152 protein-coding genes, 7 tRNA genes, 2 pseudogenes and 1 other annotated feature (1 of these 162 running past the window's edge) are annotated in these 170,547 nt (G+C 65.6%); of the genes and pseudogenes, 106 read left to right on the top strand and 55 right to left on the bottom strand.

The window, feature by feature from the left end; genetic code table 11:
• Positions 1-305: NAD(P)/FAD-dependent oxidoreductase (locus tag Q3A80_RS12165; RefSeq protein ID WP_446329254.1), on the bottom strand; the 305-nt coding region annotated here is incomplete at its 3' end.
• 177 nt (positions 306-482) lie between these two features.
• On the opposite strand from Q3A80_RS12165, the gene Q3A80_RS12160 reads away from it, so the two are divergent.
• On the top strand, positions 483-1,259 hold the full coding sequence (locus Q3A80_RS12160) for an SDR family oxidoreductase (RefSeq protein ID WP_006753332.1): 777 nt from the start codon (positions 483-485) through the stop codon (positions 1,257-1,259).
• A gap of 32 nt (positions 1,260-1,291) precedes the next feature.
• Positions 1,292-1,723 carry an acyl-CoA thioesterase gene (locus Q3A80_RS12155; protein WP_040144024.1) on the top strand — a complete coding sequence of 144 codons (432 nt, stop codon included), beginning with the start codon at positions 1,292-1,294 and terminating at the stop codon, positions 1,721-1,723.
• Positions 1,724-1,842: 119 nt separating this feature from the next.
• Here the strand turns inward: Q3A80_RS12155 and Q3A80_RS12150 are convergent, their stop codons facing one another.
• Positions 1,843-2,388, bottom strand: coding sequence for a LuxR C-terminal-related transcriptional regulator (locus tag Q3A80_RS12150; protein ID WP_040144025.1), 546 nt, complete (start codon positions 2,386-2,388; stop codon positions 1,843-1,845).
• Between the two features lie 223 nt (positions 2,389-2,611).
• On the opposite strand from Q3A80_RS12150, the gene Q3A80_RS12145 reads away from it, so the two are divergent.
• From Q3A80_RS12145 to Q3A80_RS12080, 14 genes are all read left to right on the top strand, one after another.
• Positions 2,612-3,316, top strand: coding sequence for a CoA transferase subunit A (locus tag Q3A80_RS12145; protein ID WP_012363722.1), 705 nt, complete (start codon positions 2,612-2,614; stop codon positions 3,314-3,316).
• Position 3,317: 1 nt separating this feature from the next.
• On the top strand, positions 3,318-3,959 hold the full coding sequence (locus tag Q3A80_RS12140; RefSeq protein ID WP_059785420.1) for a CoA transferase subunit B: 642 nt from the start codon (positions 3,318-3,320) through the stop codon (positions 3,957-3,959).
• A 215-nt stretch (positions 3,960-4,174) separates the two neighbouring features.
• On the top strand, positions 4,175-5,071 hold the full coding sequence (locus Q3A80_RS12135) for an alpha/beta fold hydrolase (RefSeq protein ID WP_446329253.1): 897 nt from the start codon (positions 4,175-4,177) through the stop codon (positions 5,069-5,071).
• An 81-nt stretch (positions 5,072-5,152) separates the two neighbouring features.
• The gene (locus Q3A80_RS12130; RefSeq protein WP_006486103.1) at positions 5,153-5,506 is read left to right on the top strand and encodes a RidA family protein; all 354 of its coding nucleotides are present in this window, start codon (positions 5,153-5,155) and stop codon (positions 5,504-5,506) included.
• Between the two features lie 39 nt (positions 5,507-5,545).
• Positions 5,546-7,780: a RelA/SpoT family protein gene (locus Q3A80_RS12125; protein WP_446329252.1), complete on the top strand. Its 2,235-nt coding sequence runs from the start codon at positions 5,546-5,548 to the stop codon at positions 7,778-7,780.
• A gap of 96 nt (positions 7,781-7,876) precedes the next feature.
• Positions 7,877-7,953 (top strand) — tRNA-Val (locus tag Q3A80_RS12120).
• Positions 7,954-8,224: 271 nt separating this feature from the next.
• Positions 8,225-10,132, top strand: coding sequence for a threonine--tRNA ligase (gene thrS, locus Q3A80_RS12115; RefSeq protein WP_040144034.1), 1,908 nt, complete (start codon positions 8,225-8,227; stop codon positions 10,130-10,132).
• A 49-nt stretch (positions 10,133-10,181) separates the two neighbouring features.
• A complete protein-coding gene (gene infC / locus Q3A80_RS12110) occupies positions 10,182-10,706 on the top strand; it encodes a translation initiation factor IF-3 (RefSeq protein WP_071734130.1) in 525 nt (174 codons plus the stop codon).
• Between the two features lie 191 nt (positions 10,707-10,897).
• A complete protein-coding gene (gene rpmI / locus Q3A80_RS12105) occupies positions 10,898-11,095 on the top strand; it encodes a 50S ribosomal protein L35 (RefSeq protein WP_004191477.1) in 198 nt (65 codons plus the stop codon).
• 30 nt (positions 11,096-11,125) lie between these two features.
• The gene (gene rplT, locus Q3A80_RS12100; RefSeq protein ID WP_004192938.1) at positions 11,126-11,485 is read left to right on the top strand and encodes a 50S ribosomal protein L20; all 360 of its coding nucleotides are present in this window, start codon (positions 11,126-11,128) and stop codon (positions 11,483-11,485) included.
• Between the two features lie 148 nt (positions 11,486-11,633).
• On the top strand, positions 11,634-12,647 hold the full coding sequence (pheS, locus tag Q3A80_RS12095; RefSeq protein WP_006753318.1) for a phenylalanine--tRNA ligase subunit alpha: 1,014 nt from the start codon (positions 11,634-11,636) through the stop codon (positions 12,645-12,647).
• Between the two features lie 95 nt (positions 12,648-12,742).
• Complete coding sequence (gene pheT, locus Q3A80_RS12090; protein ID WP_446329251.1) at positions 12,743-15,172, top strand: phenylalanine--tRNA ligase subunit beta; 2,430 nt, start codon at positions 12,743-12,745, stop codon at positions 15,170-15,172.
• A gap of 72 nt (positions 15,173-15,244) precedes the next feature.
• Positions 15,245-15,631: an integration host factor subunit alpha gene (locus Q3A80_RS12085; protein ID WP_040144036.1), complete on the top strand. Its 387-nt coding sequence runs from the start codon at positions 15,245-15,247 to the stop codon at positions 15,629-15,631.
• A gap of 61 nt (positions 15,632-15,692) precedes the next feature.
• A complete protein-coding gene (locus Q3A80_RS12080; protein ID WP_446329250.1) occupies positions 15,693-16,106 on the top strand; it encodes a MerR family transcriptional regulator in 414 nt (137 codons plus the stop codon).
• Between the two features lie 98 nt (positions 16,107-16,204).
• On the opposite strand, the gene Q3A80_RS12075 is transcribed toward Q3A80_RS12080, so the two are convergent.
• Positions 16,205-18,415, bottom strand: a complete 2,211-nt coding sequence (locus tag Q3A80_RS12075; protein ID WP_446329249.1) for a hypothetical protein — start codon at positions 18,413-18,415, stop codon at positions 16,205-16,207.
• Positions 18,416-18,768: 353 nt separating this feature from the next.
• Positions 18,769-19,647 carry a tyrosine-protein phosphatase gene (locus Q3A80_RS12070; protein ID WP_446329248.1) on the bottom strand — a complete coding sequence of 293 codons (879 nt, stop codon included), beginning with the start codon at positions 19,645-19,647 and terminating at the stop codon, positions 18,769-18,771.
• Positions 19,648-19,997: 350 nt separating this feature from the next.
• Between Q3A80_RS12070 and Q3A80_RS12065 the strand changes: the two genes are divergently transcribed.
• The 3 genes from Q3A80_RS12065 (at position 19,998) to Q3A80_RS12055 (ending at position 23,179) form a co-directional block, all read left to right on the top strand.
• A tRNA-Pro gene (locus Q3A80_RS12065) sits at positions 19,998-20,074 on the top strand.
• A 130-nt stretch (positions 20,075-20,204) separates the two neighbouring features.
• Complete coding sequence (locus Q3A80_RS12060; RefSeq protein ID WP_446329247.1) at positions 20,205-21,800, top strand: DUF6538 domain-containing protein; 1,596 nt, start codon at positions 20,205-20,207, stop codon at positions 21,798-21,800.
• Positions 21,801-21,941: 141 nt separating this feature from the next.
• A protein-coding gene (locus Q3A80_RS12055; protein ID WP_446329246.1) for an IS3 family transposase occupies positions 21,942-23,179 on the top strand; the annotation gives its coding sequence in 2 pieces (ribosomal slippage) (positions 21,942-22,233 and positions 22,233-23,179; 1,239 coding nt in all).
• Positions 22,223-22,339 (top strand) — a sequence feature (AL1L pseudoknot). Its footprint overlaps the gene before it by 117 nt.
• Positions 23,180-23,873: 694 nt before the next feature.
• Here the strand turns inward: Q3A80_RS12055 and Q3A80_RS12050 are convergent.
• Positions 23,874-26,126 (bottom strand): hypothetical protein, encoded by a 2,253-nt coding sequence (locus Q3A80_RS12050; protein WP_446329245.1) that lies wholly within the window; start codon positions 26,124-26,126, stop codon positions 23,874-23,876.
• Positions 26,127-26,917: 791 nt separating this feature from the next.
• Between Q3A80_RS12050 and bamC the strand changes: the two genes are divergently transcribed.
• The gene (gene bamC, locus Q3A80_RS12045; protein WP_446329244.1) at positions 26,918-28,123 is read left to right on the top strand and encodes an outer membrane protein assembly factor BamC; all 1,206 of its coding nucleotides are present in this window, start codon (positions 26,918-26,920) and stop codon (positions 28,121-28,123) included.
• 309 nt (positions 28,124-28,432) lie between these two features.
• On the opposite strand, the gene Q3A80_RS12040 is transcribed toward bamC, so the two are convergent.
• The 4 genes from Q3A80_RS12040 to Q3A80_RS12025 all read right to left on the bottom strand — a co-directional run bounded on the left by Q3A80_RS12040 (position 28,433) and on the right by Q3A80_RS12025 (position 30,416).
• Positions 28,433-28,795 carry a hypothetical protein gene (locus Q3A80_RS12040; protein WP_446329243.1) on the bottom strand — a complete coding sequence of 121 codons (363 nt, stop codon included), beginning with the start codon at positions 28,793-28,795 and terminating at the stop codon, positions 28,433-28,435.
• Between the two features lie 6 nt (positions 28,796-28,801).
• Positions 28,802-29,059, bottom strand: a complete 258-nt coding sequence (locus Q3A80_RS12035) for a hypothetical protein (RefSeq protein ID WP_006486090.1) — start codon at positions 29,057-29,059, stop codon at positions 28,802-28,804.
• Positions 29,060-29,195: 136 nt separating this feature from the next.
• Positions 29,196-29,477 carry a hypothetical protein gene (locus tag Q3A80_RS12030; protein WP_040144039.1) on the bottom strand — a complete coding sequence of 94 codons (282 nt, stop codon included), beginning with the start codon at positions 29,475-29,477 and terminating at the stop codon, positions 29,196-29,198.
• A 222-nt stretch (positions 29,478-29,699) separates the two neighbouring features.
• Positions 29,700-30,416: a YdcF family protein gene (locus Q3A80_RS12025; RefSeq protein ID WP_446329264.1), complete on the bottom strand. Its 717-nt coding sequence runs from the start codon at positions 30,414-30,416 to the stop codon at positions 29,700-29,702.
• A 157-nt stretch (positions 30,417-30,573) separates the two neighbouring features.
• Here Q3A80_RS12025 and Q3A80_RS12020 point away from each other — a divergent pair, with 157 nt between their 5' ends.
• Positions 30,574-30,891: a hypothetical protein gene (locus Q3A80_RS12020; protein ID WP_006754206.1), complete on the top strand. Its 318-nt coding sequence runs from the start codon at positions 30,574-30,576 to the stop codon at positions 30,889-30,891.
• A gap of 189 nt (positions 30,892-31,080) precedes the next feature.
• Here Q3A80_RS12020 and Q3A80_RS12015 read toward each other — a convergent pair whose 3' ends face one another.
• Positions 31,081-31,329 carry a hypothetical protein gene (locus Q3A80_RS12015; RefSeq protein WP_446329242.1) on the bottom strand — a complete coding sequence of 83 codons (249 nt, stop codon included), beginning with the start codon at positions 31,327-31,329 and terminating at the stop codon, positions 31,081-31,083.
• 201 nt (positions 31,330-31,530) lie between these two features.
• Positions 31,531-31,926 (bottom strand): annotated as a pseudogene (locus Q3A80_RS12010) (transposase); the annotation flags it as partial.
• 430 nt (positions 31,927-32,356) lie between these two features.
• Between Q3A80_RS12010 and Q3A80_RS12005 the strand changes: the two are divergent.
• The 9 genes from Q3A80_RS12005 to truB all read left to right on the top strand — a co-directional run bounded on the left by Q3A80_RS12005 (position 32,357) and on the right by truB (position 44,437).
• Positions 32,357-33,259, top strand: a complete 903-nt coding sequence (locus Q3A80_RS12005) for a LysR substrate-binding domain-containing protein (RefSeq protein ID WP_446329241.1) — start codon at positions 32,357-32,359, stop codon at positions 33,257-33,259.
• 64 nt (positions 33,260-33,323) lie between these two features.
• A complete protein-coding gene (locus Q3A80_RS12000; RefSeq protein ID WP_446329240.1) occupies positions 33,324-34,562 on the top strand; it encodes a pyridoxal phosphate-dependent aminotransferase in 1,239 nt (412 codons plus the stop codon).
• A 272-nt stretch (positions 34,563-34,834) separates the two neighbouring features.
• On the top strand, positions 34,835-35,857 hold the full coding sequence (scpB, locus tag Q3A80_RS11995) for an SMC-Scp complex subunit ScpB (protein ID WP_446329239.1): 1,023 nt from the start codon (positions 34,835-34,837) through the stop codon (positions 35,855-35,857).
• 60 nt (positions 35,858-35,917) lie between these two features.
• Complete coding sequence (gene rluB, locus Q3A80_RS11990; protein WP_446329238.1) at positions 35,918-37,621, top strand: 23S rRNA pseudouridine(2605) synthase RluB; 1,704 nt, start codon at positions 35,918-35,920, stop codon at positions 37,619-37,621.
• A gap of 415 nt (positions 37,622-38,036) precedes the next feature.
• Complete coding sequence (gene rimP, locus Q3A80_RS11985) at positions 38,037-38,495, top strand: ribosome maturation factor RimP (RefSeq protein ID WP_040144047.1); 459 nt, start codon at positions 38,037-38,039, stop codon at positions 38,493-38,495.
• Entirely contained in the window at positions 38,495-39,970 is a 1,476-nt protein-coding gene (gene nusA, locus Q3A80_RS11980; RefSeq protein WP_040144048.1) for a transcription termination factor NusA, read from the top strand. Before rimP ends, nusA begins: the two co-directional genes overlap by 1 nt.
• 91 nt (positions 39,971-40,061) lie before the next feature.
• The gene (gene infB, locus Q3A80_RS11975) at positions 40,062-42,983 is read left to right on the top strand and encodes a translation initiation factor IF-2 (protein ID WP_446329237.1); all 2,922 of its coding nucleotides are present in this window, start codon (positions 40,062-40,064) and stop codon (positions 42,981-42,983) included.
• Between the two features lie 112 nt (positions 42,984-43,095).
• Entirely contained in the window at positions 43,096-43,494 is a 399-nt protein-coding gene (rbfA, locus tag Q3A80_RS11970) for a 30S ribosome-binding factor RbfA (RefSeq protein WP_006495346.1), read from the top strand.
• Between the two features lie 10 nt (positions 43,495-43,504).
• The gene (gene truB, locus Q3A80_RS11965; protein ID WP_446329236.1) at positions 43,505-44,437 is read left to right on the top strand and encodes a tRNA pseudouridine(55) synthase TruB; all 933 of its coding nucleotides are present in this window, start codon (positions 43,505-43,507) and stop codon (positions 44,435-44,437) included.
• Between the two features lie 87 nt (positions 44,438-44,524).
• Here truB and Q3A80_RS11960 read toward each other — a convergent pair whose 3' ends face one another.
• The 4 genes from Q3A80_RS11960 to Q3A80_RS11945 form a co-directional block, all read right to left on the bottom strand.
• Positions 44,525-46,084 (bottom strand): DHA2 family efflux MFS transporter permease subunit, encoded by a 1,560-nt coding sequence (locus Q3A80_RS11960; protein WP_446329235.1) that lies wholly within the window; start codon positions 46,082-46,084, stop codon positions 44,525-44,527.
• Positions 46,085-46,112: 28 nt separating this feature from the next.
• The gene (locus tag Q3A80_RS11955) at positions 46,113-47,330 is read right to left on the bottom strand and encodes an HlyD family secretion protein (RefSeq protein WP_446329234.1); all 1,218 of its coding nucleotides are present in this window, start codon (positions 47,328-47,330) and stop codon (positions 46,113-46,115) included.
• Between the two features lie 52 nt (positions 47,331-47,382).
• On the bottom strand, positions 47,383-48,879 hold the full coding sequence (locus tag Q3A80_RS11950; RefSeq protein ID WP_446329233.1) for an efflux transporter outer membrane subunit: 1,497 nt from the start codon (positions 48,877-48,879) through the stop codon (positions 47,383-47,385).
• 87 nt (positions 48,880-48,966) lie between these two features.
• Positions 48,967-49,458 (bottom strand): MarR family winged helix-turn-helix transcriptional regulator, encoded by a 492-nt coding sequence (locus Q3A80_RS11945; RefSeq protein ID WP_446329232.1) that lies wholly within the window; start codon positions 49,456-49,458, stop codon positions 48,967-48,969.
• Positions 49,459-49,790: 332 nt separating this feature from the next.
• Here Q3A80_RS11945 and typA point away from each other — a divergent pair, with 332 nt between their 5' ends.
• From typA to Q3A80_RS11915, 6 genes are all read left to right on the top strand, one after another.
• Positions 49,791-51,617, top strand: coding sequence for a translational GTPase TypA (typA, locus tag Q3A80_RS11940; protein WP_059467636.1), 1,827 nt, complete (start codon positions 49,791-49,793; stop codon positions 51,615-51,617).
• 316 nt (positions 51,618-51,933) lie between these two features.
• Positions 51,934-54,798 carry a 2-oxoglutarate dehydrogenase E1 component gene (locus Q3A80_RS11935; RefSeq protein ID WP_446329231.1) on the top strand — a complete coding sequence of 955 codons (2,865 nt, stop codon included), beginning with the start codon at positions 51,934-51,936 and terminating at the stop codon, positions 54,796-54,798.
• A 136-nt stretch (positions 54,799-54,934) separates the two neighbouring features.
• On the top strand, positions 54,935-56,209 hold the full coding sequence (gene odhB, locus Q3A80_RS11930; protein WP_040144057.1) for a 2-oxoglutarate dehydrogenase complex dihydrolipoyllysine-residue succinyltransferase: 1,275 nt from the start codon (positions 54,935-54,937) through the stop codon (positions 56,207-56,209).
• An 81-nt stretch (positions 56,210-56,290) separates the two neighbouring features.
• A complete protein-coding gene (gene lpdA, locus Q3A80_RS11925; RefSeq protein WP_174926064.1) occupies positions 56,291-57,721 on the top strand; it encodes a dihydrolipoyl dehydrogenase in 1,431 nt (476 codons plus the stop codon).
• Between the two features lie 100 nt (positions 57,722-57,821).
• Positions 57,822-58,919 carry a cell division protein ZapE gene (gene zapE / locus Q3A80_RS11920; protein WP_446329230.1) on the top strand — a complete coding sequence of 366 codons (1,098 nt, stop codon included), beginning with the start codon at positions 57,822-57,824 and terminating at the stop codon, positions 58,917-58,919.
• A 144-nt stretch (positions 58,920-59,063) separates the two neighbouring features.
• Positions 59,064-59,474 carry a transposase gene (locus Q3A80_RS11915; RefSeq protein WP_446329229.1) on the top strand — a complete coding sequence of 137 codons (411 nt, stop codon included), beginning with the start codon at positions 59,064-59,066 and terminating at the stop codon, positions 59,472-59,474.
• Positions 59,475-59,581: 107 nt separating this feature from the next.
• Here Q3A80_RS11915 and Q3A80_RS11910 read toward each other — a convergent pair whose 3' ends face one another.
• The 4 genes from Q3A80_RS11910 to Q3A80_RS11895 form a co-directional block, all read right to left on the bottom strand.
• Positions 59,582-60,043, bottom strand: coding sequence for a DUF2147 domain-containing protein (locus Q3A80_RS11910; protein WP_446329228.1), 462 nt, complete (start codon positions 60,041-60,043; stop codon positions 59,582-59,584).
• A gap of 166 nt (positions 60,044-60,209) precedes the next feature.
• The gene (locus Q3A80_RS11905; RefSeq protein WP_446329227.1) at positions 60,210-61,895 is read right to left on the bottom strand and encodes a ShlB/FhaC/HecB family hemolysin secretion/activation protein; all 1,686 of its coding nucleotides are present in this window, start codon (positions 61,893-61,895) and stop codon (positions 60,210-60,212) included.
• A gap of 144 nt (positions 61,896-62,039) precedes the next feature.
• Positions 62,040-63,386 carry a collagen-like triple helix repeat-containing protein gene (locus Q3A80_RS11900; RefSeq protein ID WP_446329226.1) on the bottom strand — a complete coding sequence of 449 codons (1,347 nt, stop codon included), beginning with the start codon at positions 63,384-63,386 and terminating at the stop codon, positions 62,040-62,042.
• A gap of 40 nt (positions 63,387-63,426) precedes the next feature.
• Positions 63,427-65,091, bottom strand: a complete 1,665-nt coding sequence (locus tag Q3A80_RS11895; protein ID WP_446329225.1) for a collagen-like triple helix repeat-containing protein — start codon at positions 65,089-65,091, stop codon at positions 63,427-63,429.
• Positions 65,092-65,757: 666 nt separating this feature from the next.
• Here Q3A80_RS11895 and Q3A80_RS11890 point away from each other — a divergent pair.
• The 14 genes from Q3A80_RS11890 to Q3A80_RS11825 all read left to right on the top strand — a co-directional run bounded on the left by Q3A80_RS11890 (position 65,758) and on the right by Q3A80_RS11825 (position 79,173).
• A complete protein-coding gene (locus Q3A80_RS11890) occupies positions 65,758-65,925 on the top strand; it encodes a Flp family type IVb pilin (RefSeq protein WP_446329224.1) in 168 nt (55 codons plus the stop codon).
• Between the two features lie 88 nt (positions 65,926-66,013).
• Positions 66,014-66,508 (top strand): A24 family peptidase, encoded by a 495-nt coding sequence (locus Q3A80_RS11885; protein ID WP_446329223.1) that lies wholly within the window; start codon positions 66,014-66,016, stop codon positions 66,506-66,508.
• Positions 66,508-66,984: a TadE/TadG family type IV pilus assembly protein gene (locus tag Q3A80_RS11880; protein WP_446329222.1), complete on the top strand. Its 477-nt coding sequence runs from the start codon at positions 66,508-66,510 to the stop codon at positions 66,982-66,984. Before Q3A80_RS11885 ends, Q3A80_RS11880 begins: the two co-directional genes overlap by 1 nt.
• Before the next feature lie 97 nt (positions 66,985-67,081).
• A complete protein-coding gene (gene cpaB / locus Q3A80_RS11875; protein ID WP_446329221.1) occupies positions 67,082-67,981 on the top strand; it encodes a Flp pilus assembly protein CpaB in 900 nt (299 codons plus the stop codon).
• A gap of 51 nt (positions 67,982-68,032) precedes the next feature.
• Positions 68,033-69,367 (top strand): type II and III secretion system protein family protein, encoded by a 1,335-nt coding sequence (locus Q3A80_RS11870; RefSeq protein ID WP_446329220.1) that lies wholly within the window; start codon positions 68,033-68,035, stop codon positions 69,365-69,367.
• A gap of 72 nt (positions 69,368-69,439) precedes the next feature.
• Positions 69,440-70,678 carry a fimbrial protein gene (locus Q3A80_RS11865; RefSeq protein WP_446329219.1) on the top strand — a complete coding sequence of 413 codons (1,239 nt, stop codon included), beginning with the start codon at positions 69,440-69,442 and terminating at the stop codon, positions 70,676-70,678.
• A 3-nt stretch (positions 70,679-70,681) separates the two neighbouring features.
• Positions 70,682-72,025, top strand: a complete 1,344-nt coding sequence (locus Q3A80_RS11860; protein ID WP_446329218.1) for a CpaF family protein — start codon at positions 70,682-70,684, stop codon at positions 72,023-72,025.
• Entirely contained in the window at positions 72,018-72,998 is a 981-nt protein-coding gene (locus tag Q3A80_RS11855; protein ID WP_446329217.1) for a type II secretion system F family protein, read from the top strand. Before Q3A80_RS11860 ends, Q3A80_RS11855 begins: the two co-directional genes overlap by 8 nt.
• Before the next feature lie 4 nt (positions 72,999-73,002).
• Positions 73,003-73,995, top strand: a complete 993-nt coding sequence (locus tag Q3A80_RS11850) for a type II secretion system F family protein (protein ID WP_446329216.1) — start codon at positions 73,003-73,005, stop codon at positions 73,993-73,995.
• A 29-nt stretch (positions 73,996-74,024) separates the two neighbouring features.
• Positions 74,025-74,852, top strand: a complete 828-nt coding sequence (locus Q3A80_RS11845; protein ID WP_446329215.1) for a pilus assembly protein — start codon at positions 74,025-74,027, stop codon at positions 74,850-74,852.
• A gap of 23 nt (positions 74,853-74,875) precedes the next feature.
• Positions 74,876-75,190 carry a DUF3613 domain-containing protein gene (locus Q3A80_RS11840; RefSeq protein WP_446329214.1) on the top strand — a complete coding sequence of 105 codons (315 nt, stop codon included), beginning with the start codon at positions 74,876-74,878 and terminating at the stop codon, positions 75,188-75,190.
• Between the two features lie 12 nt (positions 75,191-75,202).
• On the top strand, positions 75,203-77,014 hold the full coding sequence (locus Q3A80_RS11835) for a TadG family pilus assembly protein (RefSeq protein WP_446329213.1): 1,812 nt from the start codon (positions 75,203-75,205) through the stop codon (positions 77,012-77,014).
• A 5-nt stretch (positions 77,015-77,019) separates the two neighbouring features.
• Entirely contained in the window at positions 77,020-78,411 is a 1,392-nt protein-coding gene (locus Q3A80_RS11830; RefSeq protein ID WP_446329212.1) for a sigma 54-interacting transcriptional regulator, read from the top strand.
• 54 nt (positions 78,412-78,465) lie between these two features.
• Complete coding sequence (locus Q3A80_RS11825; RefSeq protein ID WP_446329211.1) at positions 78,466-79,173, top strand: DUF2968 domain-containing protein; 708 nt, start codon at positions 78,466-78,468, stop codon at positions 79,171-79,173.
• Between the two features lie 83 nt (positions 79,174-79,256).
• Here Q3A80_RS11825 and hfq read toward each other — a convergent pair whose 3' ends face one another.
• Positions 79,257-79,841: an RNA chaperone Hfq gene (gene hfq, locus Q3A80_RS11820; protein WP_446329263.1), complete on the bottom strand. Its 585-nt coding sequence runs from the start codon at positions 79,839-79,841 to the stop codon at positions 79,257-79,259.
• Positions 79,842-80,135: 294 nt separating this feature from the next.
• On the opposite strand from hfq, the gene Q3A80_RS11815 reads away from it, so the two are divergent.
• On the top strand, positions 80,136-80,414 hold the full coding sequence (locus Q3A80_RS11815) for a hypothetical protein (RefSeq protein ID WP_446329210.1): 279 nt from the start codon (positions 80,136-80,138) through the stop codon (positions 80,412-80,414).
• Between the two features lie 27 nt (positions 80,415-80,441).
• Here the strand turns inward: Q3A80_RS11815 and Q3A80_RS11810 are convergent, their stop codons facing one another.
• From Q3A80_RS11810 to Q3A80_RS11795, 4 genes are all read right to left on the bottom strand, one after another.
• Positions 80,442-81,359 carry a DUF1571 domain-containing protein gene (locus Q3A80_RS11810; RefSeq protein WP_446329209.1) on the bottom strand — a complete coding sequence of 306 codons (918 nt, stop codon included), beginning with the start codon at positions 81,357-81,359 and terminating at the stop codon, positions 80,442-80,444.
• 29 nt (positions 81,360-81,388) lie between these two features.
• Positions 81,389-83,143, bottom strand: a complete 1,755-nt coding sequence (locus tag Q3A80_RS11805; RefSeq protein ID WP_446329208.1) for an AMP-binding protein — start codon at positions 83,141-83,143, stop codon at positions 81,389-81,391.
• Positions 83,144-83,381: 238 nt separating this feature from the next.
• Positions 83,382-84,200 (bottom strand): TetR/AcrR family transcriptional regulator, encoded by an 819-nt coding sequence (locus Q3A80_RS11800; protein WP_446329207.1) that lies wholly within the window; start codon positions 84,198-84,200, stop codon positions 83,382-83,384.
• Positions 84,201-84,416: 216 nt separating this feature from the next.
• Positions 84,417-85,637 (bottom strand): MFS transporter, encoded by a 1,221-nt coding sequence (locus tag Q3A80_RS11795; RefSeq protein WP_446329206.1) that lies wholly within the window; start codon positions 85,635-85,637, stop codon positions 84,417-84,419.
• Between the two features lie 280 nt (positions 85,638-85,917).
• On the opposite strand from Q3A80_RS11795, the gene Q3A80_RS11790 reads away from it, so the two are divergent.
• From Q3A80_RS11790 to Q3A80_RS11780, 3 genes are all read left to right on the top strand, one after another.
• The gene (locus Q3A80_RS11790; protein WP_446329205.1) at positions 85,918-86,460 is read left to right on the top strand and encodes a GNAT family N-acetyltransferase; all 543 of its coding nucleotides are present in this window, start codon (positions 85,918-85,920) and stop codon (positions 86,458-86,460) included.
• Between the two features lie 125 nt (positions 86,461-86,585).
• Positions 86,586-87,212, top strand: coding sequence for a ParB-like protein (locus Q3A80_RS11785; RefSeq protein ID WP_446329204.1), 627 nt, complete (start codon positions 86,586-86,588; stop codon positions 87,210-87,212).
• Between the two features lie 24 nt (positions 87,213-87,236).
• On the top strand, positions 87,237-88,964 hold the full coding sequence (locus Q3A80_RS11780) for a SulP family inorganic anion transporter (protein ID WP_446329203.1): 1,728 nt from the start codon (positions 87,237-87,239) through the stop codon (positions 88,962-88,964).
• Positions 88,965-89,042: 78 nt separating this feature from the next.
• Here the strand turns inward: Q3A80_RS11780 and Q3A80_RS11775 are convergent, their stop codons facing one another.
• The 5 genes from Q3A80_RS11775 to Q3A80_RS11755 form a co-directional block, all read right to left on the bottom strand.
• Positions 89,043-89,993 (bottom strand): carbohydrate kinase family protein, encoded by a 951-nt coding sequence (locus Q3A80_RS11775; protein ID WP_446329202.1) that lies wholly within the window; start codon positions 89,991-89,993, stop codon positions 89,043-89,045.
• A 134-nt stretch (positions 89,994-90,127) separates the two neighbouring features.
• Complete coding sequence (locus tag Q3A80_RS11770; protein ID WP_446329201.1) at positions 90,128-91,072, bottom strand: ABC transporter substrate-binding protein; 945 nt, start codon at positions 91,070-91,072, stop codon at positions 90,128-90,130.
• A gap of 97 nt (positions 91,073-91,169) precedes the next feature.
• Positions 91,170-92,207, bottom strand: a complete 1,038-nt coding sequence (locus Q3A80_RS11765) for an ABC transporter permease subunit (RefSeq protein WP_446329200.1) — start codon at positions 92,205-92,207, stop codon at positions 91,170-91,172.
• A gap of 40 nt (positions 92,208-92,247) precedes the next feature.
• A complete protein-coding gene (locus Q3A80_RS11760) occupies positions 92,248-93,801 on the bottom strand; it encodes a sugar ABC transporter ATP-binding protein (protein ID WP_446329199.1) in 1,554 nt (517 codons plus the stop codon).
• Complete coding sequence (locus Q3A80_RS11755; RefSeq protein ID WP_446329198.1) at positions 93,788-95,035, bottom strand: ROK family protein; 1,248 nt, start codon at positions 95,033-95,035, stop codon at positions 93,788-93,790. Before Q3A80_RS11755 ends, Q3A80_RS11760 begins: the two co-directional genes overlap by 14 nt.
• Positions 95,036-95,402: 367 nt before the next feature.
• Between Q3A80_RS11755 and Q3A80_RS11750 the strand changes: the two genes are divergently transcribed.
• Positions 95,403-95,906 (top strand): Ohr family peroxiredoxin, encoded by a 504-nt coding sequence (locus Q3A80_RS11750; RefSeq protein ID WP_446329197.1) that lies wholly within the window; start codon positions 95,403-95,405, stop codon positions 95,904-95,906.
• Between the two features lie 83 nt (positions 95,907-95,989).
• On the opposite strand, the gene Q3A80_RS11745 is transcribed toward Q3A80_RS11750, so the two are convergent.
• The 4 genes from Q3A80_RS11745 to Q3A80_RS11730 all read right to left on the bottom strand — a co-directional run bounded on the left by Q3A80_RS11745 (position 95,990) and on the right by Q3A80_RS11730 (position 98,102).
• Positions 95,990-96,076, bottom strand: a tRNA-Leu gene (locus Q3A80_RS11745).
• A 410-nt stretch (positions 96,077-96,486) separates the two neighbouring features.
• A tRNA-Leu gene (locus tag Q3A80_RS11740) sits at positions 96,487-96,573 on the bottom strand.
• A gap of 115 nt (positions 96,574-96,688) precedes the next feature.
• Positions 96,689-97,678: an aliphatic sulfonate ABC transporter substrate-binding protein gene (locus tag Q3A80_RS11735; protein WP_446329196.1), complete on the bottom strand. Its 990-nt coding sequence runs from the start codon at positions 97,676-97,678 to the stop codon at positions 96,689-96,691.
• Between the two features lie 337 nt (positions 97,679-98,015).
• A tRNA-Leu gene (locus Q3A80_RS11730) sits at positions 98,016-98,102 on the bottom strand.
• A gap of 249 nt (positions 98,103-98,351) precedes the next feature.
• On the opposite strand from Q3A80_RS11730, the gene rnr reads away from it, so the two are divergent.
• The 6 genes from rnr (at position 98,352) to Q3A80_RS11700 (ending at position 105,597) form a co-directional block, all read left to right on the top strand.
• Entirely contained in the window at positions 98,352-100,820 is a 2,469-nt protein-coding gene (rnr, locus tag Q3A80_RS11725; protein ID WP_446329195.1) for a ribonuclease R, read from the top strand.
• 153 nt (positions 100,821-100,973) lie between these two features.
• On the top strand, positions 100,974-101,717 hold the full coding sequence (gene rlmB / locus Q3A80_RS11720; protein ID WP_446329194.1) for a 23S rRNA (guanosine(2251)-2'-O)-methyltransferase RlmB: 744 nt from the start codon (positions 100,974-100,976) through the stop codon (positions 101,715-101,717).
• A 115-nt stretch (positions 101,718-101,832) separates the two neighbouring features.
• Entirely contained in the window at positions 101,833-102,702 is an 870-nt protein-coding gene (locus Q3A80_RS11715) for an N-acetylmuramoyl-L-alanine amidase (RefSeq protein WP_446329193.1), read from the top strand.
• A 114-nt stretch (positions 102,703-102,816) separates the two neighbouring features.
• Entirely contained in the window at positions 102,817-103,509 is a 693-nt protein-coding gene (gene rpiA / locus Q3A80_RS11710; RefSeq protein WP_446329192.1) for a ribose-5-phosphate isomerase RpiA, read from the top strand.
• A gap of 283 nt (positions 103,510-103,792) precedes the next feature.
• A complete protein-coding gene (locus tag Q3A80_RS11705) occupies positions 103,793-104,509 on the top strand; it encodes a FadR/GntR family transcriptional regulator (RefSeq protein WP_446329191.1) in 717 nt (238 codons plus the stop codon).
• Between the two features lie 101 nt (positions 104,510-104,610).
• Entirely contained in the window at positions 104,611-105,597 is a 987-nt protein-coding gene (locus Q3A80_RS11700; RefSeq protein ID WP_446329190.1) for a Gfo/Idh/MocA family protein, read from the top strand.
• A 64-nt stretch (positions 105,598-105,661) separates the two neighbouring features.
• On the opposite strand, the gene Q3A80_RS11695 is transcribed toward Q3A80_RS11700, so the two are convergent.
• From Q3A80_RS11695 to Q3A80_RS11685, 3 genes are all read right to left on the bottom strand, one after another.
• Positions 105,662-106,354: an amino acid ABC transporter permease gene (locus tag Q3A80_RS11695; protein ID WP_446329189.1), complete on the bottom strand. Its 693-nt coding sequence runs from the start codon at positions 106,352-106,354 to the stop codon at positions 105,662-105,664.
• A gap of 122 nt (positions 106,355-106,476) precedes the next feature.
• A complete protein-coding gene (locus Q3A80_RS11690; RefSeq protein WP_446329188.1) occupies positions 106,477-107,271 on the bottom strand; it encodes a cystine ABC transporter substrate-binding protein in 795 nt (264 codons plus the stop codon).
• 102 nt (positions 107,272-107,373) lie between these two features.
• A complete protein-coding gene (locus Q3A80_RS11685) occupies positions 107,374-108,411 on the bottom strand; it encodes a quinone-dependent dihydroorotate dehydrogenase (protein WP_446329187.1) in 1,038 nt (345 codons plus the stop codon).
• 22 nt (positions 108,412-108,433) lie between these two features.
• Between Q3A80_RS11685 and Q3A80_RS11680 the strand changes: the two genes are divergently transcribed.
• The gene (locus Q3A80_RS11680) at positions 108,434-108,568 is read left to right on the top strand and encodes a hypothetical protein (protein ID WP_446329186.1); all 135 of its coding nucleotides are present in this window, start codon (positions 108,434-108,436) and stop codon (positions 108,566-108,568) included.
• Positions 108,569-108,589: 21 nt separating this feature from the next.
• On the opposite strand, the gene Q3A80_RS11675 is transcribed toward Q3A80_RS11680, so the two are convergent.
• From Q3A80_RS11675 to Q3A80_RS11660, 4 genes are all read right to left on the bottom strand, one after another.
• Positions 108,590-109,420: an arginyltransferase gene (locus Q3A80_RS11675; RefSeq protein WP_446329185.1), complete on the bottom strand. Its 831-nt coding sequence runs from the start codon at positions 109,418-109,420 to the stop codon at positions 108,590-108,592.
• A 33-nt stretch (positions 109,421-109,453) separates the two neighbouring features.
• Complete coding sequence (gene aat / locus Q3A80_RS11670) at positions 109,454-110,218, bottom strand: leucyl/phenylalanyl-tRNA--protein transferase (protein ID WP_446329184.1); 765 nt, start codon at positions 110,216-110,218, stop codon at positions 109,454-109,456.
• Between the two features lie 10 nt (positions 110,219-110,228).
• Positions 110,229-110,774, bottom strand: a complete 546-nt coding sequence (locus tag Q3A80_RS11665; RefSeq protein ID WP_040144100.1) for an NUDIX hydrolase — start codon at positions 110,772-110,774, stop codon at positions 110,229-110,231.
• Positions 110,775-110,946: 172 nt separating this feature from the next.
• Positions 110,947-111,023, bottom strand: a tRNA-Met gene (locus Q3A80_RS11660).
• 230 nt (positions 111,024-111,253) lie between these two features.
• Here Q3A80_RS11660 and Q3A80_RS11655 point away from each other — a divergent pair.
• From Q3A80_RS11655 to Q3A80_RS11645, 3 genes are read left to right on the top strand one after another with little or no spacing between them, the layout of a single operon-like run.
• Positions 111,254-111,751, top strand: coding sequence for a heme-degrading domain-containing protein (locus Q3A80_RS11655; protein WP_063549259.1), 498 nt, complete (start codon positions 111,254-111,256; stop codon positions 111,749-111,751).
• Between the two features lie 3 nt (positions 111,752-111,754).
• Positions 111,755-112,093 carry a DMT family transporter gene (locus tag Q3A80_RS11650; protein ID WP_446329183.1) on the top strand — a complete coding sequence of 113 codons (339 nt, stop codon included), beginning with the start codon at positions 111,755-111,757 and terminating at the stop codon, positions 112,091-112,093.
• 31 nt (positions 112,094-112,124) lie between these two features.
• Complete coding sequence (locus tag Q3A80_RS11645) at positions 112,125-113,273, top strand: enoyl-CoA hydratase/isomerase family protein (RefSeq protein WP_446329182.1); 1,149 nt, start codon at positions 112,125-112,127, stop codon at positions 113,271-113,273.
• A gap of 127 nt (positions 113,274-113,400) precedes the next feature.
• Here the strand turns inward: Q3A80_RS11645 and Q3A80_RS11640 are convergent, their stop codons facing one another.
• The gene (locus tag Q3A80_RS11640; protein ID WP_096508334.1) at positions 113,401-113,829 is read right to left on the bottom strand and encodes a hypothetical protein; all 429 of its coding nucleotides are present in this window, start codon (positions 113,827-113,829) and stop codon (positions 113,401-113,403) included.
• Positions 113,830-114,174: 345 nt separating this feature from the next.
• Here Q3A80_RS11640 and ssuD point away from each other — a divergent pair, with 345 nt between their 5' ends.
• From ssuD to Q3A80_RS11590, 10 genes are all read left to right on the top strand, one after another.
• Positions 114,175-115,332 carry an FMNH2-dependent alkanesulfonate monooxygenase gene (gene ssuD, locus Q3A80_RS11635; protein WP_446329181.1) on the top strand — a complete coding sequence of 386 codons (1,158 nt, stop codon included), beginning with the start codon at positions 114,175-114,177 and terminating at the stop codon, positions 115,330-115,332.
• A 15-nt stretch (positions 115,333-115,347) separates the two neighbouring features.
• A complete protein-coding gene (ssuC, locus tag Q3A80_RS11630) occupies positions 115,348-116,160 on the top strand; it encodes an aliphatic sulfonate ABC transporter permease SsuC (RefSeq protein WP_446329180.1) in 813 nt (270 codons plus the stop codon).
• On the top strand, positions 116,157-117,116 hold the full coding sequence (locus Q3A80_RS11625) for an ATP-binding cassette domain-containing protein (protein WP_446329179.1): 960 nt from the start codon (positions 116,157-116,159) through the stop codon (positions 117,114-117,116). The genes ssuC and Q3A80_RS11625 overlap by 4 nt, the downstream gene beginning before the upstream one ends.
• 54 nt (positions 117,117-117,170) lie before the next feature.
• Positions 117,171-117,386, top strand: coding sequence for a TOBE domain-containing protein (locus Q3A80_RS11620; RefSeq protein ID WP_006400187.1), 216 nt, complete (start codon positions 117,171-117,173; stop codon positions 117,384-117,386).
• 150 nt (positions 117,387-117,536) lie between these two features.
• A complete protein-coding gene (locus Q3A80_RS11615; RefSeq protein ID WP_151063564.1) occupies positions 117,537-117,734 on the top strand; it encodes a hypothetical protein in 198 nt (65 codons plus the stop codon).
• Positions 117,735-117,789: 55 nt separating this feature from the next.
• Positions 117,790-118,044 carry a hypothetical protein gene (locus Q3A80_RS11610; protein ID WP_446329178.1) on the top strand — a complete coding sequence of 85 codons (255 nt, stop codon included), beginning with the start codon at positions 117,790-117,792 and terminating at the stop codon, positions 118,042-118,044.
• A 126-nt stretch (positions 118,045-118,170) separates the two neighbouring features.
• Positions 118,171-119,157 (top strand): tRNA dihydrouridine(20/20a) synthase DusA, encoded by a 987-nt coding sequence (dusA, locus tag Q3A80_RS11605; RefSeq protein WP_446329177.1) that lies wholly within the window; start codon positions 118,171-118,173, stop codon positions 119,155-119,157.
• A 59-nt stretch (positions 119,158-119,216) separates the two neighbouring features.
• Positions 119,217-119,292 (top strand) — tRNA-His (locus Q3A80_RS11600).
• Between the two features lie 440 nt (positions 119,293-119,732).
• Positions 119,733-120,947 carry a glycosyltransferase family 87 protein gene (locus Q3A80_RS11595; RefSeq protein WP_446329176.1) on the top strand — a complete coding sequence of 405 codons (1,215 nt, stop codon included), beginning with the start codon at positions 119,733-119,735 and terminating at the stop codon, positions 120,945-120,947.
• A gap of 262 nt (positions 120,948-121,209) precedes the next feature.
• A complete protein-coding gene (locus Q3A80_RS11590; RefSeq protein WP_446329175.1) occupies positions 121,210-121,467 on the top strand; it encodes a hypothetical protein in 258 nt (85 codons plus the stop codon).
• Positions 121,468-121,740: 273 nt separating this feature from the next.
• Here Q3A80_RS11590 and Q3A80_RS11585 read toward each other — a convergent pair whose 3' ends face one another.
• Positions 121,741-122,205, bottom strand: a complete 465-nt coding sequence (locus Q3A80_RS11585) for a plasmid fertility inhibition factor family protein (RefSeq protein WP_446329174.1) — start codon at positions 122,203-122,205, stop codon at positions 121,741-121,743.
• A 304-nt stretch (positions 122,206-122,509) separates the two neighbouring features.
• Between Q3A80_RS11585 and Q3A80_RS11580 the strand changes: the two genes are divergently transcribed.
• On the top strand, positions 122,510-122,953 hold the full coding sequence (locus tag Q3A80_RS11580; RefSeq protein WP_446329173.1) for a hypothetical protein: 444 nt from the start codon (positions 122,510-122,512) through the stop codon (positions 122,951-122,953).
• Positions 122,954-123,695: 742 nt separating this feature from the next.
• Here Q3A80_RS11580 and Q3A80_RS11575 read toward each other — a convergent pair.
• Positions 123,696-124,439: a DUF695 domain-containing protein gene (locus Q3A80_RS11575; protein WP_446329172.1), complete on the bottom strand. Its 744-nt coding sequence runs from the start codon at positions 124,437-124,439 to the stop codon at positions 123,696-123,698.
• A 201-nt stretch (positions 124,440-124,640) separates the two neighbouring features.
• Here Q3A80_RS11575 and Q3A80_RS11570 point away from each other — a divergent pair, with 201 nt between their 5' ends.
• Positions 124,641-124,949 (top strand): phosphatidylserine/phosphatidylglycerophosphate/cardiolipin synthase, encoded by a 309-nt coding sequence (locus tag Q3A80_RS11570; protein WP_446329171.1) that lies wholly within the window; start codon positions 124,641-124,643, stop codon positions 124,947-124,949.
• A 700-nt stretch (positions 124,950-125,649) separates the two neighbouring features.
• Entirely contained in the window at positions 125,650-126,123 is a 474-nt protein-coding gene (locus tag Q3A80_RS11565) for a VOC family protein (RefSeq protein ID WP_446329170.1), read from the top strand.
• 277 nt (positions 126,124-126,400) lie between these two features.
• On the opposite strand, the pseudogene Q3A80_RS11560 reads toward Q3A80_RS11565, so the two are convergent.
• Positions 126,401-126,696, bottom strand: a pseudogene (locus tag Q3A80_RS11560) (hypothetical protein); the annotation flags it as partial.
• A gap of 205 nt (positions 126,697-126,901) precedes the next feature.
• Between Q3A80_RS11560 and Q3A80_RS11555 the strand changes: the two are divergent.
• Positions 126,902-127,120 (top strand): hypothetical protein, encoded by a 219-nt coding sequence (locus Q3A80_RS11555; protein ID WP_446329169.1) that lies wholly within the window; start codon positions 126,902-126,904, stop codon positions 127,118-127,120.
• 161 nt (positions 127,121-127,281) lie between these two features.
• On the opposite strand, the gene Q3A80_RS11550 is transcribed toward Q3A80_RS11555, so the two are convergent.
• Both Q3A80_RS11550 and Q3A80_RS11545 read right to left on the bottom strand, forming a co-directional pair.
• Complete coding sequence (locus tag Q3A80_RS11550; RefSeq protein ID WP_446329168.1) at positions 127,282-127,905, bottom strand: phospholipase D family nuclease; 624 nt, start codon at positions 127,903-127,905, stop codon at positions 127,282-127,284.
• Between the two features lie 489 nt (positions 127,906-128,394).
• On the bottom strand, positions 128,395-128,877 hold the full coding sequence (locus tag Q3A80_RS11545; protein ID WP_446329167.1) for a winged helix-turn-helix transcriptional regulator: 483 nt from the start codon (positions 128,875-128,877) through the stop codon (positions 128,395-128,397).
• A gap of 169 nt (positions 128,878-129,046) precedes the next feature.
• On the opposite strand from Q3A80_RS11545, the gene Q3A80_RS11540 reads away from it, so the two are divergent.
• Together Q3A80_RS11540 and Q3A80_RS11535 are read left to right on the top strand one after the other, a co-directional pair.
• Positions 129,047-129,484, top strand: coding sequence for a PaaI family thioesterase (locus tag Q3A80_RS11540; protein WP_040144124.1), 438 nt, complete (start codon positions 129,047-129,049; stop codon positions 129,482-129,484).
• A 199-nt stretch (positions 129,485-129,683) separates the two neighbouring features.
• Positions 129,684-130,736, top strand: a complete 1,053-nt coding sequence (locus Q3A80_RS11535; protein WP_446329166.1) for an NADP(H)-dependent aldo-keto reductase — start codon at positions 129,684-129,686, stop codon at positions 130,734-130,736.
• A 129-nt stretch (positions 130,737-130,865) separates the two neighbouring features.
• On the opposite strand, the gene Q3A80_RS11530 is transcribed toward Q3A80_RS11535, so the two are convergent.
• Complete coding sequence (locus Q3A80_RS11530) at positions 130,866-132,152, bottom strand: MFS transporter (RefSeq protein ID WP_446329165.1); 1,287 nt, start codon at positions 132,150-132,152, stop codon at positions 130,866-130,868.
• Positions 132,153-132,187: 35 nt separating this feature from the next.
• Positions 132,188-133,609, bottom strand: coding sequence for a M20 family metallopeptidase (locus Q3A80_RS11525; RefSeq protein WP_446329164.1), 1,422 nt, complete (start codon positions 133,607-133,609; stop codon positions 132,188-132,190).
• Positions 133,610-133,774: 165 nt separating this feature from the next.
• On the opposite strand from Q3A80_RS11525, the gene Q3A80_RS11520 reads away from it, so the two are divergent.
• The 4 genes from Q3A80_RS11520 (at position 133,775) to Q3A80_RS11505 (ending at position 137,621) form a co-directional block, all read left to right on the top strand.
• Complete coding sequence (locus tag Q3A80_RS11520; protein ID WP_446329163.1) at positions 133,775-134,728, top strand: LysR substrate-binding domain-containing protein; 954 nt, start codon at positions 133,775-133,777, stop codon at positions 134,726-134,728.
• Between the two features lie 64 nt (positions 134,729-134,792).
• A complete protein-coding gene (mnmH, locus tag Q3A80_RS11515) occupies positions 134,793-135,920 on the top strand; it encodes a tRNA 2-selenouridine(34) synthase MnmH (protein ID WP_446329162.1) in 1,128 nt (375 codons plus the stop codon).
• The gene (locus Q3A80_RS11510; protein ID WP_446329161.1) at positions 135,917-136,975 is read left to right on the top strand and encodes a permease; all 1,059 of its coding nucleotides are present in this window, start codon (positions 135,917-135,919) and stop codon (positions 136,973-136,975) included. The genes mnmH and Q3A80_RS11510 overlap by 4 nt, the downstream gene beginning before the upstream one ends.
• 223 nt (positions 136,976-137,198) lie before the next feature.
• Positions 137,199-137,621 (top strand): hypothetical protein, encoded by a 423-nt coding sequence (locus tag Q3A80_RS11505; protein WP_040144131.1) that lies wholly within the window; start codon positions 137,199-137,201, stop codon positions 137,619-137,621.
• Between the two features lie 48 nt (positions 137,622-137,669).
• Here the strand turns inward: Q3A80_RS11505 and Q3A80_RS11500 are convergent, their stop codons facing one another.
• The 3 genes from Q3A80_RS11500 to Q3A80_RS11490 form a co-directional block, all read right to left on the bottom strand.
• Positions 137,670-138,503: an ABC transporter permease gene (locus Q3A80_RS11500; RefSeq protein ID WP_446329160.1), complete on the bottom strand. Its 834-nt coding sequence runs from the start codon at positions 138,501-138,503 to the stop codon at positions 137,670-137,672.
• A 6-nt stretch (positions 138,504-138,509) separates the two neighbouring features.
• Positions 138,510-139,424, bottom strand: a complete 915-nt coding sequence (gene nodI / locus Q3A80_RS11495) for a nodulation factor ABC transporter ATP-binding protein NodI (protein WP_446329159.1) — start codon at positions 139,422-139,424, stop codon at positions 138,510-138,512.
• A 163-nt stretch (positions 139,425-139,587) separates the two neighbouring features.
• Complete coding sequence (locus tag Q3A80_RS11490; RefSeq protein WP_446329158.1) at positions 139,588-139,752, bottom strand: hypothetical protein; 165 nt, start codon at positions 139,750-139,752, stop codon at positions 139,588-139,590.
• Here Q3A80_RS11490 and Q3A80_RS11485 point away from each other — a divergent pair.
• Positions 139,751-140,248 (top strand): universal stress protein, encoded by a 498-nt coding sequence (locus tag Q3A80_RS11485; RefSeq protein ID WP_151063539.1) that lies wholly within the window; start codon positions 139,751-139,753, stop codon positions 140,246-140,248. The genes Q3A80_RS11490 and Q3A80_RS11485 overlap by 2 nt on opposite strands.
• A gap of 110 nt (positions 140,249-140,358) precedes the next feature.
• Here Q3A80_RS11485 and Q3A80_RS11480 read toward each other — a convergent pair whose 3' ends face one another.
• Genes Q3A80_RS11480 through lexA form a run of 3 tightly spaced genes read right to left on the bottom strand, consistent with a single transcriptional unit; the run spans position 140,359 to position 142,123 of the window.
• Positions 140,359-141,081, bottom strand: a complete 723-nt coding sequence (locus tag Q3A80_RS11480) for a DUF2939 domain-containing protein (protein ID WP_446329157.1) — start codon at positions 141,079-141,081, stop codon at positions 140,359-140,361.
• A gap of 29 nt (positions 141,082-141,110) precedes the next feature.
• On the bottom strand, positions 141,111-141,449 hold the full coding sequence (locus tag Q3A80_RS11475; RefSeq protein ID WP_040144136.1) for a hypothetical protein: 339 nt from the start codon (positions 141,447-141,449) through the stop codon (positions 141,111-141,113).
• 26 nt (positions 141,450-141,475) lie between these two features.
• Positions 141,476-142,123: a transcriptional repressor LexA gene (gene lexA, locus Q3A80_RS11470; RefSeq protein ID WP_151063537.1), complete on the bottom strand. Its 648-nt coding sequence runs from the start codon at positions 142,121-142,123 to the stop codon at positions 141,476-141,478.
• 264 nt (positions 142,124-142,387) lie between these two features.
• Here lexA and Q3A80_RS11465 point away from each other — a divergent pair, with 264 nt between their 5' ends.
• From Q3A80_RS11465 to Q3A80_RS11395, 15 genes are all read left to right on the top strand, one after another.
• Positions 142,388-143,425, top strand: a complete 1,038-nt coding sequence (locus tag Q3A80_RS11465; RefSeq protein ID WP_446329156.1) for a sulfate ABC transporter substrate-binding protein — start codon at positions 142,388-142,390, stop codon at positions 143,423-143,425.
• A gap of 137 nt (positions 143,426-143,562) precedes the next feature.
• A complete protein-coding gene (gene cysT / locus Q3A80_RS11460; protein WP_446329155.1) occupies positions 143,563-144,462 on the top strand; it encodes a sulfate ABC transporter permease subunit CysT in 900 nt (299 codons plus the stop codon).
• A complete protein-coding gene (gene cysW / locus Q3A80_RS11455) occupies positions 144,459-145,406 on the top strand; it encodes a sulfate ABC transporter permease subunit CysW (protein ID WP_446329154.1) in 948 nt (315 codons plus the stop codon). Before cysT ends, cysW begins: the two co-directional genes overlap by 4 nt.
• Before the next feature lie 13 nt (positions 145,407-145,419).
• Complete coding sequence (locus Q3A80_RS11450; RefSeq protein ID WP_446329153.1) at positions 145,420-146,478, top strand: sulfate/molybdate ABC transporter ATP-binding protein; 1,059 nt, start codon at positions 145,420-145,422, stop codon at positions 146,476-146,478.
• Positions 146,479-146,558: 80 nt separating this feature from the next.
• On the top strand, positions 146,559-147,485 hold the full coding sequence (locus Q3A80_RS11445) for a CysB family HTH-type transcriptional regulator (protein ID WP_059606665.1): 927 nt from the start codon (positions 146,559-146,561) through the stop codon (positions 147,483-147,485).
• 415 nt (positions 147,486-147,900) lie between these two features.
• Entirely contained in the window at positions 147,901-148,854 is a 954-nt protein-coding gene (locus Q3A80_RS11440; RefSeq protein ID WP_446329152.1) for a substrate-binding domain-containing protein, read from the top strand.
• A gap of 143 nt (positions 148,855-148,997) precedes the next feature.
• Positions 148,998-150,611 (top strand): sugar ABC transporter ATP-binding protein, encoded by a 1,614-nt coding sequence (locus Q3A80_RS11435; RefSeq protein WP_446329151.1) that lies wholly within the window; start codon positions 148,998-149,000, stop codon positions 150,609-150,611.
• Positions 150,608-151,627, top strand: coding sequence for an ABC transporter permease (locus tag Q3A80_RS11430; protein ID WP_446329150.1), 1,020 nt, complete (start codon positions 150,608-150,610; stop codon positions 151,625-151,627). Before Q3A80_RS11435 ends, Q3A80_RS11430 begins: the two co-directional genes overlap by 4 nt.
• A gap of 35 nt (positions 151,628-151,662) precedes the next feature.
• Entirely contained in the window at positions 151,663-152,694 is a 1,032-nt protein-coding gene (locus tag Q3A80_RS11425; protein ID WP_446329149.1) for a LacI family DNA-binding transcriptional regulator, read from the top strand.
• Positions 152,691-153,620, top strand: a complete 930-nt coding sequence (gene rbsK / locus Q3A80_RS11420) for a ribokinase (RefSeq protein ID WP_446329148.1) — start codon at positions 152,691-152,693, stop codon at positions 153,618-153,620. Before Q3A80_RS11425 ends, rbsK begins: the two co-directional genes overlap by 4 nt.
• A 279-nt stretch (positions 153,621-153,899) precedes the next feature.
• Positions 153,900-155,708, top strand: coding sequence for a methyl-accepting chemotaxis protein (locus tag Q3A80_RS11415; RefSeq protein WP_446329147.1), 1,809 nt, complete (start codon positions 153,900-153,902; stop codon positions 155,706-155,708).
• 511 nt (positions 155,709-156,219) lie between these two features.
• Positions 156,220-158,142 carry a PrkA family serine protein kinase gene (locus Q3A80_RS11410; RefSeq protein ID WP_446329146.1) on the top strand — a complete coding sequence of 641 codons (1,923 nt, stop codon included), beginning with the start codon at positions 156,220-156,222 and terminating at the stop codon, positions 158,140-158,142.
• A 125-nt stretch (positions 158,143-158,267) separates the two neighbouring features.
• Entirely contained in the window at positions 158,268-159,536 is a 1,269-nt protein-coding gene (locus Q3A80_RS11405; RefSeq protein ID WP_446329145.1) for a YeaH/YhbH family protein, read from the top strand.
• Positions 159,533-161,212, top strand: coding sequence for a SpoVR family protein (locus Q3A80_RS11400; RefSeq protein WP_446329144.1), 1,680 nt, complete (start codon positions 159,533-159,535; stop codon positions 161,210-161,212). The genes Q3A80_RS11405 and Q3A80_RS11400 overlap by 4 nt, the downstream gene beginning before the upstream one ends.
• A 230-nt stretch (positions 161,213-161,442) precedes the next feature.
• Complete coding sequence (locus tag Q3A80_RS11395) at positions 161,443-162,747, top strand: MFS family transporter (protein ID WP_446329143.1); 1,305 nt, start codon at positions 161,443-161,445, stop codon at positions 162,745-162,747.
• Positions 162,748-163,271: 524 nt separating this feature from the next.
• Here the strand turns inward: Q3A80_RS11395 and Q3A80_RS11390 are convergent.
• Positions 163,272-163,514, bottom strand: a complete 243-nt coding sequence (locus tag Q3A80_RS11390) for a hypothetical protein (protein ID WP_446329142.1) — start codon at positions 163,512-163,514, stop codon at positions 163,272-163,274.
• Positions 163,515-163,711: 197 nt separating this feature from the next.
• On the opposite strand from Q3A80_RS11390, the gene Q3A80_RS11385 reads away from it, so the two are divergent.
• From Q3A80_RS11385 to Q3A80_RS11365, 5 genes are all read left to right on the top strand, one after another.
• Positions 163,712-164,296, top strand: coding sequence for a fimbrial protein (locus Q3A80_RS11385; protein ID WP_446329141.1), 585 nt, complete (start codon positions 163,712-163,714; stop codon positions 164,294-164,296).
• Between the two features lie 60 nt (positions 164,297-164,356).
• On the top strand, positions 164,357-165,079 hold the full coding sequence (locus tag Q3A80_RS11380) for a fimbrial biogenesis chaperone (RefSeq protein ID WP_446329140.1): 723 nt from the start codon (positions 164,357-164,359) through the stop codon (positions 165,077-165,079).
• Positions 165,080-165,288: 209 nt separating this feature from the next.
• Positions 165,289-167,889 (top strand): fimbria/pilus outer membrane usher protein, encoded by a 2,601-nt coding sequence (locus Q3A80_RS11375; protein WP_446329139.1) that lies wholly within the window; start codon positions 165,289-165,291, stop codon positions 167,887-167,889.
• 43 nt (positions 167,890-167,932) lie between these two features.
• Positions 167,933-168,754 carry a fimbrial biogenesis chaperone gene (locus Q3A80_RS11370; protein WP_446329138.1) on the top strand — a complete coding sequence of 274 codons (822 nt, stop codon included), beginning with the start codon at positions 167,933-167,935 and terminating at the stop codon, positions 168,752-168,754.
• 1 nt (position 168,755) lies between these two features.
• Positions 168,756-170,547 carry the 5' portion of a two-partner secretion domain-containing protein gene (locus tag Q3A80_RS11365; RefSeq protein WP_446329137.1) on the top strand. Its footprint extends 1,205 nt past the window's final position, so only the first 1,792 of its 2,997 coding nucleotides appear in the window; its start codon is at positions 168,756-168,758; its stop codon lies beyond the right edge, outside the window.

Here is a 170,547-nt window from a genome sequence, read left to right as displayed (position 1 = left end):
TTTTCGGAAAGGAACAGGAAGCGGTCTTCCGTCACCGCGACGTTCAACGGCGCGCCCTGTTCCTTCCAGTCGGGAAACAGTTCGGTGATCGCGCGCGGGTCCATCACCGCGCCCGACAGGATGTGCGCACCGATCTCGGAACCTTTCTCGAGCACGCACACGCCGATCTCGGTGCCTTTCTCGGCAGCCAGCTGCTTGAGCCGGATCGCAGCCGACAGCCCGGCGGGGCCGCCGCCGACGATCACGACGTCGTATTCCATCGATTCGCGCGGGCCGTATTGCTCGATGAGGCTTGCGGGGGTCATTGGCGTTCCTCTAACCGTTAGAATGCTTTTATTCGGGAGCGTATTGTCTGCGAAACGAAACGCTTGCCGCAACAGCATGCGAACAGATTAGCACGATCGTTCTATTTTTTGTGCTAGGGTTATGCTGCATCGGGTACGGCGCCCGCGGCGGCGAAACGACATCGAAAGGGGTGTGCAATGGGTCGATCGATCAATCTGGAAGGCAAGGTCGCGCTGGTCACGGGCGCATCGAGCGGGCTCGGGCAGCGCTTTGCACAAGTGCTGTCGCAGGCCGGCGCGAAGGTCGTGCTCGCGAGCCGCCGCGTCGAACGCCTGAAGGAGCTGCGTGCGGAGATCGAGGCGGCGGGCGGCGCCGCGCACGTCGTGTCGCTCGATGTGACCGACGTGCAGAGCATCAAGGCAGCCATTGCGCACGCGGAGACGGAAGCCGGCACGATCGACATCCTCGTGAACAATTCGGGCGTCTCGACGATGCAGAAGCTCGTCGACGTGACGCCGGCCGATTTCGAGTTCGTGTTCGACACCAACACGCGCGGCGCATTCTTCGTCGCGCAGGAAGTCGCGAAACGGATGATGATGCGCGCGAACGGCAACGGCAAGCCGCCGTACCGGATCATCAACATCGCGTCGGTGGCCGGCCTGCGCGTGTTTCCGCAGATCGGGCTGTATGCGATGAGCAAGTCGGCGGTCGTGCAGATGACGCGTGCGATGGCGCTCGAATGGGGCCGCCACGGGATCAACGTGAATGCGATCTGTCCGGGCTACATCGATACCGAAATCAATCATTACCTGTGGGAAACCGAGCAGGGCCAGAAGCTGCAGTCGATGCTGCCGCGCCGGCGCGTCGGCAAGCCGCAGGATCTCGACGGGCTGTTGTTGCTGCTCGCGGCCGACGAGTCGCAGTTCATCAATGGCTCGATTATCTCCGCCGACGACGGCTTCGGCCTCGCGTGAGCGGATGACATTCAGCAACAAAGAAGACTGCAATGAGCGAATATTCCCCCGTATTTGAAATGTCGATGCCGATCCGCTGGGGCGACATGGATGCGTTCGGCCATGTGAACAACACGGTCTATTTCCGCTACATGGAACAGGCGCGGATCTCGTGGTTCGAGGAGCTCGGCATCGCGGGCGGCAACGGCGAGGGGCAGGGGCCGGTGATCGTCACCGCGTCGATGGAGTTCCTGAAGCAGCTGCACTATCCGGGCGACGTGATCGCGAGGATGTCGGCCGCGAAGCCGGGCCGCAGCAGCTTCGACACCGGTTTCGAGCTGACGCGCGCGGACGATCCGCATCACGTCTATGCGCGCGGCAACGCGCGCTGCGTGTGGGTCGACTATGCGCTCGGCAAGTCGGTGCCGCTGCCGCAACTGCTGCGCGATACGATCGAGCGCGCGCTCGCGGCGAAGGTCGACTGAGCGCCGCAGCGTCATAACGCCGTAACGCCGAATCGGGCGCCCTGGCGCCGGTGTGTCGCCATTTCCCGATCATTCCGAATCGGCCGCTTCGCGCGGCCGATCGTCATTCCGGGCGTTCTTTACTGGCCGAGCAGGCGCTGCAGCAGCTCCGGCGTATTGTTCGTGCCGTACTTGCGCATCAGCCGCGCGCGATAGATGTCGACGGTGCGCGAGCTGATGTCGAGCACGCGCCCGATCTGCTTGCTGGTCTTGCCGGTCGCGAGCTGCGCGGCGATCTCGCGTTCGCGCGGCGTCAGCTCGACGGCGACCCGGCGCGTCGCGCTCAGATCCTCGAAGGTCCAGACGCCCGCCGCGAGCGGCGCGGTGCGATCGAGTGCGCGGCCCGTCACGTGGCACCAGAACAGTTCGCCGTCCGCGCGCTTCATGATTCTGTCATCGGCATAGGTGCCGTTCGCGATCATCACGCGCGTGATCCGCTCGCCGATGCGCTGGAATTCGTCCGGGGACGGATAGAGCACCTCGTACGACTTGCCGATCAGGTCGGCCCGCGCGCAGCGGAAGATCGCCGCGAGCGCGTCGTTGCAGTCCTCGATCACGCGGTCGCGCGACATCACGAGGCCGAGCGGCGCGAGGTGAAAGGCAGTCTGGTAATCGAGAGCGGGCATGGCGCGGGCAAGCGTAGGCAAACGCTTATGTATTTTTGCGTATTGTGCCGCATCCGCGCCGCATCGTACCCTTTCAGGCATCTCGCGGCGCTTTGTCGCGATATAAAAACAGCGCGCTTCGACGCAGGTATCGCATTGCATGCATAGAATGGTGCGGCGGGCTTGCGGCCCAGTGGGCGCGTAAACCGGTTTTGCTGGTTTCCATAGAGGAAGGGACATACAGATGAACAAAGTCTATCCCAGCGCGGCTGCCGCGCTGGAAGGGATCGTCCGCGACGGACAGACCTTCGCGGTGGGCGGCTTCGGCCTGTGCGGGATTCCCGAGGCGCTGATCGCGGCATTGCGCGATTCCGCCGTCAAGGGCATCACCTGCATCAGCAACAACGCGGGCGTCGACGGCTTCGGTCTCGGCCTGCTGCTGGAAACGCGGCAGATCAAGAAGATGATCTCGTCGTACGTCGGCGAGAACAAGGAGTTCGAGCGCCAGTACCTGGCCGGCGAACTCGAGCTCGAATTCACGCCGCAGGGCACGCTCGCCGAGAAGCTGCGTGCGGGCGGCGCGGGCATCCCCGCATTCTTCACGAACACCGGCTACGGCACCGTGATCGCGGAAGGCAAGGAAACGCGCCAGTTCGGCGATCGCCACTACGTGCTCGAGCCGTCGCTGACGGCCGACGTCGCGCTCGTGAAGGCGTGGAAGGCCGACAAGTCCGGCAACCTGATCTATCGCCGCACCGCGCGCAACTTCAACCCGATGTGCGCGATGGCCGGCAAGATCACCGTGGCCGAGGTCGAGGAGATCGTCGAGAACGGGACGCTCGATCCGGACCAGGTCCATACGCCGGGCATCTTCGTGCAGCGCATCGTGCTGAACGCGACGCCGGAAAAACGCATCGAACAACGCGTCGTACGCGCGAAAGGAGACTGACATGGCCTGGAATCGTGACCAGATGGCCGCGCGCGCGGCGAAGGAACTGCAGGACGGCTTCTACGTGAACCTCGGCATCGGCTTGCCGACGCTCGTCGCGAACCACGTGCCGGCAGGCGTCGAAGTATGGCTGCAGTCGGAGAACGGCCTGCTCGGCATCGGCCCGTCACCGACCGAGGACGAGGTCGACGCCGATCTCATCAACGCCGGCAAGCAGACCGTCACGACGCTGCCGGGCTCGTCGATCTTCTCGTCGGCCGACTCGTTCGCGATGATTCGCGGCGGCCACATCAATCTCGCGATCCTCGGCGCGATGCAGGTCAGCAAGAAGGGCGACCTCGCGAACTGGATGATCCCGGGCAAGATGATCAAGGGGATGGGCGGCGCGATGGATCTCGTCGCGGGCGTGAAGCGCGTCGTCGTGCTGATGGAGCACGTCGCGAAGGGCGACCAGCACAAGATCCTCGACGAATGCAACCTGCCGCTGACGGGCGTCGGCGTCGTCGACCTGATCATCACCGACCTCGGCGTGATCGAAGTGACGCCGGACGGGCTGAAGGTGCTCGAACTCGCCGACGGCGTCAGCGCGGAAGAGATCCAGGCGAAGACGGGCGCGCCGCTCGACGTGAGCGCGGTCGCGTAAGCTCAACGCGCGCTCGACGTTCGACGCGCGCTCGCGACGCCCCGCATGCCGGACGACGGCATGCGGGGCGTTTGTCGTTGGGCGCGGGCGGACGATACGTTGCCGCCGGCGCGGCGACCCGTGCGAGCGAAGCGGTTTACAATCGTTTGCACCAGGCGGCGCGAGCGTTGCAGGCGCTGCCCGCCGCGCCGCCCCCGTTCGACAGGATGCCAACGATGCCAACGACCTCAGCGAACCTTCCGGTTCCCCGTCAGCGACGCGTGCAGTGTGCGAGCGCCGCCGGCCTTCACCACGTCGCCTATACCGAGTGGGGCGACCCCGCGAATCCGCGCGTGCTCGTCTGCGTGCACGGCCTGACCCGTTCGGGGCGCGACTTCGACCGGCTTGCCGCCGCGCTGTCGGATACGTATCGCGTGGTCTGTCCCGACGTCGTCGGGCGCGGCCAGTCCGACTGGCTCGCCGATCCGCGGTATTACGCGATTCCGCAATACGTTGCCGACATGGTGACGCTGATCGCGCGGCTCGACGTGGAATCGGTCGACTGGTTCGGCACGTCGATGGGCGGCCTGATCGGCATGGCGTTCGCCGGTCTGTCGGGCGCGCCGCTGCGCCGGATGATCGTCAACGACGTCGGCCCGCGCATCGAGCCCGATTCGCTGACGCGCATCGGCGAATACCTCGGCGTGCAGCCGCGCTTCGCGACCGAGCAGGAAGGTATCGACTATCTGACGTCGCTGTCGCTGCCGTTCGGCGCGTTGAGCGCCGACGAGTGGCGCGAGATCAACCGGCCGTTGCTGCGCGAGCTGCCCGACGGCGGCTGGACGATGCGCTACGACCCGCGCATCGCCGAACCGTTCAAGGCGACGACGCCCGAACTCGCCGCGCTCGGCGAGGCCGCGCTGTGGCGCGCGATCGAGACGACGGATGCGTCGCTGCTCGTCGTGCGCGGCGAAAGTTCGGACCTTTTGTCGCGCGACACGGCGGCCGAGATGGTGCGTCGCGGCCGCCACGTGACGCAGGCCGAGATCGCGGGCGCCGGCCATGCGCCGGCGTTCGTCAGCACGGACCAGATTGCGCTCGCGCGCCGGTTTTTCGTCGAAGGCAGCGCATAAACGCGTCATAATATGCGGTTCGGCGGCGTGCGGGCCGCATCGCCGCCGAATCTTCACCCACTCACACGACCGGAACATTCCATGGCAGTCATTCGTCACCACGTTGGAGCCCGTCTCTCCGAAACCGCGATCCACAACGGTACCGTGTATCTGGCCGGCCAGATCGCCGAAGACACCACGCAGGACATCCGCGGCCAGACGCGCGAAGTGCTCGGCCACATCGACCGCCTGCTCGCCGAAGCGAACAGCGACAAGGCGCATCTGCTGTCGGTGCAGATCTACATTTCGGATCTCGCGAACTTCGAAGGCATGAACGCGGAATGGGACGCGTGGGTCGCACCGGGCAATACGCCGCCGCGCGCCACCGTCGAGGCGAAGCTCGCCGATCCTGCGCTGCTCGTCGAGATCGTCGTCGTCGCCGCGCAGCGGAGCTGAACGAAGCACCAAGATGAACGCAATACGCCAGGCCGTGCGATGACCGAGTCCGTTTCCGCTTCTTCCGTCGCGGCGCCGTCGTTCGACGACGTGCTCGCGTTCGTGCGCGAGCGGGCCGGCGACGCGCGGCTGTCGTCGGGCGAGCTGCTCGCCGACCACTCGGCCGGCACCGCGTCGATCATGCGCACGCTGAACGTCGATCCGCACGCGATGCAGGCGGCCGCGCTGTTCGTACTGACGCCGCATCTGAGCGAACCCGAGCGTGAGCTGACCGAACGGTTCGGCGAAGAGGTCGCGCGCCTCGTGGCCGACGTGCGCAAGCTGCTGCGGCTCGGCACCGTCAGCCTGCGCGCCGCGCAGAACGCGATGCCCGACGCTGGGCGCGACGCCGCGCAGGAGCGGCGCACGCAGATCGAGGCGCTGCGCAAGATGCTGCTCGCGTTTGCACAGGATATCCGCGTCGTGCTGATCCGGCTGGCGTCGCGGCTGCAGTCGCTGCGCCACTACGCGGCGGCGAAGCTCGATCCGCCGCCCGACGTCGCGCGCGAGACGCTCGAGATCTATGCGCCGCTCGCGAACCGCCTCGGCATCTGGCAACTGAAGTGGGAGCTCGAGGATCTCGCGTTCCGCTTCGAGGATCCGGTCACCTACAAGCGCATCGCGAAGCTGCTCGACGAGAAGCGCGTCGAACGCGAGGCATACGTCGCGCAGGCGATCGAACGGCTGCAGCACGAGCTGGCGGAAGCGCACATCCCGGCCGACGTGAGCGGGCGGCCGAAGCACATCTACAGCATCTGGCGCAAGATGCGCGGCAAGGAGCTGGACTTCTCCGAGCTGTACGACGTGCGCGCATTCCGCGTGATCGTGCCGGACATCAAGGATTGCTACGCGGTGCTCGGCATCGTCCATCACCTGTGGCAGCCGGTGCCGAAGGAATTCGACGATTACATCTCGCGGCCCAAGCCGAACGGCTACAAGTCGCTGCATACGGTCGTAATCGGCGACGACGGCCGCGCGTTCGAAGTGCAGATCCGCACGCAGGAGATGCACCGCTTCGCCGAGTACGGCGTCGCCGCGCACTGGCGCTACAAGGAGGCAGGCGCGCGCGGCTACGGCGGCCAGTTCTCCGCGAGCGACAAGTACGACGAGAAGATCGCGTGGCTGCGCCAGTTGCTCGCGTGGAAGGACGACGTCGAGGACGGCACCGAAGTGTCGGGCGACCGGGCGTGGGCGCAATTGCGCGAGACGTCGCTCGACGACGACCACATCTACGTGCTGACGCCGCAGGCGCGCGTGATCGCGCTGCCGCAGGGCGCGACGCCGGTCGACTTCGCGTACCACCTGCACAGCGAGCTCGGCCATCGCTGCCGCGGCGCACGCGTCGACGGCGTGATGGTGCCGCTGAACACATCGCTCGCGAACGGCCAGACGGTCGAGATCGTCGCGGTGAAGGAGGGCGGCCCGTCGCGCGACTGGCTGAACCTGCAGCTCGGCTACCTGAAGAGTCCGCGTGCGCGACAGAAGGTGCGTGCGTGGTTCAACTCGATCGAGCAGGAAGAGAACATCGCGCATGGCCGCGCGCTCGTCGAGAAGACGTTGCAGCGCGAAGGCAAGACGTCGGTCAACCTCGACAATCTCGCGGCGAAGCTCGGCTTCAAGTCGCCCGAGGAACTGTTCTCGGTGGTCGGCAAGGAAGAGTTCAGCCTGCGCAACGTCGAGCACGCGCTGTCCGATGCGCCGCCGCCCGAACACGCTCCCGAGGCGCCGGCCGATTTCGAGAAGCGCAGCAGCGGCGCGAGCGTCGCGCACGGCGCGTCGACCGGCGTGCTGGTGGTCGGCGTCGATGCGCTGCTGACGCAGCTCGCGCGCTGCTGCCGCCCGGCGCCGCCCGATCCGATCAGCGGTTTCGTGACGCGCGGCAAGGGGATGTCGATCCACCGCAGCGACTGTCCGACGTTCCGGCGGATGGCCGAGCGCGCGCCGGAGCGCGTGCTGCAGACGACCTGGTCGGCCGACGTGCTGGGCGGGCGCGGCATGTCCGTGTATCCGGTCGACCTGATGATCGAGGCGACCGACCGGCAGGGCTTGCTGCGCGACATCTCCGAAGTGTTCGCCCGCGAGAAGATGAACGTGGTCGGCGTGAAGACGCAGAGCCGCCGCAATGCGGCATTCATGCAGTTCACGGTCGAGGTGTCGAATTCCGCGCAGGTCCAGCGTGCGTGCACGCTGCTCGGCGAAGTGCAGGGCGTCGTGCGGGCGGGGCGGAAGGCGTGACGCCGCCGTAACGGGGCCGGAACATCGGCGTTTTGCTGCAACCGCATAAAAACACTTGCCAAGTGAACGTCTGCTCCATATAATCTTAGCTTCACTAGGCTCGTAGCTCAGCTGGTTAGAGCACCACCTTGACATGGTGGGGGTCGTTGGTTCGAGTCCAATCGAGCCTACCAACGAATTGAGAATGCCCGGCTTCCGGGCGTTCGATGCAGTAAATAACTCAACGCGAACAAGGCGAATACGGTTATGACACCGCGAACGTTGACCGAAACCTTTTCGGAGCGACGCTAGTCGAGGAACCCTTTCGCCCTTTCAGTCTGAGTGAAGTATCGAATGCGGCCCCTCGAAAGCGGGGCCGCATTTTTTTTGTCGCGAAATTTTCGCGCGTGACTTTGAGATCGCGTGCTTGGCTTGCCGCCCACTGTCGGCATCACGGAGATTGCTATGGTTTCGATACGCTTGCCTGACGGCTCAGTTCGACAATACGAGCATCCGGTGACAGTTGCCGAGGTTGCGGCCTCGATCGGTCCCGGTCTCGCGAAGGCTGCGCTTGGCGGCAAGCTCGACGGCGAGCTCGTCGACACGTCCACGGTCATCGATCGCGACGCATCGCTCGCGATCGTCACCGACAAGGACGCCGACGGTCTCGACATCATCCGTCACTCGACCGCACACTTGCTCGCCTATGCGGTGAAGGAGCTGTATCCGGATGCGCAGGTGACGATCGGCCCCGTGATCGACAACGGCTTCTACTACGACTTCTCGTACAACCGTCCGTTTACGCCCGAAGATCTGGAAAAGATCGAAAAGCGCATGCAGGAACTCGCGAAGAAGGACGAGCCGGTCACGCGCCGCGTCGTGTCGCGCGACGAGGCGGCCGGCTACTTCCGCAGCATCGGCGAGAAGTACAAGGCCGAGATCATCGAGTCGATTCCGCAAAGCGACGAAATCAAGCTGTACTCGCACGGCGGCTTCACCGACCTGTGCCGCGGCCCGCACGTGCCGTCGACCGGCAAGCTGAAGGTCTTCAAGCTGATGAAGGTCGCGGGCGCGTACTGGCGCGGCGACTCGAAGAACGAGCAGCTGCAGCGCATCTACGGCACGGCCTGGACGAAGAAGGAAGATCAGGACCAGTACCTGCACATGCTCGAGGAAGCGGAAAAGCGCGACCACCGCAAGCTCGGCAAGCAGCTCGACCTGTTCCACATGCAGGAAGAGTCGCCGGGCATGGTGTTCTGGCATCCGAAGGGCTGGGCGCTGTGGCAGCAGGTCGAGCAGTACATGCGCCGCCGCGTGAACGAAGCCGGCTACCTCGAGATCAAGACGCCGATGATCATGGACCGCTCGCTGTGGGAAGCGTCGGGCCACTGGCAGAACTACCGCGAGAACATGTTCACGACGGAGTCGGAGAAGCGCGACTACGCGATCAAGCCGATGAACTGTCCGGGGCACGTCCAGGTGTTCAAGCACGGCCTGCGCTCGTACCGCGACCTGCCGCTGCGCTACGCGGAATTCGGTTCGTGCCATCGCAACGAGGCATCGGGCGCGCTGCACGGCCTGATGCGCGTGCGCGGCTTCGTGCAGGACGATGCGCACATCTTCTGTACGGAAGAGCAGTTCATCGCCGAGTCGATCGCGTTCAACACGCTCGCGATGAGCGTGTACAAGGATTTCGGGTTCGAGCACATCGACATCAAGCTGTCGCTGCGCCCCGAGCAGCGCGCGGGCACCGACGAAACGTGGGATCGCGCCGAGCAGGGCCTGCGCGACGCGCTGACCGCGTGCGGCCTGTCCTGGGAAGAGCTGCCCGGCGAGGGTGCGTTCTACGGGCCGAAGATCGAGTACCACATCAAGGATGCGCTTGGCCGCTCGTGGCAGTGCGGCACGCTGCAGCTCGACATGGTGCTGCCGGAGCGCCTCGGCGCTGAGTACGTCGCGGAAGACAACAGCCGCCGCCGGCCGGTGATGCTGCACCGTGCAATCGTCGGTTCGATGGAGCGATTCCTCGGCATTCTGATCGAGCACCATGCCGGTGCGATGCCGGCATGGCTCGCGCCGTACCAGGCAATTGTGCTCAATATCGCCGAAAGTCAGGCCGAATATGCACAATCTCTGGCCCAAACGTTGCAAAAACAAGGGGTTAGAGTGGCGGCCGATTTGCGCAACGAGAAGATTAGCTATAAAATACGCGAGCACACGCTGGAAAAGGTGCCTTATCTCCTCGTCGTGGGCGATAAGGAGCGTGATGCGCAAACGGTAGCCGTGCGTGCCCGTGGCGGCGTCGACCTTGGCGTTATGCCGGTCGAAGCCTTCGTTGAGCGTCTGCAGGAAGACCTGCGCTCGTTCAAGTAACCGCCCTGGCAGCGCGGCTCGTTTTTTTAATTTTTAGAGGAAACGTAACATCGCTACTGATAAGTCGTCGCATCGCATCAACGGTGAAATCACTGCGCCGGAAGTGCGTCTGGTCGGGATCGAGAACGAACCGCTCGGTATCGTAAAACTCGCTGATGCTTTCCGTAAATCGGAAGAGCTGGACGTTGACCTGGTCGAAATCGCGCCGCAGGCCGTTCCGCCGGTCTGCCGTCTGATGGACTACGGCAAGTTCAAGTATCAGGAGTCCAAGAAGCAGCATGAAGCGAAGCTGAAGCAGAAGGTCATCCAGGTGAAGGAAGTCAAGTTCCGCCCGGGTACCGATGACGGTGACTACAACGTCAAGCTTCGCAACCTCGTGCGCTTCCTCGAAGAGGGCGACAAGACGAAGATCACGTTGCGTTTCCGCGGCCGTGAAATGGCTCACCAGGAAATCGGTATGCGGATGCTCGAGCGTCTGCGCACGGATCTCGAGGAAGTCGGCCAGGTCGAGCAGATGCCGAAGATGGAAGGGCGCCAGATGATCATGGTGCTCTCGCCGAAGAAAAAGAAGTAACGGGCCCGCGCGCCGGTCGCGCAGGTTCGACAGTGGTTCGGCGCGTTGCCCGGTCAGGGTGGCGCGCCAACAATGACGGCGGCTGCGCAAGCGGTTCGCCGTACACAAGTGGAGTTGGGTTTCGAAGGGCGGGTCAAGGGCGCAAGCCAACCGCACACCCATCGCCATCTAATAAACTGGAGTTGTTCGTCATGCCTAAGATGAAGACCAAGAAGAGTGCTGCAAAGCGCTTCGTGGTGCGTCCGGGCGGTACCGTCAAGCGCGGTCAAGCCTTCAAGCGCCACATCCTGACCAAGAAAACCACGAAGAACAAGCGTCACCTGCGCGGCGCAACGGCAGTTCATGATTCCGATCTGAACTCCGTCCGCGCGATGCTGCCGTTCGCGTAACCCCTCAACCGATACTCTAAGGAGAGAAACATGCCTCGAGTCAAACGTGGGGTAACCGCACGGGCCCGTCACAAGAAGATCATCAACCTGGCCAAGGGTTATCGCGGCCGCCGCAATAACGTCTACCGCATCGCCAAGCAGGCGGTGATGCGCGCTGGTCAGTACGCGTACCGCGATCGCCGCAACAAGAAGCGTGTGTTCCGCGCACTGTGGATCACGCGTATCAACGCGGCAGTTCGCCAGCACGACATGACCTACAGCGTGTTCATCAACGGCCTGAAGAAGGCGTCGATCGAACTCGACCGTAAGGTGCTGGCCGACATGGCGGTGTTCGACAAGGCTGCTTTTGCTGCGATCGTCAAGCAGGTGAAAGCCGCCGTTGCAGCCTAATTGCGAAATTAGCACTGCGTGGTTAGTTGCAGCGACGTTCCGGTAGTCTCGGCCGCTGCAGCGAAAACGGGGCTCTTCCGAGCCCCTTTTTTGTTTGGTGGGCAGATTTGCTCGCCAAGACCGAATGACGTTGGAAATGATGGGATCTATGGATCTGGACCAGATTGTCGCCGACGCGCAGCAGTCCTTCGAACAGGCTGCCGACATCACCACGCTCGAAAACGAGAAAGCACGATTTCTCGGCAAGTCGGGTGCGCTGACCGAGTTGCTCAAGGGCCTCGGCAAGCTCGATCCCGAAGCACGCAAGACCGAAGGCGCACGCATCAACGTCGCGAAGCAGCAGGTTGAAGCCGCGCTGACCGCACGTCGCCAGGCGCTCGCCGACGCGCTGTTGAACCAGCGTCTCGCCGCCGAGGCGATCGACGTCACGCTGCCGGGCCGCGGCGCCGGCGCAGGCAGCCTGCACCCCGTGATGCGCACGTGGGAGCGCGTCGAACAGATTTTCCGCTCGATCGGCTTCGACGTGGCCGACGGTCCCGAAATCGAGACCGACTGGTACAACTTCACGTCGCTGAACAGCCCGGAGAACCATCCGGCGCGTTCGATGCAGGACACCTTCTACGTCGAAGGCAAGGACGCCGACGGCCGCCAGCTGCTGCTGCGCACGCACACGAGCCCGATGCAGGTGCGTTACGCGCGCATGAACCGTCCGCCGATCAAGGTGATCGCGCCGGGCCGCACGTATCGCGTCGACAGCGATGCGACGCACTCGCCGATGTTCAATCAGGTCGAGGGGCTGTGGATCGACGAGAACATCAGCTTCGCGGATCTCAAGGGCGTCTATACCGATTTCCTGAAGAAATTCTTCGAGCGCGACGACATCCTCGTGCGCTTCCGTCCGTCGTATTTCCCGTTCACGGAACCGTCGGCCGAGATCGACATGATGTTCGAGCACGGCAAGAACGCCGGCAAGTGGCTCGAGATCTCCGGCTCGGGGCAGGTGCATCCGACCGTGATCCGCAACATGGGCCTCGATCCCGAGCGCTACATCGGCTTCGCGTTCGGCAGCGGCCTCGAGCGCCTGACGATGCTGCGCTACGGCGTGCAGGATCTCCGGCTGTTCTTCGAGAACGACCTGCGTTTCCTGCGCCAGTTCGCATAACGCACGCGCCGCGCCGACATGTGCCCGCGCACGCCCCGCCGCACGATCGGACGGGGCCCGGGCGTCGATCTAACCTGTTTCGAACGTAGACATCCATGCAATTCCCTGAATCCTGGTTGAGAACCTTTGTCGACCCGCAGCTGACGACCGACGAGCTGTCGCACGCGCTGACGATGGCGGGGCTCGAAGTCGAATCGCTGAGCAAGGCTGCGCCGCCGACGTCGAAGATCGTCGTGGGCCGCGTGCTCGAAGTCGTCAAGCATCCGGATGCGGACAAGCTCAATGTCTGCCAGGTCGACGCCGGCACCGGCGCGACGCTGAATATCGTGTGCGGCGCACCGAACGTGGCACCCGGCATCAAGGTGCCGGTCGCGCTGGTCGGCGCGGAACTGCCGCCGGCAGAAGAGGGCGGCAAGCCGTTCGCGATCAAGCTGTCGAAGCTGCGCGGCGTGGAGAGCCAGGGGATGCTGTGCTCGGCGCGCGAGCTGAAGCTGTCGGAAGACCACAGCGGCCTGCTGATCCTGCCGGAAGACACGCCGGTCGGCCAGGACATCCGCGACACGCTCAATCTCGACGACACGATCTTCGAAATCAAGCTGACGCCGAACAAGGCCGACTGCCTGTCGGTGTTCGGCATCGCGCGCGAGACGGCCGCGATCACCGGCGCGCCGCTGACGCCGGTCGACATCCGTCCGGTGCGCGTCGAACTCGACGAAACGCTGCCGGTGCGCATCGCCGCGCCCGATCTGTGCGGCCGCTTCTCCGGCCGCGTGATCCGCGGCGTGAACGCGCGCGCGAAGACGCCGCAGTGGATGGTCGAGCGCCTCGAGCGTGCGGGCCAGCGCAGCGTGTCGGCGCTCGTCGACATCTCGAACTACGTGATGTTCGAGCTCGGCCGTCCGTCGCACGTGTTCGACCTGGACAAGATCCACGGCGGCATCGAGGTGCGCTGGGGCAAGCGCGGCGAGTCGCTGAAGCTGCTGAACGGCAACACGGTCGAACTCGACGAAACGGTTGGCGTGATTGCAGACGACCGTCAGGTCGAAAGCCTCGCGGGCATCATGGGCGGCGACAGCACGGCCGTCACGCTCGATACGACCAACATCTATCTGGAAGCCGCGTTCTGGTGGCCGGACAGCATCCGCGGCCGCGCACGCAAGTACAACTTTTCGACCGATGCGGCTCACCGCTTCGAGCGCGGCGTCGACTACGCGACGACCGTCGAGCACGTCGAGCGCATCACGCAGCTGATCCTCGAGATCTGCGGCGGCAAGGCCGGCCCGGTCGACGACCAGGCGGTGAACCTGCCGCAGCGCGCGCCGGTGAAGATGCGCGTGTCGCGCGCGAACCGCATCATCGGCGTGAAGATCGACGCCGACGAGATCGCGAACATCTTCACGCGCCTCGGCCTGCCGTTCGAGCGTGACGACGACGCGTTCCTCGTCACGCCGCCGTCGCACCGCTTCGACATCGAGATCGAGGAAGACCTGATCGAGGAAGTGGCGCGCATTTACGGCTTCGAGAAGATTCCGGCGCGTCCGCCCGTCGCGACGAGCGAGATGCGCGCGACCAACGAGACGCAGCGTTCGATCCACGACATCCGTCATGCGCTCGCGGCGCGCGACTATGCGGAAACGGTCAACTTCAGCTTCGTCGATGCGGAGTGGGAGCTCGATTTCGCCGGCAACGACAAGCCGATCCGCCTGCTGAACCCGATCGCGAGCCAGCTGTCGGTGATGCGCACGACGCTGTTCGGCAGCCTGATCTCGGTGCTGCGCCACAACCTGAACCGCCGCGCGGATCGCGTGCGCGTATTCGAGGCCGGCCGCGTGTTCCTCGCCGATCCGGCGGTAAAGGCTGGCGAGCTGACCGTCGAAGGCTATACGCAGCCGAAGCGGGTCGGCGCGCTCGCATACGGCCCGGCGGTCGACGAGCAATGGGGTGTCGCGACCCGCGCGGTCGATTTCTTCGACGTGAAGGGCGATCTCGAGGCGCTGCTCGCGCCGGCCGCCGCGCGCTTCGTGAAGGCCGCGCATCCGGCCCTGCATCCGGGCCGCAGCGCACGCATCGAAGTCGACGGCCGTGCGGTCGGCTGGATTGGCGAATTGCACCCGCGCCTGATGCAGAAGTACGAGCTGCCGCACGCGCCGGTGATGTTCGAAATCGACGCGGACGCGCTGATCGCGCGGGCGCTGCCGGCGCCGACCGACGTGTCGAAATTCCCGCCGGTCCGGCGCGATATCGCCGTCGTGGTCGATCAGGCGGTCGAGGTTCAGGCACTTTTCGACGAAATGAAGAAGGCGCTGGCCGAGGACGCCTGCCGATTCGTTCAGAAGGTTGTACTCTTCGACGAATTTCGTGCAAAATCAAATACTTCCGGTGGCCTTGCCGCGCACGAGAAGAGCCTTGCCTTCCGCGTGACGCTGCAGGACGCGGCTGGCACGCTACAGGACGAGGTCGTCGATCAGGCGATCCAGACGCTGGTCGAGCGGATGGCTCGTGCCGGTGCGCGCCTGCGCGGCTAAGGAGAGGGGCCGCCCGTTCACGGGCGGCTTTTTCCCCTCGAAAGTTTTGGTTTAACGCGCTGTATGGCAGATATGAACGACATGACCTCGAGTGAATTCGAAGCCCTCCTGACGGCGCAACGCAGCGCCATGAACCGCGACGCTTCGGCGCCGGCGTCCGCCGAGACGCCGACGCTGACGAAAGCGGAGCTGGCGGAGCTGCTGTTCGACAGCGTCGGGCTGAACAAGCGTGAAGCGAAGGACATGGTCGAGGCCTTCTTCGAAGTGATCCGCGACGCGCTCGAAAACGGCGAAAGCGTCAAGCTGTCGGGCTTCGGCAACTTCCAGCTGCGCGACAAGCCGCAGCGTCCGGGCCGCAATCCGAAGACGGGCGAGGCGATTCCGATCGCGGCCCGCCGGGTGGTAACCTTCCACGCGAGCCAGAAGCTGAAGGCGCTGGTCGAAAACGGCGCGGAGTAACGCCCGCGCGCCGACGTCTCCGCGCGGCCGCCGCGCACCCTTTACCGACGGTTAACCGACGATGACCACTACGGTTGAGAAAGTCGTCTTGCCTCCGATTCCCGCCAAGCGCTACTTCACGATCGGCGAAGTCAGCGAACTGTGCGGGGTCAAGCCGCACGTGCTGCGTTACTGGGAACAGGAATTCACGCAGTTGCGGCCGGTGAAGCGGCGCGGCAATCGCCGGTATTACCAGCACCATGAAGTGCTGCTGATCCGGCGGATTCGCGAGTTGCTGTACGAACAGGGGTTCACGATCAACGGGGCGCGCAACCGGCTCGATTCGCCGGGCGGCGAACGCGCTGCCGCGGAGCCGGCCGAGCCCGACATGCCGGCCGCCGATGCGCGCAGCGCGGGCAAGCCGGGAGCAACGGTCGACGTGGTCGCGCTGCGGCAGGCGCTCCTCGACGTGCTCGACGGCCTCAAGCGCGACTGAAACACGACTGAAACGCGAACGAGCGCGACGCTCGAATCAGCAAATGCCCGGTTGGCGCAGCGCCACCGGGCATTTTTCATACGTGCGGGCCGGGCGGATCAGCGCGCGGCGAGCGGATTCGGTTTGCCCATGTCGACGACGAGCGTGCCGTCCGGCAGCATCCGCACCGAGCCCTGCGCGACCTGGCTGCGGTAGCCGTACAGGTCGAAACGCATCGGGCCGGCCGCGGCCGAGTTCCGGATCAGCGCACGGACGTTCAGTTCGAGCACGTTGAACATTTTCATGTCGCCGCCTTCCATCCACATGTAGCTCGGCGCGTCGATCTGCGGGCGCTTCGGCGCGGGCGCGTCGGCGGGCCGCCGGAACGTGAGGCGCAACCCGTCGCGTTCGACCGTCGCGTGACCGAGCTTGCCGTTCAGCACCGGCGGCGGGAATACGGTGTACTGGTCGAGCACGAGCGTGTCGCCGCGCAATTCCGCGCCGCGGCGCTGCAGCGGCGTCAGCGATGCGAGCTCGATGCCGAGCGAGCGCAGCAGCTTCGCCTGCGGGATGCCGAGCACCGACACCTGGGTCGGCTTGAACGCGAGGTGGCGGTCGTCGAGGACCGACAGCGAGCCCTTCATGTCGGTCGGCAGCCACACGCCCGGCACGTGATTCCACAGCTTGATGCCGCCCTGCACACGCAGGTCCTGACCGTCCGCGCTCAGCTGCAGATCGTTCAGCGAGCGCGGCGAGTAGTCGAGCAGGTAGTTGTTGAAGAGCGCCGACATCGCCTTCCACGACTCGACGACCGTCCCGCCGAGAATGCGGATGTCGTACTGGTTCGGATCGTCAAGATCGACCGGTTCGCCGGGCCGCTTCGCGATCAGTTGCACGTCGAGATCCTCGACATGGAACCCGATGTCGCCGGACAGGTTGAAATCGACGTTGTGCAGGTGGATCGTCGGATTGCGGTTCGACACGTGCCGCTCGTTGAACGGCGTCGTCGACGTGCGGCGCATCGCCACTTTCTGCATGCCGGGCTGCGGCGTGCCGGCCGCGAGCGCAAACGCTTCCCAGTGCTGGCGCGAGTCGCGCAGCGCGCTCTGCTGCGCGGCGAGAAAGCTGTCGTTCAGGCGAGCGGCCGCGTTGCCGAGCGCGGCGCCGCTTGCCGGACCGGCATACGACGGCATCCGGATCGCCATCGCGCCGCTTTCGTCGAAATTGAAATAGCCGGCCGATACCTGGTCGCGATAGTGATACAGGTCGAACACGAAAGTCTGGTCGCGCTTCGCCGGATCGACGGGGCCGATCAGGATGTCGGCATTCATCGGCATCGAGCGCATGAACTTCACGTCGCCGCCGCGGATGTACATCGCCTGTTGCGGCGCGTTCGCGGGCAGCGCGAAGCCCGCGTGCGAGCCGTCGTCGAGCGTCAGGTCGAGGCCGGCCGGCGTTACCCGCAACGCGGTGATCCGGATCTTCAGCCGCGGCGGCGGCATCAGCTTGTCGACCGACATCACGAGATCGTCGCCGGCGAGCCGCGCGATCGGCGTCTCGACCTTCAGCAGATCGGCCATCTTCACGTTGGCCGCGCGCATCACCGGCTGCGCATTGATGCCCGACACGCGTACGCCGGTCGGATGGAACACGAGCTGGCTGCCGTCGCGGATCGCGAGCGTGCCGGTCAGCGAGAACGGCACCCAGCCGTCGCGCTGCATCTCGCCTTGCAGATGGATCACGCCGTCGCCGGCCGACACGGCAAGCTTGCGCAGCGGCGCGTTGCGATAACCGAAGATGTAGGTGTTGAACAGCGCGGTCAGCTTCGCGTTGTCGAGCGTGACGGTGCCTTCGTGCACGTCGATCTCGAAGCTCGTCGGATCGTCGAACACGATCGGCGCGCCGGCCTGGGTCGGCACCAGGGTCGCGGAAAGCTGGTGGATGAAGAAGCCGAGATTGTTGACGATGCGGAAATCAACGTCGCGCAGGAACGTCATCGCACCGTTCTGGCCCGAGTCACGCAGCGTGAACGGCCGCGGCTGCGCGAGGCTGATCGACGCGAGCGACGGCACGGTGCGCGCGGTCTGCTGCTCGCGGGCGAGGCGTTCCGCTTTCGCGCGTTCGATCCTCGTCGACGCGGCCGATGCGTTGCCGTCGCGTTGCGCGGCCGGTTCGGCGCAACCGGCGCAGAGCAGCGCGAGCGCGAGCGCGGCGCAGCCGAGCGCACGGGAAGTGCCGCGTGAAACGACGCCGGCCGCGCGTCGCGGGCCGGACGTCCTGTCGGGAATTGCCAAAGGCGTGCGATGGCCGCGCCGGACCGCATTCCGCATCGTCTGTCTCCATGTCTTGTCGTGATCGACGCGGCGCGCGGTGGATGCGCGGCGCGGACGTCGATGCCGTGCAGTGTGTCATAGCGCGCTAGAGCGGCGTAACCAAACAACCGGCGCCGGGCCGGGGCGGCGCGGCGCGCGGCGGGACAACGGATTCGCGGGGGTGGGGCGGCCGGATCAAACGGGCGTTTGGTTTTGCGGCCGGAGCCGGCCGCGGGTGCTGCGCGGGGTCGGCAAGCAGATGCCGACGCTCGCCGACCCCGGTTCGCGGGTTCGATGAACGCAGCATTCGAAGCGGACGGCGGGCGGGTCGACTCGACCGACGCGATGTCGCCGCGGTTCCGCCGGATCGATCACACCAACATCCGCTGTCGGATCGTATTCAGCGTTGCCTGGTCGAGTTGCAGGCCATCACGGATGTACGACGCCATCGCGCCGTACGACGTGACGACCTGATCGAATGCGGCTTGCAGATAAGCGGCTTGCGCGCCCTGCAGCGCGGCCATCATGTCGGCAGCGTCCTGCCCGCCGCTCTTTGCCGCCTGAGCCACGTAGGCCGCGATTTCGGCCGCGCTGTAGACGTTGGTCAGCAGATAGTCGGCGAGAATCGTCTGCTGCGGAACCCCGAGGATCGTGTGGAGAATCGCCGTCGCCCAGCCGGTGCGATCCTTGCCGGCCGTGCAGTGGAAAACCAGGTTGCCGCCGGATGCGGCAAAGCCCGCGAACAGCGCGTGATAGCTCGTTCGCGTGGTTTCCGACGTCACGAACGCGCGGTACATGCTCTCCATGAAAGCTGCGGCCGTCGCGCCGCTCGTCGGAAGCGGACCGAGATTGGCGACGCCGAGCACATTGAGGTTCTGCCAGGCGGCGCCGGCCAGCGGCGTATCGGGCTGCGCGTGGATTTCGGACGTCGTGCGCAGGTCGCACACCTGCGCGATGCCGAGCGTATTGACCGTTGCGACGTCGGCAGCCGACAACGCGAGTGCGGACGAGCGGTAGATCACGCCTTTTTTCATCGTTGCGCCGCCGGTGGTCGTGTAGCCCGTGCCGCCCGGTCCCGCCGTGTCGCGAAAGTTCGCTGCCGACGCGAGCCGCGGCGTCGTGACGGGCGCGACCGCGATCGAGTCGCCGCCGCACGCGGACAGCAGCGACGTGCTTCCCAGCGCGATGCCGAGCGTGCCGGCACCCAGCCGCAGAAATTGTCGCCGGGAGATTTCGTTTTTCTGATTCATTCACTGGCCTTTGTCGGGGACGTTGCAGGAAGTCGCGACCGCGGTCGCGATCCATACGGCTGCCGCGATGCCGTATCGATCGGCGTGCGGTTCGACGATGCGCCGGCCGCGTCGATGGCGCGCCGGGTAAGCGCACGGTAGCGATTCGCGACGGAACGGCCATCGTCCTTTTCGATTAGGCCGGTCGCGAAGGGCCGCTGCGATACGTGGATGCTGGCCGATAGGGATGCGCCGGCACGCCGTCGTTCGCAGCGAAGCCGTCGCCACGCCAATAATTTCGCGCCGAAGATTCACAAAATGCATGCGACCCGTTCTAAACCGGCCAACTGTCTGTTATAATTTTTTCCTTTCGGGGCGTAGCGCAGCCTGGTAGCGTACCTGCATGGGGTGCAGGTGGTCGGAGGTTCAAATCCTCTCGCCCCGACCAGGATATAAGGCCCGGAAACCCGCGCCAGTATTGGGAAGCCAATGCTGACAAAGGTTTCCGGGCCTTTCCGTTTTCCGGGTGTGTCAATTGGGTGTGTCAGTTCGCCGTGTAAAATTCGGAGATGACTGACTTGGCAACCCAACTCCCTACCGGCGTCTACCTCAGGCCCGGTTCCTCAGTTTTCCAGATTCGTATCGGCGTCCCCAAGGACCTAGAGAACTTCTACCGCGACCCAAAGACCGGCAAGCCAAAGGCTGACGCCTATCGCGCGAGTCTGCGGACCTCAAACCGAGACGAAGCAATCACCAAGGCCCTCAAGCTGATAGCGGAGCACCGCGACCGATTCGACGCGCTGCGGACCAAGGCCGCCCCCGCACCGTTCGTGGCGCTTACGCCAGCATTGGCGCAACAGTTCGTGGAAGCCGTCCGGTTTTCCTTGCTGCACGTTGACGACCACGTAACATTCCTTGAGGCCGACCCCACAGCACGGGTACAAGCGCGAGCCCGCCTTGATAGGGCTAGGAGCGGGTCTATCGTAGCGATGCGCAATGGAGACCTGGGTGCAGCACGCGCCGTCGCCGCGCGTACCGCTGAAGAATGGGGCCTGAGGATCAACTGGGATTCCCAGGAAGGGACAAGGTGCTTGATCCAGATTACACGGGCCGTGGTCTCCGCACTGGTAGATATTGAGAAGCGGCAGGGAGGCAATCCGATTGATACTCCGGTAGCACCGGAGCCGCCGCAGGTACACGCGGAGTCGTCCGAGCCCGAGCCGCCTAAGACCTTACGCGATGTCGTACCGTCCTGGATCGCACGCAACGCCCCTAAGGACAACGCCATTGGACGCACAGAGAGGGCGCTGACGTTGTTCGAGCAGGCCGTGGGCAGCGTGCCACTTACTGAACTGACGAAGGCCAAAGGGGCCGCGTTTGTTGAGTTCTTGCTGGACCCGGCGCGTGGATGGTCCCGTAAGACGGCGGCAAACCATGCGGCATGTATCACCTCCCTCGCAAACGTAGCCGTAAAGATTGATCTACTGGAGCGAAATCCGCTCGACCTCACATTTGACAAGACAATCGGGGCGAAGTCCCGTGAGCCTTGGACCGACGATGAGATGCGGCGAATGTTCGGTCATTCTCTGTTCTCCGGTCGCATGGCTGAGGTTCCCCATTGGCAGGACGTAGAGCCGTCTGATGGTCGCGCTTTGCTGTTATTGCTGCTGCACACTGGTGCGCGCATTGGCGAGATCGCGCAGCTACGGAAAGAGGACTTCCAGACCCGCAACGGGATCACGGTAATACGGATCACTGCCGAGGCTGGCACGGTCAAGACTCAGGAGTCTGAGCGAGTCGTCCCGCTGGCCGCACACCTACTGGCCGACCCCTGGTTCGCTCAGTGGCTCCGGGCAATCTTGGGCGGCATTGGGCCAGCGCTCCCGTCTGCCTGCGGTCGTGCGCGGGGGCCAGGCGACACTATGGGCCAATGGTTCCGCCAGTTCCGCAAGGCTGCTGCATTGCCAGAAGGGGCGCTAGAGGGTGCCCACAAGTTCCGCCATTGGCTCCGGTCTACCTTGGCAGAGAAACACGTCGGCGAGGCCACGATGGATTCGATTACCGGTCACTCGACACAGGGCTCTAGCGGCCGTAAGACCTACACGGCGGCAGCGAGCCTTCCGGCTATGAGAGAAGCATTGGACCGCCTTGACTGGCCCGGAGTGTCCCAGTAGCAATCACGAATGTTCGCGCCTGGCCCTAACGACGGCTCGCTTCGGCGGGCCGCGTTTCATGGTCTGCTTGAATGTCGTAATGAACGCGCACTGAACCGCACCGAATTTTGTGGAGGCTCGGATTCTTGAGAGAATCGAGCCATGAACAAGAAGGCAACCAAGTTTTCCCCGGAAGTCCGGGAGCGCGCAGTGCGTCTGGTACGTGAGCAGCGTAGCGAACATCCGTCGATGTGGGCGGCGGTCGAATCGATTGCGCCGATGATCGGCTGTACGCCGCAGACGCTGCTGGATTGGGTCAAGCGCGAGGAGATCGATCGTGGGGAACGTGATGGCGTGAGCACGGCCGAGCGTGAACGCATCAAGGCCCTGGAGCGTGAGGTCAAGGAACTGCGCCGTACCAACGAGATTCTCAAGCTGGCGAGCGCGTTTTTCGCCCAGGCGGAGCTCGACCGCCGATTCAAGTCCTGAAGGCCTTCGTTGATCAGCATCGCGACACCTTCGGGGTCGAGCCGATCTGCAAGGTCTTGCGGATTGCCCCGTCGGGCTACCGACGCCATGCTGCGCAGCGTCGTGATCCGTCCAAACGCTGCGCTCGCGCCAAACGCGATGAGGTCCTGCAACCCGAGATCAAGCGTGTCTGGCGGGCCAACATGCAGGTCTACGGTGTGCCAAAGGTCTGGAAGCAGATGAACCGGGAGGGCATTGTGGTCGCACGCTGCACGGTCGGGCGGCTGATGAAGCTGCAAGGCTTGCGAGGCGCAGTTCGCGGCAAGCGAGTTCGCACGACGAATCCCGATACGAGCACCCCGCGCCCGTTGGACCGGGTCAACCGGCAGTTCAAGGCTGAGCGCCCGAATCAGCTTTGGGTGTCTGACTTCACCTATGTCTCGACATGGCAGGGTTGGCTGTACGTGGCGTTCGTGATCGACGTGTTTGCCCGTCGCATCGTCGGTTGGCGCGTCAGTTCGTCGATGAGCACGGACTTCGTTCTGGATGCGCTCGAACAGGCGCTGTACGCGCGCCAACCGGGCGACGATGGGACTTTGATACACCACTCCGATAGGGGGGCTCAATACGTCAGCATTCGGTACAGCGAACGTTTGGCCGAGGCGGGTATCGAGCCGTCCGTCGGCAGCCGCGGCGACAGTTACGATAACGCGCTGGCTGAAACGATCAACGGTCTCTACAAGACGGAACTGATTCATCGGCGCGCCCCTTGGAAAACGAGGGAATCCGTCGAACTGGCAACGCTGGAATGGGTCGCCTGGTACAACCATCATCGGCTGATGGAACCGCTCGGCTATATCCCGCCTGCCGAAGCTGAGGCAAACTACTACAGGCAACTCGGAAATGCTGCTGAAGTGCCTGCATTAACTTAAACCAACCGGCCTCCACGATTCCCGGTGCGGTTCATCCCACGGCTCGCCGTCAGACGGAGTCTTTTCGTTTGTACCGCCGTCCAATCAACTCAGCACACGGTAGAGAGCCCAAACCGCGCTCTCATTTGTACGTGCGTGCATCTGTTTTTTTTGTTTCGCCTGGGAGCGTGCGGGCTGCGCCTTCGCTTCACATGCTGCCCGGATCAAGCAAGCTGGAGGGCGCTGTCCGCCGTATACCTCCCGCACGAATCCAGGGCTGTCACCGGTTTACCACGAGCTCGCCTAGACCAACCCAGGCGGACGGAGCAGTAGTGGCATGGCGGGGCTGTAATCGCGTCTACCGTATACAGGAGGCCGAGGTCTCACCCGTTAATTTCGGGAAGTCCTAGGGCGCGGAATAACTCCGCACAGGTTGAGTCCCTAGGCTACCTACGCCTCTATAAGACTTTAAGAGATAGGCTTAGGCCGCCTAGGCTACATGGCTTCTCTTTGTTTGTCGCTGCTGCTTCCCCAATCCAAACCAAGAGACTCCTGGCATCTCAGCCCCGAACATGAGTCTCCGTGCACTGTATGCCGCAGGTAAGCCGTGTTATGGAATCTATGCTTATTGCGCGGAGCACGGGGGATCTGTGTGAGCCCTTGCGAATCATTTCGCTATGGGGTGCCACGATCTCCCGTGCTCTTAATGAGGATCCTACAAAGACAATGAACTTACGGACTCCCAGAGCGGGTCTTCAGAAAGGGTGAGTTCAGCCTTGATTCGACTCATGCGCTCGGTATGACGGCGAACGGGCTTATAGACCCAGCCGTCATCTCCCTTATTTCGTTCGATGGTTTGCTCCCGCAAAAGCAGTTTCAGAATCGCCTCAACCAATTTAGGGCTGTATTTTTGCCCGTATCCGCCCTTGAGCAGACTCGCTTCCTCGCGACCGGCGCCCGATTGAAAGAAGATTTTATGAATTATCGACAGAAATAGTTTCTGCGAAGCGCTCAGAGAGCTTTCCTTTATTCTGGCGGAATTCGACAGCCGTTCGAATTCAATGACATCTGTGTTCTTGATCCATGCTGGCAACCCAGCTTGCGTAGTCACGCCTCTGACAACGGCAAAAAGAGAGTCATCAATATAAAATCCATCTGATTCGTCTATTGGTGTATCTTGAATCATAATAAGGCCAATCACCGATTGCTTGATTGATAAGTTGGCAATTTTTCTTGAGCTAAGGTTGAGAATCGGAATTTCGGAGCCAGAAAGCTGCAAAGACTTGAAATCGAGTCGCTCGTCGCCGAACAGTGAGAGCGCCGAAATAATTTCACCAAGTCGCTTGGTATTTGCGGTGTTCCCATACTTTCTGAGATAAGCGAAGCATAGCGTATCAAGGTCAAAATTCCTGACCGTTGATGCCACATAAATTATCCCAAGCGATCTTAGTGACTGCTTCCATTGACTTCCGGTATTTTCCGGCGTCATTGAGATTACGTCGGTAATGAGTCGTTCTGCACGCAAAATGTCAATTACATCGTAATCGACAAATTGCCGGTCTGGAGATTCCGGCTCGATGCGTCCAAGTGTACACATGCGCGCCAATAGCTGCCGTCCGGTTTGGTCCGGAGCAGTTCCTACCGCACGCTCGTATGCCTCATCAATGTTTCGTGGGGAAAGTCGCCCAAGGAATGTGTCTGAATAACGAGCCTTTGATGCCAATTCATATAGAATGAAGCGAATAGTTTGGGGGGCAATCGACTCACCCACACCTTTAGACTCGCGTACGCACACTGCGTTAAGAAATGCTCCCCAAAACTCAAATTGTCCATGTTCTTTTTTAAGGATTCGGGTGACATCATCCTTATCAAGCTCCACAAGCACTTGGAAGACCAATGGCTTTCGAGGTAGCCATGTTGGAAGCGGTGCGTCGATTCCCAGATCCTTGAAATATTTCTCACCCTCGGAGTGCGTGAATGTATCGGGAACCTTAATGACGCTGGTATCGTCCCTTGCTCCGAGTAGGCCCAGTGATCGCAGCATTTCATCATCACTATCGAAGAAATGTGATCTGCCTGTCACAAGAACGCCGGCCTTTGATCTTTGAATAAGGTCCCTGACGCCTCTCACGGCATGACGACGCAGCGCAATGCGATCATCGACTCGAATGTCGTGGCTCTGAGCGCCAATTTCGTCAAAGCCGTCAAGAAGAAGAATAAGTGCACCGGAGTTTAGGAGTCGGACGAAATTGTCTATCGAACTGGAGAGGCCAATATTGCCAAGATGGCCTGCGAGTACCTCCAGTGCGTTGGAGCTACTCCAATGATCGCGCAGATTTATGGCAATAGGGAAAGCTCCAGCATCACGAATTTTTGAGCTTAGCTGGTTGTATACTTCTCGGACACAACGGCTCTTGCCCGTACCGAAATCTCCAGTGAGGGCAATCTTTGTACCGCGCAAAAGTTTTGTGACTAAATCGGAAATGGCATGAGAGCCGTCGCCATTGGCATCTTCGTATCTGATGGGAACGAAGTTTCGGGTATCGTTTGCGCCTGTCTTTGAATCAACGGCGCTTCCAAATGGGAAGTCAACTCGGAGTGCATGATATGCCGGAAAGTCAAAGAACGACTGCTCAAATTCCTGTGACGAGCAGACTGTTATGTGGGCGGATTTACCAGCCTCAGTCATGCTCAAAGTCGGTTCCTCGTCTAAGACAACATATCCGCGACAAATTACTCCCTGGGTAGCCAAATTTATTTTTGTGGGGATTATTTTATTAAGATCATTTCTGACTTTTTCTAAAGTCCGTTCTTTTGTTATTTCAATAAGAATTATTTCGTCGGCGGATACGCGTACCACGCCATCGAAATCGACCCCATTCAGATGTTCCGGATTGCATGAGGCGTTCCAGCGAAGCTTTGCTATACCGCGGACATGATCCTCAAGATTTTTCCAGGTGGCGGCCATATTTTGTGAATTCCCCGTGTTTCACGACAGATTTGTCGGTAGCGTTACACGTAAACGTATCAATGCATCGTACCGTTTTGCGCAAACTGCTTTTCGGCTAGTATGGCATGATTGATGCTGCCCCGTAAATTGAACAGGCAGTGAAGGCCTCGCATGGCAGAGCATGTGTCCCGCACGCGGACCGCGAGCACCTGTTGCGGTTGCGGGGTGGCTCAGTGGAAGCCCTCCGTGACTGTTCGCACGAAAGCGTCTGCGTAGCAATCTGGGACTTTCAGTGGCTCTGTTACGTAAAGGGCATTAGCCGCCGCTGATGGGCCCGAAGCGAACGGGGAGCAGTCCGAGCGCCCATGCATCGCGGATTCCACTTTCGGAACCGGGAGCATGGCTACAACTGCGGCGTTGGGGGCGCTGCTCCTGGCCTGAAGCAAGGGGCGGCTGCTATGAATGGGCTACTCGTGTTTCTTCATGTTGGACACCATCAGACAGGTTCCAGGATGTAGGAGCCGGAAGAAGGCAAGGGAGGCCCGGGCGGGGCCGTGCTAGACTAAGCGCCACTGCGTCAATTTACACGGCGAAACGCGTCGACACATTGCCCGGAAAGCCTTATTTCACGGTGGGTTCGAAGAGGTTCAAATCCTCTCGCCCCGACCAGACAAGAACCCGCGTCAGTTCACGCTGACGCGGGTTTTTTCTTGGCCGTCGCTTTTTTGCACATCCCGGCGCGGCCCCGGTAAAATGCAAGGTTGATCCACGGAAAGCGCCGTGATTTAGCGGAAGAGGATTCCCCGAACATGACTGATCTTCGTCTTACCATGCGGTTCGCTGCAGTGCTTGCCACCGGTGCGCTCGTTGCCGGTTGCGGTACGTCGTCGCCCACGAAAGTGGACTACAAGAGCGATTCGAAATCGAAGGAAGCGTCGCTCGCAGTGCCGCCCAACATGCTCGACGAGACGGCCGATCAGCGTTCGCTGCCGCCGCAGGGCGGCGCGACTTCCCTGTCCGCGCTTCAGCAGGTCCAGCAGGCGGCGCCTGTCACGGACACCGTCGCGCCCGCGGTGGCCGGCATGCACATCCAGCGCGACGGCACCGAGAGCTGGCTCGTGATCGACGGCAAGAAGCCCGCCGACATCTGGCCGCAGGTTCGTCGTTTCTGGCAGGAGCAGGGCTTTCTGCTCGTCGTCGACCAGCGCGACAAGGGCGTGATGGAAACCGACTGGAACGAAACCCACCCGCAGATCAACGACGGCCTGATCCGCAGCGTGATCTCGAAGGCGATGGGCAATTCGTACGTGACGGCCGAGCGCAACAAGTACCGCACGCGTCTCGACGCCGCGCCGAACGGCGGCACCTACGTGTTCATCAGCCAGAAGGGCATGCGCGAGGCGCTCACCGGCGCCAGCAACGATTCGAGCAAGTGGGAAGCGAAGCCGAACGACCCGGCGCTCGAAACCGAGTACCTGAAGCGACTGATGGCGGTGCTCGCACAGAACGAGCAGCGCGCGAAGAACGGCGAGCCGCCGATCGCGAACATCAAGGACAACGCGGTGCCGAAGGACAAGAAGGCCGATACGGACGCATCGAAGGCCGCCGCGGCCATCGCCGCGCAGAACGTCGCCCGTACGTCGTCGCAAGGGAACGACGTCGACTCCGCTTCGGTGCCGTCCGAAGTCACGCTCGGCGAGCCGTACGACCGCTCGTGGCTGCACGTCGGCCTCGCGCTCGACCGCGCGAACTTCACGGTCGACGATCGCGATCGCACGAAGGGTCTGTATTTCGTGCGTTATGTCGATCCGAAGGATCTGAGCGCGGCCGAGCAAGGCTTCTGGAGCCAGCTGTTCCACGGCAAGAAGGAAAAGCAGGCGAAGCAGTATCGCGTCAACGTCAAGGCGCTGACGCCCGACCAGACGCGCGTGGCGGTCGTCGACGATTCCGGTGCGATCGATACGTCGTCGCCGGCCCGTCAGATCATGGGGCTGCTCGTGAATCAGCTGCGCTGATCTCGATACGATCCCGCCCCTCGAAAAAGCCCGCCATCCGGCGGGCTTTTTTATTGCGCTCGCGCGTGACCGTCTGTTCGCGACATTCGGGCGCTCCGCGTGACGTTACGTAACATCCGCGCGTTACGGCGCCCGAGCCGGTGTTACATCGTCATGACTGACGAAAATATCCTTATGGATCAATGGCGTGCTTTCGAAAGTGCGACTGGCACGCAAACTGCTTTATAAGTTGGAATCGTTAGGACAGGGAGGATGGCACGAGATTCCGGGCGGGCGTCGCGAGCGCCTCGATCAACGGTATCCCTGCCTTCAGATGCCGGCGCAGCGAGCGCCGGCGCAACCGATGACGATCCGCGCGGTGCGCGGATCTCGATGGCCCCGTCGCCTATCCTCGTAGGGCGACGGTTTTGCCCGCGCTTCTTCTGGAGCGCGGGCAATTTTTTTGGAGCCATCGTGCGACGGCGTACCGATCGAGCGGTGCCGTAGTCCGGATTCGTCCGGGATGAACAGGTCGGGAGCGGCAGGAATCGCGGTCGTCGTGCAAGCGAAGCTGCGTGCCTGGAACGCTCTCTGCCCGGCAGCGGCGGCGAGGATCGCCCGCTGCGGAATCCGCGCTGTCGAAGCGCGTCTGCGCGGATGATGCGTGCGGCCGGGCACATTGCCGGCCGCCATGACGCGTCAATGCGACGCGCTGGGAACGTCGAGAATCAGAATGATCGTCCAGTCCGCATCGCCATCGTGGTGATACTGGCGTTCGGCGACGATGAACGGTTGCTGCTTGCCTTGCGGGCCGAGGAAAAGCACGTCGCCCTCCATCGGCAGGCACTCGATCGGCGGCAGCGCGAGGAAGGCGTCGTCCGAGCCGCGCGGCATCAGTTGCTTGATCTTGCGAGTGGCCGCTTCGGTCCACTCGATGTCGAGTTGAATGTTGCTCATGCTGTCCTCCGCACCGGGGTGCGCACGGGTGGAAAATTTCGGTGCGCGACTTTAGCACAGCGCGCAGGCGCCGCAACCAAAAAAGCCGAACCCGGTTGCCCGGGTTCGGCTTTTCGCATGTGCGGTGCCGCCGAACTTACTGGCTGGCAGCTTCTGCCGGAGCGGCCTTGGCGGCCTTCTTGCCGGCCTTCTTCGCTGCCTTGTGGTGAGCAGCCTTCTTGCCGTGGTGGTGCTCTTCCTGAGCCGCCGGCTGTGCAGCCTCGGCTGCTTGCTGCTGTTGCAGTGCCTGGGCGCGCTGCTCGATCTCGGCGATCTTCGCCGGGTCGGTGATGGTCTGGATTTGCGTGCTCTCTTGCGCATACGCTGCGCCAGTCAGCGCCGACATCGCGACCAGAATAGCCAGGGACGTCTTCTTCATTGCTTTACCTCCGCTAAGTGGTGATGAACCCGAATGTTGCCGTGTTGTCTGGCGACTGCAATCGAGTGCGTGTCGAGTGTAACAAAAGTGACGGATCAATGTGCACCGGAACGTGGCGCGGCGCAAGCCTCCGTTGAAGTCGCGCAACACTTCACGCATTCCGTCATGCGCGCACCATCGCGGGCAGTGCTGCCGTTCTCGCTTTCCCGGCCGGCGCCGTGTTCAGAACCAGCCCAGCCAGCGATACACGTGGAACTGCGCGATACCGATCAGCTCGTGCAATGCCTGGTTGGCATCCGCGAGGTTGTGCCAGCGCGGCACCCAGCCCGTTTGCGCTCGCCTCCGATTCGCGTAGACGGGCTGCGGATCGATGCCGAAGCGGTGGAAATCGAGCAATGCGCGGCGCATCTGATACGACGAAGTGACGAGAATGCGCGTGTCGTCATGTTGAGAGCGTAGTATAGACGCCGTGAACTTCGCATTTTCGTAGGTCGTACGGCTGTTCGGCTCCAGAACGAGGTCGCCGGGAGCGACGCCGTCGGCGACCAGCCGGCGTCCGTATACCGCGGCCTCGGTCTCGCCGTGATGTTGCGGGTCGCCGCCCGACATCACGACGGTGCAGCGGGTAGCCTGTTGCCGGCACGTGCGATAGAGCGCGGCGGTCTTGCGGATGCGTGCGTCACCGTCGAGCGGCGGCTGCAAGCCGGCATCGGTGCGTCGCGTGCCGGTGCCGAGGATGATGAGCGTGGTCTGCCCGCGCATGTCGGGATGCTCGACCGGCGTGACGCCGGCTTCGGTCCACGCGAGGAGCGGCGCGGCTAGCCAGCCCGTCGCGAGCAGCCAGAACAGCGCGGCGCCGGCAATCGCGACGAGTCGCCGCCGCTTGCGGCAGAGCATGAAACAGATGAAGAGAAGTACAAATGAATCGAACAGAATCAATTTGATTGGGGTATGGTGTCTTTTTATGGACGGCTGACGATCCGGCCCTGACGCGACGCCGAACGTCGGCTTCCAGAATCGGTGGCGGTATCGGCGGGCGGAGCTGCCGCCCGGCGCGCCGCTTCGCATTGTCGCTGCACTTTAAGAAAGAATCGAGATGGCCACGTATTCCAACGAAGCGGTGCTCGACGCATTGAGACGAGTGCAGTACCGCCAGGTACCGTGGGCGCGCCGCCCGGGCGTGTTCGAGTATCTCCGGTCACTGGGGCTGATGGACACGGTCAGGCAGAAGACCGTTGCTCCCGCACCGGGTTTCCACGCGCCGGTCGACATCGCGGTGCTGACCGATAACGGTCGAGCCGAATGTGCGCGCCTCGAGCGCGACGAAAAACTGCTTTCCTGGACTGATCGCCGTATGGACGACTACGCATTGAGCGAAGCGAGCGCCGTGGCGATTCTCGAAAGCCGCCTGTAGCGGCGCACTTTCATCCTCGCGCGTCGCCCGCCGGCGACGCCAAAAAAAAGCCCGTATCGCGAGGATACGGGCGTACCGGATACTTTTGCTGTTGCCACGCTGTGCTCATGGCAACGATGTGACTCGTCCCATGCCGGGCAGTTCCCGCATCCGGGAATTTTCTTTGGTTAAACCCTTCGGATTGCCGCGTTACGGGTGACGCGGCATGGCCGGCGCCTGCGAGCCGATACGCGCGCGTGCATTGCTCGCGATGTCGCCGCGCAGGTCGCCGCGCGGCACGGTCTGTCGATTGGACGACGCGGCGGGCGGTTGCTGGCGAAGGGTGCGATGATCCTGCTGGCGGTGAGGGGGCTTCGCGCGATCGTCGGCGCGGGCGGGAGCAGTCAGCGCCAGCGAAATGACAATGCCGCATGCGACGAGCAGTGACATTGTTTTCATGGCGGGGCTCCCTTCAAGCCGTCGGCGCGGCTTGTTGATATGTCGCTAAGGTAAGCGCGGGAGTGCAGGCTTGCTGTAAATAATAGTAAATAGATGTATCGCGGCACGACAGTGGTAATCGACGACGGCGCGGGCGCCGCGTGAAGGACGGGATGCCGAAAGAAACCGGGCGGCCGAAGCCGCCCGAACAAGCATGCGTTACGCCATCTTCACAGGGGCGCGCCAGGATTCCGGATTGGTCCAGAACGCGCCGCGCAGCCGGTCACGGCTCGGCGGGGCCGGCGGCTTTGCGGCGCTCGCGCCGATGCGCCCGCGCAGCGAAATCTGGCGGCCGCTCGTGCCGAGTCGCTTGACGATTTCGGCGAGCGTGCCGTCTGCCTGCCACTCGTCGAAGCGGCGGCGGCACGTCGGCGGTGACGGATAGCGGCCCGGCAGCTTCGACCAGCCTTCACCCGTCGACAGTACCCACAGTACGGCGTTGACCACCGCACGGGCCTCCACGCGGGGACGGCCACGCCGTTCGCTGCGTGCGGGTTCCGAGCAAAACAGACCCTCGACCAGCGCCCACTCGTTATCTCTCAAATCGTCGAACAGCATCATGTCCTCACCTCAGCGAAGCTAACTCCGGTGCGCTGCCCTGCGCCGCGCACTCTTCAAGCACTCGAGCGTCGAGTGCCGGGTGGGGGCGTCCGGTTGGCCGGCAGCGGCCTTTCTGCCTTCCGTCCGACGAACCCTGCGCCCTGTGCGCAAGGTAATGCACGAAGCGTGCCACGTCGGAGGCGATTCCCTCGAGAGCCGCTTGGCAGCGGGCTAACGGCTAAGTCAGCTAGGGGCGTATAAGACGCCAAAATAACCCGCCAGCAAATCAGGACAATCACCAATCTTGTGCAATTCGCCCGTGCCACGTGCGTTTGCGCGGATATTGCACCGCAGCGAAACATGTGTGCCGCGTGCCGGATTCGCGCCGCGACACCGGATTCGCACATTAAAATCGCGCATCGATACCGACAATTGATGAGGTGAGGGGATGAACGTCACGCTGCGCCAGCTTCGCGTATTCATCGAGGTCGCGCGGCTGCGGAGCTTCAGCCGCGCGGGCGACGAGATCGGTCTCACGCAGTCGGCGGTCAGTCGCTGCGTACGCGAACTCGAGGCCGAGCTCGGGCTGAAGCTGATCGACCGGACGACCCGCGACGTGCAGCTGACCGACGTCGGCGGGAACCTGATCGCGAGCGTGTCGCGCCTGATCGACGATCTCGACGACACGCTGCGCGAGATTCGCGAGATCGGCGAACAGCGGCGCGGGCGCGTGATCGTCGCCGCGAGTCCGACCATTGCGTGCCGGCTGATGCCGCGCGTCGTCGCATCGTGCGAGCGCCAGTTCCCGTTCGTCACGCTCGGTTTGCGCGACGACGTGCAGAGCGACGTGTTGCGCAAGGTGAAGTCGAGCGAGGTCGATTTCGGTGTCGTCATCGGGCCGCTCGCCGTTGCCGATCTCGTGTGCGAACCGCTGATGACCGACTCGTTCTGCCTGGTCGCGCGTGCCGACCATCCGCTTGCGGCGCGCACCGAGGTGCCGTGGACGGCGCTCGACGGCGAGCGCCTCGTGCTGCTCGATCATGCATCCGGAAGCCGGCCGCTGATCGATGCCGCGCTGGCCGCCCATCGTGTCAACGCGACGGTCATGCAGGAGCTCGGCCATTCGGCGACGGTGTTCGGGCTCGTCGAGGCCGGTGTCGGCGTGAGCGTGCAGCCGTGGCTGTCTTTGCCGTTGCCGGCCGGATCGACGCTGGTCGCGCGGCCGTTGACGCCGCGCACCGAGCGGACCGTCGAACTGGTGCGTCGCCGCGACCGGTCGCTGTCGCCCGCCGCGCAGGCGATCTGGGAACTCGTGCGGCAGATGCCGGCGCGGGCGGAGGATCTCGACTGAGCGTGCTGATCCGGCACCCGCGCCGGTACACTACGCGGATCGTGTTCCTCGGCGGTGGTTCTCGATGACGCATTTCGCAGATGCCGGCCTGGCGACGGGCGGGCCGGCGGCACGCGGCGCAGTGCATGCGCTGCGGTCGTCGCTGATCAGGGAAGTGGCGAACGCCGGCTCGGGCCTGCCCGACGTGCTGCCGTTCTGGTTCGGCGAATCCGATCGTGTGACGCCGGCGTTCATTCGCGACGCGGCCGCGGCAGCGCTTCGTGACGGCGCGACGTTCTATACGCACAACCTCGGCACGATGTCGCTGCGCGACGCGCTGGCCGCGTACGTGAGCGCACGGCACGGCGCGACGGCAGTCGACACGATCGCCGTCACGAGTTCAGGCGTGAGCGCGCTGATGCTGGCCGCGCAGTTACTGGTCGGGGCGGGCGATCGCGTCGTCGCGATCACGCCGCTCTGGCCGAACCTCGTCGAAATCCCGAAGATCCTCGGCGCACAGGTCGAATGCGTGCCGCTCCGTTATGGCGACACGGGCTGGCGGCTCGACGCCGACCGGCTGCTGGCCGCGCTGACGCCCGGCACGCGGATGCTGTTCGTCAATTCGCCGAACAATCCGACCGGCTGGACGATGTCCCGCGACGACCAGCAGGCCGTGCTCGCGCATTGCCGGCGTCACGGCATCTGGCTCGTGGCCGACGAGGTGTACGAACGGCTCGCCGAAGGGCTTGCCGGAGGGTCCGCCGGAGGACTCGCGATCGGTGCGCGCGGCGCGCCGTCGTTCCTCGACATCGCATCGCGCGACGAGCGGGTGATCGTCGTCAACTCGTTCTCGAAGGCATGGGCGATGACGGGCTGGCGGCTCGGGTGGCTGGTCGCGCCGGCGTCGGTCATGGACGATCTGTCGAAGCTGGTCGAATACAACACGTCGTGCGCGCCGGGTTTCGTCCAGGCCGCGGGCGAAGTCGCGCTGCGCGAAGGCGAGCCGTTCGTGCAGTCGTTCGTCACGGCGCTGCGCGGCGCGCGCGACCATCTGGTCGCCGCGCTGCGCACGCTGCCGGGCGTCGACGTGCCGGCTCCGGACGGCGCGATGTACGTGTTCCTGCGTTTGCCGGGCGCGGACGACAGCCTCGCGTTCTGCAAGACGCTCGTGCGCGACGCGAGGCTCGGGCTCGCGCCCGGGCGCGCGTTCGGTCCGGAGGGCGAAGGGTTCGTGCGCTGGTGCTACGCGTGCGATCCGGCGCGGCTCGATACGGGTGTCGAGCGTCTGCGGGCGTTCCTCGCGCGCGGCGCCGCCGTGCGCTGAAGCGGGGGCGGAACGGGCGCGGCCGGGGCGCGGCCGGCCATTCGGCTCATCTTTACGCACCGGGCAATTTTGCGTAATATGGCGCTCAGTCACGCGGTTCCGTCGTTGTGCCGTGCTGTTCCGTCCGGTTTGGGCCTGGCTTGAAGTTGGTTCGCCGCCCCCGGTTCGTGCTCCCATCAATATGACCGATCAGAATCGGGCGAGCGCGTCTTCCGTTCCTTTCGTCTGTTTGTTGATCCGGTTCGTTTGACCACAGGGTCTGGCCTAGCTGCATGAATACCCAAGAGGCGAAGATCGTCCTCGAGACTGCTTTGATCTGTGCGCAGGAACCGCTGAAGCTCGGCGATTTGCGCAAGCTCTTTGCCGACGGCGTGTCGGCTGACACGGTCCGCACGTTGCTCGAAGATCTGAAACAGGATTGGTCCGGCCGCGGCGTCGAACTGGTGGCGCTGGCAACCGGGTGGCGCTTTCAGAGCAAGCCGGCGATGCGCCATTATCTGGATCGACTGCATCCCGAGAAACCGCCGAAGTATTCGCGCGCGGTGCTCGAAACGCTCGCGATCATCGCGTACCGGCAACCCGTCACGCGCGGCGACATCGAGGAGATTCGCGGTGTCACGGTCAATACGCAGGTGGTCAAGCAGCTCGAGGATCGCGGCTGGATCGAGGTGATCGGGCATCGCGACGTGCCAGGGCGCCCGGCGCTGTACGCGACGACCAAGCAGTTCCTCGACGATCTGGGTCTGAAGGCGCTCGACGACCTGCCCGCGCTCGAGGAGCCCGCCGCGAACATCGAGGCCGCGTTGCTCGCGCAACAGGCGATGGATTTTGATGGCGATGCACCGGCGGCGGACGACGTCCCGGAAACCGGCGAGGCAGCGGTCGACACGCCGGAGCCGCCGGCCGGCGAATTGCCGGGCGACGCCGCGACGGGCATCACGTCGACGCAAGAAATGCCGAACCGCGATACGCTGGAAGCTGATCGCGTTCAAACCGGACAGGGCGGCGCCGAAGCAGCGCCGGCCGGCGGGCAGCCCGAGCCGCTGCGCGCGGAACGGAACGAGGAAGATCGCAAGCCGGCCGCCGACGCGGTTGCCGGAGACGGAGCGGAAGCGGCCGGCGACATGCCGGACGGCGCTGGCCAGGCCGACGCGTCGCGCTCCCGTCCCGCGGACGGCGAGACGCTGGACGATACGTCCGACAGTCTTGCCGACGCCGTACGCAGTGCCAGCGCGCCGATCGGCGCCGATGCGCTGCCGGACGACGAAGCAGAACCCGAACAGCGCCGCGCCTGATCGCGGCCGACTTCTTGCCGCGCCCGCGCCGGGCGCGAGACCTGACATTTTGAGGTTGTTTTGACAGATATCCACGATATTGAATCGTCCGCGCCTGCCGTGCAGGCCGCGCGTGCCGACGATGCGCCGGAGCAGGACGCTCCGGCCGCGGGTGGTGACGAGCGTCCCCGCCGCGGCCTGCGGCGCGGGCCGCGCAGCCTGATCGCGCGGCGTCGCGCGGCGGCCAAGTCGAAGGGCGCCGATGGCGAGTCGCAGGGCGGCGAAGGCGCGGATGCGCAGCCGGCCGAGGCGGCCGAAGCGCAGCCTGCCCGCGCACCGCGCAAGGAAGGCGCCGCCAAGGGCGGCCGCAAGCCGGCCGGCAAGCGTGAAGGCGCAGCCAAGGGTGCGCAGGGCGGCCAGGGGCGGCGCGGCGGTTCGGCGAAGGCCGACGGCGGCGCGGCGAAGGCTGAAGGCGATGCGGCATCGCAGGACGACCTGTTCGCCTACGTGACGTCGCCGGCATTCGACGCCGACAATTCGGCAGGCGGCAGCGGCGTGCGTGCGCCGATGCTGCGCCGCGGCCGCAACCAGCCGACGAACAAGCGCGTGCTGTCGCCGGACGACGATGCGCCGAAGCTGCACAAGGTGCTCGCGGAAGCCGGCATGGGCTCGCGCCGCGAAATGGAAGAACTGATCGTCGCCGGCCGCGTGTCGGTGAACGGCGAGCCGGCGCACATCGGCCAGCGGATCATGCCGACCGACCAGGTCCGCATCAACGGCAAGCCGGTCAAGCGCAAGCTGCCGAACAAGCCGCCGCGCGTGCTGCTGTATCACAAGCCGACGGGTGAGATCGTCAGCCACGCGGATCCGGAAGGCCGTCCGTCGGTGTTCGACCGCCTGCCGCCGATGAAGACGGCAAAATGGCTCGCGGTCGGCCGCCTCGACTTCAATACCGAAGGTCTGCTGATGCTGACGACTTCGGGCGATCTCGCGAACCGCTTCATGCACCCGCGCTACAGCGTCGAGCGCGAGTACGCGGTGCGCGTCGTCGGCGAGCTGTCGGAAGGGATGCGGCAGAAGCTGCTGCATGGCGTCGAGCTCGATGACGGCCCGGCGAACTTCCTGCGCATCCGCGACGGCGGCGGCGAAGGCACGAACCACTGGTACCACGTCGCGCTGGCCGAAGGCCGCAACCGTGAAGTGCGCCGGATGTTCGAGGCGGCCGGCCTGATGGTAAGCCGCCTGATTCGTACGCGCCACGGCCCGATCCCGCTGCCGCGCGGGCTGAAGCGCGGCCGCTGGGAAGAGCTCGACGAGGCGCAGGTGCGCAAGCTGATGGCGACCGTCGGCCTGAAGGCGCCGTCCGAAGAGAAGGGCAAGCGCGGCGGTGGTGCGCAGTCCGAGCGCCGCCAGCCGGATCCGATGCAGACGTCGATGGGCTTCATCAGCCGCGAGCCGGTGCTGACCACGCACAGCCAGCTCGACCAGCCGCGTCGCGGCGGCGGCCGCCGCGGTGGCGGCGCAGGCCTGCCGGGCCTGAGCGGCTACGGCAGCCTGCCGGTTTCGCCGTCGGGCTACGGCAATCGTTCGGGCGGCGGTCGCGATGTCGACGGCAATCGCGCGTCGTATGGCGCCGGTCCGAAGCGTGAAGGCGCCGGCGGCAAGCGCGGCGGCGGCAAGGGCGGCAACCGCAATCCGAACGGCAATCGCGCCGACGGCGGCGGCAACGCCGGCGGCCTGCGCGGCGGCCAGCGTCCGCAGCGCAATCGCTCGCGCGGTCGCTGAGCGTCCGGGCATCCGGCGGCGTGAAGCCGCCGGCGTGCCGGCGAAATCGGCACCGATCCCGTTGCGTCGGCACCGCGCACTGCGCGGTTTGCTTTCCACTGAATATATTGCGCTGCCGGATTGCGCCGCGTGAGCGGACGGTCGGGTTTCGCATTTTTGGTCGGTAAAGGCGGGATGGACGCTGCTTTTACCGGCTGGCTTGGCGTTTGCGCCAAAAATCGCTATAATCGCGGAGTCGCTGGGCGTACGGATTCAATGTGCGGCTCAGGTGCGACCACCAGTAAGAAGATGGGCGTTCCGCCCATTTTTTTTTGCTGAAACGGTTAGGCATCTCGGGTAGCGCTTCCTGCGCCGGCTAAGGCGCGCGCCCGCGGGTGAATCGCGAGCGGCGGGCGCGAACACCTGAGAGGACACTGTGCAACTGACGGAACTGATAGAAACCACGGTCACCGGGCTCGGCTACGAGCTGGTGGATCTCGAGCGCACCGGGCGCGGCATGCTTTGCATCTATATCGATCAGCCTGCCGGCATCTCGCTCGAAGATTGCGAAAAGGTCACGCGTCAGCTCCAGCACGTCTTGACGGTCGAAAACATCGATTACGAACGGCTCGAAGTCTCGTCCCCGGGGCTCGACCGCCCGTTGAAGAAGCTGGCCGACTTCGAGCGCTTCGCCGGCAGCGAAGTTTCCGTGACCTTGAAAAAGCCGCTGGACGGGCGCAAGACGTTCCGGGGCATTCTGCACGCGCCGAATGGCGAAACGATCGGTTTGGAATTTGAGAGGAAGAAGGGCGAGGCAGCCATGCTGGATTTCACGCTGGCCGATATCGACAAAGCCCGCCTGATTCCGCAAGTTGACTTTAGGAGCCGCAAATAATGAGTCGCGAAGTGTTGATGCTGGTGGATGCGCTGGCGCGCGAGAAAAACGTCGACAAGGATGTGGTGCTGGGCGCCCTCGAGGCTGCGCTCGCGTCCGCTTCCAAGAAGCTGTTCGACGAAGGCGCCGAAATCCGCGTCCATATCGATCGCGAAAGCGGCGAGCACGAAACCTTCCGTCGCTGGCTCGTCGTGCCCGACGAGGCAGGCTTGCAGGAGCCGGATCGCGAGATCCTGCTGTTCGAAGCACGCGAGCAGAAGCCCGACGTCGAAGTCGGCGAATTCATCGAGGAGCCGGTGCCGTCGATCGAGTTCGGCCGTATCGGCGCGCAGGCCGCCAAGCAGGTGATCCTGCAGAAGGTGCGCGACGCCGAGCGCGAGCAGATCCTGAACGACTACCTCGAGCGCGGCGAAAAGATCATGACCGGCACGGTGAAGCGCCTGGACAAGGGCAACTTCATCGTCGAATCGGGCCGTGTCGAGGCGCTGCTGCGCCGCGACCAGCTGATCCCGAAGGAAAACCTGCGCGTGGGCGACCGCGTGCGCGCATACATCGCGAAGGTCGACCGCACCGCGCGCGGCCCGCAGATCGAACTCTCGCGCACGGCGCCCGAGTTCCTGATGAAGCTGTTCGAGATGGAAGTGCCGGAAATTGAGCAGGGCCTGCTCGAGATCAAGGCGGCCGCTCGCGATCCGGGCGTTCGCGCGAAGATCGGCGTGATCGCGTACGACAAGCGGATCGACCCGATCGGCACCTGCGTCGGCATCCGCGGTTCGCGCGTGCAGGCTGTGCGTAACGAGCTCGGTGGCGAAAACATCGACATCGTGCTATGGTCGGAGGATCCCGCCCAGTTCGTGATCGGCGCGCTCGCGCCGGCAGCCGTCCAGTCGATCGTCGTCGATGAAGAAAAGCATTCGATGGACGTCGTCGTCGACGAGAACGAGCTGGCTGTCGCGATCGGCCGCAGCGGTCAGAACGTTCGCCTTGCCGGCGAACTGACCGGCTGGCAGATCAACATCATGACGCCGGACGAATCCGCCCTGAAGCAGGGTGAAGAGCGCGATCGGCTGCGTGCGCTGTTCATGGCGCGTCTCGACGTCGACGAAGAAGTCGCCGACATCCTGATCGACGAAGGCTTCACGAGCCTCGAAGAGATCGCTTACGTGCCGCTCAACGAAATGCTCGAGATCGAGGCGTTCGACGAGGACACCGTGCACGAGCTGCGCAACCGCGCACGCGACGCGCTGCTGACGATGGCGATCGCGAACGAAGAAAAGGTCGAAAACGCAGCGCTGGATCTGAAGAGCCTCGACGGCATCACGCCGGAGTTGCTCACGAAGCTGGCCGAGCACGGCGTGCAGACGCGCGACGATCTCGCCGAGCTCGCAGTGGATGAACTGGTCGACATGACCGGGATGGAAGAGGATGCCGCTAAGGCGTTGATCATGAAAGCACGTGAACATTGGTTCCAGTGAGAAATGACCATGGCGCACTGATTTGATGGCGGCCGTATGGCCTGACCCGATGCTAACCGCAAGGAATCGGTCCTTGCACTAAGAGGAATGAATGGCGAGTAACAACGTAGCCCAATTTGCCGCGGAACTGAAAATGCCTGCTGGTGTGCTGCTCGAACAGCTGCAGGCAGCGGGCGTCCAGAAAGCGAGTGAAGACGATGCGCTGTCCGAGGCGGACAAGGCGCGTCTGCTCGATCATTTGCGCAAGTCGCACGGCGCAACCGACGGCGACAAGCGCAAGATCACGCTGACCCGCAAGCATACGTCGGAGATCAAGCAGTCTGACGCGACGGGCAAGGCTCGCACCATTCAGGTCGAGGTCCGCAAGAAGCGTACGTTCGTCAAGCGCGACGACGTGGCCGAAGGTGCGGAACAGGGTCAGGCGCAGGTCGCCGAAGCGGACGACGATGCGGAACTGAAGCGTCGCGAGGAAGAGGCGCGCCGCGAGGCCGAACTGCTCGAGAAGCAGGCGCAGGAGCTGCGCGAGCGCCAGGAACGCCTCGAGCGCGAGGAAGCCGAGCGCCGCGCCCGCGAGGAAGCGGCCGAGGCCGAGCGCCGCCGTGCCGAGGAAGAGGCGGCGGCGAAGCGTGCCGCGGCCGAAGCCGCGGCGGCAAAGCAGGCAGCTGCGCAGCAGGCCGCCGAGGCCCAGCAGGAAACCGCCGGTGCGCAGTCCGCGCAGGATGAAGCACGCGCGGCCGCCGAACGCGCGGCCCAGCGCGAAGCGGCGAAGAAGGCCGAGGACGCAGCCCGCGAGGCGGCGGACAAGGCACGCGCCGAGCAGGAAGAGATCAGCAAGCGGCGCGCGGCGGCAGAAGCCGAAGCACGCGCGATCCGCGAAATGATGAACACGCCGCGCAAGGCCGTGGTCAAGGCAGTCGAGCCGCCGAAGCCGGTCGAACCGCCGAAGCCGGCCGAAGCGAAGGGCACGCTGCACAAGCCGGCCAAGCCGGCTGGCGCAGGTGCGCAGGCGCGTCCGGCCGTGAAGAAGCCGGCCGGCGCAGCGCCGGCGACGACGCAGGCACCGGCAGGCGCGGGCGACCGCAACAAGAAGCCGGGCGGCGGCAAGGGCGGCTGGCAGGACGACGCAGCGAAGCGCCGCGGCATCAAGACGCGCGGCGATTCGAGCGGCGGCGTCGACCGCGGCTGGCGCGGCGGCCCGAAGGGTCGCGGCCGTCACCAGGACAGCGCGTCGACGTTCCAGGCACCGACCGAACCGATCGTGCGTGAAGTGCACGTGCCGGAAACCATCTCGGTTGCCGATCTCGCGCACAAGATGTCGATCAAGGCCTCCGAAGTCATCAAGGTGATGATGAAGATGGGCCAGATGGTCACGATCAACCAGGTGCTGGACCAGGAAACGGCGATGATCGTCGTCGAGGAACTGGGCCACCGCGCGGTTGCCGCGAAGCTGGACGATCCGGAAGCGCTGCTGGTCGAAGGCGAGACCGGTACCGATGCGGAGCAGCTGCCGCGTCCGCCGGTCGTCACGGTGATGGGCCACGTCGATCACGGCAAGACCTCGCTGCTCGACCACATCCGCCGCGCGAAGGTCGCAGCGGGCGAAGCGGGCGGCATTACGCAGCACATCGGCGCATACCACGTCGAAACGCCGCGCGGCGTCATCACGTTCCTCGATACGCCGGGTCACGAGGCGTTCACGGCAATGCGTGCACGCGGCGCGAAGGCGACCGACATCGTGGTGCTGGTGGTGGCGGCCGACGACGGCGTGATGCCGCAGACGAAGGAAGCCATTGCCCACGCGAAGGCCGGTGGCGTGCCGATCGTCGTGGCGATCAACAAGATCGACAAGCCGGAAGCGAACCCGGACCGCGTCAAGCAGGAACTGGTCGCGGAAGGCGTCGTGCCGGAAGAATACGGCGGCGATTCGCCGTTCGTGCCGGTCTCGGCGAAGACGGGCGTCGGCATCGACGACCTGCTCGAGAACGTGCTGCTGCAGGCCGAAGTGCTGGAACTGAAGGCACCGGTCGAGGCGCCGGCCAAGGGCATCGTGATCGAAGCGAAGCTGGACAAGGGCAAGGGTCCGGTCGCAACGATCCTGGTGCAGTCCGGTACGCTGAACCGCGGCGACATCGTGCTGGCAGGCACCGCTTATGGCCGCGTGCGTGCGATGCTCGACGAGAACGGCAAGCCGACGAAGGAAGCCGGCCCGTCGATCCCGGTCGAAATCCAGGGTCTGTCGGAAGTGCCGGGTGCGGGCGAGGAAGTGATCGTGCTGCCGGACGAGCGCAAGGCGCGCGAAATCGCGCTGTTCCGCCAGGGCAAGTTCCGCGACGTCAAGCTGGCGAAGCAGCAGGCCGCGAAGCTGGAAAGCATGCTCGAGCAGATGGGCGAAGGCGAAGTGCAGAACCTGCCGCTCATCATCAAGGCGGACGTGCAGGGCTCGCAGGAAGCACTCGTGCAGTCGCTGCTCAAGCTGTCGACCGACGAAGTGCGCGTGCAGATCGTGCACAGCGCGGTCGGTGGCATCAGCGAAAACGACGTCAACCTCGCAACGGCCTCGAAGGCGGTCATCATCGGCTTCAACACGCGTGCGGATGCACAGGCGCGCAAGCTGGCCGAAGCCAACGGTATCGACATCCGCTACTACAACATCATCTACGACGCAGTGGATGAGGTGAAGGCGGCAATGTCGGGCATGCTGGCGCCGGAGAAGCGCGAAGTCATCACCGGCATGGTCGAGGTGCGCCAGGTGTTCAAGGTGCCGAAGATCGGTACGGTGGCCGGCTGTATGGTGACCGACGGTATCGTCAAGCGCTCGTCGTCGGTTCGCGTGCTGCGCAACAACGTCGTGATCTTCACGGGCGAACTCGAATCGCTGAAGCGCTTCAAGGACGACGTGAAGGAAGTCAAGCAAGGCTTCGAGTGCGGTATGTCGGTGAAGAACTTCAACGACATCGTCGAAGGCGACCAGTTCGAAGTCTTCGAAGTGACCGAAGTCGCACGTACGCTGTAATCGTCGCGAATCGGCTCTTGGGCGGGGCAGGCTTGGGCCTGTCCCGCCCATTTTCATGGTGGCGTGCCCGAGGCGCGCCGCTTTATCCTGATAAACGGATCACGGATCGATCATGTCCAGGAAACGTACTTCCCCCAATCGCAACGTTCAGATTGCCGACCAGATTCAGCGCGATCTGTCCGAACTCATCATGCGCGAGGTCAAAGACCCGCGCATCGGCATCGTGACCATCCAGAGCGTCGAGCTCACGCCGGACTACGCGCACGCGAAGGTCTATTTCACCGCGCTTACCGGCGATCCGGACAAGACGCAGGAAGCGCTGAACCACGCGTCGGGTCACCTGCACAACCTGCTGTTCAAGCGGCTGCACATCCACACGGTGCCGACGCTGCATTTCCATTACGACCAGACGATCGAGAAGGCCGTGGAAATGTCGCGCCTGATCAAGGAAGCCAACTCGACGCGCGCGAAGGACGACGACGAAGCCGACGCACCCGCGAAGGACGATTGAGCGCGCGCCGATGACGACTGCAGCTTCCCAGCGTCCGCGCGTGCCGCGACGCGCGCTGGACGGCGTTCTCCTGCTCGACAAGCCGGTCGGCCTGTCGAGCAACGACGCATTGATTCGCGCGAAGCGCCTGCTGCTCGCGAAGAAGGCCGGCCATACCGGCACACTCGATCCGCTGGCCTCGGGCCTGTTGCCGCTGTGCTTCGGCGAGGCGACGAAGTTCTCGCAGGACTTGCTGGAAGCGGACAAGACCTACGAAGCGACGATGCGTCTCGGCGTGCGCACGACGACCGGCGATGCGGAAGGCGACGTGCTCGGCACGCGCGCCGTCGAATGCGACCGCGCGGCGGTGGAAGCGGCGCTCGCGCGCTTTACCGGCGAGATCGTGCAGGTGCCGCCGATGTATTCGGCACTCAAGCGCGACGGCAAGCCGCTGTACGAATATGCGCGGGCGGGCCAGACGGTCGAGCGGGAAGGCCGCAACGTGACGATCCATGCGCTCGACTTGCTCGCGTGCGAACTGCCGGACGTGACGTTTCGCGTGACCTGCAGCAAGGGCACGTACGTGCGCACGCTCGCGGAAGATCTCGGCGAAGCGCTCGGTTGCGGCGCGCATCTGACGATGCTGCGCCGCACGGGTGTCGGCGCGCTGACGCTCGAGCATGCGGTGACGCTCGACGCGCTGTCCGACGCTGACGAAGCGGCGCGCGACGCGTGGCTTCAGCCGGTCGACGCATTGCTGTCGACCTTTCCGCTCGTGCGGCTCGACGACGCCAGCGCGAAGCGATTCCTGCACGGCCAGCGTTTGCCGCTGTCGGCGCTCGATCCGATCGACGCGGCGGACGGCGAACGCGTGCGCGTGTACGACGCGCAGCGGCTGCTCGGTGTCGCGCGCAAGGCCAATGGCGTGCTCGCGCCCGAACGCCTCGTCGTGACGGCGGGATGATGCGCGGCGCGCACGCGCCGTCGAAACGAAAAAAAGCCCGGTCGAGACCGGGCTTTTTGTTGCGTGAACGCGAAGACGCGTAACGGCTCAGTGTGCCGCCGACGCGGCCGCACCCGCATCGCCGCCGCCCGCGCGTTCCGGCTTCGTGATCCAGATCAGTCCGATCAGCAGCACGAAGATCGCGGCCGAGATGTAGAACAGGTCGTTCACGCCGAGTTGCGCAGCCTGCTGCGTGGCCATGTTGTTGATGAGGCCGTGTGCCTGGTCCCGCGTCAGCCCGAGGTTGCCCATCTGCGTGACGGCCTGGTTGAACGTCGGGTTGTACGGATTGGTCTGCTCGACCAGCTGCGCGTGGTGGAAGTTGTTCCGGTGATCCCACGCGGTCTGGAAGATCGACGTGCCGACGCCGCCGCACATGATCCGCACGAAGTTCGACAGCCCCGATGCCGCGGGAATGCGGTGGCCGGGCAGGCCGGACAGCGTGATCGACACGAGCGGGATGAAGAAGCCGGCCATTGCAATACCCTGCACGAGCGTCGGCAGCATCAGCGACCACTCGTCGACGCCGGTCGTGTAGCGCGAGCGCATCCAGAAACACAGCGCGAATATCAGGAACGCGGCGGTCGCGATGTAGCGCGGATCCGTGCGAGGCAGGAACTTGCCGGTCAGCGGCGACAGCAGGATCGCGAACAGGCCGACCGGCGCCATCACGAGGCCGGCGTCGGTCGCCGTATAGCCGATCTGGGTCTGCAGCCACAGCGGCAACAGCACGAGGTTGCCGAAGTAGAGCCCGTAGCCGACCGCGAGCGCGATCGTGCCGCCCGTGAAGTTGCGCATCCGGAACAGCGACAGGTCGACGACCGGGTGTTCGGCGGTCAGTTCCCAGATCACGAAGAACGCGAACGAGATGACGGCGATCAGTGCGAGCGCGATGATCGTCGTCGACGCGAACCAGTCGAGATCCTTGCCCTTGTCGAGCATGATCTGCAGCGAGCCGACCCACAGCACGAGTAGCGCGAGGCCGACGCCGTCGATCGGCGCGCGGCGCACCGTCGATTCGCGCGTGCGATAGATCGACCACGTCGCGAGCGCGGCGGCGATGCCGACCGGGATGTTCACGTAGAAGATCCACGGCCACGAGTAGTTGTCCGAGATCCAGCCGCCGAGAATCGGGCCGGCGACCGGCGCGATCAGCGTCGTCATCGACCACAGTGCGAGCGCCATCGGCGCTTTGGCGCGCGGATAACTCGACAGCAGCAGCGATTGCGACAGCGGAATCATCGGCCCCGCGACCGCGCCCTGGAGCACGCGCGACGCGAGCAGGAACGGCAGGCTCGGCGCGAGTCCGCACATCCACGACGAGATGACGAACAGGATGATCGACGCGAGGAACAGGCGCACCTGTCCGAAGCGGTCGGTCAGCCAGCCCGTCAGCGGCACGGAGATCGCGTTCGCGACCGCGAACGACGTGATGACCCAGGTGCCCTGGTCGGACGATACGCCGAGGTCGCCCGAGATGGTCGGGATCGCGACGTTCGCGATGGACGTGTCGAGCACGTTCATGAACACCGCGAGCGATACCGCGATCGTCCCGAGCACGAGTTGCCCGCCTTGCAGCGGCGGGTGGGAGACAGGAGCCTGTGCCATGTCGGTAGTTTTTCCGGAGTCGGAACCGTTACATCATCTTGGCGGCGTTGTTCGATTTCGCCGCGGCCGGTGCCGGCGCATTGCCGCCGGCGTTCTCGGCGATGATGCGCGCGATCTCGGCGTCGGCTTCATCGCCGTACTTCGCGAACACGTTGGTCTCGTAGACCGTGTTCTGCGCGTTGGCGAGCTGGTCGCCGCGCTCGTCCTTGATGTCGACGTCGACCTGCATCGACAGGCCGATGCGCAGCGGATGCTTCTGAAGGTCGTTCGGATCGATCTCGATCCGCACCGGCAGGCGCTGCACGACCTTGATCCAGTTGCCCGTCGCGTTCTGCGCCGGCAGCAGCGAGAACGCCGAGCCCGTGCCGGCCGAGAAGCCGACGACCTTGCCGTGATAGACCGCCGACGAGCCGTAGATGTCGGCCGTCAGTTCGACCGGCTGGCCGACGCGCATGTGCTTGAGCTGGACTTCCTTGAAGTTCGCGTCGACCCATACCGCATTCAGCGGCACGACCGACATCAGCGGGTTGCCCGGCGATACGCGCTGGCCGACCTGCACCGAGCGCTTCGCGACGTAGCCGGTGACCGGCGCCGGCAGCACGTTACGCGCGTTCGCGAGGTACGCGTCGCGAACCTTCGCCGCCGCGGCCAGCACGTTCGGGTGCGACGCGATCGTCGTGTTCGCGGTCAATGCGCGGTTCGACGCGAGCTGCTGCTGAGCGGCGTCGACCGACGCTTGCGCGGCGCGCACGGCATCGCGTGCATGCGAGATTTCTTCCTGCGACACGGCGCCCGTCTGCGCGACGGCGAGGCGGCGGCGTAGGTCGTCCTGTGCCTTCGACAGGTCGGACTGGCGCAGCGCGACCTGCGCACGGTACTGGTCGTCGTTGACGAACAGGCCGCGCACCTGGCGCACCGTCTGCGCGAGGTTCGCTTCGGCCTGCTGCAGTGCGACCTGCGAATCGGCCGGGTCGAGCACGACGAGCGGATCGCCGGCCTTGACCGTTTGCGTATCGTCGGCCTTCACGGCGATCACGGTACCGGTGACCTGCGGCGTGATCTGCACGACGTTGCCGTTTACGTACGCGTCGTCGGTCTCTTCATGGAAGCGCGCGACGAGGAAGTAGTACAGGCCGTACGCGATGGCCGCGATCACGATGACCGCGATCAGCAGCGTCATCATCCGTTTGCGCTTTCCGTTGTTCTGCGGCTGCGCGCTGGCGGCGTTTTGTTGAGGGTCGCTCATGGCGATTTTCTCCGTCCGTTATTTCGAGTGTCTGCGTAGTGGTGGCGCCGGATCAGTTGGCGGCCTGTTTTGTCTGCTTGTCGGCGTCGGGCGCGGCGAGCCGCGTGCCGGTCGCGTCGAACCCGCCGCCGAGCGCCTTGATCAGCGCGAGCTGCATGTCGCGCCGGCGCATCTTCAGGTTGGTGACGGTCTGTTCCGACGCGAGGCGGTTGCTGTCCGCGGTCAGCACCTGCAGCTGCGGCGACAGGCCGGCCTTGTAGCGGATCACGGCGAGGTCGTACGCGCGCGTCGATGCGTCGAGCGCACGCTGCGCGTCGTCCATCTGGCGATCGACCGCGCGGATCGACGCGACCTGCGTCGCGACGTCGTTCAGCGCGTTGATCAGCGTCTGGTTGTAGTTCGCGACCGACAGGTCGAAGTCCGCATAGCGGCCCTTGAGCTGCGCGCGCAACGCGCCGGCGTCGAAGATCGGCAGGTGGATGGCCGGGCCGAACTGCGCCTGGCGGCTCGCGAAGTTCAGGAATTTGCCCCAGCCGAACGCATCGAAGCCGAAGCCGGCCGCGAGGTTCACGTCCGGGAAGAACTCGGCCTTCGCTTCCTTCACGTCGTGCATCGCGGCCTCGACCTGCCAGCGCGCGGCGACGATGTCCGGGCGGCGCGACACGAGGTCGGCCGGCAGGTTGCCGGGCAGCGCGACTTCGCCGGTCGGGTTCATCACCGGCGCGGCGATCTGCAGCCCGCGGTCCGGTCCCTTGCCGAGCAGCGCGGCGAGCTGGTAGCGCACGGTCGTGATCTGGCCGTCGAGGTCGGACAGCGATGCCTGCGTGGTCGCGATGTTGCCGCGCGCGGTCTGGCGCTCGACGTTGGTGTCGAGCCCGGCGGACACGCGGCCGTCGGTGATCTTGCCGACCGTCTGGCGGTTGGTGATCTCGCGTTGCGCGATGTCGCGCAGCGCATACAGCTGCGCGAGCGAGTTGTAAGTGCGGGCGACCGACGCGGCGAGCGTGATGCGCGCCTGCTGCATGTCGGCTTCGGCGGCCTTTTCCTGCGACACGGCGGTATGCAGCCGCTCGCGGTTCTTGCCCCACAGGTCGAGATCCCACGACGCGCTCGCGAGCACGTTGTTCTCGCTGTACCACTGGCCGCCGTACGGCGGCGGGAACAGCGCGTTCGACGAATACAGTTCGCGCGTCCACGAGTAGCTGGCCTCGGCCTTCGGCATCAGGTTCGAGCGCGACGATTCGATATACGACGACGCCTTCGCGATGCGCGCCTGCGCCTGCGCGATCGACGGGCTGCCCTCGAGCGCCTCGTCGATCAGCTTCGGCAGCTGCGGGTCGCCGAACTGGTTCGCCCAGTCGAGCGTCGGCCACTGGCCGCCCTGTGCCGGCAGGCTCTGGGCGGTTTCGAATTGCGACGCGGGAGCGATCTGCTTGTCGCTCTTGATGCCGATGTAGTTTGCGCAGCCCGCCAGCGCCAGCGCGGCAACCGCGGCGGCAACGGCGGCGCGGCACGACCCGGCGCGCACGGACAACGGGGAGGATTTCATCGCGCTGTTCCCTGACTCGGAATGAATGATGGACACTGCAAGGATTTCCTTACATTAATCTGTCAAAAGTAATTGTTATGGCAACTATTACGTGACGCTACCGCCTGCGTTCTCGCAATAGTTGCTGAGAATGCGGCGCAGCATGCTCTTCAGAAAACCGACTTCTTCCGGCGTGAAGCCGTCCAGCAACTCGTCGAGCACGCTGCGGAACACCGGCGGCAGCCGCTCGGCAAGCGCGCGGCCTTCGTCGGTCAGTTCGAGGCGCACGACGCGCCGGTCCTCGACGCTTCGTACGCGCGACAGCAGCCCGCGTTTCTCGACGCGATCGAGCAGGCGCGTGACCGCGCTTGCGTCGATTCCGTACTCGCGCGCGAGTTCGGCGGCCGTCGAGCATTTGCCGACCGCGATCATGAACAGCATGCTCGCCTGCGTGCCGGTGATGCCGAGCTCTTCCTGCGTGCGCTGGGTGACGAGGTTGGTCATCACCGATTTCACGCGCGACATCAGATAACCGACGCTGTCGTTCATCTGATACGTGGACAGCGGCGAAACGGGCGGTTGGGAAGGAGAATCCGACATAAAACCCTGAAGCTGCAATAGTTGACTAGGCAGCAGTATAGGCGCAATTGCTTGCCGCGGCAAATGTTAATCGAACGGCCGAGGCCGTGCTCCGTATCTCGAAATTACCTTGTGCGCGTCAGGGTTTTCGGTCGCGCGCAGGACGTTCGCGGGCGGCGTTGTCGGTCGGAGGCGAGGGCGGGCGTCCCCCGCTTGTTGCATTGCAACGAAGCGGGCCGGCTTTCGACACGCTCACGTGCTATAATTTGCGGTTTCCAAGCTGCAACGCGCGCGCACGTGTCCCGGTGACTGACGAGCGTGCGCGTTTGCGCGTTCAACGATTTCAGGTTTCTATGACCCGCGCCCTTCGCAATATCGCCATCATCGCTCACGTCGACCACGGCAAGACCACGCTCGTCGACCAACTGCTTCGCCAGTCCGGCACCTTCCGCGAGAACCAGCAGATTGCCGAACGGGTGATGGACTCGAACGACATCGAAAAAGAGCGCGGGATCACGATTCTCGCGAAGAACTGCGCGGTCGAATACGAAGGCACGCACATCAACATCGTCGACACGCCGGGGCACGCGGACTTCGGTGGCGAGGTGGAGCGCGTGCTGTCGATGGTCGACTCGGTGCTGCTGCTCGTCGACGCGGTCGAGGGCCCGATGCCGCAGACGCGCTTCGTCACGAAGAAGGCGCTCGCGCTCGGCCTGAAGCCGATCGTCGTCATCAACAAGATCGACCGTCCGGGCGCGCGGATCGACTGGGTCATCAACCAGACCTTCGACCTGTTCGACAAGCTCGGCGCGACCGAAGAGCAGCTCGATTTCCCGATCGTGTACGCATCGGGCCTGAACGGCTACGCGTCGCTCGATCCGGCGACCCGCGAAGGCGACATGCGCCCGCTGTTCGAGGCGATCCTCGCGCACGTGCCGGTTCGCCCGGCCGATCCGGAAGCGCCGCTGCAACTCCAGATCACGTCGCTCGACTATTCGACGTACGTCGGCCGGATCGGCGTCGGCCGCATCACGCGCGGCCGTATCAAGCCGGGCCAGCCGGTCGTGATGCGCTTCGGCCCGGAAGGCGACGTGCTGAACCGCAAGATCAACCAGGTGCTGTCGTTCAAGGGCCTCGAGCGCGTGCAGGTCGAGTCGGCCGAAGCGGGCGACATCGTGCTGATCAACGGTATTGAAGACGTCGGCATCGGCGCGACCATCTGCGCGGTCGACACGCCGGAAGCGCTGCCGATGATCACCGTCGACGAGCCGACGCTGACGATGAACTTCCTCGTCAACTCGTCGCCGCTCGCCGGCCGCGAAGGCAAGTTCGTGACGAGCCGCCAGATCCGCGACCGCCTGATGAAGGAACTGAACCACAACGTCGCGCTGCGCGTGAAGGACACGGGCGACGAAACGGTGTTCGAAGTGTCGGGCCGCGGCGAACTGCACCTGACGATTCTCGTCGAGAACATGCGCCGCGAAGGCTATGAGCTCGCCGTGTCGCGTCCGCGCGTCGTGATGCAGGAAATCGACGGCGTGCGCCACGAGCCGTACGAGCTGCTGACCGTCGACGTCGAAGACGAACACCAGGGCGGCGTGATGGAAGAGCTCGGCCGCCGCAAGGGCGAGATGCTCGACATGGCATCGGACGGCCGCGGCCGTACGCGTCTGGAATACAAGATCTCGGCGCGCGGCCTGATCGGCTTCCAGAGCGAATTCCTGACGCTCACGCGCGGCACGGGCCTGATGAGCCACATCTTCGATTCGTACGCGCCGGTCAAGGACGGTTCGGTCTTCGAACGCCGCAACGGCGTGCTGATCTCGCAGGACGACGGCGCGGCGGTCGCGTACGCCCTGTGGAAGCTGCAGGATCGCGGCCGCATGTTCGTGAAGCCGGGCGACGCGCTGTATGAGGGCATGATCATCGGCATCCACAGCCGCGACAACGACCTCGTCGTGAACCCGATCAAGGGCAAGCAGCTGACCAACGTGCGCGCATCGGGCACCGACGAAGCCGTGCGTCTCGTGCCGCCGGTCCAGATGTCGCTCGAATACGCGGTCGAATTCATCGACGACGACGAGCTCGTCGAGGTGACGCCGCAGTCGATCCGCCTGCGCAAGCGCTTCCTGAAGGAGCATGAGCGTCGCCGCGCGAGCCGCGAAGGCGCGGTCGACTAAGCATCGAGCGTTCCCGCGCATCACGGAAAAGGCCGCCTTCGGGCGGCCTTTTTTGCATTCGCGCGACGCGCAATCCGGTCGATTGCAAAACACTGTTCCCCGCGGTCGCTGCAATCCGGCAAAACCCCGCCGCGCGGGCTTTCACGCGCATTTCGTCGTGAACTCCGGTATCGGTTCTGTGATATGCTGCGCGCACGCAAGTTTTAGGTCCTTCCAAGCAAGACTTGATTCGCAATCCGCTAAACGGTCAGGCCGTGTCGCGGAAGGTTGAGTAACCCGCTATTTCTCGAGAAGCTCGAAGAAAGGTGAGCGTAAAATGTCAGATGTAATGAAGCAGTTTCAGCTGAACTCCTATCTGTTCGGCGGCAATGCTTCGTACGTTGAAGAACTGTACGATGCATACCTCAACAATCCGGCGTCGGTGCCGGAGAACTGGCGAGAGTATTTCGACGCGCTGCAGAACGTGCCTGCAACCGACGGTTCGAACGCCAATGACGTCGCTCACTTCCCGATCGTCGAATCGTTCGCCGAGCGTGCGAAGGCCAATGCCTTCATCCCGCGCGAAAGCACCAGCAATCTGGCGACCGCGCGCAAGCAGGTCCACGTCCAGTCCCTGATCAGCGCCTACCGCTTCCTCGGCTCGCAATGGGCCAATCTGGATCCGCTGAAGCGTCGCGAACGTCCCGCCATCCCCGAACTCGAACCTGCTTTCTACGACTTCTCCGAAGGCGATCTCGACCAGACGTACAGCGCGAGCAACCTGTATTTCGGTTTCGACCAGGCTTCGCTGCGCGACATCGTCAAGGGCTTGCGTGACACGTACTGCGGCACGATCGGCGCCGAGTTCATGTACATCAGCGACCCGGAGCAGAAGCGCTGGTGGCAGGAGCGCCTGGAATCGATCCGCGCGACGCCGGCCTTCTCGGCCGACAAGAAGAAGCACATCCTGAATCGCCTGACGGCAGCGGAAGGCCTCGAGCGTTATCTGCACACCAAGTACGTCGGCCAGAAGCGCTTCTCGCTCGAAGGCGGCGAAAGCTTCATCGCGGCGATGGACGAAGTCGTCCAGCACGCGGGCAAGCGCGGCGTGCAGGAAATCATCATCGGCATGGCGCACCGCGGCCGCCTGAACGTGCTGGTCAATACGCTGGGCAAGATGCCGGCCGACCTGTTCGCCGAATTCGAAGGCAAGCACGTCGACGACCTGCCGGCCGGTGACGTGAAGTATCACAAGGGCTTCTCGTCGGACGTGTCGACGGAAGGCGGCCCGGTCCACCTGTCGCTCGCGTTCAACCCGTCGCACCTCGAAATCGTGAACCCGGTGGTCGAAGGTTCGGCGAAGGCGCGGATGGACCGCCGCGGCGACGAAGACGGCCTGCAGGTGCTGCCGGTGCAGATCCACGGCGATGCGGCCTTCGCCGGCCAGGGCGTCGTGATGGAAACGCTGAACCTCGCGCAGACGCGCGGCTACGGCACGCACGGCACGCTGCACATCGTCATCAACAACCAGATCGGCTTCACGACGTCCGACCCGCGCGACGCGCGCTCGACGCTGTACTGTACCGACGTGGTCAAGATGATCGAAGCGCCGGTGCTGCACGTGAACGGCGACGATCCGGAAGCCGTCGTGCTCGCGATCCAGATCGCGATCGACTACCGGATGCAGTTCCACAAGGATGTCGTGATCGACATCGTCTGCTTCCGCAAGCTGGGTCACAACGAGCAGGACACGCCGGCCGTCACGCAGCCGCTGATGTACAAGAAGATCGCGCAGCACCCGGGCACCCGTGCGCTGTACGCCGAGAAGCTCGTGCAGCAGGGCGTGATCACCGCGGAAGACGCCGACAACTACGTGAAGGCGTACCGCAAGGCGATGGACGACGGTCACCACACCGTCGATCCGGTCCTGTCGAACTACAAGAGCAAGTACGCGGTCGACTGGGTGCCGTTCCTGAACCGCAAGTGGACGGACGCGGCCGATACGGCCGTGCCGCTCGCCGAACTGAAGCGCCTGGGCGAACGCATCACGACGGTCCCGGAAAACTTCAAGGTTCACCCGCTCGTCGAGCGCGTGATCAACGACCGCCGCAACATGGCGCGCGGCGACCAGCCGCTCGACTGGGGCATGGGCGAACACCTCGCATTCGCGTCGCTCGTCGCATCGGGCTACTCGGTGCGCCTGACGGGCCAGGACTCGGGCCGCGGCACGTTCACGCACCGCCACGCGGTGCTGCACGACCAGAATCGCGAGCGCTGGAACGACGGCACGTACGTGCCGCTGCAGAACATCGCCGACGGTCAGGCGAAGTTCACGGTGATCGACTCGGTGCTGTCGGAAGAAGCGGTGCTGGGTTTCGAATACGGTTACTCGACCGCCGAGCCGAACACGCTCGTGCTGTGGGAAGCGCAGTTCGGCGACTTCGTGAACGGCGCGCAGGTCGTGATCGACCAGTTCATCTCGTCGGGCGAAGTGAAGTGGGGCCGCGTGTCGGGTCTCACGATGCTGCTGCCGCACGGCTACGAAGGCCAGGGTCCGGAACACTCGTCCACGCGTATCGAGCGTTTCCTGCAGCTGTGTGCCGATCACAACATGCAGGTCGTCCAGCCGACGACGCCGGCGCAGATCTTCCACCTGCTGCGCCGCCAGATGATCCGCCTGTTCCGCAAGCCGCTGATCGTCGCCACGCCGAAGTCGCTGCTGCGCCACAAGGAAGCGGTGTCGGACCTGTCGGAACTCGCGAAGGGTTCGTTCCAGCCGGTGCTGGGCGAAACCGACGGCGGCATCGACGCGAAGAAGGTCAAGCGCGTGCTGGTGTGCTCGGGCCGCGTGTACTACGACCTCGTCGCGCACCGCCGCGAAGCGAAGGCGAACGACGTCGCGATCATCCGTATCGAGCAGCTGTATCCGTTCGCGCACAAGCAGTTCGAAGCCGAAATGAAGAAGTACGAGAACGCGACTGAAGTGGTCTGGGTGCAGGACGAGCCGCAGAACCAGGGCCCCTGGTTCTACGTCGAGCACCACCTGAAGGAAGGCATGAAGGAAGGGCAGAAGCTGGCATACAGCGGCCGTCCGGCTTCGGCCTCGCCGGCGGTCGGCTACTACGCGAAGCACTACGAGCAGCAGAAGGCCCTCATCGAAGGTGCGTTCGGCCGCCTGAAGAGCGCATCGATCGCGAAATAATCGACGTCAAGCGAAACGGGAAGGCGCACTGCGCTTTCCCGTCTCTTTTGGCCCGCCGGCCGCGTCGCGCGCCGCATCGGCCGAAAGGGTCGCACGAACCTCGTCATTACCCAGATTAAGCATCCAGGAAAATCACATGGCTATCGTAGAAGTCAAAGTCCCCCAGCTTTCGGAGTCGGTTTCGGAAGCCACCATGCTGCAGTGGAAGAAGAAGCCGGGCGAAGCAGTCGCGCAGGACGAAATCCTGATCGAACTCGAGACCGACAAGGTCGTGCTCGAAGTGCCGGCACCGGCCGCGGGCGTGCTCGCGCAAGTGCTGCAGAACGACGGTGACACGGTCGTTGCCGACCAGGTCATCGCAACGATCGACACCGAAGCGAAGGCCGGTGCTGCAGAAGCAGCGGCGGGCGCCGCGGAAGTGAAGCCGGCGGCAGCGCCTGCTGCAGCCGCACCGGCAGCCCAGCCGGCAGCCGCAACCGCATCGAGCTCGGCCGCCGCATCGCCGGCCGCAGCGAAGCTGCTGGCCGAGAAGGGCCTGTCGGCAGGCGACGTCGCGGGTTCGGGCCGCGACGGCCGCGTCACGAAGGGCGACGCGCTGGCCGCGGGCGCACCGAAAGCTGCTCCGGCCGCCGCACCGGCGAAGACCGCCGCTGCGAAGCCGTCGCTGCCGGAAGTGAAGGTGCCGGCATCGGCCACGACGTGGCTCAACGACCGTCCGGAACAGCGCGTGCCGATGTCGCGTCTGCGTGCGCGTATCGCCGAGCGTCTGCTCGAATCGCAGCAGACCAACGCGATCCTGACGACGTTCAACGAAGTCAACATGCAGCCGGTCATGGACCTGCGCGCGAAGTACAAGGACAAGTTCGAGAAGGAACATGGCGTGAAGCTCGGCTTCATGTCGTTCTTCGTGAAGGCGGCCGTGCACGCGCTGAAGAAGTTCCCGCTGGTGAACGCGTCGATCGACGGTAACGACATCGTCTATCACGGCTACTTCGACATCGGTATCGCGGTCGGTTCGCCGCGCGGCCTGGTCGTGCCGATCCTGCGCAACGCGGATCAGCTGAGCCTCGCCGAGATCGAAAAGAAGATCGCCGAATTCGGCCAGAAGGCGAAGGACGGCAAGCTGTCGATCGAGGAAATGACGGGCGGTACGTTCTCGATCTCGAACGGCGGCGTGTTCGGCTCGATGCTGTCGACCCCGATCATCAACCCGCCGCAGTCGGCCATCCTCGGCGTGCACGCGACGAAGGAGCGCCCGGTTGTCGAAAACGGCCAGATCGTGATCCGTCCGATCAACTACCTGGCACTGTCGTACGACCACCGGATCATCGATGGCCGCGAAGCGGTGCTGTCGCTCGTCGCGATGAAGGACGCGCTGGAAGATCCGGCACGCCTGCTGCTCGACCTGTAAGCCGAGTCTCACCGCATTGACCCGCTCCGCAGGTTCGCGCCCACGCGCGAGCCTGCGGGCGTACAAGTAGAAAGGATTGTCATGTCCAAGGAATTTGACGTCGTCGTGATCGGCGCCGGCCCCGGTGGCTACATCGCCGCGATTCGCGCCGCGCAGCTCGGCAAGACCGTTGCCTGTATCGAGAAGTGGAAGAACCCGGCCGGCGCGCTGAAGCTCGGCGGCACCTGCCTGAACGTCGGCTGCATTCCGTCGAAGGCGCTGCTCGCGTCGTCGGAAGAGTTCGAGAACACGTCGCATCACCTGGCCGATCACGGCATCACGGTCGATGGCGTGAAGATCGACGTCGCGAAGATGCTCGGCCGCAAGGACGCGATCGTCGAGAAGATGACGAGCGGGATCGAGTTCCTGTTCAAGAAGAACAAGATCACCTGGCTGAAGGGCCATGGCAAGTTCACCGGCAAGACCGACGCCGGCGTGCAGATCGAAGTGAGCGGCGAAGGCGAAGCCGAAGTCGTCACGGCGAAGAACGTGATCATCGCGACGGGCTCGAAGGCGCGTCACCTGCCGAACATCCCGGTCGACAACAAGATCGTGTCGGACAACGAAGGCGCGCTGACGTTCGACTCGGTGCCGAAGAAGCTCGCCGTGATCGGCGCAGGCGTGATCGGCCTCGAGCTCGGCTCGGTGTGGCGTCGCCTCGGTGCCGAAGTGACGGTGCTCGAAGCACTGCCGGCGTTCCTCGGCGCAGCCGACGAAGCGCTCGCGAAGGAAGCGGCGAAGCTGTTCAAGAAGCAGGGCCTCGACATCCATCTCGGCGTGAAGATCGGCGACGTGAAGACGACCGCGGACGGCGTGTCGATCGCCTACACGGACAAGGACGGCAACGCGCAGACGCTCGACGCCGACCGCCTGATCGTGTCGGTCGGCCGCGTGCCGAACACCGACAACCTCGGCCTCGAGGCGATCGGCCTGAAGGCGAACGAGCGCGGCTTCATCGACGTGGACGACCACTGCCGCACGGCCGTGCCGAACGTCTACGCGATCGGCGACGTGGTGCGCGGCCCGATGCTCGCGCACAAGGCGGAAGACGAGGGCGTGCTGGTCGCGGAAGTGATCGACGGCCAGAAGCCGCACATCGACTACAACTGCATTCCGTGGGTGATCTACACGTACCCGGAAATCGCATGGGTCGGCAAGACGGAACAGCAGCTGAAGGCCGAAGGCCGCGAGATCAAGTCGGGCAAGTTCCCGTTCTCGATCAACGGCCGTGCGCTCGGCATGAACGCGCCGGACGGTTTCGTGAAGATGATCGCGGACGCGAAGACCGACGAACTGCTCGGCGTGCACGTGATCGCGGCGAACGCGTCGGACCTGATCGCGGAAGCCGTGGTGGCGATGGAGTTCAAGGCGGCGTCGGAAGACATCGCCCGCATCTGCCATCCGCACCCGTCGATGTCGGAAGTGATGCGCGAAGCGGCGCTCGCGGTCGACAAGCGCTCGCTGAACAGCTGAGCGCGGTATAGCGCCGGCCGGCCGTTTGGCCGGCGCAGCCGTCTCATGACGAAGGCGGGCGGGATTTCCCGCTCGCCTTCGTTTTTTCCGGTTTGTCCCGATGAACGTCACCGAATACTACACGCGCGAATTGACCACGCGCGGCTATCAGTCCGATCCCGCACAGCGCGCAGCCGTCGATCGCCTGCAGCGCTGCTTCGACGAGTGGGTCGACTACAAGGCGCGCCGCTCGAACGCATTCAAGAAGCTCATCAATCATCCGGACCTGCCGCGCGGCGTCTACATGTGGGGCGGCGTCGGCCGCGGCAAGAGCTTCCTGATGGACAGCTTCTACGCGGTGGTGCCCGTGCAGCGCAAGACGCGCCTGCACTTCCACGAATTCATGCGCGAAGTGCACCGCGAACTCGAGGAACTGAAGGGGCAGGCCGATCCGCTCGACGAACTCGCGCGGCGCATCGCGAAGCGTTACCGGCTGATCTGCTTCGACGAATTCCACGTGTCGGACATCGCGGACGCGATGATCCTGTACCGGCTGCTCGATCGCCTGTTCAACAACGGCGTGCAGTTCGTGATGACGTCCAACTACGATCCCGACGACCTGTATCCCGACGGCCTGCATCGCGACCGCATGCTGCCGGCGATTGCATTGATCAAGCAGAAGCTCGACGTGTTGAACGTCGACGCGGGCGTCGACTATCGTCAGCGCACGCTCGCGCAGGTGCAGATGTATCACACGCCACTCGGCGCGGATGCCGACCGCGAACTGCGTCATGCATTCGCGAAGCTCGCCGCGGTGCCGGACGAAAGCCCGATCCTGCACATCGAGAAGCGCGAGCTGAAGGCGCTGCGCAAGGCCGACGGGGTCGTGTGGTTCGATTTCGCGACGCTGTGCGGCGGCCCGCGCTCGCAGAACGACTATCTCGAGCTGGCCAGCCGCTTCCACGCGATCGTGCTGTCGGAAGTGCCGCAGATGTCGCCGCGGATGGCGTCCGAGGCGCGCCGCTTCACGTGGCTCATCGACGTGCTGTACGACCACAAGGTCAAGCTGCTGATGTCGGCGGCGGTGCCGGCGGAGCAGCTGTACATCGAAGGGCCGATGGCGAACGAATTCGCGCGCACGGTATCGCGGATCGTCGAGATGCAGTCGAAGGAATACCTCGAAACGCCGCGCCGCATCGTCGATACTTCGCTCACCTGATCGCAGCGCCCGGCAAGTGACGCGCTTCAATCGTCAATTCCGGTCAAATTCCGGCGATCTCGGGGCATTTTCGGACTCGTCTTATATTCACCGCTGAGGTCAGCCGATATCGTTGTGTCATGGTTCCCAAGGCTGGAGATGTCCATGACACCGTATCGAGATCTGACCGACCACCAGTGGCGCGCCGTCGTGCCGCTTCTGCCCGAAATGCAGCCGCGCACCGAGTTGCGCGGCCGGCCACTGGCCAACACGCGCGCCGTCCTGAACGGCGTACTGTGGGTGATCTATAGCGGCGCGACGTGGTCCGCGATGCCGCGCCGTTATCCGTCGTATCAGACGTGCCATCGCCGCTTCAAGGTGTGGCACGACACCGGCACGCTGATGCAGGTGATGCGCGAGCTGTATGGCGACGTCGGCGTCAATCTGTGCAACGAACTGTCGACGCGAATGCGCAAGCACGCGCAGTCGAAGGCGGCCGAGGTGCGAAGTGCCGCAGTGCCGGTGTATCGCGCGCCGGGCAGCTATGCGCCGGATACGATGAAGCACGCAGCATGATGGCGGCTGATTTCATTCACGCGCACATCAAAACAAAATCGGCCTGACGACATCGTCGCAGGCCGATTTTTTTATTGCGTCGCGCGTATCGATGCGCGCCGCGGCACTTACTGCGCGCGAACCCAGGTCTGCGACCGGCCGAGCAGCGATACGCCGATGTAGCCGCGCACGACGAGCTTCTGGCCGCCGTCTTCCAGCGCCATCTTGCACTTGTAGACCTTGCCGTTTTCCGGGTCGAGGATGTTGCCGCCGTCCCAGTGATCGCCGTCCTTCTTCATCGCCTTGATGATCGTCATGCCCTTGATGAGCTGATCCTTGCGCTCGTCCGTGCATGCGGTGCAGCGGCGATCGGGCGTATCGTTCGCGCCGAGGCCCTTGACGACCTTGCCCGACAGCGTGCCGTCGCCGTCATCGGCGATCTGCACGAGTGCCTTCGGCTGATGCGTGTTGTCGTCGATCGTCTGCCACATGCCGACGGGGCTGTCGGACTGGGCGAAGGTGGGGGCGGCGCAGGCGAGCAGCGCGCTTGCGACGGCCAGTGCGCGCAACGGGCGGGTCAGTTGAATCATTGTCTTCCTCCTTGTTTCATGTCGTGTTCGATGTGCCCGCACGACCGTCTGCATGGGGCGGTGGCTTGTTGCGAGCTTCGCCAGAATACGTGAAACCGCGCGCCGCGTTTGATAGAGGGGACTCTAATCGAAACAGCCCGCTGGACGCGGGCTGTTTGGTGTCCGATCAGTTGAGCTGATAGGAGAACGCCGCATTCACGCGTGGACTGCGCGATGCGCTTTCAACCGGCGCATCGCCGACCGGCTTCGCGATATTCAGGTCGAGACTGTAGTAACGGCTGTCGGTAAACCGTACGCCGATACCGACCGACGATAGCCGGCTCGGCGACGGCGTGCCGGTATGCAGGTACACGCGCGCCATGTCGTACGCGATGTACGGCGTGATCGATTTCATGTACGTCCAGCCCGGCGTGAACCCGCGATTGACCTCGAGCGACATCCCCCAGCCGGAGTCGCCCGACGTTTCGCCGGGCTGGTAGCCGAGCGCATAGCGCGTCGAACCGAACGAAATCTGTTCGGACGTCGGCAGCGAATCGGGGCTGTACTGGCCGGTCAGCGAGACCGACGTGCCGATCTTGAACGGCCATTCGTTGGTCTGCGTGAACGTCGCGCCGGTGCGCACGAACGTCAGCGAAATCGGGCTGTCCACCGACGTCGTGTTCGAGCCGATCGTGATGTCCTGCGCCTTCGATGCGCCGAGGATGTTGAAACCCTTCGCGACGTTGACGCTCAGCTTCTGCACCTGCTTGTCCGACACGCTCGTGTAGTCGAGCTGCAGTTGCAGCACGCGCACTTGCGAGCGGGTGTCGATGCTGTTGCCGTTCAGCTTGCTCTGGTAACGGTCTTCGTTGTGCGACGCATAGCCCGACACGGTGCCGAGCAGGCTGCGCTGGTTGTTCAGCAGCAACGGATAGGATGCCGAAAGGCCGAGCTTCTCGTTCTTCACGGTACGCTCGACGCTCGACGGCAGGCCGGGGTTGTCGGTCGGCTTGCCACGGTACGTGCTGGCATCGAGACGTGTGACGAGGCCGCTGCTGCCGACCGGCACCGCGCCGCTGAACGCGACGTAGGTCTGCTTGTCGCGTCCGGGCGGCACCAGCGCGGAAATGCTCAGTTGCTCGCCGAACGACGTGAGGCCGTTTTCGGTCGCGGTGATGAGGCCCTGCACGCCCGGGTGATTGAAATCGATGCCCGTGCTGATGTTGAATGCCTTGCGGTCGACCGCCAGTTCGAGCGTCGTCGCGCCGTCGGTCGTCTGCGGCGGCGGCACGTTCGCCTTCACCGACACGCCGGGCAGCAGGCCGAACGTGTTCACGTAGCGTTCGAACGTCGCGCGGCGCAGCGGGCGGTCGGCCGTGATGTGCGCGGCGATCGCGCGGATCTTCGATTCCATCGCGCCGGGCTTGCCGGTGACCTTGACGTCCGCCACGTAGCCTTCGACCACCGTCACGCGCACGACGCCGTTCTCGAACGTCTGCGCGGGAATGAACGCGAACGACAGGGCATAGCCGCGCTCCTGGTACAGCTTGGTCACGCCGTTGGCGGTTTCGATCAGTTCTCCGATCGTGATGTCCTTGCCGACGAGGGGCGTGAAGCGGCGCGAGATTTCGTCGAACGGTATCGACTTCACGCCTTCGACCTGGAATGTCGTTGGCGTCAGATGGCGCGACAGCAGTTCCTGCAGCTGCGGTGCCTGCGGCGCGACCTGGACGGTGACGCTCGGTCCTTTTTTCGGTGCGTTGATCTGGGGAAGGGAATCGAGCGGGTTACCCGCCGCGCGCGTCTGTGCATGTGCCGTGCCTGCTGCCGCGATCGCGAGCAGCATCATCCATCTGTCGAGTCTGGATTTCATTGTTTTTCCTCGTAGGCCTTGCTTTTCGTCTTCTTTCTAATGCGGGCGCGCGACACCGGGGTGCCGCGCGCCGCGTACCGCATTGCCGGTTGTGTTTGTACGGCCGCGCCTCCCGCTCCGGCTGCAAAGGCGCGACCGTCCTCCTTACTTGCCAACGCTGCCCAGCGTGCCCAGCAATCCCGTGACCGGCGCCAGGAGGCCCGTCGAGCTACCCGACGATGCCGAACCCGTTACGCCGCCGACGAGCGACGTGACCGGCGCGAGCGGGCTCGACGAACCCCCGGTTCCCGCTGCGCCGCCGACTGCTCCGGTGACAGTATTCAGCAAACCGGTGACGGGCGCGAGAGGGTTTGCACCGCCCGCGCCGCCCGTTGCGCCGCCGAGCGCGCCGGTGACCGTCGAGACGAGGCCGGTGACCGGTGCGAGCGGACTGCTGCCCGAGCTGCCCGTTGTGCCGCCGACCGTGCCCGTGAGCGAGCCGAGCGGCGTCGAGCCGAGGCCGGACAGCAGGCCGCCGAGCGGGTTCGTCGAGCCGGAACCCGACGACGAGCCGTTCTGAACGGTAGCCGTCGAGCCGCCGACGAGGCTCGTGATCAGGCCGGGGATCGGTGCCGCGCCATTCGGGCCGTTCGGATTCACGAGGCCGCCCGCGTTGGTCACGGTGTTGCCGACTGCGGTGACCAGCTGACCGACGTCACCGACCAGCGGCTGATTCGACGTACCGGCGACCTGCTTGCCCGCCGAGCTGATCGCGCCGCCGACCTGGCCGAGCAGGCCCGACACGGGTTGCCCGAGGCCGGTCGTCGTGCCGACCTGTTGCGTGATCTGGCCAGCGGTGATCACCAGCGGCGTGACCGCCGAGCTGAGCGGCTGCGTTACCTGCTGTACGGCACCCGACGACAGCGTCGAGCCGATCGTCGTGCCGGCCGCCGACAGGCCGTTCGCGACCGTGTCGAGGACCGTGCCGACCGGCGTCGTGACGGGCGCGAGCGGTGCGAGCTGGCCCGTGCCCAGCGCCTTGACCGTCGAGCTCAGGCCCGACACCGTGTTGCTCGTCGCGCCGACGACATTGCCGAGGCCGGCGACCGTCGTGCCGACGGGATCGTTGATCGAGCCGGTTTGTCCGAGCCCGTTGCTCAACGCGTCCGCGGCCGCGTTGATGATCGTGCCGGTGCTCGATACGGTGCTGCCGACGCCCTTCGTCACGCCGTCGCCGAGACCCGGCACGCTGACGTTGCCGATCGTGCTGCCGAGGTCGGTCGCGGTCTGGCCGAGCGTGCTGACGGCGCCCTTGGTACCGGACGTCGTGCCGCTGGTGCCGCTCGTTCCGCTGGTACCGCTCGTGCCGCTGGAGCTGCCGCCGTTGTTGCTGCTCGGCGGCGCACTGACGCTGTTGCCGCCGCACGCGGCGAGCAGGCACGCCGTCGCGAAAACGGTAAGGGGCACGCGCCATTGGTGCAGGGCGGTGGTCGTGATGGAACGCTTGGACATGATGGACTCCTCGCTGTCTTGTCGATGAACGGATGTCGGGTTACTTGTGCGTGCCGCCAAGCAGGCCGCCGATCAGCGACGTGACCGGCGAGAGCAGGTTCGTGCCGGAGCCGGAGCTCGTGACGGCGCTGGTGCCGCCGCTCAGTGTCGGTGCGCCGGCCGTGCTGGTGACTGCGGGAACCGGAGCGGCAATCGGATTGCCGCCGGCCGTTACGCTGCCGAGTGCGCCGGTGACCGTGGAGACGAGACCCGTGACCGGTGCGAGGGGACCGCCGCTGCCGCCTGCAGCGCCGCCGAGTGCGCCCGTGACGGTGGAGACTAGGCCGGTGACCGGTGCGAGCGGACCGCCGCTCGTGCCGCCTGCGGCGCCGCCGAGTGCGCCCGTGACGGTGGAAACGAGGCCGGTGACCGGAGCCAGCGGACCGCCGCTCGTGCCGCCTGCAGCGCCGCCGAGTGCGCCGGTGACGGTGGAAACGAGGCCGGTAACCGGTGCCAGCGGACCGCCGCTCGTGCCGCCTGCGGCGCCGCCGAGCGCGCCCGTGACGGTGGAGACGAGGCCGGTGATCGGTGCGAGCGGGCCGCCGCTCGTGCCGCCTGCAGCGCCGCCCAGACCGCCGACACTCCCGAGGAGGCCCGTAAGCGGCGCGAGTGGGTTGGTCACGCCGCCGGTGCCGCCGGTAAGCAGGCCGCCGACGGCCTTCACGGTATTGCCGGCCGACGAGACGGTGCCGCCGAGGCCGGTCGTGACCGGGTTGCCGCCCGTCGATGCGATCAGCGCGCCGCCCTGGTTCAGGCCGTTGCCGATCGTGCCGAGCAGCGTATTGACCGGAGCGCCGAGGCCGGTGGTCGTGCCGATCGTCTGCGTCGTCTGACCGACCATCGTCGTGATCGGCGTGATGACCGAGCTGACCGTCTGCGTGACCTGCTGGATCGGGCCGGTCGACAGCACGTTGGACAGTGTGGTGCCGCCGTTCGCTACCGCGCCGCCGACCTGCGTGACCAGGCCGCCGACGGCGCCGGTGACGGGTGCAAGCGGCGACAGCGGACCGCTGCCGAGACTCGTGACGAGGTTGCCCGTCTGCGTGACCGCGCCGCCGAGCTGGTTCACGACGCCGCCCGTGCTGGCGACCGTGACGCCGACCGGGTCTGTCGTCGCGCCGAGCTGGCCGAGGCCGCTGCCGAGGCCATTGCCCAGTGCCGTGACCGCGCCGCCGACGCTTTGCACGATGCCGCCTGCCGCCTGCGTCGTGCCCGGGTTCACGCCCGGCAGCGACTGGCTCGACACGACGCCGCCGAGGCTCGACACGGTATCGCCGAGATTGGTGATGATATTGGTGCTGCTCGCGAGGACCTTACCCACTGCATTCGACGACACGCCCGAGGTGCCGCTCGTGCCGCTGGACGTTCCGCTCGTCGTGCCGCTCGTCGTGCCGCTCGTGCTGCCGCTGGTCGACCCGCTCGTGGACCCGCTGGTCGATCCGCTGGTGCTGCCCGACGTGCTGCCGCTCGTCGAGCCGGATGTGCCACCCGAGGTGCCGCCGCCCGACGTAGAGATGGAGTCGCCGCCGCCCGAGCTCGAGCCGCCGCTGAGGCCCTTGCTGATCGAACCGGAACCGCCGCACGCGGAGAGGGAAAGCATGGCTGCCACGGTGGCCGCGATCATAGTCGTCCGGAGCGTGCCATGAGGGATAACCTGAATGTCCATTTTCGTCCTCGCATTGAAGCTGATGTTGTGTTGGGTGATGCGAGGATTACTCTGCAACTGTCGTGCCATTTCGACGGCCGTCGGTTCGACGACTGGTTTTAAACGAGGCAATTCCTTGTCGGAAAAGGAATTTATGGAAATTGAAAGATTGTTGAAACTGTTTAAGAGCGGCCGAATGAGAACGGTTTCGGCCGTTTCGTAACGTAACGTCACATCATTGGCGTTACGCGTGCGGCGTAACGTGGGGTGGGGCGCGTGCCCCGCAGGTGGCTGGAGTGTTTTACTGGTGGATTAGGCGTGCACATCTAACCTATCGTAAATCCTATGTGTAAGTCGTACCGAAACGCCGTACAAATACGTGGCGCTCGCGGAAAGTTTTTCGATCCCGTCTTGAAAGAGGTTGGAATTTAAATGGGATCGGATATAGAATCCCGGGCAGGTGTAAGGAAATGTACGGTCCGGTACACGACGTTCGAGGAGGATGACTATCGCGAATGTTAACTTGCATCAAATCGTGGTACACACCCCTCGGGGTGACATATAAAGAAAGCGCACCTGGTTGTCGTTGCCGCAGATGCAGCGAACAGCGCGGGGCAAGGGCCGGATATGCGGGGATGTACAACGTATAAAAGGCCAAAAAACGTACATACAGGCACGAGGAATAAAATGAAAGCAATCATCAAGCGTTTCCTTAAGGAAGAAGACGGGGTTACCGCAGTCGAGTACGGACTTATCGCCGGACTTATCGCCGTTGCTCTTGTTGCCGCGCTGAGTACCCTCACGGGCGGCATCTCGGGAGCATTCAGCTACATCGCAAGCCAGTTGCCGAAGTAAAGCAGAGCGTTCGCTCGTCTCCCTGTTTTTGAGGGGCGCGGATTGCTTCGGCAATCCGCGCAGGTATTTTTTGCCGCTCGGGGCGTTAATGATCCTGCTATCTGGCATCGGGGTTTTCCTCGCATGGGCGACGCTCGTCGCGCTCGGGGACATCCGCGATAGGCGCATTCCAAATTCGTTGTCGGTTGGCGGATTCGTATTTGCGCTTCTATTTGCCGGACACAACCCGTTCGGCATCTCCATCTATCAGGCGCTAATGGGTGCCGCGATCGGATGTATCGGTCTTTTCCCTTTTTTTCTGCTGCGCGTAATGGGCGCGGCTGACGTCAAGGTATTCGCGGTGCTCGGCGCGTGGTGCGGCGCATATGGGCTGCTTTGGCTCTGGATCGTGGCGAGCCTGCTTGCTTTCGCCCATGCGGGTGCGCTGTTGGCTGCGACGAGCACGCCCATATCCGCGCTATGGCAGCGCCGGTTGCCGACGATGGCGATTTCCCGTTTCCGGGCGTCGCCATATGCCGCCTTTCTCGTCATTCCAGCAGCGCTATGGCTCGTGTACCGGATTGCGACCGGAGGGCTTGGGTGATGGCGCCTTTTCACTCGCGTGAACGCGGTGCGACTGCAGTCGAATTTGCCCTGATGCTTCCCGGCTTCTTTCTCGTTCTGTACGCAATCGTTACGTACGGCATGATCTTTGCCGCGCAGCAAAATCTGACGCTCGCGGCAACGGAGGGGGCGCGTGCCGCGCTGAACTATCAACAGGTCGGAGCGGCGGCGACGCAGCAGGCAGCTCAGCAGGCGGCGCTCGCCGCGCGTGCGACTGCCGCATGTACGGCGGCGACGAACCTCACCACGTGGTTGAAAGGCGCGACATGCACGCCCACGCAGCAAGGCAACTGCAGTTACGACGGGTCGATGTATTGCGTCCAGATCACATTGACCTATCCGTATGCGACGAGTCCGTTGATTCCATCGTTGCCGTTGCTCGGTTCGCTGCTGCCGGTGCCGCAGAAACTTACGGGAACCGCGATGGTACAGATCAGTCCGGTCAACATCATTTAGGGGATGGCGCGCGGCGATGCGTCGGGTTTCGCGGTGCCCGGTGGCCAGCGTAACGCGGAGATTTCAATCGTGAGTAGCGGGGATACATAACAAAACCATGGCCAACAATCTGACGAAGATCATTGCGGGCTTGCTGATCGCGATCGCGATCCTGCTGGGCATCTACGCGTGGGTACTCGGTCGCAAGCCGGCGGCCGTCATCCCGGCGACGTCGACGGTCGCCGTGCAGAGCGTCCCCGTCGTCGTTGCGGTGCGACCGTTGCCGGCGGGCCAGCCGATTCAGGCTGAGTCGCTGCGGGTCCAGCAAGCGGCTGCTGCTCCGCAGGGCGCTTTTTCCGATCCAATGCCGCTTGTCGGCCGTATCCCGTCCAGCGATATTCCGGCGCAGGCGCCTGTGGTGGCGAGTGTGCTGTCTTCCGGTCTCGCAGAACAGATCGAACCTGGCGAGCGCGCGGTTGCAATCAAGGTTGACGAGACCAATGCGGTCGGGAACCGTGTTCGGCCGGGCAACTACGTCGACGTGTTCGTGAACCTGAAGCGAGACGGCGTGGGTGCCGCAGTAGCCGGCGTATCGACGGCGGAAATCGCCAACACGCAAGCGCGGCTGTTGATGTCGAGGGTCCGCGTGCTGGCCTTCGGCGACGCGACGACGGAGCGCGACAGTTCGAACGGCTCGGTCGTCGGCATGCGAACCGCCGTATTGGCCGTTCCCACCGCCCAGGTCGACGCGCTGACGCTGGCCGAGCAGAGCGGCCGGCTCGTGCTCGCACTGCGGAGTCCGCGCGATGAAGATGTTGCAGTGCAGACGGTCGCGATGCGCCCGGGGGCGGACAAGAGTCCGTCGGCGCTTGCAGCGACCGGGGTGATGCTCGGAGAGTTGTCCAAGAGCGCGGCCGCGCCTGCGCCGCGCACTGCGGCGCGGATGACCGTGCGCCGCTCCAATGGCGGCAGCATCGAAGTGATTCGCGCGGGGCGAGCCGAATCGGTCGCCTACTGAGCCATGCGAAGACAACCACTGGAAAAGGGGCGGTTCGATGCCTCCAAAACAATGAAGAAAAAACTGATTGCATTGGCCATCGTATTGGGTTCGTTGACCATGCAGCCGCTGTCGTACGCGGCTGATGTGAGCGGGACGATCAGTCTCGCCGTGGGTGCACAGCGACAACTCGCGACCGGACGTTCGTTGCAGCGTGTTGCAGTCGGCGATCCGTCGGTCGCAGATGTACTCATCGTGAAGGGCGGTCGCGGAGGCGTGCTGCTCGTCGCAAAGAACGCTGGATCGACGAACGTGATGATCTGGGAGCGCGGCCACGATGAACCGACGATATACAACGTGAGCGTGACGAGCGGAGCAGCGCGAGCATTGCTCGACGGGGCATCGCCGAACGTGAGCACTTATGGCGGCACGACGGTGATCGGCGGCGGATCGGCGACGCTGGAGGGTCATCAGCGCGCGGTCCATGCCGCGAAGAGTCTCGGAGGCAAGGACGGGGCGACGCTTGACGCATCGACGATTGCCGGCAAGAACGTCGTTCAGGTCGATGTGCGCGTCGTCGAATTCAGTCGCTCGGTGTTGAAACAGGCCGGCCTCAATTTCTTCAAGCAGAACAACGGGTTTTCGTTCGGATCGTTCGCTCCGTCAGGATTGACGTCGATTTCGGGCTCGCCGGGAGCGGGCGCGCTCACCTACAACACGAACGTGCCGATTTCGTCCGCATTCAACCTCGTCGTGCATTCGCTATCACGCGGGCTGTTTGCCGATCTGTCGATTCTCGAAGCGAACAATCTCGCGCGCGTGCTCGCGCAGCCGACGCTCGTTGCGTTGTCCGGGCAGAGCGCCAACTTTCTGGCGGGCGGCGAGATTCCAGTACCGGTTCCGCAATCGCTCGGGACGATCTCCATCGAGTGGAAGCCGTACGGCGTTGGGTTGACGGTTACGCCGACCGTGCTGAACCCGCGCCGGATCGCGCTCAAAGTGGCGCCCGAATCGAGTCAGCTCGATTTCGTGCATTCGATCACCATCAACGGTATCCAGGTGCCCGCGCTGACCACGCGCCGCGCCGATACAACGGTCGAACTGGGCGACGGCGAGAGTTTCGTGATCGGCGGGTTGATCGATCGCGAGACCACTTCCAACGTGAACAAGGTGCCGTTTCTGGGCGACTTGCCGATCATCGGGGCATTCTTCAAGAACTTGAGCTATCAGCAGAACGACAAGGAACTCGTCATCATCGTCACGCCCCATCTGGTCGCGCCGATTGCGCAGGGCGCGGCGTTGCCTGCGACGCCAGGCGAAATGTCCGAACAGCGTGACGGGCCGGTGTGGCGTTCGTTTGTCGGCGGCATCGCGTCGCCGGATGCGGGGCCGGGGTTCTCGAAATGAGCGCACTGAATTACGAGGTAGCGAAGGCGATCGCATACGTTGCGCCGCCTCGCTTCATCGGGAGTATCCACCATGAATGCGAGAACCTTTTCGTTGGCTGAGCCTGCCGTGACCGACCATTTCGTCTGTGCGTCCGCGCGCGCAGAGCACGTGCAATGGCTTGCCCAGTCATTGATCTCGGCCGGAACGGTCGAGGCATCTCCGCTCGACAGTACGTTGCTGTCGCAGCGAATCGGCGTATTGAATCCCGCGCTGATATTCATCGATTTCTCCGGCGATTGCGCGGCGGCAAGCACGGCCGTCGCTGCCGTGCGCTCGGCGCATCCGGGCGTGCCCGTCGTTGCGCTGGGCTCCGTATCGCAACCGGAAAGTGCGCTTGCAGCGTTGCGCGCGGGCGTGCGCGATTTCGTTGATTTCTCCGCGCCGGCCGACGAGGCGCTGCGGATAACGCGCGTGCTGCTCGACAACGTCGGTGAGCCGGCGAGCCGCCACGGGAAGGTCACTGCATTGCTTGGGGCGCGTATCGGAATGGGCGTGAGTACGCTCGCGGCGAATCTCGCGGTGCTGACGCAGCGGCGGCCCGCGGAGCCCGCGCGTGCTACGGCCCTGGTCGACCTGGGCCTGCCTGCGGGCGACGGCGCGCTGTTCCTGAATACGCGCTGCGAGTTTCATTTCGTCGAAGCCGTGCGCAACCTGCGCCGGATCGACCGTACGTTCGTGACAACGGCGCTTGCGCGGCACCCGAGCGGCGTGGCGCTCACGACGTTGCCGCCGAATCTTGCCGACCTTCGCGACGTGGCGACTGCATCGTGCGCGGGCCTGTTGAATCGGTTGCGCGCATTTTTCGACAATCAGATCGTCGATCTCGGCGGGTTCTCGAATCGGGATTTCATTGGGCAGGTGGTCAATCTCGCGGACGAAACGTGGCTCGTCTGCGATCAGGGCGTCGCGTCCGTCGTATCGGCAGTCGAGTTGCTCGAAGGGTTGCGCGATGCCGGGATCGTGACCGACCGGATCCGGCTGATCGTCAACCAGTTCGATGCGGATCTCGGGCTGATGCCGGCGCAGATAGCTGAACGACTCAATCTGCCGCTCGTCGCGACGCTGCCGTCACGACGCGTCGCGATCGGCCATGCCGCGAATCAAGGCAAGCTGATCGCTGAAGTCGCGGAACGCGATCCATACGTGCGCGCTCTCGGACCGCTCGCGGATCGTTTGGCGGGCGAAGTGGCATCGGCCGGAGCGCCACGCGCGGCAAGCGGTCTCGCGGCGCTGAAGCGAATCATTCAATCCTCTACGAAGCGGTCGTAAGCGATGGCACACGACATTCAATTCGCCGACGGCGCAGCGCCGTTCTCGCAAACGCAGCAATTCCACGACATCAAGAATGCCGCACACGAGCATCTGCTGACGCGGATCGAGGAATTGGGCGCGGAATTTGGCCGGTGGTCGCGACAGGCGATCAATCAGTTTGTCGATCTCGAGATCGACAGCTTTGTGCGGTTGCGGCGCATCCCGTTGAACGAAAGCGAAGTACGCGCGGTCGCCGAGGCGCTGACGAAGGAGCTCGCGGGCTTCGGGCCGATCGAGGACCTGCTTGCGGACCCGCACGTCGAAGACATTCTGATCAACGGCTACAACGACATCTATGTGTCGCGGCACGGGATTCTGTCGAAGCTGCCGATTCGCTTTACCGACAATGCACACCTGCTGCGGATCGTAAGGCGGATTCTCGCACCCATCGGCCGCCGGCTCGACGAATCGAATCCGATGGTCGACGCGCGACTGCCGGACGGAGGACGTGTCAACGTCGTCATCGAACCGCTGTCGATCGATGGTCCCGTCGTGTCGATCCGCAAATTCCGCAAGGACCCGCTGAGACCTGCCGATCTGCTCGGCAACGGGACCTACAACGAGGAGATCGGACGGCTGCTCGAGGCCGCGGTCGAGGCACGCTGCAACGTCCTCGTGTCCGGCGGCACCAGTTCGGGCAAGACGTCGCTCCTGAACGCACTTGCGTTCCACATTCCGGAGCCGGAGCGTGTCGTGACGATCGAGGATACGGCCGAGCTTTCGCTCAACCATCCGCACGTCGTACGTCTCGAGAGTCGCCCGGGCGGCTTCGACGGCACTGGAGTCGTGACCATCCGCGATCTGTTGCGCAACACGCTGCGGATGCGTCCGGACCGGATCATCGTCGGCGAAGTGCGTGGCGGAGAAGTGCTCGAAATGCTGCAGGCCATGAACACGGGGCACGACGGATCGATGGGCACCGTTCACGCCAGTTCGCCGCGTGAGTGCCTGTACCGTCTTGAGATGCTCGCCGGTTTCGCCGGCTTCCAGGGTACCGAGGCAAGCCTGCGTCGACAGATTTCGAATGCGATCGATTTCATCGTGCAGATCGGCAGGTTGTCGAATGGCCGCCGGCGCATCCTGTCGATTACGGAAGTCACCGGCATGTCCGACAACATCGTATCGACCCAGGAACTGTACCGCTATGAGGCGCGCGTGACGCCCGACGGCGATGAGGTCGATCACTGGGAATCGCTGGGTATTCATCCGCATTCGCCGAAACTGGCGCGTTTCCGCAGCACGCTCGTGTCCAGCGGCGGTGGTTTCGGCGGTGCGTTCGGGCGCGGCGGGGGTTTCAATGTCTAGCACGGCGTTGTTCGCGCTGATGTTCGCATTGGTCTGTGCGGCAGCCGGGTTGCTGCTGTGGCGTGGAAGCCATATGCGCGCAGAGCGTGCGCACACGCAGCGATTCTTCGACAGCCGAATCGGCGCGCCGGGGCGTCCGGCACAGCCGGCCGACGGTGCGCGCCGTGCGCGGCCAGCGGCGGCCGGGGCAGCCGACGTGCAGGAGCCGGACGCCGCGTTTGCCCGCTGGCGGGCATACATGCTCGATGCATGGGCGGCCCTGTCGGACCGCGCAGGCCTCGACGAGGTGCGCGCTGGCCTGATGCTCGTACTCGGGGGCTTCGTGGTGCTCGCGGTATGGGCGGGGGTAGCCGGTGGTCCGATCGCGGCTGCGGCGGCATTGGTGGCCGGTGCGGCGCTTGTCGCGCTGTGGCTCGCATCGCGAATCGGTCGACGCAGGCTGAAGATCGTCCGGCAATTGCCGTCGTTTCTCGATGGGATCGTGCGTCTCGTGACACTTGGCAACAGCGTGCCGGCAGCCTTCCAGGCTGCGCTGCTGACGACCGAGATGCCGCTGCGCCGCTGTCTTGACGACGTATCGCGAATGTTGCGCACCGGCGCCGAAATCGATCGCGCCATGATGCACGTCTCGCGCACGTATCGTATTCGGGAATTCGAACTGGTTGGCGCGGTATTGCGTCTGTCGGTTCGCTATGGCGGCCGCGCGGACGTGATGCTCGACCGGATGTCGACGTTCATGCGCGATCTCGAGCAGGCGGAACGCGAATTGTCCGCCATGTCGGCGGAAACGCGGCTATCGGCATGGGTGCTCGCGCTGCTCCCGATCGTGGTCGGCAGCTTCGTCGTCGCAACGAGTCCTCGCTATTTCACGGCAATGTGGAGCGATGAGGCGGGGCGTCGCCTGATTTACCTGGCGTTCATCCTGCAGGCGGCCGGCGGGTTCTGGTTGTACCGGCTTGCGCGGTTGAGGTGACAGGATGGATGCGAATCGTTTGGGCGCGCTCGCGCTGGTGCTTGGATCGATCGGCATGCTGTTGCTGGCGGGATTGGCGATCGTTCGTGTGCTGTTGGCGCAGCGTTCCGAGCGCGCGCTGCTGAGGGCGCTCGACCGCCGCACTGCAGCCGTTGAAGCTGCCGCTACGCGCGCCAATTCGGCCGAGCCTGCGCGCGACGCCGCAGAGCCGCGGCCGCCGCTTGCCGGATTGCGCGAGCGTCTCGAGAGTGCCGGGATGCGATGGCTCGATACGGGTGTCGGACGCTATCTGTTTGCCGACGAGGATCGACAACTGCTCGAGCAGTGCGGCTTCGTCGAAGCTCGCGCGCGGGGCCTGTTCCTCAGTGCCCGAATCGTATGCTCGATCGGACTGCCGTTGCTCGTAGCAGTCTTCGTCGCGGGTCAGCAGGCTTCAGGACTGCGCTGGCTGCTGTCGATCAGCGTTGCGTTCGCGATCGGATTCATGCTGCCGAAGATGTACGTCCGTCGACGGGCGACGGAGCGCCGACAGGGGGTTGCCGCCGAATTGCCGCTCCTCGTCGACATGCTGAGGCTGCTGCAGGGCGTAGGCCTGTCCCTGGATCAAAGCATCCAGGTCGTTACCCACGATTTTCAGACGATGCTGCCCGTGTTGTCGTGGGAGCTAGGCGTCGCGCAACGGCAGTTCGCCGCCGGGCGTACGCGTGAACAGTCGCTGCAGCGACTCACGAACAGTTTCGACAACGAGGATCTGCGCGCGATCGTGCGCTTGCTTATTCAGGTCGACAAGCACGGCGGCGCAGTGCAGGAGCCGCTGAAGCAGTTCGGCGACCGCCTGCGCGAAGGACGGCGCGCATCGCTTCGCGAACGGATCGGGCGACTGACGGTGAAGATGACCGGTGTAATGATCATCACGCTGCTACCCGCATTATTGATCGTCACGGCGGGGCCGGGGATCATGACCGTTCTGTCCGCGCTTGCGGCAATTCATCGTTGATGCGGTACGAGGGGAAGGAGCAACACGAAATGAATCGATTGGGTTGGATCCGCACGGTCGCCGGCGCGGCGGCGTTCGCGATGCTCGCCAGCGGGTGCTCGCTGTTCAAGGAGTCGGGTTACGGGATCGGAGCACAGGCGGAGCGAGGCGCCCTGATGCAGGCGGCGGCCGACAAAAGCGCGCCGCCGGATACGCCGGGCATGTACCTTGGCCTGATCGAGCGCATGCAGGGGCAGGGGCTGTATTTCGCGTCGCTCGCACACATCGATCAGTATGAGAAGCAGTACGGCGTGTCTCCGGACACGATCCTGCTGCGCGCAGATGCGTTGCGAGCGACAGGCCAGTATGACGCCGGCATCGCTGCTTATACGAAGCTGCTCGCGACGGCGCTCGCCGCGCGCGGGTATCGGGGGCTTGGCCTGATTGCGGGCGCGCGCGGAGATTTCGGAACTGCCGCCCAACAACTGGAGCAGGCGACAGCACTTGCGCCGACCGACGCCGCGACGTTGTCGGACCTCGCATACGCGCGGATGCGTGAAGGTGATTTGGCGGCTGGGCGCGTGCCCCTGCTGAAGGCGGCTGAACTCGAACAGAAGAATCCGAAAATCCTGAGCAACCTCGCGCTGTACCTGCTTGCGAGCGGTCATGCCAAGGATGCGCGGCGGCTGATGGATCAGCAGAAGTTTCCGCCAGCGGTGCGCAACGAGATTCGCGAGGACGCGGGAAGGATCGCCGCCGCCGCGCGGGCGTGGCAACTTGCAGCGGCGCGCGCACCGAACGGTGCGTCGACGCAACCGGTGGCGAACCGCGACAACTTCGACCTTGCGGCACCGCTGCTTCAGCGTTTCGCTCAATGACAACGATATTCACGGAGCCAATCATGGTTAGCCTTTCATCGATTCGCGTGCACGGTGCGGGGATTGCGCTCGTGTGTGCGCTCAGCGCGAACGGCGCTCATGCGCAGAGCGAGGCGCCGGCATCGGAAATCGGCCATTCGACGAATGCGTTGCTCGATCTGCAACGCTCGAACCGCGCCGCCGCGAGCCCGCAACCGATCGACGGTGCAGCGGGCACCTACGCCTATCAGCGTTACCTCGAGTCGTTCAAGACGCCGATTCCGGCGTGGTTCGGCACGATGTCCACGACGGGCGGCGGCAGTGGCAGCGGGCTGGCTGGCGCCGAAATGGCCCGTTGACGGAGCGGGATCGTGAATATCCGGAACTGCGGCCACTCGCCTCGCCACGCATCGCGACAGCGCGGCGCATTCTCGGTGATGGCAATCATCGGCTTGCTTGTCGCGGTCACGACGCTCGGGGTCATCGGCGTGGGCAACATGTTCTACCAGCGACGCGATGTACAGCGGATTGCCGACATGGCGGCACTCGCCGCCGTGCAGCGCATGGACGACGCATGCTCGCAACCGACCGCGACTGCGACCAGCAACGCCCAGTCGAACGGGCTGTCCCAGTCGAACGGCGACACGCTCAAGGTCGTTTGCGGCCGCTGGGACATGGCGGCCAATCCGGCACCGAGCTATTTCGCGGCCGCGGCCGGAGGAACGACGCAGTTGAATGCGGTCCAGGCGACGGTTACGCGGAAGGTGCCGTTCTTTTTCGTCGGCCCTGATCGAACGGTGTCCGCGGTATCGACCGCTCGTTCGACGAATATCGATACGTTCTCCGTTGGTGCAACCATTGCAGCGCTCGGCGGCGTCGGGTGCGCAGGCGGATCGGCGCCGACGTCCGGCAATCCGGGTCTTGTGAATGGACTGGTTGCCGCGCTGCTCGGCGCTAATCTGAATCTGAACGTCGGCTCGTACCAGGCGCTCGCCTGTACGAACGTAAAGGTCAGCGATCTCGTCGTGGCGGCGGGCGTCGGTACGGTCGACCAGTTGCTCGCGCTGAAACTCACGTTGCCCCAGTTGCTTCAACTGATGGTGAACGCGGCGACACAGACCACCGTTGCGAACGCCGATCTGCAGGCAAGCCTCGGCGCATTGCAGGCCATTCTTGCTGCGAATGTTCCGGGAACGTCGATCGGCCTCGGGGGCGCGGGCGGCCTGCTGAATGTCGCGCTCGCTGATACCCAGGCAGCGCTCAATGCCCAGGTGGATCTGCTTGATTTGTTGCTCGTCGGTGCGGAGATTGCCGCGGCCGGAAAGCCGGCGGTGACGGTGAACGTACCGTCGCTGAATCTCGGTGGACTCACGGGCACGCAACTGCAGGTCCAGATAATCAGTCCGCCGTCGATCGGTATCGGAGAGGGCGGCATCGATCCTGCGACCGGAAACTGGCGGACGAAGGCCTCGACTGCTTCGGTCGGTGTGTACCTGAACGTCGACCTCGGCACAGCGCAGTTGCCGATACTCGGCGCGCTGCTGGGTGCAATCGACGTTGGCGTCGATGTCACCCTTCCGATCTACCTGCAAGTCGGTACCGGCACCGCGTGGCTGAATTCGACGCAATGCGCTTCCACGCAGGCGACGAGTACGGTCGTCATAACAGCCCAACCCGGTGTTGCCAATCTGTGTATCGGCCAGCCGCCGCTCGATGCGTCCGGCAAGATCAGCCTCTCTTCGAGTTACAGTTGTTCATCGCCCGCGCAGATCATCAACGCAAACGTGCTCAAACTTGCGCAATTGACCGCCTCCATGTCCAACGTTTCGGTGCAGGTGCAAGGCGCTTCCCAATCGCACACGTTTAGTGGCGTGTCAGGAACCGATCAGAACTTCTGGACCGTGAACTCGAATGCGCTCGGTTCCGCGCTGAGCTCGGCCCTGACTCAAGTCGCAGCCGCGAAGATCACTGCCAATATCGGCATCGCCGGGGCGAACCTGCTGTCGCTTCCGTCGACGTTTCTGTCGACGTTGCTCGGCTTTTTGACCAGCCTTCTGGGCCCGCTACTTTCGAGCCTGGACGCAGTTCTCGTTCCGCTGCTGAATCTGCTCGGCGTCCAGGTTGGCGCAGCAACGGTCCATCAGATCTCGCTTAGTTGCGGGGTCGCCCAAACGGTTTACTGAAGAAGATGAGAACCCCCCCCGCAATCGCAGAACTCGACCTGTACGTCTGGGAAGGCAAGGCGGACATCGTCGACCGCGTTGCCCGCTGCATGGCGAGCTTCGACGTCGAAGTGATCCGCGCCGACAACGCGGAGATCTCGCCCGAGCGCGCCGCGCTGCGGCCGTCGCTCGCGATCATCAGCGTGACGATGATCGAAACCGGTGCGGCGTTCCTGCGCGACTGGCAGGCGAACATCGGCATGCCGGTCGTATGGGTCGGTGCGGCACGCGACCACGACGCGTCTCAGTATCCGCCCGACTATTCGCACATCCTGCCGCTCGACTTTACCTGCGCCGAACTGCGCGGGATGGTCGGCAAGCTCGTCACGCAGCTGCGCGCGCACGCGGCCGAAACGCTGCAGCCGTCCGAACTCGTCGCGCACTCCGAATCGATGCAGGCGCTGCTGCACGAAGTCGATACGTTCGCCGACTGCGACACCAACGTGCTGCTGCACGGCGAAACCGGCGTCGGCAAGGAACGCATCGCGCAACTGCTCCACGAAAAGCATTCGCGCTACCGGCAGGGCGAATTCGTGCCGGTCAACTGCGGTGCGATTCCGGACGGCCTGTTCGAATCGCTGTTCTTCGGGCACGCGAAAGGTTCGTTCACCGGCGCGGTTGTTGCGCATAAAGGCTATTTCGAACAGGCGGCGGGCGGCACGCTGTTCCTCGACGAAGTCGGCGACCTGCCGCTGTACCAGCAGGTCAAGCTGCTGCGCGTGCTCGAGGACGGCGCGGTGCTGCGCGTCGGCGCGACGACGCCGATCAAGGTCGATTTCCGTCTCGTCGCGGCCAGCAACAAGAAGCTGCCGCAGCTCGTGAAGGACGGCCTGTTCCGCGCGGATCTTTACTATCGGCTCGCGGTGATCGAGCTGAGCATTCCGTCGCTGGAGGAGCGCGGCGCGGTCGACAAGATCGCGCTGTTCAAGTCGTTCGTCGCGGAAGTGGTGGGTGAAGAGCGGCTCGCGCAACTGCCCGATCTGCCTTACTGGCTCGCTGAGGCGGTCGCGGACAGCTATTTCCCCGGCAACGTACGCGAGTTGCGCAACCTCGCCGAGCGCGTCGGCGTGACGGTGCGGCAGACGGGCGGCTGGGATGCCGCGCGGCTGCAGCGGCTGGTCGCGCACGCGCGCAGTGCGGCGCAGCCGGTGCCGGCGGAGAGTGCGGCGGAAGTGTTCGTTGACCGCAGCAAATGGGACATGAACGAGCGCAGCCGCGTGATCGCGGCCCTCGACGCAAACGGTTGGCGGCGCCAGGACACGGCGCAGCAGCTCGGTATCAGCCGCAAGGTGTTGTGGGAAAAGATGCGTAAATATCAGATCTTCGACGAAGAGCCCGAGACCCGCGAAAGCGAGTAATTAATGAGATAAAATCGCGCTGAATTACAACAACACGGGCGGGAATCAAAATCGATGAGCCATATGACGGGGTTGGGGCGGGCGTGTGTGTTGCTCGCCATGATGGGAGGCATGCAGGGCGCGCATGCGCAGGGATTGGCGGGCACGGCGGCGCCGGCGGTACAGCAGGCATCGGCACCGGTGGCGGCGATTCCGGTGATCGACCAGCAGGTGCCGGCGTCGGTGCAGCCGCAGGCGGGCGAGACGACCGGGCCGAGCACGGCCGATGAACTGCAGCGCCAGATCCAGGCGCGTTCGCTGACGGAAATGCGCACGAGCTATAACGGCAGCTACGGCGCGAGCCTGCTGTTCAGCGTGAAGGACGGATCGTATTTCGTCGCGCTGTTTCAGCAGAAGGCATTCTGGCGCGTGATCAAGACTTACGACGAAACGCGGGCGGAAGCGATCTATCGCGATTTCTCGCGTCAGGCGGAACGGCTGGCCGTGAACGAACTGCGCGCGGCAAAGCTCGAATCGCAGAAGGCGCAGATGGATCGGCAGATCGAAGTCGCACAGGAACGGGCGCGGCGTCTGCAGGCCGACATCTCGATCGCGCGCGAACAGCAGGTGGCGGTTGCGGATCGCCAGAAGAACGTGCGCAATGAAACGGCAGCGCTGCAGGCGCAACAGGCGGAGCTGCAGTCGCAACTGCGCGCATTGCAGCAGCGGGTGCGTTCGCTGCAGCGCGAGGCCGACGCGGGCTTGCCGACGACGGCGCGCTGAGCGATCGCGGGCCGGCCGGTGCGGCGACATGCCGCGCCGACCCACCAGCAAAAAGGGCAAGCCGGTTGGCTTGCCCTTTCGTTTTACTGGCCGTCCGGCACGATGCGCCGGCGCCGGGTGACGATCACCGGCCCGTTGCCGCCACGCGCGTCGGACGACGCGTTGCCCGACGCATCGCCGGCATCGCGCGGCGCACCGTAGCTTTCGCGCGGTTCGCGCGGGGCGCCGTAGCCTTCGCGGGGCGCGCCATAACCCTCGCGCGGTTCGCGCGAGCCGTAACCTTCGCGCGGTTCACGCGAGCCGTAGCCTTCACGCGGTTCGCGCGAGCCGTAGCCGCCGTCGCCGCGCGACTCGCGGGAGCCGCCGTGCGAGCCGTACGGGCTGTGGCCGCCGCCTTCGCGGCCGCCCGGCCGGCCGCCGGTACGCGGGCCGCGGGGGCCGCCGCCGGGGCGCGAGCCGCCCGTGTCGAGCTGGATCGTGGAAATCGCACGCTTGTAGATGCCTTGCAGACCCACGGGGGTGCGCAGCATCACCAGGTACTGGTCGAACGACTCGATGCAGCCCGTCAGACGAATGCCGTTGACGAGGTAGATTTCAACGCGCTTACGTTCCTTGCGCGCCGCATTGATGAAGTCGTTTTGCGGATGGGATTCTGCGGGATTGGCCATTGAGGTGCGGCAGGAGCCTGCGTCAGAGAATATGTTGTGCGTGTGTGTGGCGTGGTCGCCCACCGGGTATTTGGCGGGATTTTACCCTGTTCGTTCCGCCAGCGCGCGGTCGCGATTGTGTCGAACCGTAACCCACTATAGACGCTCCGGCGTGTTTTCGCGATTCGGTCAAATGGCTAGGGCCGTTCGTTACGTCGCGTTACGACTCTCGCATCGGCGTAGCACATGCCGGCACCGGGCGGGATTACATTCGTCGCGCGTGCCGGGCAGGCCGGCGGAACTGGGAACGGAAACATGAGCAAGAGGGGATTGGCTGTGTGGATCGGGAGCGCGGCATTGCTCGCCTCCGGCAGTGCAATGGCACACGTCGACCTGTCGGTCGGCATCGGTGTGCCGGTCGCACCGGTCTATGCCGAACCGGCGCCGGTCTATGTGGCGCCGCAGCCGGCGGTGGTCGCCTATCCGGGTTACGGATACGGCTACTATGGCGACGATGACGACGACGGCTACCGCAAATGGCGCAAGCACTATTACAAGCATTGGCGCAGGCATCACGACGATGACGACGACTGAGCGCGACGTCCGTCGCGCCGGTGACCGTCAGAACGCGTAATCCGGGTTCTTAGGATCGAACGCGGATTCGTCGAGCGTTGCCGGCGCGATTTTCTCGATGACGATCCGCTCGAACATCCTGCCGTCGTTGTCATAGGACTCGACGGTCCGGAAGTAGGGCGCGTGCAGATCGAGCCCGAGGATTTCCTTCTTTGCATAGAACTGCGGACGGCCGGTCGGCGTCTCGTACGTGAGCGCGACGACGCGCACGCCGCCGATCGTCTTCGCTTCCACCTGCGTCGGCCGCTGCACGCCGGCTTCCTGGTATTTCTTCCCTTCGGTCAGGTACAGGTTCGCGATGAACTCGGTGCCGAGATCCTTCACTTGGTGATTCGACTGCGCACGCGCGAGCGCACCGTCGAGCGCGGTCCACAACGGAATCTTGCCGAGCAGGCCGCCGAGATGGCCGTACATCTCGTCCTTGCGCTGCGTCGTGTCGTAGATCGTCTCCTGTCCGGCATGCGCGCCGCCCGGCAGCCATTTTGCATAGACGCGCAGCGGCTCGCGGGTGGTCTTCACGAGCATGCGGTCGGGCGTGTCGGACCATTTCCCGCCGATGCGCTCCTGGCGCACCATCGTGAACTGGTACGACGGATAACCGTTGGGGCCGTTGCGGATATAGAGCGGCACGGCGAGCGGGTCGAGCGCCTTGAAGAGCGCCGTGAGCGTCGTGTCGTCGAGCTGTGCGAGCGTGCCGCGCTGCGCGGCCGTGCGCAGCCAGCGCGCCTGCTGGGCGACCGGCTCGTGCGAGACCTTCGCCAGGTCCGCCGGCAGCGTGGCCTCCGGCGCCGCGTTCGCGGCGTCGGCCGTTTCCTGCGCACGCAGGCGCGGCTGCGCGAGCAGCAGCATGCCTGCAATCGCGGCGGCAACAACGGACGCAGCGCAGCGCCTCTTTCGTTGATTCATCGACAGCGTCTCCCGGAGCGGTGGAGCGTTCAGCCTTGCTTCGCGGCGTTGATCTTCGCGAGTTCCTCGTCGCGCAGCGCGCGGCGCAGGATCTTGCCGACGTTCGTCTGCGGCAGCGCGTCGCGGAACTCGACGAATTTCGGCATCTTGTAGCCGGTGAGGTTCTTGCGGCAGTGCGCGAGCACGTCGTCGACCGTGAGCGCCGGGTCGCGGCGCACGACGAACACCTTGATCCGCTCGCCCTGCACCTCGTCGGGGATGCCGATCGCGGCCGCTTCGCTGATGCCCGGATGCATGACGAGCACTTCCTCGATCTCGTTCGGATACACGTTGAAGCCCGACACGAGGATCATGTCCTTCTTGCGGTCGATGAGGCGGATGAAGCCGCGCTCGTCCATCACGCCGATGTCGCCGGTGCCGAGCCAGCCGTCGGCGTCAATCACCTTCGCGGTCTCGTCGGGCCGTTGCCAGTAGCCGCGCATCACCTGCGGACCGTGCACGCACAGCTCGCCCGGTTCGCCGATACCGGCCCAGGTGCCGTCCTCGCGGCGAAAGCGCACGAGCGTCGACGGCGCGGGCAGGCCGATCGAGCCGCTGAACGCGGCCATGTCGTTCAGGTCCACCGGATTCATCGTGACGATCGGCGAGCATTCGGTGAGGCCGTAACCCTCGACGACCGGCCGTCCCGTGACCTGCTGGAAGCGTTCCGCGACCGCGCGCTGCATCGCCATCCCGCCGGCCATCGCGAGCTTGAGCTTCGAGAAGTCGCGCTTGCGGAATTCGTCGTTGTCGAGGAACGCGTTGTACAGCGTATTGATGCCGGTGATCCCGGTGAACGTTTCGTGGCGAATGATCTTCATCACCATCGTCATGTCGCGCGGGTTCGCGATCAGGATGTTGCGTCCGCCGAGACCCATGAAGATGAACGCGTTCACGGTCAGCGAATAGATGTGATAGAGCGGCAGCGGCGTCAGCACGGTTTCGACGTCGCCCGACACCTGGTCGGCGATCCATGCCTTCGCCTGCAGCAGGTTCGCGATCAGGTTGCCGTGCGTGAGCATTGCGCCTTTCGCGACGCCGGTCGTGCCGCCCGTGTATTGCAGGAACGCGAGATCGTCGCGCGTGGCCTGCACCGGCTGCGGTTTGCCGCGCGCACCGAGCGCGAGCGCGGAGCGCAGCCGGATCGCCTGCGGCAGGTTGTAGGCCGGCACGAGCTTCTTCACGTGTTTCAGTACGAAGTTGATCAGGCGTCCCTTCGCATTGAAGCCGTCGGCGAGCAGGTCGCCGAGCGCGGTGACGACGATGTTCTTCACCTGCGTTTCCGGCAGCGCGTCCTGCAGCGTGCGTGCGAAGTTCTCGAACACGACGATCGTCTGTGCGCCGCTGTCCTTCAGCTGGTGCGCGAGTTCGCGCGCGGTGTAGAGCGGGTTCACGTTGACGACGATCGCACCGGCCTTGAGCGTGCCGAACAGCGCGATGGGGTACTGGAACGTGTTAGGCAGCATGATCGCGACGCGGTCGCCGGGCTTGACGCCGATGCCTTGCAGATACGACGCGAACGCGTCGACCTTCTGCGCGAGCGTGCGGTACGTCATCGATGCGCCGGCGCTCACGTACGCGACTCGCTCGGCGAAGCGCGTCGTGCATTCGTCGAAGAACTGCACGAGCGATTCGTATTGCGTGACGTCGATCTCGTGCGGCACGCCGGGCGGGTACGACGCGTACCAGATGCCGTCGGTGTTCGGCGGGAGCTGGGCCGCTGTGCTTGCTGCGGATGAGGACATGATTTGTCTCCGGTGTCGGTGAGAGTGGGCGCTTTAGCGCCTTACTCTCACCCCATGCTTCGCGGTCGACGAGAGTTGGCGCTTTAGCGCTTGCTCTCGTCCCATGCTTCGCGGTCGATGAGCGTCAGCGCTCTGGCGCGTGCTCCCGCCGCATGACATTCGCTCAGCCCGAGCCGGCGCATCAACGCGAGCCCGGGCCGACTTCCTCGTGAATTGCCGCGTGCGCGGCCTGGCGCGATCAGCTCGCCGGATGCAGCGTCGCCGTATCGGCGGCTGCCGTGCCCGACGGCAAGCCGAACGCTTCGCCCGCACCCGCATCGTCGAGCACGGCCGCGAAGATCGACAGCTGCGCGCTGTCGGGCATCGGCGCTTTCAGCGCGGCGACGATCAGCGACGACAACCGCGCGATCATCTGCACGTCGTTCATCGTGCGGCCCTGCGAGAATTCGTCGATCAGGCTTTCGGTTTCGGCACCGGCCAGCGCGCCGGACAGCGCGCCGATCGCGAAGTGCAGCCGCCAGCCGAGCTCGGTGCGCGGCAGATGCGGCAGCGCGCGCTGGAACGCATCGAAGAAGCGGCCGGCGACGCTCGCATAGTGCGCGGTCAGGAAGTTGCGCACGAACGGCGACGGGTCGGTGTACGCGCGGCCGATCAGCCGCAGGAATGCGGGGCCGCCGCGATCGGGATCGCGCGACGCCTTCAGCGCGGGAATGAACATCGCGCCGAGCACGTGTTCGCACGTGATGTGCGCGCCGAGCTGCGCATCGAAGCGATCGAGAATGCCGAGGCGTTCCTGGTTCAGCTGATCGAGCCGGCGCGACAGCATCGCGTGGATCAGCGCTTCCTTGCTGCCGAAGTGGTAGTTGACCGCGGCGAGGTTCACCGCCGCGCGCGACGTGATCTGCCGCATCGACATCGCTTCGAAGCCATGCTCGATGAACAGGTCCTCGGCCGCATCGAGAATGCGCGCCTTCGTCCCGCCGGTCTGCCGATTGCCGGATGACCGCGTCCCGGACGGCCGTCCCGCAGACGGTCGCCCCTCCTGACTTACTGCCATGTCCCGCCTCCCAATGCCGGTCGCCCGGCCGCGAACAGGTGATTTGATTATCTGATTCAAACAGCCGTTTTTATTAAGATAAAAAAACGCGGGCGGCGCGGGCAAGCGGCGAATCTGGACAAATTCCTCTAGTTCGATGTGCAGGTGCGGAAATCGACGCGCGTGACCCCGGCGGGACGGTGCACGCGCGATGATGCAATGCGGAATCGGGCGGCGTTATCCGGTCGTGGTACGCGTATTGACCGATTGCGTCATGTCGATGCCGCGGCGTTCGCGGCTGAACAGGATCAGCACGGCGATCACGACGGCGACGATGCCCGCGACGAGCGCGAGCGCAAAAGCGTAGTTGTTGCCTTGCGAGACCGCGAGCGATGCCTGCATCGTCGCGTTGCCCGACGCAAGCAGGTTGCCGAGCTGATAGACGACGCCGGGGAAGGTCGCGCGGATTTCGTCCGGCGAGATCTCGTTCAGGTGCACCGGGATCACGCCCCACGCGCCCTGCACGGAGATCTGCATCAGGAATGCGCCGGCAGCGAGCGCCAGCGCGCCGCTCGAGAATGCCCACAGCGGCAGCACCGGCAATGCGATCAGCGCGGCGATGAAGATCGCGCGGCGGCGCCCGATGCGCTCGGAAATCGCACCGAACGACAGCCCGCCGACGATCGCGCCGATGTTGAGCACGATCGTGATCCACGACACGGTGTGCGGATCGAAGTGATGCTGTTCGCGCAGGAAGGTCGGGTAGAGGTCCTGCGTGCCGTGCGAGAAGAAGTTGAACGCGGTCATCAGCACGATCGCGTAGATCGTGAGCTTCCAGTTCTGCTGCAGCGTGGCGGCGAGGCCCGGCCGCGCACGCTTTTCCATCTGCTTCCACGCGGGCGATTCGGGCACGTGCGCGCGCACGTACAGCACGAGCAGCGCGGGCAGCACGCCGATCATGAACATGCCGCGCCAGCCGATGTACTGGTAGAACAGGCCGAACACGATCGAGGCCAGCAGATAGCCGCTCGGATAACCGGCCTGCAGCAATCCCGACACGAAGCCGCGCGCATGGGTCGGCACGGTCTCCATCGTCAGCGCGGAGCCGACGCCCCATTCGCCGCCCATCGCGATCCCGAACAGCGCGCGCAGCACCAGCAGCGCGGCCAGGCTCGGCGCGAAGCCGGACGCGAGTTCGAGCAGCGAATAGCACGCGATGTTGACCATCAGCGTCGGGCGGCGGCCGAAGCGGTCGGCGAGCCGGCCGAAGATGAGCGCGCCGATCGGACGCATCGCGAGCGTCAGCGTGAGCGCGAACGCGACGGCGGGGATCGTCGACGCGAATTCGGCGGCGATGTCCTTCAGCACGAAGACCATCAGGAAAAAGTCGAACGCGTCGAGCGTCCAGCCGAGGTAGGCGGCGATCGTCACGTTACGTTGTTCGCGGGTCCAGCTCATGTCCGAGGTCTCCTCGTTGGCTTGCGCGCCGACGATCTGCAGGCGGATGCCGGCCCGGCTGGCGCGCGATGCGGGGGGCATGGATCGAGTGTAGGCGGCAGCGCCCCGCGATGTGGGGCGCGATACCGAAGAATCGGGAATAATCCCTACGAAATGCATTGTTGCGAAAGCGGGAACGCGGCCGCGCGAGCCGAGCGACAGGCGTCTGTATCCTTCCGGAAGGCATGTTGTATCCGTTATGTAATGCGCGATGCGCATCGTCCCCGCATCAGGAGTCCCGATGACCGAATCTTCCGTTGCCGCGTTGCCCGTCCTCGCGACCGAGCGGCTGTGGTTGCGGCCGCGCGTGCTGGCCGATCTCGACGCGAGCATCGAGATGGATCGCGATCCGGAAGTCACGCGGCACATCGCAGGGCCGTGGCACGACCCGGTCGAACACCGCCGCTTCGTCGCGCACCGGATCACGCGCGACTATCCGCGCGGGCTCGGCTACTGGTCGATCTTCGAGAAGGCGGCGCCCGACGCATTCATCGGCTGGATCCTGCTGATTCCCGACTATGCGGGCGGCGCGCGCGACGTCGAGATCGGCTGGCGGCTGGTGCGTGCGGCGTGGGGGCGCGGCATCGCGAGCGAGGCCGCCGCGGCCGTCGTGCGTCACGCGTTCGACACCGTGCGGCTGCCGCGCGTGATCGCCGACATCGCCGAGGCGAACACGGGCTCGCTCAACGTCGCACGCAAGCTCGGCATGCGCCGGGTGGGCATCGTGCGTGACGGGATTCCGTACATCCGCCATCGACTCGAACGCGACGACCTGCGCGCGTGATCCGGCCATGCGGCGCGGCCGGTTGTCAGGGATGGTCAAACGCGCGCACAGCGGCCTCGTCGCCTATTAACGGGTCGCGCAATCAGGAGTATCGTTGCCGGAAATTCGCAACATGGGGTACGACCATGGCACTCGGCAACGACGTTCATCTGATTCCCGTCCGGCTCGACGCACTGCGCCCGACGCAAATGACGGTCGGCTATCGTGAGGTGAAGGCGAAGCGCAAGCATTGGAAGACGCTCGACAAGCGCGCACGCAAGGCCGCGATCGAATCGCACTGGTTTCCGGCCGTCCTTGGCCCGGGCGGGCTCCACTACATCACCGATCACCACCATCTCGGCCTCGCGCTGATCGAGGAAGGCGAGTCGCGCGTGAACGCGATGCTGCTGAAGGACCTGTCCTGGCTCGACGACACGATCTTCTGGCGGATGATGGAACACAACCAGTGGGTGCATCCGTTCGGCGCGGACGGCTCGCGACGCGACTACGCGCATCTGCCGAAGGCGCTGACGGGGCTCGAGGACGATCCGTACCGCAGCCTCGCCGGCGAATTGCGCACGGCGGGCGGCTATGCGAAGGACGCGACGCCGTTCAGCGAATTCCTGTGGGCCGACTACCTGCGCCAGCACGTGACGCTCGACCAGATCCGCAAGAACTTCTCGAAGGCGCTCGACGTCGCGCTGCGCCGAGCACACGACCAGGACGCGCGCTATCTGCCCGGCTGGTCGGGTGTGATCGCGGTCAAGCCCTGACACGCGCACGGCGCCTCCCGCCTCATGACGACCGCCCAGACCCGACCGGATGCCGGCCCGCAGCATCCCGAGCATTTCGCTGCACTCGATGCGGCAACGCCGCCGCCCGCGCGGCGCATCGGCCTCGATGCGCTGGCCGGCGTGTCGATCGCCGGGCTGCTGATTCCCGAGGCGGTCGCGTATGCCGGGCTGGCGAACCTGCCGCCGCAGGCAGGCCTCATCGCGCTGCTGTCGGGGCTCGTCGTCTATGCGCTGACCGGCAGCAGCCGCTTCGCGATCGTGTCGTCGACGTCGTCGTCGGCGGCCGTGCTCGCGGCGACCGTGCTCGCCGAATCCGGCATGGCGCTGGCCGCGCAACTGGCGCTCGCGGCCGCGCTCGTCGCGATGACGGGCGTGCTGTTCATCCTCGCGGGCGCCGCGCGGCTCGGCGGCATGTCGGATTTCGTCGCGCGTCCGGTCTTGCGCGGCTTCACGTTCGGACTGGCGCTGACGATCGTCATCAAGCAGCTGCCGAAGATTCTGTCGATCTCCGTGCACCACAGCGACGCGCCGCGAGTCGCACTCGATCTCGTCACCGGCGCGCCGCAGGCGAATCTTGCGAGCGTCGCGCTCGGCGCGACCGCGCTCGCGCTGCTGTTCGTGCTCGGGCGGCGCTCGCGCGTGCCGGCGACGCTCGTCGTGATCGTGCTGTCGATCGCGGCCGGCTACCTGCTCGACTGGCAGCACTACGGGATCGCGATCGTCGGGCACATCGATTTCCGGCACCTCGACTTCGGGCTGCCGCGCCTCGATCGCAACGTGTGGATGCAGACCGTCGAGCTCGCGTTCGCGCTGATGCTGATCCTGTATGCGGAATCGTACGGATCGATTCGCAACTTCGCGCTGAAGCACGGCGACAGCGTGTCGGCGAACCGCGACCTGGTCGCGATCGGCTGCGCGAACCTGGTATCCGGGCTGCTGCACGGGATGCCGGTCGGCGCCGGCTACTCGGCGACGTCCGCGAACGAGGCGGCCGGCGCGCAATCGCGTTTGGCGGGCTTGTGGGCGGCCGGCGTGGTCGCGCTGATCGTGTGGCTGCTGCTGCCGCAGCTCGCGCGCACGCCGGAGCCGGTGCTCGCGGCGATCGTGATCTTCGCGGTCAGTCATTCGCTGCATCCGTCGGTGTTCCGGCCGTACTGGGTCTGGCATCGCGACCGGCTCGTCGTGATCGCCGCGCTGCTCGCGGTGCTCGTGCTCGGCGTGCTGCACGGATTGCTCGCGGCGATCGGCGTGAGCCTCCTGCTGACGCTGCGCAAGCTGTCGGAGCCGAACGTCAGCGTGCTCGGCCGGCTGCGCGACGGGCACGATTTCGTCGACGTCGCGAATCATGCCGACGCGAAGCCGGTCCCCGGCGTGCTGATCGTGCGGCCCGAGGCGCAGCTGTTCTTCGCGAACGCGGACCGGATGCTCAATCGCGCGCGCGTGCTGCTGAAGGACGCGCCCGATACGCATACGGTGATGCTGAGCCTCGAGGAAACACCGGACGTCGACGGCACGACGATCGAGTCGCTGCGCACGTTCGCGGCCGAATGTGCGGCACGCGGGCTGCAGTTCGCGATCGTGCGGCTCAAGGAGCATGCGCTGCATGCGCTGCGCCGCGCGGCGGACGATACGCTGCGCGACGACGCGATGTCGGAATTGAGCGTCGACGAGAGCCTGCAATTGCTGCAGGCGCGCGGCAAGGCAGGAGCCGGCGACACGCGCGGCGTGTGACGAGACCGCGCGCACGCGCCGCCTGATACGTCGAGTGCGGGAGGGGGCGTTTGGTGTCGCGTGGTGCCGGTTGGCCGCCTAGTGCGACAACGCGGTGTCGGCCGGCTCGCCGAGCGCCGGACGCGCGACCATGTCGGCTACTTCGTCGGCCGTCGGCGCATACGCGCCCGCATGCGCACACACGACCGCCGCACACGCGGCCGCATAGCGCAGATGATCGGCGGCCGTGGCGTCGGGATACGCGAGCTGGCTCGCGAGCCAGCCGCCGATGCTGGCGTCGCCGCAGCCGACCGTGTCGGCCACCTCGGTCGCGAACGCCGGCTGGAACAGCGCGGTGTCGCGATGCAGCAGCTGCATGCCGGCCGCGCCGCGCGTGACGAGCACGGTCGCATCGGGCGCCCACGCGCGCAATTGCGCGAGCGCGGCAGCTTCGTCGAGTTCGGGAAACAGCCCGCGCAGATCTTCATCCGATACCTTGATCCAGTCGGCGAGACCGGCCAGCCGGCGCAGCGTGTCGCGATACGACGGCGCGGCCATCGGCGCGCGAAAGTTCGGGTCGAACGAGATCCGCTTGCCGGCGGCACGCGCGGCCTGCACGACGTCGATCAGCCGCGACGCGAGCGGCTCGCGCACGACGCCGAGCGAGCCGACATGCACGATTTCCGCCGCGTCGAGCGCGCCGTCGGGCAGGTCGGCCGGATCGAATGCGAGGTCGGCGCTGTTCTCGCCGATGAAGAAATACTCGGGCGGCTGTTTCGACACGACCATCGCGAGCAGCGGCGCGCGATCGACCTGCCGGATGAAGCGCAGGTCGAGCCCGGCATCGGCGCTCCTGCGCATCAGTTCGTCGCCGAAGATGTCGCGGCTGACCGTGCCGGCGAAGGCCGTCGGCACGCCGAGCCGCGCGCCGACGCGTGCGACGTTCCAGCACGAGCCGCCGGCGATGCTGCGCCAGTGCTGCGCATCGTCGCGGATGAAATCGGTCAGCGCTTCGCCGAATACGATCAGGCGGGGGAACGTCGTCGTCATGTCGAAACCTTGTGCCGCGCGCGTCGCGCGGGCGGTGCAGAGGTTGAGGTGAACGGCCGGGCAGGGCCGGCGTCGCATGACGCGACGGGGCCCGGTCCCGCGTCGGCCGGAATCGCAGAATCGCGCGGCAATGCTCAGCGCGGGCTGCTCCAGCCCTTGTAGCCCTTCACGTTGTCGCGCGTGACGAGCGTCGGCTCGATCAGGATCATCGAATTGGCCGGCTTCTGGCCGTTCATGATCCCGTAGCCGACGTTGACGGCCTGCTGCGCCATCGCCCACGGATCCTGGCTCGACGACGCCTGCACGAGCGTGTTCGACTTCAGCGCCACCTCGATGTCGGGTGCGCCGTCGACCGACGTGATCACGATGTTCGGACGGTTCAGCTGTTTCGCCGCGAGATCGCTGCCGATCGCCTGCGGGTCGTTGATCGTGAACACGCCGTCGAGCTTCGGAAAGCGCGTCAGGTAACCCTGCATCGCGTTCATCCCGCCTTCGCGCGAGCCTTTGCCGTCCTGGTCGCTCGACAGCAGCTTGATGCCCGGGTTCTTCGCGAGCACGGTCTTGCAGCCGTTCACGCGGTCGATCACGGCCGACACCTGCGGGCCGTTCTCGATGATCACGTTGCCCTTGCCGTTGAGTTTCTTCGCGAGGTAGTCGCACGCGAGCTCGCCGGCCTTCACGTTGTTGGTCTGCACGGTTGCGTTCGCGCCGGCGGCCGCGACGTCGACCGCGACGACCGTGATGCCGGCGGCCTGTGCCTTCTTCACCGCCGGCTCGATCGCCTTCGGATCGGTCGCGTTCAGCAGGATCATGTCGACGTGCGCCGAGATGAAGTTGTCGATCTGCGTGAACTGCTTGTTCAGGTCGTAGTCGGCCGACACGGCGGTGACCTTCGCGTTCGGATTGAGCTGCTTCGCGCGCGCTTCCGCGCCCTTGACGATCGTGACGAAGTACGGGTTGCCGAGCGAGCCGACCGTGACGCCGATCGATTTGAGCGGCTTGTCGGCGGCATGGGCGGCGGCGGTGCCGAATGCGAGTGCGCAGGCGACGGCGGTCAGGGCGGCTTGGTGCTTGAACATGTCGTTGTGTCTCCGGAAGGTCCGTTGGCGGACGGGCGCAGGAGGACCTGCCTGCGCCTCGATGGTTGAACGTTGAGCGCTACGGGGCAAGTACGGCTCAGGTGCGGGCCGAGTCGCGCTGGCGGTAGCGGTCGAGCGCGACCGCACCGATGATCACGAGCCCCTTGATGATGTATTGCCAGATGTCGGACACGCCGAGCAGCACGAGGCCGTTGGTCAGCACCGCGATGATCAGCGCGCCGATCAGCGTGCCGACGATCGACCCGACACCGCCGACGAAACTCGTGCCGCCGAGGATCACCGCGGCGATCGCGTCGAGTTCGTACGACTGGCCGAGCTGCAGTCCGTTGGCCGCATAGAGGCGCGCGGCCGACATCACCGCACCGAGGCCGGCCAGCAGGCCCGATGCCGCATAGACGAACAGCTGGATCGCGCGCACGTTGATGCCCGACAGCCGCGCGGCTTCCGGGTTGCCGCCGACCGAATAGATCCGCATCCCGAGCACCGTGCGGCGCAGGATGAACCACGACAGCGCGATCACCGCGATCGCGATGATCACGAGCCACGGCACGCCGAGGATCGAACCGTTGCCGATGAACGCGAACGGCAGTTGCGGATTGAAGACGGTCGTGTCGTTGCCGATCAGCCGGGCGACGCCGCGCACGGCGGTCATCGCGCCGAGCGTGACGATGAACGGCGGCAGGCGCAGGAACGAGATCAGGCCGCCGTTGATCGCGCCGAACACGAGACCGACGGCGAGTGCGATCGGCACGCCGAGCCAGCCCCAGCCGGGGATGGTCGACGCGAGCAGTGCGGCGACCGCCGACGCGGCGAGCACCGAGCCGACCGACAGGTCGATGCCGCCCGTCAGGATCACGAAGGTCATGCCGGCGGCGAGCACGATGTTGATCGACGCCTGCTGCGTGACGATCGACAGGTTCTGCAGCGTGAAGAAGCCGTCGGTCAGGAAGCCGAAGCCGATGCAGAGGACCAGCAGCACCGGCAGCATGCCGGCGGTGCGCATCAGCGATTGCATGCGCGCACGATGATCGGCGCCGCGCATCAGCGGCGTGCGGGTGGCGACCGGATGGGCCGTCGCGGAAGCGAGGTTCCGCTGCTTGGTCGGGTTGATCATTTCGGTACCTTGAAAGAAGAGGGAAATGAAGGGGCCGTGGTCAGTGCGCGTCGGCGAGTTCGGCCTGCGAGCCGGTCGCGAGCGCGATGATCGCTTCCTGCGTGATCGGGGTGTGCGTGTGACCGCCGAGTTCGCCGGCGATCTCGCCTTCGCGCATCACCAGCACGCGATCGGCGACACCGATGATTTCCGGCAGTTCGCTCGAGATCACGATCACGCCGACGCCCGCGCGGGCCAGTTCGTTGATGATCCGGTAGATCTCGGACTTCGCGCCGATATCGACGCCGCGCGTCGGTTCGTCGAGGATCAGCACGCGCGGCTTCGTCTCGAGCAGCCGCGACAGCAGCACCTTCTGCTGGTTGCCGCCCGACAGCGCGCCGACGTTCACGTTCGCGTGCGGCACGCGGATCGACAGCGATGCGATCGCGTCGCGCGCACGTTCGGCGCCGCGCGCGAGATCGAGCGCGCCGAGCCGCGCGTCGCGATTGCACACGGAGATGTTGATGTTGTCGCGCACGCTCATGTCGAGGAACAGGCCCTGGCGCTTGCGATCTTCGGTCAGGTAGACGAGGCCTGCGTCGATCGCGTCGCGCGGCGAATGCGCACCGAACGTGCGATCGCCGAGCTTCACGTCGCCGCGCGTGCGCGGCTCCGCGCCGAAGATCAGCCGCGCAAGCTCGGTGCGGCCCGCGCCGACGAGCCCCGCGATGCCGAGCACTTCGCCGGCATGCAGGTCGAGGCTGCAGCCGCGCACGCGGTCGGCGTCGGCGATGTCGCGCACCGACAGCAGCAGGTGGCCAGGGTCGTACGGCGCGTGTTCCTTCTTGTAGAAGCCGGAGATGTCGCGGCCGACCATCATCGCGACGAGCCGCTCGGCCGACAGCGATGCGCGTTCGAGCGTACCGACGTACGACCCGTCGCGCAGCACCGACACGCGGTCGGACAGTTCGTAGATCTCCGCCATCCGGTGGCTGATGTAGATGATCGCGAGGCCTTCCTCGCGCAGCTGGCGGATCAGGCCGAACAGATGCTCGGTCTCGCGCGACGACAGCGGCGTCGTCGGTTCGTCCATCACCAGGATGCGGGCGCGGGTGTGCACGGCGCGCGCGATCTCGACGAGCTGCTGTTCGGCGATCGACAGCGTGCCGACGAGCGTGTCCGGCCCGAACGGCGCGCCGAGGCGCGCGAGCACGTCCTGGCAGCCGCGCGCCATCGCCGTGCGGTCGATGGTGCCCCAGCGCCGGTTGCCGCGCCGCAGTTCGCGGCCGACGTAGATGTTTTCCGCGACGGTCAGGTTCGGCGCGAGGCACAGCTCCTGGTAGATCACGGCGACGCCGGCATCGCGCGCGGCGAGCGGGCCGTCGACGTCGATGCGCTCGCCGTCGATCAGGATTTCGCCGCCGGCGTCGGCGCGGTAGGCGCCCGACAGGATCTTCATCAGCGTCGACTTGCCGGCGCCGTTCTCGCCCATCAGCGAATGGATCTCGCCCGGATAGACGGTCAGGCTGACGTTGTCGAGCGCGCGCACGGCCGGAAACGTCTTGCTGATCCGGCGCATTTCGAGCAACGGCCGGGGCGACTCAGATCGCGACATGGTTGACCTCCTGCGATTCGGTGCGGGCGCCCTTGAGGATGCCGGCCCGCGGGGAGAAATTGAAGTACATCGGCAGCGTCGCGGCGCCGATTGCGCCGGCGTCGGCGCCGAACGTGCCGCGCACGAGCGTCGGCGTGCCGCGCGCTTCCGGCGCGGTCGCGACGAGCGCGGCGCGCAGCCGCGTCGTCACCGCGTCGAGAAGGCCCGCATCGGTATCGGCGTCGAGCACGACCACCGGCGCGTCGACGACGCACAGCACCGCGCGCAATGCCGGCGCGAGCGCGTCGACGCAGTCGTCGATCCATTCGTCGACCGCCGGCAGGCCGCGCGCGATGCACGCTTCGAGGTCGGCGCGGTTCTCGACCGTCTCGCCGTGATGGCGCAGGTGACGCACGAGCGCATGCAGCGACGCGCGGGCGAGCAGGATGTCCCACGGGCCGCGCGGCGGCGGGGCGGACGCCAGCCGGCTCGGCGGCACGGGAATCACCGCGATGTCGCCGGCATTGCCGGTCACGCCGCGCAGGCAGTCGCCGTCGATCGCGATGCCGCCGCCGATCGCCGGGCCGATGAACAGGTACACGAAGTCGTCGCACTGCCGGCCGTAACCGTAGAACAGTTCGGCGATGGCGGCCGCGTTGCCGTCGTTTTCGCCGAATACCGGCAGCGATACCGCGCGACTGAGATCGCTCGCGAAGTCGACGTCTTCCCAGGCACGGAACGTGTCGGGCGCGAGGCCGAGCTCGCGCATCCATGCGCCGAGGTTGTACGGCTGCGCGACGCCGACGCCTGCCAGGCGCGCACGCTCGTGGGCGGGGAGCAGGTCCTGCATCGCGTCGATGTCGTGCCGCACGATCTCGAGCACGTCGGCGGGCGGGGGGAGCAGCGTGTCGTGCGAGCGGCGGCCGAGCACGTCGCCCGCGAAATTGACGAGCGCCGTCTCGATGCGCATCCGGTCGAGATGGACGCCGATGCCGAACGCGCCGCGCGGATCGAGGCGGATCAGCGACGCCGGCTGGCCGCGCTGGCCTTCGGTACGACCCGCGAATTCGATCAGCTTCGCGTCGGCGAGCGACGCGATGATGCTGCCGACTGCCGTCCCCGTCATGTTCGCGAGACGGGCGAGATCGGCCTTCGACGCGCTGCCCGCGCGGCGCAGCGTCTTCAGCAGCAGGCGCTCGTTGTAACGGCGCACGTTGGCCGAGTTGCTTCCCTGGCCGATGTGCGGGCTTCTCATGGCGTCTCCTTCCATGGCGCGTCAGCGGTCGACGCATTAAATAAATCACGTTGATTTATTTAACCGCGTGAGCGGCCGCATGTCAGCCTAGGGAAATCCCGGTTTCGGCCGGTGACGAAGGCGGGGCTTGGGTTGCAGCCTGCGTGGAGATCCGCGGCGTGTTCGCCATGGACTGAATTTTCGAATTCGTCTGATGGATTTGCCGTTTTCGGTGCGCCACCATTGCCGGCCCGGCTGTTGCGGCATGACGGCCGGAATAGATCGAAAAGGCGGCTCGCTCAGCCGAACGCGGTGATGCGGGGCGCCGCTTGTTCATCCGGCGTGGTGCGGCTGCCGCCGTCCCGCGTTCGCTTTTGGGAGAAAGTCCATGCATCGTCCGACGCGGCCTTCGATATCGCTGCTCGATTCCTACACCGGCAGCGAACCGCTGCCGCTTTACACGACGACGGTCACAGTCACCGGCGGCGAAGCGGCTCACGGACGATCGTCCGGGCGCGCGCGTTCGGCAACGGGCGAACTCGATCTGGCGTTACGCCTGCCGGTCGAACTGGGCGGCGCGGGTGGCGGCACGAATCCGGAGCAGCTGTTCGCGGCCGGCTTCGCCGCGTGTTTTCATGGCGCGCTGACGCTGGTTGCGCTGAAGCGGCGGATCCGGTTGCCCGATGACCTTGCAGTCTCGGCCAGCGCGACGTTCCAGCGCGATCCGGCGGATGGTTTGTTTGCGATCGCACTCGATCTGGAGGTCCACATGCCGGGCATCGACGCAGACGATGCACGTGAGCTCGTTGCGCAGACCGAGGCGATTTGTCCTTACGCGAAGATGGCGAGGGAGGGAATTCGGCACACCGTGCGTATCAGCGGGGCGGCGTAGGTCGGGATCGGATGGTGGGTTTCCGTGAGGGGGCGGCGGGAATGAAAAAAGGCCGGCTAGAAGCCGACCTTTTCAAAAACAGATGGTGCCCAGGAGAGGACTCGAACCTCCACGGTGTTGCCACCGCTAGGACCTGAACCTAGTGCGTCTACCAATTCCGCCACCTGGGCACGTTTCGCTTGCTGCGATGCGAAGACCGCTATTTTAGCGTGCCCGAAGGATCTGTCAATACAATTTGAGGTCTTGAACGCAAATAATTTGCGGCTTGTTTGCGCGGCGAGAGAAGGGGATGCGCAGCGCACCCGTACGCATGAGCATTGATTCGTCTCGGGAGTGAGCGGCGAGAACCGATGTCATCTGCGTGCACAGCGATTCGGCGCAGGAAATGAAAAAAGGCCGGCTAAAAGCCGACCTTTTCAAAACAGATGGTGCCCAGGAGAGGACTCGGTCACGCCTGCGCGACCCCGGCTGCGCTTGCAAGCGCAGCCTTTCGAGTCCTCGCGCAAAGCGCGCAGGTGCTTTGCTTCCTGGGCTTGAAATGAAAAAAGGCCGGCTAGAAGCCGACCTTTTTAAAAACAGATGGTGCCCAGGAGAGGACTCGAACCTCCACGGTGTTGCCACCGCTAGGACCTGAACCTAGTGCGTCTACCAATTCCGCCACCTGGGCACGTTTTGCAGCGAGCTGCTTGCTGCAAAGAAGTGAAATTATAGCGTGCCTGGAAACGCTGTCAACACAATTCGATCGATGACGATAAAAATATCGTGTGCGGCGTGCCGCGACATCACGCGCCGATCGACTCCGCCCGTCTGGCCGTGAAATTCCAGCGCAGCGCTTCGCTCGTGTCGACGCGGGCGGGCAGCAAGCCGGCTGCGAGAAACGTATCCGCGATCTTCTGCTGTTCGCCGAAGTTCTGCGTGGCAACGGCACGCACCTGATAGCTGCGTCGCGCGTTCGCGCGCTCGATCGTCCGTGCATCGAGTCCCCAGATCGGCGCCAGCGTGGTGGCGGCTTCCTGTTGATGCTCGCGCAGCCACGCACCGGCTCGCGACAACCGGTCGAACACGATCTGCATGACGTCGGGGCGTGCGGCGGCAAAGCTGCTCGACGCGAGGTAATAGCGCTGATATGACGCGAGACCGCTGCCGTCGGCCAGAATCCGCACGTCGGGATTCGTGTCGACCGACGCGACATATGGATCCCATGTAATCCACGCATCGACGCTGCCGCGCTCGAATGCCGCGCGGCCGTCCGCGGGTGTCAGGTAGTGGATGGTCGTGTCGCCCGCGGTGAGCTTCGCGCGTGCGAGCGCGGCAAGCAGCAGGTAGTGGCTGCCGGCGGCCTTCGTGACGGCGATCCGCTTGCCCTTGAGATCGGCGAGCGTGCGCAGCGTGCTGTCCTGCTTGACGATGATGGCCTGCGCTTTCGGCGACGGCGCTTCCTGAGCGACGTACACGAAACCGGCATGCGCGGCCTGCGCGAAGACCGGCACCGTGTCGGCCACGTCGGCGCTGAAATCGACCGCGCCGACGTTGAGCGCTTCGGTCAGCGGCAGGCCGCTCGCGAATTCATGCCACGATACGCGCAGGCCGAGCGGCGCGAGCGACTGCTCCAGCGTGCCGCGCGTCTTGAGCAGCGTGATGAGGGTCGACGATTTCTGGTATCCGATGCGCAGCGTGGCAGGCGCGTTATCGGCGTGCGCCCGGATGCCGGCAGCGCTCAGGCTGGCGGCCAGCATCGCGCGCGCGAACGCGCGGCGGTTCATCGGCGTCATGGATCGTGCTCCTCGTTGGATGCGTTGAAAGCAAGGCGGCTAACGTACCAACGGAGGCGGCAATCGATAAGCGATTAATTCTGCTATCGATCGGAGTGGCGGGCATATGGCGCGGTGCGTGCCGGTAATACGGCGCCGAAAACGAAAAAGGCCGGCTGGAAGCCGACCTTTTCAAAAACGGATGGTGCCCGGGAGAGGACTCGGTTACCCCCCGCGCGATCCCCGCTGCGCTTGCAAGCGCAGCCTTTCGAGTCCTCGCGCAAAGCGCGCAGGTGCTTTGCTTCCTGGACTTGAAATGAAAAAAGGCCGGCTGAAAGCCGACCTTTTTAAAAACAGATGGTGCCCAGGAGAGGACTCGAACCTCCACGATGTTGCCACCGCTAGGACCTGAACCTAGTGCGTCTACCAATTCCGCCACCTGGGCACGTTTTGCAGTAGCTGCTTGCTGCAAAGAAGCGAAATTATAGCGCCCCAATTATTCGTGTCAACACTTTTTTGCGATGCGCCGCAAACGGGCCGCTGCCGCGGGTGCAGCGGGCATTCGCGTCATTTGGCGGCACAGGCGGGTGATAGAATGGTCCGCCGCCGTCACTATAGAACTGTCTGACGGACACTTCTATGTTGATGCCGTGCACCATCAGTCAACGCAACGAGAACAATCATCGACAAACCCTTGAGCAAATATCCGTACCCCATTCCGAGCCGTGAAGAAATTCTCGGCGTGCTGCGTACGAGCGACGCGCCGCTGGCCGCCAATGACATCGCGGAAGCGCTGTCGATCAAGCGTCAGGAGCGCGAGGGGTTCTTCCGGCGTGTCGCCGCGATGGAACGCGACGGACAGATCCGCCTCGACAAGCGCGGCCACTACCAGCTCACCCATCCATCGAATTTCGTTGCCGGCCGCGTGCAGGGCCATCGCGACGGCTACGGGTTCGTGATCCGCGACGACGGCCAGGACGACCTGTTCCTGCCGAACGGCGAAATGCAGAAGGTGATGCACAACGATCGCGTGCTCGCGCGAATCGTCGGCTACGATCGCCGCGGCCGGCCTGAAGGTCATGTCGTCGAAGTCACCGAACGCGCGAACAAGCGCGTGATCGGCCGCCTGCTCAACGAGAACGGCGCGCTGATCGTTGCGCCCGAAGACAAGCGCATCGGCCACGACATCCTGATCACGCAGAACGTGAAGAAGGCGAAGGTCGGGCAGGTGGTCGTCGTCGAACTGACGGACTTCCCGAGCCGCCACTCGCAACCGCTCGGCCGCGTCGTCGAAGTGCTCGGCGACATCGACGATCCGGGCATGGAAATCGAGATCGCGGTGCGCAAGTACGGCGTGCCGCACGAATTCAGCCAGCCGGCGCTCGACGAAGCCGCCGCGCTGCCGGACAAGGTGCGTCCGGCGGACCTGCGCTTCCGCGTCGATCTGCGCGACGTGCCGCTCGTGACGATCGACGGCGAGGACGCGCGCGACTTCGACGATGCCGTCTATTGCGAACCGACCAAGGTCGGCCGCGGCGACGGCTTCCGCCTGATCGTCGCGATCGCCGACGTGTCGCACTACGTGCAGCCGGGCAGCGGCCTCGATGCCGACGCGCTCGAGCGCAGCACGTCCGTGTATTTCCCGCGCCGCGTGATTCCGATGCTGCCGGAGAAACTGTCGAACGGGCTGTGTTCGCTGAATCCGCAGGTCGATCGTTGCGTGCTCGCGTGCGACATGGTGATCACCGCGCGCGGCGAGATCAAGGCGTACCAGTTCTATCCGGCGGTGATCCATTCGGCCGCGCGGCTGACGTACACCGAAGTCGCCGCCGTGCTGTCGAACACGAAGGGGCCCGAGGCCGCGCGCCGCGCGGACCTGCTGCCGCACCTGCAGGACCTGTACGGCGTCTACAAGGCGCTGTTCACCGCACGCCAGAAGCGCGGCGCGATCGATTTCGACACGACGGAGACTTACATCGTCTGCAACTCGCAGGGCAAGATCGAGCAGATCGTCCCGCGTCAGCGCAACGATGCACACAAGCTGATCGAGGAATGCATGCTGGCCGCGAACGTCTGCGCGGCCGACTTCCTGAAGCGCCACAAGCATCCGGGCCTGTATCGCGTGCACGCGGGACCGACGCCGGAGAAGCTCGAGAACCTGCGCGCGTTCCTGCGCGGCATGGGGCTGTCGCTCGGCGGCGGCGACAAGCCGCACGCGAGCGACTACGCGGCGCTGATGGCGCAGATCCGCGACCGGCCCGACGCGCAGATGCTGCAGCCGATGCTGCTGCGCTCGATGCAGCAGGCCGTCTACAGCCCGGACAACATCGGCCACTTCGGTCTTGCGTACGAGGCTTACGCGCACTTCACGAGTCCGATTCGCCGCTATCCCGACCTGCTCACGCACCGCGCGATCTACGCGATCCTGTCGGGCAAGAAGTACACGCCGAAGGCGCCGGACGGCTTCGAGCTGAACACCGCGCTGTCGCCGCGCGCGCGCGCGATGCAGCAGGCCGACGACGAGGCGCGCGGTCGCTCGCGCGCGAACACCGCGATCTGGGAAGAACTCGGCCTGCATTGCTCGGCGAACGAGCGGCGAGCCGACGAAGCGTCGCGCGACGTCGAGGCCTGGCTCAAGTGCTACTTCATGCGCGACAAGCTCGGCGAGGAGTATGGCGGGATGGTGAACGGCGTTACGTCGTTTGGCATCTTCGTGCAGCTCGATACGCTGTTCATCGAAGGGCTCGTGCACGTCACGGAACTCGGCTCGGACTACTTCCAGTACGACGAGATCAAGAACGAACTGCGCGGCGAGCGCACGGGCATCCGCTATCGCTTGTCGGATCGCGTGCGCGTGCAGGTCAGCCGCGTCGACCTCGATGCACGCAAGATCGACTTCCGCCTGGTGCGCGACACGCCGGTGAAGGCGCCGCGTCCGGCACCCGCGCCGGCTGCCGCCGGTAACGGCAGCGGCAGCGATCGCGGCGGCCCGCGCGTGCGCTCGTTGCCGCCGGTGGACGAAGCCGCGCCGCGCCGCAAGAAGGCGGCCAGTGCACCGACTGCCGCGGTGAAGGAAGCGCAAGCCGCGCGCGCGGCAAAGAAGAAGGGCGGCGCGGCGGCCAAGACGGCCGCGAAGAAGACGCACGGACGCAAGAAGTATTGAGCGTACGGGGCGGCGCATGCGCACGCCCGTTGCAGTATCGAGAGACGCCGCGTTCTACCGGTCACCGGCCGGCAACGCGGCGCTTTCCTTTTCCATGGATCGCGGTTGCGTGTGTTCGCGCGGCCGCACGTTTGATCGAAGGTTGTTCCAGTCATGTCACGTCTGAAGGTTCTTTACGGTTTTCATGCGGTGACCGCACGTTTGCGGCACGATGCGTCGACGGTCGCGGAGGTGCTGTACGACCAGACGCGCCGCGACCGCCGCATGCAGGACTTCCTGCACGCCGCGAAGGAAGCGGGCGTGCGGCTGATCGCGGCCGACGAAACGCGCCTGTGGGGCCTCGCGCATACCGAGCGCCACCAGGGCGTCGTCGCGCGCGTCGAGGACGTCCCGCTCGCGCAGAACCTGTCCGAGCTACTCGACGGCATCCAGGGCCCGGCGTTGCTGCTGGTGCTCGACGGCGTCACCGATCCGCACAATCTCGGCGCGTGCCTGCGCGTCGCCGATGCGGCCGGTGCGCATGCGGTGATCGCACCGCGCGACCGCGCGGTCGGCCTGAACGCGACCGCGGCCAAGGTCGCGAGCGGCGCTGCCGACACGGTGCCGTACATCACGGTCACGAACCTCGCCCGCGCGCTGCGCGAGCTGAAGGAGGCCGGCGTGTGGATCATCGGCACGTCGGACGAAGCGTCCGCGACGCTGCATGACACGAAGCTCGACGGCCCCGTCGCGATCGTGATGGGCGCGGAAGGCGAAGGCATGCGCCGGCTCACGCGCGACACCTGCGACGAAGTGATGAGCATCCCGATGGCCGGCAGCGTCGAAAGCCTGAACGTGTCGGTCGCGAGCGGCGTGTGCCTGTACGAAGCGGTGCGGCAGCGGCGCGTGAAGGCCTGACAGGCCGGCCGATACGCAGCCGCCGCAAGCGGCCTCGTGCGATGCGCGGGCCGCACCGACCGAACGACGCGTGCCGCGATCGCGCGCGGCACGCGGCTCCCGGAACGCGCGAACCATGACCCTGTTTCGCTTCGGCGCAGCGTGCGCCGTCCTCGGCCTGCTGGCCGCCTGTACGTCGCCGTCGCTCGTCGGGCGCGGTACCTACTACGCCGATACGAGCCTGCATGCGCGCGGTGCCGATTCGCGGATCCGCTTCCTCGTGATGCACTACACCGAAAGCGACGAAGCGAAATCGCTGCGCACGCTGACGGGCGACTCGGTCAGCGTGCATTACGTCGTGCCGCCGCGACCGCGCGTCGAACACGGGATGCCGGTCGTCTACCAGCTCGTGCCCGAATCGAAGCGCGCGTGGCATGCGGGCATCAGCGAATGGCAGGGCACGACGGAACTCAACGCGGCGTCGATCGGCATCGAGAACGTGAATCGCGGCCCGCTCGATTCGCAAAACCGCACGTGGCAGCCGTATCCGCCCGAACAGGTCGATGCGCTGATCCGCCTGTCGAAGGACATCGTCGAGCGCTATCGCATCCCGCCGACGCGCGTGGTCGGACACAGCGATATCGCGCCGCAGCGCAAGATCGATCCCGGTCCGCTGTTCCCGTGGCATGCGCTCGCGCAAGCGGGCGTCGGCGCGTGGCCGGACGACGAGACGGTGACCGCGCGGCTTGCCGGCCGCGATCCGCACGCGCTCGTCGACGTGCGCGGATTGCAGCTGAAACTCGCGCGTTACGGCTACGACGTGCCGACCGACGGCGTGCTCGACGCGCGCACGCGGCGTGTCTTCGCCGCGTTCCAGATGCATTTCCGGCCGTCCGACTATGCAGGCAATCCGGACGCCGGGACCGACGCGATCGCGCAGGCGCTGCTCGACAAGTACTTTCCCGCCCCGGCAGCCGACGCCGCGTCCGCCACCGGCGCGCAGTGATGCCGCGGTGATCGCCGCCGGCTTCGGTGCCGGCATCGGCGCCGAAAAAGCCCGACCCGTCTTCCGAGTCCGGTAAACTGGCGGTTTTCCGCAATCCCGCTGTATTCCCACCTCATGACTCAAGACGAACTCAAACGCCTGGTCGGCCAGGCGGCCGCCGATTATGTGATCCAGAACGTGCCGGAAGGCGCGGTGATCGGCGTCGGCACCGGCTCGACCGCCAACTGCTTCATCGACGCGCTCGCGGCCGTCAAGTCGCGCTATCGCGGCGCCGTGTCGAGCTCGATCGCGACGACCGAACGTCTCAAATCGCACGGCATCAAGGTGTTCGACCTGAACGAGGTCGACTCGCTGCAGGTGTACGTCGACGGCGCGGACGAGATCGACGCAAGCGGTGCAATGATCAAGGGCGGCGGCGGCGCATTGACGCGCGAAAAGATCGTGGCTTCGGTGGCCGACACGTTCGTCTGCATCGCCGACGGCAGCAAGCGCGTGCCGGTGCTCGGCGCGTTCCCGCTGCCGATCGAGGTCGTGCCGATGGCGCGCACGGCGATCGGCCGGCGCGTGACGGCGCTCGGCGGCGTGCCGGTGCTGCGCGTGACGAAGGACGGCGCGCCGTACATCACCGACAACGGCAACGAGATCATCGACGTGAAAGGGCTGCAGATCGCCGATCCGCGCGGTTTCGAAGCGCAGGTGAATGGATGGCCGGGCGTCGTGACGGTCGGGCTGTTCGCCGAGCGCGGCGCGAATCTGTGTCTGCTCGGCACGGCAAACGGCGTTGAAACGATCGTTTATCCCGGTTAATTAATACTGAATGAGAAGCAGTCCGTAATGGCGTCACGATGCGGTAATGGATTGCATGTTTAAATTTTGTGGAAATCACGGCCCGGCAAGCGCAGCGCGCTTTCCGGGTTTTTTTTGAAGCCGTATAAATCACCCCGTCCAAAAGAGGGATAACCCTGTCAGGTGTTTACCAGATAGCGAAATATCCCCGAACTCGCCAACTTATAGATCATAAGAACAGTCGTAACCAGGGCCGGCGGAACTGCGGAGCAGGTGTTCGCAAATCGACGCACGGGGAGGTGTCATGGAGCAGGGCAAAGACCGGTCACTGGTCGCCAAAGTGATGGATGGACTTGTCGCGGGTATCGTCGAGGACAAGTACGGCGGCATTCTGCCGCCGCAGGACGTGCTGTCGAAAGACTTCGACGTGAGCCGCACGGTGATGCGCGAAGCATTGTCGATGTTGCTTGCGCGCGACATGCTCGACGTGCGCCCGAAAGTCGGTACGCGCGTTCGGCCGATGCGCGACTGGCGCATGATCGATGAAGACGTCGTGAGCTGGCGGTTTCGCGCGAAGCCGGATCCGCAGTTCATGCGCGACGTGATCGAATTCCGGATGCTGATCGAACCGCGTGCGACCGCGCAGGCGGCGGTGCGCGCGACGGCCGTCGACATTGCCGGCATTCGCGAGGCGTTCGACGCGTTCAAGGTGTTGCAACCGGGCGACCCCGGCTACGACACGGCCGACGAGTTGCTGCACACGCGGATCGTCCAGGCGAGCGGCAACCAGTTTTTCCAGCAGATGGCGGCGATCGTGCGCGGTGCAGTGCGGCTCGTGAATCCGCGCGTCGCGCAAAAGGACGGCGCGCACGACATCGCGGTGAAGGCACATGCACGCGTCGTCGATGCGATCGAGCGGCGCGATCCGCGCGAAGCCGAAGCGGCGTCGCTCGCGCTGATCGATTTCAGCGCGGACGAGATCTCGCGCGATTTCTCCGTCGACGTGCCGGTGCGCGCCTGAGTCGGCACGCGTCGTTGATCCGCGAGCCGGCGAGCCGATTATCATGACGGCCGGCCGGCAGCGTGCCGGCACCCGTCATACGACCGACACGGAAGATCCGGATGAACGACTTCGACAACCGCCCGGTGCGCTTCGGCATCGTCGGCGCAGGCAGCATCGCACGCCGTTTCGCGCAGAGCCTCGCACACGTGCCGGGCGCCGTGCTGGCCGGCGTGTGGGCGCGCCGCACGGACGCGGCAACCGCGTTCTGCGACGCCTGCGGCGGCACGCCGGCCGCGAGCCTCGACGCACTGCTCGCGACCGATATCGACGCAGTCTATATCGCGACGCTGCACGACAGCCATGCGCAGTACGCGCACGCCGCGCTCGCCGCGGGCAAGGCCGTGCTGTGCGAAAAACCGGCGACGCTGAACGCGGCGCAACTCGACGGCGTGCTGAATGCGGCACGCGCGTGCGGCCGGCTCTTCATGGAAGCGATGAAGCCGCCGTTCTTTCCGCTGTACCGTCGATTGCGCGCGCATCTCGATGACGATCCGATCGGCGAGATCCGGCTCGTGCGGGCGGGGTGCGCGTCGTCGTCGGTGCCGGACGATCATTCCGTGTATCGGCTCGACCGTGCCGGCGGTGCGCTGCTGGACATCGGCATCTACGAAGCGTTTCTCGCGGTCGACTGGCTCGGCACCGCGCTCGACGTGCAGACGCTTGGCCGTGTCGGCGCGACGGGCGTCGACGTGTTCGCGAGCCTGAACAGCCGCCACGCGAACGGCGGCATCGCGCAGCTCTTTTGCGGGCTCGACGTGATGGGCCGCGGCGACGCGCTGATCGCCGCGGCGGGCGGCCACGTGACGATCCACGAGAAGTGGTGGAACCCGGCGCGCGCGACGATCCGCTATGCGGACGGGCGCACCGTCGAGCTCGATGCGCCGGTCGAAGGCGGCGGCCTCAACTACGAGACCGCGCATTTCTGCGACCTGCTGCGCGCGGGCGAACGCGAGAGTCCGATCATGACGCACGACCATTCGCGACGGATGATCGCGATGACCGATGCGGCGCGCGCTGCACTCGGCGTGCGTTATTCGGGCGAGTAAGCGCGAAAAGGAGCGCAGCGGCCGCGCGTACAGCCGCGGCCCGGCCGGAGGGGCAACGGCGTGCTCAGTGACGTGCCGGCAGCGACAGGCGCTTTTCGTACCAGCGCTGGACCCATTCGAGGATCTGGCACAGCACCCAGTAGACGGCCGCGGCGGCCAGGTACAGCGGCAACGGCTGATAGGTCGCCGCGATCACTTCCTGCGCGCTGCGCAGCAGCTCGGTCACGGTGATCACCGATACGAGCGACGTGTCCTTGATCAGGCTGATCAGGCTGTTCGACAGGCTCGGCACCGCGATGCGCAGCGCCTGCGGGCCGATCACGTAGCGCAGCGTCTGCCCCCACGACAGCCCGAGGCTGTATGCGGCGAGCCACTGGCCGCGCGCGATCCCGTTGATCGCGCCGCGCATGCTTTCCGACATGTACGCGGCGACGTTCGCGGACAGCGCGATGACGCCGGCCGGCGTCGGATCGAGCGAGATGCCGAGACTCGGCAGCCCGTAATAGATGACGAAGATCTGCACGAGCAGCGGCGTGCCGCGCATCAGGCTCACGTAAGCGCGCGCGAGCCACGCGAGTGCATTGACCCAGATGCGCTCGAAGCCTTCGAGCGATTCGCCCGCCCGGATGCCCATCATCGCGAGCACGACGGCGCCGAGCAGGCCGAATACCATCGACAGCACGGCGAACTTGACGGTCAGTACGGCACCCTGGGCGAGCACCGGCAGCGATTGGACGAGCAGGGACGTTGTCGACATGGAATACGAATCGAATGCGTGCGCGAAAGCGCAATCATAAACCGGACCGATAAAACAAAGGGCGGCATCGTTGCAGATGCCGCCCTTTCCGGCCCGCCGTCAGACGGGAAACAGAGGGATGCTTACTTGATCGGCTTGGTCACGTCGATGCCGAACCACTTGTCCGAGATCTTCGTGAACGTGCCGTCGGCTTCGAGCTGCGCCATCGCGTCGTCGATCGCCTTCTGGAACTTCGGGTTGCCCTTCCTGAACGGGATGCCCGACGGATTCGCCGAGCCGACGTTCGCGCCCGGGCGCAGCGGCAGCTGCGAGTTCTTCGTCAGGTACGCGAGCATCAGGCGGTCGTTCAGCGCCGCGTCGAGACGGCCGGCCGCGAGGTCGCGCAGGTACTCGGGCGCGCCCGGGTACGTCTTCACGTCGATGCCCGGCACCGACTTCGCCATGTCCATGTAGTTCGTGCCGAGCGCGACGCCGAGCTTCTTGCCTTTCAGGTCTTCGAGCGACTTGAACTGGCGCGTGTCGTCCTTGCGCTGGATCAGCTGTGCCGACGAGTACGTGTACGCGGGCGAGAAGTCGAGCGTCTCCTTGCGCTTGTCGGTGATGCCGACCTGGTTGACGATCACGTCGAACTTGCCGGCCTGCAGGCCCGCGATGATGCCGCTCCATTCGGTCGTGACGAATTCGGCCTTCACGCCGAGCTTCGCGGCGACGGCCTTCGCGATGTCCACGTCGAAGCCGACGAGTTCGCCTTGCGGGTTCTTCGAGTTGAACGGCGGGAACGTGCCTTCGAGGCCGACGCGCAGCGTGCCGCGTTGCTTCACCTGGTCGAGCAGGTCGGCCGCATGCGCGGTAGCGGCGGCGAACGACGTGCCGATCAGGCCGGCGACCAGCAACTTCTTCAGCAGCGAAATTTTCATCGTGTGAGCTTCCTTGCCCGCGTGGGGCGCTTGATTCGGAGTGTGACGTCGATCATAGCAAAAACGCAATCGGCCACTAAATATCGTTTGTTTATAGCTATATTACGCGGTGCGATCGCGCGCGATGGCCTTCACGCATTCGGCGACGAGTGCCGGCCCGCGATAGATGAAACCGGTGTACAGCTGGACGAGCGAGGCGCCGGCCGCGAGCTTCGCGCGCGCGTCCTCGCCGGAGAGAATGCCGCCGACGCCGATGATCGGCACCGCGCTGCCGACTTCGGCGTGCAGCTTGCGGATCACTTCGTTCGACGCGTCGAACACCGGGCGGCCCGACAGGCCGCCGGCTTCATCGGCGTGCGGCAGGCCCTGCACGGCCGCGCGCGACAGTGTCGTGTTGGTGGCGATGACCGCTTCGATCTTGTGGCGCAGCAGCGTGTCGCCGATTTCCTTCACCTGTTCGTCGTCGAGATCAGGGGCGATCTTCAGCGCGAGCGGCACGAGCTTGCCATGCAGGTCGGCGAGACGCTGCTGCTTGTCCTTCAGCGCGGCGAGGAGCGCGTCGAGTTCGCCGGCGCCTTGCAGCTGGCGCAGGTTCTTCGTGTTCGGCGACGAAATGTTGATCGTCACGTAGCTCGCGAACGGGTACACGCGTTCGAGGCAGTAGAGATAGTCTTCCGCGGCGCGCTCGATCGGCGTGTCGGCGTTCTTGCCGATGTTCAGGCCGAGGATGCCGCGATAGCGGGCCGCCTGCACGTTCTTCACGAACTGGTCGACGCCGTGGTTGTTGAAGCCCATCCGGTTGATCAGCGCGTCGGCCTGCGGCAGGCGGAACATCCGCGGGCGCGGGTTGCCCGGCTGTGCGCGCGGCGTGACCGTGCCGACCTCGATGAAGCCGAAGCCGAGCGCCGCGAGGCCGTCGATGGCCGCGCCGTCCTTGTCGAGACCGGCGGCGAGGCCGACCGGGTTGCGGAACGTGAGCCCCATCACGGTGCGCGGCGCGTCGGGCACGCGAGCCGACAGCGCGCAGGCGAGGCCCGTGCGGCCGGCCGCGCCGAGCGCGCGCAGCGTGAGGTGGTGAGCGTCTTCCGCATCCATCTTGAACAGGGATGCGCGGGCCAGCGGATAGAGGGAACTGAACACGGGAATTGGGCGGACTGCCGGAATGAATGACAACCCGCTATTTTACCGGGAGTTGCGCGGCAAGGGCGCGGTTCGGTTCGTAGCGTGTCCGGCGACGCTTGCCGTGCCGTGCGTCAGCCGCTTCGTCACCGGGGCGGTGCTCGTCTCGCCCGCGTGACGCCGCGCCGAGGCGTGCGCGTCAACCGGAGCCGGAATGTCCGCCCGGCAGCGGCGCGCGCGCGAGTGCCGCATCGACCGGCGGCAGGTCGACGCGATCCGGATCGAGAATTTTCCAGCGGCCGTCGAGCAGCCCTTCGAGCGGATGGAAGTTCGCCTTGTACGCCATCTTCGGGCTCTCGCGGATCCAGTAGCCGAGATACACGTACGGCAGGCCGAGGCTCTTCGCCTGCTCGATCTGCCACAGGATGTTGTACGTGCCGTAGCTCGTGTGCGGGTCGTCGGGCTCGAAGAACGTGTAGACCGACGACAGCCCGTCGCCGAGGATGTCGATCATGCTGACCATGCGCAGCTTGCCGGGCTCGCCGCCCGGCGCGTCGAGGTCGCGGAATTCGACGAGCCGCGAATTGATCCGGCTCTGCAGCAGGAACTGCTCGTACTGGTCGCGGCTGTCGCGATCCATGCCGCCGCCCGCGTGGCGCGCGGACTGGTAGCGCATGTAGAGCGCGTAGTGCTCCTCGTCGTAATGCAGCGGCGAGACGGTCGCGACGAGCGCGCGGTGACGCCTCCACATCCGGCGCTGCGTGCGCGACGGCGTGAACGCGCCGACCGGCACGCGCACGGGCACGCACGCGCGGCAGCCGTCGCAGTACGGGCGATAGGTGAACACGCCCGAGCGGCGGAAGCCGGCCTTCACGAGCTCGGTGTAGATGTCGGAATTGATCAGGTGGCTCGGCGTCGCGACTTGCGAGCGCGCGATACGGCCGTCCAGATAGCTGCACGGATAGGGCGCCGTTGCATAGAATTGCAGCGCCGAAAGCGGTGAAAGCGGCAGCTCAGTCGGGTGAGTCATGGGCAGCTCTCGATGCAGGGAGGGAGTGCCGCGCTAGCGCTCGGGCCCGGAGGGAGCCGCCGGTTCGGCAGGGCCCGTCAGCGCGGCGAGCACGCGCTTGTCGAACTGCCACGGAATCGGCGGTTCGGTTACCGCGCGGCGCACGTGAGCGGCAAAGGCCTTGCGTGCGATCTCGCGGCCACCGAGCGACGCTAGATGCGACGTATTCTGCTGGCAGTCTATCATTTCCAGCCGGTGCTCGCGAAGGTGGGCGACGAGCGCCGCGAGCGCGATCTTCGACGCGTCGGTGACGTCCGCGTACATCGACTCGCCGAAGAACATCCGTCCGAACGCGACGCCGTACAAGCCGCCGACGCGCCGCCCGTCATGCCACGTTTCGATGCTGTGCGCGTTGCCGGAGCGATAGAGCGACGTGTACGCGTCGATGATCTCCGCCGTGATCCAGGTGCCGCGCTGCCCGCGGCGCGGCGCCTGCGCGCACGCGCGCATCACACCCGGAAAATCGTGGTCGACGCGCACTTCCCACGCGGGATCGCGCTGCACGCGCTTGAGCGTCTTGCGCAGCGACGGCGACACCTTGAATTCGGCCGGCACGAGAATCATCCGCGGGTCGGGGCTCCACCACAGCACGGGCTGGCCGTCGGAATACCACGGGAAGATGCCGCGCAGATACGCGTCGATCAGCCGCGACGGCAGCAGGTCGGCGCTCGCGGCGAGCAGCCCCGGCGCGCCGGTCGCGGCGCCGAGCGCGCGCTCGATGGGCGGAAACGGATCGTCCGGGCCGAGCCAGGGGACCATGGGGCGCGGCTCAGCCGTTGCGCAGCGAGCGGAAGATATCGCCGGTATGGACGCCGTAGTCGCCGGCGGCGCGATCGGCGAAGAAGAAGCGCAGGGTCTGGCTGACGGTCGGGAACGCGATTTCGTCCCACGGGATGTCGGCTTCGTCGAACAGCTTGACTTCGAGGCTTTCCTCGCCGGCCTCGTACGCCGGATCGACGAGCCGCGCCAGATAGAACAGATGGACCTGGTGCACGTGCGGCACGTTGAGCAGCGTGAACAGGTTCTGCACCTCGACGCGCGCGCCGGCTTCCTCGAGCGTTTCGCGCGCGGCGGCCTCGGCCGTCGTCTCGCCCATTTCCATGAAGCCCGCCGGCAGCGTCCAGAACCCGTAGCGCGGTTCGATCGCGCGGCGGCACAGCAGCACCTGATCGCCCCAGACCGGCACCGTGCCGACCACGTTGCGCGGATTCTGGTAGTGGATCGTGCCGCAGTGATCGCAAATGAAGCGCTCGCGATTGTCGCCCGGCGGAATGCGCGCGATGACTTCGTGACCGCAGACGGAGCAGAATTTCATGTCGAGTGGAAGGGACGAGGTGATGCGAGTGTATCACCGGGGCGGGGCATTCTCGAACGCGAGCGCGCGTGCGTCGCGTGTGGTTCGAAGCGCACCCTGCGATGCGCGCAATCGGGTACGGAAAACAAAAAGCCCGGCATGGAGCCGGGCTTTTTGCATCGAATCGGGACGTTGGTTGCGGGGGTAGGATTTGAACCTACGACCTTCGGGTTATGAGCCCGACGAGCTGCCAGACTGCTCCACCCCGCGTCCGTCGAAGAATTGAATTATAGGGACTAACGCAAATGCGTGCAAGCACTTTCTGACGATTGCGCGGCAACCGGCCGTGGCGGCCACGTGAGGACCATGCGGGGCCGGTACGGCAGGCGCGTGCGCTAGAATCGAGCGGTTTGCTCGTGTCGTTCATTCCCGCAGCGGGGCCGCGCGCGATTGCGTCGCGTCGGCCTCGTTGCAACCCTCACTACTGCATCGACGGATTCATGGACATCGCTCACGATCTGCAATCGATCGGCGCGCAGGAACAGGCGCTCGTGTTTCCCCATTTCGACCCGGCGCGCGCCTGGGCGCTCGGCAACCGGATGCATGCGCTCGCCACGTCGCGCGGCCATGCCATCGCGATCGACATCGTCACGTTCGGCCAGCCGCTGTTCTATGCGGCGCTCGCCGGCGCAACGCCCGACAACGCGGACTGGGTGCGCCGCAAGCGCAACGTCGTCGCGCATTTCCGCCGCAGCTCGTATGCGATCGGGCTGCGCATGCAGCAGGCCGGCGCGACGCTCGCGGACAAGCACGGGCTGCCGATCTCCGAGTATTCGCCGCACGGCGGTTCGTTTCCGCTGACCGTCGCGGGGGCCGGCGTGATCGGCTCGATCACCGCATCGGGGCTGCCGCAGCGCGCGGATCACGAGTTCGTCGTCGAAGCGCTGTGCGCGGAGCTCGGGCAGGACTACGCCGTGCTGGCGCTCGCGAGGAGCTGAACGATGCAGCTTCCCGGTTATGCATGGCTCGCGATCGCGATCGTCGCGGAAGTGATCGGCACATCCGCGCTGCGCGCGGCAGACGGCTTCACGCGCTTGTGGCCGTCGATGCTCGTCGTCGCCGGTTACGGCACTGCTTTCTACTGCCTGTCGCTCACGCTGCGCACGATGCCCGTCGGCATCATTTACGCGGTGTGGTCGGGCGCCGGCATCGTGCTGATCACGCTCGTCGCGATGCTGCTCTATCGTCAGGTGCCGGATCTGCCGGCGGTGATCGGTCTCGGGCTGATCGTCGCGGGCGTCGTGGTGCTGAACCTGTTCTCGAAGATGCAGGCGCACTGAGCGTGCGCTTCCACTACGCCGGATGGCTTACATGACCGATTCCACTCCCGCTTCCGCAGAGGCCGCCCAGCCCGACGTGCGCGCGTATGTCGCGAACCGTATCGGCTATCTCGAACTGAACCGGCCGAAGGCGCTCAATGCGCTGTCGGTCGGGATGATCCGCATGATGCAGCAGGCGCTCGACGCGTGGCGCGATGACGCCGGCGTCGTTGCCGTCGTCGTGCACAGCCCGCATCCGCGGGCGTTCTGCGCGGGCGGCGACGTGCGCTTCTTCCACGCTGCGTGGCAGCGCGGCGACCGCGCTGCGGTCGATACGTTCTTCATCGACGAATACACGCTCAACCATACGATCTTCACCTATCCGAAACCGTACATCGCGCTGATGCACGGTGTCGTGATGGGCGGCGGCATGGGCATTTCGCAGGCGGCGCGGCATACGGGTGGGCTGCGCGTCGTCACCGACTCGACGAAGATGGCGATGCCCGAAACGCGCATCGGCCTGTTTCCGGACGTCGGGATGAGCTGGTTCCTCGCGCGCACGCCCGGTGCGCTCGGCCGCTATCTTGCCGTGACCGGCGCGACGCTCGATGCGGCCGGTGCGTTGTATGCGCAGCTCGCCGACGTCTACGTGCCCGATACCGCGTTGCCGGCGCTGCTCGACACGCTGCGTACCGCGCGCATCGACAGCGGCGAGCAGGCCGTCGCGTGCGTAGCCGACGCGGCTGCCGCGCACAAGGTCGTGCCGACGCCCGATACGTCGGCGCTCGCCGATGCGCGTGCCGGGATCGATCGGCATTTCGCGCAGCCCGATATCGGCGCGATTCTCGCGTCGCTCGACGCCGAGCAGGATTGCGCGGCCGTCGACGGCTGGGTCGAGAAGGCGACGCATGCGATGCGCACGCAGTTGTCGCCGGTGTCGATGGCCGTGTCGCTCGAAGTCGTCGAGCGGGCCCGCGGCGCGACGATGGCCGAGTGCCTGCGGCGCGATCTGGATCTCACGCGCTCGACGTTCGCGCACGGCGACGTGATCGAAGGCGTGCGCGCGCTGATCGTCGACAAGGACCACCAGCCGGCCTGGCGCTTCAAGTCGACGGCCGACGTCGGCCGGGCCGACGTGCTCGCGATGTTCGACAGTCCGTGGACGCCGGACACGCATCCGCTGCGCAACCTGAAGGACTGACGCGGGCGCGTCGGCGAATCGAAAAGAAGCGATGTGCAAAAAAGGCCGCCTGCATGCATGTGCAGGCGGCCTTTTCATTGGCGGATGCCGGTCGACCCGGGCGGTGCGCCTGGCGCCGTCGTGCGCGTCATTCGTCGCCGGCGTCGTCCGACATGAACGCGCGCATGAACACGAGCGCGCCGAATCCCCACACCGCATTCGCCGCGAAACCGGCCGCGAGCACCGGCATCATGTTGCCGGACGGCCAGATCCCGCGCAGCGGATCGATCGCGAACACGCGCGCGGCGGTCAGCACGATGCCGCCGAACACCAGCGCGCCGATCCACGGTGCCTCGCGTTCCGGCGACACGCGCAGCAGCCATGCCATCGGGACCGCGCAGCACGCGCTGATCAGCGCGTTCGCGACAAATTCAGGAATGCCGAGCGGCGCGAACGGTTGCGTGGAGAATCCGGCTGCGGCGATCAGGTCGGCCGTGTGCAGCAAGGCGAGCGTCGCTTCGCGGAAGAAGAGGGCGGCCAGGAAGCCGGACAGGAACGGCAGGATGACTTTCTGCATCGATGAGTGCATTGCAGGCGCGGTCGGCCGGGGCTGTCCGCGCGAAGTTGTTCGGATAGGTGCGCCATTATAGGGCGGGCCCGGCCGACGCGATATTCGCTTGAGCGTCGTGCTAATCACGAAAGCGGAAAACCTAAGCTCAAAAAAATCGTTCCAAAGCCCTGCACCCATCCATAGACTGATTTCCCAGAAACAGCCGTGCAAAACGCGTACTCGCCGCGGCACGGCGTGACCGGCGAGCCATCCCGATTCGAACGCACACCATGCATGCGCCGCGCATTCGCGACGTGAGCAGGGCCTCGTTTTATCCCGATTCCGGCAAGGACAGTCAAGCAGGAGCAGCAGATGAACGTTTTCTGGTTTATCCCCACGCACGGCGACAGCCGTTACCTCGGCACCGCCGAAGGCGCGCGCGCCGCGGATTACGATTACTTCAAGCAGATCGCCGTCGCGGCCGATACGCTCGGCTATGAAGGCGTGCTGCTGCCGACCGGGCGTTCGTGCGAGGACGCGTGGGTCGTCGCGTCGAGCCTGATTCCGGCGACGCAGCGTCTGAAGTTCCTGGTCGCGATCCGTCCCGGCATCGCGTCGCCGGGGCTGTCGGCGCGGATGGCCGCGACGTTCGACCGCCTGTCCGGTGGCCGCCTGCTGATCAACGTCGTGACGGGCGGCGATGCGGCCGAGCTCGAAGGCGACGGACTGTTCGCCGATCACGACACGCGCTACGAAATCACCGACGACTTCCTGAACATCTGGCGCGGGCTGCTGTCCGCATCGCACGAGAACGGCGGGTTCGACTACATCGGCAAGCACCTTCAGTCGAAGGGCGGCAAGGCACTGTATCCGCCCGTGCAGCGTCCGCATCCGCCGCTGTGGTTCGGCGGTTCGTCGCCGGCCGCGCACACGATCGCGGCCGATCACATCGATACCTATCTGACCTGGGGCGAGCCGCCCGAGGCCGTCGCGAAGAAGATCGCCGACATCCGCGCCCGCGCCGACGCGCGCGGCCGCAAGATCAGGTTCGGCATCCGGCTGCACGTGATCGTGCGCGAGACCGAGGAAGAAGCATGGCGCGACGCCGAGCGGCTGATCAGCCGTCTCGACGACGACACGATCGCGCGCGCGCAGAAGGCATTCGCGAACATGGACTCCGAAGGCCAGCGCCGGATGGCCGCGCTGCACGGCGGCAAGCGCGGCGGCAGGGAGGCGCTCGAGGTGTATCCGAACCTGTGGGCCGGCGTCGGCCTCGTGCGCGGCGGCGCGGGCACCGCGCTCGTCGGGAACCCCGAGCAGGTCGCGGCGCGCATGCGCGAATACGCGGATCTCGGCATCGAGACGTTCATCCTGTCCGGCTATCCGCACCTCGAGGAGTCGTACCGTTTCGCCGAACTCGTGTTCCCGCTGATCAAGGGCAACGACGCAAAGCGGGCGTCCGGTCCGCTGTCGGGGCCGTTCGGCGAGATCGTCGGCAACAACTACCTGCCGAAGGCGGCCCAGAGCTGAACGAAGGAGCTTGCGATGACAACCAGAACGTCGACGACGGGCACCGCCGTGGCCGCCCGCGCATGGCGCGGCGTCGCGCCGTGGCTCGTGCCGCTGGCACTGCTGGTCGCATGGGAGGTCGGCGCGCGCGCCGGCTGGCTGTCGACCCGCGTGCTGCCCGAACCGGTCGCGGTCGTGCGCGCCGCATGGTCGCTCGTGAGTTCGGGCGAGATGTGGGCGAACGTGAAGGTCAGCACCTGGCGCGCGCTGTTCGGTTTCGCGATCGGCGGCGGCGTGGGGCTTGCGCTCGGGCTCGCGACCGGCCTGTCGAAAGCGGCGGAAGTCGCGCTCGACTCGACGATCCAGATGATCCGCAACATCCCCGCGCTCGCGATGATTCCGCTCGTGATCCTGTGGTTCGGCATCGACGAGAAGGCGAAGCTGTTCCTCGTCGCGCTCGGCGTGTTCTTCCCGGTCTACATCAACACGTATCACGGGATCCGCTCGGTCGACGCGAACCTGATCGAGATGGCGAAGAGCTACGGCGTGCGCGGCGTCGCGCTGTACCGCGACGTGATCCTTCCCGGCGCATTGCCGTCGATTCTGGTCGGCGTGCGCTTCGCGCTCGGGCTGATGTGGGTGATGCTGATCGTCGCGGAAACGATTTCCGCGCAGTCGGGCATCGGCTACATGACGATGAACGCGCGGGAATTCCTGCAAACCGATGTGGTGGTGGTCGGCATCCTGCTGTATGCGGTGCTTGGCAAGCTGGCCGACGTGCTGGCGAAATGGATCGAGCGCGTGACGCTGCGCTGGCACCCCGCTTATCAATCAGGAGCAAAGGCATGAATGCGACGACTTCGGCGGCCGCCTTCGGCCCGCTCGCCGGCGCGGACCTCGAGGCCGAACTGGCGCAGGCCCGCGTGACGGATGACGACGCACGCAGTGCGGCAATCGTCGATCGGGACGGTGGCGCATCCGTCGTGCCGCTCGCCCGCCGGCGCACCGGCAGCCCGGCACAGGACGACGCGGTGACGCTGTCGGGCGTCACCAAGCGTTTCGGCTCGCGCACCGTGCTCGACAACGTCGAGCTCGGGATCGCGCGTGGCAGCTTCGTCGCGATCGTCGGGCGCAGCGGCTGCGGCAAATCCACGCTGCTGCGGCTCGTCGCGGGACTCGAGGAACCGAGCAGCGGCGCGCTCGTGACGCGCGGCGAAGGCGGCGGCGCGCTCGACACACGGATCATGTACCAGGATGCGCGGCTGCTGCCGTGGAAGACCGTGCTGCAGAACGTGATGCTCGGCCTCGGCCGCGGTGCACGCGATCGGGCGCGTGCGGTGCTCGACGAAGTCGGTCTGCTCGAGCGCGCGAACGACTGGCCCGCGCAGCTGTCCGGCGGCCAGCGGCAGCGCGTCGCGCTCGCCCGCGCGCTCGTGCACCGGCCGCAACTGCTGTTGCTCGACGAGCCGCTCGGCGCGCTGGACGCGCTGACCCGCATCGAGATGCATGCGCTCATCGAACGGTTGTGGCGCGAGCATCGGTTCACTGCGCTGCTCGTCACGCACGACGTGCAGGAGGCCGTGGCGCTCGGCGACCGGATCCTGCTGATCGAGCAGGGACGGGTCGCCCTCGACCAGCCGGTGCCGCTCGACCGCCCGCGGGCGCGCGCCTCGGCCGCATTCGCGGCGCTCGAAGATCGTGTGCTGCAGCGTGTGCTCGCCGGCGGGCCCGGCGGGACCGGGCAACACGCCGCGGCCGAAGCCGATCACGTACGACCGGCCGGGCAGATTCGCTGGGCCGTTTAATTCCGGGCGGCTCAGGCCGCCCCTTCTCAGACTTTCTTCGGAGCGATCATCCCGATGAGCATCACTGCAATCAACGTGCGTAACCAGTTCAAAGGCAAGGTAAAGGAGATCATCCGCGGGCCCGTGGTGTCCGAGGTCGACGTCGAGACGCCGTTCGGCATCGTCACGTCGGTGATCACGACGCGTTCCGTCGACGAGCTCGAGCTGAAGGTCGGCGCGGAAGTCGTCGCGCTCGTGAAGTCGACGGAAGTGTCGATCGCGCGCCTCTGATCGCATGCGTGTCGCGCCGGCGCCGCGGGGACGGGATACCGGATCGCGGCGGCCGGCGTTTTTGCCGCGCGTTTGCCACGCGTTTGCCGCGGTATTCGGCATCCGGACGAAGTGCTAGGATGGAACGACACCGACGCCGGAGGCCAACGCATGACCCCCATCCTTTCTCCCGAAGCCATCGAGGCGCTGAAGTGGATCGACCAGTTCGGCGACAGCCGTCCGGTTCCCGCCGCGTTCGACGACGTGGTCTATGCGTTGCTGAACGAAGGGCTGATCTACCAGGCGGCCGCCGACCGCGTCGACCTGACTGCAGACGGCAAATCCGTTTTGTCCAACGAATACGATTGAGCGCACGGCGCCGGCCGCCGAAGCGGCCCGGTGCCGCGTCGCCACGGAGCGAGCGATGGAACCGAGAGGCAGCGATCTCGGCGATTTCAGCGAGCCGTACCGCGGCTACGAGATCGAAGTGAAGACCGAGCAGGTGTGGGATGGCGAGCACGCGCACTACCGCGTGCTGCAAGGCGAGGCCGTCCGGATCGACTGGCGGCTCGTGAAGGTCGACGGGATGCTGCTGACCGAGCGGCGTGTGATCGAGCGCGTGCTCGACGAAGCGCGGCGGGCCGTCGATGCCGAACTCGGCGACAGCGGAGCGGTCTAGTCAGGGCGCCGGGCTGGTGTGGCTGCGTTGCGGTAAAATGTCGGGTTGTTTCCCGCGCCGCTTGCTGCCCCGAATTCCATGTCCGCATCGTCCTCGCTTCCTCCCCGCCGCGTGTCCGTGGCGCCCATGCTCGACTGGACCGACCGTCATTGCCGGTCGTTCCATCGCACGCTGACGCGCGACACGTGGCTGTATACGGAAATGATCACGACGGGCGCGCTGCTGTTCGGCGACGCGCAGCGGCATCTCGCGTTCACGCCGAATGAATCGCCGGTCGCGCTGCAGCTCGGCGGCAGCGAGCCGGACGATCTCGCGCGTGCCGCAAAACTTGGCGAGCAGTGGGGCTACGACGAGATCAACCTGAATTGCGGTTGCCCGTCCGAGCGCGTGCAGCGCGGTGCGTTCGGCGCATGCCTGATGAACGAGCCGCAACTCGTCGCCGACTGCGTGAAGGCGATGCGCGATGCGGTGTCGGTGCCGGTCACGGTCAAGCACCGGATCGGCGTCGACGCGGTCGAGGACTACGCATTCGTGCGCGACTTCGTCGGCAAGGTCGCGGAAGCCGGCTGCGAGACCTTTGTCGTGCACGCGCGCAATGCGATCCTGAAGGGCTTGTCGCCGAAGGAGAACCGCGAGATCCCGCCGCTCAAGTACGACTATGCGTACCAGCTGAAGCGCGATTTCCCGTCGCTGGAGATCGTGATCAACGGCGGGATCAAGACGCTCGACGAAGTCTCGCAGCATCTCGAGCACGTCGACGGCGTGATGCTCGGCCGCGAGGCTTATCACAACCCGTATGTGCTGGCGGGCGTCGATGCGCGCTTCTACGGATCGACCGCGGCGGCGCCGACGCGCGAGGAGGCCGAGGCGAAGCTGATCGAATACTGCGCGGCGGAACTGAAGCGCGGCACGTATCTCGGTGCGATCGTGCGGCATGCGCTCGGGTTGTATCGCGGCGTCGCCGGTGCGCGCGGCTGGCGTCGCGTGCTGTCCGACAACAAGAAGCTCGCGCGCGGCGATCTGGCCGTGTTCGACGAGGCGCGCACGCATCTGAACGGCGCCGAAGAAATTTTTGAAAAAAATGCTTTGCAAGATTCAAAAGTGTTCGTATAATCTTGTTCTTCGCTGCTGAACACGAAGCGAAACAGCGAAGAAACAAAGCAGTATCAGTGGTGGCTGTAGCTCAGTTGGTAGAGTCCAGGATTGTGATTCCTGTTGTCGTGGGTTCGAGTCCCATCAGCCACCCCACAGAATTCCAAGCGGTATCAAGTAGTTAGAAACGGCACTGTCTAAAAAGACAGTGCCGTTTTTGTTTTGTATTTCCCGAATCGGGAATTACATGCGTTTCCGTTTCACGATCTTCGGTCGATCGTGGATCCGGCGCCGTCCTCACCAGCTTGTCGAGCGTGAGGGGCTTGGCGCAGCTGCGTGCGGATGCGGTCGAGCGTGCGCATCAGTTCGTCGATGCTGGCCGTTTGGCCGATCGCCGCGTTCGTCGCGACATCTCGTTGGCCTGCAGGTCGGTCTTGACCGAGGCGACCGCCATATGTCGGCTACTATCCGTCGTCGCCCAACGCTACCGCGACGGTGCCTGGAACGGGTGCCGCAGCGGCAGCACGAGCTACGATCCCGTGTCTGCGAAACGACCGCCGCCTATACTCCATGAGCATAAAACGGCGGGGTACGAAATGGAGACAGTGCAAAAAGCAGCCGACCGGCAACCTGATGCACGGCGCGTCGGCACGTATTCGGCCGCGGCGCTCTTTCTGCAGATTGCATTCCTCTCGGTTTTCGTGGTGCGGTACTACGTTTGGCACGACAAGCATTCCCCGATGGTCGGGTCCGACTTTGCGATCTTCTGGGCGGCGGCGCGCGTCGCGCTCGAGCATGGCGCCGCTGCCGTATTCTCGCCGCAATGGATGCAGCCGATCGAAGCCGCATTGAGGCCCGTCGATGGGTTCGCGCCGTGGCCATATCCGCCGACGTTTCTGCTCGTCGTGCTCCCGTTTGGCCTGATTTCGTTCGTCCCGTCGCTCGTGCTTTTTGGGATGCTCCAGATCAGCTGCTATGCCGCAGTGATCGCACGTCTCACCCGTCCGCTCGACATGCAACTGCGCATGGCAATAGCTGCATTTCCCGGACTGATCGGTGCGGCGCTCACGATGCAGAATTCGTTCATCACAGCGGCCGCAGCGGCCGGAGCGCTCATCCTGCTCGACGCCAGTCCTGTCGGCGCTGGAGCATGTGTTGCGATACTGATCATAAAGCCTCAATTCGGCATTCTGTTCCCGATTGCGTTCATCTGCGGGCGGCACTGGAAAGCATTGATATCGGCTGGCGTATTCAGTGCGGGGATAATTGGTCTGTCGGTAGCGGCATTCGGCGTCGGGATGTGGGCGGCGTTCTTCGAATTCCTTCCGCGATTCAACCGGGCGGTAATTGAATATGGCAGTTCGTTCTGGAGCAACATGCCGTCGACGTTTGCTCTGGCGCGACTCGCCGGCCTGCCGATTAACGTCGCCTACATTGTGCAGGCGTGCATCGCGGTGTTCGGCATCGCAGCACTTGTATATGTGTGGACGCAGCGCCCACGCATCGAACTTCGTGGCGCCGCGCTTTGTGCGGCTTCTCTGCTCGTGCAGTCGTATTTCATGTATTACGACTTGCTATGGCTCGTGCTGCCAATTGCTTTTCTTCTGCTTGATTCGAGGCACGCGAAATTGCAGCGCCATGAGATCGTTGCTATCGGATTTGCGTGGCTCGTTCCAGCGCAGGCATTCGTCACGATGCTTGCCGGTGTTGGGCGGTCATTCGCCCCGATAGTCCTGTTGGCATTGCTCGCGATTGTCGTTCGCAGAACCCGCGTGATGCATAGGCATACATCGATTGCAGGGCGGTCATGAATTCGCCCTATGCATTTCCACATGCAGCATGAAATACAACTTGCGGAACGGCTCAAGCGGCCCCGCAGGTCGCTGAGTCAGCAGTCGACCCATCTGCGCAATGCGACCATTCCACGGCCGTCGGAAGTGACTTTCTTGGGGTCACGCTGTCGAGGATGAGCCGCCGTATCCGAGGATCCGGGTGAGCGCGCCAAAGCGCCCGCAATTCGGTCTCTCTGCGTGCCACGAAGTCGGGCATCGCCGGCACTCGGTTGCGGTGCGGATGCGCAAGCCGTACCGCGTTACGATCGACTCTCGTTTCCTCAAGAGGCCGCTCGCGATCAATCCAATCGTATTGCCCGGGTCGCTCGTCGCAGTGGCGATGCAGCGACCGCACGACGACGGTCGCCATTCGCACATGCCGGCCGACAACGCCCATGCGCTCGCGCGACAACGCAACAAAGCGATGGCCTGCCGCGTCACGCGTTCCGAAAATTTGGCGGAACAGGCCAGTGACTTGGCGCCAGCAGCCAATGCTTGACATGCTTACATTCGTGTAATGTAGCGACTTCCTCGTGCCCGCAGCTTTGCAGGGCCGTTCGGTCCCGGCGACCCGGAAGGCGTCGGGACGTTTTTTTGCGTGCGGCACCGCCAGCGAATCGGAAGGCGGCAACGCCACGAAGCGAGCCGCGCAATGCGCACGGAGCGCCGCGCACCGTCGCTTGTGAATCAACGGCTCCCTGTGCATCCGCAGCGGTTGGAACGTCGCGCGCGACAACATCCGTTCAGCAAGAACAGCGAAGCGTCGCGTATGTCACTCGTCGCAATACCGAACGAGCGCATCCGCTTCCGTTTCATGCACTTCCACAGGCAGTCTCGTCGCCCCCGCATACGCGAGATAGCGCGCGCGATGCTGACCGTTCCGGAACGACGCGACGCCGACTTTCGACAGACCGGGGATGCCGAGCAGTGTCCGCGTTCTCGTCTCGCGAAACGTGATGAACGGCATGTCGGGAATCCTGCGCTCGGCCGGGTCGAGAAAGTCGCGGATGCCGGCGGCTTTACCGGGTGCCCAGTACTGAACCGACGGCAACACATAGTCGGTCGTGTCGCGGTCGGCGCAGGCCAGCAGTTTCGCCAGGTCTACCGTCACGACGCGATGGCGCGATTCGTCGGAGACGAATACCCGCTTCAGATGCGTGTAGGCATAAGCGGCGTGTCCAGGAAGCTGCACGATCCAGACATCGACGCCGTCATGTTGTGCCTGGGCGAGTGTCATTGTTTCCTCGAGTGGGGAAGCGATTTTTGCGGCGCGAGGGTAACAGCGCGGCCGACGCCGTGAAGCATGCCGATACCCGGCAGGTGAAGCGAAATCATTCGCACTGGAACGCGGCAACGATACGGTCACGGAACGAATGCGGCAGCGCGTTTTAAAGCGACGTCGACAGGCTGCGAGAATATCGCGATACTGCCTGTCGGAATGACGGACGGCACGCATTTCACACAAGATTCACGCAGTATGTGAAGCCGGGCGGATGCGACGCATTCCGGGAACCGAGAACACGGATTGACCGGAGAAGATCATGTCACCGGAACTGGAGATCGACTATCTCGATTACCGTTTCACTGCGACGCTCGAAACGCGGGAAACGGGGCGGGTCGCTATGGTCGACTGGCAACTGGACTCCATTGCGCGAGGCAGGACATTCGCGTGGACGGTGTTCGACCGATTCCTGAAACGCAACGACTTCGCCGACGAGGACGACGCACGCGCCAATATCGTCGACTGGCTCGAGCAGCTGGCCAGTCCGCGCGCTGCACCGCTCGTCGACATGACAGCGGCGAGTGCGACTGCGATTGCGGCGGTGGCCCGTGCTCCTGGTACTCCTCGGGAAAACGGTGCGGTTGGTGCAGTCGACAGCGATTCTTCCGCCGCGGAAATCATCAGCGACGTCGCCGTTGAAATCGCCAGCGATCTCGACTGGATCGACATGATTGCCGGATGGTTCATGGACGGGCCGGCATAGCATCGGAGCCCGAATCATCTCGACGCGAGCGATTTCAATCGCGAAACGTCGTTTCACCGAAATTCGAAATAAAAATCGCCGCTTCAAGGAAACGCGGAATTACGCTGCTTTGCCAATGCGGGCGGCATGCCGGCGATTGGCGTGCGCTTGAAAAATCGCCGACATCAATCAAAAAAATCTGGCTCCGGACGCGCAATCGTCATTGCCGCCGGTTTGCCAGGCGATAGCACGGTGCTGTTCGAAAATGCCCGATAGGAAAGCCCGTCGGTCGATTTCTTGTCAGCGAGATCGTCGTGAAAGTCTCACCCGCTCGCCGGTCTCGCGCGCCGACCATGCGGTGATGCGTGCGCCGCGACGCACGCCGCTTTCCCGTTGAAAGGGTGAGTTGCCGCACAGACCGCTGTACGGTCGCGCGTTCACAATCTGACTGGTTGACCGTTCTACCCCGGCCCGGTCAACCATTTCCCCGCTCGCTCGCGCAGGAGCGGGGGCTTTTTGCCCGTCCGACGCGTGGAGACCGCGCCGGCGAAACGGGACAGGCGTTCGGCAGGCGGCGTCTCGTGCCGCGGTATCCGTTCGCCTGGTCCGCATGAATCGCTTTCCTCGTGCCTGAGCGATCGCTTGGGCCCATCGCCGGTTATGGCCGGCGATGCCTTGGTCCCGGCGGCGTGCCGTCGCGCTGCCGGGATGCTTTTTGTACCGAACCCGCCAAGCTACGCGCGCTGCACGTGCGTCGGCCGGATCAGCCCGCCTGCTCGACGCTGGTTTCCCAGCCGTCGTATTCGCCGCCGAGCGCGCGCGCCTCGGTGTTGATCTCGAGCGTATGGCGCGTGATGTCGGCGAGCGCGGTCGTGCCTTGATGCGCGAATCGCACGGCCGACTTGCCATCTTCGGTCGGCGCGACCGATTCGACGAGATAGCCTTTCGACTCTGCCCAGTCGGCGAACTGGTGCGCATCGCTCGGTTCCGGGAAATAGGCCCAGTGCATCACGCGCCGGCTCACGTCGCTCACGTCGCCTTGCCGGCGCAGCGCTTCCAGCACGCGCATGTCGCGCATCAGCTGCCAGTCGTCGTCGGTCGGGTAGAGCGTGCGCCAGTAGGTTTCCTTGTCCGGATCGTCCTGGTACGCATACTGAAGGGCATAGGTTGTCCGTTCGGCCAGCGAGTCGACGATTTCGGCCGCCGCTTCTTCGTCGAACGGTACGTAGAACAGGAAATCCTGGTTGCCGTCGACCGTGATGCGCCCGACCTGCACGCCGTTTTTCGCGGCTACGGCGGCGTCCAGCAAATCCTCGACCTGCGCGAGACCGGCGAACTCGTCGCTGCCCGGCAGCCCCTCGGGTGTCGGATCGGCAAGCGCGACGCGTACGCTGAGCAGCGACGTGCGCGGATCGCTTTTGGCGATTTCCGCGAAGCCGTGATTGAAGCTGATGAAAGCCTGATGGTCGCCCATTCTGGCCGGGAAGGTTCCCCAGGCGTCGGTCATGTGTTTCTCCCGTGCACGATTGTCTGTTGACGGTTGCAAAGCGTCCCAATGTATCATCGAAAATCAGGTTGGCCGAAGCGCGACAGACGCTCGCGTGCCCGGCCCGGCCGGTGGCGATCGGGTTCGCGCACCTGTCGCGCCGACGTCGGCTTCCATCGTCTGGCGTGTGCCTGGCCGCTACCGTTTCGAAGGAGATTTCCGATGTCGATGTTTGCGGTGAATGGTGTCCGAATCGACGTGGCGAGCGCGCGCGTCACGCACGTACGCTGGGCGGCCGTCAATCCGGCTGACAGGTCGTGGGCGGCAACGCCGAGCGAGGCGGCGGTCGCCGACGTGGCGCGCGCGCTGGCGTCCGGCGACGAGGTGCGTGCCGTGTTCGACGACTCGGACGGAACGGCGGTCGGCCCGAGGCTCAAGCGCGTGCTGTATCGCGACGCGTCGGAAGGAATCGAACTCGACATCGACGCAACCAACGAGTCGCGCACGTTGCGCGATCTTCCGCAGATCTGAGCGGCGAACGGCCCGGGCGCTTGCGGGCCGGTCAAGAACCCATCTTTCTAGCGAGCACGAAGCCATGTCCCGATCCATCATCGTATCGTTGGCAGCCGCCCTCAGTCTTCCGATGCTCGCGGCCTGCCAGACCGAACCCGTCCAGCCGTCGCCCGAGACCGCGTCGACAGCGGTTCCGGCATCGTCGCCCGCGACGCCCATTCGCGGAATCGCTTCCGCACCGCAGCTCGCGGGGCACACTCATTGGGCTGTGCATCATTGCACGTCCGACGGCGCAGCCCAGGCCTGCGATTGATCGGGCGGCCGATGTGCCGAGCGAAGCAAATCCACTGAACGAATCCGGTCGGCATGCCGATCCGATCACGGAAGCGGTGGCCGGCGCGGCGCATCGCCAGGTAGTCCGGGCGGCGCGATAGGCGCACTGCGTCGGACGTAAGGGCTCAATTGGCCGGTCGCGGTCCCGGTCGCGGTCGCGCTGCGCGAAGCATGCTGCCGGCGCTTCGGCATGCCGGACGAACCCGTCGGCCGAACGGGCCGCTTCCTTGCGCCGGCCGTGGTGCGAGCAGCCCGCCAACGAACGAAAAAAATATCGGTGCGCGTGTCGATTTCCGTCGAACCCGTCCGTCGTAGCTTCGGAGGCGTGCGCATCGTGCGTCCGTCCCGTTTTCCGACATGACAACCGACTGAAGGAGCGACACCCATGGCCACGACCGTCAAACCGATCCCGGAAGGGATGCGCACGCTGACGCCGCACCTGATTTGCGCCGGCGCCGCCGCCGCGATCGACTTCTACAAGCGCGCGTTCAACGCGACCGAACGGTTTCGCTTGCCGACGCCCGACGGCAGGCTCGCGCATGCGTGCCTCGCCATCGGCGATGCGACGCTGATGCTCGTGGATGAAATGCCGGAGCACGGCGCGCTCGGACCCAAAACACTGAAAGGCACGCCGGTCTGCCTGCACCTGTTCGTGCCGGACACCGATGCCGCGATCGCACAGGCCGTCGCGGCCGGCGCGACGGTGCGCGTGCCGGCGGCCGACATGTTCTGGGGCGACCGCTATGGGCAGATCGAGGATCCGTTCGGCCATCGCTGGTCGATCGCGACTCACCAGCGCGACCTGACGCCCGAACAGATCGCGGAAGCGATGGCGAGCGCGCCGCCGTGCGGAAGTTGAGCGGAGCGGGGCGAACTGGTTGAAGGCGACGGGCGCGACGGGCCGACGGCTGACGGCTGACGGGCGAAGGGCGAAGGGCGAAGGGCGAAGGGCGAAGGGCGAAGGGCGACCGACCACGATGCCTGCAACCCCGACCCCGCCACGAGCGCCGCTGCACGCGTCGTGCCACCGCACGCGTTGTCCGTACTGACGCGCCCGCGGCGTTGCCGCGCGGCTTGTCTTCGTACATCCGTCGATCGGCCGATTCGTGCAGATCGACCACCGTGCGATGCCGGCTCACCATCGAATCGTGCACGAGCAGCGCATGCGTGCAGCACGATACGTCGCGCGGAGTCTGCGCGGCATGGAGCCCGGATGGCTGTTGAACCACTGGCGATTCTCGTCGACGACGCTGACGCGCGCGATCGGGACGCCGAACAGGCAGCGTGCGAGCCGGTCGAACCGCTTTTCCGGCGGTGTGTCGGGGATCGACAGCGAATGAAGCGTCTCGAGCCGGGCCGCGTCGTCGGCCGGTTTGAAAGCCGTCCGCGTGGGCGTTCGTCCCGGGTTCCAGCCATGGGGCCGGTCATCGATCGCAAGTCGGCCGGGCGTTGTGCATACGCGGAGGTGTCCGCGCGCCGCTGCCGTCGCCGGCACCGGGCGCGTATGAAACAGGTGTCGCCATGGCCGTGGGTGGACGCATCGCGCGTCGCGCGCGTCCGAATTTGATGACCGGCGCCTCAAGCCGTCCGCTGGGATGCCGTAAACAGGTCGAGATCAATCGTTCATCTATCGCACCATGGTTCGACTTCTGTACGCGGGGTATCTCGCGTTTGCGCTGTACTTGCTGTACCCGATGGTGCAGAACACGCTGAATTTCAGCACGGAGTGTGTCCTCGGCGCGCTGCCGCGGGCCGCTCGCGACGTGGCGACGCCAGCGGCGAGCGATGCGCATGCGCACGCGCGCCGGTGTGTCGCGACCGCGCAAATCGCGGAACGATCGCCCGACGTGCGTTGAGCCGGCTTGCCGCGACGATGTCACGTTCGCGTGCCGGCCATTCGGCCAGGTTGATCGTTGCGTGATGCGGGCCGATCATTGACGCCATCAAGTGGTGAATGCGCGCAATGACGAGCGTTGGGCATCGCGCACGCGAACGGCGCTCGCGTGCGTGCGATGCGTCAATACGACGACCGGTACGGCGTGCCCTGGTCGAAGCGGCTCTGCCAGTGCGTGAGGTAGCGCGACGCGAGCTGCGGGTTGTTCCACACGACCACGACGTTTTCGGAATTGCGGCTTGCGGCCGAAGCGCTGTAGTTGAACGAGCCCGTCTCGACGTGTTCGGCATCGATCACGAGATACTTGTCGTGGTGGATCGCATAGGCGTCGATCGTGCGCGTCGGAATGCCCGCATTGACGAGCAGGTTCAGCGCCTGCTTGCTGCTCTTCGCGCGATTGCCCTTGTCGTCGACGACGACCGCGACATTCACGCCGCGCCGCTTCGCGGCCAGCAGCGCACGCGTGACGGGCGGCGACGTGAACGAGTAGGCAGCGACGCGAATCGAGCTGCGCGCGGCGCCGATCGCCTTCAGCACGAGTGCCTCGGCGCCGCCGTCGGGCGAGAACGCCGATTCGACGACTTGCGTGGCCGGCGCTTCATGGGTCGGAGCCGGCAGCAGCTGCGCGATGAAATCGATCGCCTGTTGCAGCAGCGATTCGTTGTGCGTCTTGCCGAACGCGGCGAAGGGTGTGGCGAGCAGGGAGGCGGCGAGGCAGGCGGCGGCGAGGCGTTTGCGCGACAACATCTTGGACAGCGAATGATTTCGAGACAGCGGGCCGTGAGTGTAACGCAGACGGGGCGGCGCGGCCACGCATTCATGCGAATGGGAAGCGGGGTCGCGCAGCCAGCGTGAACGATGCGGCGACGTTCGTGATGTCGTATGTGACGCGCATTCGCCGCGGAGGCGCCGAGTGACGCTTGCCGATGGCGAGCGCACGTGTACGCGCGCTGGAGCGTACCGCCGCGGCGTAACGACATGCGGGAACTCGCTCGCACCGGTTCAGCACATAGCGGTTTGGGCGGTTTGGGCGGTTTGGGCGGTGTGGGCGGTGTGGGTAGTGTGGGTAGTGTGGGTAGTGTGGGTAGTGTGGGTAGTGTGGACGGTGCGAGCGAGACCGCGGGCGGCGCGCATCAACACGAATGCGCCGGCACGCTTGAACACATGCGGCGCGCGCACGCACGCATGAGGCCCGAGCCGCGATGATCGACGCGCGGCAGGCCGGCCGCGTCGGCGTCAGTTGTCGAGCGGCCCGGCAGTCTCGCGGGCGGTCCATCCGGGCCCGGGTTCGGGCCGCACGTCGTGCGCATCGAGCGGCTCGCCGCACGCGGAGCACACCGCGACCGCATGCATCAGCTGCCCGCAGTTGCGATGGCGCAATTGCACCGGCGGCCCGTTGCCGTCGTCCTTCCAGCGGTCGCCCCACGTCATCAGTGCGAGCAGCGCCGGGTAGAGGTCGAGGCCTTTTTCCGTCAACCGGTATTCGAAGCGCGGCGGGCGCTCCTGATACGCGCGCTTGACCAGCACGCCTTCGTCGACCAGCCGCGCGAGCCGCTCGGCCAGCACGTGGCGCGTGAGGCCCAGTTGCGTCTGGAACGCATCGAAGCGGCGGCAGCCGAGAAACGCGTTGCGCAGGATCAGCATGGTCCAGCGATCGCCAAGCACGGCGAGCGTGCGCGCGACCGAACAGTTCAGCGTGCCGATGTCATCCCATTTCATGATCGAGTCTCGTGCGGCAGTTCAGCGAAGAAGCGGGTTCGATTATAGAACCCGCCATCGGTTGCAACGGCTGCCTGTTGCGTTGACAAGCCCGGCGCGGTTGTCAATAATAAGTTCCAATTTAGAACTTACTAGCGCGGCGACGCGCTTTCAATCAGGAGACAACCCGATGAATCCGCTTTCCCTGTCCGGTCTCGAACTGCTGCGTGCGGCGGCGGCGGGCGACGTGCCGCTCGCGTCGATTTCGGAGACGATTCCGATGCGGCCGCTGGGCGTCGAACTCGGCTACGTGAAGATGTCGGCGCGCGCGGACGGGCGCCACCTGAATCCGCTCGGCGGCGTGCATGGCGGCTTCGCCGCAACGGTGCTCGATTCGGTCACGGGCTGCGCGGTGCATTCGATGCTGGACGCCGGCGTCGGCTACGGCACGGTCGACCTCCACGTGAAGATGCTGCGCCCGGTGCCGCGCGACGTCGACCTGATCGCGGAAGGGCGCGTGATTCACCTGTCGCGTTCGCTCGGCGTCGCGGAAGGCACGTTGAAGACGCCGGACGACAAGATCGTCGCGCATGCATCGGCGACGTGCTTCATTCAACGGCCGCAGTAACGGAGCACGCGCGGCTGAAGCGCCGCACTCCGGTGTCGCACGCAATGCCGGCGACGCTCGCACGGACGCCCGCCGTCACCGGCATCGGCGCGCGCCGTCGGCACATCGAAGGCCGCCTGTAAGCGTGCGCGTCGGGCATCTGAAGCGCTCGCACCAATGTGATAGCGTTCCTGCTTTCCACTGACGCGACAGGAACAGCATGGAATACCGCACACTCGGCGATTCGGGCATCGAGGTCAGCCTGATCGGTCTCGGCACGATGACGTGGGGCGAGCAGAATTCGGAGCGCGACGCGCACGAGCAGATCGATTACGCGCTCGGGCAGGGCGTCACGCTGATCGACGCCGCGGAGATGTACCCGGTGCCTCCGAAGCCCGATACCCAGGGCCGCACGGAGCAGTACATCGGCACGTGGCTCGCGCAGCATCGCGCGCAGCGCGACCGGATCGTGCTCGCGACGAAGATCGCGGGGCCGGCGCGCCAGCCGCACAATCCGCGCCATATTCGCGGCGAGGGCAACCAGTTCGACCGGAAGAACCTGACCGAGGCGCTCGACGGCAGCCTCAAGCGCCTGCAGACCGATTATGTCGACCTGTACCAGTTGCACTGGCCGGATCGCAGCACGACGACGTTCGGCCGCCCCGCATATCCGTGGGTCGACGATGCGTACACGGTGCCGATCGAGGAAACGCTGGGCGTGCTCGCGGAATTCGTGAAGGCCGGCAAGATCCGCGCAATCGGTGTGTCGAACGAAACGCCGTGGGGCGTCGCGCAGTTCCTGCGCGCAGCCGAGAAGCTCGAGCTGCCGCGCATCGCGAGCATCCAGAATCCGTACAGCCTGCTCAACCGCACGTTCGAAAACGGCCTGTCCGAGTTCACGCATCGCGACGGTATCGGCCTGCTCGCGTATTCGCCGCTCGCGTTCGGCTGGCTGTCCGGCAAGTACGAGAACGGCGCGCGTCCGGCCGGCGCGCGCATCACGCTGTTCGAGCGCTTCCAGCGCTACAGCAAGCCGCAGGCCGTGGAAGCGACGTCGCGTTACGTCGCGCTCGCGAAACGTCACGGACTGTCGCCCGCGCAGCTCGCGCTCGCGTTCGTCAACAGCCGGCCGTTCGTGCGCAGCAACCTGATCGGCGCGACGTCGCTCGAGCAACTGAAGGAGAACATCGGCAGCATCGACGTGAAGCTGTCGGCCGAGATCCTTGCCGAGATCGACGCGCTGCACGAACTGCAGCCGAACCCGGCGCCGTAAACGGCGAGCGGCCCGCGCGGCACGGATGCCGTGGCGGGTCGCGGCGGGCGCGCATCGCTGCGCGCCCGCTTCTTTCGTCGCCGCGGAAACGCAGATGCGCAGATACTGCGGAAACCGCGAATACCGCCGTTACCGCATCCCGAGCCGCGTGCGCGCAGCCAGCAGCGCAACGAGGCTCAACACCGCGCAACCCATCAGGTACAGTGCCGGCGACAGCCGGTTGCCGGTCGCGCTGATCAGCCACGTAATGATGAACGGCGCGAAGCCGCCGAACAGCGTGACGCCCGTGTTGTAGCTGACCGCGAGCCCGGTCGCGCGCGTCTGTGCCGGGAACAGCTCTGCCATCAGCGCCGGCAGCGCGCCGCAGTACGTCGCCTTCAGCAGGCCGATCCAGACCAGCGCGGCGAGCATCGTCGCGAACGATGCGTGATGCGTGAGCCACACGAACGTCGGCCACACGGTCGCGAGCATCAGCACGGCCGCTGCCGCCATCACGCGAATCCGGCCCGTGCGGTCCGACAGATGGCCGACCAGCGGCGTGACGAGCGTCAGCACGAAGCCGGTCGCGAGCGTCGCCGCGAAGCCCGTCGACGCCGGCAGCCCGAGCTGCTTGATCGCATACGTCGGCATGTACAGCACCATGTAGTTGATCGCGGTCGATATCACGAGCACGCCGATCGACAGCAGCACGCGCATCTTCTGGTCCGCGAACAGCTCGCGCACCGGCGCTTCGGAGCGCGCCTGCGTCTTGAACTCGATGCCTTCGTCGACGTAGCGGCGGATGTAGAGCCCGACCGGGCCGATCGCGAGCCCGAACAGGAACGGCACGCGCCAGCCCCAGCTTTCGAGTTGCGCGGTGCTCAGCGTCGACGTCAGCAGCGCACCGAAGCCCGATGCGAGCAGCGTCGCGAGCCCTTGGCTCGCGAACTGCCAGCTCGACATGAAGCCGCGCCGCTGCGGCGCATGTTCGACGAGGAACGCGGTCGAGCTCGCGAATTCGCCGCCGGCGGAGAAGCCCTGCATCAGCCGCGACAGCATGATCCCGAGCGGCGCGAGAATGCCGATCGACGCGTAGGTCGGCATCAGCGCGATCAGCAGCGTGCCGGCCATCATCATTCCGATCGACAGCAGCAGCGACGCCTTGCGGCCCGCGCGGTCCGCGTACGCGCCGAGCACGAAGCCGCCGATCGGCCGGATCAGATAGGACAGCCCGAACGTGCCGAGCGTGAGCAGCAGCGACGTCGCTTCGCTCGTCGCCGGAAAGAACAGCTTGGCGATCGTGACCGCGAAAAAGCCGTAGACGATCAGGTCGAACCATTCGAGCGCATTGCCGATCGACGCGGCGAAGATGATGCGCCGGATTTTCGCGGCGCTGGGGCGGGCGGCGTCCTGCGACGTCAGGGTGGTCGTATTCATCGTATGAGCAGATCCCGAGAAAGGGGCGAAGCGCGTTACAGGACGGCGCCGGCCGCGGCGGGTGCCGCGCGGCGTACGGACGGCGGGGCGTCGCCGAGATCCCAGAAGAGGCCGGCCATCATCTGCAGCCCCTCGCGCACGACGCTCGCGAGCAGATGCTCGTCGGGCGAGTGCTGCGAGCACGCCGGATACGAATGCGGGACCCACAGCGTCGGCAGCCCGAGCGTGTCGGCGAACACTTCGTTCGGCAGCGTGCCGCCGAGGTTCGGCAGGATCGCCGGCTTCTTGCCGGTCGTGCGCGCGAGGGACGCGACGGCCCAGCTCACCCACGGATCGTCCGGCGGCAGCCGCGTCGCCGGTGCGCCGCGTTCGACGTCGATCTCGATGTCGGCGAAGCCGTGTGCATCGAGATGTGCGCGCAGGTGCGCGTGCAGCGCCTCCCAGTCGGTGCCGACGACGAAGCGCAACTGGCAGTGCGCGTACGCGACGGGCGGAATCGCATTGACCGGATGCTCGGGATTGCCGGCCTTGAACGCGAGGATCTCGAACGCGTTCCAGCCGAACACGCGCTCGGCGGCGGTAAGGCCGGGCTCGCCCCAGTCCGCATCGAGCGCCGGATCGCCCGGGCCGCCGCCGACGGACAGGTCGGCGAGCGCGGCACGCACGGCGGCCGGGATCGGCGGCGGACGCAGCCCCGCGACGCGGATCGCGCCGCGCGCATCGACGAGGCTCGCGAGCGCGTTCGCGAGCACGGTCGCCGGGTTGCGCAGCAGCCCGCCCCAGTTGCCGGAGTGATGGCCGCCGTCGCGTGCGCGCAGGCTCAGCTTGAAGTTGACCGAGCCGCGCGAGCCGAGGAATACGGTCGGGCGTTCGGCGGTGAGGCGCGGTCCGTCGGACGCGATCAGCACGTCGGCCGCGAGTGCGTCGCGCTCCTGGCGGCACAGCGCGTCGAGGCCCGGCGAACCCGTTTCCTCGCCCATCTCGATCAGCAGTTTCGCGTTGAAGCCGAGCCGGCCGCCGCGCGCGTCGAGCACGCTCGCCAGCGCGGCGAGGTTGACCGTGTGCTGGCCCTTGTTGTCGGCGCTGCCGCGGCCGTACCAGCGATCGCCGTCGACGGTCAGCGTCCACGGCGACAGCGGCGCGCGCCATTGCGCGTCGTAGCCGCGCACGACGTCGCCGTGGCCGTAGATCAGCACGGTCGGCAGCGCGTCGTCCTCGTGGCGTGACGCCAGCAGGAACGGGCCGCCGCCGTCGACGGGGTTGTCGACGATGCGCGACGCGAAACCCAGGCGTGCGGCTTCCGGTGCGATCTCGTCGGTCAGATACGCACGCAGCGCGGCGCCCGCGCCGCTGTCCTGGCTTTCGGTGCGCAGGCCGACGCGGCGGCTCAGGGTCGTGAAGAACGCGCCCGATTCGAACTGTTTCAGTGCGTGCTGGATGGCGGCGGTACGGCTCAAGACGTGTCTCCTCTGTCGGTTTTCGGGCCGTACGCGGCGCGCACGGCCAAGGCTGCGAACGATTCTAGAAAGCCGTTTTTTTTGTCACAATGATCGAATTTCGAACCTTTCGTTGCCGAAAAGGCAAAGCTGAACGGCCCGCGCAACGGGCACGGGGATACAACGATGGCGGCTTTCCTGCATGGTCTTGCGCTGCGCTACTTCGTCGAAGTAGCGCGCACCGGGTCGATCAGCGACGCGTCGGCGCGGCTGCACGTGGCCGTGTCGGCGATCAGCCGGCAGATCGCGAAGCTCGAGAGCGAACTCGGCGCGCCGCTGTTCGAGCGGCGGCCGCGCGGGATGGCACTGTCCGAAGCCGGCGAACGGCTGCTGGGCTTCGCGCAGCGCAGCCTGCTGGAGGCCGAGCACGTGATGAAGGAAATCGGCGGGCTGGAGGCGCTGCACGGCAGCCTGCTGAAGATCGCGTGCTCGGAAGGCTTCGCGATCGATTTCCTGCCCGGCGCGCTCGCGAGCTTCAAAGCGCGTCATCCGGGCGTGGATTTCTCGGTATGGGTCGTGTCGCCGACGGAGGCGACGCGGCGCGTGCGCGACGGCGATGCCGACATCGCGCTGACGTTCAGCCTCGCGCCGGAGCAGGGCGTGCGCGTCGAACACGCGGAGCGCGCGCCGATATTCGCGCTGGTGCGGCGCGATCATCCGCTGGCGGCGCGCGACGCGGTGCCGCTCGCCGATGTCGCCGGCCATCCGCACGTGCTGCCGGAGGCCGGCACGACCGTGCGCCAGCTGATCGACATCGCGTGCGTGCTCGACGGGCTCATGCTCGAGCCGGAACTGACGAGCAACAACACCGCCGTGATGTACCGCTACGCGCAGCGTACCGGCGCGGTGATGTTCACGGGGCTGTTGTCGGTGCGCGACCGCATCGGCGCGGACGGATTCGTCGTCGTGCCCGTCACGAACCCGCAGCTGCGCGAACGCAGCATCCAGGTGCAGACCATGGCGGGGCGCGATCTGCCCGCGTCGGTGCGCGCGTTTCGCGACCATCTGGTCGACGCGATGCGCGCCGCGTCGGCCCCGCCGCTCGCCGCGCGCGGCCCGAGGCGCCCGGGCGTGAGATAATCGCGAATCCGCCTTCCGTGCCCGTGCGGCTCGCCGAGCCGCATCGCCCCAGTTCGACGCCAAATTGAAGAACCTGATTGTCACCCTCGATCGCGCCGGCGAGTTCGACGAGATCATCGACGTGCGTACGCCGCTCGAGTTCGCCGAGGACCATATTCCCGGTGCGCTGAACGCGCCCGTCCTCAGCAACGAGGAGCGCGTGATCGTCGGTACGATGTACCGGCAGGTCTCGCCGTACGAAGCGACGCGCGTCGGCGCGGCGATGGTCGCGCGCAACATCGCGCGCCATCTCGACACCACGTTTGCCGACCGCCCGCGCAACTGGCGGCCGCTGATCTACTGCTGGCGCGGCGGCAAGCGCTCCGGCTCGATGACGAACTGGTTCAACCTGATCGGCTGGCAGGCGCGCCAGCTCGACGGCGGCTACAAGGCGTACCGCCGCTCGGTGTGCGCGACGCTCGACACGCTGCCGACGCGCTTTCGCTACATCGCGCTCGTCGGCCATACCGGCTGCGGCAAGACGCGGCTGCTGAACGCGCTGCGCGACGAAGGCGCGCAGACGCTCGATCTCGAGGCGCTCGCCTGCCATCGCGGCTCGCTGCTCGGCGCGCTGCCGGGTGTCTCGCAGCCGTCGCAGAAGTCGTTCGATTCGGGCCTCGTGAAGACGCTCGAACGTTTCGACCCCGCGTGGCCGGTATTCGTCGAATCGGAAAGCCGCAAGATCGGGCTCATCCAGTTGCCGCTCGCGCTGCTGGACGCGTTTCGCGCGGGGCCGTGGGTGCAGGTCGAAGCGGCGCACGACGACCGCATCGCATTCCTGCTCGACGACTACGCACATCTGTTCGACGAGCCGGCCGCGTTCAAGGCGCAGCTCGACCGGCTGATCGGCCTGCATAGCCGGGAAGAGGTCGCGCGCTGGAACGCGATGATCGATGCGAACGCGCGCACCGAACTGTTCCGCACGCTGATCGACAAGCATTACGATCCTGCGTACGCACGCACCTATCGTTCGTCGTACGGCAACCCGAACCGCGCGCTCACGTTCACGTTCCGGCCGAATGCGGCCGACGGGCGCGAGCAGGCGCGCGCGCTGCTCGACGCATTGGCGCAGGCCGGGCTGCCGGCGGTGCCCGTCGCGGGCGCGAATGCCGGATCCGACACCGACCAAAACCAATCGACCACCCAACGATGACGACCACACGCACCCAACCCGGTCCGGCGCTCGGCTGGATGACCTTCCTGCTGATCGCGGTCGCGGGACTGTTCTACGTGAAATGGTTCCCGTACTACAACAAGGCATTCGTCGCGGCTGAGCATCATTCGATCGGCCAGTCGATCCTGATGGGCACGTCGGCAAGCGCGCCGGAACCGTCGTTGAAGGCTGCGCTCGACTACGCATGGGCATACGGCAAGGCGATCTGGCAGGCGATGGTGCTCGGCCTGCTGCTGGGCTCGGCCGTGCAGGCGCTGCTGCCCGCGCACTGGGTCGCGCGCGTGCTCGGCCGCACCGGCTTCGGCAGCGTCGCGGCAGGCGGCCTGCTGTCGCTGCCGGGCATGATGTGCACGTGCTGCGCGGCGCCCGTCGTCGCGGGCCTGCGCGCGCGCCACGCGTCACCGGGCGGCGCGGTCGCGTTCTGGCTCGGCAACACGGTGCTGAATCCGGCGGCGCTGGTCTTCATGGGCTTCGTGCTCGGCTGGCACTGGAGCGCGTTGCGGCTCGTGCTGGGCATCGCGATGGTGTTCGGCATCGGCTATCTGCTGAACCGCATCGCACGCCCCGAGGACCGCAGCATCGACGATGCGCAACTCGCCGCGCTGGCGGCCGAACAGGCGGCCGCGGGCAACCCGTTCGTGCGCTGGATCAAGCTGCTCGCGCGCATGGCCGTGCGGCTCGTGCCCGAATACATCGTGCTCGTGCTGCTGCTCGGCGCGGCGCGCGCATGGCTGTTTCCGCACATCGGCCCGGACATCGGCAACCATCTCGGCTGGATCATCGCATTCGCGGTCGCGGGCACGTTGTTCGTGATCCCGACGGCCGGCGAGGTGCCGATCATCCAGGCGATGCTGTCGCTCGGCATGGGCGTCGGCCCGGCCGCCGCGCTGCTGCTGACGCTGCCGCCGATCAGCGTGCCGTCGCTCGCGATGCTCGCGCGTTCGTTCAAGCCGTACATGCTGGCGATCGTCGCGGGCCTCGTCGTCGTGTTCGGGATCGCGAGCGGGCTGCTCGCGATCGCGTTCGGGTTCTGACGGACGCGCTCACGGGACGGTGAGCGGGCGACGCGGCCGGACGGCTCCGGTTCGCGCCGCTGGCCGGCCTGCGCGGCACGATACGCGCGGCTGACGGCGACCGAACCGACATGCCTGCCGCTGCGCCGCGCGCAGTTCGAGCCTGCCGCGCGACCGTCGTATTCATCCGGCGCCGCCGCTTCGCGCGTGCGGCGCCCTTTACAAGAAGCAAACAGGAAAACGCATGACCCAACCGAAGATTCATCCTCGACTCGAAAAGGCGCTGACGCGCGGCGATCTCGCGATCCGCCAGGCCAATTCCGCGCGGGCGACTGCCGTGCTGAATGCGCTCGGCACGATGATCATCGAAGCGTCCGCCACGATCGGTGTCGAGGCGAGCATCGACATTCCGCAGGGCGACCGCATTTACGATCCGGTCAACGGCCTGTGGCCGCAGAAGATGCTGGTGTCGTTCGACGGCCCGGTCGACGAAGCCGATCCGGAAGAACTGCGCGCGGTCTATCTGGTCGCCGACGATCCGGGCACGCAGTTCCGCGTCGAATGGCATCGCGCGGACGGCAAGCTCGGCCGCCACGAAGGCGGCCCGCTCGCGACCGTCGCGTTCCTGACCGACGTCGAGATCCCGTGGAGCGACGACGACGAATAACATCGTCCCGATTTCGTCGTACCGGGCCGGCGCCGTGCGCGCCGGCCGTCAGCGCATCATCCGCCGCCGGAACAGCCACGCGGACACCACGAACCCGCCGACCGCGTAGCCGGCGAGCACCGCGAGATGCAGGCCGACGTCGGCCGCCGGCCGGCCGAGCATCGCGGGCCGGATCAGTTCGACCGCGTTCGCGAGCGGCAGCACGTGTGCCGCGTGCTGCGCGATCGGCGGCAACTGCGTAATCGGGAAGAACACGCCCGACAGCAGCAGCATCGGCGTCAGCACGAGCGTCTGATAGAACATGAAGAAGTCGTAGGAAGGCGCGAGCGCGGTGACGATCATCGCGGTGCTCGCGAACGCGAGGCCGGCGAGCGCGATCACGGGCAGCGCCGCGAGCATCGACGGAAACCGTGCATAGCCGAGCAGGCCCGCGACGAGCATGATCGCGACGCCCGACAACAGCGCCTTGCTCGCTCCCCAGACGATCTCGCCGAGCACGATGTCGCCCAGCGCGAGCGGCGTGTGCATGATTGCCTCCCAGGTGCGCTGCACGTGCATCCGGGAGAAGCCGGAATACATCGACTCGAAGCTCGCGGACATCATCACGCTCGAGCCGACCGTGCCGGCCGCGAGGAACGCGATATACGACACGCCGTCGACGTGGCCGAGCATCAACCCGAGCCCGAATCCCAGCCCGAACAGATAGATCATCGGATCGGCGAGATTGCCGAACAGCGACGCGAGCGCGAGCTTGCGCCACACGAGGTAGTTGCGCCGCCACACGGCGATCCAGTTCGTGGCATTCGCCGGCAGCGCGATCGCGAAGCGCGACTCGCGTGGCGGTGCGGACGGCGCGGCAGTGGAATAGTTGCGTACGTCCATGATCGATCAGTCCTGCATGTCGCGGCCCGTGAGCCGCAGGAACACGTCTTCAAGATTGGCCGGACGATGCAGGTAGCGCAAGCCCGCGCGACCCTTGAGCCGCGCGCCGAGCGGCTCCGGGTCCGTCACGTAGCAGAACAGCGTCTCGCCGCTGATCTCGGTGTGCTTCGCGAACGGCGACAGCTCGTCGCGCAGCGTGCGCGGGTCGGGCCCGTAGATTTCGATCACGTCGCACCCGATCTCCGATTCGATCAGCGCGTGCGGCGCACCTTCCGCGATCTTGCGGCCTTCCTCGATCACGCACAGCCGGTCGCACAGTCGCTCGGCTTCCTCCATGAAATGCGTGGTGATCAGGATCGTCTTGCCGCGCGCGAGCAGCGAGCGTAACCGCTCCCACATCAGATGCCGCGCCTGCGGATCGAGGCCCGTCGTCGGCTCGTCGAGCACGAGCACGTCGGGGTCGTTGACGAGCGCGCGGGCGAGCGTCAGCCGCCGTTTCATCCCGCCGGACAGCTCGCCGACCTTCGCATCGGCCTTGTTTTCCAGTTTCGCGAATTCGAGCAGCGGCTGCACGAGCGCGCGTGCGGCGGGCGCCGACATCCCGAAATAGCGGCTGAACACGAGCAGGTTTTCGCGGACCGTGAAGTCGGGATCGAGGTTGTCGAACTGCGGGACGACGCCGACACGCCGGCGCGCATGCCGCGCACGTGACGGAACCGGTTCGCCGCATAGCGAAATGGCGCCGGCATCGGGGTACGCGAGGCCCAGCAGCATCTTCAGCGTCGTGGTCTTGCCGGCGCCGTTCGGCCCGAGCAGGCCGTAGCATTCGCCGGCCTGCACGTGGAAGGACAGGTCGTCGACGACGAGCTTGTCGCCATAGCGCTTTTCGACGTTCCGGAAATCGATCGGTGCAACGGACATGGCAGGTTGTCGTTGTAAGCGGGCGCGGGCGCATGTGGCGGCCGGCCGGGTCGGCATGGCGGCTTGCGAACGGATCGGCCGAATGCGTGTCACATGGGCATGACCGAGGCGATCGCGCGTCGACGGCACGAACGGGCCATTCTAGTGCATCGGCTGCGTCTCTTCAGGGCATGCCCGCGCGGCACGGTGCAGGCGCGCACGGATCGTGCACCGCATCATCGCCGACGCGCCCCGCGTGGCGAATCAGCGTTTTCCATCCCTTGCGTCCGGAATTGCGGCGCACCATGATGAGTGCATAGCGCACGTAGTCGCGATAGGGAGGTTTCATGGCTAGCTACAACAAGATTCTGCTGTGCTACGACGGCACGCTCGAAGGGCGCAAGGCATTGCGCTGCGGTGCGAATCTCGCGTTGGACCTGAAGGCGGAAACGCATTTGCTGTCGGTCGTCGACATGCGCTCGAGCATCGCGCAAAGCGCAGGGCTGCTGACCGATGTCGCATGCGGCCGCTTCGAGGAAACCGCACGCGAGATCCTGCAGGAAGGCGTGAACTGGCTGCGCGAGCGTGGCGTGCAGGCGGAAGGGCACTTCGCGTTCGGTTATCCGATCGACGAAATCGCGAATCTCGCGACGGAGATCAACGCCGATCTCGTCGTCGTCGGCCACCGCTGCCGCAGCGGGTTGTCGAGATGGTGGATGGGCTCGGGCAACACGCAGCTGCTCGACCGCGTGAACTGCAGCATTCTGGTCGCGTGTTCTTCGGCGGAAGAGCAAAAGGCCGAGATCGCGCGCGAACGCGAAGCGGCTACCGCGAGCGGCAAGTAACACGGCAAACGATGCGTTGATCGCGTGACCGACCGGCCGCGGTGTGCCCGCGGTTCACGCCGGTCTCGCGCTGTGCCGCGTTCGCGGCATCCATTCCGATCGCGGCACGCTCATGCGTGCAGATCGATCGCGGACAGCTTCCACGAGAACAGTCCGAAGCGGTGAAAGATCGCCGCATAACGCGTGCCGTCGGCGCTGCGCTGGTAGGTCACGACGAATTCATCGATATTCCGGTAGCCGGCGCTCGTTTGCTGCGGATGGCCCGCATCAACGAGGCTCGCCGGTGCGGGTGCTGCCGCAGACGCGGACGGCGCAGCGGTGCTGCCGGGTACGGGGGCGGGCGCGCTCGCTGCGGCACCCGGACCAGCGGGCGGCGCGGCCGGCGTTGGCGGTGCAGCCGGTGCGTTGCCCGGCGCGCCGCCTGACGGCGGCCCCGACCATTCGGGCGGCCGTTCGCCCGGATTGCCGCGCGGCGGGATCCCGCTCATCAGCGCCGCCACACCTTCCGGCGTCGCGTACGCATCGACCAGCGGGCCGATCAATGCGGAGCCGATCAGCGCGCCGATCACCGCGAACGGGTTGTCCTTCTTCACCGCATCGATCCGGCGCATCAATTCTTCCGTGACCTGCTGCTTCAGGCTGATGCGCAGCGACGGGAAATCGACATACTCACTGACTGCCTGCGCATCGCGCGCATCGACCGCCGCTTTCAGGCGGCCGAGCGCGACATACGGCGATGCGTATGCATAGCCGATCGCCGCCAGTATGGCGACGGCCAGCACGACGATCAGCAGGGGTTTGAGCCGCCACGCGCGGCCCGACGTTACAGTCACGATCCCTCCGGTGCGGACAGGTTCCGCAATCAGAGACCGCCGTGCGTGGCCGATCGTTCCTCGGCGATGCAGCGGTCGATCATCCGGCACACGGCATCGATCGTGCCCACCATGATCAGGCGCGAGCGGCCGTGATAGACCCGGACGGGCGCACGGCGCGCCGGTTCCGCGTGATTGAGGCCGGCGTTCAGCGAGACCCGCGCGAATGCGGGAAGCGCCGACGGCAGCAGCGACGCCTGCCGTTCAACTGCGACTTCTTGGCTCACCACGGGCGCCGCGGCGGACAGCGGCGCGCAGGGCGTGCGGCCGCGCAGGTGACGCAGGCGGCCGAATTGACGGAAAGGCAGCAGACGGGAAAGGCGTTCCATGGTGTTCTCCTCAGCGAGACCGATTGTCAGAGTTCGCCCGAGCGGATCAGCCCGACGGCGATGCCTTCCAGCGCGAATTCCGCGCTGCCGGCCTTGACGAAGATGTTTTCGTAATCCGGGTTCTCCGCGATCAGCTCGAGGCCGCCGGGACGGCGCATCAGGCGCTTGACCGTGACGTCGTCGCCCAGACGCGCAACGATGATCTGGCCGTCCTTCGCTTCGGTGCGCTTCTGCACCGCGAGGAGGTCGCCGTCGAGAATGCCGGCGTCGCGCATGGACAGCCCGCGCACCTTCAGCAGGTAGTCGGGCTTGCTCGTGAACAGCGCGGGATCGCATGCGTAATGCTGCGAGATGTGCTCCTGCGCGAGGATCGGGCTGCCGGCCGCGACCCGGCCGACGAGCGGCAGCGACAGTTGCATCAGGCCGGCATGCGGGAGCGTGAACTGGTGCGGGACGTCGTCGACGCCGAGCAGGCGGATGCCGCGCGACGCGCCGGCCGCCAGTTCGATCACGCCCTTGCGCGCCAGCGCACGCAGGTGTTCCTCGGCCGCGTTCGGCGAACTGAAGCCGAGCTCGGCCGCGATCTCGGCGCGCGTGGGCGGGAAACCGGAGCGCTCGATCGCGCGACGGATCAAGTCGAACACTTGCTGCTGACGGGCGGTGAGTTTGGTCATGGCTGAACTGTATGGATAGACAGTGAGCTGTATTTTTATACAGTACTTCGCGAATTTCAAGCGTTACTTGAGGTTCGACGCGATCGCGCCGGTTCCGGCGTCATTTCGCGACGTCCGGACGGCGGTTCGTCTGCCGCAACCGTCCGTCCAGTCTGCGTTAGCACTTTTGAGTATTAAAAAATGAAGAACGATTATTTTTAATCATGTAACCCGTTCGATAGACTGGCCCGACATCGCAATACCGACAACACTGGAGAACCAAGGATGGCGAAGCGCAATACGGGGCTGGTGGGCGGAGTGGGCCGCCTGATCGCAACACTCGCGCTGGGCGCGGCGGCGGCGCTCGGCGTCGCGACGCATGCGCAGGCCGATACGACGTTCCTGAACGTGTCGTACGACCCGACGCGCGAGCTGTATCAGGATTTCAACCAGGCGTTCGGCAAGGAGTGGAAGGCGAAGACGGGCGAGACGGTCAACTTCAAGCAGTCGCACGGCGGCTCGGGCGCGCAGGCGCGCTCGGTGCTCGACGGCCTGCAGGCCGACGTCGTCACGCTGGCGCTCGCGTACGACATCGATGCGCTCGCCAACAAGGGTCTCGTCAACAAGGACTGGCAAAAGCGCCTGCCCGACAACGCGTCGCCGTACACGTCGACGATCGTGTTCCTGGTGCGCAAGGGCAACCCGAAGGGGATCAAGGACTGGGACGACCTGACCAAGCCGGGCGTCTCGATCGTCACGCCGAATCCGAAGACCTCGGGCGGCGCGCGCTGGAACTATCTGGCGGCATGGGCGTACGCCGTGCACAAGCCCGGCGGCAACGAGCAGAGCGCAAAGGAATTCGTGACGAAGCTGTACAAGAACGCCGGCGTGCTCGATTCGGGCGCACGGGGTGCGACGACGAGCTTCGTGCAGCGCGGGATCGGCGACGTGCTGATCGCATGGGAAAACGAGGCGTTCCTGTCGATCAAGGAATTCGGCACCGACAAGTTCGAGATCGTCGTGCCGTCGGTGAGCATCCTGGCCGAGCCGCCGGTCGCGGTGGTCGACAAGGTGGTCGACAAGAAGGGCACGCGCAAGCTGGCCGAGGCGTACCTGAATTTCCTGTACAGCCCGCAGGGCCAGGAGATCGCGGCGCGCAACTACTACCGTCCGCGTTCGAAGAACGTGCCGGCGGAGCTGACGAAGCAGTTCCCGAAGCTGAAGCTGTACACGGTCGACGACACGTTCGGCGGCTGGACGAATGCGCAGAAGACGCATTTCGCGGACGGCGGCGTGTTCGATTCGATCTACAAGCCGCAGTAACGCACGCAGTCACACCATAACGACAGCGGCGCGCCACGACAGCGCGCCGCATCCCCGACGGGCCGCCGGCGCGAGAACACTCCGCGCCGGCGTTTGCGTCGGACCCATGAGCAGCATCGACCCAGCAAGAGCATCCGATGACGACGTACACCTTTCGCAAGCCGAGCGCGCTGCCCGGTTTCGGCGTGACGCTCGGCATCACGGTGGCCTATTTGAGCCTCGTGGTGCTGATCCCGCTCGCCGCCACGTTCCTGAAGACCGCGACGCTGTCGTGGGACCAGTTCGTCACGGCCGTCACGTCGCCGCGCGTGCTCGCGTCGTACCGGCTGACGTTCTCCGCCGCACTCGGCGGCGCCGTGATCAACGCCGTGTTCGGCTTTCTCGTCGCGTGGGTGCTCGTGCGCTACACGTTCCCGTTCAAGCGCCTCGTCGACGCGATCGTCGACCTGCCGTTCGCGCTGCCGACGTCGGTCGCGGGCATCTCGCTCGCCGCCGTCTATGCGACCAACGGCTGGGTCGGCCAGTATCTCGCGCCGTTCGGCATCAAGATCGCGTTCACGCCGGTCGGCGTGCTGGTCGCGCTGACCTTCATCGGGCTGCCGTTCGTCGTGCGCACCGTGCAGCCGGTGCTCGAGGATTTCGAGCGCGAGCAGGAAGAGGCCGCCGCGTGCCTCGGCGCATCGCGCTGGCTGACGTTCCGCCGCGTCGTGCTGCCGTCGGTGCTGCCGGCGCTGCTCACCGGCTTCGCGCTCGCGTTCGCGCGCGCGCTCGGCGAATACGGATCGGTGATCTTCATCGCCGGCAATGTGCCGATGAAATCCGAGATCACGTCGCTGCTGATCATCACGAAGCTCGAGCAGTACGACTACGCGGGCGCGACCGCGCTGGCGGTCGTGATGCTGGTCGTGTCGTTCCTGATGCTGCTTCTGATCAACACGCTGCAGTGGTATCTGCAGCGCCGGACGAGCAAGGGGGCGAGCGGCCCCGCGCCCGCGACGATCACCGTTGCCGCGACCGCCGCCGGAGGCCAGCAATGAGCCAGGAGTCCACCGCCGTGCTGAACAACCCGTCCGCCGCGCGTGCGCGCGCCGCGAAGCAGCTCGATCCCGTCGGCGAGCCGCGCGCGGTGCGCTGGCTGCTGATCGGCATCGCGCTGGCGTTCCTCGCGTTCTTCCTCGTGGTGCCGCTCGCCGCGGTGTTCTTCGAGGCGCTGCGTAAGGGCGTCGGCTTCTATCTCGAATCGCTCGCCGATCCCGACGCGTGGTCGGCGATCAAGCTGACGCTGACGGTCGCCGTGATCGCGGTGCCGCTGAACCTCGTGTTCGGCGTGTGCGCGTCGTGGGCGATCGCGAAGTTCGAATTCCGCGGCAAGGCGCTGCTGACCACGCTGATCGATCTGCCGTTTTCGGTATCGCCGGTGATCTCGGGCCTCGTCTACGTGCTGCTGTTCGGCGCGCAGGGCTGGCTCGGCCCGTGGCTGCAGGATCACGACGTGCAGATCATCTTCGCGGTGCCGGGCATCGTGCTCGCGACGATCTTCGTCACGTTCCCGTTCGTCGCGCGCGAGCTGATCCCGCTGATGCAGGCGCAGGGCACCGACGAGGAAGAGGCCGCGCGCGTGCTCGGCGCGTCGGGCTGGCAGATCTTCCGGCGCGTGACGCTGCCGAACGTGAAGTGGGGGCTGCTGTACGGCGTGATCCTGTGCAACGCGCGCGCGATGGGCGAGTTCGGTGCGGTGTCGGTCGTGTCAGGCCACATCCGCGGCGTGACCGACACGATGCCGCTGCACGTCGAGATCCTGTACAACGAATACAACTTCGCGGCGGCGTTCGCGGTGGCGTCGGTGCTGGCGCTGCTCGCGCTCGTCACGCTCGCGCTGAAGCTGCTCGCCGAGCGTCATCTCGCCGCCGAACTGGCCGGCGCACGCGATGACGTTCCCGCTCATGCCGGCCCCGTCGCCGCCGTTTCGTCGAAATCGTAAAGAGGCAACCAGAATGGGTATCACCGTCCGTCATCTTCAGAAGCGCTTCGGCGATTTCACCGCGCTCGACAACGTGTCGCTCGACTTCCCGCCGGGCGAGCTCGTCGCGCTGCTCGGGCCGTCCGGCTGCGGCAAGACCACGCTGCTGCGCGTGATCGCGGGCCTCGAGCACGCGGACGCCGGCCAGGTCGTGCTGCAGGGGCTCGACGTCGCGTCGGTCGGCGCGCGCGATCGCCAGGTCGGCTTCGTGTTCCAGCATTACGCGCTGTTCCGCCACATGACCGTGTTCGAGAACGTCGCGTTCGGTCTGCGCGTGAAGCCGCGCCGCGAGCGGCCGTCGGAGGCCGTGATCCGGGACAAGGTGCACGAGCTGCTGAAGCTGGTGCAGCTCGACTGGCTCGCGCAGCGCTATCCGTCCGAGCTGTCGGGCGGCCAGCGCCAGCGGATCGCGCTGGCCCGCGCGCTCGCGGTCGAGCCGAAGGTGCTGCTGCTCGACGAGCCGTTCGGCGCGCTCGACGCGAAGGTGCGCAAGGAACTGCGCGGCTGGCTGCGCCGGCTGCACGACGACCTGCACATCTCGACGATCTTCGTCACGCACGACCAGGAGGAAGCGCTCGAAGTGGCCGACCGGATCGTCGTGCTGAACCGCGGTCGCGTCGAGCAGGTCGGCAGCCCGCAGGACGTCTACGATCATCCGCAAAGCGCGTTCGTCTACGAGTTTCTCGGCGCGGCGAACCGGCTGCCGGGCACGGTCGCCGGCCGCGGCTTCGTCGCCGACGGCGCGGCCGCGCCGATCGCGGTCGACGCCGATTTCGCGGGTCCCGCGAACGCGTACGTGCGGCCGCACGACCTGCAGCTGTGGCCGGCCGGCGACGGCCATCGCGACGGCATCGCGGTCGACGTGCGCCGCGTGATTCCGCTCGGCGGCTCGGTGCGCATCGAGCTGGAGGCGCGCACCGGTGGCGCGCTCGAAGCGGAACTCGACCGCGACGCGTGGCGTGCGCTCGAACTGCAGGTCGGCGACGGCGCGACGGCCGTGCCGCGCGCGGTGCGCGTCTTTCCCGCACACTGACGCCCGGGCCCGGCAAAGAGAAGAGGGCGGATACCGCTCCGGATCGACATTCGAACAACGACAGCCTAAGAGGCATACCCATGAATTTTCAGCAATTGCGTTTCGTGCGAGAAGCCGTGCGCCAGAACATGAACCTGACGGAAGTCGCGAACGTGCTGTACACGTCGCAGTCGGGCGTGTCGAAGCAGATCAAGGATCTCGAGGATGAACTGGGCGTCGACATCTTCATCCGCCGCGGCAAGCGGCTCACCGGGCTTACCGAACCGGGCAAGGCGGTGCACCAGCTGATCGAGCGGATGCTGCTCGACGCGGAGAACCTGCGCCGCGTCGCGCGCCAGTTCGCGGATCAGGACAGCGGCCACCTCGTCGTCGCGACGACGCACACGCAGGCGCGCTACGCGCTGCCGAAGGTGATCCGCCAGTTCACCGACGTGTTCCCGAAGGTGCATCTCGCGCTGCGCCAGGGCAGCCCGCAGCAGATCGCGCAGATGATCCTGAACGGCGAAGCCGATCTCGGCATCTCGACCGAAGCGCTCGATCGCTATCCGGACATCGTCACGTTCCCGTGCTACTCGTGGCATCACACGGTCGTCGTGCCGAAGGGCCATCCGCTCGTCGGCCGCGAGAACCTGACGCTCGACGAAATCGCCGAGTACCCGATCATCACGTACGACCAGGACTTCACCGGCCGCTCGCACATCGACCAGGCGTTCGCGCAGGCCGGCGCCGTGCCCGACGTCGTACTGACCGCGATCGACGCGGACGTGATCAAGACCTACGTCGAACTCGGGATGGGGATCGGCGTCGTCGCGGCGATGGCGTTCGATCCGCAGCGCGACACGGGGCTCGTCGCGCTCGACACGCAGCACCTGTTCGAGGCGAGCACGACGCGCGTCGGGCTGCGCAAGGGCGCGTTCCTGCGCGCGTATGCGTACCGGCTGATCGAGATGTTCGCGCCGCACCTGAACGAAGCGGAAATCGCGGGGCTGCTGCGCGAAGCGGTCTGACCGCGCAGCCGATGGGCGGCGGGCGCGGCATGCGCCCGCCGCAAGCATCGCATGGCCACGCGGCGGCGTCCGGCTGTGCGCGCTTCACGAAGCGGCGATGCATCCGGCGTAACACGCCGCAACCGGTGCGAGCGACGACGCGCTCCGAATAAACCCTTAAATATTGATCAGACGGGTTGCGCGTTGCACCGAAACGGTACAGCATAGCCTTCACTCCGCCGGCGCTCTCGCCGGCGGTGGCGCGTCGACGACAGCACGCGCCAGGCAGTCGGCCGTCTGCCTCGCTTCCATTCCTTGGTACCGACAAGCAGCATCGATGGCCATTGTCCGGGTAGTGTGGCGCAAACGTTTGCTCACATTAAAACAACACTCAAACAACAATCCGGCCCGTCGGGCCAGTCGCCAGGAGATGTGTATGAATGTCCTGTTTCGCCGTCGCTTCCTGACCGCCGCGCTTGCCGCCGCCGCGGTCTTTGCCGCACCGGCCGCCGTTCACGCGCAGTCTGCGGCCAAGCCGAAGGTCGCGCTCGTGATGAAGTCGCTCGCCAACGAGTTCTTCCTGACGATGGAAAACGGCGCGAAGGAATACCAGAAGCACAACGCCGGCCAGTTCGACCTGATCACGAACGGCATCAAGGACGAGACCGACACCGCGAACCAGATTCGCATCGTCGAGCAGATGATCGTGTCGAAGGTCGACGCGATCGTGCTCGCGCCGGCCGATTCGAAGGCGCTCGTGCCGGTGGTGAAGAAGGCGGTCGACGCGGGCATCATCGTCGTGAACATCGACAACCGGCTCGACCCCGACGTGCTGAAGTCGAAGAACCTGAACGTGCCGTTCGTCGGCCCCGACAACCGCAAGGGCGCGCGCAAGATCGGCGATTACCTCGCGAAGCGGCTGAAGGCGGGCGATCAGGTCGGCATCATCGAAGGCGTGTCGACGACGACCAACGCGCAGCAGCGCACGGCCGGCTTCGAGGACGCGATGAAGGCGGGCGGGATGAAGGTCGTGTCGGTGCAGTCGGGCGAATGGGAGATCGACAAGGGCAACGCGGTCGCGTCCGCGATGCTCAACGAATATCCGAACCTGCGCGCGCTCCTGTGCGGCAACGACAACATGGCGATCGGCGCCGTGTCGGCCGTGCGCGCGGCCGGCAAGCAGGGCAAGGTGTTCGTGGTCGGCTACGACAACATCAACGCGATCAAGCCGATGCTGAAGGACGGCCGCGTGCTCGCGACCGCCGACCAGTACGCGGCGAAGCAGGCCGTGTTCGGCATCGACACGGCGCTCAAGGCGATCGCCGAGCATCGCAAGCAGGCCGACATGACCGGTGTGGTCGAGACGCCGGTGGATCTCGTGACGAAGTAACGCCGCCCCGTTACGGCCGCCGGCCTCAAGAATCCGGCCCGGCGGCCGTTATACGGAGTGAGCGCGATCACGGCCACTGCATGCACCTGCACTTGTGAGCGTCATACCCGCGCGCCGCGCGCGCGGCCGCAACCAGGATCGCGATGGAACCGACCTTCCAACCTTCCCGTCCAGCCGTTCCCGTGCTGTCCGTCTCCGGCGTCGGCAAGACCTATGCCGAACCCGTGCTCGCCGACGTCACGCTGACGCTCGCGGCCGGCGAAGCGCTCGCGCTGACGGGCGAGAACGGCGCGGGAAAGAGCACGCTGTCGAAGATCATCGGCGGCCTCGTCGACCCGACCGCCGGCACGATGCAGCTCGGCGGCGCGGCCTATGCGCCGGCGAGCCGCACGCAGGCCGAGGCGCTCGGCGTGCGCATGGTGATGCAGGAGCTGAACCTGCTGCCGACGCTGACCGTTGCCGAAAACCTGTTTCTGAACCGCCTGCCGCGACGCTTCGGCATCATCGACCGCGCGCGGCTGCGTGACGACGCGCGCGCCGCGATGGCGCAGGTCGGGCTTGACGCGGTCGATCCCGATACGCCGGTCGGCGCACTCGGCATCGGCCACCAGCAGATGGTGGAGATCGCGCGCAACCTGATCGGCGACTGCCGCGTGCTGATTCTCGACGAGCCGACCGCGATGCTGACGGCCCGCGAGGTCGAGCTGCTGTTCGAGCAGATCGACCGGCTGAAGGCGCGCGGCGTCGCGATCGTCTATATCTCGCACCGGCTCGAGGAACTCGCGCGCGTCGCCGAGCGCGTCGCGGTGCTGCGCGATGGCCGGCTGGTGCACGTCGGCGACATGGCCGCGACGACGTCCGACGGGCTCGTCACGCTGATGGTCGGGCGCGAGATCGGCGAGCACATCGATCTCGGCGCGCGCCGGATCGGCGCGCCGCGCCTCGTCGTATCCGGCATGACGCGCGGCACGGCGGTGCGCGACGTGTCGCTCGAAGTGCGCTCGGGCGAAATCTTCGGCATTTCCGGGCTGATCGGCGCCGGGCGCACCGAATTGCTGCGGCTGATCTACGGCGCGGATACGCCCGATGCCGGCATGATCGCGGTCGGCGATCCGCTGAAGCCGGCGAACATCGGCTCGCCGGTCGACGCGGTCAAGCACGGCATCGCGCTGATCACCGAGGATCGCAAGGGCGAAGGACTGCTGCTGACGCAATCGGTCACGTCGAACGTGTCGCTCGGCCAGCTCGACCGGCTCGCGCGCGGCGGCATCGTCGACGCGGCGCGCGAGACGGCGCTCGCCGAGCAGCAGATCGACGCGTTGCGGATCCGCACGCACGGCGCCGCGCAGGCGGTCGGCGAACTGTCCGGCGGCAACCAGCAGAAGGTCGTGATCGGCCGCTGGCTCGCGCGCGACATGGGCGTGTTGCTGTTCGACGAGCCGACCCGCGGGATCGACGTCGGCGCCAAGTTCGAGATCTACACGCTGATGGGCGCGCTTGCGCGCGAAGGCCGCGCGCTGGTCGTCGTATCGAGCGACCTGCGCGAGCTGATGCTGATCTGCGACCGGATCGGCGTGATGTCGGCCGGCCGCATGACCGCCGTGTTCGAGCGCGGCAACTGGACCCAGGATGCGCTGCTGGCCGCGGCGTTCGCCGGCTTCGGCCGCGAAGCGCTGCCGGAAGGCGCGCGGCATCCGGATGCGCGAGCGGCGCCGCGCGCGGCTTCCGGCACTTCGACGACAGGACCCCAGCAATGACCCAGCCTCCCGTATCCCCGAGCGACACCGGCGCGCAGCAGGACGTGACCGGGCGCCGCGCGCGCACGCTGTCCGGCACGCGGCTCGGCGTGTCGAACTATCTCGGGCTCGCCGGCGCGCTCGTCGCGATGATCGCGCTGTTCTCGGCGCTGAGCTCGCATTTCCTGACCTACGATACGTTCAGTACGATCGCGAACCAGATCCCCGATCTCGTCGTGATGTCGGTCGGGATGACCTTCGTGCTGATCATCGCCGGCATCGATCTGTCGGTCGGCTCGGTGCTCGCGCTGGCCGCGTCGATGGTCAGCGTGGCCGCGCTGAAATGGCAGTGGGGGCCGCTGCCGGCCGCGCTGATCGGGATCGCGGTCGCGACCGCGACGGGCTCGCTGACGGGCGCGATCACGGTCGGCTGGCGGATTCCGTCGTTCATCGTGTCGCTCGGCGTGCTGGAGGCCGCGCGCGGCGTCGCGTACCAGCTGACGAATTCGCGCACGGCCTACATCGGCGACGCGTTCGATTTCCTGTCGAACCCGATCGCGCTCGGCATCTCGCCGGCGTTCCTGATCGCGGTCGCGGTGATGATCGCCGCGCAGTTCGTGCTGACGCGCACGGTGTTCGGGCGCTATCTGGTCGGGATCGGCACGAACGAGGAAGCGGTCCGGCTTGCCGGGGTTAACCCGCGGCCGTATAAAATCCTCGTATTCGCATTGATGGGTGCGCTCGCGGGGCTCGCGTCGCTGTTTCAGATTTCGCGGCTCGAGGCCGCCGACCCGAATGCGGGCGCGGGCCTCGAACTGCAGGTGATCGCGGCCGTCGTGATCGGCGGCACGAGCCTGATGGGCGGGCGCGGCTCGGTGATCAGCACGTTCTTCGGCGTGTTGATCATCTCGGTGCTGGCCGCCGGGCTCGCGCAGATCGGCGCGAACGAGCCGACCAAACGGATCATCACCGGGGCGGTGATCGTGGTGGCGGTCGTGCTCGATACGTATCGCAGCCGGCGCGCGCGCGTCCGGTAGAACTACACAGAAAGCAGACCAGAGAGAAACGGGAAATGGCGACGATCAAGGATGTGGCGGCCATGGCGGGCGTGTCGTTTACGACCGTCTCGCACGTGGTGAACAATTCGCGGCCGGTGTCCGCGGACGTGCGTGCGAAGGTCGAGGGCGCAATCCGCGAGCTGAACTACGTGCCGTCGGCGGTGGCGCGCTCGCTGAAGGCGCGCGCGACGGCGACGATCGGCCTCGTCGTGCCGAACAGCACGAATCCGTACTTCGCGGAGCTTGCGCGCGGTATCGAGGATCAATGCGCGGCCAACGGCTATTGCGTGTTCTTCTGCAACTCGGACGACGATCCCGTGAAGCAGCGGAACTACCTGCGCGTGCTGCAGGAAAAGCGCATCGACGGGCTGATCGTCGCATCGGCCGGCGAGGATGCGGTGCTCGCGCAGACGCTCGCCGACGCGCATGCGCCGCTCGTCGTCGTCGACCGCAACATCGAAGGGCTCGCGGCCGACCTCGTGCAGATCGATCACGAGCGCGGCGCGTATCTGGCGACACGCCACCTGCTCGAACTCGGGCACGCGAAGATCGGCTGCATCACCGGGCCGACCGACACGGCCGTCAGCGCGATGCGCGTGCACGGCTTCATCCGCGCGATGGCCGAGCGCGGGATCGACATCGTGCCGGGCGCGATCGCGGAAAGCGACTTCTCGTGCCTCGGTGGCTATCACGCGGCGTCGCGGCTGTTCGAGTCGGTGCGCCCGAGCGCGATTTTCGCGGGCAACGACCTGATGGGCGTCGGCGCACTGCGCGCGGCGGCCGAGCGCGGCCTGCGCGTGCCGGACGACTGCTCGATCATCGGCTTCGACGACATCGAATTCTCGCGTTACACGTATCCGGCGCTGTCGACCGTCGGGCAGTCGGTGCGCGCGCTCGGCGAAATGGCCGCGCAGACGCTGATCGAGCGGATCGGCGGCGGCTCGTCGGCCGCGCCGAGCCGGCGTCGGGTCGTGTCGCCGCGCCTCGTGCTGCGCGAATCGACGTCGATCTACCGCGAGCCGGCCGCGCCCGGCGAGCGCGCATGACGGCGCGCCGCGCCGGCGCCGGCCGCGTGACGGTGGTCGGCAGCCTCAACATGGATCTCGTCGTGCGCGCGCCGCGGCTGCCGTTGCCCGGCGAAACGCTCGCCGGCCAAGCGTATGCGCAGGCGGCGGGCGGCAAGGGCGGCAATCAGGCCGTTGCGGCGGCGCGCCTCGGCGCGCAGGTCGCGATGATCGGCTGCGTCGGCGCGGATGCGCACGGCACCGCGCTGCGGGCGGGCCTGGAAGCGGAGGGCATCGATTGCGCGGGGCTCGCGACGAGCGCGGCGGCGTCGACCGGCGTCGCGCTGATCGTCGTCGACGACGCGAGCCAGAACACGATCGTGATCGTCGCGGGCGGCAACGGCGAAGTCACGCCCGCGACGGTCGCGCGGCACGAGGCCGCGCTGGCCGCGACCGACGTGCTGATCTGCCAGCTCGAGACGCCGCCGGATGCGGTGCATGCGGCGCTGTCGGCCGGCCGGCGGCTCGGCCGCACCGTGGTGCTCAATCCGGCGCCGGCCGTCGCGCCGCTGCCGGACGGCTGGCTGCCGCTCGTCGATTACCTGATCCCGAACGAAGTCGAGGCGGCCGCGCTGACCGGGCTGCCGGTGCGCGACCCGGCCGATGCGGAAGCCGCCGCACGCGCGCTGCAGGCGGCCGGCGCACGCAACGTGCTGATCACGCTCGGCGCGCGCGGCGTGCTCGCGCTGACGGCCGACGGCGCGGCGCGCCACTATCCGGCGCCGGTCGTGCACGCGCTCGACACGACCGCGGCCGGCGATACCTTCATCGGCGGCTTTGCCGCCCGGCTCGCGGCCGGCGACGACGTCGATCCGGCGATCCGTTTCGCGCAACGCGCGGCGGCGCTGTCGGTCACGCGCGCCGGCGCACAGCCGTCGATTCCCACGCTCGCCGAACTCGCGGAATAGCGCGGGATCGTTCGCGATGGCCGGCACCCGCGGCAGCGGGCGGCCGGCGGTTTTCTTCCTGACTGCCCGCAGCCGACACTTGCGCCGCCTTCCTGCGACGCGGGCCAGCGCCGTTTCGTCCCCATCATTCAACAATCTGTAATGAACTAAGGAATTGCTGAAAAAAATGACGGCAATACCGTCAAGTTGCGCGGCAAGCGGTCGTAAATGCATCGGAGCGAAACATTGTTTCGAAAAACGGGCCTGGCCCGTCCATGACGACGCAACACAGGAAAAATGATGGTGATCCGAAACCTGACGATACGCGCGCGCATCGGTCTGACGATGGCGTTTCTCGCGGTGCTGCTGGCGCTGATCGGCGTACTCGGTCTTTACGGGATGACGGCGGCGAACGACTCGACGCGCGCGATCTTCACGAACCAGATGCCGAGCGCCGTCGACGTGGTCGTGGCGGAAATGTACGCCGCGCGCGAGCGCCTCGCGCTGGACCGCGCGGCGCTGCTGGCCGGTACGCCCGATTCCGCTGCCGCGGTGGAGCGCAGCCGCGGGATGCGCGCGCAGTCCGACGCATGGTGGCAAAAATACCTGGCGCTGCCGCGCGGGCCCGAAGAGGACCGGCTCGCCCAGGACGTCGCCGCGAAGCGGCAGGCGCTGCAGCGCAGCTGCGACGCGTTCGGGAGCATCGTCGCGGCGGGCGACCACGACCGGATCGGCGAAGGCGCGAAGCAGCTCCAGGTGCTGTACAACGAACTCGCGAACGCGAGCGAGGCGCTGCGCAACTTCCAGTTCAGCGATGCGCAGACGGGCTTCAATCACGCGGAATCGGTGTATGAAACGCTGCGCGTGGTGTCGATCGTCGCGCTGGCGGCCGGTTTCATCGCGGCGGTGCTGTCGTGGCTGACGCTCACCCGCGCGATCGGTCGTCCGATCGCGGACGCGCTCGCGCATTTCGACGCGATCGCCGCGGGCGACCTGCGCCGCTCGATCGTCGTGCAGCGGCGCGACGAAATGGGGCAGCTGCTCGACGGTCTCGCGAAGATGCAGCGCGGGCTCGTCGATACGGTGCGTACCGTGCGCGGCGGCAGCGAGTCGATCGCGACCGCCGCGCGGCAGATCGCGGCCGGCAACATCGACCTGTCGTCGCGCACGGAAGAGCAGGCCGCTGCGCTGCAGGAAACCGCGTCCAGCATGGAGCAGCTGACCGGCACCGTGAAGCAGAACGCGGACAATGCACGGCAGGCAAGCTCGCTGGCCGCGAATGCGTCGGAAATTGCAAACAAGGGTAATACGGTAGTCGGCCAGGTGGTCGGCACGATGGGCGAGATCAACGACAGCTCGGCGAAGATCGCGGACATCATCGCGATCATCGAGGGAATCGCGTTCCAGACCAACATCCTGGCGCTGAACGCGGCCGTCGAAGCCGCGCGTGCCGGCGAGGAAGGGCGCGGTTTCGCGGTCGTCGCGGGCGAGGTGCGCAGCCTCGCGCAGCGCTCGTCGAGCGCGGCCAAGGAAATCAAGGCGCTGATCGACGCGTCGGTGGAGCGCATCCGCACGGGTTCGACGCTGGTCGACGAAGCCGGGCGCACGATGAGCGACGTGATCAGCGCGGTGCAGCGCGTGACGGACATCATGGGCGAGATTGCGGCCGCGTCCGAGGAGCAGAGCGGCGGCATCGACCAGGTCGCGCGCGCGGTCGCGCAGATGGACGAAGTCACGCAGCAGAACGCGGCGCTCGTCGAGGAAGCCGCCGCCGCCGCGCAATCGCTCGACGAACAGGCGGCGCGCCTGCGCGAAGCGGCGTCGGTGTTCCGGATCGCCGACGACGCGGCGCGGCCGAGCACCGCCGCACCCAGGGCAGTGGCCGCGGCCGCTGCGGTGCGTCAAACGCCGCGCGCGGCGGCCGCACCGGCTGCGACGTCGGCAACGGCGGCTGCGCGCGACGACCGAGACGTGCGCGATCTGCCGGACGCACCGGCGAGGCGCACGGCAATTGCTACGCCTGCTCGCAAACCCGTAGCCGCGTCCGCCGCGCCTGCACAGGCGGCGGTTGCGGCTGCCGCCGGCGGCGACGATTGGGAGACGTTCTGATTCGCGCAGTTCGCGCATCTATCCCCCATTTGGTAGCGCTCGACGCCCGCGGCATGCGGGCGTCGTCGTTTTCGCGTTCGGCGGCGCGTGACGGACTTGCGACCACGATCGTGCATCACCGCGAGTTCCGTCTGTCCATTCGCGTGCGGCGCGATCGTGAAAGATGCGAAAAAAATTTGTAACGGCGCACGTGACGCGTCATCGCATGCGATCGCTCGAACGTATAGGTATGCAGAGGGGGAAGACGGGAGGGCGACGACGCCGGAGGTATCCAACGCACGAGACGATTCGATGCTCGACGAGACGCGAAGGATGCAGTTTCTGCGGCTCGGGAGATCGATTGTAAAGCGTCGAAATGCGTTGTCCAAGCGGTGTTGTCGAGAATGACGAACTTCATACGAAGAGTTCGTGAAAAAAAATAAGAAAGGGTTTAGGATGAATTCGAACGCGCTTGCTTCTGCGCAGTCATACGAAGGCAGGCACGTCTTCAGACTCAGGCGAGGGAGGTAGCATGGATATTTACAGCAGCTTCGCGAACCGCTTCGAAAAAACGCGAGAGGAAGAGTTCTCGCTGGAGGAGTATCTCGCGCTCTGCAAGAACGATCCGTCAGCGTACGCCACGGCAGGCGAACGCATGCTGGCTGCAATCGGGGAACCCGAACAAATCGATACCCGCAACGACCCGCGCCTGTCGCGGATCTTCGCGAACAAGGTTATCAAGGTCTATCCCGCGTTCCGTGAGTTCTACGGAATGGAGGAAGTGATCGAGCAGGTGGTCGCGTACTTCCGCCACGCTGCGCAAGGGCTCGAAGAGAAGAAGCAGATCCTCTACCTGCTCGGCCCGGTCGGCGGCGGCAAGTCGTCGATCGCCGAGCGCCTGAAGCAACTGATGGAGCGCGTGCCGTTCTATGCGCTGAAGGGGTCGCCCGTCAACGAATCGCCGCTCGGGCTGTTCGACTACGACGAAGACGGCCCGATCCTCGAAGAGCAGTACGGCATTCCGCGCCGTTACCTGAAGAGCATCCTGAGTCCGTGGGCGGTCAAGCGCCTGCACGAATACAACGGCGACATCCGCCAGTTCCGCGTGGTGCGCCGCTATCCGTCGATCCTGCGGCAGATCGGCATCGCGAAGACGGAGCCTGGCGACGAGAACAACCAGGACATCTCGTCGCTCGTCGGCAAGGTCGACATCCGCAAGCTCGAGCAGTACGCGCAGGACGATGCCGATGCGTACAGCTACTCGGGCGGCCTGTGTCTCGCGAACCAGGGCCTGCTCGAATTCGTCGAAATGTTCAAGGCGCCGATCAAGGTGCTGCACCCGCTGCTGACTGCCACGCAGGAAGGCAACTTCAAGGGCACCGAAGGATTCGGCGCGATCCCGTTCGACGGCGTGATCCTCGCGCACTCGAACGAGTCGGAATGGAAGGCGTTCCGCAACAACCGCAACAACGAGGCACTGCTCGACCGGATTTTCGTCGTGAAGGTGCCGTACTGCCTGCGCGTGTCGGAAGAGACGAAGATCTACGAGAAGCTGATCCGCAATTCGTCGCTCGCCGAAGCCGTGTGCGCGCCGGGCACGCTGAAGATGATGTCGCAGTTCTCGGTGCTGTCGCGTCTGCACGAGCCGGAGAATTCGAGCCTGTTCTCGAAGATGCAGGTATACGACGGCGAAAACCTGAAGGACACCGATCCGAAGGCGAAGTCATACCAGGAGTATCGCGACTACGCGGGCGTGGACGAAGGGATGACGGGCGTGTCGACGCGCTTCGCGTTCAAGATCCTGTCGCGCGTGTTCAACTTCGACTCGAGCGAGGTCGCGGCCAACCCCGTGCACCTGATGTACGTGCTCGAACAGCAGATCGAACGCGAGCAGTTCCCGCCGGAGACCGAGCAGAAGTACCTGTCGTTCGTGAAGGACGTGCTCGCGTCGCGTTATGCGGAGTTCATCGGCAAGGAGATCCAGACGGCCTATCTCGAATCGTATTCGGAGTACGGGCAGAACATCTTCGACCGCTACGTCACGTATGCGGACTTCTGGATCCAGGACCAGGAATTCCGCGACCACGACACGGGCGAGAGCTTCGACCGCGCCGCGCTGAACGCGGAGCTGGAGAAGATCGAGAAGCCGGCGGGTATCAGCAATCCGAAGGATTACCGCAACGAGATCGTGAATTTCGTGTTGCGCGCACGGGCGGCGAACGCCGGCAAGAACCCCGTGTGGACGAGCTACGAGAAGTTGCGGGTCGTGATCGAGAAGAAGATGTTCTCGAATACCGAGGAACTGTTGCCGGTCATTTCGTTCAACGCGAAGGGCTCGGCGGAGGAGCAGCGCAAGCATGAGGATTTTGTGAACCGGATGGTCGCGAAGGGCTATACGCCGAAGCAGGTGAGGCTGCTTTGCGACTGGTACCTGCGCGTGCGCAAGTCGTCATGACGCGCGCGGTACCGCGCCCGTGCGGTTCGTCCGCACGGGCGACTTCAGAGACGCCGCCCGCATGACGGCAGACGGCATGTGCGGCGAGCGTCCCGGCATATCGACTTTCGAGCGGGAGACCGGGAGTGCTTCATCAAATCATCGACCGCAGGCTGGCCGGCAAGAACAAGAGCATCGCCAACCGCGAACGCTTTCTGCGTCGCGTCAAGAACTATATTCGTCGTGCCGTGTCCGACGCGGTGCGCGACCGTAGCATCAAGGATATCCAGAGTACGCAAAGCATCACGATCCCGCGCAAGGACATCGCGGAGCCGAATTTCCGGCACGCGCCAGGCGGGCGTCGCGAATACGTGCACCCCGGCAACGAGGACTACGTGCGCGGCGACAAGATTCCGCGTCCGCAGGGCGGCTCGGGCGGCGGCGGCAGTCAGGCGAGCAACGAGGGCGAAGGGCAGGACGACTTCGTGTTCGAGCTGTCCCGCGACGAATTCATGCAGTACTTCTTCGACGATCTCGAACTGCCGCGCCTCGTGAAGACGCACCTGCTGACGGTGCCGAGCTGGAAGAACGTGCGCGCGGGCTGGTCGGCGGAAGGCACGCCGAACAACATCGACGTCGTGCGCTCGCTCAGAAGCGCGCTCGGCCGGCGCATCGCGCTCGGCTCGCCGCTCGTGAACGAACTGCACGAGCTCGAAGCGCAGCTCGAGGCGCTGAAGAGCGACACGGAAGACCGTCGCGCGGAAATCGCGACGCTCGAGGCCGAGATCCATCACCTGAAGGGGCGCATCTGGCGGATTCCGTTCATCGATCCGTTCGACCTGCGCTACATCAACCGCGTGAAGCAGCCGCAGCCGTCGAGCCAGGCGGTGATGTTCTGCCTGATGGACGTGTCGGGCTCGATGGACGAGCAGCGCAAGGATCTCGCGAAGCGCTTCTTCATCCTGTTGTACCTGTTCCTGAAGCGCAACTACGAGCGTATCGAGGTCGTGTTCATCCGCCACCACACGCGCGCCGAGGAAGTCGACGAAGATACCTTCTTCCATTCGACCGAAAGCGGCGGCACCGTGGTGTCGAGCGCGCTCGAACTGATGCGCAAGGTGATGAACGAGCGCTACTCGCCGACCGAGTGGAACATCTACGGCGCGCAGGCGTCCGACGGCGACAACTGGACCGACGATTCGCCGAAGTGTCGCAAAATCCTGGAAGAGGATATCCTCACCAAGACGCGCTACTTCGCGTACATCCAGGTCGCGCCCGAAGAGCAGAACCTGTGGCTGGAATACGCGCAACTGGCGCTGTCGCAACCGCATCTCGCGATGAAGAAAGTCGAATCGGCTGCCGATATTTACCCGGTATTTCGCGAATTGTTCGAAAAGCAGGTGGAAATGTCATGACGACCCGCCATCTGCACAACGAGTCGCGCGGCTACGCGCCGCGCCCTTCCGGCGACGACACGTCCGGCACTGCCGCATCGCAGCAACGCGGCCGGGCCGAACCGGCGCCGCCGGCCGCCGACTTGCCCGCTGCCGGGCAAAAGGAAGCGCGTATGAACGTTGCCGAACGCAAGCCGTTGCCGTGCCCGTCCGACTGGACGTTCGAACTGCTCGAGGAATACGACACGCACATCTCGCAGGTCGCCGAGCAATACGAGCTCGACATCTACCCGATCCAGCTCGAGCTGATCAGCGCCGAACAGATGATGGATGCGTACGCGTCGGTCGGGATGCCGGTCAACTATCGCCACTGGTCGTTCGGCAAGCACTTCCTCGCGACCGAAAAAAGCTATCGCCGGGGCCAGATGGGCCTCGCATACGAAATCGTCATCAACTCGAACCCGTGCATCGCGTATCTGATGGAAGAGAACACGATGACGATGCAGGCGCTCGTGATCGCGCATGCGGCGTACGGACACAATTCGTTCTTCAAGGGCAACTACCTGTTCCGGCTGTGGACCGACGCGCACGCGATCATCGATTACCTCGTGTACGCGAAGAACTACGTCGCCGAATGCGAGGAGCGCTACGGTCTCGATCGCGTCGAGGAACTGCTCGATTCGTGCCACGCGCTGATGAACTACGGCGTCGACCGCTACAAGCGGCCGCAGAAGCCTTCGCTGTCGAAGGAGGCCGCGCTGCGGCGCGAGCGCGAGGCGTATCTGCAGTCGCAGGTCAACGAGCTGTGGCGCACGCTGCCGGGCAGGAAGCCCGAGCAGATGGAGGAGCAGGAGGAGCGCTATCCGCCCGAGCCGCAGGAAAACCTGCTGTATTTCGCGGAGAAGAACGCGCCGCTGCTCGAGCCGTGGGAGCGGGAAGTGATCCGCATCGTGCGCAAGATCGGCCAGTACTTCTATCCGCAGCGGCAGACGCAGGTGATGAACGAAGGCTGGGCGACGTTCTGGCACTACACGCTGCTCAATACGCTGTACAACCAGGGGAAGCTGGAAGACGGCTTCATGATGGAGTTCCTGCATTCGCACAGCAACGTCGTCTATCAGCCGCCCGTCACGAAACCGTACTACAGCGGGATCAACCCGTATGCGCTCGGCTTCTCGATGATGAGCGACATCCGCCGGATCTGCGAAGCGCCGACGGAAGAGGACTACAAGTGGTTCCCGGAAATCGCGGGCACGCCGTGGCTGCCGGCGATGCACTACGCGATGCGCAACTTCAAGGACGAGAGCTTCATCGCGCAGTACCTGTCGCCGAACCTGATCCGCGAGATGCGGCTGTTCTCGGTGCTCGACGACGACATGCGCGATTCGCTCGAAGTGTCGGCGATCCACGACGAATCCGGTTACCAGTACGTGCGGCAGGCGCTGTCGCGGCAGTACGACATCCATCATCGCGAACCGAACATCCAGGTGTGGGCCGTGAACACGCGCGGCGACCGCAGCCTGACGCTGCGTCACTTCATGACCGACAACCGCCACCTGTCGAACGACAGCGAGGAAGTGCTCAAGCACATGGCGCGGCTCTGGCAGTTCGACGTGTTCCTGGAGAGCGTCGACGAGGCCGGCACCGTGCGCAAGCGCTACGAGTGCCGCTACGTGCCGCCCGAGGTGCGTATCTGATCGCCGGAGAAGAGTTTGCATGGAACGCCAGCCTTCGGGCTGGCGTTTTCATATGACGAGCGCTCGGCCAGAGAAAAATTTTCTACATCCGGACGAACCCGGAAAGCCCGTTACTTTACATTTCGCTAAAATCCCGTAGCGCCGTGCGCCGGAACCGGTGCCACGCGCGACCGCACGCGGCGGCCCTGAGCCGTCTCGCCCAGAAAGCACTAAAAGGAACAGACCAACCCATGGACGTCCAGACCGACCAAGCTGCGCTGTCCGCGCATGACACCCGGCGGCGCGTGTTCGCCATCGTCGGCGCCTCATCGGGCAACCTCGTCGAGTGGTTCGACTTCTACATCTACTCGTTCTGCGCGCTGTACTTCGCGCCGGCGTTCTTCCCGAGCGGCAACACGACGACGCAGCTGCTGAACACGGCCGGCGTGTTCGCGGCCGGCTTCCTGATGCGTCCGATCGGCGGCTGGCTGTTCGGCCGCATCGCCGACCGGCACGGCCGCCGCGCGGCGATGATGATCTCGGTGCTGATGATGTGCGGCGGCTCGCTCGTGATCGCGGTGCTGCCGACCTATGCGCAGATCGGCGCGCTCGCGCCGGCGCTGCTGCTGGTCGCGCGGCTGTTCCAGGGTCTGTCCGTCGGCGGCGAATACGGCACCAGCGCGACCTACATGAGTGAAGTCGCGCTGAAGGGCCGGCGCGGCTTCTTCGCGTCGTTCCAGTACGTGACGCTGATCGGCGGCCAGCTGTGCGCGCTGCTGGTGCTCGTGATCCTGCAGCAGACGCTGTCGGCAGGCGAACTGAAAGCGTGGGGCTGGCGCATTCCGTTCGTCGTCGGTGCGGCGGCCGCGCTGATCTCGCTGTACCTGCGGAAATCGCTCGACGAAACGTCGACGAGCGCATCGCGCGACAAGAAGGACGCCGGCACGATCCGCGGCGTGTGGCAGCACAAGGGCGCGTTCTTCACGGTGGTCGGCTTCACGGCCGGCGGCTCGCTGATCTTCTACACGTTCACGACGTACATGCAGAAGTACCTGGTCAACACGGCCGGCATGCACGCGAAGACGGCCAGCAACGTGATGACCGTTGCGCTCCTCGTCTACATGCTGATGCAGCCGGTGTTCGGCGCGCTGTCCGACAAGATCGGCCGCCGCACGTCGATGATCCTGTTCGGCGCGTTCGCGGTGATCGGCACGGTGCCGCTGATGCACGCACTGAAGACTGTGACGAGCCCGACGGCTGCGTTCGTGCTGATCACCGTCGCGCTGGCGATCGTCAGCTTCTACACGTCGATCAGCGGCCTCATCAAGGCCGAGATGTTCCCGCCGGAAGTGCGCGCGATGGGCGTCGGCCTGTCGTACGCGGTCGCGAACGCGATCTTCGGCGGCTCGGCCGAGTACGTCGCACTGTGGTTCAAGTCGATCGGCAGCGAGGAAACCTTCTACTGGTACGTGACCGTGCTGTGCGCGATCTCGCTGATCGTGTCGTGGCGGATGCGCGATCCGAGCAAGGAGGGGTATCTGCGGCACGAGCCGTGATCGGCGGGGCGGCCCGGCCGAGGCGGCCGGGCTGTCCGTGTCGATCCGCGGCATCTACCGCGACGGCGCTCCGCCATGCAGGCGGCGCGCCGTTTTTTCATCCGGAACGGGTTCGCCGCGCGCACGATATCGATATCACAATCGCTTCGTTGTCCGGCGCCGGCGATGCTCTTATCCTGAGCCCGTAGTTCGTGTGACACCTCCTTGACTGGGATTCGCGCCCGCTGCGTGCAGCGGGCGTCTTTTTTGATGCGTCGCGTTGTACGCGGCGCGCTCGGGTCGAGATGCCGGCGCCGTCGTTCGCCGGAGGAGGGCCGGAAGGCCACGGTGCAATGCCGTGCCTCGGGGCAGCGGGACGCCGGCATACGCTCGGCTTGGTGGCTACGGCTACGGCGCTGCCGCCGAACGCCGGACATCCACTCGGTTTTGCTGATGATCGCGCCGATGCGGCATGCGCGCTCGAACGCACTTCCTCAAGAATTCCCGCCATGAATAAAGGGGGAATCGATGTTTCGTACACCAAATCATAGATGGCGCATTGGGACGCATCCTGCCTTCATGGTCCAGGCACTACTAAAAATCTGATTTTTCTCCGCCGGCGAGTACTTTTTCATCGAATTAAGCGGCTTTTTTAATTGATTCGTCGTATTGCCGTATTCCATCTGGATGAATGGCGGTGTCGGGCCGATCATCGCCGGGAAGCCGTTCTGCGGGCGGGGTTTCAGTGAGTCGCGCCGGCATGTCGGCGTGGCGAAAAACGCGCTCATATTTCTTACTCGTCCGATATCGATAATAAGTTCGGTCAAATAGAATGGCGCGATCGTCAATTCACCGGATGAAATCTATTTTCACATCCGGAATGCGGCGATCCGATTAACGTGGCGAGTGTTCAATGTGCGTTCGAGTGTTCGTGCGTGGGTCGGGCTGTTCCGAGAAAGACATCCATTTTGAGAGGAATGAAAAGATGAAAGTGAATTTCGTCCGGGGTTGTGCTGTCGCTGCTATCGCGAGTGCCGCATTGGTGCCGTCGATCTCCCACGCGTTCGACGGCGAGCTCGCCTTCTACGGCAGCATTTCCGACGTCACCTGCAACATCAACGGCGAAGCGCCCGGTCCGGGCAACCGGAAGGAAGTGCAACTCGGCGATCGCATCAGCCCGAGCACGTTCGACAAGATCGGCGCGACGTCGACGCCCGTCACGTTCGACCTGAAGATCGGCGGTAATTCGGGTTGCACCGACGGCACGAAAGTCGTGATCGATTTCGATCCCGTGTCGGTCAACATCAACCCGGCAACCGGCAACCTGAAGCTCGTCGGCACGAAGCCGGCGGAGGGCGTCGAAATCCAGATCAGCGACGCGGGCAACGGCAAGAGCGGCAAGATCAAGCTCGGGCAGCCGCAGAACATGACGGACGCGCAGGTCGCAACGGTCGCGAACAACACCGCGACGCTGACCTATGCGGCTGCGTATGTGTCGACCGCCGCCGCGGCGGCGATCAGGACCGGTTCGGGCAACTCGTTCATCCGCTATACGCTCGCTTACCACTGATCAATGCCGTTTCATCCCCACGCCATGATCTTGTCGATTCGGATTCCTTATTTGAGAGCCATGACGAGCGTCGTGGCGTGGGCCGCCTGCGCGTCGCTGGCGCAGGCGGCACTTGTGCTGAACGGCACGCGTGTGATTTTTCCCGAGCACACGCGCGACGTGACCGTCCGGATGGAAAACGCCGGTACGCAGCCGGTGCTCGCGCAGAGCTGGATCGACGACGGCCGTGCGAACGTTCCGCCCGAGCAGATGCGCACGCCGTTCGTTGTCGCGCCGACGCTCGCGCGCGTCGAAGCAGGGCGAGGCGCCGTGCTGCGCATCACGCAGATGCAGGATCCGCTGCCCGCCGATCGCGAGTCGGTGTTCTGGCTCAACGTGCTCGAGGTGCCGGCGGCCGAGCAGGACAAGGACAACATGCTGCGCTTCGCCTTCCGGACGCGCATCAAGTTGTTTTACCGGCCGGCCGCGCTCGCGAACGACGTCGACCTGGCGCCGGACAAACTGGTCTGGAAAGTGTCGACCGATACGCAGCGCAACAACGACGGCCGCGTGACGCTCGACGTCTCCAATCCGACGCCGTACTACGTTTCGTTCGGCCTGGTCGAGGGCGAGATCGACGGCACGTTCGTTCCCGCCGGTGGCGGCATGGTAGCGCCGTTCAGTACGGAGCGCTTCGCGTTGCCGGGTGGCGGCGCGCATGCGCGTCGGCCGGCGACGGTCCGCTATATGGTCATCGACGACTACGGCGGACGCAGCACGATAACCAAAAAATTGACCGACTGATCCTTCGGATTACGCAACGGGCTTTGAGGCACGACCCAGCATGCCGAACCGGATCCCGCGAACACGCGATATCGATTCGATATGCAAACAACTGTATCGACATGCGGCGTCCAGCAGGTTTTCCATTTTCATTTGCTTCGTGTCCGGCACCGTCTGCTCCGCGGCATCCGTGCCGGCGGGCAGTCGCTTCGGCCGTCACATCGATTGCGATGGCGGCAAGCGTCAACGTGCTTGCGGACACGGTCGAGCGGGGCGACGGACCGGATGCATCGCGGGATGCGCGGTCCGCCGGCGCGACGCATTTCGACGATTCGATGCTGATGGTCGGGCCCGGCGGCGCGCCGATCGATACGACACCGTTCGAACGCCCGAACGGCGTCGCGTCCGGGCTGCACCGCGCGGATCTGATCGTCAACGGGCAGTGGCGCGGCATCGAGGACATCACGTTTCGCCGTAATGCGCACGGTGACGTGGCGCCGTGCTACGAGCGCGCGCTGCTGCAGCGCGTCGGCGTCGATCTCGATCGCAGCGAACGCGGCCAGGACGCGAGCCAGCCGCCGAATCCGATGCCCGACGGGCCGATCTGCGAGCCCCTGTCCCGCTACGTGCCGGGTGCGCAACTGTCGTTCGATCCGGCCGAGCAGAAGCTGTATCTGACCGTGCCGCAGTTTTACATGCGGCTGGCCAGTCAAAGCACCTACGTCGATCCGGCGCACTGGACGAACGGCGTGCCTGCCGCGTTGGTGAACTACAACGCGAGCGTGTTTACGACCCGCTCCGGCGGCTACGAATTCACGCAGTTCTACACGGGCCTGTCGATGGGCGCGAGCGCGGGCCGGTTCCGGATTCGCCACAACGGCAACCTGACCTGGTCGCAACGCGGCGGCGCGCGCTACCAGCGCGGCTACGTGTATGCGCAAACCGACTTGCCGGACTGGCAGGCCCAACTGCTCGCGGGCGAGAGTTCGACGAGCGGCGCGCTGTTCGATGCCGTGTCGTTTCGCGGCGTGCAGCTCGCGAGCGACGACCGGATGCTGCCCGACGAACAGCGCTATTACGCGCCGGTCGTGCGGGGCGTCGCGCAGACGAACGCGAAGGTGTCGATCTACCAGCGCGGATATCTGGTCCACGAGACGACCGTCGCGCCCGGGCCGTTCGCGATCGACAACCTGCAGGCGATGAGCTATGGCGGCGACCTGAACGTGACGGTAACCGAAGCCAACGGCGAAACGCGCAGCTTCGTCGTGCCGTTCGCGACGACGGTCCAATCGCTTCGTCCGGGCAGCACGCGGTTCAGTGCGATGGCCGGGCGCGCGATCGAGCTCGGCAGCGATATCGGCACGCAGTACGTCGGTCAGTTCACGGTGCAGCGCGGCGTCAGCAACGCGGTGACCGCCTACGGCGGCGCCGCGTTCGCGAACCGTTACCAGTCGCTGCTGATGGGTGTCGCGCTCAACACGTCGATCGGCGGCTTCGCGGCGGACGTGACGGTCTCGCGGACGCAACCGTCCGGCAGCGAGCGCCTGACCGGTTCGAGCATTCGCGTGTCGTACAGCAAGAACCTGCCGAACACCGGGACGAACTTCTCGCTGCTTGCCTATCGCTACTCGACGAAGGGCTATCTGGGGCTGCGCGATGCGTTGCTGCTGAACGGCCGAACCGACTCGCGCGCGGACGCGAGCGCATTTCCGCGGCTGCGCGACCGGATCGACCTCAACGTGAGTCAGCAGATCGGGCGGGCGGGGAACATCTATGCGAACGGATCGGCACTCAGCTACTGGGCCGGCAAAGGACAGTCGCTCGGTTTCACGATCGGCTACAGCACGCAATGGCGCGACGCGACGGTCACCACGTCGGTGCAGCGCGTCCGCAATCTGTCCGGACGCGATCGATGGTCCGGCGGCGAATCGGGGACCCTCGCGAGCGTGAACCTGTCGGTCCCGCTCGGACGCAACGCGCGTCGCGCACCGATCTTCAGCACGCTGATGACGCACGACAGCAGTGCCGGCACGAACGCGACGGCGAGCCTCGCGGGGCGCTTCGGCGAACGGGGCGATGGATCGTTCTCGATCTCGTCCAGCTACGACGGCAACCACCGCGCATCGTCGGGGAGCTTCGGCGTCGGTTATCAGCTGCCGGCCACGTCGCTGTCGGCGAACGTCGGGCTCGGGCGCGACTATCAGCAGGCGTCGGCGAATGCGACGGGCGGCCTGGTGCTGCATCGGGGCGGCCTGACCGCGGCGCCCACACTGAGCGAGACGATCGGCATCGTACAAGCGCCGCACGCGCGCGGCGCGCTGGTGGCGAATACGCGCGCACGCGTCGACCGGTTCGGCTATGCGGTCGTGCCGAGTCTCATCCCGTATCAGCTCAACCGCATCGACATCGATCCGAAGGACGTGCCGGACGATGTCGAACTGAAGTCCGTGTCGAGCAGCGTCGCGCCGCGCGCGGGTTCGATCGTGCTGCTGTCTTACGACACGCTGAAGGCGCGCGCGTTGCTGATCGACGCGCAGACCGAAGACGGCCGGCCGCTGCCATTCGCGTCCCGTGCGGTCGAGGCGCGCACGGGCGCCGCACTCGGCGTGGTCGGACAAGGCAGCCGGCTGTTCGTGCGCAGCGCCGAGAACGAAGGACGGATTCGCGTCGAATGGGGCACGCGCGAGGATCAGCAGTGCGTGATCGATTACGCGATACCGGCCGCACAGCGCTCCGGCCGCGGTTACGTGACGTTGCCCGGTACATGCCGGGCGTCGACCGCGACGCCGCTGGTCGCCGAACCGTCCGCCGTGCCCGTGCGGGAGCGTTGACGCGATGCTCGGTTGTGTTCTTCGTACGCGATCGGCGCTCGGTGTGCGGCCGCGTCGTTCGAGCGGCCGTACCGGCGCCGCCCGGGTCGTGCGTGCGGCGCTGCTGGCCGGTGCGGCAAGCAGCGCCGCGATGCGCTGCGACGCGGCGCTGTACGTGGTCGGCACGCGGTTCGTCTATCCGGGCGACGCACACGCGATCACGCTTCTGGCCCGCAACGGCGGTGAAGCGCCGATCCTCGTGCAGGCGTGGTTGGATGACGGCGACGTGAACGCCGACCCGAGCCGTCTTCGCTTGCCGTTCCTCGTCACGCCGCCGCTCATGCGCGTCGAACCGGCGCAGCCGCTGTCGATCCGCGTACAAGCCGTCGGCGCGCTTGCATCGGATCGCGAATCCCGCTTCTGGATCAACTTGCTCGAAGTGCCGCCGGCCGCCGGCGCGGGCGACCACACGCTGCGCATCGCGTACCGGCTCAGGATGAAGGTGCTGTATCGGCCGGCCGGTCTCGCCGGCGAGGCGGACGACGCACCGAACCGGCTTGCGTGGGCGCGCGCGGGCGGCAGCGCAACCGCCCCGATCACCGCGATCAATCCTACGCCGTACTACGTGACGCTCACGCGCCTGTCGCTGAACGGCGAGCCGGTCGCGCTGGCGAACGGCGCGGTGGACGTCGCTCCGTTGGGCCGTGTCGATTTTCCGGTCGGGGCGGGCGCCGACACCCGTTCCGGCGGCGTCGTGTTCGACGCGGTGGACGACAGCGGCGCATCGCACGAATACCGCGCGGGCCTCGCCCCGCCTCCGGCAACGCTTGCAGTACCCGTCCTGCCGGGGTATCGGCAGGAACTCAATCACAACAAGGAAAAATGACGTGAACAAGACATACGCTTTGGTATGGAACAGCAGGCAGGGTGTCTGGCAGGTAACCGGCGAGCGGGCACGCCGACGCGGCAAGTCCGCGACGCGCGCGCGTGCCGTCGCGGTGCTGGCGCTGCTCGCGGGCGGCACGCTGACGTCCGCGTACGCGTTGCCGGTGGACGGCACCATCGTGTCCGGAAAGGCGGACATGCTGACCTACGACAACGGGCGGCAGATGTCGATCAACCAGCACACCGACAAGCTGGTGACGAACTGGAAGTCGTTCAACATCGACAAGGGGCAACGCGTCACGTTCAACCAGCCGTCCACCACGTCGATCGCGCTGAACCGCGTTCTCGGTCAGGACGGCAGCGCGATCTACGGCACGCTCGACGCGAATGGCCGCGTGTTCCTCGTGAACCCGAACGGCATCCTGTTCGGCAAGGGGGCGCAGGTCAACGTCGGCGGGCTGGTCGCGACGACGCTCCGGATCAAGGACGAAGACTTCGAAGCCGGTCGGCTGCGGTTTTCCGGCGATTCGCCTGCCGAGGTGCAAAACTTCGGCAATCTCGTGGCAAGCGAAGGTGGTTCGATCGCGCTGCTCGGGGCGCGCGTGACGAACCGCGGTGTCGTGCAGGCGCAGATGGGGACCGTCGCGCTCGGCGCAGGGCGCGACGTGACGCTGAATTTCGACGGCGGCAAGCTGCTCAATGTGCAGATCGACGAGGGCGTCGTCAACGCACTGGTGAGCAACGAACAGTTGCTGAAGGCCGATGGCGGGCAGGTGCTGATGAGCGCGAAGACGGCCGATGCGGTGCTGCGCACGGTGGTCAACAACCAGGGCAGCATCGAGGCCAGAACGCTCAGGAACACGGCGGGCCGAATCTCGCTGGACGGGTATGACGCCGGCACGGTCAATGTCGCGGGCATGCTGAACGCGAGCGCGACGACACCAGGCAACGGCGGCACGGTCGACACGCGCGGCGCCGACGTGAAGGTCGCACTCGGGGCAATGGTCGACACGCGCGCGGTCAACGGGCGCAGCGGTACCTGGCGTATCGCGACCTCCGACCTCGGAGTCAAGGCGGGCGCGAACCAGTCGGCCACGATCGTGGCCGACACGCTGTCGCGCAACCTCGCGACGACCGACATCGAGCTGGTGGCCGAACGCGGCACGCTGTCGGTCGACGGACCGGTGACCTGGGCGAGCGGCAACGGCCTGAAACTGGCCAGCCGGCAGGGCGACGTATCGGTCAACGGGCCGCTGCGCGCAACCGGTGCGAATGCGCGCATCGCGATCGCCGCACGGGACAACGTCGGGATCGCGGCACCGATCGCACTGACCGGCGCGAACGCGCTGCTCACGCTTGACTATGGCGTCGCGCACGCGTTGACGGACGGCGCGGCGGTGACGCTGTCGGGCGCCGGAGCCGGCTTCGAATCGAACGGCTATCGCTACATCGTGGTCCAGAACCTGCAGCAACTGCAGGCCGTGAATGCGAATCTCGGCGGACTGTACGTGCTCGGCAACGACATCGCCGGCTCCTATTACGGCAGCGCATTCAAGACGATCGGTTCGGGCGCGTCGTTCGCGGGCGTGTTCAACGGCCTCGGCAATACGATCAGCAACCTCACGATCGCGAGCAACGATCCCTATGCCGGGTTGTTCGGCCGCAACGCGGGCGTCCTCGCGAACCTCAACCTGAAGTCGCTGCGCGTCAGCGCCGCGTCGGGCGTGGGCCCGGTCGCCATCGGCGGGTTGGTGGGCGAGAACGTCGGCACGATCTCGAACGTGAACGCGACGA

This window comes from Burkholderia sp. SR8, from assembly GCF_052851275.1.
The sequence above is the reverse complement of the archived record's forward strand: the minus strand, read 5'-3'. Positions and strand labels throughout refer to the sequence as shown.

Coding starts and splice junctions, on each gene's coding strand:
- Q3A80_RS11665 (WP_040144100.1), bottom strand. CDS start 110,774: ATGAAATTCTGCTCCGTCTGCGGTCACGAAGTCATCGCGCGCATTCCG.
- Q3A80_RS12125 (WP_446329252.1), top strand. CDS start 5,546: ATGACCGAGTCCGTTTCCGCTTCTTCCGTCGCGGCGCCGTCGTTCGAC.
- rlmB (WP_446329194.1), top strand. CDS start 100,974: ATGTCACGTCTGAAGGTTCTTTACGGTTTTCATGCGGTGACCGCACGT.
- Q3A80_RS11830 (WP_446329212.1), top strand. CDS start 77,020: ATGAGAACCCCCCCCGCAATCGCAGAACTCGACCTGTACGTCTGGGAA.
- thrS (WP_040144034.1), top strand. CDS start 8,225: ATGGTTTCGATACGCTTGCCTGACGGCTCAGTTCGACAATACGAGCAT.
- Q3A80_RS11795 (WP_446329206.1), bottom strand. CDS start 85,637: ATGAGCTGGACCCGCGAACAACGTAACGTGACGATCGCCGCCTACCTC.
- Q3A80_RS11905 (WP_446329227.1), bottom strand. CDS start 61,895: ATGAAATCCAGACTCGACAGATGGATGATGCTGCTCGCGATCGCGGCA.
- Q3A80_RS11810 (WP_446329209.1), bottom strand. CDS start 81,359: ATGAATCAACGAAAGAGGCGCTGCGCTGCGTCCGTTGTTGCCGCCGCG.
- Q3A80_RS11915 (WP_446329229.1), top strand. CDS start 59,064: ATGACACCGTATCGAGATCTGACCGACCACCAGTGGCGCGCCGTCGTG.
- Q3A80_RS12155 (WP_040144024.1), top strand. CDS start 1,292: ATGAGCGAATATTCCCCCGTATTTGAAATGTCGATGCCGATCCGCTGG.
- odhB (WP_040144057.1), top strand. CDS start 54,935: ATGGCTATCGTAGAAGTCAAAGTCCCCCAGCTTTCGGAGTCGGTTTCG.
- Q3A80_RS11705 (WP_446329191.1), top strand. CDS start 103,793: ATGGAGCAGGGCAAAGACCGGTCACTGGTCGCCAAAGTGATGGATGGA.
- Q3A80_RS12085 (WP_040144036.1), top strand. CDS start 15,245: ATGAACGACATGACCTCGAGTGAATTCGAAGCCCTCCTGACGGCGCAA.
- Q3A80_RS11755 (WP_446329198.1), bottom strand. CDS start 95,035: ATGAGAAGCCCGCACATCGGCCAGGGAAGCAACTCGGCCAACGTGCGC.
- rpiA (WP_446329192.1), top strand. CDS start 102,817: ATGACTCAAGACGAACTCAAACGCCTGGTCGGCCAGGCGGCCGCCGAT.
- pheT (WP_446329251.1), top strand. CDS start 12,743: ATGCAATTCCCTGAATCCTGGTTGAGAACCTTTGTCGACCCGCAGCTG.
- Q3A80_RS11955 (WP_446329234.1), bottom strand. CDS start 47,330: ATGAGCGACCCTCAACAAAACGCCGCCAGCGCGCAGCCGCAGAACAAC.
- ssuD (WP_446329181.1), top strand. CDS start 114,175: ATGAACGTTTTCTGGTTTATCCCCACGCACGGCGACAGCCGTTACCTC.
- Q3A80_RS11520 (WP_446329163.1), top strand. CDS start 133,775: ATGGCGGCTTTCCTGCATGGTCTTGCGCTGCGCTACTTCGTCGAAGTA.
- rbsK (WP_446329148.1), top strand. CDS start 152,691: ATGACGGCGCGCCGCGCCGGCGCCGGCCGCGTGACGGTGGTCGGCAGC.
- Q3A80_RS12140 (WP_059785420.1), top strand. CDS start 3,318: ATGGCCTGGAATCGTGACCAGATGGCCGCGCGCGCGGCGAAGGAACTG.
- Q3A80_RS11900 (WP_446329226.1), bottom strand. CDS start 63,386: ATGTCCAAGCGTTCCATCACGACCACCGCCCTGCACCAATGGCGCGTG.
- Q3A80_RS11545 (WP_446329167.1), bottom strand. CDS start 128,877: ATGAAATGGGATGACATCGGCACGCTGAACTGTTCGGTCGCGCGCACG.
- Q3A80_RS11500 (WP_446329160.1), bottom strand. CDS start 138,503: ATGGACGTACGCAACTATTCCACTGCCGCGCCGTCCGCACCGCCACGC.
- Q3A80_RS11780 (WP_446329203.1), top strand. CDS start 87,237: ATGACGACCGCCCAGACCCGACCGGATGCCGGCCCGCAGCATCCCGAG.
- truB (WP_446329236.1), top strand. CDS start 43,505: ATGACGACTGCAGCTTCCCAGCGTCCGCGCGTGCCGCGACGCGCGCTG.
- Q3A80_RS12005 (WP_446329241.1), top strand. CDS start 32,357: ATGAACGTCACGCTGCGCCAGCTTCGCGTATTCATCGAGGTCGCGCGG.
- Q3A80_RS11530 (WP_446329165.1), bottom strand. CDS start 132,152: ATGAATACGACCACCCTGACGTCGCAGGACGCCGCCCGCCCCAGCGCC.
- Q3A80_RS11815 (WP_446329210.1), top strand. CDS start 80,136: ATGAGCAAGAGGGGATTGGCTGTGTGGATCGGGAGCGCGGCATTGCTC.
- Q3A80_RS11450 (WP_446329153.1), top strand. CDS start 145,420: ATGGGTATCACCGTCCGTCATCTTCAGAAGCGCTTCGGCGATTTCACC.
- Q3A80_RS11870 (WP_446329220.1), top strand. CDS start 68,033: ATGAAGAAAAAACTGATTGCATTGGCCATCGTATTGGGTTCGTTGACC.
- lpdA (WP_174926064.1), top strand. CDS start 56,291: ATGTCCAAGGAATTTGACGTCGTCGTGATCGGCGCCGGCCCCGGTGGC.
- Q3A80_RS11575 (WP_446329172.1), bottom strand. CDS start 124,439: ATGACCGACGCCTGGGGAACCTTCCCGGCCAGAATGGGCGACCATCAG.
- cpaB (WP_446329221.1), top strand. CDS start 67,082: ATGGCCAACAATCTGACGAAGATCATTGCGGGCTTGCTGATCGCGATC.
- scpB (WP_446329239.1), top strand. CDS start 34,835: ATGAATACCCAAGAGGCGAAGATCGTCCTCGAGACTGCTTTGATCTGT.
- Q3A80_RS11770 (WP_446329201.1), bottom strand. CDS start 91,072: ATGTTCAAGCACCAAGCCGCCCTGACCGCCGTCGCCTGCGCACTCGCA.
- Q3A80_RS12075 (WP_446329249.1), bottom strand. CDS start 18,415: ATGCGGAATGCGGTCCGGCGCGGCCATCGCACGCCTTTGGCAATTCCC.
- Q3A80_RS11440 (WP_446329152.1), top strand. CDS start 147,901: ATGAATGTCCTGTTTCGCCGTCGCTTCCTGACCGCCGCGCTTGCCGCC.
- Q3A80_RS11785 (WP_446329204.1), top strand. CDS start 86,586: ATGGCACTCGGCAACGACGTTCATCTGATTCCCGTCCGGCTCGACGCA.
- Q3A80_RS11445 (WP_059606665.1), top strand. CDS start 146,559: ATGAATTTTCAGCAATTGCGTTTCGTGCGAGAAGCCGTGCGCCAGAAC.
- nusA (WP_040144048.1), top strand. CDS start 38,495: ATGAGTCGCGAAGTGTTGATGCTGGTGGATGCGCTGGCGCGCGAGAAA.
- Q3A80_RS11540 (WP_040144124.1), top strand. CDS start 129,047: ATGAATCCGCTTTCCCTGTCCGGTCTCGAACTGCTGCGTGCGGCGGCG.
- Q3A80_RS11645 (WP_446329182.1), top strand. CDS start 112,125: ATGACCGATTCCACTCCCGCTTCCGCAGAGGCCGCCCAGCCCGACGTG.
- Q3A80_RS11850 (WP_446329216.1), top strand. CDS start 73,003: ATGGATGCGAATCGTTTGGGCGCGCTCGCGCTGGTGCTTGGATCGATC.
- Q3A80_RS11675 (WP_446329185.1), bottom strand. CDS start 109,420: ATGACTCACCCGACTGAGCTGCCGCTTTCACCGCTTTCGGCGCTGCAA.
- Q3A80_RS11650 (WP_446329183.1), top strand. CDS start 111,755: ATGCAGCTTCCCGGTTATGCATGGCTCGCGATCGCGATCGTCGCGGAA.
- Q3A80_RS11610 (WP_446329178.1), top strand. CDS start 117,790: ATGGAACCGAGAGGCAGCGATCTCGGCGATTTCAGCGAGCCGTACCGC.
- Q3A80_RS11800 (WP_446329207.1), bottom strand. CDS start 84,200: ATGGCAGTAAGTCAGGAGGGGCGACCGTCTGCGGGACGGCCGTCCGGG.
- Q3A80_RS11570 (WP_446329171.1), top strand. CDS start 124,641: ATGTCGATGTTTGCGGTGAATGGTGTCCGAATCGACGTGGCGAGCGCG.
- Q3A80_RS11945 (WP_446329232.1), bottom strand. CDS start 49,458: ATGTCGGATTCTCCTTCCCAACCGCCCGTTTCGCCGCTGTCCACGTAT.
- Q3A80_RS11380 (WP_446329140.1), top strand. CDS start 164,357: ATGACGAGCGTCGTGGCGTGGGCCGCCTGCGCGTCGCTGGCGCAGGCG.
- aat (WP_446329184.1), bottom strand. CDS start 110,218: ATGGTCCCCTGGCTCGGCCCGGACGATCCGTTTCCGCCCATCGAGCGC.
- Q3A80_RS11860 (WP_446329218.1), top strand. CDS start 70,682: ATGGCACACGACATTCAATTCGCCGACGGCGCAGCGCCGTTCTCGCAA.
- Q3A80_RS11715 (WP_446329193.1), top strand. CDS start 101,833: ATGACCCTGTTTCGCTTCGGCGCAGCGTGCGCCGTCCTCGGCCTGCTG.
- Q3A80_RS11555 (WP_446329169.1), top strand. CDS start 126,902: ATGGTTCGACTTCTGTACGCGGGGTATCTCGCGTTTGCGCTGTACTTG.
- Q3A80_RS11855 (WP_446329217.1), top strand. CDS start 72,018: ATGTCTAGCACGGCGTTGTTCGCGCTGATGTTCGCATTGGTCTGTGCG.
- pheS (WP_006753318.1), top strand. CDS start 11,634: ATGGATCTGGACCAGATTGTCGCCGACGCGCAGCAGTCCTTCGAACAG.
- Q3A80_RS12030 (WP_040144039.1), bottom strand. CDS start 29,477: ATGAAGAAGACGTCCCTGGCTATTCTGGTCGCGATGTCGGCGCTGACT.
- Q3A80_RS11625 (WP_446329179.1), top strand. CDS start 116,157: ATGAATGCGACGACTTCGGCGGCCGCCTTCGGCCCGCTCGCCGGCGCG.
- Q3A80_RS11695 (WP_446329189.1), bottom strand. CDS start 106,354: ATGTCGACAACGTCCCTGCTCGTCCAATCGCTGCCGGTGCTCGCCCAG.
- Q3A80_RS11505 (WP_040144131.1), top strand. CDS start 137,199: ATGACCCAACCGAAGATTCATCCTCGACTCGAAAAGGCGCTGACGCGC.
- Q3A80_RS12080 (WP_446329250.1), top strand. CDS start 15,693: ATGACCACTACGGTTGAGAAAGTCGTCTTGCCTCCGATTCCCGCCAAG.
- dusA (WP_446329177.1), top strand. CDS start 118,171: ATGCTCGACTGGACCGACCGTCATTGCCGGTCGTTCCATCGCACGCTG.
- Q3A80_RS11775 (WP_446329202.1), bottom strand. CDS start 89,993: ATGACGACGACGTTCCCCCGCCTGATCGTATTCGGCGAAGCGCTGACC.
- Q3A80_RS12000 (WP_446329240.1), top strand. CDS start 33,324: ATGACGCATTTCGCAGATGCCGGCCTGGCGACGGGCGGGCCGGCGGCA.
- typA (WP_059467636.1), top strand. CDS start 49,791: ATGACCCGCGCCCTTCGCAATATCGCCATCATCGCTCACGTCGACCAC.
- ssuC (WP_446329180.1), top strand. CDS start 115,348: ATGACAACCAGAACGTCGACGACGGGCACCGCCGTGGCCGCCCGCGCA.
- rpmI (WP_004191477.1), top strand. CDS start 10,898: ATGCCTAAGATGAAGACCAAGAAGAGTGCTGCAAAGCGCTTCGTGGTG.
- lexA (WP_151063537.1), bottom strand. CDS start 142,123: ATGACCAAACTCACCGCCCGTCAGCAGCAAGTGTTCGACTTGATCCGT.
- Q3A80_RS11880 (WP_446329222.1), top strand. CDS start 66,508: ATGGCGCCTTTTCACTCGCGTGAACGCGGTGCGACTGCAGTCGAATTT.
- Q3A80_RS11435 (WP_446329151.1), top strand. CDS start 148,998: ATGGAACCGACCTTCCAACCTTCCCGTCCAGCCGTTCCCGTGCTGTCC.
- Q3A80_RS12015 (WP_446329242.1), bottom strand. CDS start 31,329: ATGAAAACAATGTCACTGCTCGTCGCATGCGGCATTGTCATTTCGCTG.
- Q3A80_RS12050 (WP_446329245.1), bottom strand. CDS start 26,126: ATGGCCGCCACCTGGAAAAATCTTGAGGATCATGTCCGCGGTATAGCA.
- cysT (WP_446329155.1), top strand. CDS start 143,563: ATGACGACGTACACCTTTCGCAAGCCGAGCGCGCTGCCCGGTTTCGGC.
- Q3A80_RS11585 (WP_446329174.1), bottom strand. CDS start 122,205: ATGACACTCGCCCAGGCACAACATGACGGCGTCGATGTCTGGATCGTG.
- zapE (WP_446329230.1), top strand. CDS start 57,822: ATGAACGTCACCGAATACTACACGCGCGAATTGACCACGCGCGGCTAT.
- Q3A80_RS12135 (WP_446329253.1), top strand. CDS start 4,175: ATGCCAACGACCTCAGCGAACCTTCCGGTTCCCCGTCAGCGACGCGTG.
- Q3A80_RS11425 (WP_446329149.1), top strand. CDS start 151,663: ATGGCGACGATCAAGGATGTGGCGGCCATGGCGGGCGTGTCGTTTACG.
- Q3A80_RS12070 (WP_446329248.1), bottom strand. CDS start 19,647: ATGAATCAGAAAAACGAAATCTCCCGGCGACAATTTCTGCGGCTGGGT.
- Q3A80_RS11620 (WP_006400187.1), top strand. CDS start 117,171: ATGAGCATCACTGCAATCAACGTGCGTAACCAGTTCAAAGGCAAGGTA.
- Q3A80_RS11395 (WP_446329143.1), top strand. CDS start 161,443: ATGGACGTCCAGACCGACCAAGCTGCGCTGTCCGCGCATGACACCCGG.
- nodI (WP_446329159.1), bottom strand. CDS start 139,424: ATGTCCGTTGCACCGATCGATTTCCGGAACGTCGAAAAGCGCTATGGC.
- Q3A80_RS11385 (WP_446329141.1), top strand. CDS start 163,712: ATGAAAGTGAATTTCGTCCGGGGTTGTGCTGTCGCTGCTATCGCGAGT.
- Q3A80_RS11550 (WP_446329168.1), bottom strand. CDS start 127,905: ATGTTGTCGCGCAAACGCCTCGCCGCCGCCTGCCTCGCCGCCTCCCTG.
- Q3A80_RS11865 (WP_446329219.1), top strand. CDS start 69,440: ATGAATGCGAGAACCTTTTCGTTGGCTGAGCCTGCCGTGACCGACCAT.
- Q3A80_RS11750 (WP_446329197.1), top strand. CDS start 95,403: ATGCATCGTCCGACGCGGCCTTCGATATCGCTGCTCGATTCCTACACC.
- Q3A80_RS11375 (WP_446329139.1), top strand. CDS start 165,289: ATGGCGGCAAGCGTCAACGTGCTTGCGGACACGGTCGAGCGGGGCGAC.
- Q3A80_RS11790 (WP_446329205.1), top strand. CDS start 85,918: ATGACCGAATCTTCCGTTGCCGCGTTGCCCGTCCTCGCGACCGAGCGG.
- Q3A80_RS11840 (WP_446329214.1), top strand. CDS start 74,876: ATGGTTAGCCTTTCATCGATTCGCGTGCACGGTGCGGGGATTGCGCTC.
- rbfA (WP_006495346.1), top strand. CDS start 43,096: ATGTCCAGGAAACGTACTTCCCCCAATCGCAACGTTCAGATTGCCGAC.
- Q3A80_RS11475 (WP_040144136.1), bottom strand. CDS start 141,449: ATGGAACGCCTTTCCCGTCTGCTGCCTTTCCGTCAATTCGGCCGCCTG.
- Q3A80_RS11765 (WP_446329200.1), bottom strand. CDS start 92,207: ATGATCAACCCGACCAAGCAGCGGAACCTCGCTTCCGCGACGGCCCAT.
- Q3A80_RS11490 (WP_446329158.1), bottom strand. CDS start 139,752: ATGAAACCTCCCTATCGCGACTACGTGCGCTATGCACTCATCATGGTG.
- Q3A80_RS11655 (WP_063549259.1), top strand. CDS start 111,254: ATGGACATCGCTCACGATCTGCAATCGATCGGCGCGCAGGAACAGGCG.
- Q3A80_RS11805 (WP_446329208.1), bottom strand. CDS start 83,143: ATGTCCTCATCCGCAGCAAGCACAGCGGCCCAGCTCCCGCCGAACACC.
- Q3A80_RS11415 (WP_446329147.1), top strand. CDS start 153,900: ATGGTGATCCGAAACCTGACGATACGCGCGCGCATCGGTCTGACGATG.
- Q3A80_RS12040 (WP_446329243.1), bottom strand. CDS start 28,795: ATGGCGGCCGGCAATGTGCCCGGCCGCACGCATCATCCGCGCAGACGC.
- Q3A80_RS11595 (WP_446329176.1), top strand. CDS start 119,733: ATGGAGACAGTGCAAAAAGCAGCCGACCGGCAACCTGATGCACGGCGC.
- Q3A80_RS11935 (WP_446329231.1), top strand. CDS start 51,934: ATGTCAGATGTAATGAAGCAGTTTCAGCTGAACTCCTATCTGTTCGGC.
- Q3A80_RS11640 (WP_096508334.1), bottom strand. CDS start 113,829: ATGCAGAAAGTCATCCTGCCGTTCCTGTCCGGCTTCCTGGCCGCCCTC.
- Q3A80_RS11400 (WP_446329144.1), top strand. CDS start 159,533: ATGACGACCCGCCATCTGCACAACGAGTCGCGCGGCTACGCGCCGCGC.
- Q3A80_RS11410 (WP_446329146.1), top strand. CDS start 156,220: ATGGATATTTACAGCAGCTTCGCGAACCGCTTCGAAAAAACGCGAGAG.
- Q3A80_RS11735 (WP_446329196.1), bottom strand. CDS start 97,678: ATGACGCCGATGAACCGCCGCGCGTTCGCGCGCGCGATGCTGGCCGCC.
- Q3A80_RS11885 (WP_446329223.1), top strand. CDS start 66,014: ATGATCCTGCTATCTGGCATCGGGGTTTTCCTCGCATGGGCGACGCTC.
- Q3A80_RS12145 (WP_012363722.1), top strand. CDS start 2,612: ATGAACAAAGTCTATCCCAGCGCGGCTGCCGCGCTGGAAGGGATCGTC.
- Q3A80_RS11680 (WP_446329186.1), top strand. CDS start 108,434: ATGAATGACAACCCGCTATTTTACCGGGAGTTGCGCGGCAAGGGCGCG.
- Q3A80_RS11690 (WP_446329188.1), bottom strand. CDS start 107,271: ATGAAAATTTCGCTGCTGAAGAAGTTGCTGGTCGCCGGCCTGATCGGC.
- Q3A80_RS11960 (WP_446329235.1), bottom strand. CDS start 46,084: ATGGCACAGGCTCCTGTCTCCCACCCGCCGCTGCAAGGCGGGCAACTC.
- bamC (WP_446329244.1), top strand. CDS start 26,918: ATGACTGATCTTCGTCTTACCATGCGGTTCGCTGCAGTGCTTGCCACC.
- Q3A80_RS11910 (WP_446329228.1), bottom strand. CDS start 60,043: ATGATTCAACTGACCCGCCCGTTGCGCGCACTGGCCGTCGCAAGCGCG.
- Q3A80_RS11700 (WP_446329190.1), top strand. CDS start 104,611: ATGAACGACTTCGACAACCGCCCGGTGCGCTTCGGCATCGTCGGCGCA.
- Q3A80_RS11590 (WP_446329175.1), top strand. CDS start 121,210: ATGCGCAAGCCGTACCGCGTTACGATCGACTCTCGTTTCCTCAAGAGG.
- Q3A80_RS11565 (WP_446329170.1), top strand. CDS start 125,650: ATGGCCACGACCGTCAAACCGATCCCGGAAGGGATGCGCACGCTGACG.
- Q3A80_RS12130 (WP_006486103.1), top strand. CDS start 5,153: ATGGCAGTCATTCGTCACCACGTTGGAGCCCGTCTCTCCGAAACCGCG.
- Q3A80_RS11535 (WP_446329166.1), top strand. CDS start 129,684: ATGGAATACCGCACACTCGGCGATTCGGGCATCGAGGTCAGCCTGATC.
- Q3A80_RS11430 (WP_446329150.1), top strand. CDS start 150,608: ATGACCCAGCCTCCCGTATCCCCGAGCGACACCGGCGCGCAGCAGGAC.
- Q3A80_RS11895 (WP_446329225.1), bottom strand. CDS start 65,091: ATGGACATTCAGGTTATCCCTCATGGCACGCTCCGGACGACTATGATC.
- Q3A80_RS11390 (WP_446329142.1), bottom strand. CDS start 163,514: ATGAGCGCGTTTTTCGCCACGCCGACATGCCGGCGCGACTCACTGAAA.
- Q3A80_RS11510 (WP_446329161.1), top strand. CDS start 135,917: ATGACGACCACACGCACCCAACCCGGTCCGGCGCTCGGCTGGATGACC.
- Q3A80_RS11845 (WP_446329215.1), top strand. CDS start 74,025: ATGAATCGATTGGGTTGGATCCGCACGGTCGCCGGCGCGGCGGCGTTC.
- cysW (WP_446329154.1), top strand. CDS start 144,459: ATGAGCCAGGAGTCCACCGCCGTGCTGAACAACCCGTCCGCCGCGCGT.
- infB (WP_446329237.1), top strand. CDS start 40,062: ATGGCGAGTAACAACGTAGCCCAATTTGCCGCGGAACTGAAAATGCCT.
- Q3A80_RS11890 (WP_446329224.1), top strand. CDS start 65,758: ATGAAAGCAATCATCAAGCGTTTCCTTAAGGAAGAAGACGGGGTTACC.
- Q3A80_RS11825 (WP_446329211.1), top strand. CDS start 78,466: ATGAGCCATATGACGGGGTTGGGGCGGGCGTGTGTGTTGCTCGCCATG.
- Q3A80_RS11465 (WP_446329156.1), top strand. CDS start 142,388: ATGGCGAAGCGCAATACGGGGCTGGTGGGCGGAGTGGGCCGCCTGATC.
- rplT (WP_004192938.1), top strand. CDS start 11,126: ATGCCTCGAGTCAAACGTGGGGTAACCGCACGGGCCCGTCACAAGAAG.
- Q3A80_RS12035 (WP_006486090.1), bottom strand. CDS start 29,059: ATGAGCAACATTCAACTCGACATCGAGTGGACCGAAGCGGCCACTCGC.
- Q3A80_RS12150 (WP_040144025.1), bottom strand. CDS start 2,388: ATGCCCGCTCTCGATTACCAGACTGCCTTTCACCTCGCGCCGCTCGGC.
- Q3A80_RS11615 (WP_151063564.1), top strand. CDS start 117,537: ATGACCCCCATCCTTTCTCCCGAAGCCATCGAGGCGCTGAAGTGGATC.
- Q3A80_RS11760 (WP_446329199.1), bottom strand. CDS start 93,801: ATGTCGCGATCTGAGTCGCCCCGGCCGTTGCTCGAAATGCGCCGGATC.
- Q3A80_RS12160 (WP_006753332.1), top strand. CDS start 483: ATGGGTCGATCGATCAATCTGGAAGGCAAGGTCGCGCTGGTCACGGGC.
- Q3A80_RS11485 (WP_151063539.1), top strand. CDS start 139,751: ATGGCTAGCTACAACAAGATTCTGCTGTGCTACGACGGCACGCTCGAA.
- hfq (WP_446329263.1), bottom strand. CDS start 79,841: ATGGCCAATCCCGCAGAATCCCATCCGCAAAACGACTTCATCAATGCG.
- Q3A80_RS12020 (WP_006754206.1), top strand. CDS start 30,574: ATGGCCACGTATTCCAACGAAGCGGTGCTCGACGCATTGAGACGAGTG.
- Q3A80_RS11950 (WP_446329233.1), bottom strand. CDS start 48,879: ATGAAATCCTCCCCGTTGTCCGTGCGCGCCGGGTCGTGCCGCGCCGCC.
- Q3A80_RS11580 (WP_446329173.1), top strand. CDS start 122,510: ATGTCACCGGAACTGGAGATCGACTATCTCGATTACCGTTTCACTGCG.